Annotated in this window: 209 protein-coding genes, 1 tRNA gene and 2 pseudogenes (2 of these 212 only partly in view); 105 read left to right on the plus strand and 107 right to left on the minus strand. The window is 66.2% G+C overall.

Annotated features, from left to right (window positions below; all coding sequences use genetic code 11):
- The 12 genes from tkt to AC1DE3_RS04875 form a co-directional block, all read left to right on the plus strand.
- Positions 1–623, plus strand: partial view of a transketolase gene (tkt, locus tag AC1DE3_RS04820; RefSeq protein WP_476796600.1) — the 3' end only. It extends 1375 nt beyond the left edge of the window; 623 of the gene's 1998 nt are visible here — the last part of the coding sequence; the start codon falls outside the window, past its left edge; the stop codon is at positions 621–623.
- Between the two features lie 120 nt (positions 624–743).
- Positions 744–1754, plus strand: a complete 1011-nt coding sequence (gap, locus tag AC1DE3_RS04825; protein WP_441472912.1) for a type I glyceraldehyde-3-phosphate dehydrogenase — start codon at positions 744–746, stop codon at positions 1752–1754.
- A gap of 70 nt (positions 1755–1824) precedes the next feature.
- Positions 1825–2322 (plus strand): hypothetical protein, encoded by a 498-nt coding sequence (locus tag AC1DE3_RS04830; protein WP_476780342.1) that lies wholly within the window; start codon positions 1825–1827, stop codon positions 2320–2322.
- On the plus strand, positions 2319–3512 hold the full coding sequence (locus AC1DE3_RS04835) for a phosphoglycerate kinase (protein ID WP_476852116.1): 1194 nt from the start codon (positions 2319–2321) through the stop codon (positions 3510–3512). The genes AC1DE3_RS04830 and AC1DE3_RS04835 overlap by 4 nt, the downstream gene beginning before the upstream one ends.
- Before the next feature lie 139 nt (positions 3513–3651).
- Positions 3652–4734, plus strand: a complete 1083-nt coding sequence (gene fba / locus AC1DE3_RS04840) for a class II fructose-bisphosphate aldolase (protein ID WP_476780340.1) — start codon at positions 3652–3654, stop codon at positions 4732–4734.
- A 167-nt stretch (positions 4735–4901) separates the two neighbouring features.
- Positions 4902–6056 (plus strand): benzoate/H(+) symporter BenE family transporter, encoded by a 1155-nt coding sequence (locus tag AC1DE3_RS04845; protein ID WP_476780339.1) that lies wholly within the window; start codon positions 4902–4904, stop codon positions 6054–6056.
- Positions 6053–6706, plus strand: a complete 654-nt coding sequence (locus tag AC1DE3_RS04850) for a thiamine phosphate synthase (protein ID WP_476780338.1) — start codon at positions 6053–6055, stop codon at positions 6704–6706. The genes AC1DE3_RS04845 and AC1DE3_RS04850 overlap by 4 nt, the downstream gene beginning before the upstream one ends.
- Positions 6679–7623: a tetratricopeptide repeat protein gene (locus tag AC1DE3_RS04855; RefSeq protein ID WP_476780337.1), complete on the plus strand. Its 945-nt coding sequence runs from the start codon at positions 6679–6681 to the stop codon at positions 7621–7623. Before AC1DE3_RS04850 ends, AC1DE3_RS04855 begins: the two co-directional genes overlap by 28 nt.
- Positions 7624–7714: 91 nt before the next feature.
- Positions 7715–8506, plus strand: a complete 792-nt coding sequence (locus AC1DE3_RS04860) for an inositol monophosphatase family protein (protein WP_441510212.1) — start codon at positions 7715–7717, stop codon at positions 8504–8506.
- 150 nt (positions 8507–8656) lie between these two features.
- Positions 8657–9667, plus strand: coding sequence for a flagellar motor protein MotA (locus AC1DE3_RS04865; protein WP_476852117.1), 1011 nt, complete (start codon positions 8657–8659; stop codon positions 9665–9667).
- A gap of 29 nt (positions 9668–9696) precedes the next feature.
- Entirely contained in the window at positions 9697–10713 is a 1017-nt protein-coding gene (locus tag AC1DE3_RS04870; RefSeq protein WP_476780335.1) for a peptidoglycan -binding protein, read from the plus strand.
- Between the two features lie 2 nt (positions 10714–10715).
- Positions 10716–11129: an Ivy family c-type lysozyme inhibitor gene (locus tag AC1DE3_RS04875; protein WP_476780334.1), complete on the plus strand. Its 414-nt coding sequence runs from the start codon at positions 10716–10718 to the stop codon at positions 11127–11129.
- 91 nt (positions 11130–11220) lie between these two features.
- Here the strand turns inward: AC1DE3_RS04875 and AC1DE3_RS04880 are convergent, their stop codons facing one another.
- Complete coding sequence (locus tag AC1DE3_RS04880; protein WP_476780333.1) at positions 11221–12999, minus strand: ABC transporter transmembrane domain-containing protein; 1779 nt, start codon at positions 12997–12999, stop codon at positions 11221–11223.
- A gap of 265 nt (positions 13000–13264) precedes the next feature.
- Here AC1DE3_RS04880 and rpmE point away from each other — a divergent pair, with 265 nt between their 5' ends.
- Positions 13265–13501 carry a 50S ribosomal protein L31 gene (rpmE, locus tag AC1DE3_RS04885; protein ID WP_441510217.1) on the plus strand — a complete coding sequence of 79 codons (237 nt, stop codon included), beginning with the start codon at positions 13265–13267 and terminating at the stop codon, positions 13499–13501.
- Between the two features lie 192 nt (positions 13502–13693).
- Here the strand turns inward: rpmE and rcdA are convergent, their stop codons facing one another.
- Both rcdA and AC1DE3_RS04895 read right to left on the minus strand, forming a co-directional pair.
- Positions 13694–14224 carry a protease adaptor protein RcdA gene (rcdA, locus tag AC1DE3_RS04890; protein WP_441510218.1) on the minus strand — a complete coding sequence of 177 codons (531 nt, stop codon included), beginning with the start codon at positions 14222–14224 and terminating at the stop codon, positions 13694–13696.
- Positions 14225–14597: 373 nt separating this feature from the next.
- A complete protein-coding gene (locus tag AC1DE3_RS04895) occupies positions 14598–14798 on the minus strand; it encodes a DUF1192 domain-containing protein (protein WP_441510304.1) in 201 nt (66 codons plus the stop codon).
- A gap of 95 nt (positions 14799–14893) precedes the next feature.
- Here AC1DE3_RS04895 and AC1DE3_RS04900 point away from each other — a divergent pair, with 95 nt between their 5' ends.
- The 3 genes from AC1DE3_RS04900 to AC1DE3_RS04910 all read left to right on the plus strand — a co-directional run bounded on the left by AC1DE3_RS04900 (position 14894) and on the right by AC1DE3_RS04910 (position 17263).
- Positions 14894–15892 carry an NAD(P)H-quinone oxidoreductase gene (locus tag AC1DE3_RS04900; protein ID WP_476780332.1) on the plus strand — a complete coding sequence of 333 codons (999 nt, stop codon included), beginning with the start codon at positions 14894–14896 and terminating at the stop codon, positions 15890–15892.
- 2 nt (positions 15893–15894) lie between these two features.
- Positions 15895–16362, plus strand: a complete 468-nt coding sequence (locus AC1DE3_RS04905) for a nuclear transport factor 2 family protein (protein WP_476780331.1) — start codon at positions 15895–15897, stop codon at positions 16360–16362.
- 172 nt (positions 16363–16534) lie between these two features.
- On the plus strand, positions 16535–17263 hold the full coding sequence (locus tag AC1DE3_RS04910) for a DUF1013 domain-containing protein (protein ID WP_441510307.1): 729 nt from the start codon (positions 16535–16537) through the stop codon (positions 17261–17263).
- Positions 17264–17362: 99 nt separating this feature from the next.
- On the opposite strand, the gene AC1DE3_RS04915 is transcribed toward AC1DE3_RS04910, so the two are convergent.
- Positions 17363–19297: a propionyl-CoA synthetase gene (locus AC1DE3_RS04915; RefSeq protein ID WP_476780330.1), complete on the minus strand. Its 1935-nt coding sequence runs from the start codon at positions 19295–19297 to the stop codon at positions 17363–17365.
- Positions 19298–19472: 175 nt separating this feature from the next.
- On the opposite strand from AC1DE3_RS04915, the gene AC1DE3_RS04920 reads away from it, so the two are divergent.
- Positions 19473–20237 (plus strand): sulfite exporter TauE/SafE family protein, encoded by a 765-nt coding sequence (locus tag AC1DE3_RS04920; protein WP_476780329.1) that lies wholly within the window; start codon positions 19473–19475, stop codon positions 20235–20237.
- 170 nt (positions 20238–20407) lie between these two features.
- Entirely contained in the window at positions 20408–22036 is a 1629-nt protein-coding gene (locus AC1DE3_RS04925; RefSeq protein WP_476780328.1) for an acyl-CoA synthetase, read from the plus strand.
- A 23-nt stretch (positions 22037–22059) separates the two neighbouring features.
- Here AC1DE3_RS04925 and AC1DE3_RS04930 read toward each other — a convergent pair whose 3' ends face one another.
- The 3 genes from AC1DE3_RS04930 to AC1DE3_RS04940 all read right to left on the minus strand — a co-directional run bounded on the left by AC1DE3_RS04930 (position 22060) and on the right by AC1DE3_RS04940 (position 23252).
- A complete protein-coding gene (locus AC1DE3_RS04930) occupies positions 22060–22527 on the minus strand; it encodes a YidB family protein (RefSeq protein WP_476852262.1) in 468 nt (155 codons plus the stop codon).
- Between the two features lie 74 nt (positions 22528–22601).
- Positions 22602–22862: a GlsB/YeaQ/YmgE family stress response membrane protein gene (locus AC1DE3_RS04935; protein WP_441472934.1), complete on the minus strand. Its 261-nt coding sequence runs from the start codon at positions 22860–22862 to the stop codon at positions 22602–22604.
- A 201-nt stretch (positions 22863–23063) separates the two neighbouring features.
- Positions 23064–23252 carry a YdcH family protein gene (locus AC1DE3_RS04940; RefSeq protein ID WP_441472935.1) on the minus strand — a complete coding sequence of 63 codons (189 nt, stop codon included), beginning with the start codon at positions 23250–23252 and terminating at the stop codon, positions 23064–23066.
- Positions 23253–23475: 223 nt separating this feature from the next.
- Between AC1DE3_RS04940 and AC1DE3_RS04945 the strand changes: the two genes are divergently transcribed.
- The 5 genes from AC1DE3_RS04945 (at position 23476) to AC1DE3_RS04965 (ending at position 26898) form a co-directional block, all read left to right on the plus strand.
- Entirely contained in the window at positions 23476–23700 is a 225-nt protein-coding gene (locus tag AC1DE3_RS04945; protein ID WP_476780327.1) for a YdcH family protein, read from the plus strand.
- A 103-nt stretch (positions 23701–23803) separates the two neighbouring features.
- Entirely contained in the window at positions 23804–24304 is a 501-nt protein-coding gene (purE, locus tag AC1DE3_RS04950) for a 5-(carboxyamino)imidazole ribonucleotide mutase (protein WP_476780326.1), read from the plus strand.
- Positions 24301–25401, plus strand: coding sequence for a 5-(carboxyamino)imidazole ribonucleotide synthase (locus tag AC1DE3_RS04955; RefSeq protein WP_476780325.1), 1101 nt, complete (start codon positions 24301–24303; stop codon positions 25399–25401). The genes purE and AC1DE3_RS04955 overlap by 4 nt, the downstream gene beginning before the upstream one ends.
- A gap of 169 nt (positions 25402–25570) precedes the next feature.
- Positions 25571–25804, plus strand: coding sequence for a 30S ribosomal protein S21 (gene rpsU, locus AC1DE3_RS04960; protein ID WP_038359685.1), 234 nt, complete (start codon positions 25571–25573; stop codon positions 25802–25804).
- Positions 25805–26049: 245 nt separating this feature from the next.
- Positions 26050–26898, plus strand: coding sequence for a tetratricopeptide repeat protein (locus AC1DE3_RS04965; protein WP_476780324.1), 849 nt, complete (start codon positions 26050–26052; stop codon positions 26896–26898).
- On the opposite strand, the gene AC1DE3_RS04970 is transcribed toward AC1DE3_RS04965, so the two are convergent.
- The 5 genes from AC1DE3_RS04970 to AC1DE3_RS04990 form a co-directional block, all read right to left on the minus strand.
- Positions 26899–27780: an alpha/beta hydrolase gene (locus AC1DE3_RS04970; protein WP_476780323.1), complete on the minus strand. Its 882-nt coding sequence runs from the start codon at positions 27778–27780 to the stop codon at positions 26899–26901.
- Positions 27781–27861: 81 nt separating this feature from the next.
- A complete protein-coding gene (locus AC1DE3_RS04975; protein WP_441510316.1) occupies positions 27862–29268 on the minus strand; it encodes an NAD(P)(+) transhydrogenase (Re/Si-specific) subunit beta in 1407 nt (468 codons plus the stop codon).
- 3 nt (positions 29269–29271) lie between these two features.
- Positions 29272–29706 (minus strand): NAD(P) transhydrogenase subunit alpha part 2, encoded by a 435-nt coding sequence (locus AC1DE3_RS04980; RefSeq protein ID WP_441472943.1) that lies wholly within the window; start codon positions 29704–29706, stop codon positions 29272–29274.
- A gap of 17 nt (positions 29707–29723) precedes the next feature.
- Positions 29724–30863, minus strand: coding sequence for a Re/Si-specific NAD(P)(+) transhydrogenase subunit alpha (locus tag AC1DE3_RS04985; protein ID WP_476780322.1), 1140 nt, complete (start codon positions 30861–30863; stop codon positions 29724–29726).
- Between the two features lie 36 nt (positions 30864–30899).
- A complete protein-coding gene (locus tag AC1DE3_RS04990; RefSeq protein ID WP_441510318.1) occupies positions 30900–31184 on the minus strand; it encodes an aa3-type cytochrome c oxidase subunit IV in 285 nt (94 codons plus the stop codon).
- A gap of 276 nt (positions 31185–31460) precedes the next feature.
- Between AC1DE3_RS04990 and AC1DE3_RS04995 the strand changes: the two genes are divergently transcribed.
- Positions 31461–31685: a hypothetical protein gene (locus tag AC1DE3_RS04995; RefSeq protein WP_476780321.1), complete on the plus strand. Its 225-nt coding sequence runs from the start codon at positions 31461–31463 to the stop codon at positions 31683–31685.
- 128 nt (positions 31686–31813) lie between these two features.
- Here the strand turns inward: AC1DE3_RS04995 and AC1DE3_RS05000 are convergent, their stop codons facing one another.
- Positions 31814–33184 carry an ABC1 kinase family protein gene (locus tag AC1DE3_RS05000; protein ID WP_476852118.1) on the minus strand — a complete coding sequence of 457 codons (1371 nt, stop codon included), beginning with the start codon at positions 33182–33184 and terminating at the stop codon, positions 31814–31816.
- A 133-nt stretch (positions 33185–33317) separates the two neighbouring features.
- On the opposite strand from AC1DE3_RS05000, the gene AC1DE3_RS05005 reads away from it, so the two are divergent.
- Positions 33318–33692, plus strand: a complete 375-nt coding sequence (locus tag AC1DE3_RS05005; protein WP_476780319.1) for a DUF4180 domain-containing protein — start codon at positions 33318–33320, stop codon at positions 33690–33692.
- 12 nt (positions 33693–33704) lie between these two features.
- Here the strand turns inward: AC1DE3_RS05005 and AC1DE3_RS05010 are convergent, their stop codons facing one another.
- Positions 33705–34601, minus strand: a complete 897-nt coding sequence (locus AC1DE3_RS05010; protein ID WP_476852119.1) for a 3-keto-5-aminohexanoate cleavage protein — start codon at positions 34599–34601, stop codon at positions 33705–33707.
- Between the two features lie 118 nt (positions 34602–34719).
- Between AC1DE3_RS05010 and AC1DE3_RS05015 the strand changes: the two genes are divergently transcribed.
- Positions 34720–36345, plus strand: a complete 1626-nt coding sequence (locus tag AC1DE3_RS05015; protein WP_476852120.1) for an acyl-CoA synthetase — start codon at positions 34720–34722, stop codon at positions 36343–36345.
- 118 nt (positions 36346–36463) lie between these two features.
- Here the strand turns inward: AC1DE3_RS05015 and AC1DE3_RS05020 are convergent, their stop codons facing one another.
- From AC1DE3_RS05020 to AC1DE3_RS05030, 3 genes are read right to left on the minus strand one after another with little or no spacing between them, the layout of a single operon-like run.
- Entirely contained in the window at positions 36464–37315 is an 852-nt protein-coding gene (locus tag AC1DE3_RS05020) for a PCC domain-containing protein (protein ID WP_476780316.1), read from the minus strand.
- Positions 37312–38946 (minus strand): acyl-CoA synthetase, encoded by a 1635-nt coding sequence (locus AC1DE3_RS05025; RefSeq protein ID WP_476780315.1) that lies wholly within the window; start codon positions 38944–38946, stop codon positions 37312–37314. Before AC1DE3_RS05025 ends, AC1DE3_RS05020 begins: the two co-directional genes overlap by 4 nt.
- Positions 38943–39809, minus strand: coding sequence for an IclR family transcriptional regulator (locus AC1DE3_RS05030; RefSeq protein ID WP_476780314.1), 867 nt, complete (start codon positions 39807–39809; stop codon positions 38943–38945). The genes AC1DE3_RS05025 and AC1DE3_RS05030 overlap by 4 nt, the downstream gene beginning before the upstream one ends.
- Positions 39810–40064: 255 nt before the next feature.
- Between AC1DE3_RS05030 and AC1DE3_RS05035 the strand changes: the two genes are divergently transcribed.
- From AC1DE3_RS05035 to iolB, 8 genes are all read left to right on the plus strand, one after another.
- On the plus strand, positions 40065–41933 hold the full coding sequence (locus AC1DE3_RS05035; RefSeq protein ID WP_476852121.1) for a TRAP transporter large permease: 1869 nt from the start codon (positions 40065–40067) through the stop codon (positions 41931–41933).
- 60 nt (positions 41934–41993) lie between these two features.
- Positions 41994–43013, plus strand: coding sequence for a TRAP transporter substrate-binding protein (locus AC1DE3_RS05040; protein WP_476780312.1), 1020 nt, complete (start codon positions 41994–41996; stop codon positions 43011–43013).
- Between the two features lie 151 nt (positions 43014–43164).
- Positions 43165–43968 (plus strand): SDR family NAD(P)-dependent oxidoreductase, encoded by an 804-nt coding sequence (locus AC1DE3_RS05045; RefSeq protein ID WP_441510329.1) that lies wholly within the window; start codon positions 43165–43167, stop codon positions 43966–43968.
- A 91-nt stretch (positions 43969–44059) separates the two neighbouring features.
- Complete coding sequence (locus AC1DE3_RS05050; protein WP_441510330.1) at positions 44060–44929, plus strand: MurR/RpiR family transcriptional regulator; 870 nt, start codon at positions 44060–44062, stop codon at positions 44927–44929.
- A gap of 104 nt (positions 44930–45033) precedes the next feature.
- Positions 45034–46968, plus strand: coding sequence for a bifunctional 5-dehydro-2-deoxygluconokinase/5-dehydro-2-deoxyphosphogluconate aldolase (locus AC1DE3_RS05055; RefSeq protein WP_476780311.1), 1935 nt, complete (start codon positions 45034–45036; stop codon positions 46966–46968).
- 68 nt (positions 46969–47036) lie between these two features.
- Entirely contained in the window at positions 47037–48887 is a 1851-nt protein-coding gene (gene iolD / locus AC1DE3_RS05060; RefSeq protein WP_476852122.1) for a 3D-(3,5/4)-trihydroxycyclohexane-1,2-dione acylhydrolase (decyclizing), read from the plus strand.
- 32 nt (positions 48888–48919) lie between these two features.
- On the plus strand, positions 48920–49804 hold the full coding sequence (gene iolE / locus AC1DE3_RS05065; RefSeq protein ID WP_441510333.1) for a myo-inosose-2 dehydratase: 885 nt from the start codon (positions 48920–48922) through the stop codon (positions 49802–49804).
- A gap of 113 nt (positions 49805–49917) precedes the next feature.
- Positions 49918–50715: a 5-deoxy-glucuronate isomerase gene (iolB, locus tag AC1DE3_RS05070; RefSeq protein WP_476780309.1), complete on the plus strand. Its 798-nt coding sequence runs from the start codon at positions 49918–49920 to the stop codon at positions 50713–50715.
- Positions 50716–50766: 51 nt separating this feature from the next.
- On the opposite strand, the gene AC1DE3_RS05075 is transcribed toward iolB, so the two are convergent.
- Positions 50767–51111, minus strand: coding sequence for a hypothetical protein (locus tag AC1DE3_RS05075; protein WP_476852123.1), 345 nt, complete (start codon positions 51109–51111; stop codon positions 50767–50769).
- Between the two features lie 216 nt (positions 51112–51327).
- On the opposite strand from AC1DE3_RS05075, the gene AC1DE3_RS05080 reads away from it, so the two are divergent.
- Positions 51328–51630 (plus strand): hypothetical protein, encoded by a 303-nt coding sequence (locus AC1DE3_RS05080; RefSeq protein ID WP_441510336.1) that lies wholly within the window; start codon positions 51328–51330, stop codon positions 51628–51630.
- 107 nt (positions 51631–51737) lie between these two features.
- On the opposite strand, the gene AC1DE3_RS05085 is transcribed toward AC1DE3_RS05080, so the two are convergent.
- Complete coding sequence (locus AC1DE3_RS05085) at positions 51738–52403, minus strand: hypothetical protein (protein ID WP_476780307.1); 666 nt, start codon at positions 52401–52403, stop codon at positions 51738–51740.
- A 195-nt stretch (positions 52404–52598) separates the two neighbouring features.
- On the opposite strand from AC1DE3_RS05085, the gene AC1DE3_RS05090 reads away from it, so the two are divergent.
- From AC1DE3_RS05090 to AC1DE3_RS05100, 3 genes are all read left to right on the plus strand, one after another.
- A complete protein-coding gene (locus AC1DE3_RS05090; RefSeq protein WP_476780306.1) occupies positions 52599–52808 on the plus strand; it encodes a hypothetical protein in 210 nt (69 codons plus the stop codon).
- A 178-nt stretch (positions 52809–52986) separates the two neighbouring features.
- Complete coding sequence (locus AC1DE3_RS05095; RefSeq protein ID WP_476780305.1) at positions 52987–53307, plus strand: polyhydroxyalkanoic acid system family protein; 321 nt, start codon at positions 52987–52989, stop codon at positions 53305–53307.
- A gap of 210 nt (positions 53308–53517) precedes the next feature.
- Complete coding sequence (locus tag AC1DE3_RS05100) at positions 53518–55407, plus strand: cation:proton antiporter domain-containing protein (RefSeq protein WP_476852124.1); 1890 nt, start codon at positions 53518–53520, stop codon at positions 55405–55407.
- Positions 55408–55471: 64 nt separating this feature from the next.
- Here AC1DE3_RS05100 and AC1DE3_RS05105 read toward each other — a convergent pair whose 3' ends face one another.
- The 3 genes from AC1DE3_RS05105 to AC1DE3_RS05115 all read right to left on the minus strand — a co-directional run bounded on the left by AC1DE3_RS05105 (position 55472) and on the right by AC1DE3_RS05115 (position 57951).
- Positions 55472–55891 (minus strand): DUF3830 family protein, encoded by a 420-nt coding sequence (locus AC1DE3_RS05105; protein ID WP_441510341.1) that lies wholly within the window; start codon positions 55889–55891, stop codon positions 55472–55474.
- Between the two features lie 207 nt (positions 55892–56098).
- Positions 56099–57169 carry a patatin-like phospholipase family protein gene (locus tag AC1DE3_RS05110; protein ID WP_476780303.1) on the minus strand — a complete coding sequence of 357 codons (1071 nt, stop codon included), beginning with the start codon at positions 57167–57169 and terminating at the stop codon, positions 56099–56101.
- Positions 57166–57951, minus strand: coding sequence for a 3-hydroxybutyrate dehydrogenase (locus tag AC1DE3_RS05115; RefSeq protein WP_476796632.1), 786 nt, complete (start codon positions 57949–57951; stop codon positions 57166–57168). The genes AC1DE3_RS05110 and AC1DE3_RS05115 overlap by 4 nt, the downstream gene beginning before the upstream one ends.
- Before the next feature lie 112 nt (positions 57952–58063).
- Here AC1DE3_RS05115 and AC1DE3_RS05120 point away from each other — a divergent pair, with 112 nt between their 5' ends.
- The 3 genes from AC1DE3_RS05120 (at position 58064) to AC1DE3_RS05130 (ending at position 61935) form a co-directional block, all read left to right on the plus strand.
- On the plus strand, positions 58064–58603 hold the full coding sequence (locus AC1DE3_RS05120) for a Fur family transcriptional regulator (RefSeq protein WP_476780301.1): 540 nt from the start codon (positions 58064–58066) through the stop codon (positions 58601–58603).
- Positions 58604–58616: 13 nt separating this feature from the next.
- The gene (ispG, locus tag AC1DE3_RS05125) at positions 58617–59891 is read left to right on the plus strand and encodes a flavodoxin-dependent (E)-4-hydroxy-3-methylbut-2-enyl-diphosphate synthase (RefSeq protein WP_476780300.1); all 1275 of its coding nucleotides are present in this window, start codon (positions 58617–58619) and stop codon (positions 59889–59891) included.
- A gap of 79 nt (positions 59892–59970) precedes the next feature.
- Positions 59971–61935, plus strand: a complete 1965-nt coding sequence (locus AC1DE3_RS05130) for a potassium transporter Kup (RefSeq protein WP_476780299.1) — start codon at positions 59971–59973, stop codon at positions 61933–61935.
- A 44-nt stretch (positions 61936–61979) separates the two neighbouring features.
- Here the strand turns inward: AC1DE3_RS05130 and AC1DE3_RS05135 are convergent, their stop codons facing one another.
- The 5 genes from AC1DE3_RS05135 to AC1DE3_RS05155 all read right to left on the minus strand — a co-directional run bounded on the left by AC1DE3_RS05135 (position 61980) and on the right by AC1DE3_RS05155 (position 66828).
- Entirely contained in the window at positions 61980–62513 is a 534-nt protein-coding gene (locus tag AC1DE3_RS05135; protein ID WP_476852125.1) for a DMT family transporter, read from the minus strand.
- A gap of 96 nt (positions 62514–62609) precedes the next feature.
- Complete coding sequence (locus AC1DE3_RS05140; RefSeq protein ID WP_441510348.1) at positions 62610–63092, minus strand: MarR family winged helix-turn-helix transcriptional regulator; 483 nt, start codon at positions 63090–63092, stop codon at positions 62610–62612.
- 102 nt (positions 63093–63194) lie between these two features.
- A complete protein-coding gene (locus AC1DE3_RS05145; protein WP_476780297.1) occupies positions 63195–63776 on the minus strand; it encodes an NAD(P)H-dependent oxidoreductase in 582 nt (193 codons plus the stop codon).
- 162 nt (positions 63777–63938) lie between these two features.
- Positions 63939–65363, minus strand: a complete 1425-nt coding sequence (locus tag AC1DE3_RS05150; RefSeq protein WP_476780296.1) for an FAD-binding oxidoreductase — start codon at positions 65361–65363, stop codon at positions 63939–63941.
- A gap of 136 nt (positions 65364–65499) precedes the next feature.
- Entirely contained in the window at positions 65500–66828 is a 1329-nt protein-coding gene (locus tag AC1DE3_RS05155) for a cytosine deaminase (RefSeq protein ID WP_476780295.1), read from the minus strand.
- 191 nt (positions 66829–67019) lie between these two features.
- Here AC1DE3_RS05155 and folD point away from each other — a divergent pair, with 191 nt between their 5' ends.
- On the plus strand, positions 67020–67880 hold the full coding sequence (gene folD / locus AC1DE3_RS05160; RefSeq protein WP_476780294.1) for a bifunctional methylenetetrahydrofolate dehydrogenase/methenyltetrahydrofolate cyclohydrolase FolD: 861 nt from the start codon (positions 67020–67022) through the stop codon (positions 67878–67880).
- A gap of 115 nt (positions 67881–67995) precedes the next feature.
- Here the strand turns inward: folD and lpdA are convergent, their stop codons facing one another.
- Positions 67996–69396: a dihydrolipoyl dehydrogenase gene (gene lpdA, locus AC1DE3_RS05165; RefSeq protein ID WP_476780293.1), complete on the minus strand. Its 1401-nt coding sequence runs from the start codon at positions 69394–69396 to the stop codon at positions 67996–67998.
- A 229-nt stretch (positions 69397–69625) separates the two neighbouring features.
- Here lpdA and AC1DE3_RS05170 point away from each other — a divergent pair, with 229 nt between their 5' ends.
- Positions 69626–71287: an L-lactate permease gene (locus tag AC1DE3_RS05170; protein ID WP_476852126.1), complete on the plus strand. Its 1662-nt coding sequence runs from the start codon at positions 69626–69628 to the stop codon at positions 71285–71287.
- Between the two features lie 42 nt (positions 71288–71329).
- Here AC1DE3_RS05170 and AC1DE3_RS05175 read toward each other — a convergent pair whose 3' ends face one another.
- The 7 genes from AC1DE3_RS05175 to sucC form a co-directional block, all read right to left on the minus strand.
- The gene (locus AC1DE3_RS05175; RefSeq protein WP_476780291.1) at positions 71330–71731 is read right to left on the minus strand and encodes an MAPEG family protein; all 402 of its coding nucleotides are present in this window, start codon (positions 71729–71731) and stop codon (positions 71330–71332) included.
- A gap of 85 nt (positions 71732–71816) precedes the next feature.
- The gene (locus AC1DE3_RS05180) at positions 71817–72233 is read right to left on the minus strand and encodes a VOC family protein (protein ID WP_476780290.1); all 417 of its coding nucleotides are present in this window, start codon (positions 72231–72233) and stop codon (positions 71817–71819) included.
- Positions 72234–72287: 54 nt separating this feature from the next.
- Positions 72288–72683: a hypothetical protein gene (locus AC1DE3_RS05185; protein ID WP_476780289.1), complete on the minus strand. Its 396-nt coding sequence runs from the start codon at positions 72681–72683 to the stop codon at positions 72288–72290.
- A gap of 11 nt (positions 72684–72694) precedes the next feature.
- Complete coding sequence (gene odhB, locus AC1DE3_RS05190) at positions 72695–73921, minus strand: 2-oxoglutarate dehydrogenase complex dihydrolipoyllysine-residue succinyltransferase (protein WP_476780288.1); 1227 nt, start codon at positions 73919–73921, stop codon at positions 72695–72697.
- Between the two features lie 124 nt (positions 73922–74045).
- The gene (locus AC1DE3_RS05195; protein ID WP_476852127.1) at positions 74046–77003 is read right to left on the minus strand and encodes a 2-oxoglutarate dehydrogenase E1 component; all 2958 of its coding nucleotides are present in this window, start codon (positions 77001–77003) and stop codon (positions 74046–74048) included.
- Positions 77004–77183: 180 nt separating this feature from the next.
- Positions 77184–78068, minus strand: a complete 885-nt coding sequence (sucD, locus tag AC1DE3_RS05200) for a succinate--CoA ligase subunit alpha (protein ID WP_476852128.1) — start codon at positions 78066–78068, stop codon at positions 77184–77186.
- Between the two features lie 9 nt (positions 78069–78077).
- On the minus strand, positions 78078–79274 hold the full coding sequence (gene sucC / locus AC1DE3_RS05205) for an ADP-forming succinate--CoA ligase subunit beta (protein ID WP_476780287.1): 1197 nt from the start codon (positions 79272–79274) through the stop codon (positions 78078–78080).
- Between the two features lie 176 nt (positions 79275–79450).
- On the opposite strand from sucC, the gene AC1DE3_RS05210 reads away from it, so the two are divergent.
- A complete protein-coding gene (locus tag AC1DE3_RS05210) occupies positions 79451–80089 on the plus strand; it encodes a 2OG-Fe(II) oxygenase (protein ID WP_476852129.1) in 639 nt (212 codons plus the stop codon).
- A gap of 62 nt (positions 80090–80151) precedes the next feature.
- Here AC1DE3_RS05210 and mdh read toward each other — a convergent pair whose 3' ends face one another.
- The 7 genes from mdh to argH (AC1DE3_RS05245) form a co-directional block, all read right to left on the minus strand.
- The gene (gene mdh / locus AC1DE3_RS05215) at positions 80152–81117 is read right to left on the minus strand and encodes a malate dehydrogenase (RefSeq protein WP_441472987.1); all 966 of its coding nucleotides are present in this window, start codon (positions 81115–81117) and stop codon (positions 80152–80154) included.
- 313 nt (positions 81118–81430) lie between these two features.
- On the minus strand, positions 81431–82030 hold the full coding sequence (locus AC1DE3_RS05220; RefSeq protein WP_441510363.1) for a TetR/AcrR family transcriptional regulator: 600 nt from the start codon (positions 82028–82030) through the stop codon (positions 81431–81433).
- Between the two features lie 2 nt (positions 82031–82032).
- Positions 82033–83211, minus strand: coding sequence for a cell division protein ZapE (gene zapE / locus AC1DE3_RS05225; protein WP_476780286.1), 1179 nt, complete (start codon positions 83209–83211; stop codon positions 82033–82035).
- Positions 83212–83406: 195 nt separating this feature from the next.
- Positions 83407–84237, minus strand: coding sequence for an ABC transporter substrate-binding protein (locus AC1DE3_RS05230; protein ID WP_476780285.1), 831 nt, complete (start codon positions 84235–84237; stop codon positions 83407–83409).
- A 35-nt stretch (positions 84238–84272) separates the two neighbouring features.
- Positions 84273–85067 carry an amino acid ABC transporter ATP-binding protein gene (locus tag AC1DE3_RS05235; RefSeq protein ID WP_476852130.1) on the minus strand — a complete coding sequence of 265 codons (795 nt, stop codon included), beginning with the start codon at positions 85065–85067 and terminating at the stop codon, positions 84273–84275.
- Positions 85064–85957, minus strand: coding sequence for an amino acid ABC transporter permease (locus AC1DE3_RS05240; RefSeq protein ID WP_476852131.1), 894 nt, complete (start codon positions 85955–85957; stop codon positions 85064–85066). Before AC1DE3_RS05240 ends, AC1DE3_RS05235 begins: the two co-directional genes overlap by 4 nt.
- Positions 85954–87369 (minus strand): argininosuccinate lyase, encoded by a 1416-nt coding sequence (argH, locus tag AC1DE3_RS05245; RefSeq protein ID WP_476852132.1) that lies wholly within the window; start codon positions 87367–87369, stop codon positions 85954–85956. Before argH (AC1DE3_RS05245) ends, AC1DE3_RS05240 begins: the two co-directional genes overlap by 4 nt.
- Positions 87370–87465: 96 nt before the next feature.
- Between argH (AC1DE3_RS05245) and AC1DE3_RS05250 the strand changes: the two genes are divergently transcribed.
- Genes AC1DE3_RS05250 through AC1DE3_RS05260 form a run of 3 tightly spaced genes read left to right on the plus strand, consistent with a single transcriptional unit; the run spans position 87466 to position 89131 of the window.
- A complete protein-coding gene (locus AC1DE3_RS05250) occupies positions 87466–88389 on the plus strand; it encodes a LysR family transcriptional regulator (RefSeq protein WP_476852133.1) in 924 nt (307 codons plus the stop codon).
- A 54-nt stretch (positions 88390–88443) separates the two neighbouring features.
- Positions 88444–88830, plus strand: a complete 387-nt coding sequence (locus AC1DE3_RS05255; protein ID WP_441510370.1) for a SpoIIAA family protein — start codon at positions 88444–88446, stop codon at positions 88828–88830.
- A gap of 16 nt (positions 88831–88846) precedes the next feature.
- Positions 88847–89131 (plus strand): DUF3175 domain-containing protein, encoded by a 285-nt coding sequence (locus AC1DE3_RS05260; RefSeq protein WP_441510371.1) that lies wholly within the window; start codon positions 88847–88849, stop codon positions 89129–89131.
- Between the two features lie 251 nt (positions 89132–89382).
- Here the strand turns inward: AC1DE3_RS05260 and AC1DE3_RS05265 are convergent, their stop codons facing one another.
- From AC1DE3_RS05265 to AC1DE3_RS05300, 8 genes are all read right to left on the minus strand, one after another.
- Positions 89383–89562 (minus strand): hypothetical protein, encoded by a 180-nt coding sequence (locus tag AC1DE3_RS05265; protein WP_441510710.1) that lies wholly within the window; start codon positions 89560–89562, stop codon positions 89383–89385.
- Between the two features lie 107 nt (positions 89563–89669).
- A complete protein-coding gene (gene phoB, locus AC1DE3_RS05270; RefSeq protein ID WP_265050013.1) occupies positions 89670–90368 on the minus strand; it encodes a phosphate regulon transcriptional regulator PhoB in 699 nt (232 codons plus the stop codon).
- A gap of 11 nt (positions 90369–90379) precedes the next feature.
- Entirely contained in the window at positions 90380–91099 is a 720-nt protein-coding gene (gene phoU, locus AC1DE3_RS05275) for a phosphate signaling complex protein PhoU (protein WP_441510372.1), read from the minus strand.
- A 207-nt stretch (positions 91100–91306) separates the two neighbouring features.
- Positions 91307–92113, minus strand: a complete 807-nt coding sequence (gene pstB / locus AC1DE3_RS05280; RefSeq protein WP_441510373.1) for a phosphate ABC transporter ATP-binding protein PstB — start codon at positions 92111–92113, stop codon at positions 91307–91309.
- A 39-nt stretch (positions 92114–92152) separates the two neighbouring features.
- A complete protein-coding gene (gene pstA / locus AC1DE3_RS05285; protein ID WP_441510374.1) occupies positions 92153–93037 on the minus strand; it encodes a phosphate ABC transporter permease PstA in 885 nt (294 codons plus the stop codon).
- 17 nt (positions 93038–93054) lie between these two features.
- Positions 93055–94029, minus strand: a complete 975-nt coding sequence (gene pstC / locus AC1DE3_RS05290; protein WP_476780280.1) for a phosphate ABC transporter permease subunit PstC — start codon at positions 94027–94029, stop codon at positions 93055–93057.
- A 181-nt stretch (positions 94030–94210) separates the two neighbouring features.
- On the minus strand, positions 94211–95236 hold the full coding sequence (pstS, locus tag AC1DE3_RS05295; protein ID WP_476852134.1) for a phosphate ABC transporter substrate-binding protein PstS: 1026 nt from the start codon (positions 95234–95236) through the stop codon (positions 94211–94213).
- Positions 95237–95357: 121 nt separating this feature from the next.
- Positions 95358–96404: an ATP-binding protein gene (locus AC1DE3_RS05300; protein ID WP_441510377.1), complete on the minus strand. Its 1047-nt coding sequence runs from the start codon at positions 96402–96404 to the stop codon at positions 95358–95360.
- A 116-nt stretch (positions 96405–96520) separates the two neighbouring features.
- On the opposite strand from AC1DE3_RS05300, the gene ppk2 reads away from it, so the two are divergent.
- Positions 96521–97462 carry a polyphosphate kinase 2 gene (ppk2, locus tag AC1DE3_RS05305; protein WP_476852135.1) on the plus strand — a complete coding sequence of 314 codons (942 nt, stop codon included), beginning with the start codon at positions 96521–96523 and terminating at the stop codon, positions 97460–97462.
- 161 nt (positions 97463–97623) lie between these two features.
- On the opposite strand, the gene AC1DE3_RS05310 is transcribed toward ppk2, so the two are convergent.
- From AC1DE3_RS05310 to AC1DE3_RS05345, 8 genes are all read right to left on the minus strand, one after another.
- Positions 97624–98910, minus strand: a complete 1287-nt coding sequence (locus AC1DE3_RS05310) for a TRAP transporter large permease (protein WP_476852136.1) — start codon at positions 98908–98910, stop codon at positions 97624–97626.
- The gene (locus tag AC1DE3_RS05315) at positions 98907–99419 is read right to left on the minus strand and encodes a TRAP transporter small permease (protein ID WP_476852137.1); all 513 of its coding nucleotides are present in this window, start codon (positions 99417–99419) and stop codon (positions 98907–98909) included. Before AC1DE3_RS05315 ends, AC1DE3_RS05310 begins: the two co-directional genes overlap by 4 nt.
- A 211-nt stretch (positions 99420–99630) precedes the next feature.
- A complete protein-coding gene (locus AC1DE3_RS05320) occupies positions 99631–100623 on the minus strand; it encodes a sialic acid TRAP transporter substrate-binding protein SiaP (protein ID WP_476852138.1) in 993 nt (330 codons plus the stop codon).
- Between the two features lie 55 nt (positions 100624–100678).
- Positions 100679–101356, minus strand: a complete 678-nt coding sequence (locus AC1DE3_RS05325; RefSeq protein WP_476852139.1) for a GntR family transcriptional regulator — start codon at positions 101354–101356, stop codon at positions 100679–100681.
- Positions 101357–101379: 23 nt separating this feature from the next.
- Positions 101380–102276 (minus strand): dihydrodipicolinate synthase family protein, encoded by an 897-nt coding sequence (locus AC1DE3_RS05330; RefSeq protein ID WP_476852140.1) that lies wholly within the window; start codon positions 102274–102276, stop codon positions 101380–101382.
- 185 nt (positions 102277–102461) lie between these two features.
- Positions 102462–103280 carry a carbohydrate ABC transporter permease gene (locus AC1DE3_RS05335; protein WP_476780274.1) on the minus strand — a complete coding sequence of 273 codons (819 nt, stop codon included), beginning with the start codon at positions 103278–103280 and terminating at the stop codon, positions 102462–102464.
- A complete protein-coding gene (locus AC1DE3_RS05340) occupies positions 103280–104206 on the minus strand; it encodes a carbohydrate ABC transporter permease (RefSeq protein WP_441510385.1) in 927 nt (308 codons plus the stop codon). The genes AC1DE3_RS05335 and AC1DE3_RS05340 overlap by 1 nt, the downstream gene beginning before the upstream one ends.
- Positions 104207–104309: 103 nt before the next feature.
- On the minus strand, positions 104310–105647 hold the full coding sequence (locus tag AC1DE3_RS05345; protein ID WP_476796651.1) for an ABC transporter substrate-binding protein: 1338 nt from the start codon (positions 105645–105647) through the stop codon (positions 104310–104312).
- Positions 105648–105848: 201 nt separating this feature from the next.
- On the opposite strand from AC1DE3_RS05345, the gene AC1DE3_RS05350 reads away from it, so the two are divergent.
- Entirely contained in the window at positions 105849–106709 is an 861-nt protein-coding gene (locus AC1DE3_RS05350) for an amidohydrolase family protein (RefSeq protein WP_476852141.1), read from the plus strand.
- Positions 106703–107158: an RbsD/FucU family protein gene (locus AC1DE3_RS05355; protein ID WP_441510388.1), complete on the plus strand. Its 456-nt coding sequence runs from the start codon at positions 106703–106705 to the stop codon at positions 107156–107158. The genes AC1DE3_RS05350 and AC1DE3_RS05355 overlap by 7 nt, the downstream gene beginning before the upstream one ends.
- A 110-nt stretch (positions 107159–107268) precedes the next feature.
- Here the strand turns inward: AC1DE3_RS05355 and AC1DE3_RS05360 are convergent, their stop codons facing one another.
- A complete protein-coding gene (locus AC1DE3_RS05360) occupies positions 107269–107529 on the minus strand; it encodes a hypothetical protein (RefSeq protein WP_476852142.1) in 261 nt (86 codons plus the stop codon).
- Between the two features lie 305 nt (positions 107530–107834).
- Here AC1DE3_RS05360 and AC1DE3_RS05365 point away from each other — a divergent pair, with 305 nt between their 5' ends.
- The 6 genes from AC1DE3_RS05365 to AC1DE3_RS05390 all read left to right on the plus strand — a co-directional run bounded on the left by AC1DE3_RS05365 (position 107835) and on the right by AC1DE3_RS05390 (position 114553).
- On the plus strand, positions 107835–108077 hold the full coding sequence (locus AC1DE3_RS05365; RefSeq protein WP_476852143.1) for a hypothetical protein: 243 nt from the start codon (positions 107835–107837) through the stop codon (positions 108075–108077).
- Positions 108078–108897: 820 nt separating this feature from the next.
- Positions 108898–110304 (plus strand): AAA family ATPase, encoded by a 1407-nt coding sequence (locus AC1DE3_RS05370; RefSeq protein ID WP_476852144.1) that lies wholly within the window; start codon positions 108898–108900, stop codon positions 110302–110304.
- Positions 110305–111243: a DUF4435 domain-containing protein gene (locus AC1DE3_RS05375; protein WP_476852145.1), complete on the plus strand. Its 939-nt coding sequence runs from the start codon at positions 110305–110307 to the stop codon at positions 111241–111243.
- An 84-nt stretch (positions 111244–111327) separates the two neighbouring features.
- On the plus strand, positions 111328–112506 hold the full coding sequence (locus AC1DE3_RS05380) for a phosphoserine transaminase (protein ID WP_476852146.1): 1179 nt from the start codon (positions 111328–111330) through the stop codon (positions 112504–112506).
- 164 nt (positions 112507–112670) lie between these two features.
- Entirely contained in the window at positions 112671–114260 is a 1590-nt protein-coding gene (gene serA, locus AC1DE3_RS05385; RefSeq protein ID WP_476852147.1) for a phosphoglycerate dehydrogenase, read from the plus strand.
- A gap of 2 nt (positions 114261–114262) precedes the next feature.
- Entirely contained in the window at positions 114263–114553 is a 291-nt protein-coding gene (locus AC1DE3_RS05390; RefSeq protein ID WP_476852148.1) for a DUF1902 domain-containing protein, read from the plus strand.
- Here AC1DE3_RS05390 and AC1DE3_RS05395 read toward each other — a convergent pair.
- Both AC1DE3_RS05395 and AC1DE3_RS05400 read right to left on the minus strand, forming a co-directional pair.
- On the minus strand, positions 114511–115404 hold the full coding sequence (locus tag AC1DE3_RS05395) for a sigma-70 family RNA polymerase sigma factor (protein WP_476852149.1): 894 nt from the start codon (positions 115402–115404) through the stop codon (positions 114511–114513). The two genes, AC1DE3_RS05390 and AC1DE3_RS05395, sit on opposite strands and share 43 nt — an antisense overlap.
- The gene (locus tag AC1DE3_RS05400; RefSeq protein WP_476852150.1) at positions 115397–115819 is read right to left on the minus strand and encodes an antibiotic biosynthesis monooxygenase family protein; all 423 of its coding nucleotides are present in this window, start codon (positions 115817–115819) and stop codon (positions 115397–115399) included. The genes AC1DE3_RS05395 and AC1DE3_RS05400 overlap by 8 nt, the downstream gene beginning before the upstream one ends.
- 217 nt (positions 115820–116036) lie before the next feature.
- Between AC1DE3_RS05400 and bla the strand changes: the two genes are divergently transcribed.
- Positions 116037–117038 carry a class A beta-lactamase gene (gene bla, locus AC1DE3_RS05405; RefSeq protein WP_476852151.1) on the plus strand — a complete coding sequence of 334 codons (1002 nt, stop codon included), beginning with the start codon at positions 116037–116039 and terminating at the stop codon, positions 117036–117038.
- 139 nt (positions 117039–117177) lie between these two features.
- Here the strand turns inward: bla and AC1DE3_RS05410 are convergent, their stop codons facing one another.
- On the minus strand, positions 117178–118086 hold the full coding sequence (locus tag AC1DE3_RS05410; protein WP_476852152.1) for a DMT family transporter: 909 nt from the start codon (positions 118084–118086) through the stop codon (positions 117178–117180).
- 116 nt (positions 118087–118202) lie between these two features.
- Between AC1DE3_RS05410 and AC1DE3_RS05415 the strand changes: the two genes are divergently transcribed.
- Both AC1DE3_RS05415 and AC1DE3_RS05420 read left to right on the plus strand, forming a co-directional pair.
- Positions 118203–119087 carry a type 1 glutamine amidotransferase gene (locus AC1DE3_RS05415; RefSeq protein WP_476852153.1) on the plus strand — a complete coding sequence of 295 codons (885 nt, stop codon included), beginning with the start codon at positions 118203–118205 and terminating at the stop codon, positions 119085–119087.
- Between the two features lie 134 nt (positions 119088–119221).
- A complete protein-coding gene (locus AC1DE3_RS05420; RefSeq protein ID WP_441510400.1) occupies positions 119222–119539 on the plus strand; it encodes a DMT family transporter in 318 nt (105 codons plus the stop codon).
- A 54-nt stretch (positions 119540–119593) separates the two neighbouring features.
- Here the strand turns inward: AC1DE3_RS05420 and AC1DE3_RS05425 are convergent, their stop codons facing one another.
- Positions 119594–120049 (minus strand): PadR family transcriptional regulator, encoded by a 456-nt coding sequence (locus tag AC1DE3_RS05425; protein WP_476796665.1) that lies wholly within the window; start codon positions 120047–120049, stop codon positions 119594–119596.
- Between the two features lie 390 nt (positions 120050–120439).
- On the opposite strand from AC1DE3_RS05425, the gene AC1DE3_RS05430 reads away from it, so the two are divergent.
- Complete coding sequence (locus AC1DE3_RS05430) at positions 120440–122131, plus strand: mucoidy inhibitor MuiA family protein (RefSeq protein WP_476852154.1); 1692 nt, start codon at positions 120440–120442, stop codon at positions 122129–122131.
- Positions 122132–122258: 127 nt separating this feature from the next.
- On the opposite strand, the gene AC1DE3_RS05435 is transcribed toward AC1DE3_RS05430, so the two are convergent.
- On the minus strand, positions 122259–122837 hold the full coding sequence (locus AC1DE3_RS05435) for a tyrosine phosphatase family protein (RefSeq protein WP_441510403.1): 579 nt from the start codon (positions 122835–122837) through the stop codon (positions 122259–122261).
- A 122-nt stretch (positions 122838–122959) separates the two neighbouring features.
- Entirely contained in the window at positions 122960–124171 is a 1212-nt protein-coding gene (locus AC1DE3_RS05440; RefSeq protein WP_441510404.1) for an amidohydrolase, read from the minus strand.
- A 301-nt stretch (positions 124172–124472) separates the two neighbouring features.
- Between AC1DE3_RS05440 and AC1DE3_RS05445 the strand changes: the two genes are divergently transcribed.
- On the plus strand, positions 124473–125765 hold the full coding sequence (locus AC1DE3_RS05445) for an adenylosuccinate synthase (RefSeq protein ID WP_441510405.1): 1293 nt from the start codon (positions 124473–124475) through the stop codon (positions 125763–125765).
- Between the two features lie 51 nt (positions 125766–125816).
- Positions 125817–127052 carry a histidine kinase gene (locus AC1DE3_RS05450; protein ID WP_476852155.1) on the plus strand — a complete coding sequence of 412 codons (1236 nt, stop codon included), beginning with the start codon at positions 125817–125819 and terminating at the stop codon, positions 127050–127052.
- A gap of 120 nt (positions 127053–127172) precedes the next feature.
- Here the strand turns inward: AC1DE3_RS05450 and AC1DE3_RS05455 are convergent, their stop codons facing one another.
- Positions 127173–128120, minus strand: a complete 948-nt coding sequence (locus AC1DE3_RS05455; RefSeq protein WP_476852156.1) for a polyprenyl synthetase family protein — start codon at positions 128118–128120, stop codon at positions 127173–127175.
- 126 nt (positions 128121–128246) lie between these two features.
- Here AC1DE3_RS05455 and mtgA point away from each other — a divergent pair, with 126 nt between their 5' ends.
- The 5 genes from mtgA (at position 128247) to AC1DE3_RS05480 (ending at position 132460) form a co-directional block, all read left to right on the plus strand.
- Complete coding sequence (gene mtgA, locus AC1DE3_RS05460) at positions 128247–128915, plus strand: monofunctional biosynthetic peptidoglycan transglycosylase (protein WP_441510408.1); 669 nt, start codon at positions 128247–128249, stop codon at positions 128913–128915.
- 150 nt (positions 128916–129065) lie between these two features.
- Complete coding sequence (rpmF, locus tag AC1DE3_RS05465) at positions 129066–129251, plus strand: 50S ribosomal protein L32 (protein WP_054143317.1); 186 nt, start codon at positions 129066–129068, stop codon at positions 129249–129251.
- 468 nt (positions 129252–129719) lie between these two features.
- A complete protein-coding gene (locus AC1DE3_RS05470) occupies positions 129720–131414 on the plus strand; it encodes an EAL domain-containing protein (protein WP_476852157.1) in 1695 nt (564 codons plus the stop codon).
- A gap of 67 nt (positions 131415–131481) precedes the next feature.
- Positions 131482–131967: a hypothetical protein gene (locus AC1DE3_RS05475; protein ID WP_476852158.1), complete on the plus strand. Its 486-nt coding sequence runs from the start codon at positions 131482–131484 to the stop codon at positions 131965–131967.
- A gap of 49 nt (positions 131968–132016) precedes the next feature.
- Positions 132017–132460: a DUF2721 domain-containing protein gene (locus AC1DE3_RS05480; RefSeq protein ID WP_441510411.1), complete on the plus strand. Its 444-nt coding sequence runs from the start codon at positions 132017–132019 to the stop codon at positions 132458–132460.
- 278 nt (positions 132461–132738) lie between these two features.
- Here AC1DE3_RS05480 and phaR read toward each other — a convergent pair whose 3' ends face one another.
- Entirely contained in the window at positions 132739–133341 is a 603-nt protein-coding gene (gene phaR / locus AC1DE3_RS05485; protein ID WP_476852159.1) for a polyhydroxyalkanoate synthesis repressor PhaR, read from the minus strand.
- Positions 133342–133647: 306 nt separating this feature from the next.
- Between phaR and AC1DE3_RS05490 the strand changes: the two genes are divergently transcribed.
- The 3 genes and pseudogenes from AC1DE3_RS05490 to phbB all read left to right on the plus strand — a co-directional run bounded on the left by AC1DE3_RS05490 (position 133648) and on the right by phbB (position 135824).
- Entirely contained in the window at positions 133648–134826 is a 1179-nt protein-coding gene (locus AC1DE3_RS05490; RefSeq protein WP_476780249.1) for an acetyl-CoA C-acetyltransferase, read from the plus strand.
- 13 nt (positions 134827–134839) lie between these two features.
- Positions 134840–135055: pseudogene (locus tag AC1DE3_RS05495) on the plus strand (DUF1737 domain-containing protein).
- Between the two features lie 43 nt (positions 135056–135098).
- Positions 135099–135824, plus strand: coding sequence for an acetoacetyl-CoA reductase (gene phbB, locus AC1DE3_RS05500; RefSeq protein ID WP_476852160.1), 726 nt, complete (start codon positions 135099–135101; stop codon positions 135822–135824).
- Positions 135825–135894: 70 nt separating this feature from the next.
- On the opposite strand, the gene AC1DE3_RS05505 is transcribed toward phbB, so the two are convergent.
- Positions 135895–137133: an MFS transporter gene (locus AC1DE3_RS05505; protein ID WP_441510415.1), complete on the minus strand. Its 1239-nt coding sequence runs from the start codon at positions 137131–137133 to the stop codon at positions 135895–135897.
- A 135-nt stretch (positions 137134–137268) separates the two neighbouring features.
- Positions 137269–138471 carry an MFS transporter gene (locus AC1DE3_RS05510; protein WP_476796819.1) on the minus strand — a complete coding sequence of 401 codons (1203 nt, stop codon included), beginning with the start codon at positions 138469–138471 and terminating at the stop codon, positions 137269–137271.
- A 378-nt stretch (positions 138472–138849) separates the two neighbouring features.
- On the opposite strand from AC1DE3_RS05510, the gene yddG reads away from it, so the two are divergent.
- The gene (yddG, locus tag AC1DE3_RS05515) at positions 138850–139707 is read left to right on the plus strand and encodes an aromatic amino acid exporter YddG (protein ID WP_476852161.1); all 858 of its coding nucleotides are present in this window, start codon (positions 138850–138852) and stop codon (positions 139705–139707) included.
- A gap of 124 nt (positions 139708–139831) precedes the next feature.
- Here yddG and AC1DE3_RS05520 read toward each other — a convergent pair whose 3' ends face one another.
- The 4 genes from AC1DE3_RS05520 to argH (AC1DE3_RS05535) all read right to left on the minus strand — a co-directional run bounded on the left by AC1DE3_RS05520 (position 139832) and on the right by argH (AC1DE3_RS05535) (position 146029).
- Positions 139832–142582, minus strand: coding sequence for a TIGR02302 family protein (locus tag AC1DE3_RS05520; RefSeq protein WP_476852162.1), 2751 nt, complete (start codon positions 142580–142582; stop codon positions 139832–139834).
- 223 nt (positions 142583–142805) lie between these two features.
- The gene (gene lysA / locus AC1DE3_RS05525; RefSeq protein WP_476852163.1) at positions 142806–144089 is read right to left on the minus strand and encodes a diaminopimelate decarboxylase; all 1284 of its coding nucleotides are present in this window, start codon (positions 144087–144089) and stop codon (positions 142806–142808) included.
- Between the two features lie 144 nt (positions 144090–144233).
- Positions 144234–144497 carry an LPS translocon maturation chaperone LptM gene (gene lptM / locus AC1DE3_RS05530; RefSeq protein ID WP_476852164.1) on the minus strand — a complete coding sequence of 88 codons (264 nt, stop codon included), beginning with the start codon at positions 144495–144497 and terminating at the stop codon, positions 144234–144236.
- A gap of 149 nt (positions 144498–144646) precedes the next feature.
- The gene (argH, locus tag AC1DE3_RS05535; protein ID WP_476852165.1) at positions 144647–146029 is read right to left on the minus strand and encodes an argininosuccinate lyase; all 1383 of its coding nucleotides are present in this window, start codon (positions 146027–146029) and stop codon (positions 144647–144649) included.
- A 27-nt stretch (positions 146030–146056) separates the two neighbouring features.
- Here argH (AC1DE3_RS05535) and tlpA point away from each other — a divergent pair, with 27 nt between their 5' ends.
- The 5 genes from tlpA to AC1DE3_RS05560 all read left to right on the plus strand — a co-directional run bounded on the left by tlpA (position 146057) and on the right by AC1DE3_RS05560 (position 150722).
- Positions 146057–146686 (plus strand): thiol:disulfide interchange protein TlpA, encoded by a 630-nt coding sequence (gene tlpA, locus AC1DE3_RS05540; protein WP_476852166.1) that lies wholly within the window; start codon positions 146057–146059, stop codon positions 146684–146686.
- Between the two features lie 93 nt (positions 146687–146779).
- Positions 146780–147766: a hypothetical protein gene (locus tag AC1DE3_RS05545; RefSeq protein ID WP_476852167.1), complete on the plus strand. Its 987-nt coding sequence runs from the start codon at positions 146780–146782 to the stop codon at positions 147764–147766.
- Between the two features lie 78 nt (positions 147767–147844).
- A complete protein-coding gene (locus AC1DE3_RS05550; RefSeq protein WP_476852263.1) occupies positions 147845–149575 on the plus strand; it encodes a carbamoyltransferase family protein in 1731 nt (576 codons plus the stop codon).
- A gap of 238 nt (positions 149576–149813) precedes the next feature.
- On the plus strand, positions 149814–150062 hold the full coding sequence (locus AC1DE3_RS05555) for a DUF1272 domain-containing protein (protein WP_476852168.1): 249 nt from the start codon (positions 149814–149816) through the stop codon (positions 150060–150062).
- 54 nt (positions 150063–150116) lie between these two features.
- Positions 150117–150722, plus strand: coding sequence for an ATPase (locus AC1DE3_RS05560; protein WP_476852169.1), 606 nt, complete (start codon positions 150117–150119; stop codon positions 150720–150722).
- An 11-nt stretch (positions 150723–150733) separates the two neighbouring features.
- On the opposite strand, the gene grxD is transcribed toward AC1DE3_RS05560, so the two are convergent.
- From grxD to galU, 6 genes are all read right to left on the minus strand, one after another.
- Positions 150734–151069 carry a Grx4 family monothiol glutaredoxin gene (gene grxD, locus AC1DE3_RS05565; protein ID WP_441510425.1) on the minus strand — a complete coding sequence of 112 codons (336 nt, stop codon included), beginning with the start codon at positions 151067–151069 and terminating at the stop codon, positions 150734–150736.
- Positions 151070–151115: 46 nt separating this feature from the next.
- Positions 151116–151352: a BolA/IbaG family iron-sulfur metabolism protein gene (locus tag AC1DE3_RS05570; RefSeq protein ID WP_476852170.1), complete on the minus strand. Its 237-nt coding sequence runs from the start codon at positions 151350–151352 to the stop codon at positions 151116–151118.
- A 12-nt stretch (positions 151353–151364) separates the two neighbouring features.
- Complete coding sequence (gene purL, locus AC1DE3_RS05575) at positions 151365–153575, minus strand: phosphoribosylformylglycinamidine synthase subunit PurL (RefSeq protein ID WP_476852171.1); 2211 nt, start codon at positions 153573–153575, stop codon at positions 151365–151367.
- Between the two features lie 94 nt (positions 153576–153669).
- The gene (locus AC1DE3_RS05580; RefSeq protein ID WP_476852172.1) at positions 153670–154107 is read right to left on the minus strand and encodes an acyl-CoA thioesterase; all 438 of its coding nucleotides are present in this window, start codon (positions 154105–154107) and stop codon (positions 153670–153672) included.
- A 133-nt stretch (positions 154108–154240) separates the two neighbouring features.
- Entirely contained in the window at positions 154241–155125 is an 885-nt protein-coding gene (locus tag AC1DE3_RS05585) for a methyltransferase domain-containing protein (protein ID WP_476852173.1), read from the minus strand.
- 170 nt (positions 155126–155295) lie between these two features.
- Positions 155296–156174 (minus strand): UTP--glucose-1-phosphate uridylyltransferase GalU, encoded by an 879-nt coding sequence (galU, locus tag AC1DE3_RS05590; protein ID WP_441510430.1) that lies wholly within the window; start codon positions 156172–156174, stop codon positions 155296–155298.
- A 171-nt stretch (positions 156175–156345) separates the two neighbouring features.
- Here galU and galE point away from each other — a divergent pair, with 171 nt between their 5' ends.
- Positions 156346–157338, plus strand: a complete 993-nt coding sequence (galE, locus tag AC1DE3_RS05595; RefSeq protein WP_476852174.1) for a UDP-glucose 4-epimerase GalE — start codon at positions 156346–156348, stop codon at positions 157336–157338.
- Positions 157339–157520: 182 nt separating this feature from the next.
- Here the strand turns inward: galE and rnk are convergent, their stop codons facing one another.
- Positions 157521–157928, minus strand: coding sequence for a nucleoside diphosphate kinase regulator (gene rnk, locus AC1DE3_RS05600; protein WP_441510432.1), 408 nt, complete (start codon positions 157926–157928; stop codon positions 157521–157523).
- Positions 157929–158267: 339 nt separating this feature from the next.
- Between rnk and AC1DE3_RS05605 the strand changes: the two genes are divergently transcribed.
- The gene (locus tag AC1DE3_RS05605; RefSeq protein WP_476852175.1) at positions 158268–159500 is read left to right on the plus strand and encodes a lytic murein transglycosylase; all 1233 of its coding nucleotides are present in this window, start codon (positions 158268–158270) and stop codon (positions 159498–159500) included.
- Between the two features lie 59 nt (positions 159501–159559).
- On the plus strand, positions 159560–160756 hold the full coding sequence (locus tag AC1DE3_RS05610) for an SGNH/GDSL hydrolase family protein (RefSeq protein ID WP_476852176.1): 1197 nt from the start codon (positions 159560–159562) through the stop codon (positions 160754–160756).
- Positions 160757–160758: 2 nt separating this feature from the next.
- On the opposite strand, the gene AC1DE3_RS05615 is transcribed toward AC1DE3_RS05610, so the two are convergent.
- Positions 160759–162273 carry an ATP-binding cassette domain-containing protein gene (locus AC1DE3_RS05615; RefSeq protein ID WP_476852177.1) on the minus strand — a complete coding sequence of 505 codons (1515 nt, stop codon included), beginning with the start codon at positions 162271–162273 and terminating at the stop codon, positions 160759–160761.
- A 332-nt stretch (positions 162274–162605) separates the two neighbouring features.
- Here AC1DE3_RS05615 and AC1DE3_RS05620 point away from each other — a divergent pair, with 332 nt between their 5' ends.
- Positions 162606–162938 (plus strand): YciI family protein, encoded by a 333-nt coding sequence (locus AC1DE3_RS05620; protein WP_476852178.1) that lies wholly within the window; start codon positions 162606–162608, stop codon positions 162936–162938.
- A gap of 173 nt (positions 162939–163111) precedes the next feature.
- Entirely contained in the window at positions 163112–163321 is a 210-nt protein-coding gene (locus AC1DE3_RS05625) for a hypothetical protein (protein WP_441510437.1), read from the plus strand.
- Between the two features lie 33 nt (positions 163322–163354).
- Here AC1DE3_RS05625 and AC1DE3_RS05630 read toward each other — a convergent pair whose 3' ends face one another.
- From AC1DE3_RS05630 to gltB, 4 genes are all read right to left on the minus strand, one after another.
- A complete protein-coding gene (locus AC1DE3_RS05630) occupies positions 163355–164059 on the minus strand; it encodes a helix-turn-helix domain-containing protein (RefSeq protein ID WP_476852179.1) in 705 nt (234 codons plus the stop codon).
- Positions 163969–164400 (minus strand): hypothetical protein, encoded by a 432-nt coding sequence (locus AC1DE3_RS05635; protein ID WP_476852180.1) that lies wholly within the window; start codon positions 164398–164400, stop codon positions 163969–163971. The genes AC1DE3_RS05630 and AC1DE3_RS05635 overlap by 91 nt, the downstream gene beginning before the upstream one ends.
- A gap of 246 nt (positions 164401–164646) precedes the next feature.
- Positions 164647–166071, minus strand: a complete 1425-nt coding sequence (locus tag AC1DE3_RS05640; protein WP_476852181.1) for a glutamate synthase subunit beta — start codon at positions 166069–166071, stop codon at positions 164647–164649.
- Positions 166072–166164: 93 nt separating this feature from the next.
- Positions 166165–170853 (minus strand): glutamate synthase large subunit, encoded by a 4689-nt coding sequence (gene gltB / locus AC1DE3_RS05645; protein ID WP_476852182.1) that lies wholly within the window; start codon positions 170851–170853, stop codon positions 166165–166167.
- A gap of 611 nt (positions 170854–171464) precedes the next feature.
- Here gltB and AC1DE3_RS05650 point away from each other — a divergent pair.
- The 3 genes from AC1DE3_RS05650 to AC1DE3_RS05660 all read left to right on the plus strand — a co-directional run bounded on the left by AC1DE3_RS05650 (position 171465) and on the right by AC1DE3_RS05660 (position 174744).
- Positions 171465–172520, plus strand: a complete 1056-nt coding sequence (locus AC1DE3_RS05650; protein ID WP_476852183.1) for a threonine aldolase family protein — start codon at positions 171465–171467, stop codon at positions 172518–172520.
- 93 nt (positions 172521–172613) lie between these two features.
- On the plus strand, positions 172614–173576 hold the full coding sequence (locus tag AC1DE3_RS05655) for a hypothetical protein (RefSeq protein WP_476852184.1): 963 nt from the start codon (positions 172614–172616) through the stop codon (positions 173574–173576).
- A gap of 328 nt (positions 173577–173904) precedes the next feature.
- Positions 173905–174744 carry a dienelactone hydrolase family protein gene (locus AC1DE3_RS05660; RefSeq protein WP_476852185.1) on the plus strand — a complete coding sequence of 280 codons (840 nt, stop codon included), beginning with the start codon at positions 173905–173907 and terminating at the stop codon, positions 174742–174744.
- Positions 174745–174835: 91 nt separating this feature from the next.
- Here AC1DE3_RS05660 and AC1DE3_RS05665 read toward each other — a convergent pair whose 3' ends face one another.
- Both AC1DE3_RS05665 and AC1DE3_RS05670 read right to left on the minus strand, forming a co-directional pair.
- Positions 174836–175936: a hypothetical protein gene (locus tag AC1DE3_RS05665; protein ID WP_476852186.1), complete on the minus strand. Its 1101-nt coding sequence runs from the start codon at positions 175934–175936 to the stop codon at positions 174836–174838.
- 759 nt (positions 175937–176695) lie between these two features.
- Positions 176696–177169, minus strand: a complete 474-nt coding sequence (locus AC1DE3_RS05670) for an Hsp20 family protein (RefSeq protein ID WP_476852187.1) — start codon at positions 177167–177169, stop codon at positions 176696–176698.
- 210 nt (positions 177170–177379) lie between these two features.
- Between AC1DE3_RS05670 and AC1DE3_RS05675 the strand changes: the two genes are divergently transcribed.
- Positions 177380–178435: an alpha/beta fold hydrolase gene (locus tag AC1DE3_RS05675; RefSeq protein ID WP_476852188.1), complete on the plus strand. Its 1056-nt coding sequence runs from the start codon at positions 177380–177382 to the stop codon at positions 178433–178435.
- Here AC1DE3_RS05675 and hisN read toward each other — a convergent pair.
- Positions 178340–179122, minus strand: a complete 783-nt coding sequence (gene hisN / locus AC1DE3_RS05680) for a histidinol-phosphatase (RefSeq protein WP_476852189.1) — start codon at positions 179120–179122, stop codon at positions 178340–178342. The genes AC1DE3_RS05675 and hisN overlap by 96 nt on opposite strands.
- 313 nt (positions 179123–179435) lie before the next feature.
- Entirely contained in the window at positions 179436–180356 is a 921-nt protein-coding gene (locus tag AC1DE3_RS05685; RefSeq protein WP_476780220.1) for an N-formylglutamate amidohydrolase, read from the minus strand.
- Positions 180357–180580: 224 nt separating this feature from the next.
- On the opposite strand from AC1DE3_RS05685, the gene cpdR reads away from it, so the two are divergent.
- The 7 genes from cpdR to AC1DE3_RS05720 all read left to right on the plus strand — a co-directional run bounded on the left by cpdR (position 180581) and on the right by AC1DE3_RS05720 (position 184834).
- Positions 180581–180940 (plus strand): cell cycle two-component system response regulator CpdR, encoded by a 360-nt coding sequence (gene cpdR, locus AC1DE3_RS05690; RefSeq protein WP_038363805.1) that lies wholly within the window; start codon positions 180581–180583, stop codon positions 180938–180940.
- Between the two features lie 267 nt (positions 180941–181207).
- Positions 181208–181282 (plus strand) — tRNA-Val (locus AC1DE3_RS05695).
- Between the two features lie 329 nt (positions 181283–181611).
- Positions 181612–182454 carry a hypothetical protein gene (locus tag AC1DE3_RS05700; RefSeq protein WP_476852190.1) on the plus strand — a complete coding sequence of 281 codons (843 nt, stop codon included), beginning with the start codon at positions 181612–181614 and terminating at the stop codon, positions 182452–182454.
- A 183-nt stretch (positions 182455–182637) separates the two neighbouring features.
- Positions 182638–182838, plus strand: a complete 201-nt coding sequence (locus AC1DE3_RS05705; protein WP_476852264.1) for a helix-turn-helix domain-containing protein — start codon at positions 182638–182640, stop codon at positions 182836–182838.
- 79 nt (positions 182839–182917) lie between these two features.
- Positions 182918–183268: a hypothetical protein gene (locus AC1DE3_RS05710; RefSeq protein WP_476852191.1), complete on the plus strand. Its 351-nt coding sequence runs from the start codon at positions 182918–182920 to the stop codon at positions 183266–183268.
- Entirely contained in the window at positions 183256–184101 is an 846-nt protein-coding gene (locus tag AC1DE3_RS05715) for a tyrosine-type recombinase/integrase (RefSeq protein WP_476852192.1), read from the plus strand. Before AC1DE3_RS05710 ends, AC1DE3_RS05715 begins: the two co-directional genes overlap by 13 nt.
- 10 nt (positions 184102–184111) lie before the next feature.
- A complete protein-coding gene (locus AC1DE3_RS05720; protein WP_476852193.1) occupies positions 184112–184834 on the plus strand; it encodes a hypothetical protein in 723 nt (240 codons plus the stop codon).
- A 175-nt stretch (positions 184835–185009) separates the two neighbouring features.
- Here AC1DE3_RS05720 and AC1DE3_RS05725 read toward each other — a convergent pair.
- Positions 185010–186011, minus strand: a pseudogene (locus AC1DE3_RS05725) (phosphohexomutase domain-containing protein).
- Between the two features lie 336 nt (positions 186012–186347).
- Between AC1DE3_RS05725 and AC1DE3_RS05730 the strand changes: the two are divergent.
- Positions 186348–187208, plus strand: a complete 861-nt coding sequence (locus tag AC1DE3_RS05730; protein ID WP_476852194.1) for a ferredoxin reductase family protein — start codon at positions 186348–186350, stop codon at positions 187206–187208.
- A 188-nt stretch (positions 187209–187396) separates the two neighbouring features.
- Here AC1DE3_RS05730 and AC1DE3_RS05735 read toward each other — a convergent pair whose 3' ends face one another.
- The gene (locus AC1DE3_RS05735; protein WP_441510717.1) at positions 187397–188413 is read right to left on the minus strand and encodes an NAD-dependent epimerase; all 1017 of its coding nucleotides are present in this window, start codon (positions 188411–188413) and stop codon (positions 187397–187399) included.
- Between AC1DE3_RS05735 and AC1DE3_RS05740 the strand changes: the two genes are divergently transcribed.
- From AC1DE3_RS05740 to pgm, 4 genes are all read left to right on the plus strand, one after another.
- Positions 188360–188653 (plus strand): hypothetical protein, encoded by a 294-nt coding sequence (locus tag AC1DE3_RS05740; RefSeq protein ID WP_441510724.1) that lies wholly within the window; start codon positions 188360–188362, stop codon positions 188651–188653. The genes AC1DE3_RS05735 and AC1DE3_RS05740 overlap by 54 nt on opposite strands.
- Before the next feature lie 51 nt (positions 188654–188704).
- Positions 188705–190141 carry a mannose-1-phosphate guanylyltransferase/mannose-6-phosphate isomerase gene (locus AC1DE3_RS05745; protein WP_441510537.1) on the plus strand — a complete coding sequence of 479 codons (1437 nt, stop codon included), beginning with the start codon at positions 188705–188707 and terminating at the stop codon, positions 190139–190141.
- 74 nt (positions 190142–190215) lie between these two features.
- Positions 190216–191562: a UDP-glucose dehydrogenase family protein gene (locus tag AC1DE3_RS05750; RefSeq protein ID WP_476780012.1), complete on the plus strand. Its 1347-nt coding sequence runs from the start codon at positions 190216–190218 to the stop codon at positions 191560–191562.
- Positions 191563–191797: 235 nt separating this feature from the next.
- Positions 191798–193450 carry a phosphoglucomutase (alpha-D-glucose-1,6-bisphosphate-dependent) gene (pgm, locus tag AC1DE3_RS05755; RefSeq protein WP_441510536.1) on the plus strand — a complete coding sequence of 551 codons (1653 nt, stop codon included), beginning with the start codon at positions 191798–191800 and terminating at the stop codon, positions 193448–193450.
- Positions 193451–193751: 301 nt separating this feature from the next.
- Here the strand turns inward: pgm and AC1DE3_RS05760 are convergent, their stop codons facing one another.
- Positions 193752–195005, minus strand: coding sequence for an NAD(P)/FAD-dependent oxidoreductase (locus AC1DE3_RS05760; protein WP_441510535.1), 1254 nt, complete (start codon positions 195003–195005; stop codon positions 193752–193754).
- 152 nt (positions 195006–195157) lie between these two features.
- Between AC1DE3_RS05760 and AC1DE3_RS05765 the strand changes: the two genes are divergently transcribed.
- The 5 genes from AC1DE3_RS05765 to AC1DE3_RS05785 all read left to right on the plus strand — a co-directional run bounded on the left by AC1DE3_RS05765 (position 195158) and on the right by AC1DE3_RS05785 (position 201084).
- Positions 195158–196036: a MurR/RpiR family transcriptional regulator gene (locus tag AC1DE3_RS05765; protein WP_441510534.1), complete on the plus strand. Its 879-nt coding sequence runs from the start codon at positions 195158–195160 to the stop codon at positions 196034–196036.
- A 46-nt stretch (positions 196037–196082) separates the two neighbouring features.
- Positions 196083–197651, plus strand: coding sequence for an ABC transporter substrate-binding protein (locus AC1DE3_RS05770; RefSeq protein ID WP_476852195.1), 1569 nt, complete (start codon positions 196083–196085; stop codon positions 197649–197651).
- 133 nt (positions 197652–197784) lie between these two features.
- A complete protein-coding gene (locus AC1DE3_RS05775; protein WP_441510532.1) occupies positions 197785–198717 on the plus strand; it encodes an ABC transporter permease in 933 nt (310 codons plus the stop codon).
- Entirely contained in the window at positions 198714–199559 is an 846-nt protein-coding gene (locus tag AC1DE3_RS05780; RefSeq protein ID WP_441510531.1) for an ABC transporter permease, read from the plus strand. The genes AC1DE3_RS05775 and AC1DE3_RS05780 overlap by 4 nt, the downstream gene beginning before the upstream one ends.
- Positions 199560–199602: 43 nt before the next feature.
- Positions 199603–201084: a M81 family metallopeptidase gene (locus AC1DE3_RS05785; RefSeq protein WP_441510530.1), complete on the plus strand. Its 1482-nt coding sequence runs from the start codon at positions 199603–199605 to the stop codon at positions 201082–201084.
- Between the two features lie 69 nt (positions 201085–201153).
- Here the strand turns inward: AC1DE3_RS05785 and AC1DE3_RS05790 are convergent, their stop codons facing one another.
- The 12 genes from AC1DE3_RS05790 to AC1DE3_RS05845 all read right to left on the minus strand — a co-directional run bounded on the left by AC1DE3_RS05790 (position 201154) and on the right by AC1DE3_RS05845 (position 217307).
- Positions 201154–202533, minus strand: coding sequence for a patatin-like phospholipase family protein (locus AC1DE3_RS05790; protein WP_476779898.1), 1380 nt, complete (start codon positions 202531–202533; stop codon positions 201154–201156).
- A 112-nt stretch (positions 202534–202645) separates the two neighbouring features.
- The gene (locus AC1DE3_RS05795) at positions 202646–204010 is read right to left on the minus strand and encodes a sensor histidine kinase (RefSeq protein WP_476779897.1); all 1365 of its coding nucleotides are present in this window, start codon (positions 204008–204010) and stop codon (positions 202646–202648) included.
- On the minus strand, positions 204007–204681 hold the full coding sequence (locus tag AC1DE3_RS05800) for a response regulator transcription factor (protein WP_441510527.1): 675 nt from the start codon (positions 204679–204681) through the stop codon (positions 204007–204009). Before AC1DE3_RS05800 ends, AC1DE3_RS05795 begins: the two co-directional genes overlap by 4 nt.
- Before the next feature lie 180 nt (positions 204682–204861).
- On the minus strand, positions 204862–206442 hold the full coding sequence (locus AC1DE3_RS05805) for a sulfite reductase subunit alpha (RefSeq protein ID WP_441510526.1): 1581 nt from the start codon (positions 206440–206442) through the stop codon (positions 204862–204864).
- Entirely contained in the window at positions 206439–208232 is a 1794-nt protein-coding gene (locus AC1DE3_RS05810) for a NirA family protein (protein WP_476779896.1), read from the minus strand. The genes AC1DE3_RS05805 and AC1DE3_RS05810 overlap by 4 nt, the downstream gene beginning before the upstream one ends.
- Before the next feature lie 145 nt (positions 208233–208377).
- A complete protein-coding gene (locus tag AC1DE3_RS05815) occupies positions 208378–209169 on the minus strand; it encodes an ABC transporter ATP-binding protein (RefSeq protein WP_441510524.1) in 792 nt (263 codons plus the stop codon).
- A gap of 11 nt (positions 209170–209180) precedes the next feature.
- The gene (gene ntrB / locus AC1DE3_RS05820) at positions 209181–210089 is read right to left on the minus strand and encodes a nitrate ABC transporter permease (RefSeq protein ID WP_441510523.1); all 909 of its coding nucleotides are present in this window, start codon (positions 210087–210089) and stop codon (positions 209181–209183) included.
- Between the two features lie 41 nt (positions 210090–210130).
- Positions 210131–212818 (minus strand): molybdopterin-dependent oxidoreductase, encoded by a 2688-nt coding sequence (locus AC1DE3_RS05825; RefSeq protein WP_476852196.1) that lies wholly within the window; start codon positions 212816–212818, stop codon positions 210131–210133.
- The gene (locus AC1DE3_RS05830; RefSeq protein WP_476852197.1) at positions 212818–214032 is read right to left on the minus strand and encodes an NAD(P)/FAD-dependent oxidoreductase; all 1215 of its coding nucleotides are present in this window, start codon (positions 214030–214032) and stop codon (positions 212818–212820) included. Before AC1DE3_RS05830 ends, AC1DE3_RS05825 begins: the two co-directional genes overlap by 1 nt.
- Positions 214033–214036: 4 nt before the next feature.
- Positions 214037–215365 (minus strand): CmpA/NrtA family ABC transporter substrate-binding protein, encoded by a 1329-nt coding sequence (locus tag AC1DE3_RS05835; RefSeq protein WP_441510520.1) that lies wholly within the window; start codon positions 215363–215365, stop codon positions 214037–214039.
- A 287-nt stretch (positions 215366–215652) separates the two neighbouring features.
- Positions 215653–216726 (minus strand): CmpA/NrtA family ABC transporter substrate-binding protein, encoded by a 1074-nt coding sequence (locus tag AC1DE3_RS05840; protein ID WP_476852198.1) that lies wholly within the window; start codon positions 216724–216726, stop codon positions 215653–215655.
- On the minus strand, positions 216723–217307 hold the full coding sequence (locus AC1DE3_RS05845; protein ID WP_441510518.1) for an ANTAR domain-containing response regulator: 585 nt from the start codon (positions 217305–217307) through the stop codon (positions 216723–216725). Before AC1DE3_RS05845 ends, AC1DE3_RS05840 begins: the two co-directional genes overlap by 4 nt.
- Positions 217308–217570: 263 nt before the next feature.
- Between AC1DE3_RS05845 and AC1DE3_RS05850 the strand changes: the two genes are divergently transcribed.
- Both AC1DE3_RS05850 and AC1DE3_RS05855 read left to right on the plus strand, forming a co-directional pair.
- Complete coding sequence (locus AC1DE3_RS05850; protein ID WP_441510517.1) at positions 217571–217783, plus strand: hypothetical protein; 213 nt, start codon at positions 217571–217573, stop codon at positions 217781–217783.
- Positions 217784–217867: 84 nt separating this feature from the next.
- Positions 217868–218131: a DksA/TraR family C4-type zinc finger protein gene (locus AC1DE3_RS05855; protein WP_441510516.1), complete on the plus strand. Its 264-nt coding sequence runs from the start codon at positions 217868–217870 to the stop codon at positions 218129–218131.
- A gap of 54 nt (positions 218132–218185) precedes the next feature.
- On the opposite strand, the gene AC1DE3_RS05860 is transcribed toward AC1DE3_RS05855, so the two are convergent.
- Together AC1DE3_RS05860 and AC1DE3_RS05865 are read right to left on the minus strand one after the other, a co-directional pair.
- The gene (locus AC1DE3_RS05860) at positions 218186–219580 is read right to left on the minus strand and encodes a sigma-54-dependent transcriptional regulator (protein WP_441510515.1); all 1395 of its coding nucleotides are present in this window, start codon (positions 219578–219580) and stop codon (positions 218186–218188) included.
- A complete protein-coding gene (locus tag AC1DE3_RS05865; RefSeq protein ID WP_441510514.1) occupies positions 219577–221397 on the minus strand; it encodes a sensor histidine kinase in 1821 nt (606 codons plus the stop codon). Before AC1DE3_RS05865 ends, AC1DE3_RS05860 begins: the two co-directional genes overlap by 4 nt.
- A gap of 207 nt (positions 221398–221604) precedes the next feature.
- Between AC1DE3_RS05865 and AC1DE3_RS05870 the strand changes: the two genes are divergently transcribed.
- Positions 221605–222942 carry a dicarboxylate/amino acid:cation symporter gene (locus tag AC1DE3_RS05870; protein WP_441510513.1) on the plus strand — a complete coding sequence of 446 codons (1338 nt, stop codon included), beginning with the start codon at positions 221605–221607 and terminating at the stop codon, positions 222940–222942.
- Positions 222943–223075: 133 nt separating this feature from the next.
- Here AC1DE3_RS05870 and AC1DE3_RS05875 read toward each other — a convergent pair whose 3' ends face one another.
- On the minus strand, positions 223076–224418 hold the 3' portion of the coding sequence (locus AC1DE3_RS05875) for a tetratricopeptide repeat protein (protein WP_476852199.1). 853 nt of this gene lie beyond the right edge of the window; 1343 of the gene's 2196 nt are visible here — the last part of the coding sequence; its start codon lies off the right edge, out of view — the gene reads right to left on this strand; its stop codon occupies positions 223076–223078.

The following is a 224418-nucleotide window of genomic DNA, read 5'->3' on the forward strand; positions in this document are numbered from 1 at the left end:
TGACCCATGACTCGATCGGCCTCGGCGAGGACGGCCCGACCCACCAGCCGGTCGAGCAGGTCGCCTCGCTGCGCGCCATGCCGAACATGCGCGTCTTCCGCCCGGCCGACGCCATCGAGACGGCGGAAGCCTGGCAGGCAGCGCTGGAACGCACGGACGGGCCGACGGTGCTGGCACTGTCGCGCCAGAACCTGCCGCAATTGCGCACCGACGCCTCCCCGAAGAACCGCTCGGCTACAGGTGCCTACGAACTGCTCGCGGCCGAGGGCGGCAAGGCCCAGGTCTCGCTCTTCGCCTCGGGCTCCGAGGTCGAACTCGCCGTCGCCGCCCGCAAGCTGCTTGCAGAGAAGGGTGTGCGTGCGCGCGTCGTCTCGGTGCCCTCGCTCGAGCTGCTGCTCCAGCAGGACGAGGCCACCCAGGCAGCGATCATCGGCTCGGCGCCGGTCAAGGTCGCGGTCGAGGCCGGCGTCCGCTTCGGGTGGGATGCGGTGATCGGCCATGACGGCGCATTCGTCGGCATGCACTCCTTCGGGGCGAGCGGCCCCTACAAGGACGTCTACAAGCATTTCGGCATCACGGCGGAAGCCGTCGCCGAAGCCGCGTTGAAGCAGCACAACGCCTGATTCTTCGGGCGAAAAGCTGAGTTTCCCAACAGAGGCCTTGCGTTCGGCCATGCTTTGGCCGAATTGCCCGCGTGGATAGCGACGGCTCACGCCGGTTCGCTCGGCGAAGGAGAGGAAGAGATGACGGTTAAGGTGGCGATCAACGGCTTCGGCCGCATCGGGCGCAACGTTCTGCGCGCGATCATCGAGTCGAAGCGCAAGGACATCGAGGTCGTCGCGATCAACGATCTCGGCCCGGTCGAGACCAACGCCCATCTCTTCCGCTTCGACTCCGTCCACGGCCGCTTCCCCGGCACCGTGACCGTCTCCGGCGACACGATCGATGTCGGCCGCGGCCCGATCAAGGTCACCGCGATCCGCGACCCCAAGGACCTGCCCCACAAGGCGCTCGGCGTCGACATCGCGCTGGAATGCACCGGCATTTTCACCACCAGGGAGAAGGCGGCCGCGCATCTGGCGGCCGGCGCCAAGCGCGTGCTGGTCTCGGCCCCCTGCGACGGCGCCGACCTCACCGTCGTCTACGGCGTCAACCATGGCGAGCTCAGCAAGGAGCACCTCGTCGTCTCCAACGCCTCCTGCACCACGAACTGCCTCGCGCCGGTCGTGCGCGTGCTTCATGACGCCGTGGGCATCGACAAGGGCTTCATGACCACGATCCATGCCTATACCGGCGACCAGCCGACGCTCGACACCATGCACAAGGATCTCTACCGCGGCCGTGCCGCCGCGATGTCGATGATCCCGACCTCGACCGGCGCCGCCAAGGCGATCGGCCTCGTCATCCCCGATCTCAAGGGCCGCCTCGACGGCACCTCGATCCGCGTTCCCACCCCGAACGTCTCGGTCGTTGACTTCAAGTTCCTCGCCAAGCGCAAGACCTCGGTCGAGAAGATCAACGACGCCATCATCAAGGCGTCGAAGCGCGGCGCGCTGAAGGGCATCCTCGGCGTCACCGACCAGCCGAACGTTTCGATCGACTTCAACCACGACTCGCATTCCTCGACCTTCGCCCTCGACCAGACCAAGGTCATGGACGACAAGTTCGTGCGCGTGCTGTCCTGGTATGACAACGAGTGGGGCTTCTCGAACCGCATGAGCGACACGGCCGTCGCCATGGGCGCCCTGCTCTGATCCATCACTGAAGCGGGGCCGTGCCGCCCGTGGCGCGGCCCCGCCATTTCCGCCACGCTACGGAGAGCCCATGGCCAAGATCGAGCCGACCGTTACGTCCCCGGTGCCTGTCGAGGCACCCGCCGTGACGCCGCCCCCCGCATTCAGCCCCGCTCCCGCAGCCGCGATGCCTGCATCGCCCGCGCCCGCCGTCGTCGTCGGCTCCGCCGTGCCGGCCTCCGCCGAGGCCGCGTCGAAGCCCGATCCGCGCCAGCTCGACCAGCTCTCCCGCATCGAGGAGAAGGCCGCGCGCATCGAGGAGAAGTTCGCGCGCTACGAAGCCGTCTTGACCCGCGCCGAGGCCTCGCTGGAACGCAGCGCCCACAAGGTCGACGCCGCCGCCGGCACGATGGATTTTGCCGCGATCCGCGGTGAGATTTCCGCCCTGCGCGACCGCGTCGATGCCACGCCGCGCGCCGGCACACTGTTTTTGACCGCCATCGTAACGGCCGCTTTGACTGTCGCGCTCACCATTGTGGTGCTAAAATTCGGCGTCCCCGGCCTGTTCGGGAGCCTGCTGACGCGATGACCGCCTTCCGCACCCTCGACGACGCCGATCTTGCAGGCAAGCGCGTCCTCGTCCGTGTCGACCTCAACGTCCCGATGGAGGACGGCAAGGTCAGCGACACCACCCGCATCGACCGCGTTATGCCGACCATCCGCGAGATCGCCGACAAGGGCGGCAAGATCATCCTGCTCGCCCATTTCGGCCGCCCCAAGGGCCGCGACGACAAGAACAGCCTGAAGCAGATCGTGCCGGCGCTGACGCAGGCGCTCGGCCGCCCCGTCACCTTTGTCGACGACTGCATCGGTGAGGCAGTCGCCAAGGCCGTCGCCGCGGGCAAGAACGGCGATGTGCTGCTGCTGGAGAACACCCGCTTCCACGCCGGTGACGAGAAGAACGACGCCGAGTTCGTGAGGGCGCTCGCCGCCAATGGCGATATCTACGTCAACGACGCCTTCTCGGCCGCGCACCGCGCCCATGCCTCGACCGAGGGCCTCGCCCATGTGCTGCCGGCCTATGCCGGGCGCACCATGCAGGCCGAGCTGGAGGCGCTTTCCGCCGGCCTCGACAATCCCGCCCGCCCGGTGATGGCGATCGTCGGTGGCGCCAAGGTCTCGACCAAGCTCGAGCTGCTCGGCAACCTCGTCAGGAAGGTCGACGTGCTCGCCATCGGCGGCGGCATGGCCAACACCTTCCTCGCCGCCCGCGGCGTCGACGTCGGCAAGTCGCTCTGCGAGCATGACTTGCTCGACACCGCCCGCGAGATCGAGGCCAAGGCCAAGGCCGCCGGCTGCGAGATCCTGCTCCCCGTCGACGCGCTGGTGGCGCGCGAATTCAAGGCGCATCCCAGCTACCGGGTCGTGCCGGTCGATGAAGTCGAGCCGGACGAGATGATCCTCGATGCCGGCCCGCTCAGCATCGCCGAGGTCGTGCTGCGACTTGAGAAGGTGAATACGCTGGTCTGGAACGGCCCCTTCGGCGCCTTCGAGTTGCCGCCATTCGACACCGCGACCGTCGCTGTCGCCAAGGCCACGGCCAAGCACGTCAAGGCAGGCAAACTCGTTGCGGTCGCTGGCGGCGGCGACACCGTCTCGGCCATGAACCATGCCGGCGTCGCGGACAGCCTGTCCTACGTCTCGACGGCGGGCGGCGCCTTCCTCGAATGGATGGAAGGCAAGGCTCTGCCGGGCGTCGAGGCGCTGCGGAAGGCCTGATTCCGACTATTTTTCAGGGGCCGCCCGGCGACGGAGCGGCCCTTCGCATTTTCAGCATGTCAGTGCTTTAGTTTTGCGCCGGTGGTGCTTACGCACTACATCCAAGCTCATATCGATTAGCCAAAGGGGAGTGCCAATCGTGGCCCGTATCACGCTTCGCCAGTTGCTCGACCACGCCGCCGAGAACGACTACGGCGTGCCCGCCTTCAACATCAACAACATGGAGCAGGCGCTGGCGATCATGGCGGCGGCTGATGCCACCGACGCGCCCGTCATCATCCAGGCCTCGCGGGGCGCGCGTTCCTACGCCAACGACATCATGCTCAAGCACATGATGGACGCGGTCACCGAGATCTATCCGCACATCCCGGTCTGCGTGCATCTCGACCACGGCAACGAGCCGGCGACCTGCATGACCGCGATCCAGGCCGGCTTCACCTCCGTGATGATGGACGGCTCGCTCAAGGCCGACGGCAAGACCCCCGGCGACTGGGACTACAATGTCGGCGTCACCAAGACGGTCACCGACATGGCCCATCTCGGCGGCATCTCCGTCGAAGGCGAGCTCGGTGTCTTGGGTTCGCTCGAAAGCGGCGAAGGCGAGAAGGAAGACGGCCACGGCTTCGAGGGCAAGCTCAGCCACGACCAGCTCCTGACCAACCCCGACGAAGCCGTGAAGTTCGTCGCCGAGACCAAGGTCGATGCGCTCGCCATTGCCATGGGCACCTCGCACGGCGCCTACAAGTTCACCCGCAAGCCCGACGGCGCGATCCTGGCGATGAACGTCATCGAGGAGATCCACAAGAAGCTGCCGAACATGCACCTCGTCATGCACGGCTCGTCGAGCGTCCCGCAGGACCTCCAGGACATCATCAACCAGTATGGCGGCAAGATGCCCCAGACCTGGGGCGTGCCGGTCGAGGAGATCCAGCGCGGCATCAAGCACGGCGTCCGCAAGATCAACATCGACACCGACAACCGCATGGCGATGACCGGCCAGATCCGCAAGATCCTGTCCGAGAACCCCGGCGAGTTCGACCCTCGCAAATATCTGAAGCCTGCCATGGAAGCGATGACCAAGCTCTGCACGCTACGCCTGCAGGAGTTCAACACCGCCGGCCAGGCCTCGAAGATCAAGCGCATCATCACGCTCGCCGAAATGGCCAAGCGCTACGCCAAGGGCGAGCTCGACCCGACCTTCGGCGCCAAGAAGGCGGCCTGATCGCGTCGACGATAGCCAGATTTCCAGCGCCCGGCCTCGTGCCGGGCGTCTTTGTCTGGGCCGGGCGCATCGCTCCGGTTGCGGCCGGCATGTATGCGATGCTCTTTCCGTGCGCGCCGATTTCTGATTCAACGGCAAGGCCCCGCCGCCCGAACCTCCGCAATCCCATGTCGATCGTCTTTTCAGCCCTGGTCGCGGTCTTCGTCGGTTTCGCGGCCTCCGTGGCCGTCATCCTCTCGGCGGCGCAGGCGCTCGGCGCCACTGCCGGCCAGACCGTCTCCATGGTCGCCGCGCTCGCCATCGGCACGGCCATCGCCAGCCTCTGGCTGTCCTGGCGCTATCGCATGCCGATGATCTGCGCCTGGTCGACTCCCGGCGCCGCCCTGATCGCGGCCGCCAGCGGCTTCGATATGGCCTCGGCGGTCGGCGCTTTCCTCATCGCCGCCGTGCTGATGATGCTGACCGCCGCCTTCCGTCCCCTTGGCCGGCTGATCGAGCGCATCCCGATGCCGATCGCCTCGGCGATGCTGGCGGGCGTCATCTTCCGCTTCGTCGTCGCGGTCTTCGACGAGATGCGACTTTCGCCCGCGCTCGTGCTGCCGCTGCTCGCGATCTTCCTCGTCGCGCGGCTGGTCAGCCCATTCCTCGGCGTGATCGCCGCGCTGGTCGCCGGGATCGTCATCAGCTTCGCGGGCGGGCTCGCTCATTGGCCGGCGGGAGAGATCGCACTCACCGGCCTCGAATTCGTCACGCCGCGCTTCGATATTGCCGCCATGCTTGGTATCGGCGTCCCGCTCTATCTCGTCACCATGGCCGCCCAGAACCTGCCGGGCTTCGCCGTGCTGCGCGCCGCGGGCTACAAGCCGCCGACGGCCCCGGCCCTGTTCGTCACCGGCCTTGCATCGCTGGTGACCGCACCCTTCGGCGCGCATATGACCAACATGGCGGCGATATCGGCCTCGATCTGCACGGGCGGCGACACCCATCCCGATCCAAAGCAGCGCTGGAAGGCGGGCGTGCTCTACGGCTTCGCCTATCTCGCCGTCGCCGGCTGCACCGGCCTGTTGATCGCGCTGCTGCTTGCTCTGCCGAAAGCGCTGATCGTGGCGGTCGCCGGCCTGGGGCTCGTCGGCTCGTTCACCGGCGCGCTTGCCCAGGCGATGTCTTCCGACAAGGAGCGCTTCGCCGCCGTGATCGCCTTCTGCATCGCGGCGTCGAGTCTTTCGCTGTTCGGCATCGGCTCGGCCTTCTGGAGTCTCATTGCCGGGCTTGCGGTCTTGACATTGGACTTCGCTGCGGGCCGTTTGCGCAGCCGATCATGACCACGCACTCCTCTCCCACCCGCCTGATGCTCGTCACCCCGCCCGTCGAGGACGCGGAGGCGATCGCCTTTCGCCTGATGCAGGCGATGGCCGGCGGCGACATCGCCGCCATCGTGTTGCGCCTCACGCCCGGCGACGACCGCAGCCGCATCGAGCGCGTCAAGCGCCTCGCCGCGCCGGTCCAGGCCAATAATGTCGCCCTCGTCGTCGAGGACAGCGCGCTCGTCGCGACCCGCGGCGGCGCCGACGGCGTGCACGTCACCGGCGGTCCCGAAGCGATCGCCGAGGCCCGCTCCAGCCTGAAGAACGAGCGCATCATCGGCGCTGGCGGCCTGCGGGCCCGTCACGATGCGATGGATGTCGGCGAGACCGGCGTCGACTATGTCATGTTCGGCGAGCCGCGCGCCGATGGCAGCGTTCCTCCGCTCACGGCCGTGATCGAGCGCGCCGGCTGGTGGGCCGAGATTTTCGAGACGCCCTGCGTCGCCTACGCGCCCGATGCCGAATCGATCCCTGCGCTGGTCGAGACCGGCGCAGAATTCGTCGCCCTCGGCGCCTGGGCCTTCGAGGAAGGGCAGGATATCCGCGCCCTGGTCGAGTCCGCCAATGCCGCGATCGCCGCGTGCTCGGCGCGAAAGACGGCGCGATGAAGCAGCTCCTGCGCCTTGCCTGCCTCGCCGGCACCCTGCTGGCGGCGGTGCCGGCCGGCGCTGCCGCCTACGCGGACAACGCCTACGGAGCCTATCAGGTCGGCCATTATCGTCGGGCGCTGTCCGAGGCTCTGAAGCGCGTCGAGGCCGACAACAACGACGCCGCCGCGATGACGCTGATCGGCGAACTCTATCGCCAGGGCCTCGGCGTTGCGCCCGACCAGAAGGTCGCGACGGAATGGTACGAGCGGGCCGAGGCGCGCGGCGACATCAACGCCGCCTTCGCCCTGGCGACCCAGCTTCTCGACGAGAAGAGCGGCAAGCGCGATCCTGCCCGCGCCGGCGCCCTGCTGGAGAAGGCTGCCGCGGCCGGCCATCCGGCCGCGAACTACAATCTTGGGCTGACCCTGCTCGCCACCGGCCGCGAGGCGGATGACCAGCGCGCCGTCGCCTGCCTGGAGATCGCCGCCAAATCCAATGTCGCGGACGCCATGCATGCCCTGGGCGTGCTGGCGAAGCAGGGCCGCGGGATGCCGGCCAGCGAGGAGACGGCGGCACGCTGGATGAAGCAGGCGGCTGCGGCCGGCAATGTTCCCGGCATGGTCGAATATGCGATCATGCTGTTCAACGGCATCGGCGTGAACAAGGACGAAGCGCACGCGGCGAAACTGTTCCAGCGCGCCGCGGTGCTCGGCAACCCGATCGCCCAGAACCGTCTGGCCAAGCTGTACCAGTTCGGCCTCGGCATTCCGCCGGATACGATCGAGGCCGCCGCCTGGCACCTCGCAGCCCGCGCCCAAGGGCTCGACGACGCCGCGCTGGATGGCCTGTTCGATCGGCTGAAGCCCGAACAGCAGGCCCGCGCCGCGCGCATTGCGGCCAGCCGCATCAGCAGCGCCGTCTTGACGGCGCAGTAAGAGCCGCGCAAGTGACGGTACGCTATTCCTGCCGGGCGCATCACCAGCGCTGCTGGCTCACCGCGCCTTCGCGGCGCGCAAGAGGTTTCCGATGATCCGCTCCCCCCTGATGACCGTGATGACCGACGCCGTGATGAAGGCGTCCCGTTCGCTGAAGCGCGACTTCGGCGAGGTCGAGAACCTGCAGGTGCTCGCCAAGGGCCCGGGCGACTTCGTCTCCAAGGCCGACCACAAGGCCGAGGAGATCCTGCGCGAGTCGCTGGAGAAGGCCCGCCCCGGCTATGGCTTCGTTATGGAGGAGAGCGGCGTCGTCCACGGCACCGACGAGAGCAACCGCTGGCATATCGATCCGCTCGACGGCACCCACAACTTCCTGCGCGGCATCCCGCACTGGAACATCTCGGTCGCGCTGGAGCGCGACAACCAGTTCATCGCCGGTGTGATCTATGACGCCGCCAAGGACGAGATGTTCATGGCCGAGAAGGGCAAGGGCGCCTTCGTCAACAACCGCCGCCTGCGCGTCTCCGGCCGCAACGAGCCGGCCGACATGCTGATCGGCACCGGCATCCCGCATATCGGCAAGGGCGGCCACGGCCAGTTCCTGCGCGAGCTCGCCGCCGTGATGCCGCGCTTCGCCAATGTCCGCCGCATGGGCTCGGCCGCGCTCGACATCGCCTATGTCGCGGCCGGCCGCATGGATGCCTATTGGGAGCGCGGCCTCAACACCTGGGATTTCGCCGCGGGCGCCGTGCTCATCCGCGAAGCCGGCGGCACCTTCGGCACGCTCGACGGCAAGCCGGTGACCAGTGCGAAGGATATCATCTGCGGCAACGAGGCCGGCGAGCGCGCGCTTGCCGCGGCGCTTAAGACGGCGACCGCCTGAGCGGCTTCCCGGGCACGCCGGCGCTCGTCCCGGGCGCCGGGACTTCGTCAAACCGGCTTTGAGACAGAACTGTAGCTCTTTCGTGCTTGATCCCGGCGGCGGGGAAGGCGACAGTCCTCCCCGCACTCCGAGGCGAACGGAAGACGACGAATGGCGAACGAGGATTTCGCGGCCGAGCCGGTGACGGCCGCACCCCTGCGTACGGAGACCCGTTTCTCGCGCCCGCTTCGCTACATCGTCCGTGCGGTCCTGTTTCTCGCCCTGATCGGCTTCCTCGGCTTCATTCTTCAGAACGGCCTGAAACAGGCCTTCATGACCAATCCGGGGCTGAACGGCCTCATTGTCGGCGCGCTGTTCGTCGGCGTGCTCATCGCGTTGCGCGAGCTCTGGCGTCTCCAGAGCGAGGCCCGCGCCGCCACGCGGCTTGCCGCCGCTCCCGCCTCGGCGCAGGTCCGGCGTAGCGACGTCATCGCGCCGTTCGGCTCCCTCCTCGCCGCGCTCGATCGCGGAACGCTCGCCCCCACCCAGGCCGTCTCGGCCCTCGAATCGGTCGCGGTCAGGCTCGACGACGGGCGCGAGGTGCTGCGTTACCTCGCCGGGCTGCTCGTCTTCCTCGGCCTGCTCGGCACCTTCTGGGGCCTGCTCGACACGGTGGGCTCGGTCGGAACCGTCATCAAGTCGCTGCGCACGGGCGCCGAAGCCGGAGTGCTCTTCGACGAGCTGAAGGCCGGGCTCTCCGCCCCGCTCGCCGGCATGGGCCTGTCTTTCTCGTCATCGCTCTTCGGCATCGCCGGCTCGCTGATTCTCGGTTTCCTCGATCTTCAGGTGGGGCAGGCGCAGCGCCGCTTCCGCAACGAGCTCGAAAGCTGGCTCGGCACCCGTACCGCAACACCGGAAACCATCGCGCCCCTGCTCGCCGCGGGCGACCCTTTGGCCGACCGCTTCGAAAGGCTGAGCGCCGCGATGGCAGACGGCGCCTCGAACAATCGCGCGGCGACCCAGGCGCTCGCCAACCTCGCCGAGGGCATCCAGGGCCTCGTCCAGCATATGCGCTCCGAGCAGCAGATGATCCGCGACTGGGTGGAGGCGCAGGCCACGCGCGAGAAGGATCTGAAGCGACTGATCGAACGCCTTACGGCTGACCAGATCACCGAGCCATGATCGCCGCCGGCACCTCAGGAACCTGATCCATGGCCCTCTCCCGCGCCCATCGCCGCGAGGAATTGAATTTCTGGCCCGGCTTCGTCGACGCGCTCTCGACGATGCTGATCGGCATCGTCTTCCTGCTCACCGTCTTCGTCCTCGGCCAGTTCTTTCTCTCGCAGGAGCTCACCGGCAAGGACACCGCGCTGGAGCGGCTCAACAGGCAGATCTCCGAACTCACCGATCTGCTGGCGCTGGAGCGTTCCTCGAACCGGCAGGCGCAGGAGAACCTGCAGCTCATGCAATCGACCCTGACGCGCGAGCAGGACGAGCGCGGCCGCCTGCAGGGCCAGCTCGCCACCCAGAACAATGCCGCCCCGGTCCAGCTCGCAGAGGCGCAGAAGGCGCTGGACGCCGAAAAGCAGCTCTCCGCCCGCGCCCAGTCGACGGTCGATCTCGTCAACCAGCAGATCCTCGCCATGCGCCGCCAGCTCGCCGCACTGGAAGAGGCGCTGGCCGCTTCGGAAGCCAAGGACAAGGAATCGCAGACGCGCATTTCGGAGCTCGGCTCGCGGCTCAACGTCGCCCTCGCTCAGCGCGTCCAGGAGCTTGCGCGCTATCGCTCGGACTTCTTCGGACGTCTGCGGCAGGTGCTCGGCACAAGGCCTGACATCCGCGTCGTCGGCGACCGCTTCGTCTTTCAATCGGAAGTCTTCTTCGATGCCGGCCAGGCCGTGCTGAAGCCCGAGGGCAAGGTCGAGCTCGACAAGCTCGCCACCATCCTGCTCGATCTCGGCAACGAGATGCCGCCCGACCTGCCCTGGATCCTGCGCGTCGACGGTCACACCGACAACCGCCCGATCAAGACCGCCCAGTTCCCCTCGAACTGGCATCTCTCCTCGGGCCGCGCCATCGCCGTGGTCGAATACCTGATCTCGCGCGGCCTGCCGACGGACCGTGTCGCCGCCACCGGCTTCGGCGAGTATCAGCCGCTCGACGTCGCCAACACCGACGAAGCACACCGCCGCAACCGCCGTATCGAGTTCAAGATCACGGAGCGCTGAGCATGTCCGTCAGGCGCCGCTCTCTCGCAATCGCCGGGGCACTCGCGCTGATGCTGGCGGCCCCGGCTTCCGCCCAGTCGCCCGACGGCGGCGGGCGCTATCTCCACGACATGCTGAAGCAGCCGACCTATCGCGAGACCTGGACGCACATGGTCGGCAAGCTCGGCCCGCGCGAATCCTGGCTCAGGGCTGACAAGCTGAGCGGTCCTGGCGGCCCCAGCACGATCGTCACGGTCGGCGACCAAACCTTCGAGCGCGTCGACACCTGCAAGCGCCACGATTGCGGCGACAACCGGTTCTATGCGCTGTTCTCGCCCGATGGCAGCGAGGCGCTCGGCGTCCTCATCCAGCCCGGCCATATCCGTTTCTTCGGCCAACCCAGCGAGGCACAGCAGCGCGCGCTGGTGGGGCCCTAGCTCGGCTTCATAGACGGCCCGTCATTCCGGACAAGCCGCTTTAGCGGCGCGCTTCGCGCGGCCGGAATGACGGCTGTTGTCTTCCTCTATCCTAGGCCACCTCGAGCCCGAACTGCAGCGCCGCCAGTCGGGCATAGAGCCCGCCGCGTGCCTTGAGCTCGGCATGCGTGCCTTCCTCGACGATGCGACCGTCTTCCATGACGAGGATTCGATCGGCCGAGAGGATAGTCGCCAGACGATGCGCCACGACCAGGGTCGTGCGCCCCAGCATCAGCCGGTCGAGCGCATCCTGAACCGCCCTTTCGCTTTCCGAATCGAGCGCGCTCGTCGCCTCGTCGAGCAGCAGGATCGGCGCATCCTTGAGGATCGCCCGCGCGATGGCGAGACGCTGGCGTTGCCCACCCGACAGCGTGACGCCGCGCTCGCCGACGACCGTGTCGTAGCCCTGCGGCAGCGCCCGAATGAACTCTTCGGCCGCCGCAAGCCGCGCCGCCGCCTCGACCTCCTCCCGCGAGGCGTCGGGACGGCCATAGGCGATGTTGTCCCGAACCGAGACGCCGAAGACGGTCGGCTCCTGCGGAACCAGCGCAAAACGCTCGCGCCAGATCTCCGGATCGGCCTCGGGGCCGGCGACGCCGTCGACGACGACGCGCCCGTCCTGCGGATCGTAGAAGCGCAGCGCGAGCTGCAGCACCGTGCTCTTGCCGGCGCCGGACGGCCCGACCAGCGCCACGCGCTCGCCCGGCCGCACGGAGAAGCTCAGATTCGACAGCGCCGGGCCGAGCCGGCTGGGATAGCTGAACGAGACGTTCTCGAAGGCGAGTTCGCCGAGCGAGGGCTCCGGCATCGGCTTGGGATGTGGCGGCGCGGCTATCGCGGGCTTCAGGGCCAGGATCTCGCCGAGCCGGCCCGAGGCGCCGGCTGCAGCGCTGATGTCGCCATAGACCTCGGACAGTTGGCCGAGCGAGCTTGCCGCCAGCACCGCATAGAGAATGAACTGCGAGAGCCGGCCGCCCGTCATCCGCCCGTCGAAGACCTCGGTCGCCCCCGTCCAGAGCACGCAGACTACGCTGGCGCTGACCAGGAAGATCGCGACGCCGGAGAGCAGCGCGCGTGAGGCCGTCGCCTCCCGCGAGGCGGCATAGGCCCCGTCGGAGGCAGCTTCGAAGCGGGCCGAGGTCTGGCGGGCGGCACCGAAGGACTGCATCGTCCGGATCGCACCGACAGCCTCGGCGGCAAAGGCGGAGGCGTCGGCCAGCCTGTCCTGCGCTGCCCGCGCCCGGCGCCGGACCGTGCGGCCCGACAGCACCAGCGGGATCACGATCAGCGGGATCACGCCGATGACGATGGCTGATAGCCGCGGGCTCGTCGCCACCATCAGCCCGAGTGCGCCCAGCGTCATGATGACGTTGCGGAGCGCGATCGAGGCGGTCGAGGCGAAGGTGGACTTGATCTGCGTGGTGTCCGCGGTGAGTCGCGAGACGAGGTCGCCCGCCTTGCTCGAATCGAAGAAGGCCGGCTCCAGCCGCGTCAGGTGGCGGAAGACATCGGCGCGCAGCGAGGAGACGATGCGCTCGCCGATGGTCATGACGAGATAGAAGCGCGCCGAACTCGCCAGCGCGAGCACGGCGACCACGCCGATCAGCAGGATGAAATAGCTGTTGGCGAGCTGCCGCTCGCCGCCGGCGAAGCCGACATCGATGACGCGCCGCACCGCCATCGGCAGCACCAGCGTCGCCAGCGACGCGATCACCAACGCGACGAGCGCGAAGGCGATCCGCCCCTTCTGCGCACGCGCATAGGGCCAGAAGGTCGCGAGCGAGCGGAAGTCGGGACGCGCCTTCTTGTCGTTCTTGTCAGCCTCGGCCACGCGCCGAACCTCCTTCGTCTCGCGCGTGCGCACGCACGCTCTTTCAACCAATATCAATCTCGCTTCGTGAAGCCCATGAAGGCGAGCTTGGCAAACGACGCATCGCCGCAGGGGCCTGCGTCTTGCCGGTTAAGCTTGCGCTGAAGCCGTGGCTGCGATATGTGCACGCGACTTCACGACAGGCTCATCCGAATTCTTTCGACGGGCCGGGCAGGCCCGCCTGCTTGTCGATGCGCCCGTTTTTGTAAGCTTCGAGGATTTCGTCATGGCCAAGACCGGCATCCACCCCGACTATCACACCATTAAGGTCGTCATGACCGATGGCACCGAATATGCCACCCGTTCGACCTACGGCAAGGAAGGGGACACCCTCAACCTTGACATCGACCCCAAGACCCATCCGGCCTGGACCGGCGGCACCCAGCATATGCTGGACCGCGGCGGCCGCGTCTCGCGCTTCAACACGCGCTTCGCCGGCCTGGGCACCATCGGCAAGAAGTGATTTTCAGGCGTTTCGCCTTTTCGTCACTGATCTGAATCAAGAAAGCCCGGCCTCATCGGCCGGGCTTTTTCGTTCGGGATCCGGCTGTCGGGCCCGGACCGGGCCCGGGCATCTCAGGACGCGACGGCGCTCCCGCCGGAGATTCGCGGATCGATGCTCCGCGAATGACGCGTTTCTTGCGGAAAAGCCTTCTTACCGCGCGAGCCCGAGCCGCGCCTGGAGGCTCGCCAGTTGGTCCTGGACGGGATTGCCGGCTTCGCGGCGGGTTTCCATCCCGGACATCTGGTTTTCGAGATGACGCACGCGGGTCTGCAGCCGCAGCGAATGCGCCATCAAGTGACGCAGGCGCTCCGGCAGCTGTGCGACGACATGCTCGGCCGGCGCGATCATCGGATCGCTGATCTTGACTTTGTTGTGCTCGGTCCTGGCCTGCTCGGCGGTGAGCTCGCCTTCGGCCACGGCGCGCTGGACCAGAAGCCAGGAGGCGATCTGCATCAGCCGCGTCGTCAGGCGCATGCTCTCGGTGGCATAGGTCAGAGCGATCTCGCGTGGCAGCGCCGCCGCCTCCTTGCGGCCTTCCCCGTCGAGATAGGCGGCGGTCTGCTCGACCAGCCCCATGCCTTCGCGAAACAACAGCATGAAAGCGTCCGAACGGACGAAACGGCGCGCAAAGGAAAGCGCGCCCTCCTCCGTCGGCGGATCGAGCAGCTGGGCATCGTTCATGCGGTGTCTCCCATCGGCACAAGCCCGTGCGCCTTTGGAACGCGCCACGGATCATGCCGCTGACGTGGCAAGGATAACGCCGATCGCGTTTCCGAACGCCGCTAAGATGTCGTTAACCTTAACGAGGCTACACCGCTATGGCGGAAACGAGGCCGAAGGCCCCTTCCGGGCACAAGCAGCGCCCCTCTCCACAAGAAGGCGCAGAGGTGCGCGAGAACAAAAAAAGAGCCGCCAAAGGCGGCTCGAAGGTCAACAGGGAGGCGTCAAACAGAGTGGGCAGGAGCCACTCGACATCCAGACAAACTGGATGATGCGATTCATACTTTGGAATCATTAACGCCCTCTTAACGGGCGTTTCTTTTTGACGCTTTTTTCAGGCGAGTTTCCGAAAGAACGCGTCCGCCGCGGAGCGGGTCGCATCCTTGCGCGCCCGCGTCTCGGCCAGGCGTTCGATCTCGGCCTTCAGTGCGGCAATGCGCTCGTCGATCTCGGCGAGCGAGAGCATCGACAGGTCCTGGCCGATCTCATGCACGCTCTTCGGTTTGGGGCGATCATCCTCCGGGAATATCGACATGGCGGCCTCGCATCTGCTCAAACTGCGCGCGGCAGGCTAGCCAACTTGCGGCGACAGTCACGCTGCGCCGCACCATGACGAAGGACGACGAGGCCATGACCCCCATTCCCGAGACGATGACGGCGATCGGCATTCCCGCCCCCGGAGGCCCGGAAGTCCTGCGCCCGGAGACCCGCCCCGTTCCGAAACCCGGCCCCGGCCAGATCCTGGTCGCCATCGCCGCCGCAGGCGTGAACCGTCCCGATGTGCTGCAACGCCTCGGCGGTTACACTCCTCCTCCCGGCGCCTCCGACATTCCGGGCCTCGAATTCTCCGGCACGGTCATGGCGCGCGGCGAAGGCGCGGAGCGTTTCAATGTCGGCCAGCAGGTCTGCGCCCTTGTTCCCGGCGGCGGCTACGCCGAATACGCCGTCGTCCATGAGAACAATGCCCTGCCTGTGCCGGAGGGCTTTTCGCTTATCGAGGCCGGCGCCGTCCCGGAGACCTATTTCACGGTCTGGACCAATGTCTTCCAGCGCGGGCGGCTGCAGGCGGGCGAGAGCTTCCTCGTCCATGGCGGCTCATCCGGCATCGGCACCACCGCGATCCAGCTCGCCAAGGCCTTCGGCGCGACCGTGCTGGCGACCGCCGGCTCCGACGAGAAGTGCCGGGCCTGTCGCGATCTCGGCGCCGATCACGCCATCAACTACCGCACCGAGGATTTCGTCGCCGCGTCCAAAGCCGCGACGGGTGGGCGCGGCGTCGATCTCATCCTCGACATGGTCGGCGGCGATTACATCGACCGCAACTACGAGGCTGCGGCCGATCAGGGCCGCATCGTCCAGATCGCCTTCCTCAACGGCCCGAAGGCGACAGCGAATTTCAGCCGCCTGATGCTGAAGCGCCTGACCCATACCGGCTCGACGCTGCGCCCCCGCACCGTCGCCGAGAAGGCGGCCATCGCTGCCGAACTGCACGAGAAGGTCTGGCCGTTGCTCGAGGCCGGGCGCTGCAAGCCGCAGATCCATGCTACATTCCCGCTGGCCCGGGCCGCGGACGCCCATCGTCTGATGGAGTCCAGCGCCCATATCGGGAAGATCGTACTGACGGTGTAGCCATGCAGAGCGACGCGCCGACGCCGGACGATGACAAAAAGGCGATTGCCGAGCTGATCGCACGGCAGTTCGCCAGCCTCAGCTGGCGGCCGGGCGCGCCCGCCGATTGGGCCGCCTTCGGTGCCGACTTCCATGACGCCGCCGTGCTCTATCCCTCCGCTCGCCCGGCCCGGCCGCAATCACCCGCCGAGTTCGTCGCGCGGATGCAGGATCTCTCGCTGACGAGCCTGCGCTCCTTCGAGGAAAGCCCGCTCGGCATCGAGATCCGCGTCTTCGGCCATGTCGCTGTGGCAGTCGCAGCCTGCGAGGCCGTGGAGAACACCACCGAAACCGGCCGCACCGTTGAGATGATGCTGCTGGTCAAGGAGGCCGGTTCCTGGACGATCGTGGCGCAGGCCTGGGACAAGGCGACACCGTCCCGGCCGGTCCCGGATGCCCTCCTCTCGGCGTGTGGGCGGCCGCCGCGATGACCTGCAAATCCATGGACACTGGCCACGCCCTCGCCTATAAGGCGCGCCATCCTGCTCATCGTCGATGATTTGGATGGCCGGCCGAGGAGGCCGGTCGGCGCATGAGAGCTTTTGTCCGCGACCCTGCCTTGACGAGCCCGATCGGGCGCGAAGGCCTTCCAGGAGACGCCCCGTGTCACAAACCCCGCTGATGCCCAAAGCCACTGCGGTCTGGCTGGTCGAGAACACCTCTCTGACGTTCGAGCAGATCGCCGAGTTCTGCAAGCTGCATCCGCTCGAGGTGCGTGGCATCGCCGATGGCGAGGTTGCGGCCGGCATCAAGGGCCTCGATCCCATCACCTCCGGCCAGCTCACCCGCGAGGAGCTGGAGCGCGCCGCCAAGAACCCGAACCATCATCTGCGTCTCGCCGAGCGCAAGGTGAAGGTGCCGGAGATCAAGCGCACCAAGGGCCCGCGCTACACCCCGGTCTCGAAGCGCCAGGATCGCCCGAACGCCATCCTCTGGCTGCTGCGCAACCATCCCGAGCTCAAGGACGCGCAGGTCATCCGCCTGATCGGCACGACCAAGTCGACCATCGCGCAGATCCGCGACCGCACGCACTGGAACGCCCAGCAGCTCACCCCGATCGACCCGGTCAGCCTTGGCCTGTGCTCGCAGATCGACCTGGACTTCGAGGTTGCCCGCGCCGCCAAGGACCGTCCGGCCGCGCTGGCCGAAGCCGGCTCGACCCTGCTGTCCGCCGAAGAGACCACGGCTCCGGCGCCCGCGCGCAGCGAAAGCCAGCCCTTCGCCGATATGAGCCGGCCGAAGCGCGAGGAAGAGGCGGCGATCGACGTCGATTCCGTCTTCGCCAAGCTGAAGCAGCTCAAGCGCCCGGCTGATGAGGACGACGAGGGCTGAGGCCCTGCCTCACGGCGTCATGCTCGGGCTTGGCCCGGGCATCTCTTCGACACGATTCTCGGGTCAGCGCTCCGCGCCGCCCGAGAATGACGGCGGTAGCTACCCGATCCCCCTGCCCTTCAGGACCACGCCGATCTCGTCGAGCACCCCAGCGTCCTCGATCGTCGCCGGCACGGCATAATCCTCGCCGTCGGCGATCTTCTTCATCGTCGCCCGCAGGATCTTGCCGGAACGCGTCTTCGGCAGCCGGTTCACCGTCACCGCGAGCTTGAAGGCCGCCACCGGCCCGATGCGCTCGCGCACCAGCGCGACCAGCTCCTTCTCGACCTCGGCCGGCGACTGGCTCACGCCCGCCTTCAGCACGACGAAGCCGCAGGGCTGCTCGCCCTTGAGCGCGTCGCGAATGCCGACCACCGCGCATTCCGCCACGGCCGGATGCGCCGCCAGCACCTCCTCCATTCCCCCGGTTGAGAGCCGGTGGCCGGCGACGTTGATGATGTCGTCGGTGCGCCCCATGATGAAGACATAACCGTCCTCGTCGATGAAACCGGCATCCGAGGTGTTGTAGTAACCCGGATAGGCCGTCAGATATGCCTGCTTGAAGCGCTCGTCGTCATTCCACAGCGTCGGCAGCGCGCCGGGCGGCAGCGGCAGCTTCAGCACGATCGCGCCCATCGTGCCCGGTTTCACCGGGTGGCCGGCCTCATCGAGGCATTGCACCTCCCAGCCCGGCAGCGGAACCGTCGGCGAGCCGTGCTTCACTGGCAGCAGGCCGAGACCCATCGGATCGCCGACGATGGGCGAGCCGCTCTCGGTCTGCCACCAATGGTCGATCACCGGCACCTTCAGCAGTTCCTCGGCCCATTTCAGCGTCTCGGGGTCGGCCCTCTCGCCGGCGAGGAAGAGCGCCCTGAACCGCGACAGGTCATGGCCGGCGAGGTACTTGCCCTGGGGGTCCTCCTTGCGGATGGCGCGGAAGGCGGTCGGCGCGGTGAACAGCACCTTGACGCCATGCTCGGCGATCACGCGCCAAAAGGCGCCGGGATCGGGCGTGCCGACCGGCTTGCCCTCGTAGAGCACACTGGTCGCGCCCTGGATCAGCGGTCCATAGACGATATAGCAGTGGCCCACGACCCAGCCGACATCGGACGCGGTGAACATCACCTCGTCGGCCTTCACGTCGAAGAACTGATCCATTGTCGCCTTGAGCACCACCATGTGCCCGCCATTGTCGCGCACGACGCCCTTCGGCCGGCCGGTCGTGCCGGAGGTGTAGAGGACATAGAGCGGGTCGGTCGCGGCAACCTCGACGCAATCGGCCTTGCGCCCGGCGGCCTTCGCCGCCGCCACCAGCGTGCGCCAGTTCTTGTCGCGCGTCGCATGCATCGAGGCGTCGGCCTGCGGCCGCTGCAGCACGACGCAGGTCTGCGGCTTGTGCCGGGCCATCTCGATCGCGCCGTCGAGCAGCGGCTTGTATTCGACCACGCGCGTCGGCTCGATGCCGCAGGTCGCTGTCAGGATCACTTTGGGCTCGGCGTCGTCGATGCGCGTCGCGAGTTCCTTGGCGGCGAAACCGCCGAACACCACCGAATGCACGGCGCCGATGCGGGCGCAGGCCAGCATGGCGAAGGCCGCCTCCGGCACCATCGGCATATAGATGAGGACGCGATCGCCCTTGGCGACGCCGAGATCCTGCAGCACGGCCGCGAGCGTCGCGACCTCCTCCAGCATCTGGGCATAGGTGTATTTGGCCTTCGTCCCGGTCACCGGGCTGTCGTAGATCAGCGCGACCTGATCGCCGCGCCCGTCGCGCACATGCCGGTCCAGCGCGTTGAAGCAGGTGTTGCAGGTCGCGTCCGGGAACCAGCGGCCATAGATGCCGGCCGAGGCGTCGAATGCCTTCTGCGGCGGCTTGATCCAGTCGATACCCTCAGCGATCTCGAGCCAATAGGCATCCGGATCGGCCTGCCAACTTGCATAGGTCTCGCGATAGCCCTCAGTGGGGCGGGCGGGTGCCGCATGGGAGCCATTCATCGGAAGCGTTCCTCTGCGCCGGGTTTCATCCTAAAGCCCCACAGCGAGCCGGCGATGGCGGGGCAGGTTTTGCAGGGAATCCTGCGCACTCCCCTCCGACAGCGCAAGCGCGCAAACTTAAGACTTTCGCCCATCCCATTCTGCACCTCTCGGCTCTGCGGCGCAGCGTCACCCCATGTCCTTCGATCTCATCTTCTTCGCCGCCATGGTGCCGGCCGTCGTCTTGACGGGGCTGGCGAAGGGCGGCTTTTCGGGGCTCGGCCTGCTTTCCTTGCCGCTGATGGCGCTGGTCGTCTCGCCGGTGACGGCAGCCGCGATCATGCTGCCGCTGCTGATCGCGCAGGACGTGGTCTCGGTCTGGTCCTACCGGCGGGACTTCGACCGCCGCAATCTTGCAACCCTGGCGCCCGGCGCGCTGCTGGGCATCCTCCTCGGCTATCTGCTGGCGGCGAAGGTCTCGGACGCGGCCGTCGTTCTCGCCGTCGGGCTGATCTCGGTCGGATTCGCGTTGCGCCGCATGCTGAGCGACGGCACGAAGCCCGCCGCTGCCACCAAGGCGAATTGGAGCGCGGGCGGCATCTGGGGCTTCCTCTGCGGCTTCACCAGCATGGTCGCCCATGCCGGCGGCCCGCCCTTCCAGATCTACGTCATGCCGCAGAAGCTCCCGCCCGCCGTCTTCGTCGGTACCGGCGCGATCTTCTTCGCCGCGATGAACTGGGTGAAGATCATCCCCTATCTCGCGCTCGGCCAGCTCAGCAGCCAGAACCTCATGGCCTCCGTCGCGCTGCTGCCTTTCGCCATCGCGGCGACCTTTGCCGGGGTCTGGCTGGTCCGGCGGGTTCCGGCCGAGCGCTTCTACGGCATCGTCTACTGGCTGCTGCTGCTCGTTGGCGCGAAGCTGGTCTTCGACGGCGTGCGCGACCTGCACCTTCTCGGCTGATACCACGTCGGCCCTCATCCTGAGGAGCAAGCGCAGCCTGCGTCTCGAAGGACGAGGGCTTGCAACGTGCCGCCCCGATCCGCGCGATTGCGCCGCATCGGAAAAAGGGATGGATTACGCAAAGGCGCTCCAGCCGCTAAGTCTGGCGCGCTTGCGTGGAAGGCTTTCCGATGACCCGTTCGGCCTATGACACCGATCTCGACCGCAACCCGGCGAATTTCCAGCCGCTGACGCCGCTTCCTTTTCTTGAGCGCGCCGCTGCGGTCTTCCCGGGCCGCACCGCGATCATCCACGGCCCGCTGCGCCGTTCCTATGCCGAGTTCTATGCCCGCTCGCGCCGGCTTGCCTCCGCGCTGGCGAAGCATGGCATCGGCAAGAACGATACCGTCGCGGCCATGCTGCCGAACACGCCGGCCATGCTCGAATGCCATTACGGCGTGCCGATGGCCGGCGCCGTGCTCAACACGCTGAACACAAGGCTCGACGCCGCGATCATCGCCTTCTCGCTCGACCATGGCGAGGCCAAGGTGCTGATCTGCGACCGCGAGTTCTCGAAAACGATCAAGGAGGCGCTCGCGCTCTGCGAGGCGAAGCCGCTGGTCATCGACTATGACGACCCGGTCTATGACGGCCCCGGCGAACGGCTGGGCAGCGTCGAATACGAGGACTTTGTTGCCGGCGGCGACCCGGATTTCGCCTGGCAGATGCCGTCAGACGAATGGGACGCCATCGCGCTCAACTACACCTCCGGCACCACCGGCGACCCGAAAGGCGTGGTCTATCACCACCGCGGCGCCAACCTGCTCGCCACCTCCAACGTCATCACCGGTAATATGGGCCGGCATCCGGTCTATCTCTGGACGTTGCCGATGTTCCACTGCAACGGCTGGTGCTTCCCCTGGACGATCTCGATCGTCGCCGGCACCCATGTCTGCCTGCGGCAGGTCCGCGCCAAGGCGATGTACGATGCGCTTGCCGACCATGGCGTCACCCATCTCTGCGGCGCGCCGATCGTCATGTCGGCACTGCTCAACGCCACGCCCGAAGAGCGCCGCGACTTCCCGCAAACGGTGTCCTTCTTCACCGCCGCAGCGCCGCCGCCCGAGGCTGTGCTCGCCGGGATGAAGCAGGCCGGATTCGAGGTAACGCATCTCTATGGGCTGACCGAGTGCTACGGCCCTTCCGTCGTTAATGAATGGAACGACGATTGGGACGCGCTCTCCCCCGCCGATCAGGCTGCCAAGAAGGCGCGCCAGGGCGTTCGCTACCCCGCGCTGGAAGGGCTCGACGTGCTCGATCCCGAGACGATGCAGCCCGTCCCGCGCGACGGCCAGACGCTCGGCGAGGTGATGATGCGCGGCAATGTCGTGATGAAGGGCTATCTCAAGAACTCGAAATCGACCGGGGCCGCCTTCACCGGGGGCTGGTTCCACACCGGCGACCTCGGCGTGCGTTATCCCGACGGCTACATCCAGCTCAAGGACCGCTCCAAGGACATCATCATCTCGGGCGGCGAGAACATCTCCTCGATCGAGGTCGAGGACGCGCTCTACAAGCACCCAGCCGTGCAGGCCGCGGCCGTGGTGGCCAAGCCGGACGAGAAATGGGGCGAGACGCCCTGCGCTTTCATCGAGCTGAAGCCGGGCCAGACCGCGACCGAGGCCGAGATCATCGCCTGGTGCAAAGAGCACCTCGCCTCGTTCAAATGCCCGCGGACGATCGTTTTCGCCGAGGTCCCGAAGACCTCGACCGGCAAGATCCAGAAATTCCGGCTTCGCGAAATGGCGCGGGCGCTCTGACCGGCCCGCGCGGTAGATCGGCGTCAGCTGCGGCCCAGGCGACCATCCGGGGTGTAGCGATCGACTGCTTCTGGAAGGATCTTTGACAGACGTGCCAGCAGATCGTCGCGCGACAGCCCGGTCTGGCGGGCGATCGCATCGATGACCTGCGGGCCGAGAGCCTGTTCCAGCTCGTTCGGCGCAACCTGCTCGTTCGGCCCCTGGCTCACCCAGGAATCGGCCTTCTGGCCCTGCCCCGACTGGTTGAAGCGGTCGACCAGTTCGCCCAGGCCGTTGTTGAGCACCGCGCCGACACCGCCCGCCCCGCGCAAGCCGCCGAGGCCGCCGAGAAGTCCGCCGCCCTCCTGCGGCTGTGCCTGCGCCTGCCCTTGTTGCGGCACGGGCGAGGGAATCTGTCCCGGCTCGGGCTGGCCGCGGCCGCCGAGCCACTCGGCGATCTTGTCGCGGTTCTGGAAGCCCGCCACGGCCAGAAGACCGAGCAAGGCGGTCATGGACGGGAAGCCGCTGCTGCTGTTGTCGTCACTCACGGCAATCACTCCTCTGTCCTGGAATAGGCACGCGTGGATCAGACCGCACGATTGCGGCCGGATAGGGCGCCCCAGATGACGAGCACGACGATCGCGCCGACGACGGCGCCGATCAGCCCCGCGCCTTGGCCCGGCGCGTACCAGCCGAGCGCTTGGCCGAGATAGGTCGCCACGATGGCGCCGACGATGCCGAGGATCGTGGTCAGCACGAACCCGGAAGGCTCGTTCGATCCCGGCATGATGAACTTGGCGACGACGCCGGCAATGAAGCCGATGATGATGGTCCAGACGATGCCCAAGGCTACCTCCCCTTTGCACGAACGCCCGGCCTCAACGGCTGACTGAGCAAGATGTTCCGGCGCGATTGCGTCATCCTGTTGACGACCCTGTGCGAGGACGGCATCGACAAAAAAACCGGCCCCTTTCGGGGGCCGGCTCATCCGCATCGTCGAACTCTGGAATCGTCGAATCCTTGGCGGGCTGGCTCGCCCGCTCTGGCCTCAATGCAAGGTGCGCACCGGCATCGTCTGCCTTACGCGCTCGATCTCATCCTTCAGTTGCAACTTCTTCCGCTTCAGCTCGGCAACGCTGAGGTCGCTTGAGGACGGGCTCAACACGGCCTGCGCGATCGCATCTTCGAGCTGACGGTGCTTGCGCTCAAGTTCCGCAAGACGGGTTTGCAACGACATCTGGATCCTCCTGATGAGCGGTTGACGTCTCAATCTTACATAGAGCCGGCTTCACGTCTTCCCTGGGATGTCACACGGCATTCATGAGATTCTGTGATCTTTGCCTGCTCCTTCTCGGAAAGCCGTGAATAGGACGACCGTCCGGCCTTCGTGCCGCAGCGCGCGCTCTTGCGGGGCGCGCGGCGACGAAGGCATAGTCGCGCCCAAGTGCGGCGATGATGAGATGACCATGGGATTCGAGCTCAGCCCGGAAGAGGTCGAGACCTTCACCGCGGAGCTGGCGCGGCTGCGCGAGGAGCACCGCGATCTCGACAGCGCCATCGACGCGCTGGAGCGGGTCGGCTCGGTCAATCAGATCCAGGTGCAGCGGCTGAAGAAGCGCAAGCTTTACCTGAAGGACCGCATCGCTCAGATCGAGGACGCGCTGACGCCCGATATCATCGCCTGACGCGATGCCTTTTCCGGCAGCGCAGACCCGATTCGCCCTTGCTTACCGGGCGCCGGACGGTCTAGATCGCGCGCTTCCGTAGGCGGAGCCTTGAGCGCATTCCATGGCCGAGACCAACCCTCCCGTCGCCATCATCATGGGCAGCCAGTCCGACTGGGCGACGATGCGCCATGCAGCGGAAGCGCTCGACGCGCTCGCCATTCCCTATGACGCCCGCATCGTCTCGGCTCACCGCACGCCGGAACGTCTGTTCGCCTTCGCCAAGGGCGCCAAGGCCGAGGGTTTCAAGGTGGTGATCGCCGGTGCCGGCGGGGCCGCCCATCTGCCGGGCATGACGGCGTCGCTGACGCCGCTGCCGGTCTTCGGCGTCCCCGTCGAATCCAAGGCGCTCTCGGGGCAGGACAGCCTGCTCTCCATCGTGCAGATGCCGGCGGGCATCCCGGTCGGCACGCTCGCCATCGGCCGGGCCGGCGCCGTCAATGCCGCCCTGCTCGCCGCTGCCGTGCTCGCGCTTTCGGACGCGAAGCTGGCCGAGCGGCTGGATGCCTATCGCGCCCGCCAGAGCGCCGCCATCGCCGAGCGCCCCAGCAGCGAGGACGCATGAGCCCGCCCGTTCCCACCGGCCTTGCGCCGGGTGCCATGCTCGGCATCCTCGGCGGCGGCCAGCTCGCCCGCATGATGGCGCTTGCCGCGGCCGATCTCGGCATCCGCTGCCACATCTTCGCACCGGAGACGGACAGCCCGGCTTTCGACGTCGCCGCCCGCCACACCGTCGCCGAATATGAGGACGAGGCCGCGCTCGCCGCCTTTGCCGCCGCGGTCGACGTCGTGACTTACGAGTTCGAGAACGTTCCCGCCGCGACCGCCGCCTTCCTCGCCGGCCGCACCCCGCTGCATCCCGGCGCCCGCGCGCTCGCAGTGACGCAGGACCGCCTTACCGAGAAGAGCTTCGTCGCGGATCTCGGCCTGCCCGTCGCGCCCTTCCGTGCCGTCGATTCGCTGGCCGATCTGGAAGCTGCCGCCGCCGAACTCGGGCGCCCCTGTGTGCTCAAGACCCGGCGTTTCGGCTATGACGGCAAGGGCCAGGTCAAGATCGCGCCCGGCAGCGATCTCGCCGAGGCCCACGAAGCGATCGGCCGCTTTCCCGCGATCCTGGAAGGCTTCGTGCCCTTCGTCCGCGAGGTCTCGGTTGTCGCGGCCCGCGGCCTCGACGGCGCCTTCGCCGCCTTCGATGTTTGCGAGAACGAGCACCGGGACCACATCCTCGCCTTCACCCGCGTCCCCGCGAATCTCTCCGCCGGAGTTTCCGACGCCGCCATCGATGCCGCACGCCGCATCGGCGAGGCCCTGAGCTATGTCGGCGTCTTCGCCGTCGAGATGTTCGTGCTGCAGGAGGGCGACAGCGAGCGCGTCGTCGTCAACGAGATCGCCCCGCGCGTCCACAACTCCGGGCACTGGACCAGCGAAGGCGCTGAGACATCGCAGTTTCACCAGCATGTCCGCGCCGTCTGCGGCTTTCCGCTGGGCTCCGCCACCCGCCGCGGCCATGTCGAGATGGAGAATCTGATCGGGGATGCCGCGCTGCGCTGGCGCGAAATCCTCGCCGAGCCCGGCGCTCATCTGCATCTTTACGGCAAGCGCGACGCCCGCCCCGGCCGCAAGATGGGCCATGTCACGCGCATCACCGGCGACGGTGTCTAGGCATTCGGCGCAGCGCCGGTCTTAAACCGCCGCGAACCCCGATTTTCAGGGGTTTGGAGCGTGGACAGGCGAAATGAATTCTGCTATCGGCACAAAACTTCGAGCGATGCGCCTCGTGCCGTCGCCGGCCCTCATTTTTGGATCAACCCGCTAAGGACGGACGTTTCACGTGCAGGTTCTCGTTCGCGACAACAATGTCGATCAGGCTCTCCGCGCTCTCAAGAAGAAGATGCAGCGCGAAGGTATCTTCCGTGAGATGAAGCTCCGCGGTCACTACGAGAAGCCCTCCGAGAAGAAGGCGCGTGAGAAGGCCGAGGCCGTCCGCCGCGCCCGCAAGCTCGTCCGCAAGAAGCTGCAGCGCGAAGGCCTCCTGCCCGCGCCGGTGAAGCCGAAGCGCCCCTGATCGGTTCCCGGGCGGCCATTGCGCCGTCCAGGACCCAGGGCCGATAGTGAAACGCGCCTGGAGCCCCCTCCGGGCGCTCTTGCTTTTCAGCCACGTTAACCAAGTTTTGGCGGGTTTCAGGCGTTCTCTTCCGCGAGGCGCTGTCGGTTGGGGAGCGCAGAGACGCCGTGTCCGGCCTCGTGCCGGATGAGCCTTCCGCGCGGAGGCCGCGCGGCAGGCGAAGCACGGAACCAAAGAGGCAGAGCATGACCCGAGGCAGATATTGGCTGGCAGCAGCCGGCATGGCGCTTGCGCTCGCAGGATGCGACACCGTTTCCAGCCTCTCCTCGCAGCCCGCCATCGCGGAGCTCGACACCCGCGATACCGCCGATGCCAACGTCAATATCGGCTCGCTGACAGAGGTCATCAGCCGCAATCCGAACGATCCCGGCGCCTACAATCTTCGCGGTGCGGCCTATGCCCGCGTCGGCCGCTTCTCGGACGCGATCGGGGACTTCACCAAGGCAGTCCAGCTCGATCCGAACCTCGCCTCCGCCTATACCAATCGCGGCCTCGCGCTGCGCCAAAGCGGCCGCAACGACGCGGCGCTGGCTGATTTCAACCGCGCCACCACCGCCAATCCGAATTATGGGCCGGCCTATGTCGCCCGCGCCAACCTGCTGCGCCAGCAGGGCAACAGCCAGCAGGCCATCGCCGACCTCAACACCGCGATCCGCCTCAATCCGGAAGCGGCCGAAGCCTTCCACGCCCGCGGGCTCGTCTACCAGAAGGAAGGCCAGCACCAGCACGCGGTCACCGATTTCGATGCGGTGATCGACCGGAACCCCTACACCGCGCCGCCCTATATCGCCCGCGGCCAGAGCCTGAACGCGCTCGGCAAATACGACGCCGCGCTGGAGGATTTCACCGCCGCGCTCAATGTCGACAATCGCAATGCCGATGCCTGGGCCGGTCGCGGTTTCGCCTTCGAAAAGCTCGGCAAGAAGACCGAGGCCTCCGAGGCCTATCAGCGTGCGCTCAGCCTCGACGGCAACAACGCCCAGGCTCGCGCAGGTCAGTCCCGTCTCGGCGGCGGCGGCTTCTTCCGCAGCTGATCACGGCGCGGAGCCGGCCTTCGCGGCCGGCTCGCCCACTATCCGTGTTTCAGCTCCACCCAGCCTGCCTTCCGCGACGTCGGCGAAGAAGCGTCGCACCTCGGCAAGCGAGCCGTATTGCGCCAGATCCTGGTGCCCGCCATCGGGAAAGCGCAGGAAGCGCTTTGGCGGGTTGGCGAGTTCGTAAAGTGCCCTTCCCTGGGTGAAGGGAATGATCTTGTCCCGCTCGCCATGCATGATGAGCAGCGGCACTTTGATCCGCCCTATGACCTCGTCCGAGCGGAATTGGTCCTTCATGAACGATCCGACCGGGGCGTAGGGATAGCGCTCCTGCGCGACGGCGGCGGTCGAGAGATAGGGTGCCTCCAGCACGATGGCACTGAGCGGCACCTCCGCGGCCAATTTCAGCACCACGCCGCTCCCCAGCGACTCGCCGTAGCCGACGAGCCGCGCCGTGCCGAAACGGTCTGCGGCAGCGCCATAGGCTGCCCTTGCATCCTGCAGCAACCCGTCTTCGCTGGGGCTGCCGGTCGAGCCGCCATAGCCGCGATAGCTCACCGCAACGAGTCCGGTGCCATCCTCCGTCAGCGCCCGGAAGCGTGCCACCCGGCCGGCCCGTGCGAGATTGCCGGCATTGCCGTGGAAGTAGAGCAGGACCGGCTTGCCGGCACGCGGCGGCACGATCCAGGCGATCAGCCGCTCGCCATCGGCCGTCGCGATGGTCGCCGCCTCAGCCGCGACCAGTCCGGCCGAGGTGATGTCCATCGGCACGGGGTCCCGCGGATACATCAGCTCGCGCTGCTGGACATAGAGCAAGCCAAGCAATCCGAGATAACCGGCGAGGCCGAGGCCGAGGATGAACTTCACAAGCCGCAGGAGCATCACGAGGCAGGCCGCGAAAAGCGAAAGGGCCGGCGATGAAGCCGGCCCTTTGCAGCAATCCGATGACGGCGGCGCCTGATCTCAGTGCGCCAGCGCCTTCACGATCTCATCGGTGACCTTCTTGGCGTCACCGAACAGCATCATCGTGTTGGGCCGGAAGAACAGCTCGTTCTCGACGCCGGCATAGCCAGCCGCCATGCCACGCTTGATGAAGAGCACGGTCTTGGCCTTCTCGACGTCGAGGATCGGCATGCCGTAGATCGGTGAGGCCTTGTCGGTCTTGGCGGCGGGATTGGTTACGTCATTGGCGCCGATGACGAAGGCGACGTCGGCCTGGCCGAATTCCGAGTTGATGTCCTCGAGCTCGAAGACCTCGTCATAAGGCACGTTCGCCTCGGCCAGCAGCACGTTCATGTGGCCGGGCATGCGGCCGGCGACCGGATGGATGGCGTATTTGACCTCGACGCCTTCTTTCTTGAGCAGATCGGCCATCTCGCGCAGCGTATGCTGAGCCTGCGCCACCGCCATGCCGTAGCCCGGCACGATGATGACCTTGCCGGCGTTCTTCATGATGTAGGCAGCGTCGTCGGCCGAGCCCTGCTTCACCGGACGCGCCTCGACTGCGCCGCCAGCGCCGGCCGCGGCATCGTCGCCGCCGAAGCCGCCGAGGATGACCGAGATGAAGCTCCGGTTCATCGCCTTGCACATGATGTAGGACAGGATCGCGCCGGACGAGCCGACCAGCGCGCCGGTGATGATCAGCGCCATGTTGCCGAGCGTGAAGCCGATGCCGGCAGCTGCCCAGCCGGAATAGGAGTTCAGCATCGAGACGACGACCGGCATGTCGGCGCCGCCGATCGGGATGATCAGCAGGATGCCGAGCGCCAGCGAAACCACAACGATCAGCCAGAAGACCGCGTGGCTCTCGCTCTTGATGAAGACCGCGAGCAGCACCACCAGCGCGATGCCGAGGCCGATATTGATGCCATGGCGCTGCGGCAGCATGATCGGCTTGCCGCTCATGCGCCCGTCGAGCTTGAGGAAGGCGATGATCGAGCCAGTGAAAGTGATCGCGCCGATCGCGACGCCGAGCGCCATCTCGAACAGGCTCGAGCCATGGATCGCGCCGGCGCGGCCGATGCCGAAGGCGTCCGGCGCATAGAGCGCCGCCGCCGCCACCAGCACCGCGGCGAGGCCGACCAGCGAGTGGAAGAAGGCGACGAGCTGCGGCATCTGCGTCATCTGCACGCGCTTCGCCATATAGGCGCCGACGCCACCGCCGATGGCGATGCCGACGACAACCAGCAGCCAGCCGGAGAAGCCGGCAGGCGGGAAGAACAGCACGGTCGTGACGATGGCGATGGCCATGCCGATCATGCCGTAGCGGTTGCCCTGGCGCGAGGTCGTCGGGTGCGACAGGCCGCGCAGGGCCATGATGAAGAGGACGCCGGAGACGACGTAGAGCAGGGCCGAGAGGTTCGCAGTCATGCGTCAGCCCTTCTTCTTGTACATCGCGAGCATGCGCTCGGTGACKAGGAAGCCGCCGAAGATGTTCACCGAGGCCAGGATCAGCGCGATGAAGCCGAAGAGCTTGGCCCAGATCGGCCCGTCTCCCAGCGCATCCGCCGCCGAGACGCCGACCGCCAGCAGGGCGCCAACGACGATGACCGAGGAGATCGCGTTGGTGACCGACATCAGCGGCGTGTGCAGCGCCGGCGTCACCGACCAGACGACGTAGTAGCCGACGAAGACGGCGAGCACGAAGATGGCGAGGCGGAACACCGTCGGATCGACGCCGCCCGTCGCGATGCTGGCGGCGGCGGCGGCCTGGTCGGCATAGCGCTCTGCAAGCTCGGCCGCCTGTTTGGCGAGAGCGGCCGCGTTGCGCGCCTGTTCAAGAGCCTGCTCGGGAGAGGGAGTTGCCATGGTCGGAATTCCTTCGCTCAGGCCTTCGGCGCGAAATTCGGATGGATGACGGCGCCGTCCTTCGTCAGGGCGGTTGCTTTCACCAGCTCGTCGTCCCAGTTCACCGCGAGCTTCTTCTCGGCCTTGTCGATCAGCGTCTCGACAAAAGCGAAGAGGTTCTTGGCGTAGAGCGAGGACGACGTGGCCGGCAGGCGTCCGGGAACGTTGAGGTGGCCGACGATCTTGACGCCGTTCTCCGTCGTCACGACCTCGCCGGGCTTGGCCAGCTCGCAATTGCCGCCGCGCTCGACCGCGAGGTCGACGATCACGGACCCGGGCTTCATGCTCTCGACCATCGCCGCCGAGATCAGCTTGGGCGCCGGGCGGCCCGGGATCAGCGCAGTGGTGATGACGATGTCCTGCTTGGCGATGTGGCTGGCGGTCAGCTCAGCCTGCTTCGCCTGATACTCCTTGGACATCTCCTTGGCGTAGCCGCCGGCAGTCTGCGCCTGCTTGAACTCCTCGTCCTCGACGGCGAGAAACTTGGCGCCGAGCGATTCGACCTGTTCCTTGGTCGCGGGGCGCACGTCGGTGGCGGTCACGATGGCGCCGAGGCGGCGCGCGGTCGCGATCGCCTGCAGGCCCGCGACGCCGACGCCCATAATGAAGATCTTCGCGGCCGGCACGGTGCCCGCCGCCGTCATCATCATCGGCAGCGCCCGGCCATATTCTGCCGCGCCGTCGATCACGGCGCGATAGCCGGCAAGGTTCGCCTGCGACGACAGCACGTCCATCACCTGGGCGCGGGTGATCCGCGGCATGAACTCCATGGCGAAGGCAGCGACCTTGGCCTTGGCCAGCGCCTCGACCTGCGCCTCATTGCCGTAGGGGTCCATCGTCGCGATGACGAGCGCGCCCGCCGGCAGCCCGGCGATCTCGGCCTCGGATGGGCGCCGCACCTTCAGCACGATGTCGGCGCCGTTCAGCGCCTCCGTGGCCGTCTTGGCGATGGTCGCTCCCGCTGCCTCATACTCCGCATCGGGAATGCCTGAGGTTTTGCCCGCCCCCGCCTCGATCACCACCTCGGCGCGGAGGCCTCTGAACTTGCGGACGGTCTCCGGCGTCGCGGCGACGCGGGTTTCCGCCCCTTGCGTTTCGGCTGGGACAGCAATGCGCATGGTGGGGCAGGCCTTTCCGGCGTTATGGGAAGACGGTCAGAGCAGCAGGAGCGCGAGCAGCATCAGGACCAGCGCGACGACCGGTGCGCGCCAGGAGATCGAGGGAGCTGCAATGCCGATGCCGGTGCCGATGACCGCAAGAATCGTACCGATCAGTGCGGTGCCCCAGGCATGCTTGGTGCCGCCGACCGCGAGCGCCGCGACGATCGCGAGGCAGGCGACGGTGCCGACCTCGGCGAAGTGCACGAAGCCGGTATAGGTGCTCTCATGCTCCTCGTAATCCATCGCGGGGATGTCGGCATGCTGGGCGTGGTCGGCCATGGTCTCGATCCTGAAAAAGACACAGTCTCTTTATGCCTGTAGCGCACCCGCGACGCACGGGCAACGCGGCACCGCACCGCGCACGCGAAATGCGCGGGCCGCTTGCACAAGAACAGGCTATATCAACCGGATCAACTCATTTTAATCGATTTAAACCGCTAATCACATGCCCCGGCAGCCACAGCGCATGGTCGCCGTTAACATCGTTTCGCCCGGGCCGGAGACGATTCCTTCGGCGTCGGCTAAAATCCCCGCAATGAGATGGAGACTCTTGTTGTGAAGGATCCGCAGAAGGTCGCCGACCGGGACGATCCCTCCGCGCTCGACCCCGCCCTGCGCGAGAAGGCGAAGCGCTGGTTTGCCGAGGCACGCGAGCAGACCAAGCGCGACGACGAAGAGATCGCGGCCTGGCGTCGCGACACCGGCCCGGCTGGCGGCGACGGAGGATCAGGTTGGTTCGACGGCGGCGGCGGCGGGGACGGCGGTGGCGGCGGCGATTGAGCCAACGCCCCCGGAGCACACAGCCGGGCTAGGAGGTACCGACTAGGCAAGCAACCGCGCGGGTCATCCCGGCGGCAGCGAGTGGAGAGCCGGGACGACGCCGTGTTTCCGCGTCAGCCCAGCACGCTCTAAGCGCTTGGCGCTGAAAGCCCCGCAGCCGTAAGTGCCGCCCCCTGTCGTTCCGTGACGCGCTCCACGGAGAATCCCTCGATCTCCGCCTCGAACAGCCGGTGGAAATTGAGCTCGGCATCGAGATGCAGGAAGACGCCGCCGAGCCCGATCGCTGCGCGGTCCATAAAGACGAACTCGCGCGGCACCGTCACCGGCCCGCGCCGCTTCAGCGCCTGATGCACCTGGAAGGCCTGCTTGCGGCCATATTCGGCCGGGCTGACATCCTCCGCAATGCGCCGCGTCCGGTCTTCCAGCAGCGGCCCGTAGATGAAGCGCGCCCAGATGTTGAGCGTGTCGACGAGATCCTTGGTCAGCCCCTGGAAGCCCCAGGTCTCATAGGCATGGACGACCCGCGCCTCCTCGCCGTCGCGCAGCCCCTGATAGAGATCGACCACGCCGCCGACGAAGGACGTCGGAAAGATGCGGATACAGCCATAATCGAGCAGGTTGATGCCATCAGGCTCGCCGGCCTCCGAAAACACCGTGTAGTTCCCGAGATGCGGATCGCCATGGATCACGCCGTGATGGCTGAAGGGCCGCCACCAGGCCTTGAACATCGCCGTCGAGATGCGGTCGCGCGCCGCCTGCCCGTCCTGCTTGTGCGAGAGGATCGGGCTGCCGTCGAGCCAGTGCATGGTCAGCAGGCGCCGGGTCGAGAGCCCCGCCTCGACCGCCGGAACGCGCACCTCCGGCGTATCCGCGAGGATCGCCCGATAGAGCGCGATGTGCCGGGCCTCGCGGCGATAGTCGAGCTCCTCGCGGACGCGGGCACCGATTTCCTTGGCGATCTCGCTGGTATCGATCACGGCGCCCATGCGCCGGTGCAGCGCGAACAGCACCTCAAGCTGCGCGATATCGGCCTCGACGGCCGATTCCATGTCGGGATATTGCAGCTTGCAGGCCAGCGGCGCGCCGCCCAGCGTCGTCGCGCGATGCACCTGGCCAAGCGACGCCGCCGCTGCCGGCTTCAGGTCGAACTCGCCGAAGCGCTCGCGCCATTGCGGGCCGAGCTCGGCCATCATCCGGCGCTTGACGAACGCCGCCCCCATCGGCGGCGCCTGCGACTGCAGCTTCTGCAGTTCGGCGGCATATTCCGGTGGCACGACGTCGGGGATGGTGGCGATCAGCTGCGCCACCTTCATGATCGGGCCCTTCAGCCCGCCGAGCGCCTTGGCCAACGCCTCCGCATTCGAGGCATCGCGGCCCTCCACGCCGAAGAGCCGGGCGCCGGCGATCCGCGCCGCCACCCCGCCGACATTGGCGCCGACGCGGGCATAGCGCGCGGCACGGGCGGAAAGTCGATTGGCTTCGCTATCGCGTTCGGACATCGGCTCGCTTTCGCGGATCGGTCATCCCCAGCATTTAAGACGCCGTCGCCGTCATTCCAATGCGGCAGCTTGGCGGTAAGGCGGAGGAGAGCTCGGCTTGTCAGCCGCAACAGGCGCCATTAGGCAGGAAACCATGTCTAGACTGATCGAAATCGGCGGCACCCGCGTCCTCCTCTTCGCCAGCACTGGCCCGCTCCTGGCCAGCCCAGGCGACTCCAACGACTTCATCGGCGAGGCCTGGTCCGTCAGCGCCGACCTGCTCGCGATCCCGATCGAGCGGCTCGGCCCGGATGTGCTGAACCTGCGCACGCGCGTCGGCGGCGAGATCTTCCAGAAATTCGCGAATTATCGCCTGCGCTGCGCGATCGTCGGCGACATCAGCGCGGCCCTCGAGGGCAGCGGCGCCCTGCGCGATTTCGTGCGCGAGGCCAATGACGGCCCAGCGCTGTGGTTCGTCCCGGACATCGATCAGCTGCGCGCCCGGCTCGAAACCGAAACCGCCGCTTAGCGATCGAGGCCATCAGGTGCCGGCCACCGCGTCACGCGCGGCGAGATCGGCGCGCACCTCGGCAACACCAGCCGGGCGGCCTCCCGCCGCCTCGACCTTGCGGACGAGATCGGCGATTACAGCCCCATTGCCGCGCGTCTCGCCGAAGGGCGCATCCTCCAGCCCGCCGCGGACATGGACGCCGCGCGCAACGGCGGGCGCGATCAGCTCCGACAAATCGACGCCGAGCCCGGCAATCATCACCGGGGCGTCGGGAGCATCCTCCGCCAACAGCTTGAGATGCGCGTCCAGCGCCCATTCGCGCGGAGGGAAGCCCCAGGCGAAAGCGTCCGAGAACATCAGGCGGTAAATCGGGCAAGGCATGCCCGGATAGGCCTTGGCGAGCGCCGCGCCCAGTCGCGTGAAGCCCGGCTCGTAGATCGCATAGCTCGGGTGGACCTTGTGGCGCTGCGCCACCTCCATCCCCTCGCGGATATGCTCGCCGGGATTCTGGTAGATGAAGCCGGCCTCGCCCTGCGGAATGCCGGCGAAGGTCGTCCAGTTGCAGGAGCCGGGATCGAGCACGCCCCATTCGACGAGGCCACGCTTCGCCAGCTCCTCGAGATGGGTGTAGCGCCCGGAGCCGTGCATGTCGCCGGCATAGCCGGAACCGAGGATGGGAATGGTCGGATAGACGATGGTATCGACCTTGGCGCGGATCCCCTCGATCGCCCGTGCATAGAGCTGCCAGTCGTCGCGCTGCCGGCCGGTGGCGACGTCGTAGACGTGGAGGTGGACGATCGCCGCTCCCGCCTCGGCCGCAGCGATGCCGTCGGCGACGATATCGGGAATGGCGATGGGGATGCCCGGTTGGCGCTCCCTGCCCCAGGGCCCGTTGATCGCAGCTTCGATCCAGATCGGTCTGCTCATCGCAATTCTCCCCCAAGCGGTTTTGCGCAGACGGTAAGCTGCGCTGACCCGGCTTGCCAGCTCGCCTGCAGACTGGGCAGGATCGACGCAGAAGCATGAAACTACCGGAGCGCGCCCCTTGCTGGAACGCGGCACGAGCTATGACGACACGCTGCGCCGCTTCGTCTGGCGCATCCCGGAGCGCTTCAACATCGGCACCGCCTGCTCGGACGCCCATGCCGACGGCTCAGGCCGTCCGGCGCTGATCTTCGAGGAAGAGGCTGGCCGGGTCGCGACGCTCTCCTTCGACGATCTCGCCCGCGCCTCGAACCGCTTCGCCAATATGCTCGCGCATCACGACATCGGGCCGGGCGAGCGCGTCGGAATCCTGCTGCCGCAATCGCCGCAGACCGCGATCGCCCATCTCGGCACCTACAAGCGCGGTGCCATCGCGCTGCCGCTCTTCATCCAGTTCGGGCCCGAGGCGCTGGAGCACCGCCTCGGCCATAGCGGCGCGAGCGTCCTCGTCACCGACATCGAGAACATCGGCAAGTTCGAGGCGATCCGCGACGCGCTGCCGAACCTGCGCAAGATCTTCGTCGTCGGCGGCGCCGGCCATCTCGATTTCGAGGCGGAGATGGCCAAGGCCTCCGACAGCTATGTCGCGGCGAACACCCGCGCCGACGATCCGGCCGTGATCATCTACACCTCCGGCACGACGGGAAAGCCGAAGGGCGCGCTGCACGCCCACCGCGTTCTGCTCGGCCATCTGCCGGGCGTGCAGATGCCGCAGGAATTCTTCCCGCAGGCGCGTGACCTGTTCTGGACTCCGGCCGACTGGGCCTGGATCGGCGGCCTGCTCGATGTCCTCTTGCCCAGCCTCTATTGCGGCGTGCCAGTGCTCGCCTCCCGCGCCCGCAAATTCGACCCCGAGGCCGCCTTCGCGCTGATGGCGCGGCACAAGGTGCGCAACGCCTTCCTGCCGCCGACCGCGCTCAAGCTGATGCGGCAGGTCAGCAATCCCCAGCGCTTCGGCTATGCCATGCGCTCGATCGGCACGGGCGGAGAAACGCTCGGCGCCGACATGCTCGACTGGAGCCGCGAGACCTTCGGCTTCCCGGTCAACGAGTTCTACGGCCAGACCGAAGCGAACCTGCTCGTCGCCAACTGCGCAGGCCTCTACCCGGTGAAGCCGGGCTCGATGGGCCGCGCCGTGCCCGGCCACCACGTCGCAGTGATCTCTCCCGAAGGCCGGGAATTGCCTGATGGCGAGCCGGGGCTGATCGCCGTCAACAGGCCCGATCCCGTGATGATGCTGGAATACTGGAACCAGCCCGAGGCCACGGCGGCGAAGTTCATCGGCGACTGGCTCGTCACCGGCGACACCGGAGCGCGCGACGATGACGGTTATTTCTGGTTCCAGGGCCGCGACGATGACATCATCTCGTCGGGCTCCTACCGCATCGGGCCGGGCGACATCGAGGACTGCATCATCCGCCATCCCGCCGTGCTGATGGTCGCGGTCGTCGGCGTGCCCGATCCCGTCCGCGCCGAGATCGTCAAGGCGTTCGTGCTGCCGAAGCCGGATGTGACGCCCTCGCCCGCGCTCGCAGCCGAGATCCAGGCCTTCCTGCGCGACCGGCTGGCTGCCTATCAGTACCCGCGCGAGGTCGAGTTCGTGACGGAGCTGCCGCTGACCGCGACCGGCAAGATCATGCGCAAGGATTTGCGCAATCGGGAAATCGAGAAGCAGCGGAGAGGCTAACCACCGCCGTCATGCTCGGGCTTGACCCGAGCATCTCGTCCAAACAAAGGCTCCCGCGCTCATCCGGCAAGAGATTCTCGGGTCTGCGCTGCGCTCCGCCCGAGAATGACGCGGCGGTTCAAACCGCCTCCAGCACCAGCTCGAAAGTCATCAGCACCGGGTTGTCGCCGCGTTGCAGCCGGCCGCTCGCCAGCGCGCCGCTATAATCGACCAGCGCGACATCGATCGCCGCTTCGAATCCATTCGCGCCACGCGCCATCCGCCCTTCCGTGATCGCAACCTCGGTCGCAAAATTCTCGACCGCCCCGCCATCCGTGAACCGCGCCCCGATGGTCGAGCCGACGCCGCCATGAATCACCGCCTTGCGGATGCCTCGCTCGGCGCAGAACGCTTCGAGCGCTTCGCAGAAATCGACGTTCGGCTTCACGCGCAGCGCGAAGAAGCGCCCTGCTTCCGTCGCGTCCGCTGGCACCGACACCGGGCCGAACAGCTTGAAATGGGTCTCGTTGTCCGGCTCGGCCGTGAAAACCGCACCATCGAGACCAACCGCTTGCACCGTGATCGTCTCGGCCACAATCGTCTCGTCCGGCAGGATATGGCCGCCGCTGCGCTTGCCGTCGCCCTCCACCCACAAGGCATGAGCATGGAAGAACGGCGCCCCGTCGCGCCGGCCGAAGGTCATCGCGCCGACTTCGAGCCGTGCTCCGCCCGCCGGGCGGAAAGTGTCGCTGTAGAAAGCGGCATGCTCAGGCGTCTTCGACAGCGCCGGCATGACATAGGCGAAGGGCAAGAGCCTGAGCCCGTCGAGCTTCACCACGCCCGAGACGAAACCCTCTGCCGCGAAGCCGCTCCTCACCGCCTCCAGCAACGGCACATCGGCGGGCAGCGTCAGCGAAAAAGCACGCCCGTTGCATTCCACCCACTGGATGCGCTCGGGCGTGCCGGTGCCGGGCTGCTGGATACGCCTCACGACGCCTTCCCCTTCAGGAAGTCGAGCTCGCCGCGCTTCTCCAGCTCGTCCTTGACGAGGCGCTTGGGCACCTTGCCATAGCCCGATTTCGGCAGTGCCTCCCAGAACAGGAAGCGCTTCGGCATCTTGTAGCGGGCGATCTTCGGCCCGAGGAAATCCGCGATCTCGGCTTCCGTCGCGCTTTGTCCCCGCCTGGCAACGCAGACCGCGATGCCGATCTCGCCCCAGACCGGATCGGGCACGCCGAGCACCGCGACCTCGGCGATCGCCGGATGGGTCAGGATCTTCTCCTCGATCTCGCGTGGATAGATGTTCGAGCCGCCGGAGATGTACATGTCCGAGGCCCGGCCGGTGATATAGACGAAGCCCTGCTCGTCCATATGGCCGAGATCGCCGGTGCGGAACCAGCCATCGCGGAAGGATTTCGCATTGGCTTCCGGGTTGTCGTAATAGCCGGCGAAGACGGCAGGCCCGATCACGCAGATCTCGCCCTGCACGCCTGACCCGACCTCTTTCCCGTTCTCGTCCTGGATCCGGACCTGCATGCCGGTGCGCTCGAAGCCGCAGGTGCCGATGCGCGCATGCGGTCCGTCCTCCGGCTCATGCAGGGTCGGCGGCAGCACGGTGATGTTGCCGGTGACCTCGCCCAGCCCGAAATACTGCACGATCACCTTGCCGAGCTTTTTCAGCGCCGCTTTCTGATCCTCGCGATACATCGGCGCACCCGCATAGATGATGTAGCGCAGGCTCGAATGATCGTGGCTGTCGGCGGCGGGATGCTCGACCAGCATCTTCAGGATCGTCGGCACGGTGAAGATGTTGCTGACGCGGTGCTTGGCGATCAGCCGGTAGGCCTCGTCGATGTCGAAGCGCTCGGTCGACAGCAGGATCGAGGTCGCGCCGCGCGCCGACATCACCAGCTGGTGCACGCCCGCCCCATGCGAGAGCGGCGCCACCACCAGCGAGGCATCCTTCTCGGTCGAGCCCGGCACGAGGTCGCAGAGATGGTTGGTGATGACGAAGCCCATCTGGCCATGGGTCAGCACCGCGGCCTTGGAACGGCCGGTCGTGCCGGAGGTGAAGAAGAACCAGCAGGGATCGTCATGCTCGACCGCGGCGTTCTCGACCTTCTCGCCGCGATGGCGCGCGATGACCGCGCCGACCTCGTCCTCGCCGAAGGCCCCCTCCCCGATCCGCCATGTGAACTCGGGCGAGGGCTTCGCAGCCGCGACGGCCGCCGCGTGCTCCGGGAAGTCGCCATGGCAGAGAAAGCCTTTCGCGCCGGAGGCCGTGGCGAGGTAGGCAACCTCGTCCGGCAGAAGGCGGAAATTCGTGGGCACCCAGACGGCGCCGAGCCGGAAGGTCGCGAACATCGAGACGAACATCGCGTCGCAGTTCTTGGAATGGACGAGCACGCGGTCGCCCTTGCCGATGCCGCGCGCCTTTAGCCCCGCCGCCAGCGCCGAAACCTGCGCATCGATCTCGGCCCAGTCCAGCGTCCTGTCGCCCCAGATGAAGGCGGGATGCGCGGGCAGACGCCGCGCATTCTGCGTCACGATATGGGCGAGGTTCATCACCCGCCGCGTCATCGGCACGACGCCTCCGACGGGGGCTGCGGTTGCGGAGCTCATCTTGCGGCTCTCCCTGTCTCGATGGGGCGCGGCACAGCCGCGACAATGGGCTTGCCGCCCTGTTTGGAAACGAACATCTGCGCGAGCAGCGCCTCTATGCGGGCGCCTTCGCGCGCCAGCAGCCGCGAAAGCTCGGCCTGCCGGGCCGGCACCATCCGGCTGTCGATTGCGGCGATCGAGAAGGCCCCCGCCACGCGCCCATCCGGATAGCGGAAGGCACGCCCGATGCCCCAGGAGCTGGCGACGAGGCGGCCTGGGTTGAGCGAGAACCCGCGCTCGCGGGTCTCGGCGATATCGACCCTCATCGCATCCGGCGCAAAGCCGGGATAGCGCGCCAGCAACGCCGGCTCGTTGGCGGCGATGACGCGGTCCACATCGTCGTCCGGCAGTGCTGCGAACAATGCGAGGGAGCCGGCGCCGACGCCGAGCGGATGCTGGTCCCCGGTCTGGAGCGCATGAGTCCGCACCGGGTAGGTCCCCTCCTCGCGGTGCAGGCAGATCGCGTAGCTTTCGCGCCGGACAGTCAGGAAGCTCGTATCCTGCGTCTCGCCCGAAAGTCGGCGCAGGCTGTCCATCGCCAGTTCGAGCAGGCCGTGGCGGCGCGCTGCCAGCACGCCCAGCACGAAGGCCTCCTCGCCCAGGCAATAGCGCCGCGTCTGCGGTTCCTGCTCGACGAGCCCGGCCCGCATCAGCGCGAGCAGCAGCCGGCGTGTCGTCGGCTTGTTGAGCCCGCTGCCGGAGACGATCTCGCCAAGCGGCAGCCCCTCGGCCGGCTCCCGCCCGATCAGCGAGAGCAGCCCGAGCGCGCGGTCGACGCTCTGCGAGCCGGACAGGCCGGCTTCCTGCGCGGAACTCTGCGGCAAGCACTCCTCCACACAGTCCACGATATGGACCTCATTCTTATGCTCCAACCGTAGATGGGCGCTTTGCGGATTGCAACGCCGCAACCCTCGTGTAATCTGCTCGCCGTCCAGCTGCTCGTCTATTCACAGTGTGGACCGCAATCGACGCCGGCGACATCACAAGATCGGCGCGAAGGGAGGAACGGAACGATGGCCGTCAGGGCATCCCACATCACGGGCGAGTTGCGCCCGGCCAGCGGCATCTGAGGGCGCCGCATGAGCGATATCGCCGATACGCTGACGATCCCCGAGAATCTGAGCGAAAACGAGGATGCGCGCCCCGGCTCCGCGATCATGCGGCCGGTCGAGTTCGTCGCCGCCGCGCTCGTCGCCTTCATCATCGGCGTGCTGCTGCTCGGCGTCGTCTCGCGCTATGTCTTCGCGCTGCCCTTCGTCTGGGTCGACGAGGTCGCCTCGATCGCCTTCATCTGGCTCGCCATGCTCGGCGCCGCCATCGCCGTCGACCGCAACGAGCATCTGCGCCTGACGCTGTTCGTCGGCATGATGCCGGCACGCCTGCGCGAATTCGCCGAGACGCTGGCGCTGACCGCCGTCGCCGCCTTCCTCGCCGCGATGGTCGATCCAGCCATCGAATATGCGGTGGAAGAAAGCTACGTCACCTCGGCTGCGCTCAATATCCCCGTCAGCTGGCGCGTTTCGGCCATCGCCGTCGGCATCGTGCTGATGGGGCTGCTCACGCTGCGCTACCTCTTCAAGACTGCGCGCCTCGTCGACATCGCCGCATCAGCTCTGGTCGTCGGCGGCTTCGGCCTCGCCTTCTGGCTGCTCGGGCCGACCCTGAAGGGGCTCGGCTACTACAATATCCTGATCTTCCTGATCGGCGTCGTCGCCGCCTGCCTAGTTGCGGGCGTGCCGATCGCCTTCTGCTTCGGGCTGGGCACGCTCGCCTTCCTCGCCTTCTCGACCAATGTCCCGATGCTCGTGATGATCGGGCGCATGGACGAGGGCATGTCGAGCCTCATCCTGCTCTCCGTGCCGATCTTCGTGCTGCTCGGCTGCATCCTGGACGCCACCGGCATGGGCAAGGCGATCGTCGATTTCCTCGCCTCCCTGCTCGGTCATGTCCGCGCCGGCATGTCCTATGTCCTGCTCGGCTCGCTCTATCTTGTCTCAGGGATCTCGGGCTCCAAGGTCTCGGACATGGCGACGGTCGCGCCCGCGCTGTTCCCGGAGATGAAGCGGCGCGGCTACAAGCCCAAGGACCTGATCGCGCTGCTCTCGACCGGTGCAGCCATGGCCGACACCGTGCCGCCCTCGATCGTGCTGATCGTGCTCGGCTCGGTCGCCGGCGTCTCGATTGCCGGCCTGTTCAACGCCGGCTTCGTTATCGCCGGCGTGCTGCTCGTCGCGCTTGCCGGCCTCGCCCGCTGGAAAGCGGCGGCGGAGGACATGAAGGGCGTTCGCCGCGCCCCGCTCGCGGTCATCGGCAAGGTCGCGCTCGTCGCCGCGCCGGCCCTGGTCCTGCCCTTCATCATCCGCGCCGCGGTCGGCGGCGGCGTCGCCACCGCGACCGAGGTCTCGACCATCGCGGTGCTCTACGCACTCGTCATCGGCATCGTGCTCTATGGCGGCATCAGCCCGCGCAAATTCTATTCGATGCTCGTCGAGACAGCGGCTCTCTCCGGCGCGATCCTGATGATCCTCGGCACCGCGCTCGCCATGGCCTGGGCCCTGACCCAGACCGGCTTCGCCCGCGACCTCGCCAGCTTCATGGCGCATCTGCCCGGCGGCTGGCTCAGCTTCATGGCGGTGTCGATCGTCGTCTTCATGATCCTCGGCTGCGTGCTGGAGGGCCTGCCGGCGATCGTGCTGCTGGCGCCCTTGATGTTCCCGATCGCCAAGAGCCTCGGCATCAACGACGTGCATTACGCGATGGTGGTGGTCACCGCGATGAATATCGGCCTGATGGCGCCGCCGATCGGCATCGGCTTCTACATCGCCTGCAAGATCGGCAACGTCTCGCCCGACGAGGCGATGGGCGCGATCTGGCCCTATCTCATCGCCCTGCTCGTCGGCCTCGTCGTCATCGCCCTCGTGCCCGGCCTCTCGACCTGGGTGCTGTGAAGCTCACTGCCAACCATAAGAAACCTCAAGACAACAGACGCTCTCAAGGAGAAAACGCCCATGACCATCTCACGCCGCACCCTGCTCCAGGCGACAGCCGCAGCGTCCGCCATCGGCACCTTCCATATCGGCCGCGCCAATGCGCAGAGCGCCGAATTCACCTATAAATACGCCAACAACCTGCCCGTCGCGCACCCGATGAACACGCGCGCCAACGAGGCCGTGGCGAAGATCAAGCAGGAGACGAACGGCCGCGTCGACATCCAGATCTTCCCGAACAACCAGCTCGGCTCCGATACCGACATGCTGAGCCAGGTCCGCTCGGGCGGCGTCGAGTTCTTCACGCTCTCGCCGCTGATCCTCTCGACGCTGGTCGCCAATGCCTCGCTTTCCGGCATCGGCTTCGCCTTCCCGAATTACGACGCGGTCTGGAAGGCGATGGACGGCGAGCTCGGCGCCTATGTCCGCGGCCAGATCGGCAAGGCCAACCTCGTCGTCATGGACAAGATCTGGGACAACGGCTTCCGCCAGATCACCTCGTCCAAGGGCCCGGTCAACACGCCAGAAGACCTCAAGGGCTTCAAGATCCGCGTGCCGGTCTCCCCGCTCTGGACCTCGATGTTCACCGCCTTCCAGTCGGCTCCCGCCAGCATCAACTTCGCCGAGGTCTATACTGCCCTGCAGACCAAGATCGTCGATGGCCAGGAGAACCCGCTCGCGATCATCGCGACCGCCAAGCTCTTCGAGGTGCAGAAGTACCTCTCGCTGACCAACCATATGTGGGACGGCTTCTGGTTCCTGGCCAATCGCCGCGCCTGGGAGAAGCTTCCGGAAGACCTGCGCGCCATCGTCGCCAAGAACATCAACGCCGCTGCGTTGCTGGAGCGCGAAGACGTCGCCAAGCTCAATGCCGGCTTGCAGGGCGAGCTCGTCTCGAAGGGCATGGTCGCCAACGAGACCAAGGCCGACGCCTTCCGCGAGGCGCTGCGCAAGGCCGGATTCTACGCCGAGTGGAAGAAGAAGTACGGCGACGAGGCCTGGGGCATCCTGGAGAAGGCCGTCGGCAGCTCGCTGAGCTGATCCGTCCGCAACCGTCATTCTCGGGCGAAGCAAAGCTTCGACCCGAGAATCTCATGACCAGCCAGCTCTGGTATTCGAGATGCTCGGCTCGAGCCCGAGCATGACGGCGCTCCATCGGCGCGCCGTACCCTGCACAACGGAAAGAACTCCCATGGCCGACCGGCTGAAGGACAAGATCGCCATCGTCTTCGGCGCCGGCTCCTCCGGCCCCGGCTGGGGCAACGGCAAGGCGGCAGCCGTCGCCTATGCCCGCGAGGGCGCCGGGGTCGCCTGCATCGACCTGAACCTGGCCGCCGCCGAGGAGACCGCCGCCATCATCACCGGCGAGGGCGGCAGAGCGCTGGCGCTCGCCGCCGATGTGACGAATCTCGGCTCGGTCGAAGCCTGCGTCGCGGAAACCGCGCGGCATTTTGGCCGCATCGACATCCTGCACAACAATGTCGGCGTCACCCATATGGGCGGGCCGGTCGAGCTTTCCGAGGAGCAGTTCCAGGCCTCGCTCCAGCTCAATCTCGGCTCGGTCTATCGCTGCGCCAAGGCCGCGATTCCCGAAATGCTGAAGGGCGGCGGCGGCGCCATCGTCAACATCTCCTCGCTCGCGGCCATTCGCTGGACCGGCTATCCCTATTTCGCCTACTACGCGACGAAGGCGGCGGTGAACCAGGCGACGGTCGCGCTCGCGATGCAGTATGCGAAGCAGAACATCCGCGCGAACTGCATCATGCCGGGCCTGATCGACACGCCGCTGATCTACAAGCAGATCTCCTCGCAATATGCTTCCGTCGAGGAGATGGTCGCCGCCCGTAACGCGCAGGTGCCGATGGGCAGGATGGGCACCGCCTGGGACATCGCCCACGCCGCCGTCTTCCTCGCCTCTGACGAAGCGAAGTTCATCACCGGCGTCTGCCTGCCTGTCGATGGCGGCCAGAGCTGTACCGCCGGCCTGCCGGGCTGATATCGATTGTTCATTCCCCTACTGGAACGCTTGCTCCATTTACGCTTCGCTGCCAGAACTGTTGCAACAGGGACGGCAACGGACATCGAGAATGAGCGAAACCGCCGTTGCGGAACTGCCGCGTGATTTCGACGGCCTGCGCACGTTGATTCTCGCCCAGCGCGAGAGCCTTCCGAAGCGCATCGCCCAGATTGCGGCCTATGCGCTCGACAATCCCGACGAGATCGCCTTCGGCACCGCGGCGAGCATCGCGGTCTCCGCTGGCGTCCAACCCTCGACCTTGATCCGCTTCGCCCAGCATCTCGGCTTCGACGGCTTCACCAGTCTGCAGGTGGTCTTCCGCGAGCGGCTGCGCGAGCGCAATTCGAGCTATGAGGAACGCCTCAACACCTTGCGGGCCGGCGAAGGCCCGGCCGGCGCCCATCGCATTCTCGACGGCTTCCTCACCGCCTCGCGCAAATCGCTCGACGTGATGAGCCGCAGCATCGACGAGGGCACGCTCGACCGCGCCATCGAGCTGCTGGCCGGCGCCGAAACCATCTACATCCTCGCCCGCCGCCGCTCCTACCCGGTGGCGAGCTACGTCGCCTATGCGCTCGGCAAGCTCGGCGTCCGCTATCAGCTCGTCGAATCGGCGGCCGGGCTCGACCCCGAGATGATCGCCTTCGCCACCCCGCGGGACGCCGTGCTGGTCGTCAGCTTCTCGCCCTACGCATCGGCCACCGTCGAGGACGCGCGCGGCCTCGCCGAGCGCGGCGTGCCGCTCATCGCCATCACCGACAGCGCCTTCTCGCCGCTCGCCAGCTTCGCCCAGACCTGGTTCGAGGTGGCCGAGGCCGACTTCGGCGGCTTCCGCACGCTGTCCTCCACCATGGCCCTGGCCATGGCGCTCGCCGTCGGCATCGGCGACGCCCGCCGCGCCGGGCGCGGCCGCCGCCGCCGGTCGCGCGAGCAGGAATAGACATTCCGCATTGACGGAATAATGGAATTATTATTTCATGTCGCCAAGGCGGGGCCGTCAGGCCGCCCGCATGTCACCAGAAGCGACAAGGGCTGGAGGAGCATATGACGGGACCGCTCGGCGGATCGGCGCAGGCGCTCGACGTCATCACCATCGGCCGCGCCTCGGTCGATCTCTACGGCCAGCAGATCGGCTCGCGGCTGGAAGACGTCACCAGCTTTGCCAAATCGGTGGGCGGCTGCCCGGCGAACATCGCGATCGGCACGGCACGGCTCGGGCTGCGCTCGGCGCTCCTCACCCGCGTCGGCAACGAGCAGTTCGGCCGCTTCCTGCGCGAGCAGCTCGCCCGCGAAGGCGTCAATCTCGACGGCCTCAAGACCGACTCCGAACGCCTCACCGCGCTCGCCATCCTCTCGGTGGAGAGCGACAAATCCTTCCCGTTGCTGTTCTACCGCGAGAACTGCGCCGATATGGCGCTGGAGGAAGGCGATATCGATTCCGCCTTCATCGCGAAGGCCCGCGCCGTCGTCGTCACCGGCACGCATTTCGCCCGGCCCAAGCCCGAGGCCGCCCAGCGCAAGGCGATGAAGCTGATGCGCGAGAACGGCGGCAAGGTCGTGCTCGATATCGACTACCGACCCAATCTTTGGGGCCTTGCCGGCCACGACGCCGGCGACAACCGCTACATCGCCTCGCAGGCCGTCTCCGAGCGGATGAAGACCGTGCTGCCCGGCTGCGACCTGATCATCGGCACCGAGGAAGAGGTCCTGATCGCCTCGGGCGAGAGCGAGCTCTTGCAGGCGCTGAGGACAATCCGCTCCCTCACCCCCGCCACCATCGTGCTCAAGCGCGGCCCGATGGGCTGCATCGTCTATGAGGGAGCGATCCCGGACGATCTGGAGGACGGCATCGTCGGCAAGGGCTTCCCGATCGAGGTCTACAACGTCTTGGGCGCCGGCGACGCCTTCATGTCTGGCTTCCTGCGCGGCTGGCTCGGCGGCGAAAGCCTTCAGACAGCCGCGACCTGGGCCAATGCCTGCGGCGCCTTCGCCGTCTCGCGCCTGCTCTGCTCGCCGGAGAGCCCGACCTTCGAGGAACTGCAATATTTCCTCAAGAACGGCAGCCCGCACCGGGCCCTGCGCAAGGATGAGGCCATCAACCACATCCACTGGGCAACGACACGCCGGAGCGACATTCCTTCGCTGATGGCGCTCGCCTGCGACCACCGCGTCCAGCTGGAAGAGCTTGCGGCGAAGTTCGGCGCCGATCCGGCCCGCATCCGCGACTTCAAGGTGCTCGCGGTCAAAGCCGCCGCTCGCGTCGCCGATGGCCGGCCCGGCTACGGCATGCTGCTCGACGAGAAGCATGGGCGCGAGGCGATGTTCGAGTTTGCCCGCCATCCCTTCGCCTGGCTCGGCCGTCCCGTCGAGTTGCCGGGTTCGCGGCCCCTGCGCTTCGAGACGAGCCAGGACATTGGCTCGCTCCTGCCGGAATGGCCGGTCGATCACTGCATCAAGGCTCTCTGCTTCTATCACCCGGACGATCCCGCGGAGCTGAAGCAGACCCAGCAGGAGAAGCTGCGCGGCCTGTTCGAAGCGGCGCGCAAGGTCGGCCGCGAATTGCTGATCGAGATCATCGCGAGCAAGAACGGCGCGCTCGGGCCCGATACCATCGCCCGCGCGCTGGAGGAGATCTACGCGCTCGGCATCAAGCCCGACTGGTGGAAGCTCGAGCCGCAATCCTCTCCGGCCGCCTGGGCCGCCATCGAGCGCACCATCGCGAAGCACGACCCCTGGTGTCGGGGCGTGCTCCTGCTCGGGCTCGACGCCCCGGCCGAAGAGCTGGAGGCCGGCTTCGCCGCCACGGCCGGCACGCCCATCGTCAAGGGCTTCGCGGTGGGCCGCACCATCTTCATGGCCGCGGCGGAAGGCTGGCTCGCCGGCAAGCTCGACGACGAAGCGGCCATCGCCGATATGGCCAAGCGTTTCGAGGCGCTGACCGGCCTCTGGCTTGCCACGCGCGGCCGCAAGGCGGCCTAGTGCATCCGCCCGAAAAGTTTTCGGACCAAGCCGATGCTAAGAAGACTCCCGCTCGGAGATCGACGACCATGACTGCCACCGTCCGCCTCACCATGGCGCAGGCGCTGACGCGCTACCTCGCGGCGCAGATGACCGAAATCGACGGAGAGCGCCTGCCGATCTTCGGCGGCGTCTGGGCGATCTTCGGCCATGGCAACGTCGCGGGTCTCGGCGAAGCGCTCTGGCACGAGCGCGAGCGCCTGCCGACCTTCCGCGCCCATAACGAGCAGGCGATGGCACATGCGGCCATCGCATACGCCAAAGCGAACATGCGCCGCCGCTTCATGGCTGCGACCACCTCGATCGGCCCCGGCGCAACCAATCTCGTCACTGCCGCCGCGCTCGCCCATGTCAACCGCCTGCCGGTGCTGCTGCTGCCGGGCGATGTCTTCTCCAACCGCATTCCCGATCCGGTCCTCCAGCAGGTCGAGGATTTCGGCGACGGCACGGTCTCCGCCAATGACTGCTTCCGGCCCGTCTCGCGCTATTTCGACCGCATTACCCGGCCCGAGCAGATCATTCCGGCGCTCGCCCGCGCCATGCAGGTGCTGACCGACCCGGCCGAATGCGGACCTGTGACCCTCGCCCTCTGCCAGGACGTGCAGGCGGAAGCCTACGACTACCCCGAGAGCTTCTTCACCGAGCGCCTCTGGACACCGCGTCGGCCTCGCTCCGACCGCAACGAGCTGAAGGCCGCGGCCGAAGCGCTGAAGGCCGCGAAGAAGCCCCTGATCGTCGCCGGCGGCGGCGTGCTCTACTCGGATGCCTGCGACGAACTCGCCCGCTTCTCGGCCGCGACCGGCATCCCGGTCTGCGAGACGCAGGGCGGCAAATCCGCCCTGCCCGACGACAACGCGCTCAACTTGGCCGCCGTCGGCGTCACCGGCACGGAAGCCGCCAACCGGCTCGCCGCCGAGGCCGATCTCGTCCTGGCCGTCGGAACGCGGCTGCAGGATTTCACGACCGGCTCCTGGGCGCTGTTCGGCGCCGCGCAGAAGACGGTCATCGGCCTCAACGTTCAGCCCTTCGACGCCGGCAAGCATCGCGCCCTGCCTCTTGTCGCCGATGCCCGCGAGGGCCTGGCCGAACTGACTGAAGCCATCGGCGGCTGGAAGGCACAGGAAAGCTGGACGACCGATGCCAAGGCCGGCAAGGCCGAATGGCTGAAGGAAGCGGACAAGGCGACTGCCGCGTCCAATTCCGCCCTGCCCTCCGACGCGCAGGTCATCGGCGCGGTCCAGCGCGCGCTGGGCTCGGACGTCGTCCTGCTCCACGCTGCCGGCGGGCTGCCCGGCGAATTGCACAAGCTCTGGCAGGCCGGCTCGCCCGGCTCCTACCACGCCGAATACGGCTTCTCCTGCATGGGCTACGAGATCGCCGGCGGGCTCGGCGCCAAGATGGCGAGGCCGGACAAGGAAGTCGTCGTCATGGTCGGCGACGGCTCCTATCTCATGCTCAATTCCGAGATCGCGACCTCGGTCATGCTGGGCCTCAAGCTCACGATCGTGTTGCTCGACAATCGCGGGTACGGCTGCATCAACCGCCTCCAGAATGCGACCGGCGGCCAGAGCTTCAACAACCTGCTCAAGGATAGCAGGCATGAGACGCTGCCGGAGATCGACTTCGTCGCCCACGCCGCCAGCATGGGGGCGATCGCGACCAAGGTCGCCTCCGTCGCCGAACTCGAAACCGCGCTGGCGCAGGCGAAGGCCAACACCCGCACCACCGTCGTGGTCATCGACACCGACCCGCTGATCTCGACCGGTTCCGGCGGCGCCTGGTGGGACGTCGCCGTGCCCGAGGTCAGCGACCGCATGGAAGTCCGCACGGCGCGGGCAAACTACGATACGCAGCGCAAGCGTCAGCACATCGGCAACTGAAGCCGTTCCCATAGGCGAGAAAGACCCGACACATGATCCGCATCGGCGCGAACCCCATCGGCTGGTCGAACGACGACATGCTCGAGATCGGCGGCGACATCCCGCTCGAAACCTGCCTGAAGGAGGCTCGCGAAGCCGGCTTCACCGGCATGGAACTCGGCAACAAGTTCCCGCGCGAAGCCGCCAGGCTGAAGCCGATCCTCGACGCGCACGGCCACGCGCTGGTCTCCGGCTGGTACTCGACCGAGTTGCTCGTCCGCGACGTCGCTGCCGAGATGGCAGCGGTTAAGGCTCACGCGACGCTGCTGCGCGACATGGGCTGCTCGGTGCTGATCGCCGCCGAGACCTCGAATGCGATCCACTCCGACATCGCCAAGCCGCTCTCGGCCCGCCCCGTCCTGCCCAAGGCGCGCTGGGACGATTTCGGCGCGCGCTATACCAACTTCGCCGAGGCGGTGAAGGCGGAGTACGGCCTGCAGCTTGTCTATCATCATCACATGGGCACGGTGGTGCAGACCGAGGCCGAGATCGACCGGTTCATGGGCGTCACCGGCGCGGCTGTCGGCCTCCTGCTCGATACCGGCCACGCCACCTGGGGCGGCGGCGATCCCGCTCGCATCGCCCGCCACTGGAAGGCGCGCATCCACCACGTCCACTGCAAGGATATCCGCGAGGAGGTGATGTGGCGCTCCAACCGCGAGGACTGGTCCTTCCTCGAATCCGTGCTCGCCGGCGTCTACACCGTGCCGGGGGACGGTCTGATCGACTATGTCCGCGTGCTGAGAGAGCTCTGGGATTACTCCGGCTGGATCGTGGTCGAGGCCGAGCAGGATCCGAAGAAGGCGGAGCCCGCCCGCTACGCCAAGCTCGGCCATGCCAATCTGACGCGCTTCATCAAGGAAGCGGGTCTGGTCTGAATACAGCGTCATTCTCGGGCGAAGCGAAGCGCAGACCCGAGAATCTCTTGCCGGAGATGCTCGGGTCGAACCCGAGCATGACGAGCCCACCAAGAATGCGCTGGAGAGCCCCCATGTCCCGTCTCAAGGTTCGCCCGCACGGCGCCCACGGCCGCGTCACCCATGTCACGCCGGAAAATGCCGGCTGGACCTATGTCGGCTTCGATCTGCATCGCCTGAAGCCGGGCGAGACCGTCTCCGCCCCGACGGGCGATCGCGAGGCCTGCCTCGTCTTCGTGACCGGCAAGGGCAAGGCCACGGCCGGTGGCCAGACGCTGGGCGAACTCGGCCAGCGCATGAGCCCCTTCGAGGGCAAGCCCTGGTCGGTCTACGTCCCGCAGGGCTCGGACTGGTCGGTCACCGCCACCACCGATCTTGAGCTGGCGATCTGCACGGCGCCTGGCCTGCGTGGCGGCCTGCCGGTGCGCGTCATCGCACCAGACGATCTCGGCCAGGAGATCCGTGGCAAGGGTTCCAACACCCGCCACGTCACCAACATCCTGCCGGAAGGCGAGCCGGCGGATTCGCTGCTCGTCGTCGAGGTCATCACCCCCGCCGGCAACACCTCGAGCTACCCGCCGCACAAGCACGATCGCGACGAGCTGCCGCAGGAATCCTACCTCGAAGAGACCTATTACCACCGCCTCAACCCGCCGCAGGGCTTCGGCTTCCAGCGCGTCTATACGGATGACCGCAGCCTGGACGAGGCCATGGCGATCGAGGACGGCGATGTCGTGCTGGTCCCGAAGGGCTATCACCCCTGCGCCACCTGCCACGGCTACGATCTCTATTATCTCAACGTTATGGCCGGCCCGAAACGGACCTGGAAATTCCACAACGCGGCCGAGCATGAGTGGCTGCTGAAGAGCTGATTGTTGGCTCCGTGCGAGCGGGGCTCAATCCGGAATGAGCCGGCTAGCGGCTCACCGCTCGCACTTGTAGACCGTGCCCGATGTGTCCGGGCCCTTCCACTTGATGTCGGCGGCGCTGGAGACGACATGGCTCCCGCCCATCTCCGCCGCCCTGATCTTGAGGCGCGTCACGATCGTATCGCGCGCGGTATCGGTGAGCAGCACCGCATGCAGCTCGGACTTGCCGTCGATCACGCCGAGCTTGGTGCAGCCCTCCACGACCTTCTCCGCATCCGTGACCACGACCGCGCTGCTGCGCGAAGTGTGATAGGCGCAGGCTCCAAGAAACAAAGCCGGCAGAAGAAGGATGAGGCGCGGTATCGACATGGTCCAGGCTGTCCTGATCTCGGTCGCCATGTTCCGCTGCTGTCGCGCAAATGCAAGCCCGATCTGTGCAGGACGCTCCGCGTGCCTTCACCAGATCGGCCCTTAGTGAATCCGAGTGGAATTCTGCGGCTATTGAATGATTTCGGCTGTGCGAACTTTAACGCAGGACCTGAGACATTCTTGACCTGCAACGATGGCTGCTTTTAAGTCCCCGCAGGCCAATGGGAGGCTGAAAAGGGATAAAATATGCGTAGCATTCTGATCGTCGGCGCGATGGCCGCGCTTCTCGCCGGTTGCCAGACCGCGCAGGAGTCCATGGCTGACGCTGAAGTCACCTGTGAGGCCCAGGGCTTCCGTCCCGGCACCCGCGCTTACCAGCAGTGCCGCTCGGCGAACTATGTCGAGAACCGTCGCGCTTCGAACGAGGCCAGCAGCGCGGTAGCGGCGGGCGTGGCCGCAGGCGTCGTCGGTGGCGCGATCGCCGCCAGCGCCGACCGTGGCTACTATCGTGGCTATGGCTATTACGGCCCGCGCCGCTACTGGTGGTAATATTTGAGTGGTGCCTCTCGGAGGCGCCGCGCCAACAATTCTAGAGCCCTGCGACGCCTCGCGCCGCAGGGCTTTTTCTTATGTTTTTCCGAAACCCTTGATTCCCCTCAGCGCTTGGCTGAACGCCTGCGGGCCGGAGCAGGCGCCGGCTCCTGTCTGGTCGAGGCCGAGGCCAGGAGCGAACCGATCACATAGACAGCGAGCCCGAGCCCGACCAGGGCCGCCATCGGCTCACGCTCGGCCCGCTTGACCAGCATGCGCCCGCCCATGTCGGCATATTCACGCGCTCGTGATGCGTAGTCGTTGGCGCGATCCGCATAGTCGTCCGCGGCGTCGCGGCGGGCGCTCAGCCAGTTGCTGCCTGCCTTCAAGGCGCGGCTTCCGGCATCCGCGGCATCCGAGCCGTAGTCGTTGAGCCAGCCACGCACTCGGCCATAGTCGGGTTGATAGCGCTCCCAGCGCGTTTCAGGTCGGGCGCGCAGCGTCGCCCAGGCGATCAGCCCGATGCTCACGGCCCCGAGACCGAGCGTCGCGAGCGGATGCCGTTCCACCGTCCGCGCCACCGCCTGCCCGCCTTCGCGGACGGTTTCGATCGGATCGGCCTCGTCCCAGGCGTCCTTTGCCCGCTCATAGTGGTCCTTTACGGTCTCACTCGCCTTATCGGCCATATCCGCCGCCTTGCCGCGGAGCGCCCTCACTGTGGACTCGACCTGTTCCTGAGCTTCCTCGGCATTGTCCGGCACATCCGGCGGAAATTTGTTGGCCATCGCCATGACGGTTTCTCCGTTCCTGAAAGGGGATATGATCAGGGAACGACGGATGATGCGGCTGGGTTCCCACCGCTCGCTAAAAAGGCGGCCGGCGCGACCGGGCATGGGTCACGATTCTTCGCTGTTCGGCCATAACCCGGTCATGTTTGGATGCGATCTCCCAGCGAACAGGGGCCATCAACGAGAAGGAGACGCTATATGCACGTTCAGCACCTCCAGATCGCACATCCCTGGGTTCTTTCGGATCCGGAATGGATCGCGCTGGAAAGCATTGAAGAAAAGACCCAGCATTTCATCTTCGACGATACGATGCTGCTCGCCTTGCGCGATCGCGGGCTCGTCGAGTCGGATGGGGCCGCCTGGCGCGTCACGCAAACCGGCCAGCAGCGCCTGAGCCAACGCAGCTGAGCTCCCGGCGGACCGCTGGGCCCACGCGCGCTCATGTTACAACGCGCTCATGTTACAAGACGATCTTCGATGATCACGCCCGCCCTTCGGCGGGCTTTCGGCGGCGCTGGAAAATCTCCGGCGCCGTCGCCATGTCCGGCTGCAACTGGCTTTCGTTCCTGCTGTTCGATGAGGCGCCATGGGCAAACCCGTCTCCATAACCATCTCGCATGATCTTGGCCGCGAGGCCGCGCTCAATCGCCTGCGCAACGGGATAGACCGCATCCGCGACAGGCTCGGAATGGTCAGGATGCAGCTCGTCGAGGAGCGCTGGGAGGACGACGGCCTGCATTTCGGCGTGGGCGCGCTCGGTCACACCGTTCATGGCCGCGTCGAGGTCGAGGAGCGTCTTATCCGCGTCGAGGTGACGCTGCCCTGGATGCTTGCCGTCTTTGCCGAGAAGCTGAAGATCGGGGTCGAGAAGCAAGGCCAGATCCTGCTCGAGAAACCCAAGGCGTAGGACATATCGGTCATCGGCGCGGGCGTTGCCGTCAGCCCCGCGGCCGGGCTCGCGTTTCCGCCGTCGGCGCGCCCCGGCTAAGCGAAGGAAAATTCGGCATCGCCAGCCCGAAAGACGTACGTCTTTCGGTTGAAATCGGCGGCCGCAGTCCCCATGCTCCAAAGCGTTCCAACATTTTCGATTTCTTGACGTTTCGGATTCGGGAGACCCATGCATCACGGCCCGCTGATCGCCATCGTTGTCGCGGGCCTCGGCCTTGCTTTCGTCTTCGGGGCCATTGCCCAGAAACTGCGCATATCCCCGTTGGTGGGATATCTGCTGGCTGGCGTCGCCGCCGGCCCCTTCACCCCGGGCTTCGTTGGCGATCAAAACCTCGCCAATGAACTGGCCGAAATCGGCGTCATCCTGCTGATGTTCGGCGTCGGCCTGCATTTCTCGCTGAAGGAATTGCTGTCGGTCAAAATGATCGCTGTTCCCGGCGCCATCGTCCAGATCGCCGTCGCGACGCTGCTTGGCCTCGGCCTTGCCTTGCTGCTCGGTTGGAACTGGATCGCCGGCATCGTCTTCGGCCTCGCGCTCTCTGTCGCCAGCACCGTGGTGCTGCTGCGGGCCCTGCAGGAGCGCCGGCTGGTCCAGACGGAAAAGGGCAAGATCGCCGTCGGCTGGCTGATCGTCGAGGATCTGGCAATGGTGCTGGCTCTGGTCGTGCTTCCGGCCGTCGCCAACGCGATCAGCGGCGGGCAGCCCGGCACGCCGTCTCCGCTCTCGACGCAGTTCGATCTCGGCCTCTGGGGCGTGCTCGGCGTCACCGTCGCCAAGGTCGCCGCCTTCATCGCCTTCATGCTGATCGTCGGGCGCCGGGTCATTCCCTGGGTGCTGCACTGGGTCGCCCATACCGGCTCGCGCGAGCTGTTCCGGCTCGCGGTGCTGGCGGTCGCGCTCGGCGTCGCCTTCCTCTCCGCGACGCTGTTCGGCGTCTCCTTCGCGCTCGGTGCCTTCTTCGCCGGCATGATCCTCTCCGAATCGCCGCTCTCCCAGCGCGCCGCCGAAGAGACGCTGCCGCTACGCGACGCTTTCGCGGTGCTGTTCTTCGTCTCGGTCGGCATGCTGTTCGACCCCGGCATCCTGCTGCGGGCGCCATGGGCGTTGCTCGGCACGCTCGCCATCATCCTGATCGGCAAATCGGTCGCGGCCTGGCTGATCGTGCGCGCCTTCGGCCGCTCGAACGCGGTGGCGCTGACGATCTCCGCCTCGCTCGCCCAGATCGGCGAATTCTCCTTCATCCTCGCCGGCCTCGGCGCAAGTCTCGGCATCCTGCCGGCGCAGGGGCGTGACCTGATCCTCGCCGGCGCGATCCTGTCGATCCTGCTCAACCCGTTGATGTTCGCGCTGGCCGAGCGCCTCAAGCCGGCCGACGCCTCCGCCGCGAAGCCGAAGCCGGAATCCCCTGCGGCCGCACCTATGGCGGCTGAAGCCCCGGCCGAGCCCGAACCGACCGCAGAACCGGAGCGCGACGTCACCCCGACCAGCCTGTCGAGTCACATCGTCGTGGTCGGTTACGGGCGCGTCGGCAGCCTGCTCGGCGCGGGCCTGCTCGCACAGGGCTCGAAGCTGCTGGTGATCGAAGACAATCCGGACGCGGTCGCAACGGCCAAGCGTGACGGCGCCGAGCTGCTCGTCGGCAATGCGGCCGACCCGGAGGTGCTCTCCGCCGCCGGGGTGGACCGCGCCATCCGTCTCTTCGTCGCGATACCCGGCAGCTTCGAGGCCGGCCAGGTCTGCGAGCAGGCGCGGGCCGAGAATCCGACGCTGCCGATCGTCGCCCGCGCCCATTCCGATGCGGAGGTAGCCCATCTCACCAAATGCGGCGCGACGCTGACGATCATGGGCGAGGCCGAGATCGCGCGGGCGATGCTGGGCCTCTGCCAGAACCCGGTCGTCACGGCAGAGCCCGAGGCCGAAGCGGAAATCAGGGCCGCGGCGCCCGAGACGCAGGCCGGCGAGGCACCATCGCCAACCGAGGCGGCCCAGCCTCGCATGTTGAGGCCGCGCAAGCCGGCGGCGGAGAGCCCCTCTGAGGATCCGCCGGCCGCCGCATGAAAGAACAAGGGCGGGACGCCATGCGTCCCGCCCTTGTTGTCCCAGCCCAGGTGCTGGTTTCGGTTCAGCCGGCCATCTCGAAGCGGATGTCCTGCGCGCCTTCCCAGAGGGTCTTGCGGCCGAGCGCGTAGAGGTTCTCAAGCCCCGAGGTCAGGGTGAGGAAGTGGTTTCCGGAGAGGACGCCGGCCTTGCTGGCGAACTGCACGCCGCCATAGGCGAGCAGGATCTCGGTCTCGCTGACGCCGCCCGGATAGAGGATGATCTGGCCGGGCGCCGGATAGGCAGTATTGTTCTCGTAGCCGACGCCGAAATCGAGATCGCCGAGCGGCATCCAGACGCCCTCGCCGCTCCAGCGCACATGCACGATCTTGCTGACGAAGGGCAGGTGCCGCAGGAAGGCGGCGCAAGTCTTCGGCGCGGCCTCGAGCTCGAGCTTTGCGTCGAAGCTATAAGGGCCGGCGGTGACGATCAGCTTGCTGCTCATGGAAAATCCCTGTCCTTCTGAAAACGGATCCCGGACCGGTGAATGACATTTCGTCTCGCCCTCGCGCAAGCGCGGTCCCCGGAACAAGTGAGACGCCGGAACGCGAAGAATCCCGAAGGCCGAACGCCGGGCCGCCGTCCCCTCGGCGCGCTTCCCGTTCGGCTGGCATCAACCGAACGAAGGGAATTCGCGCAAAACCAATAGGCTCTAGGTGATCGCCTCCTTGAGATCGATCGTGCCGGTTCTGCCGATCGCCGCGTAGTTGCGCTTCAGCCAGCGCTTGGCCGCTGCGCGGCCCATATCGCGCAACCGGAGCAGGAAGGACCATTCGGCATTCATCCGCGACGAGGAGGTCAGCTCCGCCAGCGGCGGGCCGCCGTCGATGCGGTGCATCAGCACGCGCTTGTACTCGTCAACCGGTACCTTGCCGTCGTCGATGAGGCGGTTGACGAAGTCGATCGCCCGCAGCTCGCGCAGCAGCGAGGCATTGAAGGTGATCTCGTTGATCCGGTCCTGGATCTCGCGCGCCTTGGTCGGCAGCTCCTTGCGCTGGACCGGGTTGATCTGCACCAGCAGGATGTCGTCGCAATGAGCCTTGTAGAACAGCGGGTACAGCGCCGGATTGCCCATATAGCCACCGTCCCAATAGGCTTCGCCGTCGATCTCCACCGCCTGGAAAACCATCGGCAGGCAGGCAGAGGCCATCACATGGTCCGGGGTCAGCCGGTCGCCTTCGAACACCGCAATCTTGCCGGTGCGGACATTGGTGGCGGCGATGAAGAGCTTCACCGCATCGTGCGCGCGCACCTTCTCGAAATCGATCAGGTCGGCGATCACGCCGCGCAGCGGGTTGATGTTGAGCGGGTTGACGTCATAGGGGCTCGCCACCTTCGCGAACATCTCGAAGAACAGCAGACCGGGCGGCGTGCCGTTACTCCCCCAGGCGCCGAGCATCGTGTCGAGCAGCGGGCGCTCGGAACCGCGATACTTGCCGTCGACGCTGATCGCCCGCCAGAACGCCTCCAGCTTGGCGCGCGCTCCATCGGCGCCGCCGTCGATCCAGCCCTCGGCCAGCACGACGGCATTCATCGCGCCGGCGCTGGTCCCGGTGAGCGCCTCGATGCCGAGCCGCCCATCCTCCAGGATGACGTCGAGCACGCCCCAGGTGAAGGCGCCATGCGCGCCTCCGCCCTGCAGGGCCAGCGAGACCGTCTTTTCCGCCTTCGGCCCGGCCAGTCCCTTGGTCGGCTCGGCCTTGCGCGAGGGGCGCCCGCTCATTCGGCGGTCCAGCCGCCGTCGATCGGCAGTGTCGCGCCGGTGATCGACTTCGCCCCGTCGGTGCACAGGAAGACGGCGAGCGCCGCGACCTGCTCGACCGTGACGAATTCCTTGGTCGGCTGACCCGCCAGCATCACGTCGTTGATGACCTGCTCACGGGTGAGCCCGCGGACCTTCATCGTGTCGGGGATCTGCTTCTCCACCAGCGGCGTCCACACATAACCGGGCGCGATGGCGTTCACGGTGATGCCCTTGGTCGCGACCTCCAGAGCCACGGTCTTGGTCAGGCCGGCGATGCCGTGCTTGGCTGCGACATAGGCCGACTTGAACGGCGAAGCGACGAGCGCATGGGCGGAAGCCGTGTTGATGATGCGGCCCCAACCCTTCTCCTTCATCTTCGGCAGGGCGGCGCGGATCGTGTGGAAGGCCGAGGACAGGTTGATCGCGATGATCTGGTCCCACTTCTCGGGCGGAAACTCGTCGATGGGCGAAACGAACTGGATACCGGCATTGTTGATCAGGATGTCGATGGCGCCGAAGTTCTTCTCGCCCTCGGCGATGAAGGCGGCGATCTCGGCGGGCTTGGTCATGTCGGCCGGCGAGAACAACACCTTGACGCCGAACTCCTTTTCCAGATCGGTGCGCAGCTTCTCTGCATCGGCTGGCGGCATGATGCCGTTGATGACGAGGTTCGCGCCTTCGGCAGCAAGTGCGCGCGCATAGGCCAGGCCAATGCCGGAGGTCGAGCCGGTGATGGCCGCAGTACGGTCTTTGAGGAACATGAGCGTCAAGGCCCCTGACAATCGAGGAGAAAATGCTTAGGTTCGGGCTGAACGTGGCAATGCCGCAACGACAGGCACCCGCAGGTTGCCCGATGACTCTTTGCAACGCAACATGACGAAAATGCAGCCAAACACGCATATGCATGACGACCATGTGCACCATACACATGGCGAAGACTGCCGCCATGCCGAGGACCACCGTCGCCACGCCGCCGAGGCGTTGGCACGTGCCGAGCGGATTTGCCGTGAGCGCGGCCTGCGCCTGACGCCGATCCGCCGGCAGGCGCTGGAAGCGCTCCATGCCGATCATCGCCCGGTCGGCGCCTATGATCTCGCGGACCGTATCTCGCCGGCAGGCGGACGACGCCTCGCACCGATCTCGATCTACCGGGCGCTCGATTTCCTGGTCGAGCAGGGCTTCGTCCACCGCCTCTCATCGAAGAACGCCTATGTCGCCTGCCTGCACGGCCATGGTGCGAATGAGGTCGTCGCCTTCCTGATCTGCGAGGTCTGTGGCGGCGTCGATGAGGATTCCTCGCCCGCGATGAAGAAAGCAGTGGCGGCGATCGCCGAAACCCGGCAATTCTCACCCTCTCATCAGATGGTCGAGATCGTCGGCCGTTGCGAGCATTGCCGGAAAGCCGCTTCGTGATAGAGCAGCCCGCATGAATGAGCGCGCCTTCCCCCATCTGACGCCGGAACGCGCCGGGCCGCTCGCCCGGCAGCTCACCGTGCCGGTGCAGGTCGGCCATGTCACGGTCGGTGGCGGCGCGCCGATCGTCGTGCAGTCGATGACCAACACCGACACCGCCGATATCGCCGGCACAGTGGCCCAGGTCGCCGCGCTCGCACGGCAGGGTTCGGAGCTGGTGCGCATTACCGTCGACCGCGACGAGGCCGCAGCCGCCGTGCCGAAGATCCGGGAGCGGCTCGACCGCATCGGCGTCGATGTGCCGCTGGTCGGCGATTTCCACTATATCGGGCACAAGCTGCTTGCCGATCATCCGGCCTGCGCCGAAGCACTGGCGAAGTACCGGATCAACCCGGGCAATGTCGGCTTCAAGGACAAGAAGGACAAGCAGTTCGCCCAGATCATCGAGATGGCGATCCGGCACCGCAAGCCCGTGCGCATCGGCGCCAATTGGGGCTCGCTCGACCAGGAGCTGCTGACGGCGCTGATGGACGAGAACGCGCGCGCGCCTCGCCCGCTCGATGCCCGCGCCATCATGCGCGAAGCGATGGTCCAGTCCGCCTTGCTCTCGGCCGAGCGTGCCGAAGAGCTCGGCCTAGCCCGCGAATTCATCATCCTTTCCGCCAAGGTCTCCGGCGTACAGGACCTGATCACGGTCTACCGCATGCTGGCGAGCCGGGCCAACTACGCCATCCATCTCGGCCTGACCGAAGCCGGCATGGGCTCGAAGGGCATCGTCTCCTCCTCCGCCGCACTCGGCATCCTCTTGCAGGAGGGCATCGGCGACACGATCCGCTATTCGCTGACGCCGGAACCGGGCGGCGACCGCACGCTCGAGGTCAAGACGGCGCAGGAACTGCTCCAGACCATGGGCTTTCGCGCCTTCGTGCCGCTCGTCGCCGCCTGCCCCGGCTGCGGCCGCACGACATCGACCGTATTCCAGGAACTCGCCCGCGACATCCAGAACTGGATTTCGAGTTCCATGCCGGAATGGAAGACGCGCTACCCCGGCGTCGAGAACCTCAACGTCGCGGTGATGGGTTGCATCGTCAACGGCCCCGGCGAATCGAAGCATGCCGATATCGGCATCTCGCTCCCCGGCACCGGCGAGGCGCCCACCGCCCCGGTCTTCGTCGACGGCAAGAAGGTCGCGACCCTGCGGGGCGCCGGCATTGCGGAGGAGTTCAAGGCCATGGTCGCAGGCTATGTCGAGCGGCGCTTCGGCGCCGGGCTTGGCGTCGCCGGCTGATCCCGACCTTTGCGCACCGTTCGCATTATGCTAGAGGCCCCGGCCTTTCGCTGCACCGCAGCGCGTGCGGAGATCCCTGATGGGGCATGAGAAGCCGAATCCTGCGACCATCCGGCCGGAGGATTCCCGTTTCGGACTCGACGATGGCCAGGGCCAAGCCAATGGCCACGGCCATGGCAAGACCGGCTTCGCTGCTCTGGCCTTGGGTGCGCTTGGCGTCGTCTATGGCGATATCGGCACGAGTCCGCTCTATGCGCTTCGCGAAACGATCCTCGCCGCGACCGGTGGTCAGGAGAACGTCACGGTTCCGCCGACCGTCGTCATCGGCGTCCTCTCGCTGATCCTGTGGTCGCTCGTCGTCGTCGTGACGCTGAAATATGTCGTGCTGCTGATGCGGGCCGACAACAACGGCGAAGGCGGCATCCTCACCCTCGTCGCGCTCGCCCAGCGCAGCCTCGGCCGGGCGCGCAGCCATGTCGCGCTGCTGCTCGGCATGATCGGCGCCGGCCTGTTCTACGGCGACACCGTCATCACCCCGGCGATTTCGGTGCTCTCGGCGATCGAGGGCGTCAAGCTGATCACCCCGGCACTCGACGACTACATCCTCTGGATCGCTTCGGTGATCCTGATCGGCCTTTTCGTGATGCAGAGTCACGGCACCCATCGCGTCGCGACCTTCTTCGGCCCGATCATGCTGGTCTGGTTCCTGACGCTGGCCGGGCTCGGCATCTACCATATCGCCGACGATCTCAGCGTTTTCCGCTCGATCAACCCCTATTACGCCCTGCTCTTCTTCCGCGACCACGCCGGCGTCTCGCTCGCCGTGCTCGGTTCGGTCTGTCTGGCCGTGACGGGCGCCGAAGCGCTCTATGCCGATATGGGCCATTTCGGTCGCGGCCCGATCCGCGGCGCCTGGCTCTATGTCGTCTTTCCGGCGCTGTGGCTCAACTATCTCGGCCAGGGCGCGCTGATCCTTTCCGACCCCAGCGCCATCGACAACCCGTTCTACCGCCTCGCGCCGCAGGGCCTGCTGCTGCCCTTCGTCATCATGGCGACGGTGGCGACCATCATCGCCAGCCAGTCGGTCATCACCGGCGCCTTCTCGCTGACGCGGCAGGCGATCCAGCTCGGCCTCCTACCGCGCATGGAGATCCGCCACACCTCCGAGCAGACCTCCGGCCAGATCTACGTGCCGCGCGTCAACCTGCTGCTGCTCGTCGTCGTGCTGATCCTGGTCTGGTCGTTCCGCACCTCCTCCAGCCTGTCGCACGCCTATGGCATCTCGGTCTTCGGCACGATGGTGGTCTCGTCCATGCTCGCGGCCATCGTCATCCGCCGTCACTGGGGCTGGAGCCCGCTGGCGACCGGCGCGCTCATCCTTCCCTTCTTCCTGGTCGACGTCTCCTTCTTCTCGGCCAACATGCTGAAGCTGTTCCACGGCGGCTATGTGCCGGTGCTGCTGGCCATGGCGCTGACGCTGGTGATGTGGACCTGGATGCGCGGCACCAAGATCCTCTTCGACAAGACCCGCAAGACCGATGTGCCGCTGCTCGAGCTGGTCACCATGCTGTCGAAGAGCCCGCCGGCCCGGGTGAAGGGCATGGCCGTCTTCCTGACCAGCGACCCGGAGACGGCGCCGGCTTCGCTTCTGCATAACCTCAAGCACAACAAGGTCCTGCACGAGCGCAACGTCGTCCTGACCGTGCGCTCGGCCGACACCCCGCGCGTACCCGAGGAAGAGCGCGTGCGCCTCGCCCGCATCACCGACGACTTCTGGCGGGTCGACATGGTCTATGGCTACATGGAAAGCCCGAACGTGCCCAAGGGCCTCGCCATGCTGCGCAAGCAGGGCTTCAAGTTCGACATCATGTCGACCTCGTTCTTCCTGTCGCGCCGCTCGATCAAGCCCTCGCCGCAATCCGGCATGCCGATCTGGCAGGACAACCTCTTCATCGGCCTGACCAAGAGTGCGACCGACGCCACGGACTTCTTCCAGATCCCGACCGGCCGCGTCGTCGAGGTCGGCACGCAGGTCACGGTCTGACCCTCGCGAGCGTCATGCTTGGGCTCGACCCGAACATGACGCGCCTATCGCAGGCTCAATCCAGCCGTGCCGAAGCCGCTTCCTGCGGCACATAGCAGCGCGGCCGGATGCATGCCGCCGATGCCCGGCCGCGTCACCACCAGCACGCCGAGAAAGCCCACTGCGATCGCCGCCAGCCGGCGCGGCCCCGGCCATTCGCCGAGCAGCGGTCCCGAGACCAGCGCCACCAGCAGCGGCGCCGCAAACATGATCGAAATCGTCTCCGCGAGCTGGAGATAGCGCAGCGCGACGAAGTTCAGCGCGGTCGAGCCGAGCAGCAGCAGCGAACGACCCCATTGCAGCCCGGGGCGCTTGGTCCTGAGCACGCCGGGGTGAGTCCACGGATTGATCAGGGCGAGGACCAGGATCATGCTGCCGGCGTAGCGCGCGAACACCACCTGCAGCGGGTTCATCGACTGGCCCAGCCATTTCGCGCTCGCATCGAGCATCGAAAACAGCAGGACGGCCACGCCCATCAGGCCGATGGCCGCGAGCCGGGCTCGCCCGGCTTCGGAAGGGGCCTCGGTTGGCAGGGGCACGTCCGGTTTCGCCATGCTCTGGAGGAATGACAAAGCAAGATTGAACCGATTTAGTAGCCTTCGCCAGTGCAGGAGCGCATGCGCTCCATGCAGAAATCAGGCGTCGCTATCGGCCTCGTCGATATCGCTATCCGGGTCGTCGTGATCGGCGCCGGCCTTGGACAGGCCCTTTGCAGCCTTGCGCAGCAGCTTGCGCAGCTGTTTGCGCTCCTTGCCGTCGAGCTTGTCGAGAAGTTCCTCCTCGACCTCGTTCCAGACGGCGTCGAGTTCGACAGCGGTCTTCTGCCCGGCTTCCGTCAGCGCGACCTGAACAAGCCGGCCGTCACGATTGCCGCCTTCGCGCGTCACCAGTCCCTGCAGCGACAAGCGCCCGATCGTCTTCGATACTGTGGGCGGCTTCACGCGCAGGAGCGAGGCGAGCTCGCCCATCGTCATCGGCGCCGGCTGCAGCGCCTTCAGCGCCTGCTCCTGCCCTGGAAACAGACCGAGTCCGTTCAGTCTCTCACCCATCCGCGACCGATGCAGCCGGGCGGTGACGAGCAGGGCACGGCCGACGCTTTTCTCGATTGCCTTGGTCATAGGTCGATCCTTCGGGCCGATCCTTGGACGGATAAGCAGACGCTTCGCCGGCTGCGTAGTCGCGCGCCAAGATGACAGACAGATGACAATCCGATGTCAGAGCTAAAAGACCGCCAGCTTTGTGGCGACTTTTTGCAGGAATGCCTCGCGGCTATCCACCGTCGAGAGGTTCATCTCGTAATGGGCGAGGTAGGTCGTGCGCGCCAGCGGATGGCAAACTGCGCGGAGCGCCCGGCAAACTGCCTTGCGGGGCGGATCGCCCATCAGAAATGCGCGCCAGCGCGAGCCGCCATAGCTCGTCACGGCCGCGAGCCGGCGGATATTGTGGAGCGCGGGCTGGGCCTTGCCGTCCTCCATCCTGAACGAGACGCCGGGCAGGAAGACGCGGTCGAGGAAGCCTTTCAGGATAGCCGGATAACCGAAGTTCCAGACGGGGAAGCACAGCACCAGCGCTTCTGCCGCCCGGACGCGCTCGACATAGCCGGCAACCGGCAATGTGTTGCTGGCTGTGTCATGATAGCCGCGGCGCTCGCCGCAGCTCAGCACGGGATCGAAGCCATCCGCATAGAGGTCGCAGTCATCGACCTCGTGCCCTGCCTGCCTGAGCGTCGCGACCACCGTCCGATGGGCCGCGGCACCGAAGCTCTCCGGAACCGGATGGGCATAGAGGACGAGCACGCGCATGGCTGAGGCCTCTGTTCGAACATTTCTCAAGCCCTCATCCTGAGGAGCCGCGAAGCGGCGTCTCGAAGGATGCTTAAGGAGGCTCCGGACCATCTGGATCATCCTTCGAGATGCAACCTGCGGCTGCTCCTCAGGATGAGGGCTGAGGCTTCAAAAGATCTCTTAGCCGACACCGGCCTCGGTGAGGCTGCGGAACAGGAAGGTCTTGCCCGAGCGGTAATCGTAGCTCGGATCCTCCCAGGCGATCATCTTGCCGGGGTTGAGCAGGCCCTGCGGATCGGCCTCGCGCTTGAAGGCGAGCTGCGTCTCGTCGGTCTGCTTCATGCCACCCTCTTCCAGCGTGTAGCGATGCGGGTTGAAGATCGGCGCGCCCATCTCCTCATGAACAGCCATGATCTCCTCCAAGCGCTCCTCGCTGGTGAAGCGCACCAGCGGCAGGCCGAAGCAGGTGATCTTGCCGTCGAAGCGCACGAACTCGAGATGGCAGGTCACCTCGTCGCCGAAGCGGGCATGGATCTTGTCGACCAGCTCGACCTGGTTCGGGAAGGGATAGAGCACCTGCAGATAGGTGATCGCCGGGTCGACGCGCAGCGCCCGGAGCGTCGTATGGTTCCAGCCGAGCTCATAGGCCGGCGGCAGGCCCTTGGCATCCTCCGCCGCGAGCTTGTCGGTGCGCAGCAGCAGCTCCGCGCCCTTGAAGCGGCGCGCATAGGCGCAGAGCGCGTCCACGGCGAAATCGGCGGCCATGACGATGACGAGATGGCTGTCGCGCGGCAGGAACTTGCGGTGGCGCAGGAAATAATCGTGAGGGGCCGGCGCGGCCACCACACAAAGGTTCTTGAGCGCCAGCCCGTCCTGCTCGCCGACAGCATTGGCGAACTCGGTGGCCGTGCGCAGGCTCTCGAAGCCGACGATGACGTCGACCCAGTTGTAGGCAGGCCCGAGCGGCATCTCGACCTCGGTGATGATGCCGTTGGTGCCATAGGCATGGGCGACCTTGTGCAGATCCTCTCCGGAGAATTCGAGGATGCGCGGGCTAGCCTCCATCGTCGCGACCTTGAGCCGGATGATGTTGCCCCAGTCGCGCAGGCCGCCCCATTTGATCGAGCCGACGCCGCCCGAACCGCCGGCGATGAAGCCGCCGATCGAGGCCGTCTGGTAGGTCGAGGGATGCAGGCGCAGTTCCTGCCGCGAATGCGCGCGCGTCTCGTCGTCGATGCGGGCCATGATCGCGCCGGGCTCGGCGACATAGCGGCCGGCGGCGATCTCCTTGACCTTGTTGAAGCCCGAGAGATCGAGCAGCACGCCGCCGGAAAGCGGCATCGCCTGGCCGTAATTGCCCGTCCCGGTGCCGCGGGGCGTGACGGGAATGCCGAGTTGGTGACAGGCGGCGAGAACCTGCACGACCTCCGCCTCGCTGGTCGGCGAGACGACGATATCGGCCACGACATGATCGAGCTGGCGCTTCAGCACCGGCGAGTACCAGAAGAAGTCACGGCTCTTCTGCCTCACCAACGCCGGGTTCTCCTCGGTGCGGATGCCCCCAAGGCGCGTCTTCAGCGTGGCGATGTCGTAGCGTTCGGTCATGCGAGGCGTTCCTGTGGCGTCATGCTCGCCCGTGTGGCGAGCATCCACGTCTTGAACACCGCCCGCGACGGAGGAAGACGTGGATGGCCGGCACAAGGGCCGACCATGACGGGAAAGGTCATGGCGGGAAAGATCGTCACGTGGCGCTCGCCATCAGATGGTCGAGTTCGCGGTAGTCCGGCAAGGTCCGGTCGATCGACTTGCCCGCGACCAGCACGCTGCGGTCGGCCTGCGGCCGGGAGAAGAGTTCGGTCCAGTCACGCGCCCGCGTCAGGATGAGGTCGGCCGGCGCGCCCACGGCGACGATGCCGGCATTCCGCAGGCCCATCGCCTCGGCCGGCGTGCGGGCCACGGCATTGGCCCAATCCGGGCCGGAATGGTCGAGCTGGAGGATGCGCGTGCCCTCGCGCAGGACATCGACGAGGTCGAGATCGCCATAGGCGTAGAACGGATCGCGCGTGTTGTCCGAGGCGATCATCACCGGCACGCCCGCGGCCTTCAGCTCATGCACGGCGGTTACGCCGCGCCAGCGCGGCGTGCGGCCTGGTCGCCGGTCCTGCAGGTACATGTTGCACATCGGCAGCGAAACCACGGCGATGCCGGCCTCGCGCAGCTTGGCGATGATGCGCGCCTCGTCCTCCGGCGCCTGCAGGCTGAGCGAACAGCAATGCCCGCAGAGGATGCGGCCGCTGAAGCGATGGCGTAGCGCCGCATCGGCGATGTGCTCCAGCGAGCGCGCCGCCGGGTCGTTGGTCTCGTCGACATGGAAATCGAGGTCGAAGCCGTTCTCGATCGCTGCCTGGAACAGGGTGTCGAGAGCCCGGTCGAGCTCCGGAATCATGTAGGTAACGCAGCCGAGCAAGCGGTCGCCATGCGCCTTCACCGCCGCGACCACAGCCGCCATATGCGCCGGATTGAGCGCGGCATCGGCCCCGAACAGCGGCGAGGCCTGCAGGGCGATGCGCCCGGCCCATTCCGCCCGTATCTCGGCATAGACAGGCCAGGAAATGCCGATCTGCCTGCCGACGGAATCGATATGCGTCCGCAGCGCGGCCGTGCCATGGGCGAAGGCGGTGCGCAGCGAGAAATCCATTCGCGTCCGCACGTCCACGGCGGACCAGTTCGCCTCGCGATCGGCCCCAACGGTCGCGAGCGCGCCCGGAAAGGTGCCGTCCGGGTTGGGGCTGCGCGGCCAGATATGGCCCTTGTCGATATGTGTATGGCAGTCGACCAATCGCGGCAGCACGATGCCGCCGTCGAGATTGCAATGCGGGGCCATACCGGAAGGCGCCGCGCCAACCGGCTCGATCGCCTCGATACGGCCATCGGCGATGGCGAGATCCACCCGCGCCAGCCCATGGCGGTCTGCCGGGATGTTGCAATCTTCAATCAGGCAGGCAGGGACACGTAGATCGTTCAGGCGGAAGGCCGGCGCGTCGGGCAAGCGGGCGAAACCGGTCGTCACGTTGTCCCTGCCCTTCCTGCCGAACCACTCTCGGTTCGGAGATACCGGGCCGTCCGGAAGCCTGCAAGTTGCGCCGGCCACTCCTCCCCCGCCGATGGCGTCTGCGGCCATGCGGCCGTCGCATTCGGGCTTGTCCGGGCCGGCCGGATCGCGCATGACGGCGACGTCATCACCAAGCATGAGGTCGGAAAATGACCGGCGAAGCCCGCATCATCGACGGCAAAGCCGCCGCCGCCGCGCTCAGGGCCGAGATCGGCCGGGAGGTCGCGGCGATCAAAGCCACCAGCGGACTCGTGCCGGGGCTGCATGTCGTCCTCGTCGGCGAAGACCCGGCGAGCAAGGTCTATGTCGCCTCGAAGGAAAAGCTGGCCGTCGAAGTCGGCATGAACTCGGTCGCCCACCGGCTGCCGGCTGAGACGACCGAAGCGGAGCTGCTCGCCAAACTGGCCGAGCTGAACGCCGACGACGGCGTCGATGGCATCCTCGTCCAGCTCCCCCTGCCGAAGCATATCGACACCGGCCGCATCATCGACGCCATCGATCCTGCCAAGGATGTCGACGGTCTCCACCCGATCAATGCAGGCCTGCTCGCCGGCGGCAAGAACGGCCTCGTGCCCTGCACGCCGCTCGGCTGCATGCTGCTGCTGAAGCAGGCGTTGCCCTCCCTGTCCGGGCTCGACGCGGTGGTGATCGGCCGCTCGGAGCTGGTCGGCCGCCCGGTCGCCCAGCTCCTGCTTCAGGCCGACTGCACGGTCACCATCGCGCATTCGCGCACGCGCGATCTGCCCGCCGTGGTGAAGCGCGCCGATGTGGTGATCGCCGCCGTCGGCCGCCCGCGCATGGTCAAAGGCGACTGGATCAAGCCCGGTGCGACCGTCATCGATGTCGGCATCAACCGTCTGCCGGACGGCAAGCTCACCGGCGACGTCGATTTCGCCGAGGCGGTGAAGGTCGCGGGCGCCATCACCCCGGTCCCCGGCGGCGTCGGCCCGATGACCATCGCCTGCCTGCTCAAGAACACGCTGACGGCCTTCCACGCCCGGCGGGGTTAAAAACGCCGGGGGCTAAGGATCGCGCCCGAACGAAAAAGGAGCTGCAAACCTGCAGCTCCTTCGAAATCCCATGCCAGCCTCGAAACCGCGCCGAAGGCACGGCGCGGATTGCCGATCACATATGGATCGGGCGCTTGTCGACGGCGAGCGCTGCTTCCTTCACCGCCTCGGCCAGCGTCGGATGCGCATGGCAGGTGCGGGCGAGATCCTCGGCCGAACCGCCGAACTCCATCAGTACCGTGACCTCGGCGATCAGGTCGCCGGCATGCGGGCCGATGATGTGGCAGCCGAGCACGCGGTCGGTCGCAGCGTCGGCCAGCACCTTCACGAAGCCGTCGGTGTGGCGGATGGCGCGGGCGCGGCCATTGGCCGTGAACGGGAACTTGCCGATCTTGTAGGCGACGCCGGCCGCCTTCAGCTCTTCCTCGGTCTTGCCGATCGCCGCCACTTCCGGCGCCGTGTAAACGATGCCGGGAATGGCGTCGTAATTCACATGGCCGTGCTTGCCGGCGATGATCTCGGCGACCGCGACGCCCTCATCCTCGGCCTTGTGCGCCAGCATCGGCCCGCGCACCACGTCGCCGATCGCGTAGATGCCCGCGACATTGGTCTTGAAGTGGTCGTCGATGACGACGCGGCCACGGTCCGTCGCGACACCGGCCTTGTCGAGGCCGAGGCCATCGGTGTTCGGACGGCGGCCGATCGAGACCAGCACGATATCGGCGTTGAGCGTCCTGGCCTCGCCGCCGGCGGCGGGCTCGACGGTGACGGTCGCGCCGCCCTTCTTGGCCACGTCGACCTTGGTGACCTTGGAGCCGAGCTGGAAGGTGAAGCCCTGCTTCTCCAGGATGCGCTGGAACTGCTTGGCGACCTCGCCGTCCATGCCCGGCAGGATGCGGTCGAGGAACTCGACCACCGTGACCTTGGCGCCGAGGCGGGCCCAGACCGAGCCGATCTCGAGGCCGATCACGCCGGCACCGACCACGACCAGCTCCTTCGGAACGGAAGCGATCTCAAGCGCGCCGGTCGAGGTGACCACCGTCTTCTCGTCGATCTCGACGCCCGGCAGCGGCGCCGACTCCGACCCCGTCGCGATGACGATGTTCTTGGTCTCCAGCTCCTGCGTCTTGCCGTCCTCGGCGGTGACGACGACCTTGCCGGCGGCCGGGATCGAGGCCGTGCCGTGGAAGGCGTCGATCTTGTTCTTCTTGAGCAGGAAACCGACGCCGTTGACGTTGGCGTCGACAGTCTCCTGCTTGTGGGCCATCATTGCCTTGAGATCGAGCTTCGGCGTGCCGACGACGACGCCGAGCTTCTCGAAGGTGTGGCCGGCTTCCTCGAACATCTCGGAGGCGTGCAGCAGCGCCTTGGACGGGATGCAGCCGACATTCAGGCAGGTGCCGCCATGCGTCTTGCGCTTCTCGACCACCGCGACCTTGAGGCCGAGCTGGGCGGCACGGATGGCACAGACATAGCCCCCGGGGCCGGTTCCAATGACGACGAGATCGTAGGCCATGACGTCCTTCCGCTGATCCGCTGAGAGGCCGCGAGCGAACGCCGCGGCGGATGGCGGCCGGAATACATCGGTTCCGCATCAAGCGCTACGTCATTCATGCGTCGACAGCATGTCGCGGCGCTTGTCGCGGCTCACCTATGAGCGCTTACTGCGCACAATCGCGACAAAAGGAAGAAACGCCATTCGCTGAAGCGCAATGCAGGTGAGCCCACTGGAGGAGCACGCCGTCATGTGGAATCAGGTCTATGATCCATTCGGCAACAGCGCCCTGTCGACGCTCGCAGCCGTGCTACCCGTCGCCGTTCTGCTCGGTCTCATCGCCTCCAACGCCGTCAAGGCGCATATCGCCGCCGTCATCGCGCTCATCGTCGCCAATCTCGTCGCGATCTTTATCTTCACCATGCCGGCCGGCATGTCCTTGCGCGCCACCGTGCTCGGCGCCGTCACCGGCTTTTTCCCGATCGGCTGGATCGTCCTCAACGTCATCTTCCTGTACCGTCTGACGGTAGAGACAGGCGCCTTCAAGACTTTGCAGACCACGATCGGCGGCGTCACCGACGACCGGCGCATCCAGCTCCTGCTGATCGCTTTCGCCTTCGGTGCCTTCTTCGAGGGCGCGTCCGGCTTCGGCACACCGGTCGCCGTCACCGGTGCGATCCTGATAGGGCTCGGCTTCTCGCCGCTGGCCGCGTCCGGCCTCTCGCTCATCGCCAACACGGCGCCCGTCGCCTACGGCGCGCTGGGTACGCCGATCCAGGGCCTGAGCCAGGTCACCGGCATCGATCCCTTCCTGCTCGGCGCCATGGTCGGGCGGCAGCTGCCGTTCTTCTCCATGCTGGTGCCGTTCTGGCTGATCTGCGTCTTCGCCGGCTGGCGCGGCATGCTGCAGATCTGGCCGGCAGTCCTCGTCACCGGCGTTTCCTTCGCAGTCCCGCAATTCCTGATCTCGAACTTCATCAATCCCTGGATCGTCGATATCGGCGCCTCGCTCATCTCGATGGCCTGCCTGATCGGTTTCCTGAAAATCTGGAAGCCAAGGGAGGTCTGGATCTCACCCAAATTGCGCGGCCACGACGTCTCCGACGACGGCAGCCTGACGCCGCCCGCCGCCGCGGCGAGGCCGAGCTCGTCGCAAGTCTGGATGGCGCTGAGGCCCTGGATCATCGTCTGCGTGATCCTGCTGATCTGGGGCACGGGCTGGTTCAAGAACGCGGTCAATCCCTGGGCGACCTGGAACTACGCCGTTCCCGATCTGCACAACATGATCAACAAGGTCGCGCCCGTCGCGGCCAAACCGACGCCAGAAGGAGCCATCTTCTCCTTCACCTGGCTCTCCTATACCGGCTCGGGCATGCTGATCGCGGCGATCCTCTCCGGCTTCGCCATGGGCTTCGGCCCCGGCAGGATGATCTCGGTCTATGGCAAGACGATCCGGCTCTGCGCCTACTCGCTGATCACCATCGCCGCCATGCTGGCGATCGGCACGCTGACACGGCTCTCCGGCATAGACGCCACGCTCGGCCTCGCCTTCGCCGGAACGGGGGTGTTGTATCCCTTCTTCGGCACACTGCTCGGCTGGCTGGGCGTCGCGCTGACGGGCTCCGACACCGCCTCGAACGTGCTCTTCGGCAATCTCCAGAGGGTCACCTCGGAGCAGCTCGGCCTCTCGCCGATCCTGATGGGCGCCGCGAACTCCTCCGGCGGCGTGATGGGCAAGATGATCGACGCCCAATCGATCGTCGTCGCCTCCACGGCGACCGGCTGGTTCGGCCACGAGGGCGTCATCCTGCGCTTCGTCTTCTGGCACTCCATCGCGCTGGCGAGCCTGGTCGGCGGCTTCGTGATGCTGCAGGCCTATGTCCATCCCTTCTCGGCGATGGTCGTGAAATAGCGTCGCGGGGCGCAGCCGCCATCGCCGCCGCGCGCCGTCCGTTCAGCCCAACAGGCGAGACAGCATCATGACGAGACCGACGAACGAGGCGACCCAGACGAGGGTGCGCAGCACCGGGACGCCGGCAGCGTAGAGCGCGACATACACGACCCGCGCGGCGAGATAGATCCAGGCACCCGTCGCGGCGCTGCCGCCGGCCTTGCCCGTGATCGTGAGCGCGAGCGCCAGCGCGACGAAGGCTGGATAGGTTTCGAGCAGATTGTCGAGCGCCCGCTTGAGACGCCGCGAGACGATATTCGGTTCGCGCGGCTCGTCGCGCGGGCTGACCAGATAGCCCGGTCCGAGATCGGCCGAGGTGCCCGCCTGTAGAACGACTTGCACGAGCAGGAGCACCACGCTCCAGCCGAGAACGGTGATTTCAGTGGTCATGGGAAGTGCTGTCATGGCTCCCTCCAGCCTGGAGAAGAGGAGGATGACAGCTTGTCCGGCTGAGGCCAATCCGGCCGGCGAAGCAAAGGCTCGGTATCGGCTATAGCGGCGCGTTGAAGGCCCAGACATGGCCGAAGGGATCGCGCAGGCGGCCATAGCGGGCGCCCCAGAACACGTCGCTCGCCGGCATGAACACGTCGGCGCCGGCGGCCTCGGCTTTCGCGAGGGCAGCGTCGACATCAGCCGGCGCGGGCAGGTTGATGCTGATGGCGACGCCCGTGCCCTTCAGGCTCGTCGGCGCCGTGACATGGCCGCCGAATTCGGGGAACTCGTCATGCAGCATGATCTCGCCGCCAAACAGGGCGAGATTGGCATGCATCACCCTGACGCCGTCCTCGGCCAACGCCTTGAAGGTGCATTCGGCACCAAAAGCCTTCTCGTAGAAGGCGATCGCGTCAGCACCGCCCCTGACGCAAAGATGTGGCTGGATCGATGGAGGATTGGGTCCGAAAGCCATGTGCCGTCCCCTGCCCGGGCTGAACGATCAGATCAGATCGTACATCACAACGCATCACCCCAACGATCGATGCAGCCGCGCAAACCGTGACAGCCCCATTGGTACGAGGGCTGCGAGGCCAATGATGTCAGCATACACGATCTTCGTGATGGCGGGTCCATAGCCACCGACCATCAGCGCGATCACGATGAAGCTCGCCATGCTTGCCGCGGCAGCAAGTCCCACCGCACCGCGCAGCCCGGGACGGACCACCGCCGCAAGCAGCAGCAGGCCCAGAATCCCGAACAGAACCGCGCGATGTCGCAGCAGTATCTCAAGATCGGGCGAGGTGATCTCGAAACCATAGAGAGAGCGCAGCCAGTCGACACCGGCTGCGCCCATGACAGGTAGCAGATTGACGATCCCGGCCAGGGCAAGACCGCCGGAGACGAGCTTTGCCGGGATCATCATGTTGGCCGGTCTCAGAGATCCAGCACGAGGCGCGCCGGGTCTTCCAGGCCTTCCTTGACGCGGACGAGGAAGGTCACCGCTTCCTTGCCGTCGATGATGCGGTGGTCGTAGCTCACAGCCAGATACATCATCGGGCGGATCTCGATCTTGCCGCCCACGACGACCGGACGCTCCTGGATCTTGTGCATGCCCAGGATCGCCGATTGCGGCGCGTTCAGGATCGGAGTCGACATCAGCGAGCCGTAGACGCCGCCGTTCGAGATAGTGAAGGTGCCGCCCTGCATCTCCTCGATCTTGAGCTGGCCGTCGCGGGCCTTCTTGCCGAACTCGCCGATCTTCTTCTCGACACCGGCGATCGACAGCATGTCCGCATCGCGCACCACCGGAACCACCAGGCCCTTCTCGGTGCCGACCGCGACGCCGATGTGGTAGTAATTCTTGTAGATGATGTCGGTGCCGTCGATCTCGGCATTCACCGCCGGGATCTCCTTCAGCGCCTGGACGCAGGCCTTCACGAAGAAACCCATGAAGCCGAGCTTCACGCCGTGCTTCTTCTCGAACACGTCCTTGTACTGGTTGCGCAGCGCCATGACGTTGGTCATGTCGACCTCGTTGAAGGTCGTCAGCATCGCGGCGTTGGACTGTGCTTCCTTGAGGCGGCGCGCGATGGTCTGGCGCAGCTTCGTCATCTTGACGCGCTCTTCGCGCGAGGCGTCGTCCGGCGCCGACGGAGCGCGGACCTGAACCGGGGCGGGAGCCGCCGCAGGCGCAGCGCCGACGCCGGTCGCGATCGCTGCGAGCATGTCGCCCTTGGTGACGCGGCCATCCTTGCCCGAAGCCAGGACCGACGAGGCGTTGATGCCGCTCTCGGCGGCGAGGCGGGCCACAGCCGGGCCGGAATCCGCAGCCTTGGTCGCAGCCGCCTTCGGAGCCTCGGCGGCCGGTGCAGCGGCGGGCTTGGCCTCCGCCTTCGGAGCGGGCGCCGCAGCGGCGGCAGCGCCGCCATCGGCGATCGAGCCGAGCAGCGCGTTGACGCCGACCGTCTCGCCTTCCTTGGCGACGATCTCGCCGAGCACGCCGGCGGCCGGGGCATTGACCTCCAGCGTCACCTTGTCGGTTTCCAGCTCGACGAGAGGCTCGTCGGCCTTCACCGCCTCGCCCGGCTTCTTGAACCACTTGCCGATCGTGGCCTCGGAAACGGATTCGCCGAGGGTGGGTACGCGGATTTCGGTCGCCATGTCAGGCCTCTGTTGTCTCGTTCTCTGGCGGTCGGTTCGGCACCGGCTGAAGCCCGGGAGCGGCCTTCAGGCGCCGATGCGGCATCGAACCCGGTAACACCGAAGCGGTGTCGCCGGGGGTTGATCAGGCCGCGAAGGCCTCGTCGAGGAAAGCGTTGAGCTGCGCGGTGTGCTTCGACATCAGGCCGGTCGCGGTCGCGGCCGAGGCCGGGCGGCCGACATAGCGCGGCCGCTTCGACTTGGAGCCGGCATGGCCGAGGACCCATTCGAGATAGGGCTCGACGAAGGTCCAGGAGCCCATATTCTTCGGCTCCTCCTGACACCAGACCACGTCGGCGGCTTTGAAGCGTGCGAGCTCCTGCGCCAGCGTCTTCAGCGGGAACGGATAGAGCTGCTCGACGCGCATCAGATAGACGTCGTCGACACCCCGCTTCTCGCGCTCCTCCAGCAGATCGTAATAGACCTTGCCGGTGCAGAGCACGACTCGGCGGATCTTCGAGTCCTTGACCAGCTTGGTGGTCGACTTGCCGCGCTCGGCGTCATCATGCAGCACGCGGTGGAAGGTCGAGCCTTCGGCCAGTTCACCGAGGTCGGAGACGCAGCGCTTGTGGCGCAGCAGCGACTTCGGCGTCATCAGGATCAGCGGCTTGCGGAAGTCGCGCTTCAGCTGACGGCGCAGGATGTGGAAGTAGCTCGCCGGCGTCGAGCAGTTCGCGACCTGCATGTTGTCCTCGGCGCACATCTGCAGGAAGCGCTCGAGGCGGGCGGAGGAATGCTCCGGCCCCTGGCCCTCATAGCCATGCGGCAGCAGGCAGACGAGGCCGGACATGCGCAGCCACTTGCGCTCGCCCGAGGAGATGAACTGGTCGAACACCACCTGCGCACCATTGGCGAAGTCGCCGAACTGCGCCTCCCACATCGTCAGCGCGTTCGGCTCCGACAGGGTGTAGCCGTATTCGAAGCCGAGCACCGCCTCTTCCGAGAGCATCGAGTTGATGACCTCGTAGCGGGCCTGCTCCTCGCGGATATGGTTCAGCGAGGTGTGGCGCGCCTCGGTTTCCTGGTCGATCAGGACGGAGTGGCGCTGCGAGAAGGTGCCGCGCTCGCAATCCTGCCCGGAGAGGCGGACCGGGTTGCCGTCGAGCAGCAGCGAACCGAAGGCCAGCGCCTCGGCGGTCGCCCAGTCGATGCCCTCGCCCGCCTCGACCGCCTTCTTGCGGTTGTCGAGGAAGCGCTGGATCGTGCGATGCACGTTGAAGCCGGCCGGAACCGCCGTGATCTTCTCGGTGATCTCCTTGAGCACCGCCGCCGGCACGCCGGTGGCGCCGCGGCGCGGATCGTCCTCATCGGCGCGGATCGCCTTCATGCCGGCCCAGCGACCATCGAGCCAGTCGGCCTTGTTCGGCTTGAAGGCTTGCCCGGCGTCGAACTCGACCTCGAGCTTGGCCTTCCAGGCCGCGCGCATCTCGTCGAGCTCGCCGGCGTTGATGACGCCCTCGGCCTCGAGCTTGGCGGCGTAGAGTTCCAGCGTGGTCTTGTGACCGCGGATCTTGCGGTACATCAGCGGCTGGGTGAAGCCCGGCTCGTCGCCCTCGTTATGGCCGAAGCGGCGATAGCAGAACATGTCGATCACGACCGGCTTGTGGAATTTCTGCCGGAATTCGATCGCGACCTTGGCGGCGAAGACCACCGCTTCCGGGTCGTCGCCGTTCACATGGAAGACCGGCGCCTCGACCATCTTCGCCACATCCGACGGATAGGGCGAGGAGCGCGAATAGCGCGGATAGGTGGTGAAGCCGATCTGGTTGTTGATGATGAAGTGCAGCGAGCCGCCGGTGCGATGGCCCTTCAGGCCCGACAGACCCAGGCACTCCGCCACGACGCCCTGGCCGGCGAAGGCCGCGTCGCCATGGATCAGCAGCGGCAGCACCTTCGAACGCTCGACGATGTCGCCGAATTGATCCTGCTTGGCGCGCACCTTGCCGAGCACGACGGGGTCGACGATCTCGAGATGCGAAGGGTTGGCGGTCAGCGAGACATGGACGTTGTTGCCGTCGAACTCGCGGTCGCTGGAGGCACCGAGATGGTACTTCACGTCGCCCGAGCCCTCGACGTCATCAGGCGCGAAGGAACCGCCCTTGAACTCGTGGAAGAGCGCGCGGTGCGGCTTGCCGAGCACCTGGGTCAGCACGTTGAGGCGGCCGCGATGGGCCATGCCGAAGACGATGTCGCGCACGCCGAGCGCGCCGCCGCGCTTGATGATCTGCTCCAGCGCCGGAACGAGCGCCTCGCCGCCGTCGAGACCGAAGCGCTTGGTGCCGGTGAACTTGAGGTCGAGAAACTTCTCGAAACCCTCGGTCTCGACCAGCTTGTTGACGATCGCCTTCTTGCCTTCCCTGGTGAAGGCGATCTCCTTGTCCGGCCCCTCGATCCGCTCCTGCAGCCAGGCCTTCTGCTCAGGGTCGGAGATGTGCATGAACTCGATGCCGACCGTGCCGCAATAGGTCCGCTGCAGCACCGCGACCATCTCACGGACGGTGGCGAACTCCATGCCGAGGACGTTGTCGATGAAGATCTTGCGGTCGAGATCGGCCTCGCCGAAGCCGAAGGCGGTCGGCGACAGCTCTTCGCGATCGTTGCGGCTCTCGATGCCAAGCGGGTCGAGCTTGGCATGGAGATGGCCGCGCATGCGATAGGCGCGGATCAACATGATCGCGCGCACGGAATCGCGGGTCGCCTGCTGGACATCGGCCGGCGAGAGCACCGTTCCGGCGGCCTTTGCCTTGGCGCCGAGCTTGTCGGAGACGACCTTCTCGACCACGGCCCAGTTGCCGTCGAGCGCCGAGATCAGCTCGCCATTGGCGACGACCGGCCAGTTCGGCTTCTTCCAGGAGGCGCCCTTGGCGTTCTCCAGCACCGACTGCTTGTCGTCCTGCAGCGCGCCGAAGAAGCTCTGCCACTGCTCGTCGACCGACTTGGGGTCGGCCTCGTAGCGGGCGTAGAGGTCCTCGATATAGGCCGCGTTGCCGCCGTAGAGGAACCCGGTCTGTGCGAGAGCCTCGTTGATATCCTGGCGAGCCATGATGCTCCTGCCTTCCTTCACCGCTTGCGACATGTCCGAACCCTTGCCCGGACATCCATTAATTTGCCGTCATGGTCGGCCTTGAGCCGACCATCTCATGCCGTTTTGCCGTCGCCTCCTCCGGGACGAGATGGTCGGGTCAAGCCCGACCATGACGTGCGCCGGCGAGGGTCCAGGGGCTCAGCCCTTCAACACCTCGACCAAGGTCTTTCCAAGGCGCGCCGGGGAGGGCGACACCCGGATGCCGGCCGCTTCCATCGCCGCGATCTTGTCCTCGGCGCCGCCCTTGCCGCCCGAGATGATCGCGCCGGCATGACCCATGCGGCGGCCGGGAGGAGCCGTGCGGCCGGCGATGAAGCCGACCATCGGCTTCTTGCGGCCGCGCTTCGCCTCGTCCTTGATGAACTGGGCCGCGTCCTCTTCGGCCGAGCCACCGATCTCGCCAATCATGACGATCGACTCGGTCTTGTCGTCGGCCAGCAACATCTCGAGCATGTCGATGAACTCGGTGCCCTTGACCGGGTCGCCGCCGATGCCGACCGCGGTCGTCTGACCGAGGCCCTCGCGGGTGGTCTGGAACACCGCCTCATAGGTCAGCGTGCCCGACCGCGAGACGATGCCCACCGAGCCGGGCTTGAAGATGTTGGCCGGCATGATGCCGATCTTCGACTCGCCCGCCGTGACGACGCCCGGGCAGTTCGGCCCGATCAGCCGCGACTTCGAGCCCGAGAGCGAGCGCTTGACCTTGACCATGTCGAGCACCGGGATGCCCTCGGTGATGCAGATGATCAGCGGGATCTCGGCGTCGATCGCCTCGCAGATCGCGTCCGCGGCGCCCGGGGGCGGAACGTAGACGACGGAGGCGGTGGCGCCGGTCTTGTCGCGGGCCTCGGCGACCGTGTCGAAGACGGGCAGGCCGAGATGAACCGAGCCGCCCTTACCCGGCGAGGTGCCGCCGACCATCTGCGTGCCGTAGGCGATCGCCTGCTCGGAGTGGAAGGTCCCGTTCTTGCCGGTGAAGCCCTGGGTGATGACCTTGGTGTTCTTGTCGATCAGGATGGACATGTCTGCTCCTCAGGCCTTCTTGACCGCGGCGACGATCTTCTGCGCGGCGTCGTCGAGGTCATCAGCGGGAATGACGTTGAGGCCGGAGTCGCGGATGATCGTCTTGCCTTCCTCGACATTCGTGCCTTCGAGGCGCACGACCAGCGGAACCTGAAGGCCGACCGCCTTCACCGCGGCGATGACGCCGCGCGCGATGACGTCGCACTTCATGATGCCACCGAAGATGTTGACCAGGATGCCCTTCACCTTCGGATCGGCGGTGATGATCTTGAACGCCGCCGTCACCTTCTCTTCCGAGGCGCCGCCGCCAACGTCCAGGAAGTTCGCCGGGCTTTCCCCATAGAGCTGGATGATGTCGAGCGTCGCCATGGCGAGGCCGGCGCCGTTGACCATGCAGCCGATCGTGCCGTCGAGCGCGATATAGGCGAGGTCGTACTTCGAGGCCTCGATCTCCTTCTCATCCTCTTCCGTGATGTCGCGCAGGGCAACGATCTCGGGATGGCGGTAGAGCGAGTTGGAGTCGAACGAGATCTTGGCGTCGAGGCACTTGATCTGGCCCTGCGTCGTCACGATCAGCGGGTTGATCTCCAGCATGTCCATGTCCTTGGCGATGAACGCCGCATAGATCTGGCTGAGAACGGTGCCGGCCTGCTTGGCGAGGTCGCCGGAGAGGCCGAGGATGCGGGCCATGGAGCGGCCGTGATGCGGCATGATCCCGGTCGCGGGATCGACCGAGAAGGTCTCGATCTTCTCGGGCGTGTCATGGGCGACAGCCTCGATGTCCATGCCGCCTTCGGTCGAGATGACGAAGGCAACGCGCGAGGTCTCGCGGTCGACCAGCGCCGAGAGGTAGAACTCCTTCTCGATGTCCGAGCCGTCCTCGATATAGAGGCGGTTGACCTGCTTGCCGGTCTCGCCGGTCTGCGCGGTCACCAGCGTGTTGCCGAGCATTTCCTTGGCGTGGGACTCGACCTCTTCGACCGACTTGGCCAGGCGCACGCCGCCCTTGGCTTCGGCGGGCAGTTCCTTGAACTTGCCCTTGCCGCGGCCACCGGCGTGGATCTGCGACTTCACCACGTAAAGCGGCCCCGGCAGCTTCTTGGCGGCCTCGACCGCCTCCGCCACCGACAGTGCCGGGAAGCCGGCCGAAACGGGCGCGCCGAACTCCTTGAGGATGGCTTTGCCCTGGTATTCGTGGATATTCATCCGGTAGCTCCTGACTGGGCTTTGGAAAATGAAGGGCCGGAACCGGGCACCGTACCCCATCGGATCGAAGACGGCGAAACCCCGGCGCGAGCGCCTCTCGCGGCCGATTGCGTGGCCGAGGATTTCGATGATAGGACGGAACAATCAGACTGAAGATCTGACTGGAGGATCAACCTATGCCGATGTCGTATTCCTGCATCAACATCGATTCCGTTCGCTCCGCGCGCACCGAGCGAGACCCCTACAACTACTTGGTCGCCGGCAACGTCATCTTGCCGGGCGCTGTCGACAGCTTGCGCAGCGATTTCCCCGACATCCGTGAATCGGGCTACCATCCCGAGGAAGATCTCGACCGGCATGGCGCCTTCGCGAAACTCCTCGAAGAGATGAAGGGCCGGGAGATGTCCGAGATCGTCTCCGAGAAGCTCGACATCGACCTCGTCGACAAGCCGAAGATGATCACGATCCGCAAGGTCTCCGCCGCGAAGGATGGACGCATCCACACCGACAGCGAATCGAAGATCGCGACCCTGCTGGTCTACCTCAACGACGCCTGGCAGGACTCGCCCGCCGGACGCCTGCGGGTGCTCTACAACGGCACCGACTTCGAGAACATGAAGGAGGAGATCAGCCCGGTCACCGGCTCGCTCTTCGCGTTCCGTCGCGCGGACAACTCCTGGCACGGGCACACATCCTTCGTCGGCGAGCGGCGCGTCGTCCAGATGACCTGGCTCCGGAGCCAGGCCGACGTCGAGCGCAAGAAGAGCCGCGGCTCCTTCACCCACATGGTCAAGAAGGTGCTGCACCTCGGGTGACGGCCGCAGCCGTCCCCCGATAGTCTGCTGCCTATGTGCCTGCGCCCGGCGCATCGCTCGCCTTAGCCGGCCAGCGACGCGTCGACGCCCTTGCAGGCGTCGACCAGGCCCTGCACCGAGGCGACCGACTTCGCCAGCATCTCCTTCTCGGCGCCATTGAGGCGGATCTTCACGACCCGTTCGACACCCTTGGCGCCGATGACCACCGGCACGCCGACGAACATGTCCTTCACGCCGTACTGGCCCTTGAGATAGGCCGCGGCCGGCAGGACGCGCTTCTGATCCTTGAGGTAGCTCTCCGCCATCGCGATGGCGGAAGCCGCCGGCGCATAGAAGGCCGAGCCGGTCTTGAGCAGGTTGACGATCTCGCCGCCGCCCTTGCGGGTGCGCTCGACGATGGCGTCCAGCTTCTCCTGCGTCGTCCACTTCATCTTGACGAGGTCCGGCAGCGGGATGCCGGCGACGCCGGAGTAGCGGACCAGCGGCACCATGTCGTCACCATGGCCGCCGAGCACGAAGGCCGAGACGTCCTTGACCGAAACCTGGAACTCCTCGGCGAGGAAGTGGCGGAAGCGGGCGGAGTCGAGCACGCCGGCCATGCCGCAGATCATGTTCGGCTTGATGCCCGAGAACTTCTGGAGCGCCCAGACCATGGCGTCGAGGGGGTTGGTGATGCAGATCACGAAGGCCTTCGGCGCGTACTGCTTGATGCCCTCGCCGACCGACTTCATCACCTTGAGGTTGATGCCGATCAGGTCGTCGCGGCTCATGCCGGGCTTGCGCGGCACGCCGGCGGTGACGATCACGACGTCGGCGCCCTTGATGTCCTCATAGGAGTTCGTGCCCTTGTAGCCGGCGTCGAAGCCGTCGACTGGAGCGGACTCGGCGATATCGAGGCCCTTGCCCTGCGGGATGCCCTCGGCGATGTCGAACAGGACGACGTCCCCCAGTTCCTTGAGGCCGGCGAGGTGGGCGAGCGTGCCACCGATCTGGCCGGAGCCGATGAGGGCGATCTTCTTACGGGCCATTGCCTAGTCCTTTTGTTTCTGGCGCTACCATCGAGACCGGCCGCTGCCGGCTTCGACATCCACAATGCCTTGGCTCTGCGACTGGCCGGCGGGCCGGCCGAAGCGTGCGTTCCTTTGGCCCAAACCGGGCTTTTGCCGCAACCCTTGCCCAAAAAGCGGCTTTTCTCGGGCATTGCAGGCAGACCGGACGGTAGCGCAGCGCCAAGCTCGATTTTTCAAAGACTTATCGGAGAAGGCTTCGCGCACTCGGTTCCATTTGGGACAAAGACCATAAGTTACAACTTACTTATATTGTAATTCGTAACAAAATTATTCACACGATCCCGCTGCCGAGCACCCGCAGGATCACCCGGATCAGGGTGGACAGCCGCGTATCCACCGAGGCCTGCGGCACGTCGGCTTCCAGCGCCAGCGAGGCGGGGTGAATGAAGCGGTTCGTCGCGTCGATGACGAAGGCGACGGCGCGCTCGCGGTCCCGCGGCTCGAAGACGCCCGTCGCGACCCCCTCGTCGACGACGCGCTCGAACAGGGCCCTCACCCGCGTGCGGTTGCGCCGGCTGATGGCATGACGCTTGGCGACCGCAAGCGACAGCGCCGCAAAGAGATGCGGGTCCTCCTGCAACAGGTCGCGATTGGCCTTGGCCAGCGCCAGGATCAGCCGTTCGAGCTTGTCGTCGGCCGGGTCGGGGCCGTCGGCGACGTCGGCGAGTCTGCGCTCGGTCGCCTTCAGCCAGACATCGACGACGGCATCGATCAGCGCCACGCGGGAGGGAAAGTAGCGGTAGACATTGGCATGGGTCATGCCCGCCTCTTCCGCCACGGCGACGACGGTGAAGCGCTTCAGCCCGAACTTGCGCAGATGCTCGCTGGCGACCGAAAGGATGCGGGTCTCGCTCGGTTCGCGCTGGGGCATGTTCAGGTCTCTACCAGCCCGGTGGTGTCGCCGCTCGCCGCCGAGTCCGGCCTGCCATGCGGGAGGGCCAGATAATCCTCCGAGCGCATCTCGATCAGCCGCGAGACCGTGCGGTCGAACTCGAAGGCCTCGCGCCCCTGCCTCGCATGGTAGAGTTCATGCGGCTCGGCCGCTGCCGAAGCGACGAGCTTCACATGGTGCTCATAGAGCGTGTCGATCAGGATGATGAAGCGCTTGGCCTCGTTGCGCCGATCGAAATTGAGGATCGGAATATCGTCGAGTACCAGCGTGTGGAAGCGCTGCGCCAGCGCGATGTAGTCGGAGGCGCCATAGGCCTGACTGCACAGATCGCCGAAACCCGCCCGGGCTACGCCACCCGCCGCCTGCGGCAGGACAAGCTCGTGGCCTTGCACGGGGAGCGCCGTCCGGTGCCCTTGCGCCACGCCCGAGAGCGCCTTGAAGGCCGCATCGAGGGCGGCCCTGGCCTTCGCATCGGCGGGCACATGGTAGACCGGCGCGCCGCCGAGCTTCTCCAGCCGGAAATCCGTGCGCGAATCGAGTTTGAGCACCTCGACCTTGGTCTGCAGCAGCGCGATGAACGGTAGGAAGAGCGCCCGGTTGAGGCCGCCCTCATAGAGCCGCGACGGCTCGACATTCGATGTCGCGACCACGACGATCCCGGCTGCGAACAGCGCCGTGAACAGGCGCCCGAGGATCATCGCATCGGCAATGTCGGTGACCGTGAACTCGTCGAAGCAGAGCAGATAGGCGTCATCAGCGAGATCGGCGGCAACCGGCGCGATCGGATCGGAATCCTTGACCTCGCCGCTCTTGATCTTCTGTCGGTAGGCGTTGATGCGAACGTGAACGTCGGCGAGGAATTCGTGGAAATGCACCCGGCGCTTGCGCTTCACCGGCGCGGCCTCGAAGAACATGTCCATCAGCATGGTCTTGCCGCGGCCGACCGAGCCCCAGATATAGAGCCCCTTCGGCGCCTGCGCAGTATCCGGCTTCTTGCCGAAGAGCCACCCCAGCGCGCTGCCCTTGCGGGCGAGGCGGCGGGCGGCAAGCGTCTCCGTCAGCGCCTCCAGCTTCTTCACCGCCGCCACCTGCGCCGGATCGCGCTCGATGGCGCCCGCCTCGACCAGGGCGGCGTAACGGTCGGTGATCGAGGCTGACATGGCGGCGTGCGGGGAGCGATCCAGGATAGACCTGACCGGGTTACGGCAGCGCGGCCGCCCGGGCAAGCCCATCCGATGCCAGGCGAGGATGAGCCGGCGGGGCGGCCGATACGAAAATCCCGGCGCGGGCGGACCCGGCCGGGATGATTGTCGTCGAGATCGCCAGAGCTGCTGCGCCCCCGATCAAAAGGCGGCTTACTCGCCCTTGTTGACCGTGATCGGCTTGATCGCGTTGTCGGGCAGACCGTACTTCTGGATCAGCGCGTCATAGGTGCCGTTCGCCTGCAGGCGGTCCAGCGCCGCCTTGACGGCGTCGCGCAGCTGCGTGCCCTCAGCCGTCTTGGCGAAGGGAATGCCGGCGAGCGAGTGGGTGAAGGGCTTGCCCAGCGGGATATAGGTGTTGGGCTCGAGCTTCTGGAAATGGCTCATCGTTTCGCTGCCCTGGACGCCGCCCTGCAGGCGCTGCGTCTTGAGCTGGGTGCGGGCGTCGACCGAGCCTTCGGTGCCGACCACGTTGATCGCCGGCTTGCCCTTGGCGACGCAGTTCGCCTCGCTCCACTCGCCGATCTGGCGCGGCCAGTTGGTCGAGCGGCTGGCGCCGACGCTCTTGCCGCAAAGGTCTTCCGGGGTCTTGATCGTGTCCTTGAAGGCCGTGACCGTGTAGAATTGCGCGCCGGAATCCATGTAATCGACGAAATCGGCGCTTTCGCGCCGCGCCGGCAGGTCGCTCATCCCAGCCATCACCGCATCGACGCGGCCGGTCTGCAGCGAGGGCAGCATCTGGGCGAAGGCGGTCTCCTGCCACTCGACCTTGACGCCGAGCTCCTTGGCGATGGCCTCGCCCAGCTCGATGTCGAAGCCGGCGAGCTGGTTGGTCGCCACGTCCTTGTAGGCGATCGGCGGATAGTTCGGCTGGGTCGCAATCACGATCTTGCCGGCGGTCTTGATGCGGTCCGGCAGGGCCTGGGCCTGCGCGGCGAGCGCGGTGCCGGCGAGCAGGGCCGCGGCAATGGTCAAACGAAGCATGGGTCTCTCCCTCTAGTGAACTGTTTCCGCAGCCGTCACTTCAGGACGGCGGCGATGAAGTCGCGCGTGCGCGCCTGCTTGGGCGCGACGAGAACGGTCTGTGGCGGACCCTGCTCGACGATCTCGCCCTTGTCCATGAAGACGACGTCGCCTGCCACCTCGCGGGCGAAGCCGAGTTCATGCGTGACCACGATCATGGTCATGCCGGAGGCCGCGAGATCGCGCATCACGCCCAGCACCTCGCCGACGAGCTCGGGGTCGAGCGCCGAGGTCGGCTCGTCGAACAGCATCAGCTTCGGCTTCATCGCCAGGGCGCGGGCGATGGCGATGCGCTGCTGCTGCCCGCCCGAAAGCTCGCTCGGATAGGAATCGCGCTTCTCGGCGAGCCCGACCCGCTCCAGCAGCGCCGTCGCTTCGGCGACGATCCCCTTGCGCGGCCGCTTCAGCACGGTCAGCGGCCCCTCGATGATGTTCTGCAGCGCGGTCATGTGGTTGAACAGGTTGAAGCGCTGGAAGACCATGCCGGTGACGAGGCGCTGGCGCGCGATCTCGACATCGTTCAGCTCGTGCAGCTCGTCGCCGACGCGGCGATAGCCGATCAGCTCGCCATCGACGCGGATCGCGCCCTGATCGATCTTCTCGAGCTGGTTGATGCAGCGCAGCAGCGTCGATTTGCCCGATCCCGACGGCCCGATGATGCACTGGACCATGCCGGGCTCGATCGAGAGCGAGACGTCGTTCAGCGCCTTCAACTCGCCGAAGAACTTGCTGACGTTCGCGATCGTGACGATCGCGTTGTGGCTCATGGCCGTGTTCGCCGTCGCGTTCATGCCGATTGCTCCTGCACCGCCGCGCGCTTGGTGCGCCGCCCTCCCCGCCCCTTCGAGAAGTGACGTTCGAGGAAATACTGTCCGATCTGCAGCAGCGTCACCACGAGCAGATACCAGCCGGCAGCGACGATCAGCAGCTCGATGACCCGGGCATTGGCATAGTAGATCGTCTGCGCATTGCGCAGGATCTCGGCGTACTGGATCACGCTCGCCACCGAGGTCAGCTTGACCATGCTGATCACCTCGTTGCCGACCGGCGGGATGATGACGCGCATCGCCTGCGGCAGCACGATCCGGCGCAGCGTCGTCAGCCGGGTCATGCCGATCGCCTTGGCGGCCTCGGTCTGCCCCTGGTCGACGGAGAGGATGCCGCCGCGCACCACCTCCGCCGTATAGGCGCCCTGGTTCATGCCGAGCCCGAGCAGCGTCGCCATGAACGGCCCGATGATGTCGATGGTGCGCCAGGAGAACAGGCCAGGGATGCCGATGGTCGGGAAGACCAGCGCCAGATTGAACCAGATCAGGAGCTGCAGCAGCAGCGGCGTGCCGCGGAAGAACCAGATATAGAACAGCGCCACGCTGCGCAGCACCGGGTTCGGCGACATGTACATGATGGCGAAGATCACGCCGAGCACGACGCCGAGCGTCATCGCACAGACCGTCATGATCAGCGTGTTGCCGAGGCCGGCGATGATGGCGGGCGCGGTGAAGAACTGCCGGACCACCGGCCAGGCGATGTCGCCCTCGACGAAGGCCATCACCAGCCAGGCGAGGATGGCGAGGATGATCGCCGAGGCGACCCAGCGCCCGTAGAAACGCCGCGACACGATCCTGAGATGCGAGACCTGGGCGAGATCGCGGCTGCTGATCGGCGAAGTGGCGGCGCTCATCGGCCCGTCTCCCGGCTCCAGGTTTCGAGGGCGGCGAGCTTGCCGCGGAAGCGGTCGATCTGCTCGCGCACGCGGTCGGGCGCCGTGCCGCCATGGCCGCTGCGCGCAGCGACCGCGGCATCGAGCGTCAGATGGTCGAGCACGCCGGCATCGAGGCGCGGATCGACCGCCCTGAGATCGACAGCGTCGAGCGACTCCAGCTCCCGGCCCAATTCCTCGCAATAGCGCACCAGCGCCCCCGTGATCTCATGCGCCTCGGCGAAAGGCACGCCGTTGCGGGCGAGATAGTCAGCCACCTCGGTCGCCAGCGCAAAGCCGGAACCGGCCTGGGCGCGCATCGTCCCGGCGTCGGCGCTCATGCTGGCGACCAGCCCGGCGAAGGCCGGCAGCACCTCTTCCAGCACGTCGACGGCGTCGAAAGCGGCGCGCTTGTCCTCGGCGAGATCGCGGTTATAGGAAAGCGGCAGCCCCTTCAACGCCCCGAGCATGGCGACGAGGTCGCCGGTCAGCCGTGCCGCCCGGCCGCGCGAGATTTCCGCGATGTCCGGGTTCTTCTTCTGCGGCATGATCGAGGAGCCGGTGGCGAAGGCGTCGTCCAGCGTCACCCAGGCGAATTGCCTGGAGGCCCAGAGCGTCACCTCCTCGGCGAGACGCGACAGGTTGGTCGTCAGCATGGCCGCGACGAACAGGAACTCCGCGACATGGTCGCGCGCACCGACCGCGTCGACCGAATTCTCGAACGGCCCGTCATAGCCGAGCGCGTTGGCGCTGAGCTCGGGATTGAGCGTGATCGCGGAACCGGCAAGCGCCGCCGCCCCGAGCGGAGATTGGCCGGAGCGCTTCTCCCAGTCGGTCAGGCGAGAGGCGTCGCGCATCAGCACCTGGCCGTGCGCCATCAGCCAATGGCCGAAGGTGACCGGCTGCGCGCTCTGGAGATGCGTGAAGCCGGGGCTGACCGAGGCTGCATGCAACTCGGCCTGGTCGGCGATCGCGGTCAGCAGCTCGGCCAGCATGCCCGCCAGCGATCGCGACTTGGCCCGCAGATAGAGCTTGAGGTTGTTGGCGGCCTGGTCGTTGCGCGAGCGTCCGGCACGCAACTTGGCGCCGGTCGAGCCGATCCGCTCGGTCAGGATGCGCTCGATGAAAGTGTGAACGTCCTCGTCCTGCGGGCCGGGGGAGATCCGCCCCTCGACCGTATCCTGCGCGATCGCATCGAGCGTGGTCAGGATGGTGTCGAGCTCCTGCGCCGTCAGCAGCCCGGCGCGCGCCAGTTCGGCCGCATGGGCCTTGCCGCCCGCGACATCCTGCGGCACCAGCCTCGCGTGCTCGCCGGCCGCGCTCGACAGCTTCATCAGCCGCGGATCCGGCGGCTTGCGGAAGCGTCCGCCCCACAGGCGGGTCGTCTGGTTCATGATGCTGGCTCCTCCCGTTAGGGAAGAATGACCTCTTGACCGAAAGCCCGGCAAACGAAACGATCTCCGCAGAGATAGTCTAAAAAGGAATACCCCATGGCCGCCGGCCGGGCTCCGCCGTCATCGACCGCGCTGCGGGCCTTCACCACGGTTGCGCGCCTGGGATCGACCGCCCGTGCCGCGCTGGTCGTCAACCTGACCCAGAGTGCCGTCTCGAAGCAGATTCTGTCGCTGGAGCACCACCTCGGCACCGTGCTGTTCGACCGTAGCCCGCTCGGCCTCAAGCTCACCGAGGCCGGAGCGATTTATCTGCCCTATGCCGAAGCCGCGCTGGAGCAGATGGAGCGAGGCGCCAGGCGCCTCGCCGAGCGCAGCGCCATTGCCCGGCCGATCCGCCTGCACATGATCGCGATCGCCGGTGAGCGCTGGCTGATGGCCCGCTTTCCCGCCTTCGCGGCGGCGCATCCCGGTGTCGACGTCCAGTTCACCAACTATGTGAGCGAGAGCGAGACCGAGGAGCCGGATATCGAGATCTCTCACGGCGTCCCCCCCTGGCCCGACAGGGAGGCCCACTATCTTTTCGGCCGCGATGTCGCCCTCGTCGCCGCGCCCGGCCTCGTCGAGCGCATGGGGGGCTTTCGCCGCCCGGCCGACATTCAGAAGATGACGCTGCTGCAGCACTTCCAGATGCCAACCTTCTGGGCCGAGTTCACCGAAACCCACGACCTGCGCGGCGCGGTGCCTGAGCATACTGTGCGCTACGGCTACTATTCCGTCATCATCAGCGCCGCCGTCGCGGGGTTGGGGGTCGCGCTGACGCCGCGCTGTTACGTGGCGGACGAGTTGGCCTCGGGCGCGCTCGTCAACCCGCTCGGACTCGGCTTCACCAGCGCGACGGGCTGCTGGCTCATCCGCCCGTTGGGCCAGCCGCAACGCCCCGGCCTCGATGAATTCATCGGCTGGCTGCGCTCCGAAGCCGCGCGGTTCGATGCCGCCACCCGTGGATCCTCAGCCGCCTGATCATTGGGCGAAACTTCCGCTCTTGCCCCGCGTTGTCTGGAGCAAGGAGGAGTCATGTTAACGATCCTGCCCGCCCCCGACCATGTCGGCGCCTACCGCCTGTCGCAGACGCTGACCAGCGACGATCTCGATGGGATCATGGCCGATATCGACGCGAAGCTCGCACGACACGAGAAAGTCGGCATCCTCGCCGACCTCACCGATTTCACCGATATGACCTTGGCTGCCGCCTGGAAGGATGCGCGCTACAGCCTCGGCAAGCTGTGGGAGCTGCAACGCTTCCCGCGCGAGGCGGTGATCACCGACAGGGGCTGGCTTGCGGCCTTCGTCGACCTGCTCAATCCGGCGATCCCCTTCGTGACTGTTCGCACCTTCAAGCCGGAGGAGTACGAGACCGCATTGACCTGGGCCGGCGACATCGAGGGCGGACCAAACGCCTGACCGACAGGAGGACGCCATGCCCGTCCACAAGCACAGATGGTCGGCCGATATCACCAGCCGGAGCAACGCGCTCGATTTCGAGAAAGCCGTGTTCACGCGTGGCGATCCGCGTCAGATCGCGCGCTCGCTGAAGCGGTCGGCCGAGCACAGCCGCCGGCGCAAATCGGGCCCCTATCGCTCGGCGATGTCGATGCTCACCTTCTACATCAACCGCGCCGGCCGGAAACTGCCGGCCGAGCGCCGCAGAACTCTGGAAGCGGCCAAGCACAGCTTGCGCCGCCTCTTCCACCGAGAGGGCTGAAGCGCCTGCCGTCGCCCTTCAGGGGATCGACCTGAAGGCCGGTTCTCATCGCGCCCTGCCTCCCTTGCGCGCCGGATCATGCGAGAGGTGGCTGTCGCGTTCGCCGCCGCCACCCGAAACGCGAGCGTGCCGCCGGTTGTCATCGGCAAGCGGATGTCCGGCGGCTTCTTCGCGTTCTCATGCGATGAGCCGGGGCCGCCGTGCCGGATGCTCTGCGGCGCCTTGGTCGAGGTCGACGTTCGGCAACCTCCTCAACGATCCTGTTGCAGACCCTGATGGGTCGTGTTGATGCGTGTATTGCCCTGCTGGCCCTGCTGATCAGGCTGGCTTGGTCGGCGCTCGCCACCTCTGGCGCTGCGCAGATCGCGCTCGGCATGATCTGGCTCGCCCGGACCCTTGTCGCTTCGATTGGCCGGCGGGATGGGCGGCATCTTGCTCACGGCGACCTCCTCTGGCTCGCGTCGATCTTCAAGATCAACGCGAGCGGCCGGGCAAGGTTCACGGCAAGTTGCGATGAGGAGCAGAGCTGCAGCGCCGCTCAGCTGCGCGCAAAGGTTTCGTCGAAGGCGTAACCGGCGCCGCGGACTGTCCGCAGCGGATCCTTGGTATTGGCCGGCGTGATCGCCTTGCGCAGCCGGCCCACATGAACGTCGACGGTGCGCTCATCGATATAGACGTCGCGGCCCCAGACGGCGTCGAGAAGCTGGGCGCGCGAATAGACGCGGCCGGGCGCCTGCATCAAGAACTCGAGCAGCCGGAACTCGGTCGGGCCGAGATGCAGCTCGCTGCCGGCACGGCGGACGCGCCGGGTCGTGCGATCGAGTTCGAGGTCGCCGGCGGCGAGCAGCCCCGCGACATGGCCCGGCTTGGCGCGGCGCAGCAGCGCCTGTATGCGCGCGATCAGCTCCGGCAACGAAAAGGGCTTCACCACATAATCGTCCGCGCCAGTCGCGAGCCCGCGCACGCGTTCGGTCTCCTCGCCACGCGCCGTCAGCATGATGATCGGCACGCGTTCGGTGTCGCGCCGCGAGCGCAAGCGGCGGCAGAGTTCGATGCCAGAAAGGCCCGGCAGCATCCAGTCGAGCAGCACGAGATCAGGCGTGTGGTCGCGCAGATGCAGTTCGGCGTCATCCCCGCGCGCGACGCTGTCGACCTCGAAGCCCTCGGCCTCGAGATTGTAGCGCAGCAGCAGGGTTAGCGGCTCCTCGTCCTCGACGATCAGGATGCGTGCGGCCATGATGATCTGCTTCAGTTCCCGGTGATCGCCTCGACCTCGATATTGGTCGTGTCGAGCTTCGGCCGGTTCACGTCGAGCGAGTCGCCGGTGATGAGATAGTGGATCGTCTCGGCAATGTTGGTGGTGTGGTCGCCGATGCGCTCGATGTTCTTCGCGCAGAACAGGAGATGCGTGCAGAAGGTGATGTTGCGCGGATCCTCCATCATATAGGTCAGGAGCTCGCGGAACAGCGAGGTGTAGAGCGCATCGATCTCGTCGTCGCGGCGCCAGACGTCGAGCGCCTTCTGCTCGTTGCCGGCGGCGTAGGCGTCGAGAACGTCCTTGAGCTGCGCCTGCACCAGGCGGCTGATGTGCTCGAGCCCGACCACGGCGCGGTGCGGCGGCTGGAACTGGCCGGCGATGGCGACGGCGCGCTTGGCGATGTTCTTGGCGAGATCGCCGACGCGCTCGATGTCGGCGGCGATGCGGATCGCCGAAATCAGCTCGCGCAGGTCGTTGGCGAGCGGCTGGCGCCGGGCGATGGTCAGTACCGCCTTTTCCTCGACGTCCCGCTGGAGGTTGTCGAGGCGCTGGTCGGCCGTGATGATCTTCTGGGCAAGGCCGGTGTCGCGGCGCACCAGCGCCACGGTCGAATCGCCCAGCATGCGCTCGGCCATGCCGCCCATTTCGGCGAGGCTGCGGCGGATGCCTTCGAGATCGGTATCGTAGGAGCGGACGATGTGGTCGGTCATGGGCGGCGTGTCCTCTAGATCATTAGCGCCGATGCAGCGTCGTCGTTTTCAGGTCGGCATGCTCAACCCTCAGCCCTCATCCTGAGGAGCAAGCGAAGCTTGCGTCTCGAAGGATGCTCCGGTTGGTTCCGGAGCCTCCTGGACCATCCTTCGAGACGCCGCTCGCGCGGCTCCTCAGGATGAGGGCTGCTGGTTTGAAACCGGTCTTCAGCCGAACCGGCCGGTGACGTAGTCCTGCGTCTGCTTCTTGGCAGGGTTCATGAAGATGGTATTGGTCGGCGCGAATTCGACGACCTCGCCCAGATACATGAAGGCGGTATACTGCGAGATGCGGGCCGCCTGCTGCATGTTGTGCGTGACGATGGCGATGGTGAAGTCGCTCTTCAGCTGCTCCAGCAGATCCTCGATCTTGCCGGTCGAGATCGGGTCGAGCGCCGAGGTCGGCTCGTCGAACAGGATCACTTCAGGCTTCTGGGCGATGGTTCGCGCGATGCACAGGCGCTGCTGCTGGCCGCCGGAGAGACCCATGCCGGAGCTCTTCAGCTTGTCCTTGACCTCGTCCCAGAGCGCGGCACGGCGCAGCGCGCCCTCGACGCGGTCGTCGAGCTCGGACTTCGGCGGCTTCTCGTAGAGGCGGATACCGAAGGCGACGTTGTCGTAGATCGACATCGGGAAGGGCGTCGGCTTCTGGAACACCATGCCGACGCGCGAGCGCAGCTCGTTCACATCGACATCGTTCGAGATGATGTTGCGCCCGTCGAGCATGATCTCGCCGGTGGCCTTCTGCTCCGGATAGAGCGAGTAGATCCGGTTGAAGATGCGCAGCAGGGTCGACTTGCCGCAGCCCGACGGGCCGATCAGCGCGGTGACGTGCCGGTCGCGGAAATCGAGATTGATGTTCTTCAGCGCCTTGTGCTCGCCGTAGTAGAAATCGAGGTTCTTCACCGCGATCCGGACGGGCGCCTCGGCATCGAGCGTCTGCGGGGAGAGTTCAAGGGTCGAAAGCATCGACATGGTCCTCAAGGTCGGACGCGACCGGGTTGGATTCAAGTCTTATTTGCCGCCGGCGACAAAGCGGCGGGCAATGATCGAGAGCAGCAGGATCGAGACCGTGATGATCAGCGATCCCGCCCAGGCCAGTTGCTGCCAGTTCTCATAGGGAGCGGAGGCGAACTGGTAGATGGTGACGGGCAGGTTCGAGACGCCGCCGACCAGGGTCGGCGAGAACCAGAAATTGTTGTTCAGCGCGGTGAAGATCAGCGGCGCGGTCTCGCCGGCGATACGGGCGAGAGCCAGCAGGATACCGGTCACCATCCCGGCCTTGGCGGCGCGCCAGGTCACCGAGGTGATGACGACCGACGGCGGGGCGCCGAGGGCCGAGCCGGCTTCGCGCAGCGGGCCGGGCACGAGGTTCAGCATGTCCTCGGTGGTGCGCACGATGACCGGGATCGCGATGATGCCGAGCGCGACGCCGCCGGCCCAGCCGGAATAGCCGCGGAAGGGCTCGACCAGGATCACGTAGACGAACAGACCGATCAGGATCGACGGTGCCGACAGCAGGATGTCGTTGATGAAGCGGATCAGGTTCGCGAGCTTCGAGCCCTTGCCGTATTCGGCAAGCCAGGTGCCGGCGAGCACGCCGACCGGGGTCGCGACCGCGATCCCGAGAAAGGTCAGCACCACCGAGCCGACGATGGCGTTGGCGAGGCCGCCGCCCTGCGAGCCGGGGCCCGGCGTAACTTCGGTGAAGGTCGCGAGCGAGAGCCCGCCGATGCCCTTCACCAGCAGCATGCCGAGAATCCAGAACAGCACGAAGATGGCGCAGAAGGTGAAGCCCGTGGCGATGATCTTCATCAGCCGGTCGGCTGTGCGGCGGGACTGGCGCACGCGCCCCCAGGGGGTGTGGGGCAGTTCGCGCGGCGTGGAGGCGGTCGTCATGCTCATCTCTCAGGACCTCAGTAGCGCTTCACCCGGGCGACCAGGAGCCGCGCGATGACGAGGACGACGAAGGTGACGAAGAACAGGATGCAGCCCAGCGCGATCAGCGAGTTGAGCTGCAGGCCCATCGCCTCGTTGAACTCGTTGGCGATGCGCGAGGCGATGGTCGAGCCGGGATCGAGGATCGAGGCCGACAGGCGGTTGGCGTTGCCGACGACGAAGGTGACGGCCATCGTCTCGCCGAGGGCGCGGCCGAGGCCGAGCATGATCGCGCCGATGATCGAGACGCCGGCCTGCGGCACCAGCACATGGCGCACGACCTCCCAGGTCGTGGCGCCGATGCCATAGGCGCTCTCGCGCAGCACGGAGGGGATCTGCTCCAGCATGTCGCGGGTGATCGAGGCGATGAAGGGCACGATCATGAAGGCCAGGATGATGCCGGCCGTGAAGATGCCGAGGCCCGAGGGGGAGCGGGAGTAGAGGACGGTGCCGACGATCGGAATGCCCTCGACGAGGTTCGAGAGCGGGATCTGCACATAGGCTGCGAAGAGCGGCACGAAGACGAACAGGCCCCACATGCCGTAGATGATCGAGGGCACGGCAGCGAGCAGCTCGATCGCGGTGGCGACCGGCTTCTTGAACCAGCCCGGCGCGAGCTGGGTCAGGTAGACCGCGATGCCGAGCGAGAGCGGCACGCCGATGACGAGGGCGATCAGCGCGGTCGAAAGCGTGCCGACGATCGCCGGCCAGGCGCCGTACTGCTCGTTCTGCGTATCCCAGACGCTGGAGGTGATGAAGCCGAGGCCGAACTCGCGGAAGGCCGGCCAGCCGCCGATGATCATCGAGATCATGATACCGGCGAGCAGCACCAGCACGAGCAGCGCCGCGGCGAAGCTCGCATTGCGGAAGAAGAGGTCGAACCCCGCCTTCGGCGCCTTGCGGACGACCGGCCTCGCGCCGGGAACGTTCGTCATATCGGTTGCTGCGGTCATCCGCGGGGGCTCCGGTCTCGTTGCCGGGATTGCCATGGCCGGTCGCCCGTCCCGATCAATCCCAGCCCTCATCCTGAGGAGCATCCTGCGGGAGAGCCAGCTGGGGCCGCCCCTCAGGATGAGGGCTTGAAGAGAGCGGCAAGGCGGGACTGGCCCGCCTCGCCTTGTCAGTTGGCAGCGATCAGAAGATCGGCTTGCCGGCGGTGTCGGTCACGCCCTTCCAGGCGCTGCGGACCTGATCCTTCACATTCGACGGCAGGGCGACGTAGTCGAGCTCGCTCGCCAGCTTGTCGCCGTTCTTGTAGGCCCAGTCGAAGAACTTCATCGCGGCCTGTACCTCTTCCGGCTTCTCCGGCTTGGCATGGACCAGGATGAACGTCGCCGAAGTGATCGGCCAGGCATCCGCGCCCTTCTGGTTGTTGAGCGAGATGCCGAAGCCCGGCTGCTCCTGCCAGTTGGCGTTGGCGGCGGCAGCCTGGAAGGCCTTCTCCTCGGGAGCCGGGAAGTTGCCGTCGGCGTTCTTCACCAGGGCGTGGGCAAGCTTGTTCTGCTTGGCATAGGCGTATTCGACATAGCCGATCGAGTTGGCGACCTGCTTGACCGAGGCGGAGACGCCCTCATTGCCCTTGCCGCCGATACCGACCGGCCACTGGACCGACTGGTTGGCGCCGATCTTGGCTTTCCAGTCAGCCGAAACCTTGGAGAGGTAGTCGGTGAAGACGAAGGTCGTGCCCGAGCCGTCCGAACGGTAGACCGGGTTGATGTTGGCATCCGGCAGGGTGACGCCGGCGTTGAGCGCGACGATCGTCGGGTCGTTCCACTTCTTGATGTCGCCCAGATAGATCTGCGCAATGATCTCGCCCGAGAGCTTGAGCTTGCCCGGCTCGACGCCGGCGATGTTCACGGCCGGCACGACGCCGCCCATCACGGTCGGGAACTGGATCAGGCCGTCCTTGGTCAGGTCCTCGCCCTTGAGCGGGGCGTCGGTCGCGCCGAAAGCGACGGTCTTGGCCTTGATCTGGCGGATACCGCCGCCCGAGCCGATCGACTGGTAGTTGAGGCCCGTGCCGGTGTCCTTCTTGTAGGCCTCGGCCCACTTCGAATAGATCGGGAAGGGGAAGGTCGCGCCGGCGCCGGTGATGTCGGCAGCCTGGGCGGAACCGGCAATCCCGGCGGCCACGGCCGCCAGAACGAGAATCTTGCGCATGGAGATGTCCTCTCTAGGTCGCTGTTTACAGCGCCCCTGTCAGAACACTTCCTATATGACGGCCGGATGACATGACGTCATGAAAACTGTCACAAAGCGTTGAGGCGGCGTTTCAGCCGCCTCAACGCCGGGCCTCGAAGCGCGGCAGGATCGCCTTGAAGGTCGCCCCCTCGCCCGGCTTGCTTTCGATCGTCAGCCTGCCGCGATGACGCAGGACGATGTGCTTGACGATCGCCAGCCCCAGGCCCGTGCCGCCCGCTTCCCGGCTCGCGGCGGTGTCGACGCGGTAGAAGCGCTCCGTCAGGCGCGGCAGATGCTCCGGCGCAATCCCCGGCCCGTCGTCACGAACATAGAAGCCGGCTTCGTCCTCGCCGGCCTCGACGGCAATCTTCACCTCGCCGCCCTGCTTGCCATATTTGATGGCGTTCTCGACGAGGTTCTCCATCAGCCGCAGCAATTCGTCGCGGTCGCCGGGGACCAGCAGCGGCTCGCGCGGCGTGGTGAGCGTCAGCGTGACCTCGCGCTCGCGCCCCATCAATGTCAGCGAGTCGACGATTTCGCGCGCGATCCCAGCGAGATCGACCGGTGTGTCCGGCGCCACATGCGCGCGCTGCTCGATGCGCGAGAGCGAGAGGAGATCGTCGACGAGGCGCGCCATGCGCAGCCCCTGCTCGCGCATGATGCCGAGAAAGCGCTCGCGCGCCCGCTCGTCGTTGCGCGCCGGCCCCTGCAGCGTCTCGACGAAGCCGAGCAGAGAAGCGAGCGGCGTGCGCAGCTCATGGCTGGCATTGGCGACGAAATCGACGCGCATGCGCTCGATCACCCTCTGCTCGCTGAGGTCCTGGAAAGTGAGCAGCGTCGGCCGGCGCCGCCCGCCGCCCAGCGCCGCGACATGGATGCGGAAGGCGCGCTCGAACGGCACACGTTCGACCAGCTCGACGGTGTCGCGTCCGCCCTTATGCGCAACTTGCTCGATCGCATCGTTGAGATCGGGGTCGCGCAGCACCAGCGCCAGGAACTTTCCGACCTCGAGCCCCGGAACGAGCGCGTGCATCGCAGGGCTGAGGGCCTGGGCGATGCCCTGTTCGTCAAGCAGTACGACGGGGGCGCCGAGCGCCTCGATCATGGACCGCATCGTCGCGGGAGAGGTAGTGGCAATGTCGACCATGGAGCGCTCGGAGCCGGCCGGTTCCGCCGGCCAACCCTTCCTGAGCGGAACGAGAAGAGGCGTCAATTCCCTTCCACGCATCAGCCGGCTACGCTTCGCCTGAAGGGGAGGCCGCGATGGCAAAGAAATTCTCAGGTTCAAACCCCAACGGGTCGATCGCGCCGCCTGCCGGCAAGAACGGCAAACCGGCGAAGGCCGCCTCCAAACCCGGGGGCTTCGACATCGAGGCCGACACGCTGCCGGAAGCCATCATCGACGCCGCCTATCACAGCGGGGACTACCCATACGGCAAGCGCATGAAGCGCAAGCGCTACAATCGTGAGCTCGAGCCGCTTCAGATCGAGCTGCAGAAGCTGACGCGCTGGGCCTCCAGGCAGGGCGAGCGCATCGTCATCGTTTTCGAGGGCCGCGACGGCGCCGGCAAGGGCGGCACGATCGGCCGCTTCACCCAGCATCTCAATCCACGCCAGGCGCGCACCGTCGCGCTGCCGAAGCCCTCCGACACCGAGAAGGGCCAGTGGTATTTCCAGCGCTATGCCAGCGAGATGCCGACATCCGGCGAGCTCGTCTTCTTCGACCGCTCCTGGTACAACCGGGCCGGTGTCGAGCATGTCATGGGCTTCTGCAAACCCGCGGAAACCGAGAGCTTTCTGCACGAGGCCCCCGTCTTCGAGGGCATGCTGGCGCGGGACGGCATCCGCCTCATCAAGCTCTTCCTGACCATCGGCCGCGAGATGCAGATGACGCGGCTGCATGCGCGCTGGCACGATCCGCTCAAGCGCTGGAAGCTTTCGCCGATCGACTTCGAGGCCATCCCGCGCTTCGACGACTATTCCCGTGCCTTCGACGAGATGCTCGGCCGGACCTCGACCGACGCTGCGCCCTGGCATGTCGTGCGCAGCAACGACAAGCTGCGCGCAAGGCTCAACGCCATCCGCTATGTGCTGAAGGCGATCCCCTATGCGGATAAGGACGAAGCCGCGATCGGCAAGCTGGACGAGGAGATCGTCATCCCCGTCGCGCGTTATCTCGACCATGGCGGCGAGCCGGAGAGCTGAAGGCTTCCGAGCTCTTCCTCTCAGCCCTCATCCCGAGGCGCGCTTCGCAGGGCGTGTCTCGAAGGATGCTTCGCGAGGCTCCCGATCCATCTGGACCAGCCTTCGAGACGGCCCTTCGGGCCCCCTCGTGACGAGGGACGACGGAACGATCGCGACTTCCCTCACGGCCCCATCATGTGGTTCGGCAGCCAGGTCGTCAGCGGCGGCCACAGCGTGATCGCGGCGAGCACGACCAGCAGCGGCACCAGCCAGGGCAGGATCGCCTTCGACATCGTCTCGAACGAGACGTTGGCGATGCGCGTCACCACGAAGAGCACCACGCCGATCGGCGGATGAATCGTGCCCAGGATCAGGTTCAGGATCATGATGATGCCGAACTGCACCGGATCGATGCCGAAGCTGTTCGCCGCCGGCACCAGGATCGGGATCAGGATCAGCATCGCAGCCAGCGCCTCCATGAAGCAACCGACGACGAGCAGGATGAGATTGCAGACGAGCAGGAAGACGAGCGGGTGCCGGATCGTCTCGACGATCATCGGCGTCAGCGTCTGCGGCACGCGCGAGATCGACATGCACCAGCCCAGCGCGCCGGCCGCCATCACCAGCACGGCGACGAGCCCCATGGTCTCGACCGTGTCGATCAGGATCGGCCAGAGCTGCTTCACCTCCAACGTGCGGTAGACGAAGAATCCGAGGAAGAGCGCATAGAGACAGGCGACCGCGGCCGCCTCCGTCGGCGTGAAGATGCCGGAGAACATGCCGCCCAGGATCAGCGGCGGCGTCATCAGCGCGAAGAAGCCGCTGACGAAGGTTCGGCCGATCTCGCGGAAGCCCGCGAACTTCTCCTTCCGGAAGCCCTGCCGCCCGGCGATCATCGCGACCATCACCATCAGCGACAGCCCCATCAGCACGCCGGGAACGACGCCGCCGATGAAGAGGCGCCCGATCGAGACATCGGCCGTCACGCCATAGATCACCATCGGCAGCGAGGGAGGGATGATCGGGCCGATCGTCGCGGCGGCGGCCGTGATCGCCGCCGCCGTCTCCGGCCGATAGCCGGCCTTGCGCATCGCCCGGATCTCGATCGCGCCCGAGCCCGCCGCATCGGCCACCGCCGAGCCGACCATGCCGGCGAAGATCATGCTGGTCAGGATCGAGGCATGGGCATAGCCGCCGCGCAGCCAGCCGATCACCGAGGTCGCGAAGGCGACGATACGGTCGGTGATGCGCGCCGCGGCGAGGATGTTGCCCATCAGGATGAAGAGCGGCGCCGCCACGATCGGGAAGGAATTCATCGCCTGCGCCATCTTCTGCGGCACGATCGAGGCCGAGAGATCGCCGATCAGCACGAAGGCGAAGGCGGCGAGCCCCATCGAGGCGAAGAGCGGAAAGCCGGCGAGGATCGAGAGCAGCCAGACGGCCGTGATCTTGAAGATCAGCGCGCTCATTCCGCCGGCTCCTGCAGCGTTGCCGCCACCGGCTCGTAAGGCGAGATCCGCCAATTCAGCAGGCTGCCGACGAATTCGCTGAACCCCTGCAGCGCCGTCACGATCCCGGCCAGCACCATCGGCGCGTAGAGCAGCCCCATCGACAGCGGCACGGTCGTCGCCTCTAGATCGTGGTTGGCCTCGACCAGATGCACGCCGTACCAGGCGATCAGCAGGCCGAAGACGATCATGGCGAGTTGCATGATCGCCTCGGCCGAGCGCCATCCGCGCGCGGGCAGCATGTCGTGGAAGAAGCGGATGCGGATATGCGCGCGGCGCCGGCTGGCCAGAATCCACCCGGTCACCGCGACCCAAAGCATCAGGAAGCGCGAGACCTCGTCGGTCCAGATCAGCGGCTCGCCGAGCGCCCGCGTGACGATGCCGAGCGTCACCGCGATCAGCAGTGCGACGAGGAGGATCGCAGCGATCACCTCCATCGCCCGGTCGAATACCCTGGGCAAGATCGTCATGCGGATGCTTTCGCTATCTTGGACCTGACATCGCAACCGTCATTCCGGGGCAGGCCGAAGGCCTGAGCCCGGAACCCATGAACACAATGATCGCCGGATGAAGCGGACGAATGCCGCGCTCAACCGATCGAAACCGGTGTTCATGGTTGCCGGGCTCGCTGCTACGCTGCGCCCCGGAATGACAGCGTGGGAATGCAGGGAACAGACACCCTCACAGCCCCTGGATTCGATCCCAGAGGCCCTTGCCCCATTTGCTCTCGAATTTTGCCGGCACGCTCGCCAGGACCGGCTTGCGGAAGGCCTCGTTGTCGGGCTTCGTCACCGTCATGCCGCCCTTGGCCATGCTGTCGGCCAGGCCCTTTTCCTGCTCCAGGATCTCGTTGTCCTGCCAGATTGCGGCCTTGTCGACGGCTGCCACGACGATGTCGCGATCGGCTTGCGGGATCTTCTGCCAGGCGCCCTCGTTCACGATCACCAGCCGCGGCGTGATGATATGCGCGGTCAGCACAAGGTATTTCTGCACCTCCGCCAGCTTGGCCGAGGCGATGGTCGGCAGCGGGTTTTCCTGACCGTCGACCGCCCCTTGGGAGAGCGCGAGATAAAGCTCGGAGAAATTCAGCGGCGTCGGCCGCGCGCCCCAGGCTTCCGCCATGGCGCGGAAGGTGTCGACCTCCGGCACGCGCAGCTTGAAGCCCTTCATGTCCTCGACCGAGTTGATCGGCTTCTTGCCGCTGGTGAGATGGCGGACGCCGTAATAGTTGACACCGATCATCCGCATGCCGCGCTTCTCGATCAGCGCCTTGTTGAGCTCGTCGATCAGCGGCGATTTCAGCACCCGCGTCATATGCGCCGCATCTTTCCAGATATAGGGCGCCTCGATGATCGAGAGCTGCGGCACGAACTGGCCGAGCTGCGCTGCGCCTTCCGTCACCATGGTCAGGGCACCGCTCGCAACGGATTCGACCATGTCACGGGAGGAGCCGAGCTGCCCGTTCGGGAAGGACTGGACGTCGACGCGTCCGCCGGTCTTCTCCTTGATTTCGGCCGCCGCCTTAACCGCGCTCTGCGGCGAGGGATGGCTCGCGGGCTGGCCGTCGGCCCAACGCAGCACCAGCGCCTGCGCTCTCAGGATGTTGGGCGCCGCGATCGCAGCCGTCCCCGCCGCCGCAGCGGCCATGAATTCGCGCCTCGTCTGCTTCTTCATCGCCTGTTCCCTCCGGGAAGCGGCCGGTTCTTCCGGCTCGTGATGATTGGTGGTGTCAGTACTGCATGGCCCTCGCGCGGGCGTTGCCGATATGGATGCTCATTTCGTCCGCGGCGCGTTCCGGGTCGCGGCTCTCGATCGCAGCGATGATCTTGAGATGGTCCTGCATCACCGGCACGAGGATGTGGTTCTCGATGCGCGTCTCGTATTGCCGGATCAGCCTGATCTTCAGCCAGGTTACGCGGAAGGCCTGACTGACGATGTCGTTGTCGAGATGGTCGATGATGGCTTCGTGCATCAGCCGGTCGACGTCCTCGGCGTCCTCGATCAGGCGCTCGTCGCCGCCGGCCTCGGCCCGGGCGATGATCGCCTCGTGGCGGGCGCGCTGCTCGGCGATCTCCGCGTCCGTCGCGTTCTGCGTATAGAGCGCCGTCGCCTCCTTCTCCAGGAAGAGCCGGAACTGGAAGGCATTGCGGATCAGGTTGAGATCGACATGGGCGACCTGCATGCCGCGCTGCGGCACGGTCTTGATCAGGCCCTCCGCCTCCAGCCGCGGCACGAGCTCGCGGATGGCGCCGAGCGGAAAGCCCGTCATCGCGACGAGCTCGCGCTGGGTCACGAACTGGCCGGGCTTGATCTCGCGCGCCAGCAATCGCTCGGTGAAGGAGGCATAGGCGCGCTCCCTCAGCTTTAGCGGTTCGCCCTCGCGCGGTTCATGCTCCGGCTCGCTCACGATCCCTCCTTCCGGCATCCCCGTCAGGCAGCCTTTGCCTGCTTGATCGAATCGAAGGCCGCAAAGAGCCGCTTGCGGGTCGCTTCGTCCAGCGCTTCCAGCGGCGGACGCATCGCGCCATAGCCCGGATCGCCATGGATATGGCCGGTGAGCGCCTTCACCGCCGCCAGCACCGGATAGGAGCAGATCTCGTCGACCAGCGCATTCACCACCGGACTGTCCTTGCCCTCATAGACCATCGGGCGGAGCAGCTCCGGCACCAGATTGGCGACGCCGCAGATCGAACCCTCAGCGCCGTTGCGCACCGCCTTGGCGAGCTGGCGCTCGTCTCCGACCAGGATGGCGAGTTCGCCATGCGCCTTCAGCAGCGCTTCGGTGTTGGCATAGCTGCCGGACGAATCCTTCACGCCGATGACGAGGCCGGGGAACGCCGTCTTCAGCCGCTGCACCAGCCCGACGCTGATATCGACGGCCGTCACCGACGGGATATGATAGAGCACGACATTGCGCGCCGAAGGCCCCAGCTTCTCGAAGAACTGCGAGAACCAGACATAGAGCCCGTCATCGCTGACGCCCTTGAAGTAGAAGGGCGGCGCGACGAGCAGGCCCTTTGCTCCGGCATCGAGCGCCAGCTGCGCCTGCTCGACCGCCTCATGCAGCGAGGCAGCCGCGATGCCGGCATAGATCTGCTTGGCAGGATCGATCCCCGCCCCGATCAGCGCGCCCATCATTGCCGTCCGTGCCGGCAGCCCGAGCGCCGCCCCCTCGCCTGTCGTGCCGAACAGCGTGACCGAGTCGCAGCCTGCAGCCAGAACGTGACGGGCGTGATGGGTGAGGCGCGGCAGGTCGACGCTGCCGCCCTCCCGCATCGGGGTCGTGATCGCGCAGGAAAGGCCGAAGCGGGTCTTGTCGGTGGCCATGTGAGGGAGCTTTCAGGGCTGAACGTTGACTGACATGTTAGTATGAAGACAGAAGCGCCCGCAAGCGCCCCGCATTGGTTTTGCTGGAGCATCGGACCGAAAAGTGGAATCCACTTTCCGGAGAGGCTCGATGCTCAAACAATGAGCTCGGTCGCCATTTCGCGTCCGATATGACGCGCGGCGATCTAGCCGTCCTTGAGGCCTCCGGCCGAGAGCCCGGCGACGATCTGGCGCTGTGCGATCACGGTGACCAGCAGCACCGGCAGCGTCACCAGCAGCGCCGCCGCCGCCAGCGGTCCCCAGGAGATCTGCTCGAAGGTCAGCGAGTTGTAGACGGCCGAGGGCAGCGTCCGGCTCGCCTTGCCACCGAGCACGACCGAGAAGATGAAATTGTTCCAGGAGAAGATGAAGGCGAGGATGCCGCCGACGACGATACCCGGCTTCGCCAGCGGCAGTGCGACATGGCGGAAGGCCTGCCACGTCGTGGCGCCGTCGATGCGCGAGGCATCCTCCAGCTCCATCGGCACGTTCTCGAAATACCCGATCATGATCCAGACGATGATCGGGATGGTGATCACGAGATGGGTGATGACCAGCGCAGTGATGGAGCCCACCAATCCTGTGATCTGAAACAGCAGGAAGAGCGGGATGAGATAGGACAGCGCCGGCGTCATACGCGCGACCAGGATCAGGATCGCAAATTTATGCGCCTTGCCCCGCGCGATGCCGTAGCCGGCGGGCACGCCGACGAGGAGCCCGAGCAGAACCGCCCCGCCTGTCACCAGGATCGAGTTCCAGAGATAGAGCCCGAAATTGTTCTGCGCGAAGACGTCGACATAGTTCTTCAGCGTCGGCGGGTTCGGGATGAAGATCGGCGGGAAGGCAGTGTTGTCGAGCTCGTTCTTCAGCGACAGCGAGATCATCCAGAGGAAGACCAGAACAGCCGGCGAGACCAGCACGAAGACCGAGGCCCAGAAGCCGAACTTTTTGGCGAAGCGGTTCATCACGCGTTCCACTTCGACTTCTGCCGTGCATAGAGCAGCAGCAGCGAAAGCATGATGATGATGATGAAGAAGATCACCACGACGGCCGAGGCGTAGCCGATCTTGTAGAACTGGAAGGCCTGCAGATAGAGGAAGATGTTCAGCGTTTCCGACGCCGTGCCGGGCCCGCCCTGCGTGATCACGAAGATGGTGTCGAAGGCCTTCAGCGCGTCGATGGTGCGGATCACGATCGCCACCATGATGAAGGGCCAGACCAGCGGCAGCGTGATGTGGCGGAACATGTGCCAGTCATTGGCGCCGTCGATCAGCGCGGATTCATAAGGCTCGCGCGGCAGCCCGGCGAGGCCGCCGAGCACGATCAGCATCACCAGCGGCGTCCAGTGCCAGACCTCGACCATGACCAGCGTCGGGATCACCGTCGCCGGATCGTAGACCCAGCCCGAGGGGCCGATGCCGACGAGCGAGAGCAGGTAATTGAGCACGCCGAGCTGCGGATGGAACATCATCGTCCAGACCAGCGCGACCGCCACCGGCGTCGCCATCATCGGCATGACGAAGATGGTGCGCAGCAGCCCGCGGAACGGGAATTCGCGGTGGAAGACCAGCGCCGCCGCGGTGCCGAACACGATCGGCAGCACCACCGCCAGCACCGTGAAGTAGAGGGTATGTCCCATCGACTCGATGAAGCGCGCATCTTTCGCCAGCTCGGCGAAGTTGCCCAAGCCGACGAACTCGACCCCGCCGCCGATCTTCCAGTCCTGGCCGGACATGAAGAGCGTGAACAGCCAGGGGAAGACGATGACAGCCGCAATCACCAGCACCGCCGGCAGCGAGAACAGCCAATAGCGCGGCGTGAAATCGTGAGATTCCGCGGCGGCGGGCGGCGCGGCACTGGCGAGACTTGCTGGCAGGGACGTGCTGGTCATGCGTCTGAAACCGTCATGCTCGGGCTCGACCCGAGCATCTCTTCGAGAGTGCGCATTTGTCACGAGATGGCCGGGTCAAGCCCGGCCATGACGCTTGTCTTCCTCAGGCCTGCTCGCTCTTGGCGAGCACCGGCGCGAAGGTCTCGGTCGCCTTCTTGAGCTCGGCCGCAACATCCGCCCCGCCGATCGCATTGGTCAGCGCCACGCCGAAGACGTCGCGGAACTCCGTCACCGGCACGATCTGCGGCAGACCGGCCCGCGCGATCTTGGCCGAGGCCAGCAGGCATTCGAAATACTGCTTGCCGAATTTCGACTGCTGGATCGTCTCGGTGTCGAGATAGGCCGAGGAGCGACCGGGCGCACCGGCGCCGGCCTTGAGCATGGCGATCTGGTTCTTCTTGTTGGTCATGTACTGGAGGTAGAGCCAGGCCGCCTCCTTCTTGGAGGAGCCGCGCGAGATGCCCATGCCGTCGGCGAACATGCCGGCATAATGCGCCTTCGGCCCCGGCGGCGTCACGCCATAGCCGACCTTGCCGACGATGCGGGATTTCGACGGATCCTCCAGCGGCGTGGCGAACCCGATGCCGTCGAGCCACATCGCGGCGCGGCCCTGCATGAAGGTGGTCTGGCACTCGTTCCAGTTGAAGCCGACCTGCCCGACCGGGCCGGTCTCCTTGTTGAGCTTCTTGTAGAGCTCGGCCGCCCAGATCGCCTCGGGCGTGTCGGTGAGCAGCTTGCCCTCCGGCGAGACCGTCTCCATGCCCTGACCGAGCATCAGCGAGGTCCAGACCGGGATGTTGGCGTTCTTCAGGCCGCGCGAGACGAAGCCGGCAACGCCCTTCGCCGGGTCATGCAGCTTCTGCGCCGCCGTGAACATCTCGTCCATCGTCTTCGGATAGGCGACGCTCTTCGCGTCGAAGAGCTCCTTGTTGTAGTAGATCATCCAGTAGTCGACGAAGAACGGGAGCGTATCGAGCGCCCCGTCCGCCTGCCGCGCATAGGCGACCGGGCCGGCGCCGAAATCGGCAAAGTCGAAATCCGGCGCGGTCAGCGCGGCGTTCTTGATGTAGGGCTCGAGGTTCTCGAACCACTTGCCCTTGGCCGCCATCCGCTTCTGGACGTGCAGCGAGATGCCGCTGACGTCGAAGCTCGGCTTGCCCGAGGCGAATTCGATCACCGCCTTCTGGCGCTGCTGCTGCTCCGGCACCTGCTCGGACGAGACCTTGATGCCGGTGAGCTCGGTGAACTCCTTCTCCGCCGCCTGCATCAGCTCGGAGCGCGGGTTCTTGACCAGCAGCACGTCGATCGACTGTCCCGAGAACTTCTTCCAGTCGAACGCTCCTTGCGCCTGCGCCTTCCGCAGCACGAGCGGCGAGGCGAGCGCGGCAGCGGCACCGCTCAGAAGGACGCGTCGGGTCGGCTTGAGAATGCTGTCGGTCATCGGCGTCCTCCCACGGACTATAAATGCCGCCCTTTGCGGGCTTGCCTTCGCGCGGGATGTCCTGAAGCGGCGCTTCCGCCACCCGCGATCCGGCTGGACGCTAATCCGCTTTCGAGCCGGTTGCAAGCTAACATGTTGGCGTGCACATAGTAGCACCACGCCGGGCCACCCCGGTGCCGAACCCGCCCGCGAGAGCCGCCCGTGAAGAGCCCGCCCCGCATCGATTCGCACCAGCATTTCTGGCGGCTCGCCCGTGGCGATTATGGCTGGCTGACGCCCGCGCTCAAGCCCCTCTATCGCGACTTCGGGCCTGCCGACCTCGCCCCGCATCTCGCCGAACACGGCATCACGTCCACCATCCTCGTCCAGGCGGCGCCGACCGAGGCCGAGACGCGCTTCCTGCTCGATCTCGCCGCCGCCACTCCCTTCGTCGCCGGGGTAGTGGGCTGGGCCGATTTCGAAGCGCCCGATGCCCCCACCCGCATCGCCTCGCTCGCCGCCGACCCGCTGCTGGTCGGTCTGCGCCCGATGGTGCAGGATATCCCCGATCCGCACTGGCTCGCTCGTCCCGACCTCGCCCCCGCCTTCGCGGCGATGAAGGCGCAGGGCCTCGTCTTCGACGCCCTGGTGAAGCCGCCGCAGATCCCGGCGTTGCTCGCGCTGCTCGACCGCGAGACGGAGCTCCCCGTCATCGTCGACCACGGCGCCAAGCCCGATCTCGCCGGCGCCGACCTCTCCGACTGGCGCGACGGCATCGCCGCGCTCGCAGCCCGGCCGAATACCGCCTGCAAGCTCTCCGGCCTCGTCACCGAAGCCGGGCCGGGCTGGACCGACGCGACGCTGGAGCCGGCAGTGTCACACCTTCTCGCCTGTTTTGGCCCGCAACGGCTGCTCTGGGGCAGCGACTGGCCGGTCGCCACGCTCGCCGCCTCCTATGGCCAATGGCACGCCGCGGCCGAGCGCCTCACCGCCGCGCTCAGCGAATCCGAGCGCGCCGCGCTCTTCGGCGGCAACGCCGCCCGCATCTATCTCACCGACAGGGGGCGCCGCCCGTCATGCTGAAATCGCTCGATCCCGTCCTCTCCGCCGATCTGCTCTGGGTGCTCGCCGCCATGGGCCATGGCGACGACCTCGCTTTGGTCGACGCGAACCACCCGGCCCAGACCATCGCCAGCGCCACCACGAGCGGAAAGCTGATCCGCCTGCCCGGCCTGACGATGCAACGCGCCGCCCGCGCCATCCTCTCGGTGCTGCCGATCGACGATTTCGAGCCTGAGCCTGTCAGGCGCATGGAAGTCGTCGGCGATGCCGCAGCGATCCCCGACGTCCAGCGCGCCGTGCAGGCCGAGATCGATGCGGCGCTCGGCCGCCCGGCGCCGCTCGCCGGCATCGAGCGCTTCGCCTTCTATGAGGCGGCGCGGCGCGCCTTCGCGGTGGTGCAGGTCGGCGATCCCCGCCCCTATGGCTGCTTCCTGCTGCGCAAGGGCGTCATCGCCGGCGTGCCGGGCTAGAGCATCGGACCGAAAAGTGGAATCCACCTTTCGGACAAATCCGATGCTTGAACAAAGAGTTAGATCGCCACTTCGCGTCCGGTAGGACGCGCGGCGATCTAGGCAGCGCCTCACGCCCCCTTGGCGACGGCCTGCTTCAGCCGCGCGACGGCCTCGGTCGCGCCGGCCTTCACCGAGACGTCCAGCGCCTCGCTTTCGCGCTCGATCATCTCGATCAGCGCCTCCGGCGTGATCGCGGCCCGTGCCGCGGTGAGCTTCAGCACGGCATTGGCGAGGATGTTGGGCCAGAACGCCGCCCCGCCCTTGGCCAGCCCCTTGGCCTTGCGGCCCTCGAATTCACGGGCGAGCTGTTCGGGGGTCTTCTTGGCCATGGTCTCGTTACCTCCATGCAATTCCAGCAAAAGTGCGAAGCGGTTTTGCGTCCGGAATGGCGACAAAGCGAAAGGCTGGAGCTTTGGAGGCGAACCTTGTTCGCCGGACATGCTCTAGCGGGATGAGCCGCTGCCTATCACGAAATGCCGGCCCCGCCTTCCCCCTCCGGCCAACGATCCCGCGGCCGCACTGCCCCGCCCGCGCATCGGGGCCGCGACAATCGCATTTGCAAGCGGGCGCGACGCAAGGCAGGAGCGCCGCTTGAGGCAGGCCTGTGATGCGGCTGCCCGTTCAGGACCAGACCATGCCCCGCCTCTCCCGCGTTTTGCTCGGCGCCTTCGCCGGCCTCCTCATCCTCGCCGCTCTGGCCGCCCCGGCCACTGCCGGGATTACCGACCGGGAGCTGAGCTGCGCCGACTGGCTGAAGTCCGGCGCCCATCGGAAGAGCGAATACTCCGCCGCCGTTGCGGAAAAGATCAGGGCCTTCTGCGCCGCTCACCCGAAGATGAAGGCTGTCGATGCCGAGATGACGATGACGGGGGATTGAACGGGCGGGACTTCCCTTCTCCTCGACCAAAAGCCCTCTCTGCGTCATGCTCGGGCTTGACCCGAGCATCTCTTCCCGAAGGAGGCTCTGGCGCCTCTCCTGCCCGAGATTCTCGGGTCTGCGCTCCGCTCCGCCCTAGAATGACGCATGGGTTTATCCCGCTCGCGCTTCCACGCGGCGGGTTCGAATGAGGGGCAGCGGATCGCCGCGAGGCGCGAGGTATCGGGCCGCTTCCGTTGAGCCAGGATGCGGCGCGGAAGGATTGAGCCACCTTCCGCACGCCCCGTGGCGCTCCGCTCATCGGCGATTTCGGACTCCGGGCCGCGCTTATACGGCTGGGCTGCTAGGGATCGGCGGGCTCGGACGCCAGTTCCCCTCATCGGGTCGTCGCGTCCTGCCGTGCCGTCCGTCACCGGCCGAGCCTTCCAGCGAGCTCCTCGCACAGGGGCCGTAGTACCCCCAGGGCGGTGCCCCAAAGCCTCCCGGGAGTGGGTCGTAACCCCACCCGCAGGCGCCGCCCCCGCCCCGCCAACGGCATACCTCCGGATGGCTGCCCCTCGGGGACGAGGTGGAGTGAGGATAGGTGCGGCATGGGAGGGCGGGGATAAGTTTCGGCAGCGGCAAAACGCTCGACTGCCTTTGGAGGAACCGGCAAAAATCCATCCTCTGGGCTTCGGACAATCTAAAGAACTACAATCGAAACCCCGAATGGATTCGGCTGAAAAACGAAAAGCTGGACTAGACAACAGCATCAACACATCTGCATCTTGTGCTAAATGAGGCGGCTGTAGCCCGAATCGGCCGCATAGGGACCTGCACGATGCCGATTAGAACACTCGATGAAAGAGCGGGAGATTCTCTACCTTTTACGAGGCTTACAATATTCGGACTTCACGGGTCAAAGAATGTAGATATCGATTTCAAGAGCGACATCTCTATATTCATCGGCCCAAACGGAATTGGAAAAAGCACTATTCTGAATATCTTTGTTCACTTCCTTGCCTGTCAATGGGATAAGCTTAGGAAGAACTTTTTTGACTCGGTAACTGTTATTTTTAAAGACGGAAGCGTAGCGTCCGCATCGAGGCAGGACTGCTTAGAATTTTCTCAGTTTGGGTTTTCAAGCCAGCTACAAGAGATCATGTCGGCCCCAGAATGGGGCAATGAGTTACTGCTTTCACTTGAAAATGGGACAGATATATTTTCAAAAGACAGCTTGCTGAGAAGAGAAATACCGCTTCGCGAATGGACAATATTTAGAAACAACCTGTCCCACTCGACACCTTTTAGGGAATGCCTAACACGGCTCGCGACCGCCGGAAACGCAATCAAGCGAAATTTTGATCGAAAGATCGTATACCTGCCGACATACCGGCGTATCGATCAGGAATTGAATGATCTGTTAGCGAGCAGCGGAACGAAATACCCTCGCGCCCGTGACGAATTCTCTCGGATTATGGATGAAAATTCCAATAGATACACCGAATTCGTTCGCTTTGGAATGGAAGACATTAAACAAACATTGATAAAATACGCATCCGACATCAAAGAGTATTCGAGGCAGCAAATTAATTCTCTCTCCACAAGGTTTCTAAGCGCGGCATTTGGTAAGAAAAAGGTCGATAGGAATTTTTTCAATTCCTTATCTGATGAAAAAATAGCAGAAGTTCTTTCTAGAGTTGACGAGACCGAACTAAATGAAAAACAGCGGACAGAATTGGTAAAGCTAATCTCGTCGATTCGCCCGACAGCGGTCGGAAGATTGACATCCCCGCAAGAGCACATCGCGCGGTACTTTCCCATGCTCGCCGAAACTCATGAGATTGTATCCCGCAGGGAGCGCCCGTTAAGGGACTTAGCTACGATTTTCAACAGGTACATCAATCCTGAGAAGCGGGCTCGATACGATTCGAAGCGCTACGAATTTTATATTGAGAACAGGTTTTCTGAGATCCCGCTTTCAGGGCTTTCGTCCGGAGAAAAACAGATTGTTGCCCTCTTCACCTCACTGGCCCTCAGCGAAGAAAAAAATATCTTTGTTGTAATTGATGAACCAGAGCTATCGTTATCGGTTTTATGGCAAGAAATACTGATAAAAGATATTATGAAACTCGATAGCTGTAGGAATATAATTGCTGTAACGCATTCACCATTTATCTATGGTGATGACCTTTTACCGTACACGCGCGATCTTGGAGATTTCACCAAACTTGCGGAGATCGTGTGAATGACCTCCCACCTTGAAGCGCTTCAGCAGCGAAAAGACGCGGCCGTTTCGCTCGCCCATAAAGTCGCCCTACACACATCTCGTTCAGCGGATAAAATCGTTGTCGTAGAAAGCGGGGATGATTTCTATTTTTATTCCGCACTTGCAACGAGATGTGTTCCTGAAACAAATCTCCAATTCTTTTCTGGAGGAAGAAGAAGATCCGTTATTGAAACTATAAAAGCTCTTAAATTACTTGGAAAAGAACACAGATGCTTCGGAATCGTGGACAGGGATTTCCACTTCGACGACCCAAAAATAATTGAAGATAGAATACTTGTAATAGATGTTTATTCCTTCGAAAATTATTTCGGAAACGAAAAAGACATCATTAATATCGGAAGATCGTTTTTCGCATTAGAGCCTGGAGAGAATTTAAATGATTGGCTAGAATATACGAAGCGATTCCTTTCAACATTACCTTCCGCTTTTGCGCATGAACATGCTGTAGCCCTGGCTTGCTTTAAAAACAATATAAAATGCACGCTATCAAACGTGAATTACGATCATATCGTAAGCATCGATCGAGATGGCTCAGTACTAACTATACCCGAATCAAGCATGGAATTCCGAAAAAAATGCGGTATCGATGAAGAAAAATTTGAGAAACTAGATTTCTCAGAATACACAAAAGAAATAGAATCTTCAGACTGGAGAAAAGTAATTAGAGGACACTATTTTTGGGATTGCTTTGTAAAAATGATCAATATTTTTAGATCGGCATTAGATGAAAAGTTTATACTATCCCGCACAAACCGCAGCAGAACTAAATCGGAATTGAACTCGCGTCACATTCTCGAGGCTGCTACGTCCCACATCACCCCTCCGGCAACAGTCACCAAATTCCTTCGGGAGCTAGCACAGGCACAGCCAACTGATAGTGCCCCATCTCCCGCTTGACTCCCGCCCCTCTGCAGCTCTACCCCCATCGACGGGACACGCCCCCCCAACGGGGCGCGCCCATCTGTAAGGATGGAGACATCGATGGCGAATACTGCTCCGGCCGTGCGTCCGCGCGTGCCTAATTTCTCGTCCGGCCCCTGCGCCAAGCGCCCCGGCTGGGCCCTCAAGAACCTCTCCGACGCCCCGCTCGGCCGCTCGCATCGCGCCAAGATCGGCAAGGACAAGCTCAAGCGCGCGATCGACCTGACGCGCGAGGTGCTGCAGGTCCCCGCCGATTACCGCATCGGCATCGTGCCAGCCTCCGATACCGGCGCCGTCGAGATGGCGCTCTGGTCCCTGCTCGGCGCCCGCGGCGTCGACATGGTCAGCTGGGAAAGCTTCGGCGCCGGCTGGGTCACCGATGTCGTCAAGCAGCTCAAGCTCGCCGATGTCCGCACCTTCGACGCCCCCTATGGCGAATTGCCGAACCTCAAGAAGGTCGACACCAAGAACCGCGACGTCGTCTTCACCTGGAACGGCACCACCTCCGGCGTGCGCGTCGTCGATGCCGACTGGATCGCGGATGACCGCGAGGGGCTGACCATCTGCGACGCCACCTCCGCCGCCTTCGCCCAGCGCCTCGACTGGCAAAAGCTCGATGTCGTCACCTTCTCCTGGCAGAAGGTGCTCGGCGGCGAGGCCGCGCATGGCATGATCGTGCTCTCGCCCCGCGCCGTCGCCCGGCTCGAAAGCTACAAGCCGGCCTGGCCGCTGCCGAAGATCTTCCGCATGACCTCGGGCGGCAAGCTGATCGAGGGCATCTTCACCGGCGAGACCATCAACACCCCCTCCATGCTCGCGGTCGAGGATTATATCGACGCGCTGGAATGGGCCCAGAAGGTCGGCGGGCTCGACGGCCTGGTGAAGCGCGCCGACGGCAATGCCCGCGTCATCGCCAAATTCGTGCGCGAGAACGACTGGATCGACTTCTTGGCCGTGAAGCCGAAGACGCGCTCCAACACATCAGTGTGCCTGAAGTTCACCGATCCGGCCGTGACGGCGCTTCCCGCCGATGCGCAGGCGGCCTTCGCCAAGCAGGTCGTCTCGATCATCGAGAAGGCCGGCGCCGGCTACGATCTCGGCCATTACCGCGACGCCCCTCCCGGCCTGCGCATCTGGTGCGGCGCGACCGTCCAGGCGCGCGACGTCAAGGCGCTCATGCCCTGGATCACCTATGCCTTCGCCGAAGCCAAGGCGGCGTTGGGCAAGAAGGCGGCCTGAGCAGGCCGTCATGGTCGGGCTTGACCCGACCATCTCTTTCAGAATGAGGCGCCATATCGCGCCTTCGCGTCCCGAGATGGCCGGGTCAAGCCCGGCCATGACGCCCCTTCCCTTCTCAGCGCCAGACCGCTCCTCGTGCAGCGCGGCGCCAGCCGGAGCCTCCCATGCCCGCACCGAAAGTCCTGATTTCCGACGCCCTCTCCCCCGCCGCCGTCCAGATTTTCAAGGATCGCGGCATCGACGTGACCTTCGATCCTGCGCTGGGCAAGGACAAGGACAAGCTCGCCGCCGTGATCGGCGAGTATGACGGCCTCGCCATCCGCTCGGCCACCAAGGCGACCGCCAAGCTGCTGGAGCAGGCCAAGAACCTCAAGGTCATCGGCCGCGCCGGCATCGGCGTCGACAATGTCGAGATCCCCGCCGCGACGGCGCGCGGCATCATCGTGATGAACACGCCCTTCGGCAATTCGATCACCACCGCCGAGCACGCCATCGCCATGATGTTCGCGCTCGCCCGCCAGATCCCCTCGGCGGATGCCTCCACGCAGGGCGGCAAGTGGGAGAAGAACCGCTTCATGGGCGTCGAGATCACGGCCAAGACGCTCGGCCTGATCGGCGCCGGCAATATCGGCTCGATCGTCGCCGAGCGCGCCATCGGGCTCAAGATGCGCGTCATCGCCTATGACCCCTATCTCTCGCCGGAGCGTGCCGTGCAGCTCGGCGTCGAGAAGGTCGAGCTGGAAGACCTGCTGAAGCGCTCGGACTTCATCACGCTGCACGTGCCGATGACCGAAAAGACGAAGAACATCCTCTCGGCCGAGGCGCTGGCGAAGACCAGGAAGGGCGTGCGCATCATCAACTGCGCCCGCGGCGGTCTCGTCGACGAGCAGGCGCTGGCCGATCTCATCAAGTCCGGCCATGTCGCCGGCGCCGCCTTCGACGTGTTCTCACAGGAGCCGGCCGAGACGAACCCGCTCTTCGGGCTGGAGAACGTCGTCTGCACGCCGCATCTCGGCGCGAGCACCAATGAAGCGCAGGAGAATGTCGCCCTGCAGGTGGCCGAGCAGATGAGCGACTACCTGCTCAAGGGCGCGATCACCAACGCGGTCAACTTCCCGTCGATCTCGGCCGAGGAAGCGCCGCGCATCAAGCCCTTCGTCGATCTCGCCGAAAAGCTCGGCTCCTTCCTCGGCCAGCTCACCGAGGCGCCGGTCAAGGGCATCCGCATCGAGTATGAGGGCGCGGTCGCCGCGCTCAATCTCAAGGCGATCTCGGCTGCCGCGATCACTGGCGTGCTCAGGCCCTTCCTGCCCGAGATCAACATGGTCAACGCCGCGCTGATCGCCAAGGAGAAGGGCATCGTCGTCGAGGAACTGACCCGCGAGGTCGCCGGCAATCTCGAAAGCGTCATCCGCATCGTCGTCGAGGCCGAGGATATGCCGCGCCATGCGTCCGGCACGGTCTTCCATGACGGCAAGCCGCGCATCGTCGAGATCCGCGACATCGCGGTTGACGCCGAGTTCGCGCCGCACATGCTCTATGTCCGCAACGACGACAAGCCGGGCTTCATCGGCCAGTTCGGCTCGCTCTTGGGCGCCGCCGGCGTCAACGTCGCGACCTTCGCGCTCGGCCGCGACAAGCCGGGCGGCGACGCGATCTGCTATGTCGCCGTCGACGAGCCGATCTCGGACGAGCTGCTCGACAAGATCCACGAGATCCCGATGGTCAAGCGCGCCCGGCGCCTGCGGTTCTGATCGTGCTCAACCCGCTACGGGGCATCGTCGCCTCCCGCTCGGGGGCGGCGCTGGCGCCGATCCGCTTCGAGGTCCGCCGCGACGAGGCGGCGGGCCTCTGGTACGCCATGGACACTGGTGAGCTCGGCATCGTCACCGAAGCCGAGTCGCTCGACGCCCTGCGCGAGCGGCTGAAGCAGCTCCTGCCGGAATGCTTCGGCATCGAGGACTGCCCGGTGGAGCTTACGCTCTGCGACGAGGAAGCGCCCGTTCAGCCCGCCGACACCGCGATGTCGGCGCTCTCCAGCACATAGCGCGCGAACAGGAAATCCCGGATCGCGACGATCTCGTCGCCGCGCCATTCCAGCGTCACGAAGTAGAGCGGCCGCCCGTCGCTGTCCTGTGCGTCGAGCATCAGGACGGCCGGTTTTCCGTCCACGAACCCGGACGCGCAGCGCCAATGCGTGGCGGTGTCGTAGCGCCCGAAATAGGGCGCCACCTCGTTGCGGCCGCTGAGTTGCAGCCGGTTGACGAGATCGAGCCGGACATCCTCCGCCAGCATCGCGCGAACCGCGTCGAAATCATGCGCGTTGAACCGGGCGACATAACTCTCCAGCCGCACGCGCTCGGCCGGCGCGAGCTGCGGCGCCCGTGTGTCTCCCGGCTCGTGCGCGATCTCCGCGAGCCGTTGCCGCCCGCGCTGCAGCAGGCCTTTGACCGCGGGCGGGCTCAGTTCCAGAAGCTGCGCGATCTCGTCGACCGAGAAATCGAGCACGTCGCGCAGCGTGACGGCGCTGCGTTGCGCGACCGGCAGGCGCGCGAGCGTCTGCAGGCTCGCCCGTGTCGCGAGCGGGTCGAAGCCGGCCTGCCGAGAAACCATGTCTTCCTGATCCTCGCGTTCCAGCTCCGCGCGGCGGGCACGGCGCCGGAGCGCATCGAGCGCGGCGTTATGCGCGATGCGGAACAGCCAGCCATCCGGGTTTTCGACGGGGGCAGCGTCGCTCCAGGCTTCGGCAGCTTTCAGGAGCGCGTCCTGGACGACGTCCTCTCCTTCGACTGCCGAACCCATCATCCGGGCGCAATAGCGGTGAAGGCGCGGCCGCAGCCGCGCGGTCGTCTCGCTCAATACGCTCCGCGCAGCACCGCCCGCCACTCTGTCAGCCATGGGAAAATCCGATGTCGCATAACATCGTCTCGACGGTGGCCAGGGAGCCGATCCGTCCGACATAGGCCTTGAAATACTCGGTTTCCCGGAACGCCGCGATATCGTCGGCGCTGCGCCAGCGCGAATAATTCACGACCCGTCGGCCGTCCCGGCCGACCAGAACCGAGGACGCGAGCGACCCCGGCTGCTTGCTGAAGAAGTCTTCCGTGCCTTCGCGCAAGATCTCCGCAAGCCGCGGCTGGTCGGCGGGCTGCACGGTGAAGACGTTGACGAGCGCGATGCTGTCGCCCGCCGCGGATGTCTTGGTTTCCATGGCAGTTCCTTTGTCCCGGGCGCGAGAGGGCATGGATAGGGTGAGGCTGCCAGCAAAGCCCGCCGCCAGCACGGCCCGGCGCGAGACGTCGTTCTTCGCCATATCGCAAACCTCCATTTGCCGGACACCATTCCCGGCCAGTGAAGGCGCCGGCACGGCATCCATCTTCAAAGACGAATGCCGCACGCGATCGGAACCGCGGCGGCATGTTTTTCTTTCGATAAGCCCCGCTGCGGCTGACGGATTGAGCCAACCTGCCGCCGCAAGGCTGCCGCAATGTCCCTCCCCTCTGATGGCCTCGCCATCAAGGGACCGCCCCATGCCTGCCCGCCTTCGTCTCGCCGCCGCTGCTCTCGCCTGCCTCACCGCTTTCCCCGCCCTCGCCGATTGGGACAAAGCCAGGCTCGACAAGGAGATCGCCGCGATCGAAGGGCAGGCGAAAGGTCGGCTCGGTGTCGCGCTGATCGATCTCAAGGATCGCAAGCAATGGTCCTATCGCGGCTCCGAGACCTTCCCGCTGCAGAGCGTGTTCAAGCTGCCGCTCGCCGTCGCGGTGCTGCAACAGGTCGAGGCCGGCAAGTTCAGGCTCGACCAGCCGATTACCGTGACGCGCCTGGATTTCTCGCTGTTCAACAGCCCGCTCGCCAAGGCCTTCAAGGGCGAGCGCAACGACTATCCGCTGAGCGAACTCGTCCAGCTCGCCGCCGGCCAGAGCGACAACACCGCCGCCGACCTGCTGATGCGCGAGATTGGCGGGCCGCAGGTGGTGACGAAGATGCTGCGCGATGGCGGTATCACCGGCATGTCGGTCGACCGCTACGAGCGCCAGTTCCAGCCCGAGATCTACGGCCTGCGCGGCTTCGCCTGGGGCGAGACGGTCGACGAGAAGCGCTTCCGCGCCGAGCTCAAGGCCCTCAAGCCGGAAGTCCGCATCGCCGCGCTGTCGAAGGCGCTGAACGACAAGCGCGACGCTGCCACGCCGGAAGCGAGCGCGCTCTTCCTCGAGGGCTTCGCCAAGGGCACCTGGCTCCGCGACCCCGCCCATACCGCCTTCATCGAGAAGATCGTCGCGGAATCGAAGATCGGCGCGGACCGCGTCAAGGCCGGGCTCCCGGCAGGCTCGCGCTTCGCCCATCGCACCGGGCTCGGCCTCACCACGGATGGCATCAACCACGCCAGCAACGACATCGGCGTCGCCACGCTGCCGGACGGGCGGCGCTTCGTCATCGTCGTTTATCTCGCCGGCTCGCGGGCCGATCCGAAGGAGCGCGACGCCGCCCATGCCGCCGTCGCGCGGCTCGCAGTCTCGGCATTGCGCTGAGGCCGCAGATGTCGGGGCGTCATGCCCGGGCTCGACCCGGGCATCTCTGGCAGAAGAAGCACCCTGCCCTGCGAGAGGTTCTCGGGTCTGCGCTTCGCTTCGCCCGAGAATGACGGCGGTTGCAGACGAAAGGGCTCGTCTACCGCCCCAGCCGCTCGGCGATGAAGATGCCGCCGAGCACCAGCGCGAGCGCGACCGCGTGATAGACCCCGAAGGGCTCCCCGAGGAGCAGCACGGCGAGGATCGGCGCGAAGACCGGCACGAGATTGACGAAGACACCGGCCCGCCCCGGCCCGATCAACTCGATCGCCCGCATGAAGGAGAGTTGCGACAGGATCGAGGGGCCGATCACCGTGAAGGCGAGGATGGCCCAGCCCGTCGGGCTCGGCATGTGGAAGCGGCCCATGGCGATCTCTGCCGCGAGCAGCGGCAAGGAGAACAGACAGGCAAAGGCCGCGGCGACCGTGAAGAAGACGAGCTGCGGCATCGGCGGCCGGCTGCGGACCGCGACCGTGTAGCCGGCATAGAAGACGCAGGCGAGGATCATCAGCAGGTCGCCCGGGACGAAGCGGAGATTCGCGAGCACATTGACATCGCCGCGGCTCGCGGTGACCACGACGCCGAGCAGGGTGACGGCGACGCCGAGCGCCTGCATGACGCCGATCGGGATGCGATAGGCGATGAATGCGCCGAGTAGAACGAAGACCGGGATCGAGCCTTGCAGAATGCCGATATTGATCGCCGTCGTCGAATAGGCCGCCACATACATCAGGGTGTTGAAGACGGTGAAGCCGGTGATGCCGAGCAGGGCGATGTAGGGCCAGTGCGCCTTGATCTGCGGCAGATGCTCGGCGATCTGCCGCCGCAGCAGGAAAGGCATGATCAGGCAGACCCCGATCCAGCGAAAGGAGGTCAGCGCCATCGGCGAGATGTTGCCGACCGCAAAACGGCTGGCCACGGCATTCCCGCCCCAGATCAGCGTCGTCCCGATCATCAGCAGATAGGCGTTGGTCCAGGCGCGTTGCAGCCAAGTCGGGGAAGGGTGCACGTTTCCGCCCTGTCGCGAGAATGGGCTCATGCAATAACCTTGCGCGAGGCCCCTCTTCTATGAGATCGGGCGCAAGCCTGCCCATCGCCCTGCGCATCCCCTGCGGAAATCCCCCGATGATCCAGACCAGCTCTCGCCCGCTCCGCCTGCTCTTCGTCGACGGCAACACGCACGAGCATCGCGAAGGGCTGCGCAAGGCTTATGGCATGGCCTATGGCGAGGCCTACGCCGCCGAGATCGCGGCGATCGCGCCCGGCATCGTCTGCGACATTTGTCTCCCGGCCGATGAGGGCGCCAACTTGCCGGACGCCGCCGGGCTCGAATCCTATGACGGCGTCTTCCTCACCGGCTCGGCGCTGCATATCTACAAGGCCGAACCGGCGGTGACGCGGCAGGTCGAACTGATGCGGGCGATCTATGCCAGCGGCACCCCCTGCTTCGGCTCCTGCTGGGGCATCCAGATCGGCTCGGTCGCGGCGGGCGGCACCGTCACCGCCAATCCGAAGGGGCGCGAGGTCGGCTTCGCCCGCCGGATCACGCCGACCGAGGCGGGCCGGAACCACAAACTCCTCGAGAGCAGGCCGTCCGCCTTCGACGCCCCGGCGATCCATCTCGACACCATCGCCCTGCCGGCGCATGGCACGACCATCCTGGCCTCCAACGCCTACAGCCAGGTGCAGGCGGCCGAGATCAGGCACAATGGCGGCACCTTCTGGGGCGTGCAGTACCATCCGGAATTCCCGCTGAAGCAGGTCGCCTCCATCCTCGGACGCATGGTGCCGCTCCTGATCGAAGAAGGCTTCCGGCGGGACGAGACCTCGACCCAGGCCTGGCTCGACGATTTGCGCACGCTCGACGCCGAACCGGCCGCCCGGCAGGATCTCGCCTGGGCGCATGGGCTCGACCGGGAGGTGCTCGACACCGAACGCCGCGTCACCGAATTGCGCAATTTCGTCGAACACCGCATCAAGCCGCACGCCAGCACGCGCAGCCGCGCCTGAACCGGCTCACCCTCGATCCGCCTCGCAACCTTGCCATCGCGACGGTCGATGGCTAGGTAGGCGCCAGCGAGGCCACGACCTCCCCCACCCTGGGCAATGTGCCGGGACGACCCGGCAACTCATGGGGGACCGCTATGGCGTGGCTCTACCTGTTTTCGGCCGGCATTCTCGAAGTCGTCTGGGCTTTCACCATGAAGCAATCGGATGGGTTTTCCCGCCCGGTGCCGGCGGCGATCACCATCGTCACCATGATCGGCAGCTTCGCCCTGCTCTCGCTGGCGATGCGCACCCTGCCGCTCGGCACGGCCTATACGATCTGGACCGGCATCGGCGCGGTCGGCGCCTTCATCGTCGGCGTCACCGTGCTCGGCGAGGCGCTGACGCCGATGCGTATCGCAGCGGCCATGCTGATCGTCTCAGGCCTCGTGATGATGAAGCTGTCGGCGCACTGATCGCACTTGCGAAGATGGCCTGCGCTTCCCAGCGGGCCGGGCCTCGCCGATCCTTCAGCTTCTCTCGACGGCGAGCGCCGCCGCATCGAGGGCCGAGGCGATCGCTTCGGCGGCGGGTTCGTCGAGCCCTCCGCGCCGCAACCTCAGGCGCAGGGCGATCTTGAGATTTTCCGTGGCGCGCGTGACGCGCTCGGGAATGCCATCTCCGGGAGTTGCCGCGCCGGCCGCGCTTACGCGGGCCAGGAGGCTGTCGAGCGCCGCCTGGTTGGCGACGAGGAACGCAGCTCCTTCCGCGGTGACGAGGAAGTTCTTGCGGCTTCCGCTCTCATCCGCGATGCGGGCATAGCCCATGTCTTCGAGCCATTGCAGCGTCGGATAGATCACGCCGGGGCTCGGCGTGTAGCTGCCGCCCGTGCGCTCCTCGATGCCGCGCATCAGGTCGTAGCCATGGCGCGGCTGCTCGGAGAGCATCGCGAGGATGAGCAGGCGAAGCTCGCCATAGTCGAACATCCGGCCGCCATGCCGGCCTCTGCGGCCGCGGCGCTCATGTTCATGATGATGATCGTGATGGTGGCCCCGACGATGCTCGCGCCTATCGCGGAGGGCGTCGGGGTGACGGTCGTGACCGTCTCTGTCTGTGTGCTTCATGCCCACGAAAACTATATCGCGATATATCTCAAATCAAGATATATCGGAATTACATTTTGGTAATCTGCGGCAGAGGCTGTCGCCTGCGGGGGAGCCCGCGGCGTTCGCCGCCCTGGCCGATGATCCTGCAAATGCAGGACGCTCGATCCGCTCTCGCTTCCTATCCGCATTCCGGCCAAATTCGGCCTTGGGCGCGCCGGATTCGGCAGCGCTCATCGTGGCCGCGTGACTGCGATTCCGGGGGATGATGTCGTGAAGAATTATATTGCCGCCGCCCTGTTTCTTGCTCCGAGCCTCGCCAGCGCGGCCGAGACCGAGCTCGCGAGCCGGATCGACCGGGTCACGATCTATCCAGACGGCGCCGTGGTGACGCGGCTCGGCAAGGCGGAGCTGCTGCAGGGCGTCTCGCAGGTCGTCCTGCGCGGTCTGCCGGCGACGATCGACCCCGCCTCGATCCGCATCGAGGGCAAGGGCAGCGGGGCCTTCTCGGTCGGCGCCGTCGATGTCCGCACCACGCCGGGCGAGGCCAAGCCGGTCCTCGATATAGTGCTGGAGGACAAGCTCAAGGCGCTGCGCGACGACAAGGGCAAGTTCGAGAGCCAGATCGCCGCGATCGAGGCCAAGCGCGCCACCATCGAGCGCTTCGCCCAGACCGGCCCCGACAAGCTCGGCCCCGACGGCAAGGCTCTGCCGGTCAACGACTGGCCGGCCGTGTTCGAGGCGATCGGCACCGCGTTGGTCAAGGTCCAGGACGAGTTGCGCGGCATGCGCAATCGCCTTTCCGACGTCGAGGCTGAGATTGCCTCGCTCGAACGTGCCCGCCCACAGGCTGGCCGCCCCGGCGCGCCGAAGCGCGACGTCGCGATCGCGGTCGAGGCGCCGCAGCCGGTCGCGGCCGAGTTCACCGTGAGCTACCGCGTCACCGGCGCGAACTGGACGCCGACCTACGAAGCGCGGCTGACCACGACAGCCGAAAAACCCGAGATTGCGCTGACGCGCCGCGCCGAGATCCGCCAGCGCAGCGGCGAGGCCTGGGACGATGTCGCATTGACGCTCTCGACCACACGCTCGGCCGGGGGCACGCGCGCGCCCGATCTCTCGCCGATGCAGGTCGCCTTCTTCGAGCTACCCGCCATCTATGAAAGCCGCGCACGTGTCGGCGCGGCTCCTGCTGGAATGGCCGCCGCGCGCGCCAAGGCCGAGGCCGAGGCGCTGGCCGCGCAGTCGCAGCGCGCCATCACTCCGGCCCCCGCGCCGGCGCGGCCGGCCGAGGTCGAGGTCGCGGCGATCGAGGCCGGCGCCTATCAGGCCAACTTCCAGGTGCCCGGCCGCGCCTCGATCCCGCAGGACGGCTCGCCGAAGACCGTGGTCCTCACCCAGCGTAAGGCGGAGGCGACGCTCGCCGCCCGCACCGTGCCCGAGCTTGAGCAGAAGGCCTATCTGGAAGCCGGCTTCGTCCATGAGGAGGAGGCCCCGCTCCTGCCCGGCCGCGTCGCGCTGCATCGCGACGGCAGCTATGTCGGCATGGGCCAGTTCGGGCTGGTGGCGCCGGGCGACAGGCTCGAGCTCGGCTTCGGCGCCGATGACCGGATCAAGGTGAGCTATGCCCCGGTGAAGCGCCGCGAGAACGAGCCGGCCTGGCTCGGACAAAGCCGCACCGACCAGCGCGAATTCCGCACGGTGGTGAAGAGCCTGCACGCGAGGCCGGTGAAGGTGACGGTGCTCGGGCGCATCCCCTACTCGGAGAGCACCGCCATCGCGGTCGAGACCATCGCCGCCCAGACGACCCCGCCGACCGAGAAGCAGGTCGGCGACCGCCGCGGCATCTCGGCCTGGACCTTTGACCTTGCCCCCGGCGCCGAGAAGGAGCTCAAGCTCGCCTACCGCATCAAATGGCCGGGCGACCGCGAGCTCTCCTATGACGAGCAGCCGCTGCCGAAGTGAGCTGGTCCCCCAGGCGTCGTTCCCTGGCGAAGCGAGGCGCAGACCCGAGAAGCTCAGGCCGCAGCGAGCGCAGGAGCATCCTGCCGCAAGTGATGCTCGGGGCAAGCCCGAGCATCAGGGCGCCGTCCTAGACTGCCATCTCCACTTCCCGCCCGCGGCCGAGATCGGCCATCCAGGTCCGGTATTTCGGCTGGACCTTGAGCTGATGGGCGTAGTGCCGGCGAAGCGCCTCGGTCAGGCGCCCGCTCCGGCCGAGCTGCTCGTCGGCGAATCCGATCATCACCGAGTTCGGCCAGGCCTGCGGGCGGATATGGCGCAGCCTTTCGAATAGCGCGTCCTCGCCCTCGGCGGGATCGGCCTGGGCCATCAACGTCAGCATCGCCGCCGTCGAGCGCGAAATGCCCATATGGCAGTGAACCAGCAGATGCCCCTTCACGCGGGCCGCCGCCGTTTCCTGCAAGCCCTCGCCGAAGCGAAGAACCTCATCGACATGCCCCGGCTCCGGCATGATCATCCCGGGTCGCGGATCGATGATGTCGTGGAAGCGCAGCGTCACGCGATGATGCTCGCCATAGGTGCCGAAGGCCTCGATCTCGGCGCGGTCGGGATCGAGCACCGAGAGCACATGCGTCACCTCGCGGGCGCTGTTGCCCGGCAGTTCCTCGATGCCGCAGATCGTCAGGGTCGAGATGGCAAGGGTCTTCATGGCATGGCTCCGCTGCTGAGCCCGTCGCCTAGGTCCGTTCCACCGGCAGCGCAAGCGCCGGAAACGACGGGCACCCCGTCAAAGCTGCGGCCGGCATCTCCGACGCCGGCCGCAGTGATGTCTTACTCCGCCGCGATCGCCCGCAGGCCCTGGCCGAGTTCCTGATCGACGAGGCCGACCCAGTAGCGCACGCCGTCCGGGATGATCGCATCGTTGAAGTCGTAGAGCGGCGTGTGCAGGCCGACGAAGGAGCCGTCGGGATTGACGCCGTTACCGATGCGCATGAAGGCGCCCGGCCGCACCAGCATCATCTCGGCGAAATCCTCGCCGCCCGTGCCCGGCCGCAGCTGGCCGTTGACATGCTCGGCGCCGACGGCAGCGGAAGCCGCCGCGACCGCGACCCGAACCTGCTCGGCCTCGTTGACCAGCGGGCTCGTGCCGCGATGGTAATGGGCTTCCGCCCTGCAGCCCCAGGCCTGGGCCGTCGCAGCCGCAAGCTCGGCGATGCGCTGCTCGACCGTGTCGCGCACGTCCTGCGAATAGGTGCGGGCCGTGCCGCCGATGACGAGCTCGGAGGGGATGACGTTCGAGGCGTTGACGTCGCCGCCATGGATGTAGCCGACGCTGATCACCGCCGTGTCGAGCGGAGCGACATTGCGGCCGATGATGCCCTGCAGGCCGAGCACGAAATGCGCCTGCGCATAGGTGATGTCGGTGGAGCGGTGCGGCTGCGAGCCGCCATGACCGCCGACGCCGTGGAAAGTGACCTTCCACGAATCCGCCGCCGCGAGGAACGGGCCGACCGTCGTGCCGAAGCTGCAGGCCGGCATGCCCGGCGTATTGTGCAGCCCGTAGATCGCGTCGCAGGGGAAGCGGTCGAACAGGCCATCCGCCAGCATGGCGTTGGCGCCGCCGCGGCCTTCCTCGGCCGGCTGGAAGATCAGGTTGACGGTGCCGGCGAAATCCCGGTTCTCGGCGAGGTACTGCGCGGCCGCGAGCAGCATCGTGGTGTGCCCGTCATGGCCGCAGGCATGCATCCGGCCGTGGTTGCGCGAGGAATAGGGAAGGTTGGTGGTCTCCTCCAGCGCCAGGCAGTCCATGTCGGCGCGCAGGCCGATGGCGCGTTCGCCCGGCTGGTTGCCGCGGATGACGCCGACGACACCGGTCTTGCCGACAGCCTCCGTGACCTCGACGCCCCATTCGCGCAGCTTGTCCGCGACCAGCTTGGCGGTGCGCACCTCTTCCAGGCCGAGTTCGGGATGGGCGTGGATGTCGCGGCGGATCGCCGTGAACGCGGCATGGTGCTGGCCGAGCCAGTCGTCGAGCTTGGTCATGATCGATAAATTCCCCTCTCCTGCGGCATCGGGAAGCAGGTTGGGTGCGATGTCCCGATCCGCTGCATAGCCCTTACGCCCGATTGCGGCAGCATTACTGCGCAGATGCTGCAGACCCGCCATGCTCCGGTGTTTTGTCCCGCAAGATCAAGGCTCCCGCGCCATGAAACCTTGACCTGCGGACCACATTGGCCCATGAGGGCTTGCAAGGACCTGCCCCGAACCCCGGCCTTGCGCCGGGGTTTTGCATTTCCGTGGGTGCTTGCGCGGTCAACGCGGAACAAGCAGGGAAACCTCGCTCATGGCGAATGTTGTGGTGGTCGGCGCCCAGTGGGGCGACGAGGGCAAGGGCAAGATCGTCGACTGGCTTTCCAGCCAGGCCGATGTCGTGGTCAGGTTCCAGGGCGGCCATAATGCCGGCCATACCCTCGTCATCGACGGCGTCACCTACAAGCTCTCGCTGCTGCCCTCCGGCATCGTCCGTCCGGGCAAGCTCTCGGTCATCGGCAACGGCGTCGTCGTCGATCCCTGGCATCTCGTCGAGGAGATCGGCCGGCTGCGCGCCCAGGGCGTCGCGATCTCGCCGGATAACCTTCGCATCGCCGACAACGCCACGCTGATCCTGCCGCTGCATCGCGAGCTCGACCATTTCCGCGAGACCTCGAATGCCGGCATGAAGATCGGCACGACCAAGCGCGGCATCGGCCCGGCCTATGAGGACAAGGTCGGCCGCCGCGCCATCCGCGTCATCGACCTCAAGGACCCTGCCCTGCTCGAAGCCAAGATCGAGCGGCTGCTGGCCCACCACAACGCGCTGCGCCGCGGCCTCGGCATCGGCGAGGTCGACGCCAAGGAGCTGTTGACCCAGCTCAAGGCGATCGCCACCGAGGTACTGCCCTATGCCGACACGGTCTGGGCACTCCTCGATGCGCAGCGCCGCGCCGGCAAGCGCATCCTGTTCGAAGGCGCGCAGGGCGCGCTGCTCGACGTCGACCACGGCACCTACCCCTTCGTCACCTCGTCGAACATCGTCGCCGGCCAGGCTGCGACCGGCTCGGGCCTCGGCCCCTCCGCCGTCGGCTACGTGCTGGGGATCGCCAAGGCCTACACCACCCGCGTCGGCGAAGGCCCCTTCCCGACCGAGCTCTTCGACGAGATCGGCGAGCTGATCGGCCAGAAGGGCAAGGAATTCGGCGTCGTCACCGGCCGCAAGCGCCGCTGCGGCTGGTTCGACGCGTGCCTCGTCCGCCAGACGGTCAAGACCTCCGGCATCGACGGCATCGCCCTCACCAAGCTCGACATTCTCGACGGCTTCAAAGAGATCAAGGTCTGCGTCGGCTACAAGCTCGACGGGCAGATCCTCGAACACCTGCCCGCCGGCCAGGCCGACCAGGCCCGCGTCGAGCCGATCTACGAGACCATCGAAGGCTGGCATGGCTCGACCGCCAACGCCCGCTCCTGGGCCGATCTGCCGGCGCAGGCGATCAAATATGTCCGCCGCATCGAGGAGCTGATCGGCGCCACCGTCGCCGTGCTTTCGACGAGCCCGGAGCGCGACGACACGATCCTCGTCCACAATCCGTTCGAAGGGTGAGCTTGCCCTTCGAGGGTTGACGCGGCCCGTCATCAGCGACAAGTGAGGCCAATGGCCGATTTCTACCCGATCCTGGCGCGTGCCGTCGCCGGGCTGCCCGACAACTCCGCCGAGACGCGCCGCTCCATCTACGACCGGGCGCGGACGGCCCTGGTCGCGCAGCTGCGCGGCCTCGACCCGCCGCTGAGCGAGGCCGAGATCATGCGCGAGCGCCTGGCGCTCGACGAGGCCGTCGCCCGGATCGAGGCGGATTACGAGGTGGCACCGGCCGAGCAGCCGGTCGCCGAAGGTCCCGTGATTCGCCCTGTCGAGACTTCCCCGCAGCCGCCGCGCCCGCCCGAGCCCAAGAAGCAGCCGGCATTCGCCCCGCTGCCCGCCCCCGCCGGCGAGGATGAGGGCGAGCCGCTGCCTGAGCCGGCCGCGCCACAGGCCGCCCGCCCGCGCGTGCAGCCGCCGCGCGAATCCCGGGTAAAGCCCGGCCATATCCGTTCCGCCGTGGTCGGCGGCGTCGTCGCGATCGCGGTCGCGGCGATCGCGGCCACCGCGATCTATGTCCACAAGCTGAAGCCGCAGGACGCAGCCCGCCCGAACGGCGAGGCGAGCACCCAGCAGGCGCAGCCGGCCCAGCCTGAAGGCAACGGCAAGATCGCCGACCGCGTCGGCGAGCCGGCCCAGGGCCGGACCGGCAGCAATACGGCGAGCGCCTCCCCGGGCGTTCCGGTCCCGCAGCCGGGCGGCGAGATCGCCGTCGCCCAGCGCGCCATCCTCTACACCGAGGCTCCCGAGAACCCGCAGCAGCCCCGGGCCGTCACCGGCCGCGTCTTCTGGCGCCTCGACAGTGAGAGCGCCGGCCAGGGCCGTCCGGTCGAGACGATCGTGCGCGCCACCGTCGAGATTCCCGATGCCGGGCTCAATCTCGACTTCACCGTCCGCCGCAACACGGATTCCGCCTTCCCCGCCTCGCACATCATCGGACTGCGCTTCACCAACAGCGGCGACCCGGCGTCGAAGGCGATCAAGGAAATCGGCGTGCCGCAGTTCAAGACCGAGGAAGGCGAGCGCGGCGCACCGCTCTCGGCCATCAACTCGGCGCTGGGTGACAATCTCTTCGTCGCCGCCTTGTCCAACGTGCCGGTCGAGGTCGAGCGCAACATCGATCTGATCCTCAACCGCAGCTGGATCGATATCCCCGTGCTGTTCACCTCGGGCCGGCGAGGTATCATCACCTTCGAGAAGGGTGTTTCGGGCAGCCAGACGCTGACTGACGCCTTCAACCGCTGGCGGTAAGCGAGCCGTCATCCTCGGGCGCAGCGAAGCGCTGACCCGAGGATCGCCAGACAAGCGAAGCCACCGTTTCCTTCCGCAAGAGATGCTCGGGTCAAGCCCGAGCATGACGGCGCAATACCGTCAGCTTTTCCGCTGCGCCGCGAAGCACGCGGCTGCCCTGAGCACATCCGCCTGCGGGCCAAAACCTGCAAGCGCCGCCACCGCAGCCTCGCTCAGCCGGTCGCGCTCGCGCTTGGCGCCGTCGAGGCCGAGCGCGCCGATCAGAGTCGCCTTGCCCTTGTCCTCGTCCTTCGCCGTCGCCTTGCCCATCCGGGCGGCGTCCGATTCGACATCGAGGATGTCGTCGGCGACCTGGAAGGTCGCGCCGAGCGCGCGGCCGTACTGGCCGAGCGCCGCCAGCGCCGCCGCATCGGCACCACCGAGGCGCGCACCGATCTCGACGCTGGCAGCCAGCAGCGCCCCGGTCTTCATCGCCTGAAGCTGGCGGATCGTGGCCTCCGACAGCGAGCCGCGCTGCGCCTCGAACCGTCCCTCGGCGGCGAGGTCCAGCATCTGGCCGCCGACCATGCCGCCGAGCCCGGAGGCGCGCGCCAGCGCGCTCACCAGCGCGGCCCGCACGGCGCCGTCAGGATGGGTCGCCTCATCGGCGAGAACCTCGAAGGCCAGCGTCAGCAGCGCGTCGCCGGCCAGGATCGCGGTCGCTTCGTCGAAGGCCTTGTGCACCGTCGGCCGGCCGCGGCGCAGATCGTCGTCGTCCATGGCCGGCAGGTCGTCATGGACCAGCGAATAGCAATGCAGCAGTTCGACGGCTGCGCCTGCCCGCAGTCCCTGCTCGGGAGCGGCGCCGAGGAGGCGGGCCGTCTCGACCGTCAGGAAGGGGCGCAGGCGCTTGCCGCCGCCGAGCGCGCCGTGGCGCATCGCCGCAACGAGGCGTGGCGGGCGCGCGATCTCTCCCTCGGCCGGCTTGGACGCGAGCAGCGCCGCGAGCAGCGCCTCGATGGCCTCGGCATTCTGCGCGAGCCGCCGGTCGAGGTCGCCATGGCTGGCCGGAGTGGTGACGGAACTCATGCGCGGATCTCGCGTTCGCTGCCGGGACGGGGGCCTTGCCGGACGATGGCGGCATCGTCAAGCTGCGCCGCCATGACGCAGGACATCACGGATCGGCCGATCGACCGGCGAGGAGGGCGAAGCAACGTGCTGGGCAGGTTCATCGGCCTTTGCGTCAGGCTCGCCTGCTGGCTGCTCCTTCTCCTCGCCGTGGCAATCCTGCTCTACCGGGTCGTGCCCGTTCCCTCGACGCTGATGCTGGCTCGCTGGCTGACGCTGCGCCCCGTCGAACGCGAATGGGTGCCGCTGGCGCAGATCTCGCCCAATCTGATCCGCGCCGTCATCGCCGCCGAGGACCAGCGCTTCTGCAGCCATCGCGGCGTCGACTGGATCGAGCTCAACGCCGTTCTGGAGGATGAGGACGGCCCCAGCCGCGGGGCCTCGACGCTGACCATGCAGACCGCCAAGAACGTGTTCCTCTGGCCCGGCCGCTCCTATATCCGCAAAGGGCTGGAGATTCCGCTGGCGCTGGCGATCGACTTCGCCTGGGGCAAGCAGCGGGTGATCGAGGTCTATCTCAACGTCGCGGAATGGGGCCATGGCCTGTTCGGGGCCGAGGCCGCCGCGCAGCGCTATTTCGGCAAATCCGCTGCGCGACTCAGCCCCGCCGAAGCTGCGCGGCTGGCGGCGGCGCTGCCGAATCCCCTGTTGCGCGACCCCGGGCGGCCGAACCGGGGGCTGCAATCGGCCGCGGCACGCACGCAGCGCCGACTCGGGCAGCTGGGATCTCTCGGAGATTGCGCACTTCCCGACTGATCCCGCCGTCATTCCGAAGAAATCCGGATTCTGCACTAGCCATCGCCGCCTCGCCGGTGTATGGGCAACGCCTCATGAGATTGATCCGTCGCCGTGGCGGAGGCGTGGCCTTATGGCCTGCGTCCGAACGGTGGCACGATGGAGAGTACAATGGCCGTTCCGAAGAGAAAGACGTCGCCGTCGAAGCGTGGCATGCGCCGCTCGGCCGACGCGCTGAAGCAGCCCACCTATATCGAGGACAAGAACTCGGGCGAGCTGCGCCGTCCGCACCATGTCGACCTGAAGAGCGGCATGTATCGCGGCCGTCAGGTCCTCAAGGTCAAGACCGAGGCTTGAGCCGGAGGCGGCAGCGATGCCGCTCCAGCGACGATCAATGCGAACCGGCCGCGAGGCCGGTTTTTCTTTGCGCGCTTTCCGTCAGCCCCGGGGAGACGTGCGCGGCCGTGGCAGCCGGCCCCTCGGCAGCAGCTGCGCCGCCGCCCGGTAGCACCCGGCGGCTGATTGCGGGGTCGTTATCCCCTTGCGCGCGAAAGGGCCGATCTCCGCCCGCGCTGCGGCAGCCTGCAGCAGCAGCAGCGCAGATGACTCGACATGGGCTGCATTGCGCCCCGGCCAAACTCGGGCCTCCACCATGTCTCACTCCGGCACAAACTCAATGTGACGGCGTGCAAGCTGCAATCCGGTGGCCAGCCTTAACGGCGCGTTAATCAAAATTGCCGCATCGTTTCGAGGCACTTCCTACCATCCGGACGGGCGACGAAGCACCAGGACGGCGCTGCGTGGCCATCCCTCTGAGGCCGAGCGATGCCCACCCCTTCGATCTTCAGCTTCCAGAACGGCGGCCCGGTCGACCCCCGCAGCATCCTCTCCTCGATCGGCGAAGTGGTTTACGGCTGGGACGTCCAGAGCGACGCGCTCACCTGGGGCCCGAATGTCGGCGAGGTCCTGGGCCCGGTCCCGGCACCGACGCTGGCGCGCGGCCTCGCCTTCGCCGGCCTCGTCGAGCCCGGCAGCGGCCCGAGCCGCTATGATGCGATCTTCGGTTCCAGCGAGCGCGACCAGGGCGACGGCGTGATCTATCGCACCCGCTATGCCGTCGACCTCGCCGGCCGCAAGATGTGGGCCGAGGATACCGGCCGCTGGTTCGCCGGCACTGATGGCCGTCCGGCGCGCGCGCGCGGCATCCTCCGGCTCGAGCGTGCCGCACGGGCCGACGAGCTGGAGCGCCTCGGCAACGAACTCTGCGACCGCCCAGCCCTGCTGGAGCGTATCGACGCGGCGCTCAAGGAGCAGCCGCCGGCCGAGCGCCCCGTCGTGATCCTGGTGGCGGCGATCGACGAGCTCGCGCGCCTGAACGACGATTTCGGCCATGAGGCGACCGACGAGATCATCAGCACCGTGCATGAGCGGCTGCGCTCGGTCACGCGCCGGCGGGACCATCTCGTCCGCTACGCCGGCAACAGTTTCGCGATCCTGCTGGTCGGCTGCCCGCAGGACCAGATCGAATCGGCCGCGCGGCGCTTCATCAAGATCGTCGCCCAATCGGCGATCGAGACCGCGCGCGGCATCGCGCTCGTACGCCTGCGTGTCGGCGCCGCCAGCGCACCGGAGCTGGGAACCCATGCCGGCTCGCTGCTGGCCGCGGCCGAGGGAGCCCTGGCCGCAGCTCGCGCCGGCGCCATCGACACCGCCGTCACCGCCAAGCCGCGCCCGCGCCGCGAAGCGGCGTCCGACCAGATGGGCTTCGACGTGCAGGCCATCGCGGCCCTGAACGAGAGGCGCGTGCAGCTCGCCCTGCAGCCCGTGGTCAGGGCCGGCTCGCGCGAACCGGCCTTCCACGAGGCGCTGCTGCGGGTCGGCCAGGACGAGACCGGGCTCTACTTCTCCTCGGCCGAGCTGATCCCCATGCTGGAACGGCGCGGCCTCGTACGGCTGTTCGACCATCGCGTGCTCGAGCTCGCCATGGACATGCTGTGCGACGACCCCGCCCTGGTGCTGTCGGTCAACGTCTCTCCCCGCTCGCTGACCGATCCGGAATGGTTCGACGCCTTCGTGGCCTGCACGGCTGCCGCCAGAAGCGAAGCTTCACGCCTGATCGTCGAGGTCACGGAGACCGCGACGATCGAGAACCCGATGCGGGTGGCGAAGCTGCTCGGAGGCATCAAGGCGCAGGGCGCGCGCATCGCCATCGACGATTTCGGCGCCGGTCACACCTCGCTGCGCCATCTGCGCGCTTTCCCGATCGACATCCTGAAGATCGACGGCGCCTTCACGCAGAATCTGCGGCGTTCGACCGACGACCGCTTCTATGTTCGCACGCTCATCGATCTCGCCGGCCATCTCGGCGTCGAGACGGTGGCCGAATGGGTCGACGACGAGATGCAGGCCGCCATGCTGCGTGACTGGGGCGTGACCTATCTGCAAGGGCACCTCGTCGGCCGTGCCGAGCTGCATGCGCCGGCGCAGCAGGCACAGCGCCGGAAGCTCGCGGCCGGCTGACGTTGCGATATGTACCCCCCGATGGCAGTATTCGCGCGCTTGCGCACCTTTGCAGAGAGGTCATCAGATGAGCCTCCGTGCGATTATCCCCGCCCTGTTTTCGACATCGACGGCGCCGGTTGCGGCGTCCGCGCAGCAGGCGCAGCCGATCACGCGCCGCCGGGTTCGCCGGCGGCCACAATCACCATTCCGGCCAATCGGCACCCGTAGAACTGGAGGCAATATGGAGCATCGCGGTACATTGCCAGTCTGGGCCTGCTGGATCGCCGGCCTCAGCGCCGTCGGTTTCGCGTTGGCCGCGGGCCCGGGCTCGACCGGAAGCGCATCGGGCTGGGTGTTTCCGGCGGCACAGGCAGCCGAAGACCTGCCGCCGGAAATGATCGCCGCACAAATCCGCACGCAGGGTTTTGCGTGCGACAAGGCGCTTAACGCGACGCGAGACGCGGAGCGCTCCAGGCCGGACCATGCGGTGTGGATTCTCAAATGCGGCAACGCGACGTACCGGGTGAGCTTCGCCCCCGACATGGCGGCGAAAATCGAGCCGCTGCAATAGGCGCCCCATCTTCACCGATCGGTCCACCGGTGGTCGCAACGTGCAAAGCATGACGGAACTGCTGCCGGTAACGCCTTCGATCGATCAGCTCGGCCGCATCATCGCCAATGTCGCGGCCCCGGCATTCCTGCTGGGCGCCGTGGCCGCTTTCATCTCGTTGCTGATGGTCCGGATCAACCGCGTGATCGACCGCTCGCAGTTCATCCATTCCATCCCCGAAAGCGATTCCTCGAAATCCTTCCTCCGGGCCGACCTGCCTCGCCTGAGACACCGGGCCGCGCTTTTAAATAGAGCGTTGTTTTGCGCCATCGTGTCCGCAATATTGACGGCGCTCATCATCATCGTAGCCTTCATCAGTGCATTCCTGCACTTCGCCCATGAATATGGCGTCGCGCTCCTGTTCATCGCAGCCTTGCTGATGTTCTGCGCCTCTCTCATCGATCTCGCGCGCGAGGCTCGCATTGCGCTTCACGACAACGACCTGCGCGCGTGAATGAAGGCCGCTTGGATCGGCGCGCAAACCCGGCGGAAGGGCCTCTGGAGAACCGCAGCCGAGAACGCCCGCCAAGGGCCGACCCGTAGCCCGGCGGCGAAGGTCTGCTTGCCGGAAATCTCCCAACGTCAGAGCGTCGCGCGCGTCAGGCCTGACGGCCAGCTTTCGCCGATGTCAGATTCCGCCCTGCCGGGGCACCCGCCGCATCGATCCTCATTGGGCAATGAAAAGCCGCGCCCTCTCCTGCGAGGGCGCGGCTCAAATTCGTCCGAAGCGGCTCAGCGCGTGCGGGACAGCTTGTCGAGACGCTCGCGCATCTCGTTGAGCTCGCGCTTGAGATCGGTGATCTCGTTCCCGCCGGGTTGGGCGGCGGCCGGCTTCGCGCCTTCGGCCTCCTGACGGGCCTGGGCCGCCGCGGTGAACGGATTGAACAACCGGAACGCTTCGGTGAACATCTGCATGTTCGCACGCGTCTGCGCCTGGATGGCGTCGAGCGCATTGCCGCCGAACGCCGTCCCACCGAAGGCCTTGGCCATCTGCTCGCGGAACTTGTTCTGGTCCTGGGTAAAATTGTCCATCGAGAATTCGAGGTAGCGCGGCACCAGCGCCTGCATGCTGTCGCCATAGAAGCGGATGAGCTGCCGCAGGAAAGCGATCGGCAGCAGGTTCTGCCCGTCCTTGGCTTCCTCGTCGAAGATGATCTGCGCCAACACCGAACGCGTGATGTCCTCCCCGGACTTCGCGTCGTAGACGGCGAAATCCTCGCCCGCGCGCACCAGACCGGCGAGATCCTCCAAGGTGACGTAGGAGCTGGTACCTGTGTGGTAGAGACGCCGGTTGGCGTATTTCTTGATGACGGTTGGTTCTTTTTCGCTAGCCATCGGTCCTACTTGACGTTGTTCCGCGGCCACGGTTGATTCCGGCATGCTCGGCGGAGCGGTCTCCCTGTCCCGACGATAGACTGTCGGTGCTGCACCGCAAGCTCTTTGAGCGCGCGCCGCAAAAATCTGTCGGAAGTGAGGCGCGGTCTGCGACTTTCGTCGCCTCCCCACAACCACGCACGCGCCGTCGCGGTCTCGAATTCGCTGCTCACCCGTCTTGACGGCGTCGCAACAGGCTTCGAAGGTGGCGGGGAATGGTGCATCGGCGGGAGCGGTGCAGCAGCAACAACAAGTGAGGACACTCTCATGGCAGATTCAGATATCGTGATCGTCAGCGCTGCGCGCACGGCGGTCGGCGCCTTCAACGGTGCCTTCGCCAACACCCCCGCCCATGAGCTCGGCGCCGCCGCGATCAAGGAAGCGCTGAAGCGCGCCAAGGTCGAGGGCGGCGAGGTCGACGAGGTCGTCCTCGGCCAGGTGCTCGCCGCCGGCCAGGGCCAGAACCCGGCCCGCCAGGCCGCCATGGCCGCCGGCATCCCGCAGGAGAAGACCGCCTGGGGCCTCAACCAGCTCTGCGGCTCAGGCCTTCGCACCGTCGCCATCGGCCTCCAGCAGATCGCCAATGGCGACGCCGACATCATCGTCGCGGGCGGCATGGAATCGATGTCGCTGGCGCCGCATGCTTCCTATCTGCGCAACGGCACCAAGATGGGCGACGTCAAGTTCGTCGACACCATGATCAAGGACGGGCTCTGGGACGCTTTCCACGGCTACCATATGGGCACGACCGCCGAGAACGTCGCGACCAAGTACCAGATCAGCCGCGAGGAGCAGGACCGCTTCGCCGTCGCCTCGCAGAACAAGGCCGAGGCCGCCCAGAAGGCCGGCCGCTTCAAGGACGAGATCGTCCCCTTCACCATCTCGACGCGCAAGGGCGACATCGTCGTCGACAGCGACGAGTATCCGCGCCATGGCGCCACGCTGGAGGCCATGGCGAAGCTCAAGCCCGCCTTCTCCAAGGACGGCACGGTGACCGCCGGCAACGCCTCCGGCATCAACGACGGCGCCGCCGCTCTCGTCATCATGACCGCCAAGGAAGCGGCCCGCCGCGGCCTGACGCCGCTCGCCCGCATCGCCTCCTGGGCGACCGCCGGTGTCGACCCGGCGATCATGGGCACCGGCCCGATCCCCTCGACCCGCAAGGCGCTCGAGAAGGCCGGCTGGAAGGTCGGCGACCTCGATCTCGTCGAGGCCAACGAGGCCTTTGCGGCGCAGGCTCTGGCTGTGAACAAGGACCTCGGCTGGAACCCCGACATCGTCAACGTCAATGGCGGCGCCATCGCGATCGGCCATCCGATCGGCGCCTCCGGCGCGCGCGTGCTGGTGACGCTGCTGCACGAGATGGCCAAGCGCGACGCCAAGAAGGGCCTCGCCACGCTCTGCATCGGCGGCGGCATGGGCGTCGCCATGGCGGTCGAGCGCTGAGAAGCACCTGCCGATGGCGAAGCGCACGACGCTCTATCGCTATCTCACCGGCCCCGATGACGCCTCGTTCTGTCATCGGGTCAGCGAGGCCTTGAGCTAGGGCTGGTGTCTCTACGGCCAGCCGACGCTGACCTTTGACCCAACGCAAGGCCGCGTCATCTGCGGCCAGGCCATTATCAAGGATGTGGACGAGCCGTACTCGCCCACCCTGAAACTGTCCGAACAATGACGGCAGCAAGCCGCGCAGGTCTTCACAAAGAGGGAGAATGGCTATGACGAAAGTAGCGCTGGTTACGGGGGGCTCGCGCGGCATCGGCGCTGCGATCTCGAAAGGCCTGACGGCGGCCGGCTACAATGTCGCGGCGAGCTATGCCGGCAATGACGAGGCAGCGGCCAAGTTCTCCGCCGAGACCGGCATCAAGACCTATAAATGGGACGTCTCGGATTACGATTCCTGCGTCGCCGGCATCGCCAAGGTCGAGGCCGATCTCGGCCCTGTCGACGTGCTCGTCAACAATGCCGGCATCACGCGTGACGGCATGTTCCACAAGATGACCAAGGATCAGTGGGACGCCGTCATCAACACCAATCTCAACTCGCTCTTCAACATGACCCGCCCGGTCTGGGAGGGCATGCGCGCGCGCAAGTTCGGCCGCGTCATCTGCATCTCGTCGATCAACGGCCAGAAGGGCCAGATGGGCCAGGTCAACTACTCCGCCGCCAAGGCCGGGGACATCGGCTTCGTCAAGGCGCTGGCGCAGGAAGGCGCGCGGGCCGGCATCACGGTAAACGCGATCTGCCCCGGCTATATCGCCACCGAGATGGTGAAGGCGATCGATCCGGCCGTGATCGAGAAGTCGATCCTGCCGCATATCCCGGTCGGGCGCCTCGGCGAGCCCGAGGAGATCGCGCGGGCGGTGGTGTTCCTGGCCAGCGACGATGCCGGCTTCATCACCGGTTCCACCCTCTCGGCCAATGGCGGCCAGTTCATGGCCTGACCGGAGCACGCGTGCTCTATCAATAGTTTAGGACCGCCGCCCGGCAACGGGCGGCGGTTTTGCTTATCAATCAGGCCATGACGGGGCGCGGCGTGCCGTCGATCTCGGTCGCCTCCGGCTCCTGCGCGATCGGTGGATTGAGCGGATCGATGACCTCGAACGGTCGTTCGACCTTGTCCGGCGCCTCGCGCATCCGCATGCGCAAACCAGCGAAGGCGGCGAGCGCCAGCGCGATAGCGGCCATGAAGTAGAGCAGCCCGTCGATGTCGAAGCGCGCCATGATGCCGGCGCCGATCATGGGCCCGAGCGCCGAGCCGAAGCCGCTGACCAGGATGAGCCGCCCGCTCACCGCCACCACGCGGTCCGCCGGCATCCGGTCCAGCGCATGGGCGACGCAGACCGGATAGAGCGTCGACATGAAGCCGCCGAGCAGTGCCGCGACCGGCAGCACCGTCGCGAGCGAACGCGGCATCGCCAGCAGCAGCACGACGGCCGCCGCATAGCCGACGGCCAGCCCCGCCAGCACGAGGCGGCGGTCGTTGCGGTCCGACAGGCGCCCGACCGGGACCTGCAGCGCCAGCCCGCCGAGCACCGCGACCAGCATGAACAGCGCGATGGTCTGCTGCTGCACGCCGTTGCTGAGCATCCAGGCCGGCACCAGCGCATAGAAGGAGCTGGTGATGATGCCGCTGACGACGCAGCCGATCACGGAAATCGGCGCCTGCCGCGTCAGCTCGCCATAGCGCAGCGTCGCTTCCGGCACGAGGCCCGGCGCCTCCGCCCGCGTCGTGCTGACCATGACCAGCGCCAACGCGAAGAGCGCGATGATGACCTGGAACGCACCGGCAGATTGGATCGTAAGGCCGGCGATGGCGAGCTGGCCGATGGCCAGCGCCAGGAAGGTGCCGACCATATAGGTCGAGAAGACGCGGCCGCGCTGGTCCGGCACCGCCTTGGCGTTCAGCCAGCTCTCGGTGGTGACGAACAGCCCGACGCAGCCGATCCCGATCACCACCCGGCAGCCCGCCCAGACCAACGCCGAGGTCCAGAGCGGCATCAGCGCGGTCGCCACGACCACGAGGCCGGCGAAGGCCGTATAGGCGCGGATATGGCCGACGCGCTGGATCACTCCGCCGCTGGTCACGGCGCCGATGGTGAAGCCGATGAAATAGGCGCTAAGCACGATGCCGGTCGCGGCCGGGCCGAAATCCTCGAGCGTCACGCGCAAGGACAGGAAGGTGTTGAAGAAGCCGTTCGCGAGCTGCACCAGGCTCGTCGCGGCGATCAGTGTTCCGATCTGAACCAGCATCGGCCAACCTCTCCGCAGCGGCCGCAGCAATCGGCCGGATGCAAAGAGGGCTAGCGGCCGAATGTGGGCTCAATGCGTCAGGGCCGCCGGGAATGCCGGCGGCCCTGCAAAACGTTCGACACCGAGCCGCGCCGCTCAGCCCTGGCGCTTGCCCTTCGGCAGCAGGAAGGTCAGCAGGCCCACAGCCGGCAGCCAGGCGCAGATCTTGAACACCTGGATGATGCCGATCTGGTCGGCCAGCGCGCCGATGCCGGCCGCGGCGATGCCGCCCAGCCCGAAGGACAGGCCGTAGAACAATCCGCCGACCAGGCCGACGCGGTGCGGCACGAGGTCGATCGCGTAGATCAGGATCGCCGAGAAGGCGCTCGCCATGACGAAGCTGATGATGACGCTGAGCACGCCCGTCCAGAACAGATCGGCATAGGGCAGGATCAGCGCGAAGGGCAGCGAGCCGAGAATCGACAGCCAGATCACCCGGTCGCGGCCGATGCGGTCGCCGATCATGCCGCCGAGGATGACGCCCGCCGCGCCGACGACGAGATAGAGGAACAGCATGATCTGCGAGAGCTGCAGCGTGATGCCGAAGCGCTCGATCAGATAGAAGGTGTAGTAGGAGGTGAAGGCGGCGGTGTAGCCGTTCTTCGAGATCAGCAGGACGACCAGCACCGCCATCGCCAGCAGCACGCGCCCATGCGGCAGGCCATGGCTCGCAATCTCCTCGGCATGCACCGGGGATGCTTTCTGCTCGCGCCGCATCGCCGAATAGCGCGAGCCGAGCCAGCCCATCACCAGCATCGCCACCAGCACCACGCCCGAGAACCAGGACAGGCTCTCCTGGCCGCGCGGCACCACGATCATTGCAGCCAGCAGCGGGCCGATGGCGTAGCCGACATGGCCGCCGACCTGGAAGACGCCCTGTGCCAGCCCTTGCCGGCCGGCGGCAGCGTGGCGCGCCATCCGCGTGGCCTCGGGATGGAACACGGCCGAGCCCAAGCCGATCATCGCCGCGCCGATCAGCACGACGCCGTAGCTGTGAGCAAATGAGAGTAGCAGCAGCCCCGACAGCGTCGCGCACATGCCGGCGACCATCGCATAGGGCCAGGGCCTGCGGTCGGTGACATAACCGAGCAGCGGCTGCAGCAGCGAAGAGGTCACCTGGAAGGCGAGCGTGATCAGGCCGATCTGCACGAAATCGAGCTGATAGGCGTCCTTGATCAGCGGGTAGAGCGCCGGGATCATCGACTGGACGAGATCGTTCAGCAGATGTGCGACGCTCAGCGCGGCCAGAACCGGCATCAACGGACGGCGAGTGACGGATTGCAGCGGGATCGAGGTCATTTTCGAGGAATGATCCTCCTTGCCGACGCGGTCAACGCCCCGGCACGGCGCCAGGAACATGGCGCCCATGGCACCGAAGCCATGCTGCGGCGCAGCAGAACTCATCATTCGCATGCGCCTTTCCCAAGGTAAACGGGGGGACCCCCTTTTCTGTCAGGAGCGGAGTAGGGCTGAGGCTTTGGCCATCGGACCGGTAGAGCGCTCCATTTCGGCGGCGCGCGGCAAGGTCAGAACCAATCCCAACGGCCGCCTCTTCCCGTGACTTCTACCGCCGGGAGAGAGTTCCCCCGCGCTCACTGCACACCGCCTGGCGCCGACCCATCGGCAAGGCGCAACAAATCTGCTACCGCCGCCCTGTTTCGAAGCCCGGCTCCTCCCATGACCTCCCGCACCGCCACCCTCATCGGCTTCTGCGCGATCCTGCTCTGGTCGACGCTCGCACTCTTCACGGCAATGTCGGGGCGCGTTCCGCCTTTCCAGCTTGTGGCGATGACCTTCGTCATCGGCGGGCTGCTGATCCTCGCGATCACCGCCTTGCGCGGCGAGCTCTCCCGCATCCGGCCGACGCCCGCCTCCTTCGCCCTCGGACTTTACGGCCCCTTCGGCGATACCGCCCTGTACTACGCGGCAGTGAAGAACGCCCCTCCGGCCGAGGCGAACCTGATCCACTATCTCTGGCCGCTGCTGATCGTGCTCTTCGCGGCGCTGCTGCCGGGCGGTGGCCTGAAGCCTCGCCACCTCATCGGCGCGCTGATCGGCCTCGTCGCAACCGGGCTTCTGGTCTCCGGCGGGCTCGGAACGGGCAGCGGGATCGCGCTCGGCCATGTTCTCGCGGCGCTCGGCGCTTTCGTCTGGGCGAGCTATTCGGTGGCCTCGCGGCGCTTCGCGGGCGTGCCTTCGGAGAGTCTATGCGTCACCATGCTGGGCTGCGCCGTGCCGGCGCTCGCCGTGCATTTTGCCTTCGAGACCACGCTCTGGTCGCTGACGGCGACGGAATGGGCCGGCGTGCTCGGCCTTGGATTGGGCTCGATCGGGCTCGCCTTCGTCGTCTGGGACATCGGCATGAAGCAGGGCGACGTCGCGCTGCTCGGCGTTGCCTCCTATGCCGCGCCGGTGCTCTCGACGCTGATCCTCGTACTCTTCGGCTATGCCCCGGCGAGCTGGCTGCTCGGCGCCTCCTGCGCGCTCATCGTGGTGGGCGCGCTGGTGGCGAGCAGCGGGGGCAAGAAGGCTTAGCGAGAACGCGTCATTCTCGGGCGAAGCGAAGCGCACCCCCGAGAATCTCGTGACCAGACGAAACAGGTCTCCGTCATCCTCGGGTCAAGCCCGCGCATGACGGCTCGGCGGCGCCTAGCAGGTGTCAATTCCGCCGGAGCAGCCGCTCCAGATAATCCAGTTCCTCGGCAGGCCGCAGCGGATCGCCGAGGCGCTTGCGCAGCTCTTCGAGGATGCGCCGCGCCCTCTGGGTCGCGCTCTCATCGGCGCCCGGCACCTTGACGCGGCCATCGGCCCAGTCGCGCTGGCGCTGCGGCCGGCCGAGCGGATCCTCGCTGCCGCGCTGCTGCGCCGAAGGGCGGCCCTGCTGGCGTCCGTCCGGCTCGCCATAGGCCTGTCCCTCGCCTTCGCCCTCACCGGGCTGTCCCTGCATCTGCTGGGCGAGATTCTGGCCGCCGCGGCGCAACGCATCGAGGGCGCGGCCCTGCGCATCGAGCGCGCCCTCGCCCTGTCCCTGGCCGAGCTGCTGCTCGGCATCGCGCATGGCGTCCTCGGCCTCGCCGAGTTCTCCGTTCTGCGGCGCGCCCATGCCGCGCATCCGCCGCTGCAGATCCTGCAGCCGCTCACGCAAGGCCTGCTGGCGCTGGGAGAGGCCCTGCCCCTGGCCGTTCTGGCCCTGCATGCCCTCGCCGCCTTCGCCATCCTCACCCTGCTCGCCCGGCTGCTGGCCGGGTTGCTGGCCACGCTGGCCGCGTTGTCCTTGCTGTCCCTGCTGCCCTTGCTGGCCACGCTGGCCCGGCCGCGCCTGCTGCTGGCCCGGCCGCTGGCCGCGCTGGGTCTGGCCCTGGCCCTGCCGGCGCTGCTCGTTCTGATAGGTCTCGTCGCGCAGGTTCTGCTGGTCGCGCGTCATCCTGTCGAGATCGCCCAGCGCCTGGTTCATCTGGTTCTGGCGCGGATCGCGCTGGCCAGGGCGCGCCATCTGCAGATTGTTGAGCATCTGGTTGAGCTGCTCCATCAGGCGCTGCGCCTCGGCCATGTCGCCGCGCTTGGAGAGTTCCTCGATCCGATCGAGCATGTTCTGCAGGTCGCGCGGCGTCACCGTGCGGAAATTCTCCGGCAGCTGCGCCTGGTTCTGGTCGCCGTTCTGTTGCTGCTGGCGCATCATCTGTTCGGCGAGCTGGCGCATGAAATTGTCCATGGCCCGGCGCATCTCGTCGGTCAGCTTCTTGATCTCCTCCTCGGAGGCGCCGCGCTCCAGCGCCTGCTGCAGGTTCTCCTGCGCCTGCCGCAGCGCCCGCTCGGCATCGGACATGTCGCCGTCCTCGAGCTGCAGCGCCATCGCCCACATCAGCTCGGAAACCTCGCGCAATTCATCGTCGCTGCCGGATCGGCGCAACCGCTCGCCCAGCATGCGCATGCCGAGATAGACGCCTGTCTCCTTCATGAAGAGGTCAGGCTCGATCATCAGCGCGTCCATGGCGAGCTGCACCTTGGAACGGTCCTCGACGTTCATGACGAGCTTGCGCCGCTGCTCCACCAGCGCCTTGGCCAGCGGCTTGGTGAAGGTGCGCTGCGGCAGCAAGACCTCGATCGGCTCGGTCCGCCCCTCCTGGCCGGCCTCGTCCTTGGCGATCAGCACCATCCGGACCTTCGCGCCGGCCCAGGGATGGGCCGAGAAATCGACCGTGCTCTTCATCTCCTCTTCGGCGGCGGAGGGCGGCGGCACGGCGAGGTTCTGCTTCGGCGGCTCGACCAGCGAACGCCCGGCCGCAGTCGGATCAGGGCGCGAGACCGTCGCCTCGATCGAGGCGATGCCATAGTCGTCCTTGGCCTTGTAGGTGATGGCGAGGCCGCCCGACTGCGCGCCGGTCACCGGCTTCGGCGGGTCGGTGAAGGCGATGGTCGGCGGCTGGTCGGCGATGGCGGTGATGTGGAGCGTCGCGCCGGGCGCGCCGCTGCCGGTGAGCTTCAGCGTGCCGTTTCCGGCGAGCGTGAAGCGCTTCTCCAGCACCGCCTGCTGCGGCGCCCCGGACGGGGCCGGCTTCGCCGCGGCCGCATCCTTCGCCTGCGGAACCTTGGGCTGGGCATCCCCGCCCTCGCCCTCCTTCGCCTCCGGCTTGAGGAGCTCGAGCCGCCCGGTCGTGGCAACGTCCATATTGGTCTTGCCGGCGATGCGCACGACGATGACCGACTTCTCGGGAGCGCTGAGATTGGGGCTGGCGAGCTTGTTGAAATCAATCAGGATCGGCGGCAGGCGGGTATAGGCCGGCGGGTCGATCCAGGCATCGATGCGCGTCGAGGGCGCGCTGCCCGGCGGGCCCCTCCAGTCGAAGGCGGCGGAGATGCGCTGCGTCGCCTCAGGGCCGGCGACGAAGAAGGCGGTTATGGCGGCGAGCAGCGGCACGGCGCGTAGCGCCAGCTTGTCGTGCCCGGCCATGCGCGGCTGCGGCGGCGCGACCTTGAGCGACGCGACCTGCCGGCTCTGGCGCTCGACATGCAGCTTCCACAGGGCCTGCGACACCGGGTCGGCCGAGCCGACGGCGAGGTTGTCTTCCAGCGCCGAGGCCGGACGGTGGCCCCCGGCGAAGGAACGATCGAGCCGCGTGAGCGCATCGCGATGTGTCGGCAGGACAAGCCGCGCGACATGCCAGAGGCTGCCGATCAGCGCCGCTGTGAAGGCGAGCACGCCGATGAGCCGCCCATACCAGGGCAGATGCGTCCACAGCCCGAACCAGGATACGGCGAGAAAGGCGAGGAAAACGGCGAGCGTCAGCCACAGCCGCGGCCAGAGCCGCTCCCAGCCGAGCGAGACCCGCGAGGCGAGCGCGAGACGGCGAAGCCGCTGCCGGATGCCGTCGATCGTATCGGGCGCCTTGCGGCGCTCTGCCTCGCTCATGCCATCGCTCCGGGCGGCTCCCATTCCTGTCTGAACTTGCCTGACCGGGTCAGGCTAACACGGGAATGTGGCATTGCCAGTGCGAAGACGGTCTTTGCACCACGCTCGACGTTTCGTGAACGGACGCACACGCCGTCATGCTCGGGCTTGACCCGAGCATCTCCGAAACCAGAGCCCGCTGGTCATGAGATTCTCGGGTCAAGCCCGAGAATGACGCACGGATTTACGCAAACCAGCCGGGCAGCCGGTCGGTTCCGATCAGGTCTTCATAGCTCTGGCGCGGCCGAGTCACGGCATAGTCGTCGCCCTTGACCATGACCTCGGCGATCAGCAGCCGCTGGTTGTAGGTCGAAGACATCGAGGCGCCGTAGGCGCCGGCCGTCATGAAGGCGATGAGATCGTTCCGCCCGAGCTGCGGCAGAACCCGGCCGGCCGTGAAGGTGTCGCCGGATTCGCAGATCGGCCCGACGACGTCATAGGCAACCTCGGGCCCGCCGATCTCAGGCTCCGTCACCGGCCAGATCTCGTGATAGGCCTCGTACATCGCCGGCCGGACGAGGTCGTTCATCGCCGCGTCGACGACGAGGAACTGCTTGGTCGGGCGCGGATTGAGGTGCAGTACCCGCGTCAGCAGGATGCCGGCATTGCCGACGATGAGGCGGCCCGGCTCGAAGCCGAGCTCGACATCGAGGCCCTTCGTCACCCTGCCGACCATCTCGGCATAGGCATCGATCAGCCCCGGCCCGTAGTCGAAGGTCTTCGGGATGTCGTAGGGGATGCCGAGCCCGCCGCCGAGGTCGAGCCGGTCGACGCGGTGCCCCTCGCCTTTCAGCGAGCCGACCAGCGCAACCATCTTGGAATAGGCCGCCTCGAAGGCATCGATCTCGCGGATCTGGCTGCCGATATGGACGGCGAGCCCCATGATCCGGACACCCGGCATGTTGGCCGCCCGCGCATAGAGCCGGCCGACCTCCTCGAAGGAGACGCCGAACTTGTTTTCCGACGATCCGGTCGTGATCTTGGCATGGCCGCCGGCGCCGATATCGGGATTGACCCGGAACACGGCCTCCTGCCGCTTGCCGAGCGAAGCCGCGACCTTGGACAGCAGGTCGAGCTCGCTCTCGCTCTCGATATTGATCTGGTAGAGCCCGGCCTCGACCGCGAAGCGCAGCTCCTGCTCGCTCTTGCCGACGCCCGAGAACACGATCTTCTCCGGCGGGATGCCGGCAGCGAGCGCCTTGCGCACCTCGCCTTCGGAGACCGTGTCGATGCCGGCGCCGAGCGCGCCCAGCGTCTTCAGCACGCCGAGATTGCCGTTGGCCTTCATGGCGTAGAAGACATGGGTCTTGCCGGCGTTCTTCTTCATCGCCGCTGCGAAGAGCTTGTAGTGCCGTTCGATCGTCGCGGTGGAATAGACGTAGACGGGCGTGCCGACCTCGTCGGCGATGCGCTTGAGATCGACGCCCTCGGCATGGAGCGAGCCGTCGCGATAGGCGAAATGATGCATGGGTTAAGCTCGCAATGATAGACGCGGTGCACCCGCCGTCATTCTCGGGCGCAGCGAGACGCAGGCTCGAGAATCTCTCTCAGGAGATGCCCGGGTCTAGCCCGAGCATGACGCGCGAAACCGACGCGGCAGCAAAAATGATCGTTACATCAGCGGATCGAGGATGAACGGCTTGTTCGGCACGACGATCGCCTTGTTGGCCTTGACCGGCTTCGCCAGCACCGAGGCCGAACCGTAGGAGGAAACATCGTTCTCCTGGGCGCCGACCTGATCGTCGGGCAGATCGAGCGCGCCCGTCGCATTCGGCGGCGCCTCGAGCGGCCCCTTTCGCCCGCAGGCGGCGAGTGCAACGGCCAGAAGGCCGACGACCAGCAGGGCGCGGCCGAATTTCAGGCGGGAATCAAGCACGAAAGCGAACCCTCGGAACGAAGCGTGGCGGGACAGTAGCGGAGGATGCGGCGCAGCGCGAGGCTTCCGGAAGCGTCATTCTCGGGCAAGCGCAGCGCCGGCCCGAGAATCCCCTGCAAGAGATGCTCGGCAAGCCCGAGCATGACGCACTACTTCGCGAGCTGCTTCAGCCAGCGCCGCGCCTGCTTGCGGACATTGGCCGGAGCCGTGCCGCCATAGCTCACGCGGCTCTTGACCGACTGATCGACGCCGAGAACGGCGAAGACGGCCTCGGTGATCTTGGGCTCCACCGCCTGCATCTCGGCGAGCGAGAGCTTCTCCAGCCCAACCTTCTTCTCCGAGGCGATTCCGACGAGCCGGCCGGTGACATGATGTGCGTCGCGGAACGGCATCTTGAGCACGCGCACCAGCCAGTCGGCGAGGTCCGTCGCGGTGGCGTAGCCGAAACCCGCCGCCTTCTTCATCGCCTTGAGGTCGGGCTGCATGTCGCGGATCATGCCGGCCATCGCGGCGAGGCAGAGCGACAGCGTCTGGAGGGCGTCGAAAGTGCCTTCCTTGTCCTCCTGCATGTCCTTGGAATAGCTGAGCGGCAGGCCCTTCATCATGGTCAGCAGCGCCTGCAACGCGCCGAAGACGCGTCCTGCCTTGCCGCGCACCAGCTCGGCCGCATCGGGGTTGCGCTTCTGCGGCATGATCGAGGACCCCGTCGAGAAGGCGTCCGAGAGCTTGACGAAGCCGAATTGCGGCGTCGCCCAGAGCACGATCTCCTCGGCTAGGCGCGACAGGTGCATCGCGCAGATCGAGGCCGTCGAAAGCGTCTCCAGCACGAAATCGCGATCCGAGACCGAATCGAGCGAGTTCGCCGTCGGGCGGTCGAAGCCGAGCGCCTTCGCCGTCATATGCCGGTCGATCGGGAACGAGGTGCCGGCGAGCGCCGCCGCACCGAGCGGGCATTCGTTGAGGCGCGCGCGGGCATCGCGGACACGGCCACGGTCGCGGCCGAGCATCTCGACATAGGCCAGGAGGTGATGGCCGAAGGTGACCGGCTGCGCCGATTGCAGATGGGTGAAGCCCGGCATCACCGCGCCGGCATAGCTGTCGGCCTTCTCGGCGAGCGCCTGCTGCAAATCGGCCATCTGGCCGTCGATCTCGTCGAGCGTGTCGCGCACCCACAGCCGCATGTCGGTTGCGACCTGATCGTTGCGCGAGCGGGCGGTGTGCAGCCGGCCGGCGGCGGCGCCGATCTTGTCCTTGAGGTTGGACTCGACGTTCATGTGGACGTCTTCGAGCGCACGCGAAAACGTGAAGGCGCCGCTCTCGATCTCGCCTTCGACCTCCTTGAGGCCGGCGATGATGGTCGCGACATCGTCCTTCGTCAGGATGCCGGTCTCGGCCAGCATGGCCGCATGGGCGAGCGAACCGCGGATATCCTGGCGCCAGAGCTTCTTGTCGAAATCGATGGAGGCGTTGATCTCCTCCATGATGGCGCCCGGACCTGTGGCGAAACGCCCACCCCACATGCGATTGCTCACGACGGTCTTTCCTGCTTCTAGGGCGCGATGAGGTCTCGAACGAAAATTCTGGCCGCAACCGGGGCTCTGGCCCTCCTCGCCCTCGGCGGCGGCGCCGCCTTCTACTCCGTCACGGGCGATGCCGGCAACGGATCATGCAGCGCGGCACGCACCACCGCCGAGCGCATGAAGCCTTCGGTGAAGGGCGAGGTCGCGGCGGTCGAGCTGCGCACCCGCCCGCAGCCGGCGCCGGAGCTCGCCTTTACCGGGCCGGACGGCCGGCCGATGACGCTCGCGGCATTGAAGGGCAAGACGCTGCTGGTCAATCTCTGGGCTACCTGGTGCGCGCCCTGCCTGAAGGAAATGCCCGCGCTCGACACCCTGCAGAGGGAGATGGGCGGGCCGGATTTCGCCGTCGTCGCGATCAACATCGACACGCGCAATCTCGACAAGCCGAAGAGCTGGCTCGCGGAGAACAAGGTCACCAACCTGCCCTTCTATGGCGACCCGCAGGCAGCGACCTTCCAGGCGCTGCGCGCCGCCCACAAGGTCGAGGGCATGCCCGTCAGCATCATCGTCGACAAATCCGGCTGCGAGCTCGGCATCATCCAGGGCCCGGCCGACTGGGCGAGTGCTGATTCGAAGGCGCTGATGAAGGCCGCGAACGGCAAGCCCTGACCGCAACGTCGCCGCAATCGCAGCATGTTGACGAACTCTCGTCGCATTGCGGCGTTCTGTTGCGGACGAGATCGAGCACGAGAAGGACGAACCATGTCGACTGACCGATTCCGCGCGGGACGCTTCGGCGGATTGGGAGCTGTCGCCCTCGCCTTCGTGCTGCTGGCGGCGGGACCGGCCGGCGCCCAGGAGCGCAGGCCCGTCGCCGGCACCAGCGTCTCGCTTGCCGTGCCGAAGGGTTTTGAGCCCGCGACCGGCTTCGCGGGGCTGATGAACAAGGCGACCCAGGCAACCGTTCTGATCGTCGAGCTCCCGCCCGAGGCCTATCCGCAACTTTCGCCCCTGTTCGGCAATGCCGACATGGCCAAGGCGAATTTTGCCCGGCAGAACATCACCATCACGTCCGCGACCCGGATCGATGTCGGGGGCGAGAAGGTGCCGTTGCTCACCGGCACGCAGATCGCTCCAACCGGCGACCGGTTCGACAAATGGATCGCCCTGTACAAGGGCGAAAAGACCGTGATGCTGACGGTGCAGGCTCCGCAGAAGGCCAAGCTCGCCCCTGCCGCGGTGAAGGCCATGCTCGCCTCCGTCTCGCTGGGCAAGGAGCCCTCGCTCGACGACAAGCTCGCCGCCCTGCCCTTCGCCATCAAGGCCGGCGCGCCGTTCCGCGTGATCGACACCATCGGCGGCTCCGGGGTCATGATGACTGTCGGCGACAAGAACACCGATCCTGCCGGGACCCAGCCATTGATGGTCGTCGCCTATCAGGCTTCGGGGCCGGCGAAGCCCGGCCAGGAGCAGGAATTGTCCGAGACGCTGCTCAAGAGCACCCATAACCTCGAAAACGCCACCATCATGGAACGCAACCGCGTGCCCTTTGCCGGCGCCGACGGCATGGCGCTCACGGGCCGCTTCAAACATCCCGGCGGCGGCGACAAGGCCTTCGCGCAATATCTCGCCATAGGTCCAGACGGACGCTTCGTCCGCCTGATCGTGATGGCCGACGAAAGCGAGATGCCGAAGCTTCAGCCGGCCATCGACCAGACGGCGGCGAGCATCGCCTTTACGGCAAAGTAGCCATTCGCCAGCTCCGGGCCTCTCCCAGCGGCTCCGACCCGATTGGCGCCGTGCCCCGGCACGGGTAAAGGCATGTCCATGCGCTATACCATCGGCCTCGCCACCACCTTCCACGATCCCGCCATCGCGATCATCGGCCCCGGCGGCGAAGTGCTCTTCGCCGAGGCGACCGAGCGTTACCTGCAATACAAGCGCGCGCCCAATTGCGAGCCCGACTCGGCGCTGCGCATGGAGGGGCTGCTGAAGCGCTACATCCCGAAGGACGCCGAAGTCACCATCGCCACCAGCTGGAGCGAGGACTTCACCGGCTTCCTCGACCAGATGGCACGCGCCGGCTCCTTCACCCTCGATGCGCTGCTCAAGCTCTCGCCGGAGCTCAACCGCTCGCTCGTGCCCGAGCGCACCGAGCGCGCGCTGATCACCTCGCTCCATCACGCCCAGCAGCGCGCCGGGATGGGCGTGCTGCTGGGGCTCGACCGCGCCCATGGCAAGGCCAATGTCAGCGGCCTGAAGCGCTACGGCCACCATCTCAGCCACGCCGCCTATGCCTGTTGGTCCTCGCCCTTCGACAATGCCGCCTGCCTCGTCGTCGACGGCATGGGCGAGACCGGGGCCTCCGCCATCTTCGCGCTGGAGAACGGCCGGCTTCGCGAGGTGAAGCGCCATCGCGGCCGGGAATCGATCGGCTTCTATTTCGGGCTCGTCACCGACCTCGCCGGCTTCGACCAGGCCAAGGGCGAGGAATGGAAGATCATGGGGCTAGCCCCCTACGGCAAGACCGACCCGGCGCTGATGGCGCTGCTGCGCAAGCTCTACCTGATCGAGGGCCACAAGCTCTCCTTCGCCAAGGCCGATGTCGTGCAGGCGGTTGCGGCCGAAATCCTGGCGAGGCGCCCGGCCGACGCACTCGATCAGGGCTGGGCCGATCTCGCCCGCTGCGGGCAGGACGTCTTCGCCGAGATGATGGAGGCGTTGCTCGGGGAAGCTGCAGCGCTCGTGCCGAGCGAGAACCTCGTCCTGGCCGGCGGCTGCGCGCTCAACTCCTCCTTCAACGGCAAGATCGCCGGCCGCCACAGCTTCAGCACCGTCTTCGTGCCCTCTGCCCCGGCCGATGACGGCAACGCCATCGGTGCCGCATGGCTCGCCCATGCCGAGACGAATCCGGACTGGCGTGCGCCGAAGGGCCCGCTCACCCCCTATCTGGGCTCAGGCGTCTCGACCGAACCCTTCGAGCGCATGCAGCTCTGGGAGAAGCGGCTGCGCAAGCTCCACCCCGACGAGATCGCGCCGGCCACCGCGAAACTTCTCACCGAAGGCAAGCTCATCGGCTGGGTGCAGGGCCGTGCCGAATTCGGGCCGCGTGCGCTCGGCAACCGCTCGATCATCGCCGATCCCCGCCCGGCCGACGCCAAGGACACCCTCAACGCCAAGGTGAAGTACCGCGAGGCCTTCCGGCCCTTCGCGCCCTCGATCCTCGCCGAGCACGCCGCCGACTGGTTCGAGAACTATCAGGACGCGCCCTATATGGAGCGCACGCTCGTCTGGAAGGAAGCGGTGCGCCGGCGCGTCCCGGCCGTGGTGCATGAGGACGCGACCGGCCGCCTCCAGAGCGTCACGCCTGAGCGCAATCCGCGCTACCACGCTCTGATCTCGGCCTTCCACAAGCTGACCGGGGTGCCGGTGGTCCTCAACACCTCCTTCAACATCATGGGCAAGCCGATCCTGCACACGGCGGAGGATGCGATCCTGATGTTCTACACCAGCGGGCTCGACGCGCTGGTAATCGAGGATTGGCTGCTGGTGAAGTGAAGGCCGGGCCCCGCCCGCCACGGACATGTCATGCCGTCATGCTCGGGCTCGGCCCGAGCATCTCTGGCCGTAGGGGGCGCCTTATCCTGCAGGAGATTCTCGGGTCTGCGCTTCGCTTCGCCCGAGAATGACGGCCAGCCTCATCGATCCGTGCCATTGATCGGTCGGATCACGCGAAATTGCTGGTTTCGTCCCTGTTTGCAGTCATTCTCCCGGCCGATCGCAAGGAGATGACGCCATGCTGCAATTGCGCCCGAACTGCGAATGCTGCGACCGCGACCTGCCGCCGCAATCGCGCGAGGCCCTGATCTGCACCTTTGAATGCACATTCTGCGCCGATTGCACGGAAACACGCTTCGCCGGCACCTGCCCGAATTGCGGCGGCGACCTCGTACGCCGGCCGATCAGGCCCGAGCGTATGCTGGATAAATACCCGGCCTCGACCGAACGCGTCCGCAAGCCGCACCCGCAATGCGCCGCAGCTTGAGCTCAGAGCCCGGATTGGCGCGAAGATGGAGCGCATGCTAGCCAAAGCCGCATGATGACCCCACAGCCCCAATTCTGGATCGTTGCCGGCCCCAACGGGGTCGGTAAGACGACTTACGCCTTCCGCCATATCAAAGCGGTTTCGGGCAGCACCCGCTTCGTCAATCTCGACGAGATCGCGCGCGGCCTCTCCCCGCTCGACCCGTCGATGGAGCAGCAGCGTGCAGGTCGCGTCGCATTAGAGCTGACACGATCGTTGATCGCCGAGAGGCGGTCGTTCTCGATTGAGACGACGCTCTCGGGCAAAACGCATCTGCGCACAATCGAAGCCGCCCGGGAGGCCGGTTTCGTCGTCAACCTGCTCTATTTTCTGGTCGCCAATCCGGAAATCTCGCTCGCGCGCATCGCCCGCCGCGTCAGCGAAGGCGGGCACGACGTCGCCGAAGCGGATGTGCGCCGCCGCTTCGCGCGCTCGATTGCCAACCTGCCTGCCTATATCGGAGCGGTCGATCAATGGCGCGTGTTCAACAACGCCACCCTGCGCCCCAAAGCCGTGGCGGAGGGACGACGTGGTTGCATCTCGCTGATCGAACGTGAAGGCGACCTGCCCCAGGCGCTATGGGCAGCGCTTGAAACGCTACCGCCCTGTGCAGAGAGTTGAACCGGCGAGCCTCAGCTCGCCTGCTTCACCGCGATGCCCTTCTCTTCGAAGAGCTGCTGCAATTCGCCGGCCTGGAACATCTCGCGGGTGATGTCGCAGCCGCCGACGAATTCGCCCTTGACGTAGAGCTGCGGGATCGTCGGCCAGTTCGAATAGGCCTTGATGCCCTCGCGGATCTCCTGATCCTCGAGCACGTTGACGCCCTTGAAGGGCACGCCGACATAGCTGAGGATCTGCACGACCTGGCCGGAGAAGCCGCACATCGGGAATTGCGGCGTGCCCTTCATGAAGAGCACCACGTCGTTGTTCTTCACTTCCGCATCGATGCGGGCGTTGACGTCGGACATCGTCTGTCTCCTGAAGCGGGTTCAAGGCCCGCCGGATGGTTTCGTTCTAATCTTGGGGAACCGCCGTCGTCAGCGCAAGGGCATGCAGCACGCCGCCCATATTCCCCTGGAGCGCGGCATAGACCATCTGGTGCTGCTGCACTCGGGTCTTGCCCTTGAAGGCGGCCGAGGTGACCGTCGCGGCATAGTGGTCGCCATCGCCAGCCAGATCCTTGATCTCGACCGCCGCATCCGGCAGCGCCGCCTTGATCATGCGCTCGATCTCGTGAGCGTCCATCGCCATGGTCCGAACTCCTCAGTCCACCTTGCTGGCCATGTAGGACGGCAGCCAGTCTTCATGGATCTTGCTGAGATCGGCGACGGCCAGCGCCGTCTCGCCCGGCAGCGCAAGCGCCGCGCCGCCCGTGCGGCCGATCGCGAGCGCCGGCACGCCGGCCGCCCTAGCCTCGGCAATCACAGCATCGGCCTGAGACGCCGGAACCGTCACGACATAGCGCGCCTGATCCTCGCCGAAGAGCGCGGCATGGGCCGGGCCGGCCGGCAGCGTCTCGATCGCCGCGCCGATGCCCTTGGCCATCGCCATCTCGGCGAGCGCGACGGCGAGGCCGCCATCCGAGAGATCATGGCAGGCAGTGACCTTGCCGTTTGTGATCAGCCCGCGCACGAAGTCGCCGTTGCGGCGCTCGGTCGCGAGATCGACCGGCGGCGGCGCGCCCTCCTCGCGGCCGCAAACGGTCGCGAGATAGGCGCTCTGGCCAAGCCAGCCCTGCGTTTCGCCGATCAGGATGATCGCCTCGCCCTCGCCCTTGAAGGCGATGGTCGCGTGCCTGGTGACATCCGCGAGCACACCGACACCGCCGATGGTCGGGGTCGGCAGGATCGAGATGCCGTTGGTCTCGTTGTAGAGCGAGACGTTGCCGGAGACGACGGGGAAATCGAGCGCCTTGCAGGCCTCGCCGATGCCCCGGATACAGCCGACGAGCTGGCCCATGACCTCCGGCTTCTCCGGGTTGCCGAAGTTGAGATTGTCGGTGATCGCGAGCGGCGTCGCGCCGGTAGCGGTGAGGTTGCGCCAGGCTTCGGCGACGGCCTGCTTGCCACCCTCGAAGGGATCGGCCTCGCAGTAGCGCGGGGTCACGTCGGCGGTCATGGCGAGGCCCTTCGGCCCGTCCTCGATGCGGATCAGGCCGGCGTCGCCGCCCGGCGTCACCACCGAATTGCCGAGGATCAGCGTGTCGTACTGCTCCCAGATCCAGCGCTTGGAGGAGAGATCCGGCGAGCCGATCAGCTTCTTCAGCGCCTCGGCATTGCCGCAGGGCGGCGTCACGCTCTCCGCCGCGATGCGCTGCTGCGGCGGGGCCTCGATCCAGGGCCGGTCGTATTCGGGGGCCTCGTCGCCGAGTTCCTTGATCGGCAGGTCGGCCATGACCTCGCCCTTGTGCTTGATCACGAAGCGCAGCGTGTCGGTGGTGTGGCCGATGACCGCGAAATCGAGCCCCCATTTCTTGAAGATCGCCTCGGCGGCGTCCTCATGCCCGGGCTTGATCACCATGAGCATGCGCTCCTGGCTCTCCGACAGCATCATCTCATAGGCGCTCATGCCCTCCTCGCGACAGGGCACCTTGTCGAGGTCGAGCTCGACGCCGAGATCGCCCTTGGCGCCCATCTCGACGGCCGAGCAGGTCAGGCCGGCGGCGCCCATGTCCTGGATCGCGTCGACATGGCCGGCGGCCATGATCTCGAGGCAGGCTTCGAGCAGGAGTTTCTCGGCGAAGGGGTCGCCGACCTGCACGGTCGGGCGCTTTTCCTCCGACTTGTCGTCGAATTCTGCCGAGGCCATGGTCGCGCCATGGATGCCGTCGCGCCCGGTCTTGGAACCGAGATAGACGATCGCCTTACCGACGCCCGACGCCTTGGCATAGAAGATCTCGTCGGCCTGGGCGATGCCCACAGCCATGGCGTTGACGAGGATGTTGCCGTCATAGCGCGTGTGGAAGCCGGTGGCGCCGCCGACATTCGGCACGCCGAAGGAGTTGCCGTAGCCGCCAATGCCGGCGACGACGCCCGAGACGAGATGGTGGGTCTTGGGATGGTCGGGATCGCCGAAGCGCAGCGCGTCGAGCACCGCGATCGGCCGGGCGCCCATCGTAAAGACGTCGCGCAGGATGCCGCCGACACCCGTCGTCGCGCCCTGATAGGGCTCGATGAAGGACGGGTGGTTGTGGCTCTCCATCTTGAAGACGATGGCCGTGCCGTCGCCGATATCGATGACGCCGGCATTCTCGCCGGGACCCTGGATCACCCAGGGTGCCTTGGTCGGCAACGTCTTCAGATGGATCTTCGACGACTTGTAGGAGCAGTGCTCGTTCCACATCGCCGAGACGATGCCGAGCTCCGTGATCGTCGGCTCGCGGCCGATCAGATGCAGGAAGCGCTGATACTCGTCCGGCTTCAGGCCGTGCTCGGCGACGAGCTGCGGGGTGATCTTGGTATCGTTCGGAATCACGGGCTCAGGGTTCCTGGCGGTCCGGCGAGGGGATTTGGCAGGGGCATAGCCTGCCTGCGCCCGCGAGACAACATTCGCGGCGCGAACGGCGCTTTCAGCACTGGATGGCGGCCAGAGCGCCCCGGAGCGGCGCCGGAATCGGAACCGGCTTCTGGCCGGCCCGCTCCACATAGACATGGGTGAAGCGGCCCTGCGCCGCGGCCCCTGCGCGACCTTGTCGGAAGATGCCAATGCGGTAGGTGACGGAGCTGTTGCCGAGGCGCTCGACAGCGATCCCCGCCTCCACCGTCTCGGGAAAGGCGACGCTCTCGAAATAGGTGCAGCCGGTCTCGGCCACGAGCCCGACGATCTCGCTGCCGGCGAGGTCGAGAAAACCGCCTTCGATCAGCCAGGCATTCACCGCCGTATCGAACCAGCCGTAATAGACGACATTGTTGACGTGGCCGTAGGCGTCATTGTCGTGCCATCGCGTCGGAATGGCGCGAAAGACGCGAAAGTCGGCGCGCGTGAGGCGGGGCTGACGCTCCCTCATATCCGGCAAATCCTCCCACCGTCATGCTCGCCCTTGTGACGAGCATCCACGTCTTGAACACCGCATTCGAGGAAGGAGGACGCGGATGGTCGGGACAAGCCCGACCACCATGACGGCGCGGGCACAACCATTCTTAGCCTTCCCCCGGTTTCTCGCCGGTCTTGATCTCGGGCACACCGAGCGCATCTGCCAATCTCGCCTTGGCCGAGCCCGGCCGCAGCGGCTTCTGCTGGCTCTCATGCGGGGCCCAGCCGGAGAGCCAGACGAACTCGAAGGTCGCCGGCAGGCGCCCGTCGGCGTCGGCGAAGCGCTCGGCATAGAGCGTGGCGGCGCGCAGCAGCGTCTCGCGCCGCAGCGGCGCCCTGCGCCGCGCGACGAGCGCATTGGCCCAGCCCATGGCCCGCAGATCGCGGAACAGTCCGAAGGCGTCCCGATAGCGCACCGTGACGATCTCGCTGTCGATCACGGGCAGGGCGAATCCGGCACGCTGGAGGAGCCCGCCGAGATCGCGCAGATCGGCGAAGGGCGCGACGCGTGGGCTGACCCCGCCCGTCGTCTCGCTCTCGGCTTCGAGCAGCGCCTGCCGCAATTCCTGCAGGGAGCGCCCGCCGAGCATGCAGGCCATGAACAGTCCGTCGGGCCGCAGCGCCCGCTTGATCTGGATGAGTGCGCCGGGCAGGTCGTTGACGCCGTGCAGCGCCAGCAGTGAGACGGCAAGATCGAGAGAACCGGCGGCGAAAGGCAGGCGTTCGAGATCGCCGATCAGATCGGCCGCCGTCCCCTCGGCCTCCGCCATACGCAGCAGCCGCCCCGCCTTGCCGGCGAGGACGGGCGCAACGAGCGGTAGTGGCGTGCCGAGATCGGCCGCCACGGCAAACTCGCGCAGAACGGCCCCGAGCCGCTCCTCCAGATCATCAGCCGCGCGTCGCAGCAGGAAATCCGGATAGTCCTGTGCGAGCGCGCGCCTGAGCCGCGAACGGCCGAGCGCGCGGTCGAAGACGAGACTTTGATCACTCAACTTTGCACCGTCAGCAAGACACAAGCCCTCATCCTGAGGAGCAGCCAAAGGCTGCGTCTCGAAGGATGCTCCAGCCCTCTCCCGAGCTTTCTGGACCGTCCTTCGAGACGCCATTCCTATTCGGAATGGCTCCTCAGGACGAGGGCCGAGTTGAACGGGCCGTGCGCCGCTCAGCGATCGAGCAGCTTCTCGATCTCGGCGCGCAGCTGCGGGCCGAGATCGCCCCGATCGAGCGCATAGGCGACATTCGCCGCGAGGAAGCCGATCTTCGAGCCGGCATCGTAGATGTCGCCATCGAAGCGCACCGCATAGAACGGCTCCTGCCGCGAGAGCGCGATCATGGAATCGGTGAGCTGGATCTCGCCGCCGGCGCCCTTCTCCTGGTTGGCCAGAAGGTTGAAGATCGTCGGTTGTAGGATGTAGCGGCCGGAGATGTGCAGGTTCGAGGGCGCGGTGCCCTTCGGCGGCTTCTCCACCATGCCGGTGATCTTCGAGACCTTGGCCTTGGCGTCCTCGACGCCGACGATGCCGTATTGATGGGTCTGGTCGTCGGGCACCGGCGCCACGGCAATGTGGTTGCCGCCATGCTCGTCATAGGCTTCGATCATCTCGGCGAGGCAGCCCTTGCCGGCGCTGTAGTGCAGCATATCCGGCAGCAGCAGCGCGAAGGGCTCCTCGCCGACGAGCTCGCGCGCGCACCAGACGGCGTGACCGAGACCGAGCGGCGCCTGCTGGCGGGTAAAGCTGGTGGCGCCGGCGGCCGGCAGATCGGCCTTCAGGGCCTCCAGCTCCTTCACCTTGTTGCGCTTGGCCAGCGTGTCGTCGAGCTCATAGGCCATGTCGAAATGGTCCTCGATCACCGCCTTGTTGCGGCCGGTGACGAAGATGAAGTGCTCGATGCCGGCGGCGCGCGCCTCGTCCACGACATGCTGCACGACCGGACGATCGACGATGGTCAGCATCTCCTTGGGGATCGCCTTCGTGGCGGGCAGAAAGCGGGTGCCGAGGCCGGCGACGGGGAGAACGGCCTTGCGGATGCGTTTCGTCATGAAAAATCCATTGGGCACGGCGGCCTTTGCCAAAGGCAGGGCAGTGATCGGAAACAGCCGCACAACTGTCATTGTTGCCAGCCATCTGTGCTTATAGTTGACAGGCCTTGAGAACCCGTCAACGGACATTCGATAGTGCGGCGTCATGACAAAGATGAGGCAAGAGACGCAATGGCGATATTGGTTTCCGGTGGGGCTGGCTACATTGGCAGCCATATGGTCCTCGAACTCCTCGATCGGGGCGAGCGCGTCGTCGTGCTCGACAACCTGTCCACCGGCTTCTGGTGGGCCGTTCCGCCGGAAGCGACATTTGTTCAAGGCGATATCGGCGATCAGGAGCTGGTCGAGAAGCTGATCGCCGAGCATGGCGTGACGGCGCTGGCGCATTTCGCGGCACGCATCGTCGTCCCGGAATCGGTCAGCGATCCGCTTGGTTATTATTTCAATAATACTGTGAAAACCCGAGCATTGATCGAGAGTGCCGTCCGCGGCGGCGTCAAGCACGTCATCTTCTCCTCCACGGCTGCGGTCTATGGCGAGCCCCCGGTCTCGCCGGTGCCGGAGGAGATCGCGCTCAACCCGATCAACCCCTATGGCCGCTCCAAGCTGATGAGCGAGTGGATGCTGCAGGATGCGGCGAAGGCGCACGGCTTCTCTTACGTCGCGCTGCGCTATTTCAACGTCGCCGGCGCCGACCCGAAGCTCCGCTCCGGCCAGTCCTCGCCGAACGCCACGCATCTCATCAAGGTTGCCAGCCAGGCCGCGCTCGGCCAGCGCGATGGCCTCACCGTCTTCGGCACCGACTATGCGACGCCGGACGGCACCTGCGTGCGCGACTACATCCACGTCACCGATCTCGCCCGCGCCCACCTTGCCGCGCTCGACCATCTGCGCGCCGGCAAGGAGAGCCTGACGCTGAACTGCGGCTATGGCCGGGGCTATTCGGTGAAGGAGGTCGTCGAAGTCGTGAAGAAGGTCTCAGGGATCGATTTCCCCGTGACCCTCGCCGATCGCCGCGCGGGCGACCCAGCTTCGCTGGTCGCTCGTGCCGACCGGATCCAGGCTGAACTCGGCTGGCGGCCGGAACATGACGACCTCGAGGAGATCGTCGGCCAGGCGCTGGCCTGGGAGGAGAAGCTCAGGACGCGGAACGCGTCGACCTGAGCGACCCTTCCCCAGTATACCCCGAGCCCTCATCCTGAGGAGCCATTCCCTTGGGAATGGCGTCTCGAAGGATGCTCCAGGAGGCTCCAGGGACATCGGGAACATCCTTCGAGACGCGCTTCTGCGAAGCGCTCCTCAGGATGAGGGCTGCCGGATTCCGAACAGCCTTCGATCTGGTGCCCTCAGGCGGGGTCGTCCTCGGCCGGCTCGCGCACTTCGAGCACGGTCAGGCGCTTCACATCGCCCGAGCGCGTCGTCCAGTCGATCGAGCGCTCGGCGGCCATGCCGATCAGCGCGACGCCGATCGGCGTCATCACCGAGATCCGGTTCTTCTCGATATCGGCGTCCTGCGGCCAGACCAGCGTGATGGTGCTTTCCCGCTTGGTGCTCTCGTCGCGATAGACGATCACGCTGCCGATCCGGGCGTGATCGACCGAAACCCGCCCCTCCGGCAGGATGCGGGCACGGTCGAGCTCATGGCTCAGCTCGGCGGCGAGCTCCGGCATGGTGTTGGCCGCGCCGGCCGCGATGCGGCTCAGCATGGCATGGTCCGCGGCCGTAACGGTGATGGCGGGACGCTTGGCAGTCATGAGGACGGGTCTTTCATCGAAAAGGCGAGCGCCTGCCGACGGACCAGAACCGCGCGGCATCAAAGGGGCGAACTCGCAGGTGAACGGAATTGAGGGAGCGCCCCCGAGCCGGAGGCGCCAAGCGCGACAGACCCGGGGCTAGAAGCCCGCGATGACGTTGCCCGAGCGGTGCAGACCGCGGCGGAAGGGTGAGGCGCTATACATCTCGCCAGAATCCGCCAATCGTCCGGGCTTGTCAAATCAGAGAGGTGGCGTCGCTGCCGCGGTCGGCTTAACCTGCGGTTAATCTTGTTCAGGCGCTGTGATGGTGTTTCCATCCAGCATCCGCAGGGAGTGTCCATGCGCCTGTCCGTCGTCGCAGCTTCGGCCTTGATCAGCCTGGCGCCTGCGCTGGCGCAGACCACCGGCTCGATCAATGTTTCCGGCGCCCATGCCCGCAATGTGCAGGCGACGCCGGCCAGCGCCTCCTTCGACATCTTCCTGCAGCGACTCTGGCCGCAGGCTCAAGGACGCGGCATCTCGCGCGCGACCTTCGACCTCGCCTTCCGCGGCGTGACGCCGGACGCCTCCATCATTGCCCTGACCAAGAAGCAGGCCGAGTTCAGCGCCCCGATCTGGAGCTATCTGGAGAATGCCGTCGGCGGCGCCCGCATCCAGCGCGGCCGCGACGCAGCAGCGGAGAACGCCACCGTCCTCGCGCAGGTCGAAGCCCGCTACGGCGTACCCAAGGAGGTCGTCCTCGGCGTCTGGGGCATGGAGACGAATTACGGCTCCTTCAAGGGCGGCAAGGACGTCATCCGCTCGCTCGCTACCCTCGCCTCGATCCGCTACCGCGGCGACTTCTTCCGCGATGAGTTGCTCACCGCCCTCGAGTTGATCGAGAAGGGCTATGCGGAGCGCGACGAATTGCGCGGCTCCTGGGCCGGCGCGATGGGCCACACCCAGTTCATGCCGTCGAGCTACATGAAATACGCCGTCGACTGGACCGGCAACGGCCACGCCGACATCTGGAACTCGTCCAGCGATGCCATCGCCTCCACCGCCAACTACCTCAAGAGCTATGGCTGGGTGCCGGGCCTGCCCTGGGGCATGGAGGTGACGCTCCCTGATGGCTTCGACCATCGCCTCGACAAGGGCAGCTTCTCCTCCTTCCGCTCCGCCGGGGTGCGCCGGGCCGATGGACGCGCGCTGCCCCCCTCGGGCGAAGGCCGCTTGTTCTACCCGGCCGGGCATAGCGGGCCGGTGATGCTGCTGACCGCCAATTTCAACGTCATCAAGAAGTACAATTCCTCCGACGCCTATGCGCTCGCCGTCGGGCATCTCGGCGACAGGATCATGGGCCGCCCCGCGATCCAGGCGGACTGGCCCGTCAAGGCCGCCCGGCTCGACATGGCCGGCACCAAGGATTTGCAGCACCGGCTGAAGGCGCTCGGCTACTACAACCACGATGCCGACGGGCGCATCGGCACCGGCACGCGCGAGGCCGTGCGCCAGTACCAGATCAGCGCCGGCGAGATCCCGGACGGCTATCCGACCCCGGCTCTGCTGGTCCGGATGCGTGGCAAGCGCTGACTTTCGGGCCGCTGCGCCCTATAGTGCGGGGCATAGGGGCCGCTGGATCGGATAGGCAGATGCGTCTGCGTTCGCTCGCCTTGGTTCTGACTGCCGTCTGCCTGCTCCTGATCACGGGCGGGCCGGTTTCCCTTGCCCAGCAGCAACAGCGCAACCTGTTTCAGCTCTTTTGGCAGTTGCCGGCCGCCCAGCAGCGCGCGGCGCCGCAGCCACGCCAGCGTGTCGCGCCCGTCATCCGCCGTCGCGAGGCCCCCGTCGTCGTCCGCGACGACCCGGTCATTCCCAAGGTCGATGTCAACAGCCACATCGTGGTGATGGGAGATTCGCTCGCAAACCTCCTGGCCAACGGCCTCGACGAGGCCCTGAACGACCGCCCGGATGTCGAGGTTCTCCACAAGTCCAAGCCAGATTCGGGCCTCGTCCGGACCGACTTCTACGACTGGCCGAAGGCGGTTTCCGATATCCTGGCCGGTGATCAGAAGATCACCCTGGGCGTCATGCTGGTCGGCCTCAACGACCGGCAGCCGATCCGCGAGGGCGAAACCGTCCATGACCCCCTGAGCCCGCGCTGGCTCGAACTCTATCGGGACCGCATCGACCTGATCGCCGACGCCTTCGCGGCCCGCCGCATTCCCTTGATCTGGGTCGGAGCGCCACCCGTGCAGAACGGCCGGCTCTCGGCTGATTTCGTCTCGTTCAACGAGCTTTACCGCCAGCGCGTCGAGAAGGCCGGCGGGCAATATGTCGATCTGTGGGGCGGCTTCGTCGATGCCGAGAACCGCTACACCGCGACGGGTCCCGACGTTTCCGGGCAGCTGACGCGGCTGCGCCTCGGTGACGGCATCCATTTCACTGCCGCCGGCGCCCGCAAGGCCGCGCATTTCGTCGACCTGGTCATCCGCCGCATCATCGAGGCCGCGCCGCAGAACAGCGTGATCGCCCTGCCCGTCTCGCCCGAGACGGGCGCGCCCTCGACCCCCGAGCTACAACCCGGCGGCGTCGAGCGCCTGATCGATCAGATGGTCGCCGGCGTGCCGACGATCGGCCTGCCCCCGGCCCTGCAGGCGCGCCCGCTGGCGGGGCCCATCCAGCCGCTGACCGGGCAGGCCCCGACATCCGGGCAGCCCCTGCTCGCCTCGGTCACCGAGGCGCGCGGGCGCGGCGAGGCCGAGCTGCAGCTCGAGCGCGTCTTCGGCCAGGGCATCGCGCCCGATCCGGTCCCTGGCCGCCTCGACGATTATCGCTGGCCGCGCTGAGCTCAGCCCGCCATCAGCCGGTCGAACACCGGATCGGGATCATCGACCTCGATGAGCCGCTTGCCGGTGATCACCCAGATCCGAGTCGCCACGGCGCGGACGAAGGCGCGGTCATGGCTGACCAGCAGGCAGGCCGCGCCATGCTCGGTGAGTTCGCGCTCCAGCATGTCCTGCCCTTCGATATCGAGATGGTTGGTCGGCTCGTCCAGCAGGTAGAAATTCGACCGGGCGAGGCGCAGCAGCAGCATGGCGAGCCGCGCCCTCTGCCCTCCCGACAGACGGGCGAGCGGCGCGCCCTGGGCCTCGCTGGCGATGCCGGCCCCGGCGAGCAGCGTCCGCGCCAGTTGGTCGCCGACATCGCTCGCGCCTTTGACGGCCGCCCAGGGCGTCGGCCAGACATCGAGTTGCGAGAGCGCCTGATCGGAGAAGCCAGGCTTCAGGCTCGCGGCAGCGCGGATCTCCGCATCCGAGCCGTCGAGGGCCGCCCGCAGCCGTGTGACGAAGCGCGTCTTGCCGCTGCCGTTCGCGCCCAGCAGCGCGATGCGATCCCCGTTCTCGATCCAGAGCTGCCCGGTGCGGAAGAGCGGCCTGCCGTCGGGAGTGGCGATCCCCGTATCCTTGATCGCCGCCAGCGCCTTGGCATGGGTGCCGCTGTTGACGAGCCGGATCGCACCGGCCGAGCGTTCCTTATGCGCCGGCCTGGCACTCTCCTCCAGCTTGTCGGCACGCTCCGACAATTGCTTGGTCTTGACCACCAGCAGGTCCGAGCCGGAGTTGATGCCGATGTTCTTGAGCTTGGCCGCCTGCTGCCTGAGCGCCCTGACCTTGCGCATGTCGTTATCGAACTGCCGCCCCCGCGCCGCGTCGCGCTCCTCCAGCGCCTGCAATGCGCGCGAATAGGGCAAGGCGAAATCGGCGCTCTCCGCCGGACGCAGGAAGAGCGTGCGGGTGCTGACATCGTCGAGGAAGGCGCGGTCATGGCTCGCGGCGACGACCGCGCAATCCCGCGGCAGGGCGGCGAGGAAGCGTTGCAGCACGCCGATGCGCTCAAGATCGAGATGGTTGGTCGGCTCGTCCAGCAGCAGCAGATCTGGTTCGACCACCGCGGCGCGCGCCAGCAGCATCGTGCGCTGCCAGCCGCCCGACAGGCTGGCGACGGCACGGCCGCGCAGCCCCTCGTCAACCATGAGGTCGTCCAGCAGCACGTCGACCCGCCAGCTTTCGGTTTCGGCCGCCTCGGCGTCGAGCGCATCGCGTACCGCCTCGTAGAAGCTCATCGGCAGGAGGCGCGCGTGCGCGTCTTGCGGCGCGAAGGCGGTGACGAGCCCGCGGGCACGGGTCAGCGTCCCGTCCGTGGCCTCTTCCTGGTCGGCCAGGATACGCAGGAGCGAGGATTTCCCGCGCCCATTGGCGGCGACGAGACCGAGGCGGTCGCCCTTGGCGACGGAGAGGTTGAGCCCGGCGAAAAGCGCAGCGCTGCGGACGAGCGAAAAATCTTTGATGGCGATCAGGGACATCGGAATCTCATGAAGTCAGGCAGGCGCGAACAAATGCGCCGAAAAGGGCTGACGATGAGACGGCGATGCGTTCCCGGTCAGCCCCGCGAGATGAAGCGCGGGGCGGAAACAGGTCCTCGGGTGTAGAAATGGAAGCCCTGGCTCAGCGCCAGCTTCCCCCTCTGTTTCGATTCCATGGCTGCCACCATAGCGGCGCCGGCCCGGATGAACACTGCGCCCACGGCATGGCCGCCGCCAGCACGGCGCCGGCCATCTCGCGAAGCGCCCGGTGCGGCGCCGACGGAACCGCCGCGTCTGCGATGGATTGATCGCCCGTGAGAGGAGGCCAGACGATGCCCAGATTCGTGACGATCGGCTACGGCGACCGGGCAGGCTATGACCGCACGGCCCCGGCCATCCGTGACGCAGCCCACGCCCAGGATGCGGCGCTCGTCGAACGCGGTGCCGTGATCGGCATCGCCGGGCAAGCGGTACAGGTCCGCAACCCCGATGCCTCCGGCGTCCGGACGCAGACCGGTGCCTTCATGTCCTCACAGCTGCCCGTGGCCGGTTTCGCCATCATCGAGGCTGCCGATCTTGCCGAGGCCATCGATCTGGTTTCTCGGGTTCCCTGTGCCGTCGCACACGGGGTCGTCGAGATCTGGCCGCTGGAGCAGCCGGGTTAGGGCTACAGGAGCCCCGCGTCCACCGGCATGGGAGGCAACCGTCCAGGGCCTGCTCCGGCGATTGGGAGAACGCGGGCGCCGGCTGCATGCTGGCGGCAAGGTTCCGGAAGATTTGGCTCGTCGCCTCGGCTATGCGATCGTCGCCGGATCGCGAACGAACGAGCGAGGGCGCAATGGATACGGACCAGGCGGCCAAGGACCGCGTCACACAAGTCTTGAAGAAGCACCTGGAGCTCGCTCAAGAGCAGCTCGACATGGCCGAGAGAGGCGTCCTTTTGTCGATCGACGGGGCGCCGGAAGGAATCAACCTGACCAAGGAAGCGCTGGCCATCCGCGTCGAGCAACTGCAGGGAGCACTCGACCGGCAGCGAGGACGCGGCTGAAGCCGCCGCCGCCGCCCGACTTGGACCGGGTGCCTAGCCTCGCGAGATCTGCGCAAGAAGGTCGCGCAGGTTCAATTCGGCCTCGGATCTGCCCCCATGGGCGGCGCTCGCGGGAATCCCCGACAGCGTCGCACACATCACATCCTTCGGCGTCAGGCCGAACTCCTTCTTGAAGGAGCGGCTGAAGCTCGACGGATCGGGAAAGCCCAGCCCCTCCGCGATCGCGGCGATCGAGCGGAAATTGGTGCCGCTCGACAGCTCTGCGTAGCACTGCTTCAAGCGCCGCCGCTGGATGTAGTTCCTCACGCCGCCCTCGCTTTCGAGCAGGCGATAGAGCTGGGAGCGGGACATGCCAGCCTCCCGGCACAGGAGATCCGGCCCGAGAGTGCTGCAGTGCAGATTGAGGTCGACGATGCGCCTGACGATCTCCTTGCGGGCCACTGCGACAGGAACGGCACCAAGAAAACTGTGATCCGACGACGGCGCGATGCAGGCGAGCAGCATGCCGCGGACGGTGGTCTGCAGGGCGGGCAGATCCGCATCGGAGAAGCTTGACACGTTGCGCGCCAGCAGCGTGATGAATTCCGCGAGCAGCTTGCCCATTGCGTCGCTGATCGGCCTGCCCTCGACCCCTTCCAGAACGGCGGTCACCTCCGGAAAAGTATCGCGCGGCAGATAGAGCTGCAGCCGGTCGTCCGCCTCGCGGAAGCTGACGAGCTCGCGCCCCAGCGACGCCACGAGTCGATCGAGCGCAGGCGCCCCGCCTCGCCCAACGTCCGCGCGTGGCCGATCGTGATGTTCCAGTGGTCGATGGGGTTGCGCCGGACGAGATCGGCCGTGCGGAACGCCCGCAGTTTCGGCGCCCGGACCCGGCTCAGGCCGAAACCGCCGAAGTTCCAGGTTTCGCTGGTCGCGGAAAAGCCCGCCTGAGGATCGTCGACCTCGACATCGAAGACGGCGTCGAACCACCCGCGCCAAGCATCCAGCTGCTTCGCTTGGGGCAGGCCGACCGTTGTGAAAATAACCGGCGTCATCTGACCAAGCGACAACGAAAGGACACAAGCGCGCTTGCACTCCACCTCGGCTCTCAGGTCAAGTATTAATTCGGTGCAACGGCAGACCCTGCCGCTTCTCTAGGCGAATATCGCCCGTATCAATGAATTCACAACAATTCCACGCGTCGACCGGCTGAAAATCCGGCTAAAGGACCTCACCCCACTGCCTTCTTGTCTCTGGTGGAAAAAGCACAGCGCACGGGCCGGCATATCAGCCGACCGGGCTGCTGGACAGCGATTGGCTCGCGATCGTGCCGGAGGGCGATGCCCTCACACCGGCAGGATCGTCGCGCCCATCAGCTCCTTGTCGATGGCATGCGCTGCCTGACGGCCCTCGCGGATCGCCCAGACCACAAGCGACTGGCCGCGGCGCATGTCGCCTGCGACGAAGACCTTGTCGGTGCTGGTCTTGTAGTCGCGGTCATTGGCGACGACGTTGGCGCGCTTGTCGACCGCCGCACCTGACTGGGCGATCATGCCCTCGATCAGCGATCCCGCGAAGCCGATGGCGAGGAAGCAGAGATCGGCCTGGAGCACGAATTCGGTGCCGGGAATGGGCTTGCGCTTCTCGTCGACGCGGGCGCATTTCACGCCGGTCAGCCGGCCGTTGCGGCCTTCGAGCCCGAGCGTCGCCGCCTGGAACTCGCGCTCGGCGCCCTCGGCCTGCGAGGACGAGGTGCGGAACTTCGTCGGCCAGTACGGCCAGACGGTGAGCTTGTCCTCAATCTCCGGCGCCATCGGCCGGATGTCGAGCTGCGTCACCGAGAGCGCGCCTTGCCGGAAGGCGGTGCCGACGCAGTCGGAGGCCGTGTCGCCGCCGCCGACAACTACCACATGCTTGCCGGCAGCCAGGATCGGCGCCTCGTTCGAGATGTCCTCGCCGCCGATGCGCTTGTTCTGCTGGGTGAGGTAGGGCATCGCGTAATGCACGCCGGCAAGGTTCGTGTCCGGCAGGCCGGGATCGCGCGGCACTTCCGCCCCGCCCGTCATCAGCACCGCGTCGTGCTCGGCGACGAGCGTCGCGAAGGGCAGGGTCACGCCGACATGGGCGTTGTAGTGGAAGGTGACGCCCTCCGCCTCCATCTGCTTCACCCGGCGGTCGATATGCCCCTTCTCCATCTTGAAATCGGGGATGCCGTAGCGCAGCAGGCCGCCGGCCTTGGCCTCGCGCTCGTAGAGATGGACGTCGTGGCCGACGCGGGCGAGCTGCTGCGCCGCCGCCATGCCGGCCGGGCCGGAGCCGACGATGGCGATGCGCTTGCCCGTGCGCTTGGCCGGAATTTCCGGCGCGATCCAGCCCTCTTCCCAGCCCTTGTCGGCGATCGCCTGCTCGATCGTCTTGATCGTCACCGGCATGTTCTCGAGGTTCAGCGTGCAGGCTTCCTCGCAAGGCGCGGGGCAGATGCGCCCGGTGAATTCCGGGAAATTATTGGTGGAGTGGAGGTTGCGCAGCGCATCCTCCCAGCCGCCGGAATAGACCAGCTCGTTCCAGTCCGGGATCTGGTTATGGACCGGGCAGCCGGTCGGCCCGTGGCAGAACGGGATGCCGCAATCCATGCAGCGCGCCGCCTGCTTCTTGATATCGCGCTCCTCCAGCGGGAGCGTGAACTCGCGGAAATGCCGGATGCGGTCGCCGGCGAGCTGATACTTCTGCTCCTGCCGGTCGAATTCGAGAAAGCCTGTGACCTTGCCCATGCCGTTTCTCTCGCCGTGTGCCCGGGATTTCCCGCGCGCGTGCCTTAACCTGATCGCGTGACCGGGGCCTGACGGCCCCGGAGGTTCCGTGCCTTATTCGGCAGCCTGCAAGGTGCGGGCCTGCTCCATCTCGCGCAGCGCGCGGCGGTATTCGACCGGCATCACCTTGACGAATTTGGTGCGGTAATCCGCCCAATTGTCGAGGATCGTGCGGGCCCGCTGCGAACCGGTGTAGTTGGCGTGGTTCGTCAGCATCTGCATCAGGCGCTCCTCGTCATGGCCGGACATGTTGGTCATGTCGATGCGGCCCTTATGCTCAAGATCGCCGCCATGATGGTGCAGCCGTTCCATCAGCTCCTCTTCCTCCTCGACCGGTTCGAGATCGACCATCGAGAGGTTGCAGCGCGACTTGAAGGTGCCGTCCTCGTCCAGCACATAGGCGATACCGCCCGACATGCCGGCCGCGAAGTTGCGCCCGGTCTGGCCGATGACCGCGACGACGCCGCCGGTCATGTATTCGCAGCCATGATCGCCCGTGCCCTCGACCACCGCGATGGCGCCGGAGTTGCGCACCGCGAAGCGCTCGCCGGCGACGCCGCGGAAATAGGCCTCGCCCGCGATCGCGCCGTAGAGCACGGTGTTGCCGACGATGATCGAGCGCTCCGGCACGGCCCTGGCCGCCGGGTCGGGCCTGACGATCAGCTTGCCGCCCGACAGACCCTTGCCGACATAGTCATTGGCCTGGCCGGTCAGCTCGGCGGTGACGCCCGCCGCGAGGAAGGCGGCGAAGCTCTGCCCGGAGGTGCCCTTCAGCTTCACCGTGATGGTGTCATCAGGAAGGCCGGCATGGCCGTACTTCTTCGCCACCGCGCCGGACAGCATCGCGCCGGTCGAGCGGTCGACGTTGCAGATGCTCTCCTCGATCACGACCGGCGTGCCGGTCTCGATCGCGCCTTCCGCCGCCTTGATCAGCCTGCGGTCCAGCACCGTGTCGATCGGGTGCTTCTGCAGCTCGACATGGCGGATCGCCACCTCCGGCAGATCGACCTTGTGGAAGAGCTTGCTGAAGTCGAGCCCCTTCGCCTTCCAGTGCGCGATGGCATCCTGCTTGTCGAGCAGATCGGAGCGGCCGACGAGCTCCTCGATCTTCGTGAAGCCCATCTCCGCCATGATCCGGCGAACGTCCTCGGCCACGAAGAAGAAGTAGTTCACCACATGCTCGGGCAGGCCCTTGAAGCGCTTGCGCAGCACCGGGTCCTGCGTCGCGACGCCGACCGGGCAGGTGTTGAGATGGCACTTGCGCATCATGATGCAGCCGGCCGCGATCAGCGGCGCGGTCGAGAAGCCGAACTCGTCGGCCCCGAGCAGCGCGCCGATAATGACGTCCCGCCCCGTCCGCAATCCGCCGTCGACTTGCAGCGCCACGCGCCCGCGCAGCTGGTTCAGCACCAGCGTCTGCTGCGTCTCGGCGAGGCCGATCTCCCAGGGCGAGCCGGCATGCTTCAGCGAGGTCAGCGGGCTCGCGCCCGTGCCGCCCTCGAAGCCGGAGATGGTGATATGGTCGGCGCGCGACTTGGCGACGCCGGCGGCCACCGTGCCGACGCCGATCTCGGACACCAGCTTCACCGAGACATCGGCCGCAGGATTCACATTCTTCAAGTCGAAGATCAGCTGGGCGAGATCCTCGATCGAGTAGATGTCGTGATGTGGCGGCGGCGAGATCAGGCCGACGCCCGGCGTCGAATGCCGGGTCCGCGCGATCTTGGCATCGACCTTGTGGCCGGGCAGCTGACCACCCTCGCCGGGCTTGGCTCCTTGAGCGACCTTGATCTGCATCACGTCGGAGTTGACGAGGTATTCGGTGGTGACGCCAAAGCGGCCGGACGCGATCTGCTTGATCGCCGAGCGCTTCGAGCGGCCGTCCGGCATCGGCTTGAAGCGGATCGATTCCTCGCCGCCCTCGCCGGTGTTCGACTTGCCACCGATCTGGTTCATCGCGATGGCGAGGGTCTCATGCGCCTCGCGCGAGATCGAGCCGAAGGACATCGCGCCGGTGGCGAAGCGCTTCACGATATCGGCGGCGGATTCGACGCTCTCCAGCGGCACAGGCTTGCGTCCGTCATCCTCGGCCATCTTGACTTTGAACAGGCCGCGGATGGTGCTGAGCCGCTGCGCGTCGTCGTTCACCTGACGGGCGAACTCCTCGTAGCGATCCTGCGCGTTGAGGCGCACCGCATGCTGCAGCGAGGCGACGACGTCCGGCTTCCAGACATGGTCCTCGCCGCGGACGCGGTACATGTACTCCCCGCCGATATCGAGGCTGTTGCGGTAGAGCGGCGAGTCGCCGAAGGCGTCGCGGTGGCGGCGCAGGCTCTCTTCCGAAATCTCGTCAAGGCCGACACCCTCGATCGCGGTGCCCGTCCCGAAGAAGAACTTGTCGACGAAAGCGGTCTTCAGGCCGACCGCATCGAAGATCTGGGCGCCGCAATAGGACTGGTAGGTCGAGATGCCCATCTTGGACATCACCTTCAGCACGCCCTTGCCGACCGACTTGATATAGCGCTTCACCACCTCGTCGGCGTCGACCTCCTCCGGGAAGGCGCCCTGCTCATGCTGATCGAGCAGGGTGTCGAAGGCGAGATAGGGGTTGATCGCCTCGGCGCCGTAGCCGGCGAGGCAGCAGAAGTGATGGATCTCGCGCGGCTCACCCGACTCGACGACGAGGCCGACCGAAGTGCGCAGGCCCTTGCGGATCAGGTGATGGTGCACCGCCGCCGTCGCCAGCAGCGCCGGGATCGGGATACGGTCCGGCCCGACCTGCCGATCGGACAGGATGATGATGTTGTAACCGCCATGGACCGCAGCCTCCGCGCGCTCGCAGAGCCGCTCCAGCGCGCCTTCCATGCCGGCCGCGCCCTCGCGCGCCGGGTAAGTGAAGTCAATGGTCTTGGTGTCGAAACGATCCTCGTAATGGCCGATGCAGCGGATCTTCTCGAGATCGTCATTGGTCAGGATCGGGGTACGAACTTCCAGCCGCTTGCGCCGCGAGGTGCCCTCGAGGTCGAGGATGTTCGGCCGCGGCCCGATGAAGGAGAGCAGGCTCATCACCAGCTCCTCGCGGATCGGGTCGATCGGCGGGTTCGTCACCTGCGCGAAGTTCTGCTTGAAATAGGTGTAGAGCAGCTTCGACTTGAGCGAGAGCGCCGAGATCGGCGTGTCCGTGCCCATCGAACCCACCGCTTCCTGCCCGGTCACCGCCATCGGCGCCATCAGCAGGCGGACATCCTCGGTGGTGTAGCCGAAGGATTGCTGGCGATCGAGTAGCGGCACGTCGGTGCGCGAGGCCCGCGCCTCAACCGGCGGCAGATCCTCCAGCACGATCTGCGTGCGCTTCAGCCAGTCCTTGTAGGGATTGGCGAGGCACAAGGACGTCTTGATCTCGTCGTCGCCGATGATGCGGCCCTGCTCCAAGTCGATCAGCAGCATCTTGCCCGGCTGGAGGCGCCACTTCTCGACGATCTTCTCTTCCGGGATCGGCAGCACGCCGAATTCCGAGGCAAGCACGACGAGCCCGTCATCGGTGACGAGATAGCGCGCGGGGCGCAGCCCGTTGCGGTCCAGCGTCGCGCCGATCTGGCGGCCATCGGTGAAGGCGATCGCGGCCGGCCCGTCCCAGGGCTCCATCAGCGCGGCGTGATATTCGTAGAAGGCGCGCCGCTCCTCGTTCATCAGCGGGTTGCCGTTCCAGGCTTCCGGCACGAGCATCATCATGGCATGGGCGAGCGAGTACCCGCCCTGCACCAGGAATTCGAGCGCGTTGTCGAAGCAGGCGGTGTCGGACTGCCCCTCATAGGAGATCGGCCAGAGCTTCGAGATGTCCGAACCGAACAGGTCGGAATCGACGCTCGCCTGCCGCGCCGCCATCCAGTTAACGTTGCCGCGCAGCGTGTTGATCTCGCCGTTATGGGCCACCATCCGGTAGGGATGGGCGAGGCGCCAGGACGGGAAGGTATTGGTGGCGAAGCGCTGGTGGACGAGGGCGATCGCGCTGTCGAAGCGCTCGTCCTGCAGATCCTTGAAGTAGGAGCCGAGCTGGTTCACCAGCACCATGCCCTTGTAGACGATGGTGCGGCAGGACATCGAGACGGGGTAGTACTCCGCCGTCCGGCGCTCCTGATGCTTGTAGACCTTGTTAGAGACCGACTTCCTGAGGACATAGACCTGCCGCTCGAACTCGTCCTCGTCGGCGAAGTCGGCCGGGCGGCCGACGAAGAGCTGGCGATGCACCGGCTCGGTCTCCAGCACCGCCTTGCCGAGATCGGCGTTATCGACCGGCACGTCGCGCCAGCCGAGGAACTTCAGGCCTTCCTCCTCGACAGTCTGGGAGATGATCTCCTCGCAGAGCGCGCGGATCGCCGGGTCGCGCGGCATGAAGAACTGGCCGATGGCGTAGAAGCCGGGCTCGGGCAGGTCGATGCCGAGCTTCGCCGTCTCTTCCTTGAAGAAGCGATGCGGGATCTGCACCAGGATGCCGCAGCCGTCGCCGAGCTTAGGATCGGCGCCGACGGCGCCGCGATGGTCGAGATTGTGCAGGATCTGCAGGCCCTGCTGGACGATGGCGTGGCTCTTGCGGTTCTTCATGTCGGCGATGAAGCCGACGCCGCAGGAGTCTTTCTCGTTGCGGGGATCGTACAGGCCCTGATGCGTCGGCATCGCCGGGTCGCGCACGGCCGGAAAACGCTCGAAGCCCTCTGCGCCGCTCGACTTGCTGGTCACGCTCATCGTCAAACCCCGCTTCTCAGAACCCGCTGGCGCGCCGCCTGCGGGCAGACCCGTCAGTCCACAATCCCTTCCGCTCCGGCCCCGGCGCCGACATATCGGCAGCAAGGATGGGGCCAAGGCGGCTCGGCCGTCGTCTTGTGAGAGGCTTGCTTGCGCTTTGTTTCCACCGCGCCCGCGTCCTCCGCAGGCGCTTCGGGCGGCTCTCGCCCGCTCGCGCCTGTCTTCAGGCCGTCGTTTTACGGACGGCGCACGTACGGTCGGCTTTGGCGTCGTTAGCCCGGCCTCTCGTCATGCTCCGCTCCATTGCGACGGCGCGACCCCCAGCCTGCATCGGCTTTCGGTCGGCGCGGTGAAAAATGGGACAGCAACACTGTCCTATCGAGATGAACTTGCCAGAATTCCAATCTACGCACAAGCGTCGATTTTGCACCGCGGCGAAATTTTATTGCAAAATTGAATCCGCGCCAGACATTTCCGAGACGAAAGCCTAACTCCGGCAGCACGCTTCTTGTTTTTGGGCATGTGGCGAGGTTTCGGCCCGGCGCCGCGCGCAAGCCCCCCTTTCCCAACGCTCGCTTGGCAGAACACCGCCATCCGCCTAACCCTCGGTCATGCATTTCTTCAGCGACAACACCGCCGCCGCCAGCCCCCGCGTCATGGCCACCCTCGCCGCCGCCAACGAGGGCAACGCCTCGCCCTATGGCAAGGACGACTGGACGCGCCGCGTCGAGGAGCGTTTTGCGGAGATCTTCGAGCACGAGGTCTCGGTCTTCCTCGTCCTCACCGGCACGGCGGCGAATGCGCTCGCTCTGGCCAGCATCGTGCGGCCCTGGGGCGCCGTCCTCACCCATGAGGAGGCCCATGTCGTCGAGGACGAATGCGGCGCCCCCGAATTCTTCAGCGACGGAGCCAAGCTCGTCGACCTGCCCGGCGTCGGCGCCAAACTGAAACCGGAAACCGTAACGAAGGCGCTCTCGCATCTGCGCGACGGCGATTTCCATCAGGTGCAGGCGCAGGCGCTGACGATCACGCAGGCGACCGAATGCGGCACGGTCTATACGCCCGCCGAGGTGCGGGCACTCAAGGACGCGATCACGCCGCGCGGTCTCAAACTGCATATGGACGGCGCGCGCTTCGCCAATGCACTGGTCACGCTCGGCTGCACGCCCGCGGAGGTCACCTGGAAGGCCGGCGTCGACGTGCTCTCCTTCGGCGGCACCAAGAACGGCGCACTCGCGGCCGAGGCCGTGATCTTCTTCGACCCCGGCCATGCCGAGGAGATGAAGTGGCGCCGCAAGCGCGCCGGCCAGACCCTCTCGAAAGGCCGTTTCCTCGGCGCCCAGTTCGAGGGACTGCTCGCCGACGGTCATTGGCTCGACCTCGCCCGCCATGCCAACGCTCAGGCGAAGCGCTTGGGCGATTCGGTCACGCAGGGCAGCGCGGCACGCCTGGCCTGGCCCTGCCAGGCGAACGAGGTCTTCATCGTGCTGCCGCCCGCCGTGCAGGAGCGCCTGAAGGCGGCCGGCGTCGGCTATTATGACTGGTCGGCTCGCTCGCTCCCGCCAGAGGCGCAGCTTCAGGACGGTGAGATCGTCGGCCGCTTCGTCATGTCCTTTGCAACCGAGCCGGAGCATGTCGAGCGCCTGATCGCCGCCATCGCCGGCTGAAACGGCGCATTTCGGCCCCGTTTCCAACCCCATGCCTGCCGCAATCCCTAACAAGACTGCCCGCCACGAAAGCAGTCGTTAAGGAAGGGTGGCATGGCAAATCGTTCGACGGCGCCGGGGCGCATCGCGCTGATGGGCTTGGTCGTGGCCGGCGCTCTGGCCGGCACGATGGGAGCCGCCGGGGCCCAATACTACTATTACGACGACGGGTACGACCCCTATCCGGCCTATGGCTACGGCTATCGCTATGACTACCGTTACGCGCCCCGCCCGCCGGCGGCGGTCCCGCACGCACCGGCGCCGGTCTCTCCCTATACGGTCAACCGCATCGCGGCCCGCAACTACGGCCTTGTCAGAATCGATCGCTCGATCCGCCGGGACGACACCTATGTCGTCGATGGCGTTACGGCTGGCGGCCAGCGCCTGCGCCTGGTTCTCGATGCCTATGCCGGCGAGCTGATCCGCCGCATCCCGCTGCGCGGCCAGGCCGGCCCCGCGCCGAATGTCGCCCGCATTGACCCGCATCAGGAGCAGGCGGCACCGCGCCCGCGTCTCGTGCCTCAGCCGCCCGAACGACCGGCCGAGCTGAAGCCGCCGGCAGAAGCCAGCGCACCGGCGACGTCCGCTCCGCCATCGCCTGCCGCACCACCCGCCTCCGAGCCCGTTAAGCCCGCTGAAACGGCCCCGATCGAAGCGAACGCTCCGGCCACGGCCTCGCCACCCTCGCCCGCTGCGCCGCCCGCGCCGGAATCTGCGAAACCTGCCGATAAACCACCCTTGGAGGCCAGCGCGCCCGCCACGGCCTCTCCGCCGCAGCCGGCGAAACCGGCGGAGCCTTCGCCGGGCGCGACCAACCCCGAGACCGGTGCCGACAAGCCCAGACTCGTCAATCCGAGCGATGTGCGCGGGACCGACGAACCGGAGCGCAAGCCGCCGCTGTCGACCGCAGCGCCGGCCACCCAAGCGCCGTCGATCCCGCCCGTGCAGCAGATCGATCCATCGCCATCCACACCCAAGCCGGAGACGCCGATCGCTCCCGTCGTTCCGCTGAACTGACGGGCACCGTCGGACCGAAAAGCGGATTCCACTTTTCGGTCCGATGCGATGGCAAAGACATGGGTCACCGTCTTCGCGCCCGGAAGGCGCGCGGCGATCTAGCAAAAAAGGCTCCCGTTTCCCCCAGCCACTAGCTTAAGTGTGGAATCGCAACAGCTCGCGATTCCACGCTTTTTGGCGGCACTGATCCGATCGCTCCTCCAAAGCCGGTAACGGGTCAGTTTGCTGACGCTCAGAACGACTATCCGCGGGCCATTGTTGGATCTCTTTCGGCGTGACAAGTTGAACGCTGGGAGGTTCGCGTATGCCTTCGTCTCCAAAGCGAGCCATGCTCGCCACCCTAACGATGCTGCATTTGGGCCTGGCGACGAATGCGCAGGCTGAAGACGTCGTCCAGTTCCCCTCGATCACCTATCGCCTAAGCGATTTTCAGAAAGCGCGTGCCAAATCTCGCGGTGAAAGCAGCGAGAACTCTCCGGGGCTTGTCATCACGGGGTATCTCTCGAAGCCAGCAGGGGAAGGCAGGCACCCGGCAATCGTTATGCTGCATGGTTGCGGTGGGTTGAGCACGTTCCATCGACGCGAGGCCGAAACGATCCGCGACTGGGGTTACGTCGTGCTGGCTCCGGACAGCTTTACCGAACGAGGCATGAAAGACGCCTGCGTGCCAGAGAGGCGCGACATGGCCCCGCGGATCGAGGACGCATTCGGTGCGCTGTTCTACCTGTCAAAGCTCCCCTTCGTTGATCCAGCACGGATCGCCGTCGTGGGCTATTCTCATGGAGGGGGAGTAGCTCTCAAGATTGCGATGCAGTCGCATAAGACACTCTATGAAATGCCCGATGAACTCGGGTTCAAGGCGGCCGCAACGTATTACCCGCCTTGCGAAATCCTTACCGAGCGCTTGGTCATCCCAACACTCATCCTGATCGGCGACAGGGATGATTGGACGCTCTCGTCCCACTGTGAAGCAGCCGCTCGGCGCCAAGTCGGCGGGCCTACTACACTGAGCCTCACCGTCTTCCCGGGAGTATACCACTCATTCAATTTCCCCGGTTTCGTAGAGCCGCGGCAGATCTACGGGCACTGGAGCAAATTTGACGAGGCGGCAAGCAAGCGCGCGACATCCGAACTACGAGAATTCCTTGAGAAGGAATTGGCCAGATAGTCCACTTTAGAGGGCGGGGTGGGCTGTGAACCCGACTTCCCAGTATTGGCAGGCAATGCCCGTATTGGATCGGAAGCGGGAGCTATAGATCCTAACTGAAGTACAGGACATCCTCGAATCGGATGGCTCCCTTGGCCAATCCGATGCGCATCGCGGGTGTCTTCCCGTCCTGGCCCTTGGCGATGAAGTTGAAGTAGGTCCGATAGATCATGAGGCACTTCTCGACCATTTCGGGCGAATAGAAGCCGTAGAGATACCATTTCCGGGATGCACGCCGCGGATAGGCCGGGGCACGCTCCAGCCCGGCGATGCTCCTCCTGACCTGCATGAAGAAGCGGTCGACCTGATGCAGCGAGGTGTCGTGCAGGACGCCGGCGATGCTCAGGGAGCTGCGGCTGCCGTCGTCGGTGTAGAGGCGCACCTTCTTTCCCGGTTCGGATTTCTTGATGAAAGGGTACTCGATCTCGCGTTCCCTGAGCGTGAGGCCCCTCCTCGGCCCGCTCAGGGAGCCGAGGATGCTGTTGTCGACGAAGTACGTCAGGAATGCCTTGAAGGGATGCACCCCTGGATATTGCTCGAGCGCGAGCTCCTTGAGCCTGTTCGCCTTCGCGACCTGCGCGTTCTTCTCGTCGATGGTGGCCGCCTTGTCGCAGGTCATGACCGCGACATCGATTTTCCCGGTTCTGGCCTTATCCGTCCAGGAGGCGAACACGGCGTTGGCTAGGCCGGGATCGGCGTCCAGGGAGAAGTGCACCCGGCCCGCCCCGCGGAGCAGGTGGCGTAGGAACATGAAATGCCCAAAGGCCAGGTAGTCGATGTGAACCATCGCCCCCTGATCCGGGAGCTGCCGATCCGCAGTCATGTGCTCGGCGATCTCCTGGTCCTCCCGAACCGGGAGGAAGGCTTCGCGCGGCAGGGTCAGCGCCTTCGCATAGTCCTCAAAGTTCCAGAGCCTCGCGAACTCCCGGAAGGCTGGCTTCCTGTCCATGTCGCCGCAGGCGACAACCCTATCCTGGATCTCGGCCGTGCTGAACCTCGTGTCGATCTGGGGATGGCAGGCGAGGACGTAGCCGGTCTCCAGGCAACTCGTGGCGATGGCCCTGAACTGGATGGTCTTCCGAAGAGACTTGTTCGGCCAGTTGACCATGTAGTCCTGCATGTCGGTGCAGATCTTCATGTCCCCGAGGGCCATGTCCGGCAGATGCCGTTCCCGGTCGGCCAGGAATTTTCGGCATTGCTCGTGAAGGAAGTCGATCTTGCCGTAGACCGCCGCCGGCGACAGGTCGGTGATCTGTGCGATCTTCGCGATGGCGACCTTCGAAACCAGGAGCTGGAAGACCGTCCTGTTCTCGTGGGATTTGCGATGGCGGCTGTGGCTCGTCCGGGCGGAGAACGTCTTGCGGCAGGCCTTGCAGCGGTAGCGCGCTGCTCCGCTCGCATTGGTTCCGTGTCGATAGTAGGATTTCGGGTACGAATCGACAGGCGTGGCGTGGTTTTCGCAGGCTTCGTCAGGACAATGATGACCACGGGGACGCGCGAGGGCCTGGAGATGCCTGTCGAACTCCTCCCGGACCGCCTTGTTGCTCTTGATCACGGTGTGGGTGTTGCAGGCGGAGCATCGGATCGACGCTTCGTTGGCGGCTCCGGTAACGGCGTACAGGGATCGATCGTTCGAACCTCGGCGATTTCGCCCTTGTCTACTCTCCAGCTCGGCCGGAATGCCGAAATTGGAGCAGAGCGGGTTCTTGCAGAAGTTGACGTTCACCCCTGCAAACGGGGGAGGGAGGCGAAGCCGCCTCGCTCCTTCCGAAGATATCTCCGGCATCTCCGATCCCCCAACGCCTTGCGCAGTAAGGGGGATCGGTGAAGGGCGAGTTAAGATTCCACACTTAGGCTAGTGGCTGGCCCGTTTCCGGGAGCCTTTCTCTTTCAGCCCAATGGACCGATCGGATTACGCGGCTTTGGCGGTCTCGATCTTGGCTTCGAGAACCTTGGCCGAACTGGCACCGATCGGAATCTGGCGCGGCTTCTTGGCCTCGGGAATCTCGCGCACGAGGTCGATATGGAGCAGGCCGTTCTCAAGGCTGGCTCCGGTCACCTGTACGTAGTCGGCGAGCTGGAAGCGGCGCTCGAAGGCGCGGGCGGCGATGCCCTGATGCAGGACTTCGCGCTTCTCGGCGCCGCCGGAAACCTGTTTCTCGCCCTTGACGGTCAAGGCATTTTCCTTGGCCTCGATGGAGAGGTCAGCCTCGCCGAAGCCCGCAACCGCGATGGTGATGCGATAGCCGTTCTCGGCAGTCCGCTCGATATTGTAGGGCGGATAGCCCGGCGCGGCGTCGCTGCTCGTCGCCTGATCGAGGAGATTGAACAGGCGGTCGAAACCGACGGTCGAGCGATAGAGAGGGGAAAGATCGAATTGACGCATGACATGTCCTCCGAAGAAGCGACAATTTGGTCGGCCCGCCTCGCCTGAGCGCGGGCCTGGTTTGGGTCTGCGCAGCCGGTTCCGGCCTGCGCATCCATGATCTGGGTTGGCTTTCCCGCTTTTCAAGAGCCCCCGCCGACGGGCATAAGCAAAGCTCGTAAGCAGTTCGGCGACCGATGAGGGCGGGCGGTCGCGATGCGGAGAGAGCCGATGGCCGAGGCCGTTCTTTTTGCCCATCCCGGCTATCCCGTGCCGGGCCACAGCAAGGTCTGGTTTGCCTGGACCAATGACGGCGCCAACTTGCGCTTCGCCAGTTGGCGCCCGACGGTCAAGCCGGCGCGCGGCACGATCGTCGTCGTGCAAGGCCGGGCCGAGTTCATCGAGCGCTACAGCGAAACCGTTTCGGAGCTACGCCGCAGAGGCTTCCATGTGCTGAGCTTCGACTGGCGCGGCCAGGGCGGCTCGCAGCGTTTCGTCCGGCGCGAACGCAAGGGCCATGTCGGTCGCCTCAAGCACTACGAAGCCGATCTCGCTCTTGTGATGGCGCAGATGCAGGCAAAGTTCCCGCCGCCCTATTTCGTCCTCGCGCATTCGATGGGGGCAGCGCTCTGCCTCGACGCCGCCCGTCATGACGCCCTGCCGGTGTCGCGCATGGTGGCGCTTGCCCCCATGCTCGGCCTCACCATGATCGCGCACCCGGCCCGGGCCAGCCGCCTCGCGAGCCTTCTCTATTGGCTGGGTTTGGGCCGTGCCTTCGTCCCGGGCGGCGGCGATACGGCCATCGCGACGAAACCCTTCGAGGGCAACCGGCTGACGAGCGATGCCGTCCGCTACGCCCGCAACAGCGCGCTCTCGGCCGAGGCACGCCATCTCAGCGTCGGCGACCCGACCATCGCCTGGGTCCGGACAGCCTTTCGCCTGATGACCCGTCTCAACGCCCCCTCGGCCGCGCTGGAGGTGAAGGTGCCGACGTTGATCATCGCCGCCGGGCAGGACCCGGTGGTCTCGACACCTGCAATCGAGCGTTTCGCCGCGCGCCTCAAGACCGGCTCCGCGCTGGTCCTGCCGACGGCGCGACACGAAATCCTGATGGAGAACGACGCGATCCGCGGCCAGTTCTGGGCCGCCTTCGACGCCTTCATCCCCGGCGAGGACCAGGCTGCGGCCGCCTCACCCGGCGAGCCGCGCGAGGGCGACCTCATGCAGCGCCTTGCTGCCGGCAGCGAGGATGCGCCCGCCCCCGGCGGCGCTGCCGCCATCCCATGAGGTGACCACGCCGCCGGCCCCTTCGATGATCGGGATCAGAGCGACGATGTCATAGGGCTTAAGGCCGCTTTCGATGACGAGATCGACATGGCCTGCCGCCAGCATGCAATAGGCGTAGCAGTCGCAGCCATAGCGCGAGAGCCGGACCTGCTTTTCGACACGGCCGAAAGCCTTCGCCTCCTCGCCTTTGAACAGCGCCGGCGAGGTCGTCATCAGCGTCGCGGCAGCGAGATCGGCGGTCGCCCGCGTCCGCAGCTTCCGCGGGCCGCCCGGCCCCTCATAGCGTGCCTCGCGCCCGTCGCCGGAATAGCGCTCGCCCGAGAAGGGCTGATGCATCATGCCATAGACCGGCACGCCGTTGCGGGTCAGGCCGATCAGCGTGCCCCAGACCGGGATGCCGGAAATGAAGGCCCGCGTTCCGTCGATCGGATCGAGCACCCAGACATAGTCGGCTTCGGTGTTCTCGCTCCCGAACTCCTCGCCGAGGACGCCATGAGCCGGGAACTGCCGCTTGATCATGTGGCGCATCACCGATTCGCCGGCGCGGTCGGCCTCCGTTACCGGGTCGAACACGCCGCCCTGCGACTTGTCCTCGGTCGCATGATGCGCGCGGAAGAACGGCAGGATCGCCCGCCCCGACTGCGTCGCCAGCTCCGCGACGAAAGAGCCGAAATCGACTGCGCTCATGAACCGGTCTCCAATTTGCTGCTCCGCAGCATAAATGCCGTAGAATACGAGTTCCGAAACAGGCTCGATCGCCAAAATTCCGCGAAAAACACGAAAATTAGCGCGCCGTCATGCGACACGCGCATGACGCCTGCGATTTTGGTCAATTTCGCTTGTGTTTTGCAGCGCACTCTCATATTGTGCACTGCGAAGGGGAGATGACCTCAAACCTTCATTGCCCTCCTTGGGCGTTTCCTCCCTAGACTTGGGCCGCCACGCAAGTGTGCGGCCCTTTTTTCTTGTCTGCCGGCTCTGGTTCCGATCGTCGGCAGCCTTATTCGGCAGCCTCGCGCCAATCGTCGAGCCAGCCGCTCCAGCGCGCGAAGCAATCAGCCATCGCGCTCGCGATCGCCTGCTCGACTGCCGTGAAGCCCACATGCGGCTCCAGCGTCGCTTCGTTCATGTAAAGCGCCCGGTTGACCTCGATCTGCAGGGCATGGACCCCCGCAGCCGGCGCGCCGTAATGCTCGGTGATGAAGCCGCCGGCATAGGGCCGGTTGCGGGAGACGCTGAAGCCGAGCCGCGTGAAGGCCTGTTCGGCGATGTCGATGATATAGCCCGCCGCGCTCGTACCGAAGCGATCGCCCAGGATGATGTCGGACTTCGACAGCCCGTCCCGGTCGAGCCCGGCTGATGGCATCGAATGCGCGTCGACCAGGATGCAGGTGCCGAACGCCCCTTGGGTGCGCTGGACGAGCCCGCGCAAGCCAGCGTGATAGGGCCGGTAAAGCCCGTCGATTCGCGCAAGCCCCTCCGCGATCGGGATGCGCCCGAAATAGATCTCCTGCGCGTCGCCGACGATGCGGGGAATGGTGCCGAGCCCGCCGGCAACCCGCATCGAGCGCGTATTGGCAAAGGGCGGTACCCGGCCCTCGAACATGCGCGGATCGAGCTCATAGGGCTCGCGGTTGACGTCGAGATAGGCGCGGGGGAATTCCGCCACCAGCAAAGGCGCGCCCAGCGCGACGCTTTGCCCGAACAGGCGGTCGACGAAAGCGTCCTCCGAGCGCCGGAGGCTGCGCAGCGGCAGCCGCGCCGCATCGACGAAGCCACGCGGATAGCGCCTTCCCGCATGCGGCACGTCGACTACCACCGGCACGACCTGAAGTGCCGGCTGATACAGGCTGAACGGCCGCTCGATCTCGGCGACGACGTCGTCGGGGTCTGGCGGGAAAGGGGCGGAGAACGCGCTCATGTCCCACGAGAGAAGCACACAAACCCGGCCGGTTGAAGCGATGACGTGAAGCGGTGGAAATCCATGCTCGGATTCACCCGTTGTTTACCATGATGGCGCCTTATAGGCCTGTATGGTTCCCACTGCGCGGACAGGCGAGTACGCAGGCCGTTTCCAAGGCCCGGCGGACTTCCCGTACGCCAGACGCATCGAAACGCAGGCCTCAGGACGGACAGAACAGGCCCATGACGAAGATACTGCTCGCGGAAGACGACAACGACATGCGTCGCTTCCTGGTCAAGGCCCTGCAGAATGCAGGCTATGACGTCGCTTCCTTCGACAATGGCCTGTCGGCCTATAATCGTCTCCGCGAGGAGCCGTTCGAGCTGCTGCTCACCGACATCGTCATGCCGGAGATGGACGGCATCGAGCTGGCACGCCGCGCCACCGAGCTCGATCCCGACATCAAGGTGATGTTCATCACCGGCTTCGCCGCGGTCGCGCTCAACCCTGATTCGCAGACGCCGAAGGACGCGAAGGTGCTCTCCAAGCCCTTCCATCTGCGCGAGCTCGTCAACGAAGTCGAGAAGCTGTTGGCGGCTTGAGAAGCTGTTTGGCACCGTGCTGCGGCGTGCCGAATGGCGGTGTTTTTCGAGAACCGGAGCGAAGCATACGCTTGTATGTGAGCCCCGGAAGCGCGGAATGCGCCGCCAGTCGACCGCCGCAGTCGGAGATGCCAACAGCCTCGTAGAATTTATGCGGCAAACGCCTTGCAAGCTGCCAAGCGAGCCGCTATAGCCCCCTCACCTCGCAGCGTGGTCGCGGCCAACACGGCCCGGACACGCTACCGAAAGTCGCTTTCAGCGGCGAACGGGCGCGTAGCTCAGCGGGAGAGCACTACGTTGACATCGTAGGGGTCACAGGTTCGATCCCTGTCGCGCCCACCATTTTACAAGCCCCGGAAATCGCTTCAGAAAAGCGATTTCCGGGGCTTTTGATTTTGGCCTCGGAAACAACGGCCAAAATGCCATTTTGCACGCAGTTTGCACGCAGGCGATTTTTCAGCACCGGCCGCACCTGGCGAACGCCCGCAGCCCAGAGCAACGCAGACCTCGCGATTCGGGGTTCGCCATCGAAAGCATCGCCGGCGACCACCGGCGTCGACGGGCGCGCCTGTGCATAACCCTCACGGACGCTTGGCGGAATGAGTTGATCATTCTTGTTATGATGTGATGTAACAAAAATCATGTCAACTCAGCTGACTGGTTCACAATCAATGCCGGCCCCGAAGTCCACTGAGCCGAACTGGATCGCCCTCTCGCTCCCATTCTTTGAGGGGTTTCAAGCGACCACTAGGTCGTCTCGAACCGCATTCCTGCAGCGCATTAGCGACAAGGTCGGCAAGGCCACCAACACCGTCTATCGACAATTTCACGCGCTGGCCTACCTCGCTTCGAAAGGTGTCGATCTCAACCAATTGGCGCTCCAGTACCCGCCGCTGATGTCGGTTGAAGCGATCGCCAGGATCGGCAAGGAGGATCCCCAGCAAGAGGCTGATTTTCTGGGGCAGCTGTTGAGAGGAGAAGGCAGCGTCAGGGATTTTCGCGATGCGGCCATGCTCAAATACCGGAAAAGTCGTCCGCTCGACGCTTTGCACCGCGTGACGCTCTCTCAGCTCCTAAGAGCCCATCTGTTCCCGCAATCCACCTATTCAGCAGTGGTCCCACCCTTGCTGGGACGCGGCTTTTCGATCGCGCCGCTCCATGAACGTCATCAACGCAGCGCGCTCGTCATCAACCAGGGAGTTCCCAGGAAACAGACCGCGATTCTGATCGCAGATGACCGCGATCCCCTTAGCCATGCGCCGGATTTCGACGCCCTATTCGAGGCAACGATTCTGCGCTCCGTCGTAATCTGCGACAGGGTCATCGTCGTCACTAACATGACGCTTCCGCGCTTCGACAGCACACTTGCGGTGATGAAGCTCGAACTGCGCGCGATCATTCATGTCGAGCGCTGCGATCTCGATATCGAGATCGATCTTACGCTGCCTGCGCGCAACGAGAGGTTCGACACGCTGGTTGAGTACCTGGAAAAGCACGCGGTCCGCCCGGCCTGAACGAAGATCGGGAGCGCCCGCGTCCGGGCGGACGTCGCCCCTCCGCCCCCTCGGCAAAGTGGCGATCCCCATTTCGCGCAACAGAAAGCTTGACTCTCTTCATTTGGTACATTCTTGTTACATTAATCGTAACAGGAATTCGCCATGCCGAATCGTGCCCCTTACCCCGACCTGCCGTCCGTGATGACGGCGAGCGAAGTCGCTGGCTGCTTGCGTGTGTCCAAGGCGACAATCACGCGCTTGGCTCGCAGCGGCGCCCTGCCGGCAATGCCGGTCCCTGGCCGCCTGCTTTTCGTCTCGGATGAAGTCGCGCTCTTCATGAAGCGAGGCCGCAGCGCCCCGACGAAGCAGCCCGAGCCGTGCGACGAGCTCCCTGCCCTCTAGCAGGGGCTCGACCAAGCCTCTCTTCCATCCAAGCCGATAGCTGACGTTCCGGCCACCACCGTGGCCGCGTGGAGGCACTATGCCCGCGACCTACATCACCATCGAAAATTTCGGCGTGTACGCGCTCGTTCGACATCAGAACGGGATCTTCTACATCGCCTGGTACGATTCGGACGTTCGGCAGACCAGGCGCCGCAGCCTGAAAACCAAGCTGAACAGCGACGCGACCGACCGCGTCAGGCAGATCAGCGAATTGGGGATGACGGGCGACCCCAGCGCTGCACTGGCAACAAAGCCCGTCCGGACCGTGGTCGATGTCCTCGATGAACACCGGAATTATGTGAAGGGCCTGGCCTCAGTCGAGGCCGAGACGATCCATATTGATCTGATCTGCGCATCCGCATCGCCAGCAAGCGCGTGGCTGCGCTGACCCTCCGGGATTTTGAGGCACTGCGCGACGACCGGGTCGCGAAAGGCGCCAAGATCAGCACTGTCAGCCGACGGCTTTCGACACTGAGATCCGCCATCAAGCGCGCGGTCGACAACAAGCAGCTTTCCGAGAAGGACGCGCCGAAGATTCCGGAATTTCGGACCGCCAACCATGTTCGCGCGGCCGAGCCCAAGGGTGATCCCTGCGGCACCACTGCTCTCGCAAAACTGTACGATGCCACCAACGAACCGCATCTCCAGTTGTACTGGGCTTTGCTGTTCGCCACTGCGGGACGCCAATCCTCGGTCCTCGAAATTGAGGGGGGCCAGATTGATCGCGAGCATTCGTTGATCGACCTCAACCCAAAGGGCCGTATCCAGACGGACAAGTATCGCCCCATGCTGCCGATCCAGCAGTCGCTGCAGCCATGGCTGGCTTTGCTCCCCCGGGGACGCCTCATCACCTGGCGCGAGAAACCGGTTGCCAGCGTCAAGACTGGGGTTAGGCGCGCCATTGCCCGCGCCGGCCTGCCCGATGACATCAACAGCTATTCGGTCCGCCACAGCCTTGGCCGCTTCATGACACGCGAGGGCATCGATCCGGGGCAGATCAGTGTTTGGCTCGGCCATGTCAGGCCGCCCCAGAACAACAAGACCACCCTGATCTATTCGCCTTTCCCGCCGACCTACATGATCGATGCAAGGAAGGGGGTCGAGAAGTTCGTCGGGGAGATCGCGGCTCAGGCAAAGACGCCGCTGCTGCCGCCGCCGGAGGTCGTCAAGGCCTACCTGCAGCGCCTCATCACGATCGAAAAGCGCGACCGCGAAGGCTGAGGCGACAGACATGTTTGCCTTCGTTCGCGCCGCTCCGATCAAGAATGCCAATTATCTGACCGCGATGAGTCGCCATGCCAGGAGGCTCGATGGGCGAAGCGAAATTCGCTCCGGTGCGATCGCCGGCACGGCGCTCGTGTGGCAACCACCCAACACGCCGCAATTCGAGGACTGGCGCGACTACCGCTCCAACCTGCACCTGCATCTGCGCGAGCACAGTGCCCATATTCGCAAGCGTGCGGCCCTCGGCCTGCATCTGCTCGTGGGCGTTTCGCCAGCATGGGTGGAGGAAACAGGGTCACTCCACGCCATGGACAATCCCCGCAACGTCGCGCTCTTCAACGAGGCGCTCGCCTGGGTCGAGACCTGGGCCGGCGGGAAGTCAATCTTCGGTGCCCGGTTAGACCTCGACGAAGCCGGCGGCGCAGTTGCCGACATCTTCTGCGCCCCGATTTTCGAGGAAGCACACAAGAGCGGTCGAACGCGACTTTGTGTCAGCAACCGCAAGGCATTGAAGGGCCTGCAGGCCAGCTATGGCACGACGAAGTCCTATATTGCGCTTCAGAGTTCCTGGCACGCTTGGGCGAAGCGCGCCCTTGATTATCGCCTTCGGCGTGGCGAACCAGCACTGCAGACAATGCGCCGGCATCTGTCGGTCACAGCGTTCAAGGAAATGATGAAAGCGCAGAACCTCGAAGCAGAAGCGAACGAATCTTTCGGGTTTCGTGCCTGAGGAACGCACCATTGTGATCCGGAATATGGACGTTATCGGGATAAGGCAGCCGCGCTTAGGCTAACCAGCGAACTTTTCACGGCCCGCATTATCGCGTGCTTCACCGAATAGCCCTTTCACATCTCCAGCCGGTTCAATGTTCCTTGTCGAAGCGCGGTATCGGCTTCTCGGCGCGTCAACGGGTCTGAGCGGCCGCGAAGGCGAGGTTCTCGGCGAGCAGCGCTTCGGCGAGAGCCGGCGTGGCAGCCTCCACATAGACGCGCAGCTCGGGGGCATTGCCCGAGGCCCGGAAATGCACCGTGCTGCCATCGGCCAGGGTCAACCGCAGCCCGTCGCGGCGGTCGCGTGCGACCACCCCGCCATGGGCCGAGAAGCTGTCGTCGCGCACGGGTGACATCCGAGCCGAGCAGCACCCCGCCATTGGCCTCGAAGCCGACGACGACGGCGGCGCCTTCGTTTGCGGCCTGTTCCATGCCCGCGATGACATAGGGCGAGCCGACGCGCGTGCGGACCACGCGCGCGAACAGCCCCGGCAGGTCGAGGGCGGAATTCGAGGTGACGGGAGTCGCGATCGCATCGGCACCGAGAAATTGCGCGGTCAATGCGCCGACGAGATCGCCGCGCAAGAAAACGCCTTGCTCATCGGCGACGAGGGGGCGATCCGCGTCGCCATCCGTCGAGACGATGGCATCGAGCCGCTGCTCGGCGGCCCATTGCCGCGCCAGGGCCTCGTCCTCAGGGCGCAAGGCTTCGGTATCGACGGGGATGAGGCTGTCGCTGCGTCCCAGKGGCAGAGCTTTCGCGCCGAGCGCCGCCAGCACCGCGCAGATCGCGTCCCGGCCGACGGAGGAATGCTGGTAGACCCCGACGGTCAGGCCCGCCAGCGCCGAGCTGCCGAAGAAATCCGCATAACGGGCCTGGTAAGCCGTCAGCGCATCATAGGGGGCCGCCTTGACCTGCGCGGCCGGCATCGCGCTCAGGCCCAACTGCTCATGCCAGGCCAGGATCTTGGCCTCGTCGGCCTTGTCGATCTCACCCTGCGCCCGGTAGAATTTCAGCCCGTTGCGGTCTCGCGTAGCATCGCGCAGAAGGCGCGAACATGGCTGTAGCTCGGCAGGCCGACGAGTTCGCTGACGAGACCGCGCAGGCCGGAGGTTCCGAATTTCAGGCTGGTCATGAGAGGCCGATCGTCCCGAGGTCGAACGCTGTTCAAAGGATGGTAATGACGCAGAGGTACCGGGGCGCCATCCGGAGTTCGAATTGTGCGTAGCGCCAACGACGAGCGAAGGAAAGTCGTACGGGCGGTGGCCACGGGCTATCCGGGCAGCCAGGCGTACCTTCTGATGTCCTTGCCCCTGGTCGAGCGTGCACCAGGGTGCTGCCGGCCTCCTGGAAAGGTCACAAAATGGCGGTCGGCGGCTGCTCGACTGCGGCCGGGCTTGACCTCCATCAATGACGCGCCTCACAGCCCGTAGCGTTTAATTCTCATCCTCCATGGAGAATTTCGACGGCGATGCGGAACATCAAATACGCATTCTGGTGCCTGTTAGCCCTGTTGAGCCTTCTGTGGCTGGCGGCCGAGCCGGCGGCGCCGCTCGGTGTAGTGATGGCGCTGCTCCTCGCCTCCGGCACCTATGCGGCAACCATCGTTCTGCTGCGCCGTGTCGGCGCCGGTCGGCAGGTCGCGGGCAGGATCGCCTCGCTCCGGCACTATCCCGGCGTGCGCGTCGTCGAGGTCGAGATCGATGTGCCGGAAGGCTGGCCCGGCCATAAACCCGGGCAGTTCGCCTTCGCGACGTCGGATGTTCGCGAAGGCGCGCACCCCTACACCATCGCCTCGGCATGGCATGACGATCACCGCCGGATCACCTTCATCGCCAAGGAGCTCGGAGACCACACGAGCCGGCTGCGGGAGAAGCTGAGCGTCGGCCAGAATGTGAAGGTCGAGGGGCCCTATGGCTGCTTCGACTTCGTCGACAGCCAGCCGCGGCAGATCTGGATCGGTGCGGGCATCGGCATCACGCCGTTCATCGCCAGGATGAAATACCTGGCCCAGGGGCGGTCGGCGTGTCCGGACCAGCCGCCGCCGGAGGTGGACCTGTTCCATCCGACCACGGATGTCGACGAGACCGCGCTTTCCAAGCTCAAGGCGGATGCCGAGGCCGCGAACATCCGTCTGCATATCTTCGTCAGCGGCCGGGACGGCCGACTGACTGGGGATCGCATTCGCGCGGCCGTGCCGGAATGGCGCGCCGCCAGCATGTGGTTCTGCGGCCCCTCGGACTTCGGAGAGGCGCTGCGCGCGGATTTCGCCGCCGCTGGATTGCCGGTGACGGAGCGGTTTCACCAGGAACTCTTCGCGATGAGGCCCTAGCAGGCGGTCGATCCCATCCATCGGGATGCGGGACCGCGCGTGCGCCGTGGATGTGGGGGCAGCATAGGAGGGTGAGGCTTACCGAAAAATGGGCGCCTTGATCGCTGCCGAAAGCCGGGGCGGGCTGTCAGCCCAATGCATCCCTTGCCCTCGCTGTCACTCGATAACCTGCTACGCTCGCTTCGCCCTCAAATGCTGTAGAAGGAGCGATACCATTCGACGAAGCGCGCGATGCCTTGCTCGATCGGTGTTGCCGGGCTGAAGCCGGTGCGAGCCGCCAGATCGCCGACATCGGCGTAAGTCGCCGGCACGTCGCCGGGCTGCGATGGCAAGTGCCTCTTGATGGCCTTGCGTCCGCAGGCCTCCTCGATCACCGCAATGAAGCGGTCGAGCCGGACCGGCGTGTGATTGCCGATATTGTAGAGGCGGAACGGCGCGGACGCCGTTGCGGGATCGGGATCGGAGGCATCGAATTTCGGGTCGGCAGTGGGCGGCAGGCCGGCGAGCTTCACGATCGCCTCGCGGATATCGTCGACATAGGTGAAGTCGCGACTCATCTCGGCCTCGGCGTAGACGTCGATGGGCTGGCCCTCGAGGATAGCCTTGGTGAATTTGAAATACGCCATGTCCGGACGCCCCCAGGGGCCGTAGACCGTAAAAAAGCGCAGTCCGGTCGTCGGAATGGCGTAGAGGTGCGAATAGGCGTGGGCCATCAATTCGTTCGCCCGCTTGGTCGCGGCATAGAGCGATACCGGATGGTCGGCGCGGTCATGCTCGCTGAACGGAACCTTGGCATTGGCGCCGTAGACCGAACTCGATGAAGCGTAGACGAGATGGTCGACCGGATGCCGGCGGCAGGCTTCGAGGACGGAGAGGAAGCCGTCGAGATTGGCGCTGGCATAGGCGCGGGGATTGTCGAGCGAGTAGCGCACGCCGGCCTGAGCGCCGAGATGAATGACGACCTGCGGCCGGAATGCGGCGAACGCCGCTTCGAAGCCGTCATAGTCGGCAAGGTCGCTCTGCTCGAATGAGAAGCCGTTGCGCGCCTGAAGGCGATCGAGCCGCGCTTGCTTCAGTGCCGGATCGTAGTAGGGGGTGAGGCTATCGATGCCGAACACCTCTACACCCGCATCCAGGAGAGCCTGCGCGACGTGAAAACCGACGAAGCCGGCAGCGCCCGTCAAAAGTACACGTTCAAACGGCAGATTGGCTTTCATGCGATCATCTTCGTTCGTGCGGCTCTGGCGTGTTATTCGCGATGCGCCTCAACGTCGCAAGCGTTGCGCGACGATTTTGACGTGCAGACGGGGGCGATGCTTGTTCGGGGGCGCTTGCGGCGGCGCAGGGGGACGCCGATCGCCGAAAGCACGGCCGAGCGGCGATCGTCTTGGTTCGCGACGGGCACCTCCGCCGGGATGCGACCGGATCGATTGCATCTCGGCTGATTTCGTTTCAGGACAACTTTCACTCGCTGCGCCGAGGAGCCAAATCGACAAATGATCATCACACCTCTGATCATGGCCGGCGGGGCAGGAACGCGACTCTGGCCGGTCTCGCGCGACTCGATGCCGAAGCAGTTCATCAATCTGCTGGGCCACGGACTCTCGACGTATCAGGCCACGCTCCTCAGGGTTCAGGGCGCGCCGTTCGGGCGCCCGGTCGTGATCACGAACCAGGAGTTCCGCTTCGTCGCGGCCGAGCAGATGCAGGCGCTCGGCATCGCCGGCGACATCATTCTTGAACCGGAGCGGCGCGATTCCGCGGCGGCTGTCGCGGTCGGCGCCCTCTTCGCGCAGCGACGGTCGCCTGACGCCGTCGCCATCGCGCTCGCGGCCGACCATGTCGTGATGGACGCGGATGCTTTCCGGAGCGATTGTCTGGCGGCTGCCGAGCTCGCGGCGGACGGGCTGATCATGACGCTGGGCATCGTCCCGACGGCGCCTTCGACAGCGTACGGCTATATCGAACCGGGCGAAGTGCTCGGTGCCGAGAAAGCGAAGCGTCTTTCGCGTTTCGTCGAGAAGCCGAATGCGACAACGGCGCAGGATTATCTCGATCGGGGCTTCCTCTGGAACAGCGGCAATTTCGTTTTTTCGGTCGCCACCATGATCGAAGAGCTGGAGCGGTTTGCGCCGGAGGTTCTCGCCGGCGCGCGCGCCGCCTTGGGCAGCGCCAAGACCGATCTCGACTTCATCCGGCTTGATCCGCAGGCGTTCACGGAAATCACGAAAACCTCGATCGACTACGCCGTCATGGAGAAGACGACGAAGGCGGGTGTCCTGGCTGCGGGGTTCGACTGGTCCGATGTCGGCGCCTGGGATTCGATCCACGCGGTGGGGATCAAGAGCGATGACGGTAACGTCATGCATGGTCCGGTCGTTGCCATCGACACTTCAGGCTCCCTGCTGCGCAGCGACGACATGCTCGTGACCGGCATCGGCCTGCGCGACATGATCGTCATCGCGACACGGGATGCCGTCCTGGTCGCTCCGCGGTCCGAGGCGGCCAAGGTGAAGGTGCTTGTCGAGCAGCTCAAGGAACAGCGGAGGCCCGAGGCGAGCGAGCATCTGCGCATGTACCGCCCCTGGGGCTGGTATCAGCGGATCGACATCGGCTCGCGCTTCCAGGTCAAGCGCATCAACGTCAAACCCGGCGGCAAGCTGAGCCTGCAGAAACATTTCCATCGGTCGGAGCACTGGATCGTGGTCCGCGGAACGGCGGAAGTCACCCTTGATGAAAGCGTCACCTACATCCACGAGAATGAATCGATCTATCTGCCGATCGGCTGCACGCATCGGCTGGCCAATCCCGGAAAGATTGACCTCGAGCTCATCGAAGTCCAAGTCGGCAGCTATACCGGCGAGGATGATATCGTGCGGATCGAGGATATATACGCCAGGGCCTGCGGGCTGGGGCGGCCAGGCGAGATGTGAACAGCCGATGCGTGCGTGTTTCGGAAGGCGGCGCCTTTCTGGGCCGGAGCGTCGATGCTGCCGAGGAGTGAATGATGAAGATCGTTATGATCGGTTCCGGCTATGTCGGCCTGGTGTCGGGCGCGTGCTTTGCGGATTTCGGCCATGATGTCGTCTGCGTCGACAAGCAGGAAAGCAAGATCGTCGCGTTGAAGCGGGGCGAGATCCCGATCTTCGAGCCGGGTCTGACCGATCTCGTGCGCAGCAATGCCGCGGCTGGCCGGCTGTCCTTCACGACCGATCTCGCAGGTCCGGTCGGGCAGGCCGATGCGGTCTTCATCGCGGTGGGCACCCCGTCCCGGCGCGGCGACGGCTTCGCCGACCTCTCCTATGTCTATGCGGCGACACGCGAGATCGCGCAGGCTTTGAGCGGCTACACCGTCATCGTCACGAAATCGACGGTCCCGGTCGGAACGGGCGACGAGGTCGAGCGGATCATCCGCGAGTTGCGTCCGGACGCCGAGTTTGCTGTCGTGTCCAATCCCGAATTCCTGCGCGAGGGCGCGGCGATCGAGGATTTCAAGCGGCCGGACCGCATCGTGATCGGCGCCGAGGAGGAGCGGGCGCGCACGATCATGGCCGATGTCTACCGCCCGCTCTACCTCAACAGCGCGCCCATCCTGAATACGAGCCGTCGCACCGCCGAGCTGACCAAATATGCGGCGAACGCGTTCCTGGCGACCAAGATCACCTTCATCAACGAGATGGCGGATCTGTGCGAACAGGTCGGCGCCAACGTGCAGGACGTGGCCCGCGGCATGGGGCTCGACAATCGGATCGGCAACAAATTCCTTCACGCCGGCCCCGGCTACGGTGGATCCTGCTTCCCGAAGGATACACTGGCTCTGATCAAGACGGCCCAGGATCATGGCACGCCGGCGCGCATCGTGGAGACCGTCGCGGCGGTGAACGATCAGCGCAAGCGCGCCATGGGCCGAAAGGTGGTGGCGGCCTGCGGCGGATCGGTTCGCGGCAAGACGGTCGCGGTGCTCGGTCTGACCTTCAAGCCCAACACCGATGACATGCGCGATGCCCCCTCACTGGCGATCGTTCAGGCGCTGCAGGATGGCGGGGCCGCGATCCGCGCCTACGATCCTGAAGGCATGGAGCAGGCCAAGGCGGTGCTGCCTGCCGGCGTGACCTACTGCGCGGATGCGTATGATTGCGTGGCCCAGGCGGATGCCGCCGTCATTGTGACCGAGTGGAACATCTTCCGCGCGCTCGACCTCGACCGCGTGAAAAGCTTGATGGCTGCTCCGGTTCTCCTGGATTTGCGCAATATCTACCGGCCGGAGCAACTGCGCGCGAAGGGCTTCACCTATGTCGATGTGGGGAGGGGCCTTCCGCCGGACGCGCCCGCCAAGGCGATCGACGCGGCTTAGGGCGCCGGACCGAAAAGTGGAATCCACTTTTCGGAGAAATCCCGTTCCTAAACATCAGGTTAGATCGCGCTTCGCGTCCAAAGAGACGTGCGGCCGTGCAGCTGTCGGCTGGACGATCATGATTCCGAGACATTAGGTTGCGATGTACCCTGGGGAGTCTCTCCCGGCGCCGGTTGGCGTCTGGCGATTCTTCTGCCGGACGCAACGACCCTCGAACGGATTTCAGAGATTCAGCATGTCCAATGATGTCAGTCCATTTGCGGGAAAGCGGCTGGAGCAGGGCATGCTCGTCGATGTGGCGGCTCTCAATAATGCCTATTTCGAGCAGCCAGACCCGTCGCAGCGCTCTCAGCAGGTGGCTTTCGGCACGTCCGGCCATCGTGGCTCGGCCTTCTCGCTGTCGTTCAACGAGGCCCATATTCTCGCCATCGCCCAGGCGATCTGCCTCTATCGCCAGGCGCAGGGCATAGACGGGCCGCTCTTCCTCGGCATTGATAGCCATGCGCTTTCGCGCAACGCTTTCGAAACGGTGCTGGAGGTCTTCGCTGCCAATGGCGTGGCCACGGTGATCGACGACAAGCTCGGCTTTACGCCGACGCCGGTGATCTCGCACGCGATCCTGACCTACAATCGTGGCCGCACCTCCGGCAAAGCAGATGGCGTGGTCATTTCGCCCTCGCACAACCCTCCGGCGGATGGCGGCCTGAAGTACAACCCGCCGCATGGCGGCCCGGCCGACACTGATGCCACCGGCTGGATCGAGAAGAAGGCCAACGCCCTCATCGCCGATAAGCTCGCCGGGATCAGCCGCATCCCCTATGAGCGGGCGCTGAAGAGCGAGCATGTCCGCCGGCACGACTACATCAGCGGCTACGTCGCCGATCTTGCCGATGTCGTCGACATGGAGGCGATTGCCAGGGCCGGCGTCTCCATCGGCATCGATCCGCTCGGCGGGGCCGGGCTCGACTATTATCAGCCGATCATCGACCGCTATGGTTTGAACGCGACCATCGTCAGCACGGAGGTCGATCCGACCTTCGGCTTCATGACCGCGGATTGGGACGGCAAGATCCGCATGGATTGCTCCTCGCCCTATGCCATGGCGAGCCTGATCGGCATGCGCGACAAGTTCGACGTCGCTTTCGCCAATGATACGGATGCCGACCGGCATGGCATCGTCACCCGCAGCGGCGGGCTGATGAATCCCAACCATTATCTGGCGACGGCGAGTGCCTATCTCTTCGCCAACCGGCCGGGCTGGAGCCGCGATGCCGCTATCGGCAAGACCGTGGTGTCGAGCGCGATCATCGATCGCGTCGCGGCCAAGCTCGGGCGCGGCCTCGTCGAGGTGCCGGTCGGCTTCAAATGGTTCGTCGACGGCCTGATCTCGGGCGCGTTCGGCTTTGCCGGCGAGGAGAGCGCCGGCGCCTCCTTCCTGCGCCGGGACGGCACGGTCTGGACGACGGACAAGGACGGAATCATCCTGGGCCTGCTCGCGGCCGAGATCACCGCGAAGACCGGCGCTGACCCCAGCGTCTTCTACGGAAAGCTGACGGCCGAGCTGGGCAACCCCCGCTATGCGCGGGTTGATGCCCCCGCGACATCGGCACAGAAGGCGATCCTCAAGACCCTGTCCGCCGAGCAGATCACGACCAAGGAACTCGCGGGTCAGCCCATCACCGCCATTCTCAACGAGGCGCCGGGCAACGGCGCTGCGATTGGCGGCGTGAAGGTAACCGCCGCGGACGGGTGGTTTGCCGCTCGCCCCTCCGGCACCGAGGAGGTCTACAAGATCTACGCCGAAAGCTTCCGCGACGAGGCGCATCTGGCGGCCATCCAGGAGGATGCGCGGCGCATCGTCGGCGCGGCGATCGGTGGGGTGGCCTGAGGAGGCTTCGGCGAAATTCGCGACAGCCCGGTCTCCTGCCGGCCTTGCCTCCGGCAGGGGGCTCATGATGCGCCGCATCATCGATCAATGGGGATAGGCTTGAGAATTTTATTCGATTTTTGCCCCGATATGGCAGTCTGACCGGACGGATTCGGGTTCGATAGACAATAATAGCTCGGAGGGGCATCCGTGATCTATGTCGGGATTTTTTACCTCGCCTGCGCCGCCGTGTTCCTGCAGCTCGTGGAGGGTGCGCCCGTCATAGAGTGAGAAGGCTGGGTCATGACCCGCCTGAACCGAGCTATTTCGCCAGGAAACGCTCGGCCGCGAAAGGCGCCATGTCGCAGAAGGTCGGAGCGCCGGTCATGGCCTCCGCCAGCAGCCGCCCTGTCGCGGGGCCAAGCGTGAAGCCGTGATGGGCGTGGCCGAATGCGAACCAGAGGCCGGGATGCCGGGGTGCACGGCCGATTACGGGGAGCATGTCGGGCAGGCAGGGACGTGCACCGCGCCACGGCTCGGCATCCAGACGCCGCCCCAATGGCATGATGCCTCGCGCGATCTCTTCGGCGCGGTCGAGTTGCCAGGTGTCGGAGGGCTGGTCGCGCCCGGCCAGCTCGATCCCCGTCGTAAGCCTGACGCCGCGCTGCATCTGCGTCAGCACGAAGCCGGCCCGAGCATCGCAGAGCGGGTGGCGCGGAGCCAGTTGGGACGCAATCTCGTAGTGCATGTGATAGCCGCGCTTGAATCCCAGCGGGAAGCGATAGCCGAAGCGCCCGTAAAGCTCCTTCGACCAGGGCCCCAAAGCGGCGACGACCTCGGATGCCTGCCATTCGCCTGCTTCGGTTGGTAGACGCCAGCCCGGATGCTCTTGCCTCAAGCCCTGCGCGTCGGCCTTTGCCACGATGCCGCCACGGGCCGCGAAGAGCGCTGCGTAAGCGCGCGTGACCGCTCCGGGGTCGGTCACCGTCGCAGGGTCGCGCCAGTGAATGGCACCGGTTATCGCGTCCGGCAGCAGTCCGGGCTCGCGGTGGTGCAGGTTCTGGTCATCGAGCACGTCGTAGGCAAGGCCGTAGGATTGGAGATCCGAAGCCGCCCTCGTCGCTTGCTCGAACCCGCGCCGGTCGCGATAGAGCTCGATCCAGCCGCCGCTTCGCATCAGCGCTTCGGTTCCGGCCGCCTTCGTCCAATGGTTGTGTTCCTCGATGCAGCGCTCGATCAGCGGCAGGATTGCGCGGCCCAGCTTGTCCAGGCGCGCGGGCGCGGAATTCCGCCAATAGCGAGCGAGCCACGGCGCCATCCGCAGCAGCGTGGCCGGGCGGTAGCGCACCGCGATCGAGCGGTTCGACGCGAAAGCGGCAAGCGTCGCGAAGTCGCGGGGAAAGGCATAGGGGACCACCGAGGATCGTTCGATCAGCCCCGCATTGCCGTGGCTCGTCTCGGCGCCGGGCTCGCCGCGGTCGACCAGCAAGACCCTGCGGCCGCGTTCCTGCAGATGCAGCGCAACGCTGACACCGACGATTCCGGCGCCGAGCACGATCACATCGGCATGTCGCATGGCAGTGCTCATCGCGCGGGAATGCCCGTCTCCATCCGCCCGAAGCGGGCACCGGCAAGACGAGCCTCAAACGGAGAGGGTTTGCAAGAAAATAAAAATCATTTGACGACGTGAAAGAAAAATTTCTTGATGAGGCATCGCCGGGAGTTTCGATGTCTCAAACCCTTCGCCAGAGATTGCAGGCTTGCCTCGCCAACGGCTCCAAGGCCGACAAGGCGCTGGCGAGCTACATGCTGGCGCAGCTGCCGAGCCTGCCCTTCGAGACGGCGGCCAGCCTGGCGGAGAAGGTTTCTCTCAGCGAGCCGACGGTCGGGCGCTTCTGCCGGACGCTGGGGTACAAGAGCCTCAAGGACCTCAAGGGCAGCCTCGCCGAGGAGATCGGGGACCGGCCCTGGCTGATCAGCGACCGGCTGCGCGATTTCCAGCAGCGCAGCCTCGCCGGCGACGACCAGCTCGCGCGCAGCCTCCAGCTCGAGATCGCCGGTCTCGTCAGGCTCTACGAACTCGCCCAGAGCGAAGAGTGGAAGCGGGTTGCCCGCCGCCTGGCGACGGCATCCTCCGTCTACGTCACCGGCTTCCAGACCGAGCGCGGCCTCGCGCAATACCTCGCCAACCAGCTCCAGTATCTGCGTGACGGTGTGCATCTCGTCGACCTCGCGGCCGGCAATTTCTCTGACCTCCTGCTCTCGGGCGAGGCCGGGCGCCATCTCGTGATCTTCGAGGCGCGGCGCTATTCGCGCATGGCCAAGGTGCTGGCGCAGGAAGCGAAGGCAGCCGGCATTCCGACCACCCTCGTCACCGATTCCTTCTGCGACTGGGGCCGCGGCCTCGTCGACGAGATGCTGGTCGTCTCGACCGAGTTCAACCTGTTCTGGGACTCGACCGCTCATATGGCGAGCCTGAGCAATCTGCTGATCAACGCGGTCTTCGTCGAGCTCGGCCCGCAGGTCGAGCAGCGGCTGAACCGGATGGCCGAACTCTATGGCCGCTTCACCGGCCATGTCGGCGACAGCTCAGGTCCTCTCGGCTGAACCATCCAAGCCTTTCGCAACATCTCGAAACATAAGGGGAAACGGGATGAAGACGATGATCAAAGGGAGCCTTCTGGCGTTGGGCCTCGTCTCCCTCGCCGCGACCGCCGCGCCGGCGCAGGAGGCGACGTTCGTGATGACCGCGCGCCTCGTCGGCGCGCCGACCTACAATCCGGTTAAGGCGACCAAGCTCAACACCGCCACCACGCTGATCTTCGACCGGCTGGTCGTGCAGGATGCCGATCAGAGTTTCCATGGACAGCTTGCTGCGTCGTGGGAAGCGAGCCCCGACGGCATGCAGTGGACCTTCAAGCTGAAGCCCGGCGTGAAGTTCCACAATGGCGAGCCGTTCAATGCCAGGACGATCGAATGGTGGGTGCCGCAGTTCAAGGGCACAGAAAACGCCTTCACCGTCGAGGCGGTCGACCGTGTCGAGGTCGTCGACGATCTGACGGTGCGCTTCCACATGAAGCATCCCGACCCGAACCTGCTGTTCAACCTCGCCAGCTCCTTCATGTGCATTCCCGAGCCCAAGGCCTATCAGGCCCTCGGCGACAAGTTCGGCGTGACGGAGGCCGTCGGCACCGGCCCCTACAAGATGCAGCAGTTCACCGTGGGCCAGCAGACCGTGCTGGTTCGCAACGACGACTATGCCTGGGCGTCGGATTTGTCGGCTAATAAGGGGCCGGCCAAGTTCAAGAAGCTGACCTTCCGCGAGATCGCCGAGGAATCGACCGCCTATCTCGAACTGAAGACCGGCGGCGCCGACCTGCTCGTCAATGTCCCGACCGACTTCCTGCCGCGCATCCAGGCCGACAAGGCGGTGAAGCTCGTCACCATTCCCGGCAACGAGCTGGTCTATATGCCGATCAACACCAGCGTCGAGCCGTTCACCGACATCAAGGTGCGTGAAGCCACCGCCTTCGCCGTCAACCAGAAGGAGATCCTGACCAGCCTCTATGGCGGCAACGGTGCGGCTGCGGACACCTTCCTGATTTCTTCGCTGAAGGAGTCGCAGGTCGATCCGAAGTTCAAGATCTCCTTCGATCCCGAGCGTTCGAAGAAGCTGTTCGACGACGCCGGCTGGAAGGCCGGCCCCGACGGCATCCGCGTCAAGGACGGGAAGCGCCTCGAGGTGAAGCTCTGGACCCAGAACGGCACCGAGTTCAAGCGCCTCGTCGAGATCGTCCAGGCCCAGCTCAAGGCTGTCGGCGTGCAGGCCGATATCAGCATCATCGATGCCGGCTCGATCAACGCGCAGTATCGCAAGAAGACCGAGCACCAGCTGGCGATCCGCTCTTATCAGTGGACCAATGCCGATATCGTCGACTGGTTCTTCGCTGCGAAGCGCGCCGGCTACCCCAATGTCTCGATGTTCAACGATCCCGAGGCGGAGCGGCTGAACGACATCGCCATGAACAAGTCGAAGACCTGGGACGAGCGCGTCGCGAACTTCACCAAGTATCATGAGTACGTACTGTCGCAGTACGCGTTCGTGCCGATCTACCAGCCGGCGCAGAGCCTCGCCTATGGCAAGCGCATCGCGATGCCCGGGAAGATCCGCGGCACCGGGCTCTACGGGCCGACCATGCTCGACATCGCCCCGGCGAACTGAGCCTTGATCGCCGCGTCCGACAGGACGCGATAACGGCGACCAATTTCTTTGTTGCCGCATCGGATTCTTCCGAAAAGTGGATCCCACTTTTCGGTCCGATGCTCCAGGCCACGGCCGCACACGGGAGAGACCCTTGCTGCGTTTCGCGATCCGGCGGCTCGCCATGCTTGTGCCGGTGTTCCTCGCCGTCTCGCTGGTGATCTTCATGATCATCCATCTCGTGCCGGGCGACCCGCTGGAGCATCTGATCCAGGTCGGCTCGTCGCCCGAGCAGCGAGCGCAGATGATCGCCCGCTACGGCCTCGACCAGCCGCTGCTCGTCCAGTACGGGCGCTGGCTCGCCAAGGTCGTGACCGGCGATCTCGGCGACGCCATCGTGATGCGTCAGCCGGTCGCGCAGCTGATCGCCGAGAACATGCCGCACAGCCTCGCGCTCGGCGGCACGGCGCTCCTGTTCTCCACCACCGTCGGTATCACCGCGGGCGTGCTGGCCGCCTCCTTCCGCGACAGCCTGTTCGACCGGGCCGTGATGGGCTTCATCCTGCTTGGCTCGACGCTGCCGAGCTTCTGGCTGGCGCTGCTGATGATCCTGATGTTCGCGGTGCAATTCGAGTGGTTCCCGGTCTCGGGCGCCCGGAGCTGGGATGCGCTGGTGCTGCCGGCTCTGACCATCGGCATTGGCGGCACGGCGCTGATCGCCCGCGTCACCCGCGCTGCGATGGTCGAGATATCCGGCCGGGACTTCGTGCGCGTGCTCAAGGCGAAGGGGCTGCCGTTCTGGCGCATCCAGCTCCGGCACGTGCTCCAGCAGGCGATGCTGCCGGTGATGACCATTCTCGGCCTGCGCATCGGCTGGATCCTCGGCGGCGCCGTCACGGTGGAATATGTCTTCGCCCGTCCGGGCCTCGGCTCCCTGCTGATCACGGGGCTCGGGCAGCGCGATTATCCGCTGGTGCAGGGCTGCCTCCTGATGCTCGCCATTGCGGTGATGCTCGGCACGCTGCTCGGCGACCTCGCCCAGGCGGCGCTCGACCCGCGCCTGCGCGAAGCGATGGGTGCCCGATGAGCCGTTCGTCCCTCGTGTCCCGGCTCGCGCGCTCGCCGCGCGGCGCCCTCTGCGCCCTGTTCCTGATCGCGCTCGTGCTCTGCGCCATCTTCGCACCCTGGATCGCGCCCTATGATTATGCCGCGCAGAAGCTCAGCCTCGCCAACACGCCCCCCTCGGCTGCGCATTGGCTCGGCACCGACGAGTTCGGGCGCGACCTGCTCTCGCGCATCATCCAGGGCGCCCGCACCTCGCTCAGCGTCAGCGTGCTTTCCATCGCCCTTTCGGTGATCGCGGGGGCGACGCTTGGCGCCGCTGCCGGCTATTTCGGCGGCATGTTCGACCGGGCCGTCACGGTCGTGGTCGACCTGACCTGGTCCTTTCCGGAGATCCTGCTGGCGCTGATCCTGATCGCCATCCTCGGGCCGGGCCTGCATTCGACGGCGATCGCCATCGCCATCGCCTATCTCGCCCAGTTCACCCGGCTGACGCGAGCGCAGGTCATGGCGCTGAGAGGAGAGCTCTTCGTCGATGCCGCCGTGACGGCCGGTGCCAGCCCCGCCCGCGTGCTCTTCCTGCATCTGCTGCCGAACGCGATGACGCCGGTCATCGTCGCGGGCATGCTGGCGACGGGGGATGCCATCGTGCTCGAGGCGACGCTCGGCTTCTTCGGGCTGGGAGCCCAGCCGCCGGTGCCAAGCTGGGGTGCGATGATGAGTTCCGGCACCGCCCAGATCTTCATCGCGCCCTGGATCATCATCTTTCCCGGCCTCGTGATCGCCACGACCGTGATCGCCATCAACCTGTTCGGCGACGCGCTGATCGAGGCGCTCGATATCCGCCGGCCGCTGCGCGACGGCTGACGCCTGCCACCACCGAGAAGCAGAAAAAACCGCGAGGAACGCCATGACCTTCACCGTGCTGACCGCCGAGTTCTCGCATGAGAGCAACACTTTCAGCCGTTGCCCGGCCGACCTGTCCGCCTTCGAGGACCGCGGCATCAGCCTGGGCGAGGCTGCCATCGCCGAGCGCGGCGAGGCCAATACGCCGATCGCCGGCTTCCTCGATATCGGCCGCCCGGCCGGTTGGCAGGTGGTCCATGCGATCAGCGCCGCCGCGCAGCCCTCCGGCCCGGTGACGCGCGAGGCCTTCGATCACATCGCCGGCGTCATCGTCGATGCGGCGAAGGCGCATCGCGGGGCGATCGATGGTGTGCTGCTCGGCCTGCACGGCGCGATGGTCACGGGTTTCTGCGAGGATGGCGAAGGCGAACTGCTGGAGCGCCTGCGCGCCGTGCTCGGACGCGACGTGCCGATCGGCATCACGCTCGACCCTCATGCCAACGTCACCCGGAAAATGACGGAGCTGGCTGATATCGTCGTCTCCTACAAGACCTATCCGCATGTCGATGTCCGCGAGACCGGGCGGCTGGCGGCCGGCATCATGCAGCGGACGATGGCCGGGGAAATCAGGCCGGTGACGCTGCGCGCCGAGCGGCCGATGCTGGAGGAGGTCAATGGCGGGCGCACCGATATCGGCCCCATGGTCGAGCGCATCGCCAAGGCCAAGGCCTATGAGGAGGAGGCCGATGTCTTCGCGGTCAGCGTCAATGGCGGCTTCGGCAACGCCGATATCGCCGAGGTCGGCCCGACCGTCCTCGTCACCTGCCAGGGCGATCACGAGCGCCACAGTGCCTTTGCCGAAGCGCTCGTCGAGGATATGTGGCAGCGCCGCCACGACAAGGTCACGCCATTCCTTACGGTCGAGGAGGCGGTTGCCGAGGCGGCCGGCTATGTCGCGACTTCCGGCCCGCTCATCATCGCCGATTATGCCGACAATCCCGGTGGCGGCGGCTATGGCGACGCGACCGGACTGCTGAAAGGCATGATCGCGGCCGATCTGAAAGATGCCTGCTTCGGACCGATCGTCGATCCGGAGGCTGCGGCCGAATTGCACCGGGCCAAACCGGGCTCGACAGTATCCATCCGGCTCGGCGGCAAGGTCGACCCTGAGATTGGCGGGGGGCCGCTTGCGCTCACCGGCACGCTCCTCAGCCTGAGCGACGGCGATTATGTCGGCGACGGGCCGATGATGGGCGGGCTGCATGCGAGCTGGGGCCCCTGCGCGGTCCTGCACGTCGGCGACGTCGAGATCCTCGTCACGACGATCCGCGCGCAGATGAACGATCTCCAGCAATTCCGCGCTTTCGGGATCGATCCCGCTGCCAAGCGCGTGGTGGCGCTGAAGTCGATGCAGCATTTCCGTGCCGCCTTCGAGCCGATCGCTGGCAAGGTCATCGTCTGCGACAGTGGCGCGCTCTGCACGCCCGATCTCACCAAACTGCCCTATCGCCGCGCGCGCCGCCCGATCTTCCCGCTAGACGCATAGCGGGGATCGGTCACGCGGTCCGGCAAACGCCCTCCGCGCGGTCAGCGATATAGGGCTCCGCAATCGGGATCACCGCGTGGCGATGATCCGATCGTGCCGGAGACCGGCAGCGAGAAGGTCGCGCCCGAGGCCGGAGAGGAAATCGACCTCGTCGGCCTTGAGCGAAAGCTTGTAGCGGAGCCGGAGAATGCGGGCTCTCGCCTCGGGCGCGCGTATATCGGCCAGGGACAGCCTTACGAGCCTGACCTCGAGCTTGTCGCAATCCTGTGTTCGCACGGCATCGCAACGCCAGCGGATCAGGCGTTGCCGCCAGCGCCCGGTCTCTTCCTGCAGCCTGTCGAGACTGGCCCGGCTTGAATTGTCGATCATCGCGTCGATCGAGGCCGTGATGGCGTCCAGCGCTCCCGGGCCGTCCGTTGTCGTCGACATGTCGCCGCCGACGCGCAGCGAGGCGTCGGCTACGATCACGACGATGCGCCTCACCTCCCGCGCGGTCGCCTCCGGGAGCGGCGACGGCGCCGGTCCGCGCATCGACTTCATGAGGTTTTGGGTGGCCAGATTGTCGACGAGCCCGCCATCGAGCAGCTTGAGGTAGCGCAGGTCAGGAGCCGTCGCGTAACGCGCTTGCGTTTCCTGAAGATGGGACACGACCGCGGAACTTGCTGCCGGCGTCGCAGGGACGCCCGGAACAAGCGGACAGGCCGGGTTGAAGTTTTCCAGGACGATTGGCGCAAACAAGACCGGCACGGCTGACGATGCCGCGACGGCATGAGATAGCGGGAAGCTGTTGTAGTCGCTGCAGATCGTGCGGAAGCTCGCGCGATCGAAGGAGAAGGGTGCGCGGTTATAGAGGTCCGTCGCGTGCAGCAGGAGGCGCGGCCCTCCCGTGCGTTCGAGGTCGCCGAGCGTTGCGCCATGGTAGAGATGGGCATCGAGCCAAGCCGCCAAGCCGGTGAGGTCATTGATGCCGCCGCGATAGCCGCGCAGCAGATTGTCCGGCGTGATGGCGGTCCGCAGCGACGCTTCTGGATCCCGGTCGAGGAAATCGTGCTTGAAGGCCGGTATGCCCGACGGGCCGTGCAAGGCGAGATAGGCCGCCAGCATGCCGCCGCCCGAAACGCCGGCCACCACTGCAATATCGTCGGCGAGGGTCCGGCCGGTTTCCTCGGGGTCCTGTTGCTCGGCGAGCGCCGACAGAACGCCGTATCCGAAAGCGGCAGAACGGGCCCCTCCGCCTGACAGAGCCAGCACGACGGCAGTTTTTCGCGGACGCACGGTCGATGAGCGCGCGCCTATTGACGCCGTGATGTCCGTCAAGGGCACGTTCGAGGGAGGATTGGAGGGGCTTGCGCAAGCCGTCAGGTCGACCGACAGCGCCACTGCTCCCAAAACCTTGAATGCCTTCTTCCAGCAGCCGGCAGTCGGCTGGCTTGGCGGCTTGAGAACCATGCGGGCGCAATCTCCATCGCCCGCCGTCTTCTCTTGTCGAGACGCCCGGGCTGCGGGAGATCTCGCCTTGCTCGATTATCTCAGCATTATGCCCGCGCTGAGCCTGAGGTGTTCAGGTCGGCATCGGCAGGCTCAGGCGGAAACAGGTTCCGCGCGATCGATCCAGAATTGCGATTACGCCGCCGTGCAACTGGATAATTCCCCGCACGAGGTGCAGTCCGAGGCCCGCGCCCCGGTCCTGATGGGCGAGGCGGGAGAAGGGCTCGAAGACCCGCTCGCGCTGTTCGGCTGCGATCCCCGGACCTTCATCGATCACATCGATGATGCGCTCGGCCCCTACCGCGATGGTGATCGTGCCGCGCCGGCCGCCATGCTGGATGGCATTCTGCACCAGATTGACCAGCGCCCGTTCGAGCCCCGCAGCGTCTCCGATGACCTCAACCCGCTCGGCGTCGGCATCGAAGGCGAGCGCGTAGCCGGCGTTGATGGCAAGCGGCGCGAGATCGATGGCGACGCGTCGGCCGATCGCGACGAGGTCGAGCCTGACGAAGGCGTCGGGAGCACGTTCCAAACGCTGCAGATCGAGCAACTGCTCGGCCATCACGGCGAGGCGGGCAATATCCTCAAGCAGCCGGATGCGTTCCGCGGAACCCGGCAAGGTCTCGAGCCGGGTCTGCAGGATCGCGATCGGCGTCCGCAACTCGTGAGCTGCGTGGGCGAGGAAGCGCTTTCGCCGGGAATGCCCCTCGTCCAGTCGTTGCAGGGCGCGATTGACCGCATCGACGAGCGGCGTGACTTCGGTTGGCGTCAGCACCGTCGGCAGGCGGGTGCCTTGGCGGTCAATGTCGATCCGCTCCGCCTCCGCAGCAACGGTTCCAAGCCCGCCTAGTGCCCGACTGACCACAATGGGCGTCGCGATCAGGGTCGCCAGGGCCATGACGACCAGCGCGGGCAACACGAAGCTCGCGAAGACGACGAGAGTGCCCTGGATCAGCCAGCGGAGCGGCGCCTCGCCTCCGGGACCGGTCACGACCTGGATGTCGCCAGCTGCGCTCCTGATCCAGCGCATCTGGGCGTTCGCGCGCGGCGGGTCCCCCAGGTTCCAACCCAGGCGGGCAACGCCGATCTCATCCAGCGCATCGCCGATGTGCGCGAAATGAGACGGCGGAGATCCCTCGACAAGCTGGCGCCCCTGCCGGTCTCGCACGATGTACCAGAGGTCGGGCACCTCGGCGCGCAGCTTGATCAGCTCCGGCGTCTCGCGGATCGCCAGGCTGCCATTGGTGTCGCGCAACACTGCGTCCTTCAGCGCGTCGATCGTAATGTCTTCGGATTCGAAGTTGAGGAGATGGCCGCCGAGATAGAGCGCGGCGATGATCGACACCATCAGCAGCGAAAGCAGACCAGCTTGCAGCGCGAGCAGCCGGCGCACCAGCCGCCACTTCAGCGAATGGGCGCGCGGTGCCTGGAAGGTCATGCCACCCGCTTCAGCAGATAGCCGATACCCCGGATCCCGTGAATTTCGAGCTCCGCCCCCGCATTGCTCAGCCTCCGGCGCAGACGAGAGACATGCATATCGAGGGCGTTCGACTGGATTTCGTCATCGAAGCCGTAGACTGCTTCTTCCAATGTCGTGCGCTGGACGGTGCGGCCGTGACGGCGCAGCAGGCTCTCCAGCACCAACAACTCGCGCCGCGGCAGATCGAGGACCTGCCCATCCACGCTTGCGCTGCGATTTCGCCAGTCGAATTCGAAAACGCCGATGCGCAGGAGGTCCGGCGCCACCTCTGCCGATCGGCGCAGTACGGCGCGTAAGCGGGCGAGAAGTTCGTCGATCACGAAAGGCTTGGCCAGATAGTCGTCGGCGCCCGTGTCGAGCCCCTCGACCCGCTCTTCGATGTTGCCACGCGCGCTCAGCACGATGACGGGAGCGGCGAGTTTCCGGGCGCGTATGCGGGGAAGAAGATCGAGCCCGTCGCCATCCGGCAGATTGCGATCGAGCAGCACCGCGCCGTGAACGCCGGCCGCGATCGCTTCCTCGCCTTCGGCCAGAGTGGTGACATGATCGACGACCATGTCGCGTTGCCCGAGAGCCGTGCGCAATGCACTGGCCATCTCGGGTTCGTCTTCGACCAGCAGAATGCGCATGCCGGGTCCTTAGCGGCCGCGCATGAGCGAGGCGCCTGCATCGGGCTTGGCAGTGGCTGGAGGCGCTGACGGCTGCGGCATGGGCTTCGCGTCGGGCTGAACTTTGCCCGATATCGACCCCGATGCTTGCCGCAACATTGCAGAGGAAGCTGATTCCGGACCGCTTGCGAGCCGGGCGTTCTAATAGACATCAGCTTGGTAGCGCCCGGCCTTCCGCAGGAACGCGACATAGGCGACTGCTTCCTCGCCGGAGCGGCCGCCATGCTCCGCGACGACATCGACCAGAGCGCGCTCGACATCCTTGGCCATGCGCTTGGCATCGCCGCAGACGTAGAAATGCGCGCCCTGTTCGAGCCAGGCCCAGAGCTCGGCGCCGCGCTCGCGCATGCGGTCCTGGACATAGACCTTTTCGCCGTCGCGCGACCACGCGAGCGTGAGATTGGTTAGGAACCCCGCATCCTTCATCGCCTGCAGCTCGTCCTCGTAGAAGAAATCGCAGCTGCGGCGCTGGTGGCCGAAGAACAGCCAGTTGCGGCCCGCCGCCTTCGTCGCCTGCCGGTCGTGCAGGAAGGCGCGGAAGGGCGCGACGCCCGTGCCGGGTCCGCACATGATGACCGGTGTCGCCGGATCGACCGGCAGGCCGAAGCCATGCGCACGCTGGACGTAGACCGGCACCTTGTCGCCGGGGGCGACGCGTTCAGCGAGGAAGGTCGAGGCCACCCCCCAGCGCGGGCGCGAGCCGACCTTGTAGCGGACAGCATCGACCGTCAGTGTGATGCGGCCGGGCGTCGCGACATGCGAGGAGGAAATCGAGTAGAGCCGAGGCTGCAGCGGGTCTAGCGCCTCGACGAAAGCCTCCGCCGACAGGTGTGCCTGCGAGAATTTGTGCAGCGTCCCGAGCACGTCGAGCCGGTCGAGGTCGCCATCGGGATCTTCTCCGGCGGCAAGGCGCCGGGCCTTGGCACGGGCTTCCCCGCCCGTCACGTACGAGATCAGCTGGAACAGCGCGTCCGGCGCCGGCCCGAGCGCGCAGTCTTCCAGGAGCCTCGTGCGCAAGGATTTGCCACCGATTCCGGCATCGGGCCGGGCGCCGAGCAGAGCGATCACCGCATCGACGAGGCGGGCATCGTTCTGTGCGACGATGCCGAAGGCGTCGCCGACGACATAGTCGAGACCGCATTCGGAGAGGTCGAACTCGACATGCCAGGTCTCCTTCTCCGAGCCCTCACCGTTCAGCTTGCGGCGCGAGAGAAAGGTCGCGAGCGCGGGGGCCTCGCGGCAGCGCCCCTTCGGCCCAAGCTCAGCAGAGGGTGCGGTCTCGGCCGGGATTGCCGGCGTATCGGCGCCGCGCTCCTCTATCAACGACTTGAGCTGGCGGAGCGTCTCTTTGCCGCCGGGGGCGCAGAGATTGAGCCGTCCCTCGGCTCCCGAGGCGATGGCCGCGGAGTAGGTTTCGCAGATATAGCCGCATTGCCCGCAATCCTGCTGGGCCATCGCCGCGAAAAGCCGGCGCGGCAGCGGCTTGCCCGCGGCCAGATTCATGCGCTCGGCCATCTCCAGCGAGGGATCGTGCCAGGGCGCCCCGTCCTCGGCCTCGGCCATGACGGCCGCGTTCTCGGCCGGCGACAAAGCGGTCACGCCGGCATTGTCGAGCGAGAGCAGCCCGGCGAAGAAGCCGTTCAGCCAGGAGCGCTGCTCCTCGCTGAAGGGCGCGGTCTCCGGCAGGACCTGGACGATCGGGTTCGGGCTCTGGGCGGTCATGCCGCGTCTCCGATCTGCTCGACCAGGGCTTGCAGGGCTGCGATGTCATGGCGGCGGGCGAAGGCGACGAAGCTCTCCTCCGGCGCGGCGCGATGCGTCTGCCAGCTGCGCAGGATCGCCTCGACGACAGCCGGTGCATCCTCCGCCTTCACATTGGTGCGGAATTCCCGGCCCATCCCGCCCTCGACGCCGAAGCCGCCGCCGACGAAGACATGGTAACCGGGCACGGTGTCGCCCTCGTCACTGACCGGAACCTTGGCGCCGATCAGCCCGAGATCGCCGATATAATGCTGGGCGCAGGAATTATGGCAGCCGGTCAGGTGGATGTTGACGGGCTGGTCGAGCGTGATCCGCGGCTCGCAATGGGCGGCGATGGCGAGCGCATCCTCTTTGGTGTGGGCGCCGGCGAATTTGCAGCCGGTCGCGCCGGTGCAGGCGATCAGCCCGGCGCGCAGCACCGAGGTTTCGGCGGAGAGGCCGATGGCCTGAAGATTGGCGAGCACATCCTCGACCTTCGCGTCGGGCACGCCGGAAATCAGCAGATTCTGCCAGACGGTGAGGCGGATATCGCCGTCGCCGCAGTCTTGCGCGATCGTCGCGATGACGCGCATCTGCTGCACCGTAAGCTTGCCGACCGGGAGTGCCACGCCGATCCAGTTGAGGCCGGGCTGGGTCTGGGCGTGGACGCCGATATGGGCGAGCCGGTCATAGACCGGGCGCGGCTTGACGAAGGCGCTGTCGAGCCGGATCAGCCGGCGGCCGAGCTTCTCCTCGACGGCGGCGAGGAAGGTGTCGAAGCCCCAGGCGTCGAGCACGTATTTGAGCCGCGACTTGTTGCGGTCGGTGCGGTTGCCGTTGGCGATGAAGACCCGCACGATCGCATCCGCGACAGCAATCGCGTCGGACGGAGCGACGATCACGCCGGTGTCGCGGGCGAGGTCCTTGTGCCCGGTGATGCCGCCGAGCGCGAGGCGATACCAGATGCCGGGCGCGATCGGCTGCCCCTCGAAGATGGCGCCCTCCCCGACCTCGATGGCCTGGAAGCCGATGTCGTTGGTGTCCTCCAGCGTCGCGATCGAGCCCGCGCCGTCGAAGGCGACGTTGAACTTGCGCGGTAGCCCGTAGAGTGAGCGGTCGTTCAGGATGTGATGGTGCCAGGCCCGGGCATGCGGCCGCGTGTCGAGGAGTTCGAGCGGATCGATGCCGGCGGTCGCCGAGCCCGTGACGTTGCGGATGTTGTCGGCGCCCGAGCCCTTGGCGGTGAGGCCGAGATCGGTAAGGCCTTCGAGAAACGATGCTCCATCCTCGGCAGAAATCTCCCGCACCTGGAGATTGGCGCGTGTCGTCACATGCGAATACCCGCCGCCCAGCATCTCTGCGAGATCAGCGACGCCCGCGAACTGCCAGGCCTTAAGGATGCCGTTGGGAATGCGCAGCCGGCACATATAGCTGTTCTGCGCGGGCGCGACGTAGAACAGACCGTGATAGCGCCAGCGGAAATTGTCCTCCGGCTTCGGATAGACGCCGGCACCGGCCTGTTCCTTGAAGCGGGCATAAGCGTCGAAGGGGTGCTCGGCGGCCTTCCACTTCTCCTGATCGACCAGCTTGCCGCCGGCGGCGACCGTCCGCGCCTGCGCCTCGGCATGTTCCTTGTCGGGGCCGCTTGGCTTGGCCGAAGCGCCGCCCGCCCCGCCCAGCGGAGCGAGACCGCGCGCCGTACGCGCCGACTGCATGCCGCTGGTGAAGCCTTCGAGATAGCGCTTCTGCTCGGGAGTGAAATCGTCGCTCATGGTGATCCTCGGTCATCCCGGACGACGCGAAGCGGCGATCCGGGACCGTCCTCAGGATGAAGCGCCGTTGTCGGCGCCTTCTCGTCTTGCGATCCCGCATCTGCGCAGCAGCACTTTCGTGCCGCAGCGCGCGCGGGATGACACCTCACGCCGCCTCGACGAAGCGGTGGCGCTCGTAGAGGAACTTCAGCACCGCCTCGCGGGCGGCGATGTAGGTGCGGTCCGAGACCAGTTCGAGCCGCTTGCGCGGGCGGGCGAGGCGCACATCCAGCACCTCGCCGATGCGGGCGGAGGGGCCGTTTGTCATCATCACGATCCGGTCCGAGAGCAGCACGGCTTCGTCGACGTCATGGGTGATCATGATCATGGTGTTGCCGAGCGCGGCGTGGATCTGCATCACCGAGTCCTGCAGGTGGGCGCGGGTCAGCGCATCGAGCGCGCCAAAGGGCTCATCGAGCAGCAGGATCTTCGGCTCCATCGAGAGCCCGCGCGCGATGCCGACGCGCTGCTTCATGCCGCCGGAGATCTCGGCCGGCCGCTTGTCCCTGGCATGGGCCATCTGGACCAAGTCGAGATTGTGCATGATCCAGCCATGCCGCTCGGCCCGGCTTTTCGAGCCGCCGAAGACCTTGTTCACGGCGAGCGCGACATTGTCGTAGACGGTGAGCCAGGGCAGCAGCGAATGGTTCTGGAAGACCACGGCCCGGTCCGGCCCCGGCGCGTTGACCTCCTTGCCTTCCAGAAGGATGCCGCCGGTCGTTGTCGGCGTGAGACCGGCGACGATGTTGAGCAGGGTCGACTTGCCGCAGCCGGAATGGCCGATGATCGAGACGAACTCGCCCTTGTCGATGACGAGGTTGATCTCCTTGAGCACTTCCGTGGTGGCGGCGCCGCGCTGGAAGCTTTTGTCGACGTGGTCGATCTTGAGATAGCTCATCGTTCCGCTCCTCAGTTCGTCGCGGTGCCGCGGGTGACGACATGGCCGATGAGAGCGACGAGGCGGTCGAGCAGGAAGCCGACCACGCCGATATAGACCAGCGCCACGATGATGTCGGAGAGCCGCGAGGAGTTCCACGCATCCCAGATGAAGAAGCCGATGCCGACGCCGCCCGTCAGCATCTCCGCCGCCACGATAGCGAGCCAGGACAGGCCGACGCCGATCCGAAGCCCGGTGAAGATGTAGGGCGCAGCCGAAGGCACCATGATCTTGAAGAAGAACTCGATCTGGTTCAGCCGGAGCACCTTCGCGACGTTGCGGTAGTCCTGCGGGATGTTGCGGATACCGACCGCCGTGTTGATGATCACCGGCCAGATCGCGGTGATGAAGATCACGAAGATCGCCGAGGGCTGGCTGTCGCGGAAGGCGGCGAGCGACAGCGGCAGCCAGGCCAGCGGCGGCACCGTGCGCAGCACCTGGAAGACCGGGTCGAGCCCGCGCATCGCCCAGACCGACTGGCCGACCAGCGCGCCGAGCAGCACGCCGACGATCGCCGCGAGGCTGAAGCCGATGGCGACGCGTTGCAGCGAGACGAGAATGCGCCAGCCCAGCCCGATATCCTGCGTCCCAGCCCAGTAGAACGGCTCGACGATCAGGTCCTTCGCCTCGGCCCAGATCTTGGTTGGCGTCGGCAGCGAGGATTGCGGCCCATGCGCGGCGAGCTGCCAGAACAGGAGGATGAGCGCGACCGTGATCAGCGGCGGGATCAAGTTGACAAGAACGCTCTTTGCCCAGGGAACGAGTTTGGCGGCGAACGGCTTCGACGGCCCGGCCGGCAGCGACACCACCTCCGGCGGTTTGCCCGGGAGCGTGACGACCGTCGCGCTCGCGATCGCGTCCTTCAAGACAGGCTGACCCATGTTCCAGTCTCTCCTCTGACCGAGATTGTCCGTCGCGTTGGTCATGCCGCTTCACTCGCGCGTGCCTGCGCGCCGATGCGGCGGATTTCGGGAAGGCAGGAGCCGCAATTGGTCCCCGCCTTGAGCTGAAGGCCGATCTCCTCGGCCGTCGCCGCGCCGGCCTCGAAGGCGGCGCGGATCGCATTCAGGCCGACGCCGAAGCAGGCGCAGACGGTCGGTCCGGGATCGGTCCCGCCGGGGCTGCGCCCGGACAGCAGGGAGAGCCGGCTCTCCACGGTCGCCGCCGGATCGGCGAAGATGGTCTTGACCGTGTCCCAGAGCGGGGGGCGGCCCGCAGGCGCGAGGAAGAGGGTGGCCGCGAGCCGGCCTTCGCGGAGCGCGGCGCAGCGATAGCTGCCACCGTCGCGGTCGATCAGCTCGGTCAGCTCGTCCGGGCCGAAGCGCTCGCGCATCAGCGCCGCCATCGCATCGACGGGCGCGTCGGTGGCAAACAGCCTTCCTTCGCCGCCCTGCACCGCCAACCGTGCCCACCAGCTCGGCTCCGGCACGGCGAAGGGCGTGCGTGACAGGGCGAAACCCTCAAAACGATAAGCGACCGGCGCGATCGAAACCGGCGTCGCCTTCAATTCGGGCTGGCCGGAGAACGGGTCGCAGAGCGGCTGCGCCAGGGCGCCGATGCGGGCGTCGGAGGCCGTTTCCCCGGACCAGTGGATCGGCGCGAACAGCTCTCCTTCGGTGACGCCCCTGTCGGCCGCGACCTTGAGCACCGCACTGCCATTGGCACTGGCGAGACGGGCGAAACCGCCCTCGCTCAGCCCGAAGCGCACGATGTCGGCCGGGTTCGCGGAGACAGAAGGCTCGGCGACATGCGCGCTGAGCCGCGGGCTGAGGCCCGTGCGGGTCATCGTGTGCCAGTGGTCGCGGACGCGGCCGGTATTGAGCAGCAGGGGGAAAGCCTCGCTCTTTGCCGCGGCCAGCTTTGGGGCGGCGAGCGGGCGCATCTGCGCGCGACGCCCGGGGCCGAAGAAGTTTCCATCGCCGAAAAGCCGCGCGGTGCCCTGCGGCTGATGGGCCGGCACGGGCCATTGCGCCGGACGCAGCCCGTCATAGCCGGCCCGGTCGAGACCGGCATGGGCGCCGATATCGAAATCGCGCGTGCCGTCATTCTCGAAGGCGGAGAGCGCCGCGTGCTCGGCATAGATCTCGTGCGCGCCGACATAGGCGAAGGCTTCGCCGAATCCGAGGCGCTTCGCCACCTCGCCGACGATCCACCAATCCGGCTTCACCTCGCCCGGCAGCGGCAGGAAGGCGCGCTGGCGCGAGATGCGCCGCTCGGAGTTGGTGACGGTGCCGTCCTTCTCGCCCCAGGCCGCGGCCGGCAGGATGTAGTGGGGTTTGGCGGCGAGCGTGTCGTTGGAGAGCACGTTCTCGGAAACGATGAAGAGATCGAGGCCGGTGAGCGCGGCACGCACCTTGTCCGCGTTCGGGAGGGAGACTGCCGGGTTGGTCGCCATCACCCACATCGCACGGATGCCGCCATCAGCGACCGCTTCGAGCATCTGCACCGCCTTTAGGCCCTCGCGGCGGGCGATGCTCGGCGCGCGCCAGAAGCGGCGAACGCGATCGATCTCTTCCGCGCCGTAGCCCATATGGGCGGCGAGCATGTTGGCGAGCCCGCCGACCTCGCGCCCGCCCATCGCGTTGGGCTGGCCGGTCAGCGAGAACGGGCCGCAGCCGGGGCGCCCGATCCGGCCGGTGGCGAGGTGGCAGCTCAGGATCGCGGCGACCTTGTCGGTACCTTGCGCCGACTGGTTGACGCCCTGGCTCCAGGCCGTGACGACATGGGGCGTGCTGGCCCAGAGCTCATAGAAGGCTGCGATCTGCTCGACCGGAAGGCCCGTCATGGCTGAGACCGAGGCCACGTCGGGCGCGATCTCGCGGGCATTGGCGAGGGCCTCGTCGAAGCCGGCGACATGGCGCGTGACATAGGTGCGGTCGATGAGACCGCGATCGGCGAGATGAACGAGCAGCCCCGCGAAGAGGGCCGCGTCGGAGCCGGGCTTCAACACCAGCACCATGTCGGCCTCTTCCGCCGTGGCGGTAATGCGCGGGTCGAGCACGACAAGACGCGCGCCGCGTTCGCGTCGATTATCCTGCATGCGCCGGAACAGGATCGGGTGGCACCAGGCCGTGTTCGAGCCGACGAGGACGATCAGGTCGGCGCTGTCGAAATCCTCGTAGGATCCGGGTACCGTGTCCGAGCCTAAGACCCGGCGCTGCGCGGCGACCGTCGAGGACATGCACAGCCGCGAATTGGTGTCGACATGGGGCGAACCGATGAAGCCCTTCGCCAGCTTGTTGGCGACGTAATAGTCCTCGGTCAGGAGCTGGCCCGAGAGGTAGAAGGCGATCGCCGCGGCGCCGTGCTCGGCGGCGATGGCCCGCAAGCCGGCAGCGACAGCATCGAGCGCCTCGTCCCAACCAATCCTGTCGTAGCTGCCTTCCGTATTGCGCTTCAGCGGGTGCAGCACCCGGTGGCCCAGCCCCAGCGTCTCGCCGAGCGCCGAGCCCTTGGAGCAGAGCCGCCCCCGATTGGCCGGATGCTCGGTATCGCCTGCGATCGCGGCGCCACCCAGCCCGTCCGGCGTCGCCAGCACACCACAGCCGACCCCGCAATAAGGACAGGTCGTGCGCACGGGAACCGGAGCAAGGGGGGCGTCGTGGCGCATCAGGCGGCCTTCCCGACGCAATAGCTTTCGCCGAAGGGCAGATCGGCACGGATCGCGCTGATGTCCTGCCCCGAGCGGATCAGGCCGAGATAGAACAGCGCGCCTTGCGTATCGCCGACGAGCACGCAACCGGCGAGGCGGCCCTCGCGCAGCACGAACTTGCGGTAGATGCCCGCGGCCGGATCGCGCAGCACGACGGTCTCAGTGCCATCGCCGGCCTCGAACTCGCCGGCCGAGAAGACGCCGACGCCGGAGACCTTGAGATTGGTCGAGAGCAGCGAGCCCTGATAGGCGCCTTCGCGACCGGCGAGCCTCGCGGCCAGCACCCGCGCCTGTTCATAGGCTGGCTCGACAAGGCCATAGGCGAGGCCGCGATGCTCCGCGCATTCGCCGATGGCGAAGATCGCAGGGTCGTCGGTGGCGAGGCCGTCATCGACCAGGATGCCGCGCCCCACGCCGAGGCCCGCCGCTCGCGCGAGCCCGATATTCGGGCGCACGCCGATGGCGATGACCCCGAGATCGGCGGGGATCTCAGTTCCGTCCGCCAGCTCGACCGCCTCGACCCGACCCTCGCCGCGGAAGCCCTTCGTTTCGGCGCAGAGGCGCACGTCGATGCCGCGCCCGGCCATCGCCGCGGCGAGCAGGGCTGCGCCCTCGTGGTCGAGCTGGCGCTCCATCAGGCGGTCGACGAGATGCAGCAGCGTCACCTCGGCGCCGGCCCGTGCGAGCCCATAGGCTGCCTCGAGCCCGAGAAGCCCACCGCCGATCACGACGATGCGGGCGCCGCGCTGGGCATAAGCCCGCATCGTGCCGACATCGGCGGTATCGCGGAAGGTGACGACGCCGGCGAGTTCGCCGCCCGAAAAGGGCGGCCGCAGCGGCGTCGAACCAGTCGCCAGCACGAGCTTGCCATATGGCAGGGTCGGACCGCTGCTGAGCGTGACCGTTTGCGCCGCGCGATCGATGGTCTGGACGGGCCGGCCATAGAAGGTCGAGATGCCGCGCTCGCGCCACCATGCGGCGGGCTTGAGCTCGATCTCCCGCTCGCCGATCTCGCCCGCCAACAGCGGGGAGAGCAGGACGCGGTTATAGGCGAGTCGGGGCTCGTCTCCGATCACCGCCAGGGAATAGCGCCCGAGCGCGCGCTGGCTGAGTTCGTCAGCCAATCGCGTCGCGGCCATGCCATTGCCGACGATGATCAGGGGCTCGGCCATGGCGTCAGGCGATCCGCTTGATCTTCAGCGCCTTGAGGTAGTCCATCGGCGCCGCGGGATCGAACTTCATGCCGTCGAAGAAGGTCTCGACGCCACGGGAATCGGTCGTCGGCGCGCCGGCGACGCCGAGCGTCTTCGCGGCCTCGCGCCAGAGATCGGCGCGGTTGGTCCTGTCGACCAGCGCCTTGATGTCGATCGTCGACTCGAACTTGCCCCAGCGGATGTTCTCGGTGACGAACCAGGTATCCAGGCTCTTCCAGGGATAGGAGGTCGTGCCGCCTTCGCCCCAGAACTTCATGTAGAGATTGGTGCCCTTCGCCTCGCGGCCATTGCCGTAGTTGATGTCGCCGAGCAGGCGCTTGTTGATGTCGCCGGTGGGAACGTTAAACCACTGGCGCTTGCCGACGATCTCGGCGAGTTCCTGGCGGTTCTCCATCTTGTCCGCCCAGATCTGGGCCTCCATCACGGCCATCAGGATGGCCTGCGTCGCCTTGGGGTTCGCATCGACGAAATCGGCGCGCATGCCCAGGATCTTCTCGGGATGGCGGAGCCAGAGCTCGCCGGTGGTCAGCGCGGTGTAGCCGATGTTCTGGTTGACGAGCTGCTCGTTCCAGGGCTCGCCGACGCAGAAGCAGTCCATCGTGCCGACCTTCATGTTCGCCACCATCTGCGGCGGCGGCACGACGATGACCTTGATGTCGCTGTCGGGGTCGATGCCGCCGGCGGCGAGCCAGTAGCGGATCCAGAGGTCATGGGTGCCGCCCGGGAAGGTCATGGCGGCGGTCAGCTCCTTGCCGGCGGCCTTCTTGCGCTCGAAGGCCTGCTTCAGCGGCGAGGAATCCTTCTGGACGTTGAGATCCTTGTATTCGTTGGAGACCGAGATCGCCTGCCCGTCCTCGTTGAGGTTGAGCAGCGTGTACATCGGCAGCGGCTGGCCGTTCTGCATGACCTTGCCGGTGGAATAGAGATGCGTCTTCGGCCGCAGGATATGGCCGCCATCGATGCCGTTCGCCTTGAAGCCGAGCGCCATGTTGTCGCGCGTCGCGCCCCAGCTCGCTTGCTTGGCGATGTCCATGTCGGGCAGGCCGTATTTGGCGAAGAGGCCCTTCTCCTTGGCGATAATCAGCGGCGAGGCGTCGGTGAGAGCGATGTAGCCTAGACGCGTGCCCTTGACCTCTGGACCGGTCCCTTGCGCGAAGGCGCCAGAGGGCAACGCCGCCCTTGCCGCCGCAAGCAATGCAGCCGTCCCGGACACTTGCAGGAACTGGCGACGGCTGGCGCCGCCTTGCATGGATGCGGCCGCTTTGATCCCGGTTCTGGAGCTATGCGTCATCGATCGCCTCTCGGTTGCTGAAAAGCCGCGCGTTTGAGCCAGCCCCGAACGCGAAAAACGCCGCGCGAAAGACGCCTGGACAGGCGCATTCGACAGCGGCGTTGCTGTGTCTTCCGGATCGGGGATGGCGCGGGCAGCGTTGGCCGCGTCGTATCAAGCTCTACAAGGATCGTGCCAACCGCTCGGGGGGCGCTGCGATCCTTGAATTGCAATAACTTGCGAACTTACGAGCTGGCGCGCCATCGGCGCAATCGCTTTGCTGCATCGCACAAGAGAAGCGCATTGGCCTAATGTTTGGGCATAATGGGATGGTTGGCCAAAATGCCTTCGAAATAGGCCGGCAGGTAAACGCCTCGGGCAATGTCGCGCATCTGCGGCGTCGCGACGATCTGGCCGGCCCGTTCCATGCCGGCCAGAACCCAGTCGGCATCGTCCGGATCGGGGCGCAGCGCCTCCGGCTCGAGCCGGATGAAGTGATCGATCTGGCGCGGCGGCCTCTCAGCACCCTGGATCAGCTCGCCGTGCAGGATGCGCTCGATGAGCGGGGCCGGCAGCGCGAGCCGATCCGGCGCGGAAAGATGCTGCGCCATGCGCGGAAAATTCTCCGGGCGGCAGGCCCAGGCACTGGCCTGCAGGATCGCGGCGCCGAGCTTCGCGACGGCGGCCGGACGCTTCTGGATGTCGTCGGCGCGCCAGGCGAGAACCTTGTCATGGCAATTGCGGCGCAGATCGACGCTGGCATGCACCATCGCGCCGACGCCGGCCGCCACGGCCGCCGAATTCCAGGGCGCGCCGGCGCAGAAGCCGTCGATCCGTCCGCTGGCGAGCGCCTCGACGGTCTGGGGCGGCGGCACGACCTCGAAACGAACGTCGTCGCCGAGCTTGAGCCCGGCCTTCTCCAGCCACTCTCCGAGCAGGTAGATATGCGTCGAGAATGCGAACACAGCGGCGAAGGTCAGCGGCGGCAGGCCAGCGGCCCGGCGGCGCGCGACCAGCGTGGCGAGCGCGCGGGCGGAGACGGCGGTGTCGGCGGGATCGCCCTCCGCCAGACGCGTCATTTCCTCGAAGCGCCGCAACGAAAGCGTAATCGCCGCACCATCGCGATTGAGCGCCAGCGGCGCCGCCATCGGAGCCTTGACGCCACCGATGCCCAGCGTCGCGGCGATAGCGGCGGGGCCGAGCATATGGGCGGCGTCGAACAGGCGCACATTCAACTTGTCGCGCAGGTTCGACCAGGACACTTCGCGAACCAGTTCGAGATCGAGCCCTTCGGCCTCGGCGAAGCCCTCGTCCTTCGCCAAAACGACCAAGGCGCAATCGACCAGCGGCATGAAGCCGACCCGCAGGTGCAGCGTCGTCATTTCAGCATCTCCGCGGCGGTGATGAGGGAGCGGGCGATGTCGACGAGCTTGCGCTTCTCGTTCATCGCGGTTCGGCGCATCAGCGCGTAGGCCTCGTCTTCCGAGAGACCCTTCAGCCGCATGACGATGCGCTTGGCCTGGTCGATCGTCTTGCGGTCCTCGAGCTGGGAACGGGCCTCGTCGAGTTCCTCGCGCAGCTTGCGGAAGGCGTTGAAGCGGCTGATGCAGGTCTGCAGGATCGGCTGCATCCGCTCCTTCTTCAGCCCATCGACGATATAGGCGGAGACGCCGGCCTCCACCGCGGCCTCGATCGAGGCGGAATCCGACTGGTCGACGAACATGGTGATCGGCCGGCGGACATGCCGGCTGACGAGGAACATGTCGGCCAGCGCGTCGCGGCTGGGATCCTCGAGGTCGATCACGACGACATCGGGATCATGGGCCTCGATGGCGGCGATCAGCCCGGTGGTCGCGGACAGGCGGATCAGCTGCCGGTAGCCCGCTTCCCGCAAGCCTTCCTCGATGATCGTGGCCCTGACCTGGTTCGCGTCGACGATGAGGATCCGCAGATTTGGCGCCATGCCTTTCGGCTGTTCCTTTGGGACGGTTCGCGATGGGCCAATCAGGAATCGTGCCATCGCGGCCAAGGCGTCCGTCCGAACGCTCGGCGACCCCGGTGTTTCAGCCGGCCGCTGCGAAGGCGGGGGTCGCCTTGCAAGCTTCGTCCGCAGGGGGCCGTGGACTGACGCGATGTGAGCCTGTAGCGAAAGCTCCTCCGACAACGATGTCGCCGCATGGGTTGGCCCGGCAATGTCAGCGTTCGGCAGACGATGGAGATCGCACCATGCCCAAGCTCTGCAAGTTCACCTCGCCGAAGGACGGCCAGCCCGTCTACGTCAATCCCGACCAGGTCAGCGTGGTCTACACCTTCAAGGGCGAGCCGCCGGATACGATCATCGCCTTCCGCAAGGACTTCCTGCTCGGCGTGAAGGAGAGCCTCGACGAGGTGGTGAGCACGCTCGAGAACGCCCAGGCCGCGGAGAGCAACCGCATCTGACCGGGAAGGGCTCGGCCCAGGCCAGGCATCCGCGTTGGATTCCTGCACGCCGACCCCATATCCTCCGGGCACGGAGGTATCAGGATGGCGAGTGGTTGGGCGCCCGACGGGGCCGTTCAGGACCAGATCGACGATTCCATCAATGACGCGGTCCGGCTGGTGCGCTCGCGGCTGCCGGCCGGGCCGGGCGAGATCCATTGCCAGGAATGCGGCGATGAAATCCCCGAAGCGCGCCGCCGCGCCATGCCGGGCGCGCGCCTGTGCGTGCACTGCCAGTCAGGCCATGATCGCTCCGCGGCGTCCTCCGCCTACAACCGGCGCGGCAGCAAGGACAGCCAGCTGAGATAGGCGGGTCGGCGCTGCCCTGCGCGCCGATCAGGAAGACCGCAGGCGCCCGGGTGTTCAGCGCGCGGGCACTCTTGGCTCCCGTTCTGCTCCGGGCTCATAGGCCGCGCGGTCGATGCCATGCCTTGCGAGCTTGTCGTAGAAGGTCTTGCGCGGGATGCGCAGCTTCTCCAGCGCGGCCCGGACATCGCCCTGCGTTTCTTCCAACGCCTCCCGGATCAGGGTCGCCTCGACGGCGTTCAGCCGCTCGGGCAGGCTCAGCGGGCCGCCTTCCTCCGCCTTCGTGACCGGCAGCAGATTCTCCGGCAGGCCGAGTGCGACACGTTCGGCGAAATGGACGAGTTCGCGGACATTGCCCGGCCAGTCGTTCTCGACGAGGTGCCGTTCGACGGCGCGGTCGAGGGCGGGCACCTCCCGGCGGTATTTTTCCGCCGCCCGCGCCAGGAAGCGCGAAAACAGCAGCGGGATGTCGCCGCGGCGCTCGCGTAGCGGCGGGATGTGCAGCGTCACGACGTTGAGGCGGTAATAAAGATCCTCGCGGAAATCGCGCCGCCGCACGGAGTCGCCCAGGTCGGCCTTGGTCGCGGCTACGACCCGGAGGTCGACGCGGCGCAGGTCGTTCGAGCCGAGCGGCGCAATCTCGCGCATTTCCAGGACGCGCAGCAGCTTGACCTGCGCGGCCAGCGGCATGCTTTCCAGCTCGTCGAGGAAAAGGGTGCCGCCGCTCGAATGCTCGATGCGCCCGATCCGCCGCTTCTGCGCGCCGGTGAAGGCACCGGGCTCATAGCCGAAGAGCTCGCTCTCGATGACGCTATCCGGCAGAGCGCCGCAATTCAGCGCGACGAAGGGCTTGTCGCGCCGCCGCCCGAGGTGATGCAGCAGGTTGGCGACGACCTCCTTGCCGGTTCCCGTCTCACCCTGAATGAGCACGTCGACATCGACATCGGCGAGTTCACGGATGGTCTGGCGCAGACGCATGATGACAGGCGTCTCGCCGATGAGGGTGGTTTCTTCCTCGCCGCGTGTCGCCAACGCCCGCAGGCGGCGATTTTCGAGAACGAGCGCGCGCTTTTCGGCGGCGCGACGCAAGGTCTCGACGAGGCGCTCGCCGGAATAGGGCTTGGCGATGAAGTCGTAGGCGCCTTCGCTCATGGCACCCACCGCCGTCTCGATATCGGCATGGCCCGAGATCATGATCACCGGGATGTCGGGATCGAGCGTCCGCAGCCGCCGGAGCAATTCGATGCCGTCCATGCCGGGCATGCGGATGTCGGTGACGACGATGCCGGCATAGTCCGGCCCGATCCGTTTTAGCGCCGCGTGGCCGGAAGGCAATGCGACCGCCGGGAAGCCGGCCAGACGCAGCGCCTGGACATTAGCGTCGCGCAGATCGGGATCGTCGTCGACGAAGGCGACCTCGATCGCAGCGATGGAAGCGCTGGAATCGCTCATGCGGCTGCCCTTTCGAGATTGATGACGAAGCTGGCGCCTTCCCCCGGCCGGCTCGTCGCCGTCAGCGTGCCCCCGAAGGACGTGATCATGTCCTGCGAAATGACCAAGCCAAGGCCGAGCCCTTTGGGCTTGGTCGTGCTGAACGGGGTGAAAAGCTGCGCCAGCGCGTCGGCCGAGAGGCCCGGTCCGCGATCCGTGATCGCGATCTCGACCCGGTCTCCACGCGGGGTGACGGTGATAGCGAGCGCGGGCTCGCCTCCATCGCCCCCTTCGAGAATGGCCTCGATCGCGTTGCGCAGGAGATTGACGAGCACCTGTTCGAGTTCGATCGGACGGGCGCTGACGAGGACCGGCCCGGCTGGAGCTGTGACGACCGGCGTTACTCCGGCCAGGCGCAGCGGCCCTTCGAGCAAGGTCAGGGCGCCTTCGATGACGGTGGCGACCGGGACCGGCACCGGCGGCCCCTTGCCGCGGCGCGCGAAGCCCCGCAGCGCCTCGGTGATCGCGCCGATCCGGTCGGTCAACGAGACGATCCGCGCCAGTGCGCCGTCAGCCTCGATCGTGTCGGACCGCTTCAGGAAGGCGCGCGCGTTCTCGGCATAGGTGCGCAGCGCCGCGAGCGGCTGATTGACCTCATGAGCGACGCCGGCGGTGACCTGGCCGAGCGTGGCCAGGCGGTTGGCCTTGGCGAGCTCCTCCCGGAGGTTGGACAGCCGTTCCTGCGCCAGGGTCCGCGTCGCCATTTCGGCGACGAGGCGCTGGTTGGCGCCGGCCAGCTCGGCGGTGCGCTCGGCAACGCGTTCCTCAAGCTCGGCCTTTGCGCGCGCGTCGGCCTCGCGCCGGACGAGGTTGTGCTGGCGCCGGCGCAGGGCAAAGGCGGCGAGCGCGGCGCCCGGCATCAGCACGAGCGCGACGAGCGCCTGCGATTGCGAACGACCTGCGGTGATCGCTGCATCGACAGGCAGCAGTACCTCGAGCACCCAATCCGTCGTCGGCACGGGGTGGCGTATCCGGACATAGCGGCCGGTGAGCGGGGTCGTCCCCTGGACGAGCTCACCTTGCTGCAGCAGCGGCAAGGGCGTCAGCGGCGCGGCGCCGAACTGGAGCGAGTCCCGGATCGCCGCGGCCGTCGCCTGGTCGAGCGGCGCCTCGACCCGAAAGCGCCAGTCCTCGACCGTCGCGAGCAGCACGACGCCGCGTTGGTCGACGACATAGCTCTGGCCGCCCAGCGCTCGCCAGTCGGCCTCGACCCGGTCGAACTCGACCTTGACGACGATCACGCCGAGGCTCTGGCCGGCCTCCTCGATCCGCCGGGTGATATAAAGGCCGGGACGTTGGCTGACCGTGCCGAGCGCGAATTGCTCGGCGCCGCCGGATGCGACGGCACCGCGGAAGTAGTCGCGGAAGCTGTAGTCGTTGCCGACGAAGCTCGTCGGCTCGTTCCAGTTGCTGGCCGCGATTGCGATGCCGTCAGGGCCGAGCAGATAGATCACGGCGGTGCGGGCTTCGCGCGCGATGGCTTCCAGCTTGAGGTCGAGACCGTGGCGGCTACCGCCTGTCAGTGCCTGGCGAACGTCCGGGTCGCGGGCCAGGATCACCGGCAGAGCGCGCTGCTTCTCGAGCTCGCCGCGCAGGATGGCGAGAGCCAGCGTTCCGGCATCCTCGGCCCGCGATTGCGTGCCGGCGATGGCCCGGCTGCGACCGAATTCGCCGGCGGCGAAGAGCGAGGCGATGGCGATGGCTGCGACGACCAGCCCGAAGACCAACCAGCGCAGCTTCGCGGCCCCCCTTCGAGGATCGAGCAGGAAATGGCTCATAACCAGTCGTTGTGCGGATTTCCGCACAAATCAAGAGGGGCCCGTGCGGATTTTCGCCAAATAACCCGCCCCGGCCCGCGTCGCGGCCCCGCTAACGCGTTGTTCTATAGGAAGTCTGTCGATTTCGCGCGGTTGGCACGCCGATTGCGCAACGGGCCTAGCGGTTTCGAACAAGAGCAAGAACACCGCCGACCCAAGGAGCACATCATGGCGACCACGCTCGACCTCGCGTCCGCTCAGCCGGCGCGCCCCAGAAAGTTCTACCAACACCTCTATGTCCAGGTTCTGTTCGCCATCGCGGCGGGCATTCTGCTCGGCCATTTCTGGCCCGAGCAGGGCGCGGCGATGAAGCCGCTCGGCGACGCCTTCATCAAGCTGGTCAAGATGATCATCGCGCCGGTGATCTTCCTGACGGTCTCGACCGGGATCGCAGGCATGAGCGACATGCAGAAGGTCGGGCGCGTCGCCGGTAAGGCGATGATCTATTTCCTCGTCTTCTCGACGCTGGCGCTGATCGTCGGCCTCATCGTCGGCAACGTCATTCAGCCCGGCACCGGGCTGCACATCAACCCGGCCAGCCTCGATGCCAAGGCCGTGCAGGGCTATGCGGCCAAGGCGCATGATTCCAGCATCGTCGGCTTCCTGCAGAACATCATCCCGGACACGATCGTCGGCGCCTTCGCCTCCGGCGACATCCTGCAGGTGCTGTTCTTCTCGGTGCTTTTCGGCCTTTCGCTCTCGATGGTGGGCGAGCGCGGCAAGCCGGTCCTCGACTTCCTGCAGGCGCTTTCGGCTCCGATCTTCAAGCTGGTAGCGATCCTGATGAAGGCGGCCCCGATCGGCGCCTTCGGCGCGATGGCCTTCACCATTGGCCGCTACGGCATCGGCTCGGTCGCCAATCTCGCGATGTTGATCCTGACCTTCTACCTGACCGCGGCGATCTTCGTGCTCGGGGTGCTCGGTGCGGTCGCCCGCTACAACGGCTTCTCGATCTTCGCCCTCATCCGCTACATCAAGGAAGAGATCCTCCTTGTTATCGGCACCAGCTCTTCGGAGGCGGCGCTGCCGAGCCTGATGGAGAAGATGGAGGCGGCCGGCTGCAAGCGCTCCGTCGTCGGCCTGGTCATCCCGACCGGCTATTCCTTCAATCTCGACGGCACCAACATCTACATGACGTTGGCGGCGCTGTTCATCGGGCAGGCCATGGACATTCACCTGCCGCTCGGCGACCAGATTCTGTTGCTGCTCGTCGCCATGTTGAGCTCGAAGGGCGCGGCCGGCATCACCGGCGCGGGCTTCATCACGCTGGCGGCGACGCTCTCGGTCGTTCCCGCCGTCCCGGTCGCGGGCATGGCGCTGATCCTCGGCATCGACCGCTTCATGTCGGAATGCCGCGCGGTGACCAACTTCATCGGCAATGCGGTGGCGACGATCGTCGTGGCGCGCTGGGAAGGCGAGCTCGATCAGGACCAGCTGAAGGCCGCGCTGAGCGGGCACTCTCCGCTGGTGGTCGACGGTGAGGTCCTGGCGGTCCCGGCCGAGTAAGGCCTGTTGCTTAAGCCTGGAGCACCGATCTTCCGCGGTGCTCCGGGCGGAGCCATCGATCACGCTTCTGTTCGCAAATGTATCGGACCTTGCGGGCCGTCTCGATCGAGGCTGCCCGCAAGGTCCGAACTATTCAGTATCTATTGCGCTGGGTCACGTCGCGGATCGCGGTCAGCCCCGACAGGGCATCCGGCGAGTTGTTGGTCTTGTAGAGCGCCTGGAAGACCTGGCTCGCATCGTCGTAGCGGCCGAGGTTGAAGTAGGACCAGCCGCGCATCAGCAGCAAGTCGGTCGTCTCCGGCGCGTAGCGCGCCCGCGCCGCAAGAGTGACGAGCGCGCCGTTGTAATCCTTGGCATCGTATTGCGCGAAGAAGCGCTCGGACAGGAGCAGGGCCGAAAGCTCGTTGCGCCGTGCGGGAGGTAGAGCCGCACTGCCGGCAGCGACACTGGCTTCCGACGTCAGGCCCTGCTGGATCTTGGCATAGGCGAGGCCGGCTGATGCATCTGAGACGATCTGTGCGGTCCCGGTGCGCCGCGCGGCTTCGAAGGCTTCCGCCGCCGCGACCGGGCGCTTGAGATTGAGAAGGCACCAGCCACGCTGCAGGGCCGCAGCGCCGGATGAGCCAGCGCCGCAGCTGCCGCTGCTCGGGCGGGCCGTGCTCGACCGGGACGGCGTCGCAGCGATTGTCGTGTCTTCACGTTCGACGGGGTGAGCGCGCACCGCTGCTATCGCGGACCGAGGCGCGCGTTCCAGCGGTTCCAAGGTAGGTTCCACGCGCGCGCTCTGGCGCGGCTCGGCGGTGGGAGGCCGGTCGACACGGGCTTGGGTCGGGGGCTGGGGCGGTCTGCGCGCAGGGTTGAGGATATCGGCGATCCGTTGGGAACGCCCGCCCCATTCGGACATCAAGGCGCGCAGCCCGGCTTGGTCGCGCAGACGCTGGCGCACCAGCGCCAGCCCATAGGCTGCCGGCTCGTAGTCACTGTCCCAGGACAGCGCCGTTGCGAACCAGGTGCTGGCCGGCGCAGTCTGCCCGGAGTTGTAGGCATACCAGCCAAGCGCCCCCGCACCGGGAGCGTACCGGTCCTTGCCCACGGCCTTGGCGATGCGCTCGATCACGGCACGGTCGAGGCGCGGCGGCGGCTCCTGGGTGAGCAGCGCCGTGATGACGTCGAGATAGGCCTTGCGATTGGCTGCGCCAGCTTCCAGCCACTGCGCGCCGAGCGTTTCGGCCTCCTGATATTTCCGCGTCGCGCCGAGGGCGAGCACCGCGCCTTCCGCCGCCTTCGCCCCGCCCTTGCGCGCGAGCGCGGTCTGGAACCAGGTCACGGCCTTGGTCGGGTCGTTGTGGTGGAGAGCGTAGAAACCGAGAAGGATGGGGTCGTCGGCCGTCGTGGCTGCGTTGGCGAGGGTTTCGATGCGCCGGAGATCCTCGGGTGTGGCTGTCTGCGTCGGGGCGTCGGCAGCCTTGCCGATGC

It is taken from the genome of Allobosea sp. 10L417 (genome assembly GCF_056395485.1).

Excerpts from the sequence above, each read along its gene's own strand:
- AC1DE3_RS05315 (WP_476852137.1), bottom strand. The coding sequence starts at position 99,419 with ATGACGATCTTGCCCAGGGTATTCGACCGGGCGATGGAGGTGATCGCT.
- AC1DE3_RS05570 (WP_476852170.1), bottom strand. The coding sequence starts at position 151,352 with ATGGCGATGGACGCTCACGAGATCGAGCGCATGATCAAGGCGGCGCTG.
- rpmF (WP_054143317.1), top strand. The coding sequence starts at position 129,066 with ATGGCCGTTCCGAAGAGAAAGACGTCGCCGTCGAAGCGTGGCATGCGC.
- AC1DE3_RS05170 (WP_476852126.1), top strand. The coding sequence starts at position 69,626 with ATGTGGAATCAGGTCTATGATCCATTCGGCAACAGCGCCCTGTCGACG.
- AC1DE3_RS05560 (WP_476852169.1), top strand. The coding sequence starts at position 150,117 with ATGACCCCACAGCCCCAATTCTGGATCGTTGCCGGCCCCAACGGGGTC.
- AC1DE3_RS05720 (WP_476852193.1), top strand. The coding sequence starts at position 184,112 with ATGTTTGCCTTCGTTCGCGCCGCTCCGATCAAGAATGCCAATTATCTG.
- AC1DE3_RS05555 (WP_476852168.1), top strand. The coding sequence starts at position 149,814 with ATGCTGCAATTGCGCCCGAACTGCGAATGCTGCGACCGCGACCTGCCG.
- bla (WP_476852151.1), top strand. The coding sequence starts at position 116,037 with ATGCCTGCCCGCCTTCGTCTCGCCGCCGCTGCTCTCGCCTGCCTCACC.
- AC1DE3_RS05140 (WP_441510348.1), bottom strand. The coding sequence starts at position 63,092 with ATGACCAAGGCAATCGAGAAAAGCGTCGGCCGTGCCCTGCTCGTCACC.
- AC1DE3_RS05345 (WP_476796651.1), bottom strand. The coding sequence starts at position 105,647 with ATGACCGACAGCATTCTCAAGCCGACCCGACGCGTCCTTCTGAGCGGT.
- AC1DE3_RS05520 (WP_476852162.1), bottom strand. The coding sequence starts at position 142,582 with ATGAGCGAGGCAGAGCGCCGCAAGGCGCCCGATACGATCGACGGCATC.
- gltB (WP_476852182.1), bottom strand. The coding sequence starts at position 170,853 with ATGAGCGTGACCAGCAAGTCGAGCGGCGCAGAGGGCTTCGAGCGTTTT.
- AC1DE3_RS05785 (WP_441510530.1), top strand. The coding sequence starts at position 199,603 with ATGACCTTCACCGTGCTGACCGCCGAGTTCTCGCATGAGAGCAACACT.
- AC1DE3_RS05490 (WP_476780249.1), top strand. The coding sequence starts at position 133,648 with ATGGCAGATTCAGATATCGTGATCGTCAGCGCTGCGCGCACGGCGGTC.
- AC1DE3_RS05000 (WP_476852118.1), bottom strand. The coding sequence starts at position 33,184 with ATGTCCGAACGCGATAGCGAAGCCAATCGACTTTCCGCCCGTGCCGCG.
- AC1DE3_RS05710 (WP_476852191.1), top strand. The coding sequence starts at position 182,918 with ATGCCCGCGACCTACATCACCATCGAAAATTTCGGCGTGTACGCGCTC.
- AC1DE3_RS04895 (WP_441510304.1), bottom strand. The coding sequence starts at position 14,798 with ATGTCGATATTCCCGGAGGATGATCGCCCCAAACCGAAGAGCGTGCAT.
- sucD (WP_476852128.1), bottom strand. The coding sequence starts at position 78,068 with ATGTCCATCCTGATCGACAAGAACACCAAGGTCATCACCCAGGGCTTC.
- AC1DE3_RS05380 (WP_476852146.1), top strand. The coding sequence starts at position 111,328 with ATGGCGAATACTGCTCCGGCCGTGCGTCCGCGCGTGCCTAATTTCTCG.
- AC1DE3_RS05400 (WP_476852150.1), bottom strand. The coding sequence starts at position 115,819 with ATGGCGAAGAACGACGTCTCGCGCCGGGCCGTGCTGGCGGCGGGCTTT.
- AC1DE3_RS05510 (WP_476796819.1), bottom strand. The coding sequence starts at position 138,471 with ATGACCTCGATCCCGCTGCAATCCGTCACTCGCCGTCCGTTGATGCCG.
- AC1DE3_RS04930 (WP_476852262.1), bottom strand. The coding sequence starts at position 22,527 with ATGACCGCCTTGCTCGGTCTTCTGGCCGTGGCGGGCTTCCAGAACCGC.
- argH (WP_476852132.1), bottom strand. The coding sequence starts at position 87,369 with ATGAACCAGACGACCCGCCTGTGGGGCGGACGCTTCCGCAAGCCGCCG.
- AC1DE3_RS05395 (WP_476852149.1), bottom strand. The coding sequence starts at position 115,404 with ATGGCTGACAGAGTGGCGGGCGGTGCTGCGCGGAGCGTATTGAGCGAG.
- AC1DE3_RS05370 (WP_476852144.1), top strand. The coding sequence starts at position 108,898 with ATGCCGATTAGAACACTCGATGAAAGAGCGGGAGATTCTCTACCTTTT.
- AC1DE3_RS05855 (WP_441510516.1), top strand. The coding sequence starts at position 217,868 with ATGGCGAGTGGTTGGGCGCCCGACGGGGCCGTTCAGGACCAGATCGAC.
- iolE (WP_441510333.1), top strand. The coding sequence starts at position 48,920 with ATGATCCGCATCGGCGCGAACCCCATCGGCTGGTCGAACGACGACATG.
- AC1DE3_RS05230 (WP_476780285.1), bottom strand. The coding sequence starts at position 84,237 with ATGCTTCGTTTGACCATTGCCGCGGCCCTGCTCGCCGGCACCGCGCTC.
- phoU (WP_441510372.1), bottom strand. The coding sequence starts at position 91,099 with ATGACCGACCACATCGTCCGCTCCTACGATACCGATCTCGAAGGCATC.
- rpmE (WP_441510217.1), top strand. The coding sequence starts at position 13,265 with ATGGCCAAGACCGGCATCCACCCCGACTATCACACCATTAAGGTCGTC.
- AC1DE3_RS04970 (WP_476780323.1), bottom strand. The coding sequence starts at position 27,780 with ATGCTCCTGCGGCTTGTGAAGTTCATCCTCGGCCTCGGCCTCGCCGGT.
- AC1DE3_RS05760 (WP_441510535.1), bottom strand. The coding sequence starts at position 195,005 with ATGCGACATGCCGATGTGATCGTGCTCGGCGCCGGAATCGTCGGTGTC.
- AC1DE3_RS05610 (WP_476852176.1), top strand. The coding sequence starts at position 159,560 with ATGCGTCTGCGTTCGCTCGCCTTGGTTCTGACTGCCGTCTGCCTGCTC.
- AC1DE3_RS05110 (WP_476780303.1), bottom strand. The coding sequence starts at position 57,169 with ATGAGCGGGCGCCCCTCGCGCAAGGCCGAGCCGACCAAGGGACTGGCC.
- AC1DE3_RS05650 (WP_476852183.1), top strand. The coding sequence starts at position 171,465 with ATGCATTTCTTCAGCGACAACACCGCCGCCGCCAGCCCCCGCGTCATG.
- gap (WP_441472912.1), top strand. The coding sequence starts at position 744 with ATGACGGTTAAGGTGGCGATCAACGGCTTCGGCCGCATCGGGCGCAAC.
- AC1DE3_RS05115 (WP_476796632.1), bottom strand. The coding sequence starts at position 57,951 with ATGTTCCTCAAAGACCGTACTGCGGCCATCACCGGCTCGACCTCCGGC.
- lysA (WP_476852163.1), bottom strand. The coding sequence starts at position 144,089 with ATGCATCATTTCGCCTATCGCGACGGCTCGCTCCATGCCGAGGGCGTC.
- AC1DE3_RS05210 (WP_476852129.1), top strand. The coding sequence starts at position 79,451 with ATGCCGATGTCGTATTCCTGCATCAACATCGATTCCGTTCGCTCCGCG.
- AC1DE3_RS04990 (WP_441510318.1), bottom strand. The coding sequence starts at position 31,184 with ATGGCCGACCACGCCCAGCATGCCGACATCCCCGCGATGGATTACGAG.
- AC1DE3_RS05010 (WP_476852119.1), bottom strand. The coding sequence starts at position 34,601 with ATGAGCAGACCGATCTGGATCGAAGCTGCGATCAACGGGCCCTGGGGC.
- AC1DE3_RS05195 (WP_476852127.1), bottom strand. The coding sequence starts at position 77,003 with ATGGCTCGCCAGGATATCAACGAGGCTCTCGCACAGACCGGGTTCCTC.
- AC1DE3_RS05750 (WP_476780012.1), top strand. The coding sequence starts at position 190,216 with ATGAAGATCGTTATGATCGGTTCCGGCTATGTCGGCCTGGTGTCGGGC.
- AC1DE3_RS05470 (WP_476852157.1), top strand. The coding sequence starts at position 129,720 with ATGCCCACCCCTTCGATCTTCAGCTTCCAGAACGGCGGCCCGGTCGAC.
- AC1DE3_RS05840 (WP_476852198.1), bottom strand. The coding sequence starts at position 216,726 with ATGACGACGCTGCACCTGCGGGTCGGCTTCATGCCGCTGGTCGATTGC.
- rnk (WP_441510432.1), bottom strand. The coding sequence starts at position 157,928 with ATGACTGCCAAGCGTCCCGCCATCACCGTTACGGCCGCGGACCATGCC.
- AC1DE3_RS05640 (WP_476852181.1), bottom strand. The coding sequence starts at position 166,071 with ATGGGCAAGGTCACAGGCTTTCTCGAATTCGACCGGCAGGAGCAGAAG.
- AC1DE3_RS05240 (WP_476852131.1), bottom strand. The coding sequence starts at position 85,957 with ATGAGCGCCGCCACTTCGCCGATCAGCAGCCGCGATCTCGCCCAGGTC.
- AC1DE3_RS05830 (WP_476852197.1), bottom strand. The coding sequence starts at position 214,032 with ATGGCCGAGCCCCTGATCATCGTCGGCAATGGCATGGCCGCGACGCGA.
- AC1DE3_RS04900 (WP_476780332.1), top strand. The coding sequence starts at position 14,894 with ATGACCCCCATTCCCGAGACGATGACGGCGATCGGCATTCCCGCCCCC.
- purE (WP_476780326.1), top strand. The coding sequence starts at position 23,804 with ATGGCCGAGACCAACCCTCCCGTCGCCATCATCATGGGCAGCCAGTCC.
- AC1DE3_RS05580 (WP_476852172.1), bottom strand. The coding sequence starts at position 154,107 with ATGAGGGAGCGTCAGCCCCGCCTCACGCGCGCCGACTTTCGCGTCTTT.
- AC1DE3_RS05075 (WP_476852123.1), bottom strand. The coding sequence starts at position 51,111 with ATGGCGACCGAGATCAGGACAGCCTGGACCATGTCGATACCGCGCCTC.
- AC1DE3_RS05790 (WP_476779898.1), bottom strand. The coding sequence starts at position 202,533 with ATGGTTCTCAAGCCGCCAAGCCAGCCGACTGCCGGCTGCTGGAAGAAG.
- AC1DE3_RS05005 (WP_476780319.1), top strand. The coding sequence starts at position 33,318 with ATGTCTAGACTGATCGAAATCGGCGGCACCCGCGTCCTCCTCTTCGCC.
- AC1DE3_RS04920 (WP_476780329.1), top strand. The coding sequence starts at position 19,473 with ATGTCCTTCGATCTCATCTTCTTCGCCGCCATGGTGCCGGCCGTCGTC.
- AC1DE3_RS05825 (WP_476852196.1), bottom strand. The coding sequence starts at position 212,818 with ATGCGCCACGACGCCCCCCTTGCTCCGGTTCCCGTGCGCACGACCTGT.
- AC1DE3_RS05660 (WP_476852185.1), top strand. The coding sequence starts at position 173,905 with ATGCTCGCCACCCTAACGATGCTGCATTTGGGCCTGGCGACGAATGCG.
- hisN (WP_476852189.1), bottom strand. The coding sequence starts at position 179,122 with ATGAGCGCAGTCGATTTCGGCTCTTTCGTCGCGGAGCTGGCGACGCAG.
- AC1DE3_RS05665 (WP_476852186.1), bottom strand. The coding sequence starts at position 175,936 with ATGGCCCTCGGGGACATGAAGATCTGCACCGACATGCAGGACTACATG.
- AC1DE3_RS05475 (WP_476852158.1), top strand. The coding sequence starts at position 131,482 with ATGAGCCTCCGTGCGATTATCCCCGCCCTGTTTTCGACATCGACGGCG.
- AC1DE3_RS04875 (WP_476780334.1), top strand. The coding sequence starts at position 10,716 with ATGTCCGTCAGGCGCCGCTCTCTCGCAATCGCCGGGGCACTCGCGCTG.
- AC1DE3_RS05100 (WP_476852124.1), top strand. The coding sequence starts at position 53,518 with ATGCATCACGGCCCGCTGATCGCCATCGTTGTCGCGGGCCTCGGCCTT.
- AC1DE3_RS05080 (WP_441510336.1), top strand. The coding sequence starts at position 51,328 with ATGCGTAGCATTCTGATCGTCGGCGCGATGGCCGCGCTTCTCGCCGGT.
- grxD (WP_441510425.1), bottom strand. The coding sequence starts at position 151,069 with ATGTCCGACGTCAACGCCCGCATCGATGCGGAAGTGAAGAACAACGAC.
- AC1DE3_RS04955 (WP_476780325.1), top strand. The coding sequence starts at position 24,301 with ATGAGCCCGCCCGTTCCCACCGGCCTTGCGCCGGGTGCCATGCTCGGC.
- serA (WP_476852147.1), top strand. The coding sequence starts at position 112,671 with ATGCCCGCACCGAAAGTCCTGATTTCCGACGCCCTCTCCCCCGCCGCC.
- AC1DE3_RS05250 (WP_476852133.1), top strand. The coding sequence starts at position 87,466 with ATGGCCGCCGGCCGGGCTCCGCCGTCATCGACCGCGCTGCGGGCCTTC.
- AC1DE3_RS05805 (WP_441510526.1), bottom strand. The coding sequence starts at position 206,442 with ATGACCGCCCAGAGCCCGAACCCGATCGTCCAGGTCCTGCCGGAGACC.
- AC1DE3_RS05415 (WP_476852153.1), top strand. The coding sequence starts at position 118,203 with ATGATCCAGACCAGCTCTCGCCCGCTCCGCCTGCTCTTCGTCGACGGC.
- AC1DE3_RS04945 (WP_476780327.1), top strand. The coding sequence starts at position 23,476 with ATGACCATGGGATTCGAGCTCAGCCCGGAAGAGGTCGAGACCTTCACC.
- AC1DE3_RS05050 (WP_441510330.1), top strand. The coding sequence starts at position 44,060 with ATGAGCGAAACCGCCGTTGCGGAACTGCCGCGTGATTTCGACGGCCTG.
- AC1DE3_RS05095 (WP_476780305.1), top strand. The coding sequence starts at position 52,987 with ATGGGCAAACCCGTCTCCATAACCATCTCGCATGATCTTGGCCGCGAG.
- AC1DE3_RS05025 (WP_476780315.1), bottom strand. The coding sequence starts at position 38,946 with ATGAGCTCCGCAACCGCAGCCCCCGTCGGAGGCGTCGTGCCGATGACG.
- AC1DE3_RS05425 (WP_476796665.1), bottom strand. The coding sequence starts at position 120,049 with ATGTTCGACTATGGCGAGCTTCGCCTGCTCATCCTCGCGATGCTCTCC.
- AC1DE3_RS05770 (WP_476852195.1), top strand. The coding sequence starts at position 196,083 with ATGAAGACGATGATCAAAGGGAGCCTTCTGGCGTTGGGCCTCGTCTCC.
- AC1DE3_RS05780 (WP_441510531.1), top strand. The coding sequence starts at position 198,714 with ATGAGCCGTTCGTCCCTCGTGTCCCGGCTCGCGCGCTCGCCGCGCGGC.
- AC1DE3_RS05360 (WP_476852142.1), bottom strand. The coding sequence starts at position 107,529 with ATGGCCAAGAAGACCCCCGAACAGCTCGCCCGTGAATTCGAGGGCCGC.
- AC1DE3_RS05705 (WP_476852264.1), top strand. The coding sequence starts at position 182,638 with ATGACGGCGAGCGAAGTCGCTGGCTGCTTGCGTGTGTCCAAGGCGACA.
- odhB (WP_476780288.1), bottom strand. The coding sequence starts at position 73,921 with ATGGCGACCGAAATCCGCGTACCCACCCTCGGCGAATCCGTTTCCGAG.
- AC1DE3_RS05090 (WP_476780306.1), top strand. The coding sequence starts at position 52,599 with ATGCACGTTCAGCACCTCCAGATCGCACATCCCTGGGTTCTTTCGGAT.
- AC1DE3_RS05835 (WP_441510520.1), bottom strand. The coding sequence starts at position 215,365 with ATGACGCATAGCTCCAGAACCGGGATCAAAGCGGCCGCATCCATGCAA.
- galE (WP_476852174.1), top strand. The coding sequence starts at position 156,346 with ATGGCGATATTGGTTTCCGGTGGGGCTGGCTACATTGGCAGCCATATG.
- AC1DE3_RS05845 (WP_441510518.1), bottom strand. The coding sequence starts at position 217,307 with ATGGCGCCAAATCTGCGGATCCTCATCGTCGACGCGAACCAGGTCAGG.
- AC1DE3_RS05765 (WP_441510534.1), top strand. The coding sequence starts at position 195,158 with ATGTCTCAAACCCTTCGCCAGAGATTGCAGGCTTGCCTCGCCAACGGC.
- AC1DE3_RS05655 (WP_476852184.1), top strand. The coding sequence starts at position 172,614 with ATGGCAAATCGTTCGACGGCGCCGGGGCGCATCGCGCTGATGGGCTTG.
- AC1DE3_RS04985 (WP_476780322.1), bottom strand. The coding sequence starts at position 30,863 with ATGCGCATTGCTGTCCCAGCCGAAACGCAAGGGGCGGAAACCCGCGTC.
- AC1DE3_RS04865 (WP_476852117.1), top strand. The coding sequence starts at position 8,657 with ATGGCGAACGAGGATTTCGCGGCCGAGCCGGTGACGGCCGCACCCCTG.
- AC1DE3_RS04850 (WP_476780338.1), top strand. The coding sequence starts at position 6,053 with ATGACCACGCACTCCTCTCCCACCCGCCTGATGCTCGTCACCCCGCCC.
- cpdR (WP_038363805.1), top strand. The coding sequence starts at position 180,581 with ATGACGAAGATACTGCTCGCGGAAGACGACAACGACATGCGTCGCTTC.
- AC1DE3_RS04870 (WP_476780335.1), top strand. The coding sequence starts at position 9,697 with ATGGCCCTCTCCCGCGCCCATCGCCGCGAGGAATTGAATTTCTGGCCC.
- AC1DE3_RS04845 (WP_476780339.1), top strand. The coding sequence starts at position 4,902 with ATGTCGATCGTCTTTTCAGCCCTGGTCGCGGTCTTCGTCGGTTTCGCG.
- AC1DE3_RS05675 (WP_476852188.1), top strand. The coding sequence starts at position 177,380 with ATGGCCGAGGCCGTTCTTTTTGCCCATCCCGGCTATCCCGTGCCGGGC.
- AC1DE3_RS05120 (WP_476780301.1), top strand. The coding sequence starts at position 58,064 with ATGACGAAAATGCAGCCAAACACGCATATGCATGACGACCATGTGCAC.
- AC1DE3_RS05235 (WP_476852130.1), bottom strand. The coding sequence starts at position 85,067 with ATGAACGCGACGGCGAACACGGCCATGAGCCACAACGCGATCGTCACG.
- AC1DE3_RS05545 (WP_476852167.1), top strand. The coding sequence starts at position 146,780 with ATGTCGACTGACCGATTCCGCGCGGGACGCTTCGGCGGATTGGGAGCT.
- AC1DE3_RS05505 (WP_441510415.1), bottom strand. The coding sequence starts at position 137,133 with ATGCTGGTTCAGATCGGAACACTGATCGCCGCGACGAGCCTGGTGCAG.
- AC1DE3_RS05355 (WP_441510388.1), top strand. The coding sequence starts at position 106,703 with ATGCTGAAATCGCTCGATCCCGTCCTCTCCGCCGATCTGCTCTGGGTG.
- AC1DE3_RS05055 (WP_476780311.1), top strand. The coding sequence starts at position 45,034 with ATGACGGGACCGCTCGGCGGATCGGCGCAGGCGCTCGACGTCATCACC.
- AC1DE3_RS05335 (WP_476780274.1), bottom strand. The coding sequence starts at position 103,280 with ATGAACCGCTTCGCCAAAAAGTTCGGCTTCTGGGCCTCGGTCTTCGTG.
- phoB (WP_265050013.1), bottom strand. The coding sequence starts at position 90,368 with ATGGCCGCACGCATCCTGATCGTCGAGGACGAGGAGCCGCTAACCCTG.
- AC1DE3_RS05550 (WP_476852263.1), top strand. The coding sequence starts at position 147,845 with ATGCGCTATACCATCGGCCTCGCCACCACCTTCCACGATCCCGCCATC.
- AC1DE3_RS05340 (WP_441510385.1), bottom strand. The coding sequence starts at position 104,206 with ATGACCAGCACGTCCCTGCCAGCAAGTCTCGCCAGTGCCGCGCCGCCC.
- pstS (WP_476852134.1), bottom strand. The coding sequence starts at position 95,236 with ATGCGCAAGATTCTCGTTCTGGCGGCCGTGGCCGCCGGGATTGCCGGT.
- AC1DE3_RS05320 (WP_476852138.1), bottom strand. The coding sequence starts at position 100,623 with ATGAAGAAGCAGACGAGGCGCGAATTCATGGCCGCTGCGGCGGCGGGG.
- AC1DE3_RS05615 (WP_476852177.1), bottom strand. The coding sequence starts at position 162,273 with ATGTCCCTGATCGCCATCAAAGATTTTTCGCTCGTCCGCAGCGCTGCG.
- AC1DE3_RS05815 (WP_441510524.1), bottom strand. The coding sequence starts at position 209,169 with ATGAGCTATCTCAAGATCGACCACGTCGACAAAAGCTTCCAGCGCGGC.
- AC1DE3_RS05730 (WP_476852194.1), top strand. The coding sequence starts at position 186,348 with ATGCGGAACATCAAATACGCATTCTGGTGCCTGTTAGCCCTGTTGAGC.
- AC1DE3_RS05625 (WP_441510437.1), top strand. The coding sequence starts at position 163,112 with ATGGATACGGACCAGGCGGCCAAGGACCGCGTCACACAAGTCTTGAAG.
- AC1DE3_RS05860 (WP_441510515.1), bottom strand. The coding sequence starts at position 219,580 with ATGAGCGATTCCAGCGCTTCCATCGCTGCGATCGAGGTCGCCTTCGTC.
- ispG (WP_476780300.1), top strand. The coding sequence starts at position 58,617 with ATGAATGAGCGCGCCTTCCCCCATCTGACGCCGGAACGCGCCGGGCCG.
- AC1DE3_RS05420 (WP_441510400.1), top strand. The coding sequence starts at position 119,222 with ATGGCGTGGCTCTACCTGTTTTCGGCCGGCATTCTCGAAGTCGTCTGG.
- tlpA (WP_476852166.1), top strand. The coding sequence starts at position 146,057 with ATGAGGTCTCGAACGAAAATTCTGGCCGCAACCGGGGCTCTGGCCCTC.
- ppk2 (WP_476852135.1), top strand. The coding sequence starts at position 96,521 with ATGGCAAAGAAATTCTCAGGTTCAAACCCCAACGGGTCGATCGCGCCG.
- sucC (WP_476780287.1), bottom strand. The coding sequence starts at position 79,274 with ATGAATATCCACGAATACCAGGGCAAAGCCATCCTCAAGGAGTTCGGC.
- AC1DE3_RS05255 (WP_441510370.1), top strand. The coding sequence starts at position 88,444 with ATGTTAACGATCCTGCCCGCCCCCGACCATGTCGGCGCCTACCGCCTG.
- AC1DE3_RS04835 (WP_476852116.1), top strand. The coding sequence starts at position 2,319 with ATGACCGCCTTCCGCACCCTCGACGACGCCGATCTTGCAGGCAAGCGC.
- AC1DE3_RS05800 (WP_441510527.1), bottom strand. The coding sequence starts at position 204,681 with ATGCGCATTCTGCTGGTCGAAGACGAACCCGAGATGGCCAGTGCATTG.
- AC1DE3_RS05330 (WP_476852140.1), bottom strand. The coding sequence starts at position 102,276 with ATGGCCACCGACAAGACCCGCTTCGGCCTTTCCTGCGCGATCACGACC.
- AC1DE3_RS05145 (WP_476780297.1), bottom strand. The coding sequence starts at position 63,776 with ATGCGCGTGCTCGTCCTCTATGCCCATCCGGTTCCGGAGAGCTTCGGT.
- galU (WP_441510430.1), bottom strand. The coding sequence starts at position 156,174 with ATGACGAAACGCATCCGCAAGGCCGTTCTCCCCGTCGCCGGCCTCGGC.
- zapE (WP_476780286.1), bottom strand. The coding sequence starts at position 83,211 with ATGTCAGCCTCGATCACCGACCGTTACGCCGCCCTGGTCGAGGCGGGC.
- AC1DE3_RS05435 (WP_441510403.1), bottom strand. The coding sequence starts at position 122,837 with ATGAAGACCCTTGCCATCTCGACCCTGACGATCTGCGGCATCGAGGAA.
- pstC (WP_476780280.1), bottom strand. The coding sequence starts at position 94,029 with ATGACCGCAGCAACCGATATGACGAACGTTCCCGGCGCGAGGCCGGTC.
- AC1DE3_RS05310 (WP_476852136.1), bottom strand. The coding sequence starts at position 98,910 with ATGAGCGCGCTGATCTTCAAGATCACGGCCGTCTGGCTGCTCTCGATC.
- AC1DE3_RS04940 (WP_441472935.1), bottom strand. The coding sequence starts at position 23,252 with ATGTCGTTGCAAACCCGTCTTGCGGAACTTGAGCGCAAGCACCGTCAG.
- AC1DE3_RS04925 (WP_476780328.1), top strand. The coding sequence starts at position 20,408 with ATGACCCGTTCGGCCTATGACACCGATCTCGACCGCAACCCGGCGAAT.
- AC1DE3_RS05850 (WP_441510517.1), top strand. The coding sequence starts at position 217,571 with ATGCCCAAGCTCTGCAAGTTCACCTCGCCGAAGGACGGCCAGCCCGTC.
- AC1DE3_RS05795 (WP_476779897.1), bottom strand. The coding sequence starts at position 204,010 with ATGACCTTCCAGGCACCGCGCGCCCATTCGCTGAAGTGGCGGCTGGTG.
- AC1DE3_RS05670 (WP_476852187.1), bottom strand. The coding sequence starts at position 177,169 with ATGCGTCAATTCGATCTTTCCCCTCTCTATCGCTCGACCGTCGGTTTC.
- AC1DE3_RS05455 (WP_476852156.1), bottom strand. The coding sequence starts at position 128,120 with ATGAGTTCCGTCACCACTCCGGCCAGCCATGGCGACCTCGACCGGCGG.
- AC1DE3_RS05445 (WP_441510405.1), top strand. The coding sequence starts at position 124,473 with ATGGCGAATGTTGTGGTGGTCGGCGCCCAGTGGGGCGACGAGGGCAAG.
- AC1DE3_RS05265 (WP_441510710.1), bottom strand. The coding sequence starts at position 89,562 with ATGCCGCCCATCCCGCCGGCCAATCGAAGCGACAAGGGTCCGGGCGAG.
- folD (WP_476780294.1), top strand. The coding sequence starts at position 67,020 with ATGACCGGCGAAGCCCGCATCATCGACGGCAAAGCCGCCGCCGCCGCG.
- AC1DE3_RS05865 (WP_441510514.1), bottom strand. The coding sequence starts at position 221,397 with ATGAGCCATTTCCTGCTCGATCCTCGAAGGGGGGCCGCGAAGCTGCGC.
- AC1DE3_RS05175 (WP_476780291.1), bottom strand. The coding sequence starts at position 71,731 with ATGACAGCACTTCCCATGACCACTGAAATCACCGTTCTCGGCTGGAGC.
- AC1DE3_RS05605 (WP_476852175.1), top strand. The coding sequence starts at position 158,268 with ATGCGCCTGTCCGTCGTCGCAGCTTCGGCCTTGATCAGCCTGGCGCCT.
- phbB (WP_476852160.1), top strand. The coding sequence starts at position 135,099 with ATGACGAAAGTAGCGCTGGTTACGGGGGGCTCGCGCGGCATCGGCGCT.
- AC1DE3_RS04905 (WP_476780331.1), top strand. The coding sequence starts at position 15,895 with ATGCAGAGCGACGCGCCGACGCCGGACGATGACAAAAAGGCGATTGCC.
- AC1DE3_RS05700 (WP_476852190.1), top strand. The coding sequence starts at position 181,612 with ATGCCGGCCCCGAAGTCCACTGAGCCGAACTGGATCGCCCTCTCGCTC.
- pstB (WP_441510373.1), bottom strand. The coding sequence starts at position 92,113 with ATGTCGATGCTTTCGACCCTTGAACTCTCCCCGCAGACGCTCGATGCC.
- AC1DE3_RS05365 (WP_476852143.1), top strand. The coding sequence starts at position 107,835 with ATGCCCCGCCTCTCCCGCGTTTTGCTCGGCGCCTTCGCCGGCCTCCTC.
- AC1DE3_RS05220 (WP_441510363.1), bottom strand. The coding sequence starts at position 82,030 with ATGCCCCAGCGCGAACCGAGCGAGACCCGCATCCTTTCGGTCGCCAGC.
- AC1DE3_RS05620 (WP_476852178.1), top strand. The coding sequence starts at position 162,606 with ATGCCCAGATTCGTGACGATCGGCTACGGCGACCGGGCAGGCTATGAC.
- AC1DE3_RS05480 (WP_441510411.1), top strand. The coding sequence starts at position 132,017 with ATGACGGAACTGCTGCCGGTAACGCCTTCGATCGATCAGCTCGGCCGC.
- iolB (WP_476780309.1), top strand. The coding sequence starts at position 49,918 with ATGTCCCGTCTCAAGGTTCGCCCGCACGGCGCCCACGGCCGCGTCACC.
- AC1DE3_RS05150 (WP_476780296.1), bottom strand. The coding sequence starts at position 65,363 with ATGACCGAACGCTACGACATCGCCACGCTGAAGACGCGCCTTGGGGGC.
- AC1DE3_RS05180 (WP_476780290.1), bottom strand. The coding sequence starts at position 72,233 with ATGGCTTTCGGACCCAATCCTCCATCGATCCAGCCACATCTTTGCGTC.
- ntrB (WP_441510523.1), bottom strand. The coding sequence starts at position 210,089 with ATGGGTCAGCCTGTCTTGAAGGACGCGATCGCGAGCGCGACGGTCGTC.
- AC1DE3_RS05260 (WP_441510371.1), top strand. The coding sequence starts at position 88,847 with ATGCCCGTCCACAAGCACAGATGGTCGGCCGATATCACCAGCCGGAGC.
- AC1DE3_RS05130 (WP_476780299.1), top strand. The coding sequence starts at position 59,971 with ATGGGGCATGAGAAGCCGAATCCTGCGACCATCCGGCCGGAGGATTCC.
- AC1DE3_RS04975 (WP_441510316.1), bottom strand. The coding sequence starts at position 29,268 with ATGACTGCGAACCTCTCGGCCCTGCTCTACGTCGTCTCCGGCGTCCTC.
- AC1DE3_RS05085 (WP_476780307.1), bottom strand. The coding sequence starts at position 52,403 with ATGGCGATGGCCAACAAATTTCCGCCGGATGTGCCGGACAATGCCGAG.
- AC1DE3_RS05450 (WP_476852155.1), top strand. The coding sequence starts at position 125,817 with ATGGCCGATTTCTACCCGATCCTGGCGCGTGCCGTCGCCGGGCTGCCC.
- AC1DE3_RS05440 (WP_441510404.1), bottom strand. The coding sequence starts at position 124,171 with ATGACCAAGCTCGACGACTGGCTCGGCCAGCACCATGCCGCGTTCACG.
- yddG (WP_476852161.1), top strand. The coding sequence starts at position 138,850 with ATGACCTCCCGCACCGCCACCCTCATCGGCTTCTGCGCGATCCTGCTC.
- iolD (WP_476852122.1), top strand. The coding sequence starts at position 47,037 with ATGACTGCCACCGTCCGCCTCACCATGGCGCAGGCGCTGACGCGCTAC.
- AC1DE3_RS04915 (WP_476780330.1), bottom strand. The coding sequence starts at position 19,297 with ATGAATGGCTCCCATGCGGCACCCGCCCGCCCCACTGAGGGCTATCGC.
- AC1DE3_RS05685 (WP_476780220.1), bottom strand. The coding sequence starts at position 180,356 with ATGAGCGCGTTCTCCGCCCCTTTCCCGCCAGACCCCGACGACGTCGTC.
- rcdA (WP_441510218.1), bottom strand. The coding sequence starts at position 14,224 with ATGAACGATGCCCAGCTGCTCGATCCGCCGACGGAGGAGGGCGCGCTT.
- lpdA (WP_476780293.1), bottom strand. The coding sequence starts at position 69,396 with ATGGCCTACGATCTCGTCGTCATTGGAACCGGCCCCGGGGGCTATGTC.
- AC1DE3_RS05040 (WP_476780312.1), top strand. The coding sequence starts at position 41,994 with ATGACCATCTCACGCCGCACCCTGCTCCAGGCGACAGCCGCAGCGTCC.
- AC1DE3_RS05870 (WP_441510513.1), top strand. The coding sequence starts at position 221,605 with ATGGCGACCACGCTCGACCTCGCGTCCGCTCAGCCGGCGCGCCCCAGA.
- AC1DE3_RS05745 (WP_441510537.1), top strand. The coding sequence starts at position 188,705 with ATGATCATCACACCTCTGATCATGGCCGGCGGGGCAGGAACGCGACTC.
- AC1DE3_RS05300 (WP_441510377.1), bottom strand. The coding sequence starts at position 96,404 with ATGGTCGACATTGCCACTACCTCTCCCGCGACGATGCGGTCCATGATC.
- AC1DE3_RS04965 (WP_476780324.1), top strand. The coding sequence starts at position 26,050 with ATGACCCGAGGCAGATATTGGCTGGCAGCAGCCGGCATGGCGCTTGCG.
- AC1DE3_RS04830 (WP_476780342.1), top strand. The coding sequence starts at position 1,825 with ATGGCCAAGATCGAGCCGACCGTTACGTCCCCGGTGCCTGTCGAGGCA.
- phaR (WP_476852159.1), bottom strand. The coding sequence starts at position 133,341 with ATGGCTAGCGAAAAAGAACCAACCGTCATCAAGAAATACGCCAACCGG.
- pgm (WP_441510536.1), top strand. The coding sequence starts at position 191,798 with ATGTCCAATGATGTCAGTCCATTTGCGGGAAAGCGGCTGGAGCAGGGC.
- AC1DE3_RS05105 (WP_441510341.1), bottom strand. The coding sequence starts at position 55,891 with ATGAGCAGCAAGCTGATCGTCACCGCCGGCCCTTATAGCTTCGACGCA.
- AC1DE3_RS04860 (WP_441510212.1), top strand. The coding sequence starts at position 7,715 with ATGATCCGCTCCCCCCTGATGACCGTGATGACCGACGCCGTGATGAAG.
- pstA (WP_441510374.1), bottom strand. The coding sequence starts at position 93,037 with ATGACGACCGCCTCCACGCCGCGCGAACTGCCCCACACCCCCTGGGGG.
- mdh (WP_441472987.1), bottom strand. The coding sequence starts at position 81,117 with ATGGCCCGTAAGAAGATCGCCCTCATCGGCTCCGGCCAGATCGGTGGC.
- AC1DE3_RS05375 (WP_476852145.1), top strand. The coding sequence starts at position 110,305 with ATGACCTCCCACCTTGAAGCGCTTCAGCAGCGAAAAGACGCGGCCGTT.
- AC1DE3_RS05035 (WP_476852121.1), top strand. The coding sequence starts at position 40,065 with ATGAGCGATATCGCCGATACGCTGACGATCCCCGAGAATCTGAGCGAA.
- AC1DE3_RS05045 (WP_441510329.1), top strand. The coding sequence starts at position 43,165 with ATGGCCGACCGGCTGAAGGACAAGATCGCCATCGTCTTCGGCGCCGGC.
- AC1DE3_RS05185 (WP_476780289.1), bottom strand. The coding sequence starts at position 72,683 with ATGATGATCCCGGCAAAGCTCGTCTCCGGCGGTCTTGCCCTGGCCGGG.
- AC1DE3_RS05810 (WP_476779896.1), bottom strand. The coding sequence starts at position 208,232 with ATGAGCGACGATTTCACTCCCGAGCAGAAGCGCTATCTCGAAGGCTTC.